This is a genomic window from Paenibacillus amylolyticus, assembly GCF_050990605.1.
In the GTDB taxonomy this organism is placed as follows: Bacteria; Bacillota; Bacilli; order Paenibacillales; family Paenibacillaceae; genus Paenibacillus; species Paenibacillus amylolyticus_H.
In genome coordinates this window covers 5013174-5243859 of the sequence record NZ_CP158832.1, presented here as the reverse complement: position 1 = coordinate 5243859, position 230686 = coordinate 5013174, and the positions used below count along the sequence as shown (strand labels likewise).

The following is a 230686-nucleotide window of genomic DNA, read 5'->3' as shown; positions in this document are numbered from 1 at the left end:
GGTTTCAGGCGGGCGATAATCTCCGGATTCTGCATCGGGTCTTCGCCTTCTTTGCCAAGGTAGTTGCTCAGTTCCACTACACTGACGTAGGAATAAGACTTCGTTGTGTATTGGGCAAACATCGTTTTGTTAAACGCGTTCTCAACAGCCTTCAGATCTTCCAGCGTTTCACGCAGGTGCATCATGACAAGATCTGCTTTTTGACCTACAACCGTATACACGACTGTACTTCCTTTGGATGAATCCTCGACTTCTTTCCATTCTTTCCAGAATTCCTGAAGCTCGTCCAGTGCTACAGCACGTTCTTCATCATCTGCTGCTTTCCAGGCGGCCCAGTTAATCGAGCGAAAATCATGCAGGGCATACCAGCCCTCCAGTGTTGATGCGGCTTCGTTCATTGGTTGTGTTCCTCCTGCAAGGTATATTTCCAAATCCCTATAAGAGGTTGTTCAAAAAGTCCGCACTGAAAACCGGTCTTTTTGAACACGCACTATAAGGGACGGGTGAGTGCTTTATCGTTTACATTGTATCCCAACATGAAGCAGAAGGGCAAATGAACAGTACATGAATATAGGGAAATTTGTCCAGAAAGTTCGTTGCTTCGCCACATTTTTTGCGGTACACTAACTACTATCCAGAAGTGAAACCCGAAAGTGTGAAAGAAGAGGTGAATGTCGCCCGATGCAATTTATACCTGTGTTGGTATTAATGGTATTATTTTTTGTTATGATGTTTGGTATCGGTTTCATTCTCAACATGCTGATGAAGACCACCTGGTTTCCTTCCTATCTGTTCATCATTGTAATTCTGCCTGTTGTTGTATACTCTCTATGGGATCATTCCTCGTCTCTGATGTCACATCTGGGTTCTTTCCAGCTTGTGGACTATATGACGGGCGTAGCGGGACTGGCTGGTGCGGTGATCAGTGGCTGGACGATCCAGAAGTTACGTCTGGGTGGGTACAGAATGTTTTAGATGGTTGGAACGAGGTAACACATGCCACGTAATTGCGTGAAAGTCTTGTCTTTGTCGTAAACGCTTACGATTACAAAGGGAAGGCTTTTTTGCTGTTTATTTATATTAGAAGGATTATTGTACACATGTACTTCATATACATCTGGAGAACATTCTCTTTAGATATTTCCTTGTATTCTGTGGCTATAGCTTTTATAGTATTCTAGCGGCTCTCGACATTTTTATTTTAAAAATTTGCTGAATTCGGCGAAAACGTGAATGATGTCGACCTAGGACGAAACGGAGCGAGAACAGGCCGTCTTTTTACCTGTTTTTGAACATTTGAGGATCAGACATTTATGATAGAATAGATAAACATACATTTGGGGAGAAGGAGATCAGGCTATGCGCATGAAGAATCTGCACCATTATACTGAACATCATCGCTACTGCGTATACAGGGAGTTTGGACTTAGCGCCCTGGATGACCGTATGCTTATAGGAGCATATCAGCCCATGGTAGGTGCTTTTGCGGTTGGCTTGTATCGGCTGTTGTTTCAGCATCTTCCCGGTGAACAGGTCGGTTATTCGCCGCTTGAACAGCAACGGAGGCTGTTCATGACGCTTGGCTTGGAGCCAAGCGAGAAAGGGCGCAAATATCTGGTAGAGCAGGCATCCAAGCTTGAAGCGGTGGGACTGCTTCAGACTTCACGACTGTATATACCGGAAAATGATGATTACATCTACGAATATGAGCTGCAACCGCCGCTCTCGCCGGCAGAGTTTTTCCGGACACAGCATTTGACACTGCTGCTTCGTGACAAGATAGGCAAATTCGCCGTCCTTTCCCTGCGTTCCGGTTTTTCGGCAGTGGAAAATGGGGATGCACCTTATCCTGCAGCCAATAAAGAGAATATTTCCGTTCCCTTTTACGATATATTTGAATTGAATACCCATGTGATTGATTACGAGTTGGAGCAAGCTTTATCGGAAGTATCCACTACGGCTCAACGGACAGGCACGAATGATGCAGCGGAAGAAAACAGTTTGAACTATGCGGACATTATTTTGCGTTTTCCGCGGGAGTCGGTCAATCGCCGTTATGTAGAACAGTTACGGTTCGATCATGAACAACTGGGCATTGTGAATTATGTCGTGAACAAGTTTAACCTTAGTGTGCAGGATGTATGCCGTCTGCTGGATGAAGATGATATCTTCAGTCCACAGGGCCAGCTGATTCTGGATGATCTCCAGCATAAAGCGAGTATGCAGTTCAGACAGACGAAGAAGCGTCATGAGCAGCAGACCGTACAGGCGGCGAAGGTTGTAGCACTGAGACAGCATATGGAGGAGCCAGAGCGCAAAGAAGACTCCAGTGAACCACCTGTTGAGCATGGGGTACAGATGGAATATTACGTCGAAGTGCCTCCGCAATTTATGACCAAGTGTGATATTCATCAGTACAATATGATGTTGCGTAACGAGCCATATACCCGCCTGCTGCAGACATTCTTCCCTGGAGCAGTACCGGACAATCTGATTGATATATTTGAGAAAATTGATCTGAGTTACAAGTTGCCGGGTGAAGTCATTAATGTATTGATTCATTATTTGATGGCATTACTTGTATCCGGCGGCGAACAGCGAATTAACCGTAACTTCGTGGAGGCCATTGCCTCCAACATGTTACTCAAGCAGGTGAACTCCTACGAGAAAGCCGTGCAATATATCCGCGATCAGGCCAAGGTCAAAGGCAAACAGGCTGCTGGTGCAGCTGGAACCCGTACCCGTACATACGGCAAAGGAACCAAAGCTAAACCCGAAATTCCGATTGTACAAGACATAAGCACCGATGGGGATGCCGTATCTGAGGAAGAGTTCGAAGAGATGATGAGATTTGCCCAGCAGATGCAGGCGAGTAAACAAAAAGGAACTTCATAACTCCCTGACATAGAAGAAGTGCAAGTCCACTTTCACCCCAAAAAAGATCCATTCGCCTAATTACTTTGCGAGTGGATCTTTTTTGGGGATCATGCATTTTATGTTATGACATGTCTATACCTCTAAACAGAAGATGTTTTTTCGATGGATCTATTCACGGGTTAGTGGATGTTCTAATTCTGCATGACCCATTAAACTGTCGGTTGCATCTCCGTCAACAAGCAAGTCAATACTGGTTACTTCATCGAACTGAAAAAAGGTTCCTTTCAAAGCATCGATCGCTAAAAGCTCTCCGCCAGACCCTAATCTTGCTTCATCGGGAATATGCACATCCAGCGTTAATTTCCCTTGATCAAAAGTAGCAGAAAGGAGTTCAATATTACTCCACAATGGAATGAGTTCGGTTTGATCACTACTTTGAAGGGCCGCATAGGTTTTACTGTATTTTTCGGAGTCATCTTTGAATGTAATTTCCTTCTTATGTTGCTCTACTTGTAATAGTTGATCATCCGCGTAAAAAACCTCAATTTCCTGAGATTCTTCATTTTCTTCGCTCGGGTTAGTTATTGGTGCTGGTGTTGTACTTGCCGGATCGGAACCCTGCACTGGACTAGTGGAAGGAGGTTTGGTACCACAGCCTACTGCCAGTATGCTTATGGCACAAATGGTGATAGCCAAATAGAATCTTTTTTTCATAGAAGCACATCCTCTTAAATTATTCACTGCCCTATAGCTTCAAATACTCTTTTATCCCATCCACAATGGCTTGTGCCGCTTTATTTAGATTGGTTTCCGACATCATGGCCTCCTCCTCAATCTGGTTACTTAGGAAACCGATTTCTAGAAGAACCGCAGACATCGTGGTTTCTCGGATGACCTGATAGTTTCCGTTCTTAACGCCACGATCATTAAATCCCAAGGCATCGATCAGATTTTTATGAATGAGGGTCGCTAGTGCTTTACTACTCTCCCGTTGGTAATAATACGTTTCCGTTCCCGATATCTGAGGAGCAGCAGGGACACTGTTACCGTGTATAGATACAAACACATCTGCATTGAGATCGTTGGCAAGTTTGACACGTTCCGGTCGTGTAGGGTAGACGTCCGTTTCCCGAGTCATCATTAATTCTATGTCAGGTTCATTTTCTAAAAGAGCCTGTACTTTTAGGCCTAAAGCAAGGGCAAAATGTTTCTCGGGTTGCTTGGTATAACTTATTGTACCTGGATCACTTCCTCCATGTCCCGGATCAATAACGACGATTTTTTTGCCGCTGTTCACAGGAGTTGCAGGTGCGGGTGCAGGTTCATTTGCCATACTTAGATCCAGGATAAATTTGCCGGCGATTGTCTGTTGTGTGTAATTCACCGAACTTATATTGTTTAATTCAATTACAATTCGAACCTGAGGAGGATCATTTTTGAAAAGAGAATAACGTATATCAGTCACACTTGGGAATTCGTTAACATCCAGTCTTCCCATGGATCCTCCAGAGGGGACCTGCCCCATATTTCCGAAATTGGTGGATGGGAAATCCACGATAATTCGTTCGGGATTTTTAAGTGTAGATATGACTGGAGCAACTTCACGGTCTAATGAGACGACGAGTTGATTATTGGCATACGTTATATCATGAACCAGGTTAGTGGCTGCATCATTTCCATGAGAGGGTGAAGCTGGTTGTGAACCATTATTGCTGGTTAGCGTAACAATCTTGTCTTTGTTATTCCAGCCCACTCGCAGACCCATCTCTTCACTAACAAAACGCAGAGGAACAACAACCGTATTCTTGATCATTTGTGGAGCGATATTAAGTTGGACGGTGTTGTTTTGGACTGTAGCTTGATCCTTCCCAACGGTCAACGAAATTGCAGTGGAAGCTTGTTCGATATTTACATTTTGTGTTTTTTGGTTCCATTTCACGTTGAATTTTAAATTCTCAGCGACGACTCGAATAGGAATCATAATATTGCTTCTTACATTGACGACTTCAACATCATTAGGTAAAACTAGCTCTTGGCCATCTAAAATAATTTTAGTTTGATGACTGGCTGCATGGGTGTGCATGGGAATTAGCATGAGTAGTAGCATACTGAAAAGGAACAGGATAATAGATTTCTTCATTTTACACCTCGGTTATCATTTGCGTAGTACTAGACTCCTAACGGGGGAAAAACCAATCACCTCCTGTTTCTTTGATGAAAACCCAAATTTACTATAATATTCTGTTCACTAATATGAACGCTACAAACGACATAAAAGTCGTAAAGAAAATGTGTTTTTTATTTATCTAATTTAAACCACTGCTGAAATTCGTTCTGGCTAATTTTTTTAACCGGTTTAACTTTGCTGCTTGCTGTATTGTATCTAAAAAGTGCCCGAGGGAAATGAACAAAACGGTGTGGCTGATAAGTGAAATTAATCCGAAGGCTCCGAAATGGATTAGGCAAGGGATTGGTGGATATGAAGCCAAGGGGATGACTTAGGACTTTATTGAGGGTACAACGAAAGAGGCTATTCAACATTTAGCAATCCCAACGTTCGAACAATTAGATAACGATACGTGGGATTTCGATACGATGAAGGGTTTTCAGTTCTCGTACCTATTCGTGGAGTTTGTTGTTCAACAATATGGAATAGATTCGTTAAATAAATTGATCCGTAACCCTCAGGATTTTAATGGTATCTTTCAATGTTCAGAGAAGGAATTGCATCAGAAGATGGTTGAATATATTAGTAAATGATCTATACAAAAGTGTATGTTGCCCGGGTTTGAACCGGGCTTTTTTAATTGACTAGATATGTGTTTTTCTAATGTTCAATACTCCAATTCATTAAGCTAACTAGCTTCAATTTTTAACTTTAGAAAACGGAGATTTGAGTTTAAAGAATTCCTTATATGACATTGGTTTTCGGCCAATCAGACGTTCAAGATCTCCAGACGTTTCCGAGAATTCTCCAGTGTTAATTCCTTGCACCCAACCTAATAAGAAGTCAGTCATAAAAACAGGTAAGCCATTCGCTACCATAGCGTCTATATATTCTTTTTCGCAAATTGCCTCATAAGGGATATTGATCTCACTAATCTCCGAGAGGGCTGCAGCGATGTCTTCGAAAGAGCTTCCCTCGCTGCCACTTAGAGAATATGACTTGTTTTCGTGCCCGTTTTGGGTGAGAACGGCTACGTTGGCTGCCGCCAAATCATCCAGAGATGCAGCGGCTACTTTACCGGAACCCTCTGGTACTCGCACGCCGACTTTAAGCGCATCTCCGAAATACGAATGCATGACTTCGAGATACGGTGGATTCCGTAGAATGGTATAGTCTAATCCGGATGCTTTAAGTGTTTGTTCAGCAAATAAGTCTGACATCGTTACTTCGGGCAAAATAAGATTTGAATTTTCTTTTCGTATGATCGACGTGAAGATCACTTGCTTAACCCCGGCTTGCTTTGCAGCAGCGATGACGTTGAAATGTTGTGTATTGCGATCGGTAAATGCTACCGCGGAAATGAGCATCACTTTTTCAACACCATCAAAAGCTCGTAGAAGAGAGTTATAATCAAAATAGTCGCCCTGGTGCGCTTCCACACCTTCTTTAATAAATCTTGCCACTTTATCAGATTCCGGATCACGGACTAATATAGCGACCTGACTTGACGGAACTTTTTTGAGAAGAAGTTCTAGCGTTCTGCTACCGAGATTACCTGTTGCTCCAGTAATAAGTATTTTCCCCATATTAACAACTCCTTTGAACGTCTATAAATACATGAAAATATTTGTTTTCACATTCTCATCTTGAAAACTTACCGTCTTACATTCGTCAGTGTACTACCCCATTCACCGACTGGTTCAAGCCAGCTTACGATTCTATCATCAATGAGGTTGGTACGCGCACCTTCATACTCAGCACGATAAGGTTTAGTAAGTTCATGTTGAATCCAACTTTCTCTTGTTCCTTGCCAGATCTCATAGATCACCACACACTCCTATTATCAATTTTTTAATTTTCTTTATATTACAAGGCTCATTATGTACCATGTAGCACTTTTAAAATAGTACGTACTTTTTGGTTATATAGTAACCAAAAAGTGATAATTGGATGAATAAGATCATAAATTGATATTTGAAATTATTCTATTCTACATGTAATCTCTGATATTCATCCTTGCTCAACGTCTTCTCTGCAAAGATCTGACCCCAATCACAAAGAGTTCGCAAAGCGGGTTCAAGTGACATACCCATTTCTGATATGGAATATTCCACTTTTGGTGGTACCTGATTGTACATTTTTCTTATAATTAAATTATTGCTCTCCAACTCCCGCAACGACTGGACTAGCATTTTCTGAGAAATTGTTGGTATGAGCCTTTTCAATTCACCAGTCCTTTTAGGACCTTTTATTAAGTAATACAGAATAAGAGGTCTCCACTTTCCGCCAATGACATCTAAGGTAATTTCAAGATCACAATAAAAAGTTTTCAATTAAGAAACACCATCCCTCATTTAATTCCCATTATTATAGTACATGTGTTATGAAGGCATCAAAATGCCTAACTAAGTAAGCAAGTAGGTAACGACAAAGATCGTCTGGCGGTAGATAGTGTTACCGGACGGTGATAGTCTGGATCTGACACGGGTGAGAGCGTTTTGTGTGCCATAAGCAATGATTGCTCAGCGGGTGGGTGCGTTCCTACAGGAACAAACAGCCCTTCAACTTCCTTTGGGAAGTGAAGGGCTGTACGTATCTCAACTAGCATACAGGCGTGCACGAAAATTAGAATTACCTCAAAATTGTCGTGGCTTGATTGCCTGCATAATCCTCAATGACCAGCTTCAAAGAGCTGTTGCTGGACGCTGGTGTGAAGGTCAGTTCACTCAGCTTTGTTCTTCCCCGAATGATATACGGGAATTTCTGCGAAACGTAAGTGACGCCGAATTCACGTGCTCCCCCATTTTCATAAACATAGATCTTATACCAGTCCTCCAAATCCGGCAGGGCGAGGGTGTATTTCCCATCTTTTACCGTGACCTTTTCCTTGGCGTATGGTGTAATCTGAAGATCTGCGAGCTGTCCGGTATGGGTTACCCGATTCTGCTCGCCAATGGCGATGTTCAGTACGTAATGCTCACCATTGGTCGGAAGTCCGGTCAGAACGGCAGAGGTTTTTCCTTTTTTGACCTGAAGCGACTTGGTGAAGGGTTCTTTCGTGTATTCGGTTTGTAGTGTGAGCTGAATTGACTCGTTGCCTTTACCTTTGTCTTTATCTTTGTCAGTATTCTTATCTTTGTCTTTGCCCGTTTCTTTCGCTTTCTTCGGGTTTTTCCAGCTTACGATGGCATCGCCGTTCTTTTTGAATTTCAGATCAATATTCTGAACGGCTGCATTCAGATCATAAGGCAGGACGGTTGCTTCACTCTCGGTACCATCTGCACCAACAGCACGGATAGACAGTTCACCAGATGGCTGTTTGAGCGATTTGATATAAAAAGTGGAATCATACACGCCGCCAACATAGGCACCATTTTCATATAAATTGTATTGCTTGACCTCTGAATAGTCCTTCATGTCCCATGTGACAACCAGTTCATTGGTGTTGGTCAGTGCTTTGGCAATATGGAATCCAGTCGGTGCATCCGGCACAGCCGCTGAACCGTCGAACATACGGATCTCACCAATGTTCATCTGATAGTTCTGAATGGTCTTACCGTTCGGGTCAAAGGACAATCCCATAGCAGCAATAGTCTTGCCTTGATATGCACTCAGATCCAGTGTAGCTGTCTTCCAGCCTTCCGTATGCTGGCCTGAATTAGGCACATTTACGTTGATCACGTTGGATGGATCATCTTCGAAGATTAACCCAACATGCAGGGAGGAAGAGTCACTAGTCGACGGCTTGTTATACGTCAGCTCCAGTTTGGATTGTCTGTTGACGGACAGGTTGGTCTTGTACAGGCGCAGGAAGTTCTCCGCGTTCAATGTACCGTTCACCACGAGTGAGCTACCGCCTTGGAATGCGCCAATGGATTCGTAGTTGTACCTTGCGCCTTTCTCATAAGATGGGCCATAATCAAAATCGACACTCAGCTTGTCGCCTTCGCTATCCATCCACCATTGCCAGGTAACAGGGATATCCTGAATGTTGATATTGGACCATTCCTTGTCGTTCGAGACGGCGCCGTCTTCATAATATTTCAGACCGTGGCCGGTATTGAAACTTGTCGCAAAATTAGAGCCGTTGATGACGGACCGCTCCGTAAGATATGCGGCAATCCCATCCCAGTTTGCACCGGAAGCATACACATCCGATAGATCGGCAGAAGCATTACGACGCGCATCTGTCGGGTCTTGATTCGGTCCAGACCACCAGGCACGATCGCGCACAAAGGTCATCCATTGGTACTTGTCCTCGGCTCGGTGATTGGTGCTGCCATCGCCCATCTCTTCATCCAGTGCGTTGTGGGTGAAATCAGCACCCAATGTGGCGATACTGTTCATGGGCTGACCGTTCTCATCCAGGTTATGGCGCAGGTCGTAGGATTGCTTCCAGCGACCGAATCTGTCATGACCACCTTCAACACCAGCAAATACGGTTTCCAGTGGATCAAGTCCCAGGCTAAGGGCATGATCACGGGAATCGCGGAGCATCTTGTGGTTCCATACATAGTTCAGGAAGATGGAATCCGAGACTCTGCCGAGAACGGAATCCTGAACAAAGGGGCTATTAAGGCTGTTAAATTGGTTCTGGTATTGAATTTTGCCTGTTGTATTGATGGTGGAATCATACCATTGAACGTACAGGCCCTTATCTCTTAGATATTTCATGAATTTTTTGTAGGAAGCGATATCCTCAGGGGCTACACCCCGGGCAACCTCTTCCTGATTGAAGAAGTATCCATCGTAGTTGTAGTACTCTGCCATCTCGGCAAGTTTCTCTGCTACAGGAAAATTGCCGTTTTCATCCTGGATCAGCATTTGTTTATAGGTTTGTGGCCCACGGTCATTGTCCGAGAAAAAGATGTTGGCAATGGACTTGACGCCATTTTTGTGGGCTGCATTGGTGTAGGCCGGATTCGGAATGTTCAAAATGCCAAACTCGAAGTATTTCTCCGTCCATTCCTTACTCGGGTCGTAAAGCTCCTCCGGTACTCTGGCAGAGGCCATACCATGCCAATAGCTGTAGTAGTCCGTATATTGCCAATAATTAAACAAGTACTGGCTGAATTCATTGGTATAAGGGGTGCTATCAAAAAAAGCATTGCCGTAATCACCACTCATCGTGAAGAGTTGGGTGTCCGGGCTAAGCTCAGGATATGCCTGTGTAGCAGCGAATGCTTCATTACGAGGCTGCAAGGGAACATGGGCACGAAGCAGATCACCATGGATATCACTTTCAGGTGTCCAGTTCAGAATCTGGGCTGAGGTGTAACCGTGTTGATAGGGCTGATTCACTCCTTTGGCACTTTCACCAGTGTAAGGGAGCGTGTCTCCGGCATAAACGGATGATGCAACAACTTGTCCAAGCAGAGCCGTAGTCAGGACCATGGCAGTGACCTTGGGAATGATGCCTTTCGGTTTGAGTTTGCGTGTCATGCTGTTCCTCCTTCAAGTGGAATGAATGGTTGGTATTCTTTTACACAAAGATAAAACTTATGGTTAACGATAGTGGATGAAAGCGTTTTTAAATAGGGTGAAATTAAAGAATCGCGAGTACAAACTAAAGAAAAGTTACAGGTGACAAGTTAATGTCAGAAGGCTAATGATATAATTCTATATAAGTTGAACTAAACATAAGGGAATCGAAAAATCTGGGGATAACAGCGATTGGAAGGTTATTCTGTCATCACAGCATCGGAGGGAACATGTGACTTGAAAATTGTTAGCGTTTACAATAATTTCTTCAAAAATAATATGTTTATGAAAATGCTGTTGATCTTCTCGATGATATCGATTGTCACAATCATTACATTGTCTTATATCATCTTTCTGTCGGTGTCCGACTCCACGATTCGCCGGGAACTGGCGATCCAGAAAGCGGCGATGGAACATGTGGATCGTTATATTCATCAGCAGTATGAATCGGTACAAAACATGGTGAGGGACATGCATCAGAATGAGGCACTCTCCGCCAACATTACGTATCTGATGAATCACTCCTACGCTGAATATGTTCAGCACATGACGAATGGATACTATGCCAATCAGGACGACTATTCGGCCGACGTGTTGAAACATTTTCAGAACATTATGGATCGCAATTCGCAGATTAACCAACTCATGTTGTATAGCGCGGAGCAGCAGGATCTGTCCACCTTCAATCAACACAAGCAGTTCCGCAAGCTGGATACCAATATAGCCCATTCCTATATTCCTGACGTGATGGCGATGGAAACGCCCAATATCAGTGCCCCCAATTCCTGGATTCGCAAAGAGATCAATCAATGGGACCCAGCGCTCTATTCCATCCGCGTACCGATTAACAATACACAGACTCTTCGCAATCTGGGCCAATTTCTTGTCTTCTTTGACTCGGAGGGAATCGGAAATGCACTGGATAACTACGAGAGTAATCTGAAGGGAGAAATCGTGGTATTATCGGCGAAAGGTACAGTCTTGTTTGACTCCAACAATCAGTATTACGGGAAGAAGTATCCCCACGTGAATGTGGCCGATTCCCTGTTTGATCAGACGGATATGGATTCAATGAAAAAGGAGCAGAACATGTATGTGAACAAGTTTGTCTCCGCGGATCAGGGTTATGTGGTCATTGGTACCGTTCCGGTGGAAGAGATGGCTGAAACCTATGCGGGCATTCGCAATACGATCATCTCGATCAGTATCGTGTGTATTCTGTTTGCCGTGTTGGTTCCGGCGTTTTTCATTATTAACTTTGCGAAACGCACCCGCCGAATCATTCGCTTCACGCAGAAAGTGAAATATGGCAACTTGACGGCTCGCATCGACGATCCGCGTGATGATGAACTGGGGCAGATCTCACATAGCTTTAACGATATGCTGGACGAGCTGAATCTGTATATTGAAAGGGTCTACAAAGCCGAGATTAAACAGAAGGAGACCGAACTGGTCGCTTTACAGGCGCGGATCAATCCGCACTTTCTCTATAATACGCTTGAAGTGATTCGGATGAGGGCCATATCCCAGGGAGCGAGAGATGTTGGCGAGATGATCTATAGCCTATCTGTATTGTTCAAGAGTCTGGTACAGCAGAAGAAGAACTACACGCTGAAGGATGAAATGGAAGCTTGTCGTTTGTATCTGGAGTTATTCCGAATCCGCTATAAGGATATTTTTATATATACGATCCAGATCGACGCTGCTTATTATCAACACCCGGTGGTGAAACTTTCGCTTCAACCCATCATTGAGAACTATGTTGTGCATGGTATTCAGACAGAACGTTCGGATAACCGATTATCGATTGTTGTGGAAGAGACGGATGATGTGGTGCAAGTGGAAGTCAAAGATAATGGCAAAGGCATTGAACCGGCACGCCTGACGGAAATCCTTGAAGAACTGGAACGTCCTGAAGAGTCTGGTCAGATGTTCGGGCTGCGCAGTGTTCATAGTCGATTGCGCTTCCTATATGGGCCAGAGTTCGGTATCACCATAGAGAGCACCCTCGGTGAGGGAACAAGGATCAGGGTGCGTTATCCACATACAGAAGGGACGGGAGTTTAACATGTACAAGGTGTTTATTGTGGACGATGAACCGTTCATCATTGAAGGGTTATACGATATTGTAGATTGGTCTTCATTTGGTATGGAAATTGTGAGCCATGCAGGTAATGGGCAGGCAGCATTACCAGCGCTCTCCTCTCAGCCTGTGGACATCCTGATCACGGATATATCCATGCCACTCATGAATGGTCTTGACCTAATTCGGGAAGCAAGGCGATTGCAACCTGAGATGAAAGTCATTATCCTGAGTGGTTTCAATGAGTTCGAATATCTGAAGGAAGGCATGCAGCTGGGGATCGAAAACTATTTGCTCAAACCGATTAATGTGGAGGAATTGGAATCCACGCTGAGCAATACAGCGTCCAAGCTGGATCATACAGTGACACCTCAAGCCGATGATGCGTATGGCATTCAGATTCTGAAAGATAACATTCTTCATCGATGGCTTACGGGACAGATTGCAGCTACCGAATTTGAGGAACGTGCCCGGTTCATGAACCTTTCGCTGGACGCCTCGGATGTGGCTGTCGCTATATTGCGTGACAAAGACAAAGGGCAAACATTCGGCATGTTTGAACGTGTGGAGGAGATGCTGAAGGACAAGTCCCATTTGAATGTCTTTCATGACATCGATGGTGATCTCGTCATTGTTGCCAATGTCGAGGGTAACGAGGATGAGGAACAGAAGTTAATGGATGGTCTTCGGGCTTTATCCGATGCCATCTCAGTAACACATCCTGCGGTACGTATTGGGGCGGGCAGGTTGATGAAGGGGATATACCATGCGCCGGCCAGTTATGAGGAGGCAAAAAAGGCGCTCCAATACGTGATGATCTATCCCGATCTGAAAGTCATCGACCATGCCATCCTGGATCGTTGCGGCAACTCGGCAGCGTCCTTCTTCATTGACTGGAGGGATTACGCGAAACTGATTCTGTCCCGGAATACAGAACAACTTGCGGAGCGGATTCGTATGGATTTTGAACAGCATCGCAATGGGCTTACGCCTGGGGAGTTACAGAATACCGCATTGGAAGTGGTGATTCGCTTCAAAATGGAACTGGAGAGCATCAAACACTCGGATGAGTCTGCCATATACCAACAAGGGCTCCAACTTGTGCTGGACAGTGGCACTTTTGATGAACTCGTGCGGGCGCTTCAGCAAGTTGCAGCGCAGACGATCCAATCCCTATTGCAGGATCTGAAGAATCCAATTGTGAACCAAGTCCTTCAGCATATCGACAAACACTACGCAGAAGAACTTTCCCTGAAGCTGCTGGGTGCCCACTATCATCTGCATCCGGTGTATTTGGGACAGTTGTTTCATAAGGAGACTGGAGAGACGTTTGCCGAATACATCAATAAATACCGGATTGAACGTGCGAAAGAACAGCTGCGCAATACCAATCTGAAGGTACATGAGATCGCCCGAAATGTGGGGTACTGGGAGACAGGGTATTTCTATAAACAGTTCCGCAAGTATGTGGGAATTTCACCGACGGATTTCAAGGTGTTTGGTTAATTTGGTGACCGGTAGATTCAACTGTACGGACAGAGATCCAAGAGACATATCGGGAACAGGAATGGCAGCATGAAGATCATGCCATACGTTACCCGGCATGTCTCTTTCATGTAAGCGATTTATTTAAACAGGTACAAAATAGTGGTCCAAGGACGATTTCTCTTTAATTTGTACCTCGAAAACTTAAGTTTATCTTCTTTTTGTAAATGCTTTCATTCGATAAGGTTAAAGCAGTTAGTAAGTAGTGCCTAAGGGAACACGAAAAGGGAGGATCAAAGAAATGAGTAAACAAAGAAAACGCTTCTCACTCGTTCTTGCATTGTTAATGGCCGTTACACTTGTACTTAGTGCCTGTGGAGGAAGCAAAGATGCTTCAGAATCCGGGGGAGCAGGAGATGACGCAGTCGAGTTGATCTGGTATACCATCGGTACCCCTCAGAAAGACGTCAATAAAGTGATGGAAGAAGTCAGCAAGTATACCAAAGAGAAAATTAATGCCACGGTAACGATGAAGATGGTGGACTGGGGTGACTACCCGCAGAAGATGCAGGTTAACGTAGCATCCGGTGAGCCAATGGACATTCTGTTCACTTCTTCTGGTGGATTCGATTATGTACAAAATGCCAGAAAAGGCGCATTCCTCGAACTGGATGACCTGCTTGCCGAATACGGTCAGGATCTCACCAAGACCATTGATCCTGCATTCCTCAGTGGTTCGAAGGTAGACGGACACAATTACGGAATTCCAGCCAACAAGGAGCTGCCTCAACAAGAGGTATGGCGCTTTAACCAAATGCTGGTTGATAAATACAAGCTGGACATCTCTGGCGTTCGTACGTTAGACAGTCTGGAGCCTCTGCTCAAAACGATTAAGGAAAACGAGTCGAGTGTAACACCATTTGCCATGGATAAAAACTATGTTCCTTACGTGCCGTATGACTATGTCATTCAGAACCTGCCGATGGCAATCAAGCTGGATACAACGGACTACAAACTCGTGAACATATTGGAAACACCTGAAATGAAAGAAGCACTTACGACGATGCACAAATACTACAAAGCCGGTTATGTATCCGCAGAAGCAGCTACAACAGGTTCCACGAACGACCTGACAACATCGGGCAACTGGTTCCTGGATCGTGCACAGACACAGCCGCTCGCGGACAACCAATGGTCTGCAAGTTACGGTTATCAAGTGGTTTCAACACCTGCAAGTGACGCCATTATAACGAATACATCGGTACAAGGTTCCATTATGGCCATCTCGGCCAACTCGGAATATCCAGAGAAAGCGATGGAGTTCCTGAACCTGCTGAATACAGATCCGGTGCTGCGCAACATGGTGGACTCCGGTATCGAGGGCACACACTACAAAAAAGTGGATGACACGCATATGGAAAATCTGCCTGAATCGAAAAACTACGATATGCCTTCATACTCCCTTGGGAATAACATGCTGCTCTATCTGAACAGCAATGACCCGGATAACAAATGGGATGAGTTCAAGAAGTTTAACGCAGAAGGTATTGATTCCCCGATCCTGAGCTTTAACTTTGATGCAAGCAATGTATCTGCCGAACTGACGGCGGTACAGAACGTGAAAGAGCAGTATTGGGCAGCACTGATGACAGGTACACTGGACCCGGCAGCCAATCTGGATCAAGTGATTGAGAAATTCAATCAAGCCGGACTGGAGAAAGTAATGGCTGAAGCCCAAAGCCAGCTGGATGCCTGGAGAGCGGAAAACAAGTAACAGTACATCGTAAGGATCGGGCGGCTGCTTATCGCGTCCGGTCCTTTTTCATTCAAGCCTGAAGGAGGAACTCCACAATGACTACATTTTTGAAAAACCTGATTAGAAACCGGGTCATGCTGCTCATGGTGCTGCCAGGCGCCATCTGGTTCTTCTTCTTCTCCTACTTGCCTCTTGTGGGTACAGTGGCTGCCTTTAAGGAATATCGCTTCAGCCGTGAAGGGTTCTGGGCAAGTCTGATGAAGAGCGAATGGGTGGGCTGGGACAATTTCAAATTCCTGTTCAGCACAAGTGACGCATGGCTCATTACACGCAACACCCTCTTTTATAACATCGCCATTATCTTCCTTGGACTGGTATTCTCTGTAGCATTGGCAATCCTTCTTTCCGAACTCGTGAATAAAAGACTCGCCAAACTGTATCAAACGGGTATGTTTCTGCCGTATTTTCTATCCTGGGTCATCGTTGGTTACTTCGCTTTCAGCTTCCTGAGTATGGACCGCGGGATGTTGAATCAGATTATTGGCTGGTTCGGGGTGGAACCGATTCAGTGGTACTCCGAGGCGAAATATTGGCCGTATATTCTGGTGTTCGTAGCGTTATGGAAAACGATTGGTTATAGCAGCGTTGTCTATCTGGCTTCCATTCTGGGGATTGATAAATCGCTTTATGAAGCAGCCATGATTGATGGGGCAAGCAAATGGCAGCAGATTCGCAATATTACGATTCCGTTGCTGTCGCCGATTATTACGATTATGACTTTGCTGGCTGTAGGCCGCATTTTCTATGCCGACTTTGGATTATTTTATCAGGTGCCTAGGGATTCGGGTACGCTCTATTCCGTGACGAATGTTATTGATACGTACGTATATCGTGGATTGAAAACAAGTGGTGAGATTGGCATGAGTACAGCTGCGGGATTGTATCAATCCGTCGTAGGCTTTGTACTCGTTATGATCTCCAACTATGTTGTGCGCAAAGTAGATAAAGACAGCAGCCTATTCTAGGACAGGGAAAGGAGTGAACCACCATGGCTCAAGCAGGGATTGTTAAAAAACGCGACTTCCACCACGTATCCAGCGGTTGGAACGTAATCATGAACATCATCGCAGGTCTATTCGCTCTGATCTGTGTATTTCCTTTTATATTTGTAGTCATCATCTCGTTTACGGACGAGAAAGCACTGGCCCGTGATGGATATCGTCTGATTCCGACAGAATGGAGTCTGGCGGCATATCAGTTTGTCTGGCAGAGTGGGGACACGCTGTTGCGTGCGTACGGGGTTACCATTCTGGTAACGGTACTTGGTACCATTATCAGTCTGATTTTGATGTCGCTGTATGCGTATGCGATTTCCCGCAAGAGCTTCAGATATCGGAGATTTTTCTCCATCTTTGCGATTCTGACCATGTTGTTCAACGGCGGGATGATTCCGACCTATATGGTTGTATCCCAGCTGCTTGGGTTGAAAGATACGTTATGGGCACTGATTCTGCCGCTGGCGATGAATGCCTTCTATATTATGATCCTGCGTACATTCTACTCCACCAGTGTGCCGGATGCAGTCATTGAATCGGCGAAGATTGATGGCGCCGGAGAATTCTATACCTTTATGAAAATCGTGATTCCACTCTCCTTGCCGGGACTTGCAACCATCGGGTTGTTCAGTACACTCGGTTACTGGAATGATTGGTTCAATGCGCTGTTATACATCGATAATCCCAATCTGGTACCCCTGCAATCGATGCTGATGCGGATTGAGTCGAGTATCCAGTTTATCCAGCAGAACTCTGCGAACAGTTCGATGAGTCTGGCAGCCATGCAGTCCATTCCGCAGGATACGTCCCGAATGGCGATGGTTGTGCTTGCCACGTTGCCGATTATATTCGCTTATCCGTTCTTCCAACGTTACTTCGTACAGGGTCTGACGGTGGGCGCGGTCAAAGAATAACCGGATCTTGCTATAGGATTGGAGAGATGCAGATTGATGACTTACAAGGACCAGAGCAAATCCGTAGAGGAACGGGTACGACACCTGCTTAGCCTGATGACTACGGAAGAAAAGGTAGGCCAACTTACGCAGCCATTTGGCTGGCAGACCTATACGAATGATCAAGGGAACATCACGTTAAATGAATCGTTTAAGCAGCAAGTGGAAAATGGGGGCATTGGCTCCCTCTATGGGGCGCTTCGAGCCGATCCCTGGACTGGCGTTACGCTGGAAAATGGATTATCCGCCAGAGAAGGCGCTGAGGCGGTCAATCTCATTCAACGCTATGCAGTAGAGCATTCCAGGCTGGGCATTCCCATTCTGATCGGGGAAGAGTGCTCGCATGGTCATATGGCCATTGACGGAACGGTCTATCCCGTCCCCCTTTTACTGGGGAGTACATGGAATGTGGATTTATACCGGGAGATGTGCCAGGCAGTAGCCAGGGAGACACGTGCTCAAGGCGGTGCAGTCACCTATTCTCCGGTATTGGATGTTGTGCGTGATCCGCGCTGGGGACGTACGGAGGAATGTTTCGGAGAAGATCCGTATCTCATTGGGGAACTGGCAGTTGCTTCCGTGGAAGGGCTTCAGGGTGAAAGTCTGGAGCGTGGAGATACAGTAGCGGCAACGCTGAAACATTTTGTTGGTTATGGCAGCTCGGAAGGTGGACGCAATGCAGGGCCTGTACATATGGGCTGGCGTGAACTGTTGGAAGTGGATCTCTATCCATTCCGCAAAGCGGTGGAAGCTGGCGCGGCGTCGATCATGCCGGCATATAACGAAATTGATGGCACACCTTGCACCGTAAATACGGAATTGCTGGAAGAGGTATTGCGTAAGGATTGGGGCTTTGACGGTCTGGTCATTACGGATTGTGGTGCGATCAATATGCTGGCAAGTGGGCACGATGTTGCGGCCAATGGACTGGATGCATCGGTACAGGCGATTGAGGCAGGCATTGATATGGAAATGTCTGGTGAGATGTTCGGGCAATATCTGGTGCAGGCGGTGGCAGAAGGCAAACTTGATGTGCAGGTTTTGGATCAGGCTGTCTCTCGTGTGCTGGCGTTGAAGTTCAGACTGGGCTTATTCGAACAGCCTTACGTGGATGCCGATCGTGCAGCAGAAGTGATTGGTAGTAAAGCGCATGTTCAGCTGGCACGACAGTTGGCTGCGGAAGGCGTTGTACTTCTCAAAAATGAGGCTGACACGTTACCTCTATCGATAGCAAATGTGGGTCGGATTGCCGTCATTGGTCCCAATGCGGATCAGGCCTATAATCAACTGGGTGATTACACGTCGCCACAACCGAAATCCAAAGTAGCTACTGTACTGGACGGGATTCGCAGTAAGCTGGCTAGTCATGTGGATGGGCAAACGGAGAAGAGTTCTGTTGGTCCTAGGACTGGTGACAGCAGTACAGATCAGGTTCTATATGCACCAGGCTGCCGGATTAAAGGGGATTCAAAAGAAGGATTTGAACGTGCAATCGAAGTTGCCAGCCAGGCAGATACAGTCATTATGGTGGTTGGCGGCTCCAGTGCGCGTGACTTCGGAGAAGGAACGATCGATCTGAAAACGGGCGCTTCCAATGTATCGGATAACTCCTGGAATGATATGGAGTGCGGCGAAGGGATCGACCGTATGACGTTGGGTCTTGCCGGAGTACAGTTGGAACTCATTCAGGAGATTCACAAGCTCGGCAAGAAGCTTGTCGTTGTTTACATTAATGGTCGTCCCATCACTGAACCTTGGGTGGATGAACATGCCGATGCGATTCTGGAGGCGTGGTATCCGGGTCAAGAGGGCGGGCATGCCATTGCAGATATTCTATTCGGTGATGTGAATCCGTCAGGCAAATTGACGATCTCCATTCCGAAGCATGTCGGACAATTACCGATCTATTATAACGGCAAACGTTCCCGAGGCAAGCGTTACCTCGAAGAAGATCTGGAGCCACGTTATGCATTCGGATACGGACTGAGTTATACCACATATGAGTACAGTGAACCGCAGCTGAGTGATGCGTCCATGACAGCCGGTGATTCAGTTACGGTATCGGTGAATGTGAACAACAGCGGCCGTTATGCAGGTGCAGAAGTTGTACAGATGTACATCTCTGATGTGGTCAGCTCACTGACTCGTCCCGCCAAGGAACTGAAAGGATTTGCAAAAGTGAACCTGGAGCCTGGTGAGACACAGACCGTGGAGTTTTGCATCGGAGCCGAGCAGTTGCAGTATATTGGTCGTGATTTGAAGCCTGTCGTTGAACCGGGACAATTCCATATTCATATCGGCAGCAGCGTTAACGATACGCAAATGGCCGAACTGACTGTAAGGGAGGCGTAAGACTTTGGAACGTATCAGACGATTTATTCGCGAGTTGTCCGAACATCAGTGGCTGGAGCAATTGCAGCTGCGCAACTGGGACATTACTCGCGCTTATTATAACGTGCCAGGACAGTATGAGGATCAGGGTGAATACCCGGAAGGACAGAACTTTGAGCGTTTTCCGAGCAAACAGGGAACAACATATTTCTTTAGAACACGTCTGGAGATCCCTGTTACATGGCAGCAAGCGCCTTATGGGCTTGTATTTGAAACCGGAGGCGAAGGCTTGCTGCGCGTGAATGGGCACTCTTATCAGGGTCTGGACCGCAATCACACCTACGTCACGCTTGATCCGTCCAAAGTTGGAAACGCTCCGGAACTGGAGATCGAGATGTTTGATCCGGTCCCTGAACCCGTGGACCCCTTGAATCAACAGGCGGTTATTCAGCCGCCGATGACATCAATTACGAGCCTGCTGGTCAGGCCAAATGAAGCGGTTCGCAGTCTGATGTATACGGTCATCATTGTACGTGATTCGGCTGTGCTGCTGCCGGAAAGTGACTTCAGGCGAGTTCGCCTCTTAGAACTGGTGTATCGTGCGATGGATCAATTTGTAGGCATGTCAGCAGAAGAAATCAAGCAGGGAGAGGGTATTCGCCAGATTGAGCAAAATCTGAAGCATCATGTGCGTGAGATTGGCGGTAATGCGGAGGGCCTGGAGCATATGGTGGGGCAGTCCCACATTGATATTGCGTGGCTATGGCCTGTACGCGAGACGGTACGCAAAACGAGTCGTACGTTCTCCACCGTGGATGCACTTATGAATGAATATCCGGACTATGTTTATTCCCAGAGTCAGCCGTTGCTGTATGCATTTCTGAAGGAGCATGATCCCGAGCTGTATGCACGGGTGAAGCAGCGGATTGCAGAAGGACGTTGGGAACTGGTTGGCGGCATGTGGGTAGAGCCGGATCTGAACATTCCAAGCGGAGAGTCTCTGATTCGCCAGATGTTATATGGTCAGCGTTTCTATATGGAGGAGTTTGGCAAGACATCACAGATTGAATGGTTACCGGATACGTTCGGGTACTGTGCCTCACTGCCGCAGATTTTGAAGCATGGCAACGTGGGATATTTCATGACAACAAAGCTCGGATGGAATGACACAAATGTGTTTCCGTATGATCTGTTTCACTGGGTGGGCATTGACGGCACGCCAATTCTGTCTTACCTCAATCATGGTGTTAATGAGCACACGCTGCCGAAGGACATCCATGATCACTGGCAGTCCTACCGTGAGAAAGCAGCGCATCCGCAGCATATGCTTCTATACGGACACGGAGATGGTGGCGGTGGAGTAACACGCGAAATGCTGGAGTATGTGGATCGCGCTGACCTGATGGTGGGGCAACCCGCCAGTCGATATAGCACAGCTGGAGCTTTCTTTGCCGGAGTTGAAAAGGAACAACCTGAACTTCCGAAGTGGCATGGTGATCTGTACCTGGAGTTACATCGGGGAACCTACACGACACATGCACGCAACAAGCGTAACAATCGAAGAGCGGAAGTTCTATATCGTGAAGCTGAGTTGTGGAATACACTCGCTCTGCCTGATATGGGGGCGGATGCAGAAGCTGGCGTGCGTTCGAATCTGCATGACGGCTGGAAACTAATTTTGCTGAATCAATTCCATGATATTATTCCGGGCTCGGCAATTACGGAGTCTTACGTGACGTCGGATGCGGAATATGTACAGGTATTTGAATTAGGTAAGAACGGATTGAACCAGGGTGTTACAGCATTGACAACGGGTATCAACACAGAGGGCCCAGAAGGTTCAGTGGCCTACGTTGTGTTCAACAGCCTGGGGTGGAAACGCAGTGCAGTCGTTCAGCTGCCTTTGCATGATGGCTTGGATCGCTACGGTATCGATGAAGAAGGCCAGCGCCTGCGGATGGATCGGGAGGATGGCAGCATGTCTATTCTCGTCACGGACATTCCGGCGTTTGGATATAAAACAATTTGGCTGGTGCCGGAAAATACAAGGGAAACGAATGTACGGGAAAAGGCCAACCTTGCCTCGAAACCAACTTTCATTGATACATGGGATACCGCATATTATCATGCGCAGTTTAACGAACAGGGAGAGATTACTCGTCTGTGGGATAAGACCGCTGAGCGTGAGATGCTGAAGCCGGGTGAACGTGGCAATCAGCTTCACTTCTTCCACGATCGTCCAACGCTCTGGGATGCATGGGATATCGACAGTCGTTATGAGGAGCAGATTGCTGGCGAAGTGGAGCTGTTGGAGAAAAGGCTGGTGCTGGCGGGCACAACAAAGGATGTCCTGCGCTTCCGCTGGAAGCTACATCAATCGGAAATCACACAAGATATCGTCTTTTATCATGACTCACGGCGAATTGATTTTAAGACACAGGTGAACTGGAATGAAGATCACAAGCTGCTGAAAGTCGGTTTCCCGATTGATGTGGTGACCTCCAAGGCCACATTCGAGATTCCATTTGGCGCATTGGAACGACCAACGCATCGCAACACAAGCTGGGAACAAGCCCAGTATGAGGTCTGTGGACATCGGTTCGTGGATGTATCCGAATATGGATACGGCGTGAGCCTGCTCAATGATTGCAAATACGGGTATGACGTGCAGGGAAGTACCATCCGTTTATCCTTACTTCGTGCACCAAAGTGGCCGGATCGCACCGCTGATCTGGGAGAGCATGAATTCACGTATTCGCTGTACCCACACGACGGAGACTGGCGAACAGCACACACCGTACGTCAGGCAGCTGAGTTGAACACGGGAGTGGTCGTGCAACAAGCAGAGCAAACACAACAGTCGCAGCAAGCGCATCCGATGGAACAGATGCAACAGAGGGATCAATCACAACAAAGCACAGGGTCTGGAGTATATCCAACTGCAGATGCAACTGCAAATGCTGCACATTCTCTTCCAGCCACAGGCTCCTGGATTGATTTCAACAGCAATCACGTCATTCTGGATACCGTCAAAATGGCAGAGGATGGACACGGCACCTTGCTACGTTTCTATGAATCGTCAGGCAAACGCGAAAACATCACATTGCAATGGCCGCATGCCTTTGAGCAAGCGCACCATTCCAACGCACTGGAAGAACCGATCAAACCACTGGCCCACACCAACGGCCAGATTACACTATCTTTTAAACCCTACCAAATACAAACCGTGCTACTGCGGTAAACTTTTTTAAATATTTCTGAGCTATATAAGATGAACTTAAACATGTACACATAACGGAGAGTGCAGAACCAGATGGAGAAGCGAAGCGTTCGCCTTTATCCCCGGATTTTCACCTTTGGAAAAGGGAATCAAAAAATCTGGGGATAACAGCGATCGGAAAATGGTACTGCAATCGTAGTGTCCCAGTGTCCAGTTAATGGGTTTATCTTTTATAGCTACACCATTCAATTTGTTTAAGGAGTTGCACTCATCCATGGAACAGTTCAGATTACCCAAAATACCCATGCCACCTGTGGCCTTGCCACAATCCATTCAGGCCGTGCTCGAAGAAGCAGAACAGAAGCTGGCTCACAGGCCGAAGCTGCTTCAATTATTCAAAAACTGTTTTCCCAACACCATCGAAACAACAACCAAGTTGATGGAGGATGGTACCACTTTTGTCATCACAGGAGATATTCCGGCTTCTTGGCTGCGTGATTCCGTGGAGCAGGTGGTACATTATATTCCGTTTGCAAAAGAAGACGAGGACCTGCAACGCATCATTGGCGGGCTGATCAAACGTCATATCCAGTATGTTCACATTGATCCGTATGCCAATGCCTTCAATGAGACGGCCAACGACTGGCACTGGAACACCACGGACGAAACCGAGATGTCACCTTGGGTGTGGGAACGCAAATTTGAGATTGACTCATTATGTTTTGTTGTACGTTTGGCGTATTTATATTGGAAGGAAACCGAGCGGACCGATATTTTTGATTCCAGTTTCAAGGCAGCGATGCGTAAAATCGTGGATCTGTTCAAAGTCGAACAGCATCATATGGAACAATCTCCGTATCGCTTCACTCGTAATAACGGTATCCCAACAGATTCCCTGCGCAATCACGGCAAAGGTATGACAGTCAACTACACGGGTATGATCTGGTCCGGTTTCCGTTCCAGTGATGATGCGTGTGATTTCCACTACAACATTCCAGGCAACATGTTCGCGGTGGTCGCTTTGCGTCAGATGCAGGAGTTTGCCGAGTGGGTGTTCCGGGATATGGAACTTTTGCAGGAATTGAAGGATCTGGAGCAGGACGTGGATCACGGCATTCAGCTGTACGGTATTTATCGTCATCCCGAATTTGGACCGATCTATGCGTACGAGACGGACGGTTATGGCAACCATTGTCTCATGGACGATGCGGGCACACCAGGACTCATGTCCATTCCATATCTGGGTTACGTCACAGCGGATGATCCAATCTACCAGAATACGCGCCGCTTCGCTCTGAGCAAAGAAAACCCGTTCTATTACGAGGGCAAGGTTGCCAAAGGAATCGGTAGCCCGCACACACCGCCGAATTACATCTGGCATATGGGCTTATCCATGCAGGGACTGACTGCGCAGTCTGCCGAGGAGAAACTGGAGATTATTCGCATGCTTGAAGCGACAGATGCAGATACGGGGTATATGCATGAAGGCTTCCACGCCGATGATCCAACGATTTTTACACGAAAATGGTTTGCATGGTCCAACAGTCTGTTCTCCCAGTTGGTCTATAAATCCATGAAGGATGGCCTGTTATGAGCAGTGCACAGGTGAATGACAAAAAGAAGCTGATTATCTTCGCTGATCCTGCGTTTCCGATTGAAGGTGCTTTGCCAACTCCACAGGCGCTGAATGCATGGAAAGCAGTCGAAGAGATCACCGTTGTAAACGCGGATGAACTTGCAGAGGTGTTGAAAGCGACGGCTGGTGAGGGATGTTTCATCAATCTGCATGCACCCTATTTCCCCAAATCCGCTTGGATGGAGATTGCAGCTTATCTGCATCAGGGAGGGAGTCTGATCAGTGTTGGTGGTGCGCCTTTCAAACGTCCGGTTCGATATGAGAATGGGGCATGGGTTGTGGAGTCCGAGCAGACCGCATATCACCAGGAACTCTATATTCATGAGGTGTTATACGTATCTTCTGCCGGTGTGCAATCGTTCACTGCATCTGAACAGATCCCGCTTCTGGCTGGCAAAGAAGGACTTTTCGAGATTTCAGATACATGGAATCTGGTTCCGCATACGACCAAAAACAGTGATTTGCCTCACCAGATGGGTTCAGCGGGCACGATGAGTACACAGATTCACCCGTTGCTTCGTGGGATCAGCAAAGATGATCGAAGCATTGCTGCTCCAATCGTCCTATGGGAGAACTCCCGCGGGACTTTCGTTGGTTCGCGCTGGATGTTTGTACATCTGCCGTTGACTCCTTCATTCTGGGAGCAGGATGGCGCAGGCGAGATGGTGAAGTGGGCACAATTCTGTGCGCAAGGTGTAACCGAGTTATCCCTGAAAACGAATTATGCTTCGTATGAGCCAGATGAGCGGGCTGTACTCACACTTCAAGGCCAGATTTTACAGCGAGCAGGCAACAGGCTTGCGGAGTCCGAGCTGTGGACATTCGACATAACAGTGGAGCATGAGGATCGCACAAGTGGTACGGCGAAGAAGGTATGGAACCATCGCCTGGAGATGGAACTTTCCGGTGAGCAGCGTTTCACACGCATCCTTCTCCCGGTTTCCATTGAAAGTGGACTGTATCGGATCGTATGCCGCGCACAGGCACCTGACGGGGAAGTTCGGACCCTTCGTCAAGGCTTCTGGGGACAGGATGCCGAATTGCTGGCTGAAGGGGAAGTAATCACCCGCAGCAGGGACTATTTTGTAAAAGACGGACGTCCTCTGCCTGTTGTGGGCATGACCTACATGACCTCGGATGTGGCAAGAAAATTTCTGTTTCTCCCGAATGCGGATGTCTGGGATCGAGATATGGCACAGATGGCGAAAGCCGGAATTAACTGGATTCGGACGGGAATCTGGACGGCCTATCGCAACATGATGCAGGTGGACGGACATATGGCAGAGGATGTACTCCGTGCCATTGATGCCTTTATTTTAACGGCGAAGCGTCATGGTTTGCAGGTCACGTTCACCTTTTTCTCCTTTACACCGGAGACGTGGGAAGGAACAAACCCCTATTTGGACCCGCAAAGTGTTGAAGCACAGAAACGATTCATCCGCAGCATTGTCAGTCGGCACACACATACAACACATGTGGACTGGGATCTGATTAATGAGCCATCCATGTTTGATCCAGTACGTATCTTCTCGGCTGGCCCACGCTCCGCGAGGGATTCATATGAACAGCAGGCTTTTGTCGAGTGGCTTCAGCAGCGTCATCAGACGATTGAAGCATTGCAGGAGGCATGGAACATGTCACCGAAGCAGCTTCCCAACTTTGCAGCCGCGGTGACCCCGGAGGCGGAAGAGATTAATTTTGATGTACAGGACATGCACAAGGCCAAAAAAGGAACGCGCTGGCTTGATTACTGTCTCTTCTCTATGGATATGCACAATGGTTGGGCAAGAGAGCTTGTAGGTACGATCAAGGATCTGGTACCGAATCACTTGGTCACCGTGGGACAGGACGAAGCCCTTGGTGCACAGCGTCCTTCGCCGTTCTTCTATGAACGTGAAGTGGATTATACAACGGTGCATTCCTGGTGGTTAAACGATGATCTGATCTGGGACGGTATTTTCGCCAAAACGCCACATAAGCCGAATCTCATTCAGGAGACGGGCATCATGTATGTGGAAACCCCGGATGGACGAGCCAAACGTACGGAAGAAGAGCTTCGTGGCATTCTCGAACGCAAGTACGCTTATGCTTTCTCGACAGGCGGCGCAGGTGCGGTGCAATGGATCTGGAATACCAACTTTTATATGGATAATGCCAATGAGTCTCATATCGGAGCACTTCGTGCAGATGGCACAGAGAAACCAGAGGCCGATGTCTCTTATGATTTTGGCCGATTCATGCATGGCATTCGTGATCTCTTTGAAGACCGCGAGCTGGAGGATATTGCCGTGGTATTCCCGTATTCCAATGACTTCTCCAACCGTGCTCTGGCCTATGATGCTACAACAAAGCTGACTCGTGTGATGTCCTATGATCTGAAACAGCCATTCCGTGCGTTATCCGAATATCATCTGGAAGCGCTGGAGCAGCAGCCACCGAAGCTGATCATCGTGCCGAGTCCGCATAATATGGACAGCGATGCACTGCAACAATTATTCGCGTTCGCGGAGAAGGAAGGCACAACTTTGCTCATTACTGGACCACTGGGGCTCGACGCATATTGGAGGGCAACTGACCGGGCAGATCATATCGTAGGCAAACGCAATCTGGGTAACGTGCAGCGGGAAGAGCTGCTGAATATTAACGGAGTGAATCACCGGGTGACCTATGGACGGCGCCGTATCGCCGAGGTGGCGAAGGAGACTTTGCTTCATGGGGATAATGGTACACCTGATGAAGTAACCGTTCTGCCTTTGGGTAAAGGGAAACTGATCTGGACCGCACTGCCACTGGAGTTAAACGGACGGGATGAACCACTTGCTGAATTGTATCGTTATGCCACTGAAATTGCTGGCGTCGAACAGGAGTTGGAATGGATATCCGGTGGGGATATCGCAGGGATCTATGGCCGGAAGCTGAGTTTTCCAAAGGGAAATCTGTATGTATTTGTATCGGAGTTTGCCTTGAATCATAAGGTTCATGTCAGAGATCAACGTACAGGTGTATCGTACACGTTCCAATTGGAGAAAAATCGTTCCGTGTTATTTGCCACAGATGCTTCCGGAAAGCTGAATGGCGTGTATCGCCCGGATGAGGTTGAGATTATACAACAAGAGGAAAGAGGTGGCGTAAAACGATGACCAAACGGACAAACAAGTCGAAGAGAGCGCACATTATTTCGCATACCCATTGGGATCGGGAATGGTACTTGCCGTATGAGAAGCATCATATGCGGCTCATTCAGCTCGTCGATTCACTGTTGGATCAGCTGGATGAAGGATCGGATTATAAAAGCTTTTATTTGGATGGACAGACAATTATCATTGATGACTATCTTCAGGTTCGCCCGGAGCAGAAGGAACGATTGGAAAAGCATATCCGCAATGGACGGATTGTGATTGGACCATGGTACATTTTGCAGGATGCATTTCTGACGAGTGGAGAAGCCAATGTGCGCAACATGCAGGTTGGACATAAGGATGCCAAACGTTACGGCACCCCTTCGAAAATCGGTTATTTCCCCGATACATTCGGATTGGTCGGGCAGACTCCGCAGCTGATGCAGCAATCCGGCATTGATAATGTGTTCTTTGGACGTGGTGTGAAGCCTACGGGATTCAACAATACGGTATCGGATGCCGGATATGAATCGAGCTTCTCTGAGCTGATGTGGGAAGGGCCAGACGGATCGAAAGTGCTCGGCGTATTGTTCGCAAACTGGTACTCCAACGGGAATGAAGTTCCGGTAGATGAGGCTTCTGCCCGGAAGTTCTGGGAAACCAAGCTTGCCGATGCGGAGAAATATGCTTCAACCAATGAGTTACTCTACATGAACGGATGTGATCACCAGCCGATTCAGCGAGACCTGCCGGAAGCGATTCGTATGGCTGAGCAATTATATCCCGATATCGAGTTCATTCACTCGAACTTTCCGGATTATCTGACCGCCCTGAGAGCATCGGCTGAACATGAGCTGTCCACGGTCAAAGGCGAACTGCGTAGCCAACGTACCGATGGCTGGGGGACCCTTGTGAACACAGCCTCGGCTCGTGTGTATCTGAAACAGATGAACCAGCTGGGCCAGACCATGCTGGAAAAAGTGGCCGAACCACTGGCATCCTATGCCTATCTGCTTGGTCATGCTTATCCACATGATCAACTGACGTATGCCTGGAAAACGCTGATGCAAAATCATCCGCATGACAGCATCTGTGGATGCAGTGTGGATGAGGTGCATCGCGAGATGGTGACACGATTTGATAAGAGCCGCCATGTGGCAGAGGCTTTAATTGAAGAGAGCACCAGCCAGATTGCTACAGCTGTCGATACCTCCATATTTGAGCGTTACGGCGAAAATGCCCGGCCTGTTGTGGTGTTTAATACAACAGGGTGGGAACGAAGCGGTGTAGTTCAGATGGAACTGGACGCGGCTCGGTTGTATTTCCGGGATGGATATACGTTGGAAGAGATGGCGACGCAGATGAAAGCCGTTGACCTGTCAGATCACATACTGGTAGATGAAGAGGGTAACCACATTCCATGTACGGTTAAGGATCTGGGTCTGCAATTCGGCTATGATCTGCCGGATGATCGCTTCCGTCAGCCGTATAGCTGTCGGCGTGTTCGTATTCGTTTTGAGACAGAGCACGTAGCTGCATTGGGCCTGAAGACCTATGCATTGGTTAAATTTACGGATGCTGCAACGAGTGGTGCACTATCGAAAACGACTACTCTGATTTGTGGTGAACGTAGCATGGAAAATCAACATATGAAGGTCACGATTGCAGACAACGGTTCATTCACACTCACAGACAAACGAACAGGCAGGACTTACAAAAACCTAGGCGTGTACGAAAATGTGGGCGATATCGGCAATGAATACATGTTCAAGCAACCAGAGGACGAAGTGGCGCGGACAACTGAAGCACTTCAGGCTGAGATTCGGGTCTTTGAGGACACATCATACTTGGCTTCGTTCGAAGTGATTCACCATTGGGAAATACCGGAGTCAGCGGATGAGATGCTGGATCAGGAACAACGGGAACTGATATATTATCCACATCGCAAAGCTCAGCGTTCAGCCAAAATGATCCCGCTTCAGATCCGTACCGTGATATCACTCAGTCGTAGTGGAAAAGGCGTCCAATTGAAAACAACCTTCAACAATCAGGCGAAGGATCATCGGGTGCGTGCACTCTTCCCAACGGATCTTGTATCTGCTGTTCATCATGTGGATTCCATGTTCGAAATTGCAACGCGTGATAACACGCCTGCACCAGAGTGGCAGAATCCAAGCAATACACAGCATCAACAGAGTTTTGTGGATGTGAGTGAACAAGATGCGGGAATGGTTATAGCCAATCTGGGTCTGAATGAATATGAAGTTCTTCAGGATGGACGAAACACCATCGCCGTTACGTTGCTTCGTGCCGTAGGTGAACTTGGAGACTGGGGATTGTTCCCGACACCGGAAGCACAATGCCTTGGTGAACATACATTTCAGATTGAGATTATCCCTCACGATGGCAATGGTGCAGCGTCAGGTGCATATATTGAGGCCTATCAGCTCCAAGTTCCGTGGACCCTGGCACAGACCGAAGTACACACGGGTTATCTGACACCTAGCAACACACCGTTTGCATGGCAAGGGGACGGCTTGGCCTTTTCTTCACTCAAGGTAAATGAGGATTCCGGGGATGTCATGCTACGCTGGTTTAATATGACTACCGACACTGCGACGTTAATGCTTGCAACATCGCAAGCGAATCCACAGCCATTCGAAACGGCATATAAGAGCAACATCCTGGAGGAAGAGGGCGAGATGCTTCATGCCCGCAGCATAGAAGAGGCGTCGACATTATCATTTGCCAACAAGGAATGGAACATACAGACAGGCTCATGTGAGATCATCACTGTCGGCTTGCGCCGCTAATAGGAGTTGTTCAAAAGTCGAAAAAAAGACTTTTGAACATGCACTAAAAGGTACAGGGCTGCAAGTATACGATGAACCAGGCATTACGTATGGTGGTGGAAGGGTTACGCTATTTACCAGATGTATCTGTTGAGTTATTGGTTGTTTTTCTATAGAATGAACAGTAGAATTGCAAATGATCGAAAGTTCCTATGTCATCCAAGATGGCCATGGGTATACTTCAATTGTTCATTCTATATTGAAACATTAAGGGGGCTTGAAGCCATGGAATCCTTGGGAGGACTGCTTCAGCAGCTGAACCCTGCCTTTCGTGAGCAATCGCGGCGGATTGCGGCGGAATTGATGGAAAATCCGTACGTACGCGAATTCCGTGCAGGTCATCCTGAACTGCAAGATGCACAGCTCATGACCGATCTGAGCAAGCTGTTTCAGTATGCCAAAGACTCTAAGAACTGTGCGAATTGTCCGGGACTCGACAACTGTCCTAACGATTTTCAGGGCCACTTTTGCAAACTGGAAGTAGAACATTTTAACGGTAAACCCGAAATCATAGATATAAAAGCACCTTGTTCCAAACATGTCGCCCGGCAAAATGAACATATCATTAAGCAACGCATTCGCAGTTTCTATGTGGATGAGCGTGCGCTCAGTGCCGGATACAACGATGTGGAGATCATGGGCAAGGATCGCATGCGTGCTCCGGCAGTGAATCAGGTGCTTCGTTATATTAGGGAGACCAAGGAGAACGGATTATCTCCGCAAGGACTGTTCCTGGAAGGGACGTTCGGGACAGGCAAGACGTTTCTGATGTGTTATCTGCTGCATGAACTGGCGGTTGCAGGCCACACGGGTGTCATTATTTATATGCCTGACTTTGTGGAGGATCTGAAATCCATGATTAGTGAAGGGCAGAAGCTGAAGGAAATGACAGATATTTTGAAAAGTTGTGACCTGCTCATCTTTGATGATATCGGGGCAGAGAATCTGAACCCCTGGGTTCGGGATCATGTGATGGGGTCCATTCTAAACTATCGGATGAATCGCAAACCAACGTTCTACACGTCCAATTACAATCTGGATGGGCTTGAAAAACATCTTAGCTTCACCAATCGGGACGGCGAGGAAATGAATAAAGGCCAGCGTCTCATGGACCGGATTCGTCCATTTGTGGATGTCATCTCCGTTCGGGGTGAGAATCAGCGCGGCAAACGTTAACCCGTTAGTCTGTTGGTCTGATCGGCATGATCGGCAAAATATACTTTTCAAACGATAAGTAGTCCCAAAAAAAGCCTGGCTTTCGCATTATCGCGAAAACCGGGCTTTTCTGGTCCTGCGTGAGACCTGTGAGTATCCTATTCGGTGAGAAATCTGAAGATAACCATACCGAAAAAGATCACTGTCATCAGGCCGCCCATGCCGGCAACACCCACGATCAGATCAAACAGATCGTTGCGGGGTTCCTCGTTCACATGTTCACGCGGGTCGCTGATCCGCACATTTGCATCCATGTTATTGCCTCCTTATGGGGAATGACAGCTTGCCCGTGTGGGGGCTGAAACCCGGAGTAATTTTAGTATACTTGGAAAAGAAAGCGTTTGTAAAGATTTTGCAGTAGGTATGCCACATCCTGTAATTGTGAAGATTTGATGTTGGGAAGATGAACATTGCGGCGTTCAATTCACAAGTTTGGCGTACCTGTGTTATACTGGAAGTGTCGTTTACGACGTTACAGGTTAAAATAAACCGTAAGTATATATAAGGAGGACAATTTCATGGCTATTGTTAACGTATCCGATCAATCCTTCAACGCTGAAGTAGAAGGCGAAGGAACGGTTCTTGTTGATTTCTGGGCGCCTTGGTGTGGTCCTTGTAAAATGCTCGCTCCAATCCTGGAAGAGCTGTCCACAGAAGTTGGCGATGCAGTGAAAATTGCTAAAGTTAACGTGGATGAAAATCCGGAATCTGCTTCCCGCTTTGGCGTAATGAGCATTCCAACTTTGATTTTCTTCAAAGACGGTCAACCGGTAGATAAAGTGGTTGGTCTGAACTCGAAAGATGCGCTCAAAGGAATTATCGCAAAACACCAATAATTTACAGGCTTACACATACGCCTCCGGTTTACATGCCGGGGGCGTTTTGCGTCGAATACCTTTATATAGGACAATATAAAGTGAAAATATTTTTTACATCTAAATGTAGAGTGCGGAACCGATTTGGAGAAGCGCAGTGCTCGCGTTTATCTATTTACACAGTAACGGAGAGGACAGAAAAAACCTGAAAAAGCGAAGCGTTCCCCTAAAAGCTTTCTGAAAGAAAGCTGCATCGGAAGCATACGCTATCAACAGATTTTTCCCTTGAGAAAAGGGAATAAAAAAAATCTGGGGATAACAGGGATTGGAAGGTTGTTCTGTCATCGTAGTGTCGGTGTGAATTGTTTAACGAATCGGAAGACGGTACTGTAATCGGAATGGCTTAGTGTAACTTTTATTTATACTTTTTTCGGGAAGGAGGATTCACCGAATTATGGATCAATTCATGAATGAACTGCAGGATCAGGAGAAGGCATTGGAGCAGATTCGCCACAAGCTCGCTCTGTTGCCAGATATGTCTGGTTGTTACCTGATGAAGAACAGTGAAGGCACGATTATCTATGTAGGTAAGGCCAAAGTGCTAAAGAACCGCGTACGCTCTTATTTTATCGGCAGTCATAACGGAAAGACCCAGCGTCTGGTGTCCGAAATTCGTGATTTCGAATATATCGTGACAGGCAGTAACATGGAAGCACTCATTCTGGAATGTAACCTGATCAAGAAACATATGCCACGTTACAACGTGTTGCTCAAGGATGACAAGACATTCCCGTATCTTAAAATTACAAATGAGAAGCACCCCCGGTTGGAAGTAACCCGGCGTGTGCTGAAAGATAAAGCCAAATACTTCGGACCTTATCCGAACTCGTATGCGGCACACCAAACGAAAAAATTGCTCGACCGCATGTATCCACTGCGCAAATGTGGTGTAATGCCCAAAGAAGTGTGCCTGTATTATCACATGGGACAGTGTCTTGCCCCTTGTGTGAAGGAAGTGGAGAAGGAGCAGTACGACCAGATTTCACAAGAAATTGGTTCATTTCTGAGCGGTGGTCATGAAGAGATTAAGAAGGATTTGCAGCGTAAGATGCAAGAGGCTGCGGAGGATCTTTATTTTGAACGTGCTAAGGAACTGCGCGACCAGGTAATCGCCATCGATGCGATGATGGAAAAACAGAAAATTACGATGGCCGATGCCAGAGACCGTGATGTATTTGGTTTTGCCATTGATAAAGGCTGGATGTGTGTCCAGATTCTATACATGCGTCAGGGTAAAATGATTGAACGTCACGTATCCACCTTCCCGTTTTACGGTGAGGCGTACAGTGATTTCATGTCCTACGTAACGCAGTATTACAGCGATAATCCGGCGTTGCCACAGGAAATTTTGTTGCCGGAAATGCCCAAGGACCTCACAATAGATAACGACAGTTTGGATACGGGTTCTGTTGATGATGGATCTGTGCCTGCCGCAGTTACGGTAGAGTTCGAGCAGACGGGACAAATGGAGCATAGTACCGCTTCCCAACCACTGGTTGCTGAGACTCGTGCAGCTTACGGAGGTTCCGCTGAGGCAGATGGTGAACAATCTGACAGTATGCAAGAGGATACTCAAATAATGGATACAACTGATTCAACTGAAAAGCTCCCAGCAGGTCTGGAAGACCCAACTCAGGTTGCTGCTGCTTTACAGGAGTGGCTGGAGATCAAAGTGCTTATCCCGCAACGTGGATTGAAACGTCAGATGATCACCATGGCCGTGGATAACGCACGTGTGGCACTGGAAGAGAAGTTCCGCCTGATTGAGCGAAATGAAGAACGTACATCCAAAGCTGCCGAAGGACTGGGACGCTTTATTGGACTGGATCAGCTTCACCGTATTGAAGCATTTGATAACTCGAATATCCAGGGCACGAATCCGGTATCTGCCATGATCGTATTTACGGATGGTAAACCGGATAAGAAGGAATATCGGAAGTACAAGGTCCGTTCGGTTGAAGGGCCGGATGATTATGAAACGATGAGAGAAGTCATCCGTCGTCGTTACGAGCGGGTATTAAAAGAAAACCTCACCCAGCCTGACCTGATTGTAGTCGATGGTGGTAAAGGACAGATCTCGGCTGCGGTCGATATTTTGGAAAATGAGCTGGGGCTGTTTATTCCGGTATGTGGTCTGGTGAAGGATGCGAAGCATAAGACTTCACAGTTGATGATCGGTAATCCACCGGAAGTCATCTCTCTGCCTCGGGATAGTCAGGAATTCTACCTGTTGCAGCGGATACAGGAAGAGGTCCACCGTTTTGCCATCTCGTTCCACCGCGAGCAGCGCGGCAAATCGATGGTGACGTCACGTTTGGATGCCATTCCAGGGATCGGAGAGAAGCGGCGTAAGCTGCTGCTGAAGCATTTTGGCTCTTTGCGCAAAATAAAAGAGGCCAGTGTCGAAGACTTCCGGCCTCTATCTATTGGTGACAAGTTGGCAAATCAGATTATTGCAGCACTTCGTGATGAGGAGTCGTAACATACGGCTTCTCTTTTTGTTTTGGATTGAATTTGTAGACCAGATAACCAACAATGGCTGGCAGTATAATCCAGAAGAGTCCGGCAGCCATATTCAGGCCATCCCCCATAAAGACCAGGCTGAGTCCCATCAGCAAGCTGTCGAAGATCACATGCGCGAATACAACGGCAATGAAGCCGTGACGCAGCATGATCAGACTGAACAGCAGTCCAATCACCACCAACTCGATGGGACGGGTGATCACTGGATAGATTGGATACAATGTGTGTCCAAGTGCCCAAATGATGGTTGGGATTAGACAGGCAATAAATGTGTTCCGTACAATCTTCTGCATCATGCGAATGCCGAACAGTCGATAGACTGTTTCTTCACCAATACCGGCCATCCAGGCCATGATCGGGAAGAGCCAGGCATAGGTCATATTAAATGTAGATTGATCTGCTGACGTTGTTGACCATGTGCCGATGCTTCGCTCCAGAATGAAGAACAGGATGGATTGCACACCCAGTAGAATGAATGCCCACAAGTAACCAACGACCATGCTGTGAAGTACATATTTTCCGTATCCCGGTTCTTTGGCACGAGGCCACGGGTTCAGACCTATTTTACGCCACATGCCGTCACCGGCAACGAGGGACAGATAGATGGTTGCACTCATGACCAGCGTAATACCTGTCTGCAATAACATCAGGAACGCTAACATGAAACTGGAAAGACCTTGTGCCTGAAAGAGTGGAATCATGTTCAGCGTACCAATAACCGATGCTGCGAAATACACCAGCGAGAGAATGATCCCGCGTTTGAAAGACGTATGTGCTCGGGTCAGGATGCTATAGATGATGGCCAGTACGCCCAGAACAAAGGTCAGGAATGCGTAGCCGCCATAAGTCATCCAATTGGCTTGACGCGTCTGATCTTTCACATAATCGGTATGGGATTTCGGGACAGAGAAGCCAGGATCGAACGATCGTACCGCACCCTCTTCAAACGTAAAGTTCAGTTCAAGCTTGGAGTCTCCGATGGTTTTTGCAGAATCTGTATATTTTAGTCCCGCTTCACCATCACGAGTATCCAGTTGAAGTGTCGGCACTTCATAACCAAATTCGGTCAGAACGCCAGCCGCCAGCCGTTTTTTCTCGTCCAGAGAAATATTGCCTTCGGCAAGCACTTGTGATGTGGTCGCTTTCCCCGTGCTTTGCTCCGCCTCAATGGCGGTATAGAGGGAAGAAGGCAGCTCCCGTTTGAAGCCGACCACTTTTCCTGTTTTCATATGTACGTCAACATTTAGGTAACCGCCTTTGTCCTGATCAGGCAAACGGACGCGGAATACATCGTAAGGATAGCTTGTTTCCCATTTCTGGTTATAGGTATCCAGTTGTTTGGTTTTGGCCATATACCCGTAGATATCCGAATGTGTCTGGTAGGTTACCAGGTTTTTTTTATCATCATTTGGCAGTGTATAGTCACTCACAGAAGCTGCGAATGATCGTGCGGATTGCGTCGCCTGCTCCTTGGTTATGAAGGACGTGGACGAAATTTCTGTCGTTTGCGATGAGGTAGCAGGAAAGATCTGAAAGATAAAAAATAGAATCAGGCCAATCGCCGCAAGCAACCCCAGCCGCTTGAAGTTAGCCTTAAGTTGCAAAGGCTGCCCTAAGGGATTCATGTAATAGTGTTCCTCCTTCATTAATATGGATATTAAAGTTAACATAGCACAGGCCAAGCACCGAATGCCAATGATGTAACGAAAACAGGTGTAAATCCTTGAAAATGAATGAAAAGGACCGAAAGAATCTGATCCATCCGTCGCCATATCTGAGTTCTTCCCTTTTTGGCTGAATTCGATGCTATTTACACAAAAAACGTTTTGTCTACAAACGCCGCAGCGCTTATAATTTTTGAAGCAAATGTGCAACGATTCGCATGTCTTTCGCCCAACAAGGGAACGAATAGAATATTCCAACTTCATTATATATGTCGTTTTAATCTGAATCATACATTTTAACGTTTGGAGACAGTATTTCAAGTGAAGAAAGCTCCAAGGGGTGTGGAGTTATTTTCATTTTAGAAGAGGTGGAAGATACTTAAGTGAAAATGAATGTTCAATGGATGCGATTGTCGCCACCCCGTATTCTTGTGTTAGGTTTTGCTGGCATCATATTGGTAGGCACACTGTTGTTAATGCTTCCGGCATCCAACCATAACGGTGACAGTCTTGCATTTATTGATGCGCTCTTTACAGCGACATCGGCTGTCTGTGTCACGGGTTTGGTTGTGGTGGATACAGGGACTCATTTCTCGGTGCTGGGTCAGGTTGTGATTGCGATTCTGATTCAGATTGGCGGACTGGGCTTTATGACAATGTCCACATTGGTTGCCATTGCGTTCAAACGGCGGATTTCGCTTAGAGAACGGTTGATTCTACAGGAAGCGATGAACCAGAGTACGATGGAGGGCATCGTCCGGCTGATTCGTAAAGTTGTGATCTACTCGCTTATTCTCGAAGGCATATGTGGCACATTGTTTGCCATTCGCTGGTCGTTCGACATGCCGATCGGACAGGCGATCTATTATGGCTATTGGCATGCGATCTCGTTGTTCAACAATGCGGGCTTTGATATGTTTGGGGATTTCCGCAGTCTGACCGGTTATGTGTATGACCCGTTGATTAATTTTACAGCAATGTTCCTGATTGTCTCTGGCGGTATCGGTTTTGTGGTGTTGTCAGACCTGGTGGATTACCGCAAAACGCGGAAGCTGTCTCTGCACTCCAAAGTTGTACTGTTAATAACTGGATTGTTGATTTTGTTTGGTGCACTTGTCATTTTTGTATTTGAATTCAGCAATCCACGGACACTCGGCGGCCTGAACTGGGGTGGCAAAATTCTCGGTTCATTCTTCCAGTCCGTTACGCCGCGAACAGCAGGAGCCAATACGGTAGACATTGCCGGGCTCAGACAGGCAACACAATTCTTTATGATCATTCTGATGTTCATTGGTGCTTCGCCAGGTTCTACCGGAGGCGGCATCAAAACAACGACATTTATGATTATGGCTGGAGCAGTCATCGCCATGGTACGTGGACGGGAAGATATCGTGTTCTTCCGATACCGGCTCGCACAGGAACGGATTTACAAGGCACTTACCGTAACATTGCTAGCCTTGTTATTCATCATTGTTGTAACAATGCTGCTGAGCACAACAGAAGATAGCAGTTTTTTGATGATATTATTTGAAACGACATCGGCCTTTAGTACCGTGGGATTATCGCTCGGACTGACGCTGAAGCTGACTACAATCGGCAAGCTGCTGATATGTTTTACGATGTTTGCAGGAAGGCTTGGCCCGATTACACTGGCGTATGCACTGGGGCAGAAAAAGGGTAAAGAGTTATACAGGTATCCGGAAGGCAAAATGATTATTGGATGAATCTATTTTTAGTGAGTTATGAAATTGATTTGGATAAGGGGTTCGTGAAGAACAATGAAAACACAGCAGTTTGCGGTGATTGGGCTTGGGCGGTTTGGCTCCAGTCTGGCACAGGAATTAATGGAACTCGGCTACGAGGTGCTCGGGATCGATAAAAATGAAGAAGTCGTCGAAGACATGAGTGAATTGGTCACCCATGCCGTTGTAGCCGATGCCACAGATGAGGAAGTGTTGCGCTCTCTGGGTATTCGCAATTTTGATTGTGGTATCGTAGCCATCGGAGATGATATTCAGACGAGCATTCTCACCGCGATTCTGTTAAAAGAGCTGGGCGTCAAGACGGTCGTGGCCAAGGCCATATCGGTCCTTCACGGACGAGCATTGGATAAACTCGGGATCGATCGTGTCGTTTATCCGGAGCGCGATATGGGCATTCGGGTTGCCCACCAGCTGGTTACCCCGAACTTGCTGGATTACATTGAATTATCCAATGATTACAGTATTGTTGAGATGAAGGTTCCCGCCTGTCTGCACAACAAAACCCTTTCAACCCTGAATGCACGTGTACGTTTTGGTTGCAGCATTGTAGCGTTACAGAAAGAAGCTGGGGTCATTATTGCTCCGACAGCACTGGACTCGCTTCAAATGGGGGATATCATGGTCATTATTGGTAATAATGCAGATATCGACCGATTTGAAGAAGAGGTTATCAGCCAAGAGAGCTGATAATTAAGATGAGTTAAATATGGAAGCCAGGCGTTAGAGCCGGGTTAATTCAGATCAAAGCTAAGGCGTCGTAGCCCTCCGTGAGGGCAATGGCGCCTTTGCTGTAAAGAGTGCAGCCGTTTCCTTGACCCATTGTCTGGAGGTCTCGCTGAGGTCCTCTTTTTCCCCATAGATCATGCAGGTTGTTCTGCGGGTCTGCTGTAATTGAGGCAAATGAACAGAAACAAGATCATTGTCCGCGAGCAATTGTGGACGAAGATATGACTTGGGCAATAGAGCAGCAGCCTTGGCAGAAGGTAGAAGTCGGATGATCGCTTCGAAGGAATCAATCTCCATGCGAATATCCGGCATCACGGCACAGCGCTGGAAGAGGTCGTCCGTTAATTTGCGGTACCAGGTGCCTTTGGAGAACGTGATCATCGGCAGATCCTGCAAATGCTCCATCCCGGCTTCCTTACCGGACAAGGGGTGTGTAAGCGGCACAACCAGTTCCAGGTGATCATCAAAGAGCGGCACACAGTTAAGCCCCACTTCACTGATGGAGGAGGCGACAATGCCCACATCGGCTTTTTTGTCACGCACAAACGAGACAATCTCATGTGTTTTCCCCGTCAACAGTTTCAGTTCGGCATTTGGATGTTTCTCCATAAAGGCATTGACGAGAGGTGGCAACGTGGTTTGAAGCGTCGTCAGACTGGCTCCGAGTGTAATGGTGCTTTGTTCTTCGTCTTTATACTGGGCCAGCATGGTGAGGAACTTCTGTTGCTGCTGCTTCTGTTCTACCGCAAAGGTATAGGCGAACTGGCCCACACTGGTTAACTCCAGCCGTTTGCCACGGCGGTGGAACAGGGCAACGCCCAGTTCATCCTCCAATTTGGCAATTTTCCGTGAGAGTGCGGGTTGGGACAAGTTCAGTAACTTGGATGCACGGTTCAGGCTGGATTGCTCCACAACCGCTGCAAATGCATTTAACTCCTCAAACATGAACAATAACCTCTTTTCCATGAATGTGATTCTTGCCCTTGCTTAATCGTTTTCCATGTTGTATGGCCTGTAAACCCAATGTTTCACTGCTTATACCTATAGGTTATAACATTTAATAATTATATTGCAATTCCCTTATAAGAAAAAAAGGAGTAACATGAATCGTGACACAAGTTGTTCACACCTGGGGAAAACGGAACAATTTGTCGAACCTTTTCAGGGAAAAGGATTCGTGTCATGATAAGTGAAATCATTTATGAAAACGTTGTATTTAGCGAAAGGGGATCGACATTTTATGAAAGGGTTCTACTCCAGAAAGCTGCACTCCTTGCTTGGCGTCATTCCGCTCAGTTTGTTTTTTGTTGAGCATTTGGTGACGAACTTCACGGCAGTTGAAGGCGGCAAAGAAGCTTTTTACGGTGCTGTTGCATTTCTGAACGGTTTGCCTCTTGTTATTGTGATCGAGGCATTACTTATCTGGCTGCCGTTGTTCTATCACGGTGTTTACGGTCTTTATATTGCCTATCAGGCCAAGCCTAATGTGGGCCGTTATGGCAATGAGCGCAACTGGCGCTACACGTTGCAGAGGGTCAGCGGTATTATTACGTTTGTATTCGTCATCTGGCACGTATGGGAGACGAGAGTACAGATTGCGCTGGGTAATGTATCCCATGAAGAGATTGGCGGCGTCATACATGATGCGGTGACGAATCCGATAACCTTTGCGATATATATGATCAGTGTGGTTGCGGCGTCATATCACTTTGCCAATGGTCTGTGGTCGTTCCTCGTTAGCTGGGGAATTACAGTTGGTCCGCGTGCTCAACGTGTATCCTCATACGTATGTATGAGCTTGTTCGCTATTGTTTCCATCATGTTTATTGCTTCACTATTTGCTTTCCGGAGCATTGATTTCCAAACGGCTACTTCGATGATTGACGCAGTTAAAACAGTTCTAATTTAAGCATTTAGCGTATAAATGCTGACTTATAAGGGAGTGAACAGCAATGGCATCAACGAATGTAATTATTGTGGGCGGCGGTCTCGCAGGATTGATGGCGGCGATCAAATCGGCTGAAGCCGGAGTCCATGTTCATTTATTTTCACTGGTTCCTGTTAAAAGATCCCACTCTGTATGCGCACAAGGCGGCATTAACGGAGCGGTAAATACCAAGGGTGAGGGTGACTCCCCATGGGTACACTTTGACGATACGGTATACGGCGGTGATTTCCTCGCGAACCAACCTCCTGTTAAAGCGATGTGCGAAGCAGCACCTGGCATCATTCACCTGATGGACCGTATGGGCGTAATGTTCAACCGGACACCGGAAGGTTTGCTTGATTTCCGTCGTTTCGGGGGAACGAAGCATCACCGTACAGCGTTTGCCGGAGCGACAACAGGACAACAATTGCTCTATGCATTAGACGAGCAGGTACGTCGCTGGGAAGCAGCGGGCCTGGTTACGAAATATGAGAACTGGGAGTTCCTGCAGGCGGTTTTGGATGATGAAGGCGTATGTCGCGGGATCGTAGCTCAGGATCTGAAAACGATGAAGGTACAGACCTTCCCGGCAGAAGCGGTTATTCTGGCGAGTGGTGGTCCGGGGATCATCTTCGGTAAAACGACCAACTCTGTAATTAACACAGGTACAGCGGCAAGTGCCGTGTATCAGCAAGGTGTAAATTATGCAAACGGGGAGTTTATTCAGATTCACCCAACAGCCATTCCAGGGGATGACAAGCTGCGTCTCATGTCTGAATCCGCGCGTGGTGAAGGTGGACGGATCTGGACGTACAAAGACGGAAAACCTTGGTATTTCCTTGAAGAAAAATATCCATCCTACGGTAACCTGGTTCCACGTGATATCGCAACTCGTGAGATCTTCAGCGTCTGCGTAGATATGGGTCTGGGTGTGAATGGCGAGAACATGGTTTATCTCGATTTGTCGCACAAAGATCCGAAGGAACTGGATGTTAAACTCGGCGGAATCATTGAGATCTATGAGAAGTTCATGGGCGATGACCCGCGTAAAATCCCAATGAAAATCTTCCCGGCAGTCCATTATTCCATGGGCGGCATGTGGGTAGATTACAATCAAATGACTAACATTCCGGGGCTGTTCGCAGCTGGTGAATGTGAATATCAATACCATGGTGCGAACCGTCTGGGTGCCAACTCATTGGTATCCGCGATCTATGGTGGTATGGTGGCTGGACCAAAAGCGGCTGAATATATCAAAGGACTTAAAAAATCGTCCGCAGATATCCCATCTTCCGTATTTGAGAAACACACCAAGCAACAAAGCGATAAATACGAAGGCATCTTGAAAATGCAGGGCACGGAAAATGCCTATGTCATTCATAAAGAGCTTGGCGAGTGGATGACAGCCAACATGACGGTTGTGCGCTACAACGACAAGCTTGAAGCCACGATTGGCAAGATCAAGGAATTGAAAGAGCGTTATGGCAAAATCAACATGTATGACAGCTCCGGTTGGAATAACCCGAGCGCAGCATTCACTCGTCAACTGTGGAACATGATTGAATTGGCAGAAGCCATGACTCTTGGTGCTCTGCTCCGTAACGAAAGCCGCGGCGCGCATTACAAACCGGAATTCACGGAACGTAATGATGAAGAGTTCCTGAAAACGACTATCGCAAGCTGGTCGAAGGAAGGCCCGAAAATCTCGTACGAGCCAGTAGACGTATCCCTGATCCCACCACGTATCCGGGATTACTCCAAGGATTAAGAAGTATCACACGATTCATGCAATGAATAGTTAAACACCTGAACGAAGAAGGCAGGAAAACTTTGGAGAAGCAGAGCCTTCTTCAAAGTTACTGCCATCAACGTGATGTAGTGAAGGTTCTCAGCAAAGGTACCCTGTGTGCACAACGCAGCAGATAAAACGAAAAGCCTGTTCACAAGCAAGCAACATATTTGCGCGGCTTGAAATTCTAAAAATTACGGCAATCCAGCATGAATGGAGTGCAGTTTCCAGCAAAGTGACTCAGTGCACGACGTAGCGGAGGAAGCGGAAATGCCCAGAAGAAGCGAAGCGCTCGCCTTTGATACCCCATTTTATTCAATACAGATTCATTCCGTAAAATGGGGGAGCAACAGCGATCAGAGGGGCATTCCGCTGACGGAGCGCCACTCGAGCACAAAACATTTTGCGCATCAGCAACACCAATCATCGTCACCAGAGGAGGGGACAACGATATGGCGGAACAAGCTACAGCCAACAAAACCGTCAAGTTTATCATCACCCGTCAGGATAGCCCGGAGTCATCTTCGTACAACGAAGAATTTGAGCTTCCGTACCGTCCCAACATGAATGTGATCAGCGCCCTGATGGAGATTCAGCGGAACCCCGTCAATACAGATGGCAAATCCATTGCTCCCGTTTGCTGGGATTCGAACTGTCTCGAAGAAGTCTGTGGTGCCTGCTCCATGGTCATCAACGGCAAGCCACGTCAAGCATGTGCAGCCCTGATCGACAAGCTCGAACAGCCCGTTCGTATCGAACCGATGAAGACCTTCCCGGTGGTTCGTGACCTGGTCATCGACCGTAGCCGGATGTTTAGCGCCCTGAAACGCGTAAAAGCATGGATTCCGATCGATGGTACCTATGACCTCGGTCCAGGTCCACGGATGCCTGAGAAGAAGCGTCAGTGGGCATATGAGCTGTCCAAATGCATGACATGTGGTGTATGTCTGGAAGCATGCCCGAACGTCAATGAGAAAACAGACTTTATCGGTCCAGCAGCACTGTCCCAAGTGCGTCTGTTCAACGCTCACCCAACAGGGGAGATGAACGCTGACGATCGTCTGGAAGCATTGATGGAAGACGGAGGCATTGAGGGCTGTGGTAACTCACAGAACTGTGTGCAATCCTGTCCAAAAGGCATTCCACTGACAACCTCCATTGCCGAAATGAACAAACAAACGACCAAGCATATGTTCAAACGCTGGTTGGGTGTATAATCTCGTCATAACATGTGCAGAAGTGTAATCTGCAACTTAGAAGAAGTCGTGATCCCGTGCAGCAACATGCCGGAGATCCCGGCTTCTTTTTGTAATGAAGCAGAGGAACAGGGCTATCCATGCAGAATATGGTATACTAAGGGGATGGATTAAGAGCGTAGAAGGAGGGGGAGATATGGCAGAGACACCGCGTCAGGGTAGCAACAACTCGCCGTCCCAGCGCTCGCACAAAGCACCAGGTGCAGAAGAGTCTGTGTTTCCTGGAGAGGAAAAGGATCATGATCCCTCTCGCCGAAGTTTCTTATTGCGCATGGTTTTGATGACAGCGGGTGCCAGTTTGCTCACAGGAGGCTATGCCTGGCTTTGGGAGCCGCGTCGTCTGGAAATCAAGCAAATGGAGCTGAAACTTCCAAAGTTTCCAAAGGCATTTGACGGTTTGCGTGTAGTTCAGTTCAGCGATGCCCATCTTGGTTTTCATACCGGGGTGAAAGAGATGAAGAAGCTGGCAGCAACGATTGAGGAGCAGCAACCGGACTTGATTTGTTTCACCGGAGACATCGTCGAGAGGGAAGCAGAGCCGATGCGTGAATGTATTCCGGCACTCGCCTCCATGCAAGCGAAGTATGGCAAATTTGCTGTTTTGGGGAATCATGATTATCGGGGCGGACAACAGAATGAAGTGACAACCATGTTCCGTGAAGCCGGATTCACTTTGTTACGGAACGAACATGTGGTGATTGAACTAGGTGGAGAACGTCTGGCCATAACTGGTCTGGATGACGCACTTACAGGCAGGCCCGATCCTGCCCAAGCCATCAAGGGATTGGATCATGATGTGTGGAAATTGTTACTTATGCATGAACCGGATTATGCCGACATTGCCACTCCCTATGGTTTCGGATTACAGCTTTCCGGTCATAGCCATGGTGGACAGGTACGTTTTCCCTGGGTCGGGGCACTCACAACTCCGCGAGGTTCACACAAGTATGTTCAAGGGTTGTATTATACGGATGTCCAAGGGGTATATTACACCACCCAGACACAGATGCCCGTGTATGTGAATCGTGGTTTTGGCATGACTCAACTGCCCATTCGTTTTCTGTGCAGACCAGAGTTAACGGTGTTTGAGCTTAAAGGATTAACCACATAAAAGGAATATGAGATCATATTAGTTCAACTAAACTTTTTACACGAGAACGGAGAGGACAGAAATAACGTGAAGAAGCGAAGTGTTCGCCTAAAAGCTTTCTGAAAGAAAGCTACATCGGAAGCATACGCTATCTCCGGATTTTCCCTTTGAAGAAGGGAATCAAAAAAATCTGGGGATAACAGCGATCGGAAGGTTATTCTGTCATCGGAGTGGCAAGTGTAAACGTACAACAGTGAACGATTCAACATGAATGGAGGTTATCCAGATGGAACGAATTGCGATTGTATCCGACATTCATGGCAACATGACTGCCTGGGAAGCAGTGTTAGAAGATATCCGAAGTCGTGGCGTGGAGCGAATCTTTTGTCTTGGTGACCTCGTGGGCAAGGGACCAGAACCGGTACAGGTTGTGGATCAGGTGAGAGCGACGTGCGAACTTGTCATCCGTGGCAATTGGGATGAACTGGTTGCGGTTAACCAGGACAACGAGAATTTCACGTGGCAAGCAGAACGGCTGGGTGAGGAACGATTGGCATACTTGGCGGGCCTACCCTTCAGTCATCAATTTCAACTGAGCGGTCGCATTATCCGTCTGGTCCATGCTTCACCTCAAAGTGTATACCATCGTGTACAACCGTGGGACGCGGTGGAAAAGAGGTGGGCAATGTTTGATCCTCCAGCCGATGAGTCTGAGCAAAGTGTTGCAGACGTTGTAGGTTATGGGGATGTGCATAACGCATACTTGCAGTATATGAACGGCAAGTTACTGTTTAATGCAGGCAGTGTTGGTAATCCACTCGATCTTCCCCAGGCTTCCTACTGTATTCTGGAGGGTGAAGACAGCAACGATAATAATACCCCGTTCAATGTTCAATTTGTGCGAGTGCCTTATGATATTGAGCGAGAAGTACAGGTTGCACAGTCGGCGGATGTTCCTGCATTGGATTTCTATATTCGTGAGATTCGTACGGGTATCTATCGCGGGCTGCAGGAGTAGTCAGCATCTGGGCCTTTTAGCGTGAGTAATTGCTTGATGCAATATATTAAAATGCGAAAACTAAAGTTCGTGGATCAGTTCAAATGGTATTACGCCGGATCACCTTCAGAGCATGCTTGTCTTACCGGACTCAAGCCCGTTAGGCAAAAGGAGCGATTGTCATGCTTACCCGAAAAATGCTGGTTCAAGGTCTGCCGGCTTTGTGGACAGAGCGTCTTGTCCTGCGATCATTACGTCAAAGTGATTACAGCACATTATCGGAACTCTTTTCCGATCCTCAAGTCATAAGATATGTGAATAGGGGAAGCCAGCCCACGCCGATCAGGGCAAGACGGTTATTGAACCAGATACGGAGCAGCAGCGCCAAGCTGGATTCGTTACATTATGGGATCTGCTGGAGAGGCAAGGAACAGGTGATTGGGATCACCTCATTCCAGCACTGGAATGATCAGAATGGTACCGCACAGATTGGCTACATCCTGAACAGGTCCTGTTGGGGCATGGGTGTGGCTACCGAGGCGGTACAGCGGCTGCTGCAGTTTGGATTTGACGATCTTCATCTGGGGAGGGTGGAAGCGCGTTGTTATGAGGCCAATGTATCTTCACAACGGGTGCTAAGCAAAATAGGGATGTCCTATGAGCGGAGTCTTCCCTCGTTCGGACTGCATGATGAGGATGACGAGGGATCAGAATCCCTGATGGATGTTAAAGTGTACAGTATGTACCGGGAACAATACTTACGCCCGCTTCAGGAAAAAGACCTGCAAACCCTGGTATCTGACAAGCCGCAATGACATAGAGTAAGAGTAGTCAAACGTGAATGAACGAAATTCAATCATTTGTTACACAATTGAAATATAGCTGCAATTGAACTCTAACAGACAGGGGGTAAACTTATCTCATGACCCCCTTTTTGATAATAGATAATGCTGTTGGGACCCGCGCGAGCGGGTTCATTTTTTTTGTCCATATAAGTTAACTTGTGGAATATTTACACTGGCCACTCCGATGACAGAATAACCTTCCGATCGCTGTTATCCCCGGATTTTTTGATTCCCTTTTGAAAAGGGGCAAATCCGGGGATAGCGTATTCTTCCGATGCAGCTTTCTTTCAGAAAGCTTTTAGGCGACCGCTTCGCTTCTTCAAGTTATTTCTGTCCTCTCCGTTATCGTGTAAATGTTCAGTTTAACTTATATAATATTTTAATTTAGAATTAAACCTAAACCCCCACAACGTGAACAAGCGCGCTGTGGGGGTTTCTATGTGACTTATATTTTTTACAGTGGTACAACCTGCATCTGTTTCTGCTTGAAGTATACCCAGTCGGTGAATCCGATCTCCTTGAGACGTGTACGAACGTCGTCCAGCTCGTCTGCAACCCGCTGTGGTTTATGAGCGTCCGATCCAAATGTCACCTTCACCCCATAATGATGGGCCCGTTCCAGAATGGCATCTGACGGGTACCATCCACCACTAAGTTTGGTTTTGCCTGAAGTGTTAATTTCGATCGCTACATTGGATTCTGCAATGACCTGCAACGTTTCATCAATGGCCTGATCAGCGATAATTTCGGAGAAAGGTGGATAGTTTCCTTTCATCGCATCAATGTGTCCAAGAATCTGGAACATACCGCTGCGAGCCGATTGCCGGATTAATGAATAATAGCTTTCTTTCACTTCAACTTTGCGAGCAGCGCTCAGTCCGTTCCACCGGGTTTTGTTGAAGATGCTCACATCCTCGGTATGATGAACCGAACCAATAATATAGTCAAAAGGATACTGTCCCAGTGTGGTACGGTACAATTCTGCATGAGCAGGGAAGTAGTCGGATTCAATGCCGAGCAGTACATCGATTGTACCAGCGTACTCTTCTTTCAGAGCAAGGACTTCTTCCACATAATGCTGCAATTCCGATTTGCCCATTGCGATTCGTGGAAATGCCTGCTCAAGCTCACTGCCAAAGTATGGCGTATGATCCGAGATCCCGATGGCCTGAAGCCCTGTCTTAATACCTGCCTCTATATAATCGCGGATGTTGCCGTCTGCGTGACCACAACGAAAATGATGGGTATGAAGATCAAATTTCATATGGAATCCTTCCTTTCTCATGGCTCATTGTCATTCTGAACTGATGAATTGGGTTTCCGGCATGCCTTTGAGATCACTTATAAATTGCTGCATCGCTGAATTGAGGTACCGACTGGACTTATAGATGACACCAACAGGGTGACTGACCTCCAGCTCACTTAAGGGTATCATACGCAATGTACCTTGACGCAACTCATGCGCAACAGATTGTTTGGAGATGACAGCTGCTCCGAGATCAATCTCGACCATCCGTTTCACTTCTTCGCTGCTCGACAACTCCATTACAATATTAGGTTCAATATTATGTTTCTTGAAGATGGTTTCTGTAAACCTTCGTCCTACTGTATCAGGGGACAACAGAATCAATGGTGTACTGCGGAGCACATCCACTGCAGCATGTTTTTTCTTTGCCAGCGGATGAGAAGGAGATACCACGAGTTCAAATGTGTCATAGTACAGCACAGATGTATTCAGATTGGGATTACGCTCCGTGAGATAACCGATACCAATATCAACCAAACCATTTTCGACCTGGGTATAGATCTGTGATGAAGGAAGGGATTGGATACTGGTTTTGATCAGCGGGAATTGATCTTGGAAATAGGATAATACCCTTGGCAAGATCTGAATAGCAATGGAAGTCGTTGTGCCTAACACGATACGTCCCTGAGGCGTTTCATCGAGATCGGACAATTTTTGTTTCAACTCATCAACGATGTCGAGCATCCGTTCAGCGTGCTCCAGAAATACCTGTCCACGGTCTGTCAGGGTAACGGGTTGGTTACGATCCACAAGAACGGTGCTGAATTCGTCCTCCAGACTTTTGATCTGGGCCGAGACGGCAGGCTGGGTCAGGTTCAGAAGTTCTCCCGCTTTGCGGAAGCTCATCGTTTTGGAAATGGTAATTAGTGTCTCCAGTTGGCTTATGTTCATAGGTGACCTCCTTGCAGGCAAAGTATCTTAATTATGTAGTGTTTGGCGAGATGTAATCCCGTAACTGGTTATTGTTCCGTTATCTTAAATTATAGGTGATTCAGGACAGCAGAGCAATGAAGGTAATTGTCAGGATCAAAAGTAGTTCAAGAGACTGTGAAAAAAACGTGAATACAAGAATTTGATTTTTTTAAGAGTAGTGAGAAGCAGTAATAAAGTCCTAAATGCCTTTTGCCACGCACAATGAATGAAAATCTTTCTTCAAAAGAAGTAAAAAGCTCTGTTTATTCGCTAGAATCAGCTATAAACATTTGCCCCAAGGATGACGATAAATTATAGTACACATGATTTAACGAATTCTTAATGAATTCTTGTACGTGATAAAGTATAATAAATTTAATGAATATGGGACTTTTGGTGTGTGACCAATAACCCAGTGTGAGGGGGACATAGATAGTGAAAGCGGAAGTGATTAATCCTTTCCTGGAATCGGCACGGAACGTATTTGAACAGCTCATCCAGGTTTCGCCTTCCACCGGGAGTCTTGGCGTGAAAAATGTAGAGTACATTGCAGACCATGTCTGGATCGTGATCGGAATGACCGGACAACTTAGCGGAAACATTGTATTTGGAATCAATGAACAAGTTGCATTGAAAATTGTATCTGCGATGATGGGCGGTTTTGTCATTACAGAAATGGATGAAATGAGCAAAAGTGCGATTTCGGAACTGGGTAATATGATCAGTGGTAATGCCAGCACCATCCTCTCGAACCAGGGTGTTGTGGTCGATATTACACCTCCACAAGTGATGAAGTCTGAACATCTGACTACATTTAGTGCAACGAAAGCACTGAGCATTCCTTTGCTGATGGACGGCATAGGTGAGATGGATATTCAGGTCATGATCTCGTAGAATAGAACCATACGCCTCAAGTGGCAATATGTGTTCAATACGGGAGGACATCGGGTATGCTGAAAGATCAGGTAGTGTTTATTACAGGGGCATCGAGTGGTATCGGTGCGCTTTGTGCGCAGATGCTGATAGAAGAAGGAGCCATCCCGATTCTGGCTGCCCGTTCACGGGACAAGCTGGAAGAGATTGGTGCCTCGCTGAAAGGGCAGCATGAATTACTCACACTTGATGTTACGGATAGTGAGCAGGTTCAGGCAGCTGTGGATGCGATATTGCATAAATACGGACGAATCGACATTTTGCTGAACAACGCAGGTTACGGGAAATTCGCTGCTATGACGGACATGTCTGTACAGGAATTCGATGAGATGATGGACGTCAATTACATGGGCATTGTCCGCTGTACCAAAGCAGTGCTGCCACAGATGCTGGAACGGGGTAGAGGACAGATTGTGAATGTGGCTTCTATGGCCGGCAAAATCGGTACGGCCAAATCCGCTTCCTATACGGCTACGAAACATGCTGTACTCGGATTTAGTAACGCGCTGCGTCAGGAGCTCCGCAAGACAGGAGTCCTGGTGACAACGATTAATCCAGGTCCAATTGATACACCATTTTTTCATCGGGCTGACCCTTCTGGCAATTATGTGAATAATGTACGCTGGATGATGTTGAACCCGGAAGACGTTGCGGGTCATATGATTCGGGCGATGAAAAAGCGCAAGGAAGAAGTCAATCTGCCAAGACTTGCTTCTGCTGGCATATGGCTGTACCAGCTATTCCCACGTCTTGCAGATCGATTGTCGCACGGTGTAATGAATCAGAAGTAAATGTGATACGAGGCATCATATACGGGATGAAAGAAAGGCTCCGCCGAGGGGCTTTTCTTTTTTTTTGCGTGTATATATACAATTCTGGAATAAGATTTGGTACACGGGCTTTTTTCGCATATAATGAAAGGTAATGTGATGACAGGCTTCGGTTATATCCGTACAAGCAACTTATATGTTCAACTAACATTTACACAATAACGGAGAGGACAGAAATAACCTGAAGAAGCGAAGCTAAAAGCTTTCTGAAAGAAAGCTGCATCGGAAGCATATGCTTCACCTTTATCAACGGATTTTTCCTTTTAAAAAAGGAATCAAAAAAATCTGGGGATAACAGTGATCGGAAGGTTGTTCTGTTCTCGAAGTGTCAGTGTAAATAGTGATTAGTTGAACTTATATAACATCAAAATGAATAAATTAAAAGGATGGACATACATGACGAATCAAACATTTGCTTCAATTGGCGTGGAACAGGATCTGGAGGCCGTTTTGGCGAAATATGGCATTAACGAGCCTTCACCTGTACAGGCTCAGACGATCCCGGTTATTTTGGAAGGCCGAGATGTCGTATCCAAATCCCAGACGGGAACAGGAAAAACGCTGGCATATCTGCTGCCATTGTTACAATCCATCAAAATGGATATCAAAGGTACGCAGAAACTCATTATTGCACCTACGCAAGAGCTGGCGATGCAAATTGTACGTGAAGCACAGCGTTATGCGGAAGAACGCAAGATCGGCGTATTGGGTCTGATTGGTGGCGCAGCGGCTAAACGTCAGATCGAGAAGCTGCGTGAGCATCCACAATTGGTTGTAGGCACACCGGGGCGATTGAAGGAATTGATTACACTCAAAAAACTGAAAATGCACAACGTCTCTACGATTGTTATCGATGAAGCAGACCAAGTGTTCCAACTTGGCGGCGTAAGTGACGTGAACTTTGTACTTAAGAGCGCATTGCGGGACCGTCAGCTGATCTTCCTGTCAGCAACCATTGATGAGCATACGGCTGCACTCGCGAAGCGTGAGATGAAAGAGCCTGTTCAGATCGGAATTGAACCGGATCGAGCTACGGCTGCGGGCTTGGAGCATTATTATTTTGTAGAAGAAAACCGTAACAAAATTGATATGCTGCGTCGTCTGGTAAGGCAGTACAATCCGGATCGGGCAATCGTATTTGTGAATGCAACTGAGGATATTGGTGAAGTTGAAGCAAAAATGAATCATCTGGGCTTGTCCGCTGCTGCGCTGTATGGGGATGCTGACAAAGTAACCCGCAGTAACGTATTGTCTGCCTTCCGTAATGGCAAACTGCAATTGCTGATTGCCAGCGAAGTCGCTGCCAGAGGTCTGGATATCGAAGGATTGCCAATGGTCATTAACTATGACCCTGCATTTGACTCGGAGCACTATGTTCACCGTGCAGGTCGTACAGGCCGGATGGGACGTTCGGGTACCGTACTGTCCATTGTGGACGAAACACAGATCTTTATTATGCGTAAATTCGCACGTGAACTCGGAATCGAACTGTCAGAACGTGTACTCTTTGGCGGTAAAGTACTGGAGGCTGACCCGCGTCCGGACACGCGACCTGAGGGACATTCTTTCTCCAGAAAACCAGGGCAATCCAGAGATCGCAAACCAGGTCAGGGCAATCGTAATGGGGGAACCAGAGCTACAATCTCCAATTCGCGTCCAGCAGGTAGCAAACCAACGGGCAATACAGGCCGCACGGAGCGCGACCAGGATCGTAAAAACAAGGGAGCACCCAAGTGGAGTAAAGACAAAACGCCACGCTCCGAAGAATAGAATCTGACGAAAGGGGTGCAGGGATAGATGGAAAACGTTCAATCACCTGTTCTGCAAATCAGCGGGCTAAGCGGAGGTTATAGTGCCAAACGACCGGTCCTTCACGGCATCGATCTGGAAGTCGGACGTGGAGAGATGGTCGGTCTAATCGGCTTAAACGGTGCTGGCAAAAGTACAACGATGAAACATATCCTCGGCCTGATGACACCTCAACAGGGCGAAGTACGAGTGATGGGCAAGAAGCGGGACGAGGATGAGCAGATCTACCAATCGGCCATGGCATTTGTACCGGAATCACCTGAACTATATGATGAGATGACGGTGATGGAACATCTGGAGTTTACGGCAAGAGCGTACAATGTGTCGGAGGCTGACTTCAAGCAACGTACGGAGAAACTGCTGGAACTGTTCCGTATGAATGAGAAAAGTACAAGTCTGTCGACTCACCTGTCCAAGGGGATGAGGCAAAAGGTCATGATCATGTGTGCTTTTGTGGCAGGACCACCACTGTACATCATTGATGAGCCTTTTCTGGGGTTGGACCCGTTGGGTATCCGTTCCTTGCTTGATTTTATGCTTGAGATGAAAGCTTCGGGATCATCGATTCTGCTCAGTTCACACATTCTGTCCACGATTGAAAATTACTGTGATCGTTTTATCGTTCTGCACCGTGGGCAGGTTATTGCTCAAGGGACGTTGAATGAATTGCGCTCCCAATTCGGGGAATCGGATGCCACGCTGGAGCACATGTTCTATTCCCTCGTACAAGGCAGGGATTGAGCATGGATCTCAAGCTGCTATGGAAGCAAAGACGCACAGGATTCTGGAATGAAATTCTTCCTTATCTGGGATATGTCATCCAGAGCGGTGTAGCTATGGTCTTTTTATTTCTTGTCATTGCGTTCTCCGCCTGGTATACATCGTTTGTTCAGAACATTCCCGCAGAATTCCCGATTCGCTGGATTGCATTGGTGCTGCTGGCGCCACTGGTGCTGTTTAGCAGTTATCGTACATATCTGCTTCCGGCAGATATTGTGTTCCTGCGCCCACAGGAATACCGGATGCAGGAATATTTGAAGAACAGCTTTGCCCGGGGCATCATCTATAAAAGTCTGGGCTTGTTACTTGTGTTTGTTACATTGTGGCCCCTCTATGTCAGAGCAGATCTGGATGCACGGCCATTTGGCTGGTTCATCGTGTTCCTGCTGCTGTGGAAAGGGTTGTCCAGTTATGGAGCATGGCAAGAGCTAAGAATGGTTCAGGTTGGCGCGGCAAGAGGATACCGTCTCTTGCGATGGGCACTGGCTGTGCTGGCGGTTGGCGCCTGGTTGTGGCAACCACCGCAGCGGAGCGTATGGTTCCTGTTGTTGCTGGCTGTTGTCTATATCGTCGCCTTGCGTATACCGGTGAAACATCGGGTGGCGTGGGAACGACTGATTCAGGTCGAGCAGGGGCAGGCTGGCAGAGTCATGAGGACGCTCGGCTGGTTTGTGGATGTGCCTTCATCGGGACAAAAAGTAAGTTCTCGTCGCTGGCTTAGCAAATGGGGGAACGCTCTTCCCTGGAATGCGGGGAAAGCTTACCGTTACCTGATAACCAAAACGTTTATTCGAACCGAAGTGTTCTCCATCGTGTTACGCCTAATTGTACTGGGCATGTTACTATCCTGGTGGACAGCAGGCAGCTACTTTGGTATAGGCGTTTATCTGTTTTTCCTGTTGCTTGCAGGTGTACAACTTGGTGCGCTGCGTCGCAGTCATAGTGAATCGTTCTGGATCATGATCTATCCGATCTCGGGAGAGAGTCGTCGTTCTCAGGTATTGGGATTCATATTCCATCTACATGCACTGGCTGCATTGCTCATGTGGCTGCCTATGCTGGCTGCCGGAGCGAGTGGACTGACTGTCACCGGGGTAGCACTTATTTTGGGGATACTGATGATTGTGATCATGCGCCGTTCGCAAGGCAACAAGTGGTTGAAGGAAGAAGAAGACGAGTAAACGATTAATCGTACCTACGTACCTCTGGCCAGCCCAGATGTTCGAGTTGTACGGTGATCATTATTATTCAACCAACAAAGACGGGTATTCCGAGCTGTGTCCCGGAATACCCGTCTTCATGTTGTGCTCAGATCACTTGATTCCCGCGCATGCTGTGTGTATTTAGTACTAACAGAGGAATGATTTCGTGATAATGACGAGCAAGATGAACAGAACGAGAATGGCACCTGTATTCGTAAATCCTCCGTAACCGCCGCATCCATAACCGCCTCTTGTATCTTCAACTCCAGACATGGTCATTCCCCTTTCAAGTGGTTGTTTGGCACGCCCTTGCGTACATCGTATATTATGTGCCGTGGGGGTAGGCTGATTGGGCCGATGCCCGGTAAAGCTAGAAATTAAAGCTTTTGGGCAGCTGTCCGGGTGAGGTAGTGATATCTGCGAATTGTAAAACACAAAAAGAACCCTCTGTATACCTGGAGACTTGCAACGTCACCGGTATACAGAGAGTTCTTATATCATTCAGGGTTCAGGTCTGTATTAACTAAGTCGTCCGCAGATCCTGAACTCCACGATAGATGGTTTCATACAGATCTTCCAATCCGGATTCTTCAATACAGGAGAAGGCGATTCGCAGATCCGATTCACCCAGCGCGATTGTACCTACACCATATTGGTGCAGCAAATGGCTTCGAAGTTCTTCAGCGCCAACTTCTTTCAGCTTCAGGCACATGAAGTAACCGGAGTTGAACGGATAATAGTCCCAAGCATCTTCATACTTGCCACTATCGAGAATAGCTTTTACCTTATTGGCGCGGCGTTTCATAATCTCGAACTTCTCCTGTTTCTGTGCTTCAAACTCCGGTGCTTTGAGCGCATCCAGTACAAAAGTCTGGGAAGGATGCGGGCCACTGGAGATCGTTGCCCGGATAATACCGAGTGTTTTTTGTTCCAATGCATGCAGAACGGCTGCATCTTCATGGGCATACGTAATGAATCCAACGCGGAAGCCCCATACGAACTCTTCCTTGGTTGCACCATCCACTTTTACGGTCAACACACGTGGATGAATGTTGGCAAGTTTGCCAAACAGGGATTCATGAATGGAATCTTCGAAGAACAGCCCAAAGTACGCATCATCTGTTACAGCAACCACGTTAACGCCAGCTTCAGCTGCCTGACGAATCGTGTTTACAATTGCATCTGCTTCTTCGGCTCCAGGCGTATAACCTGTAGGGTTATTCGGGAAGTTGAGCAGAACGATCGCTTTACCTTTGTCCTTTTGATCAAGCAAAGCCTGAAGCAGACCTTCACTGTTGAAGTTCAACTGATCATCGAACAGGGGGTAATGAACCAACTGGCCATGACGACGAATGCCGAAGGTCAGCTCGTAATTTTCCCAGTTTTTATCCGGATATATGACAGCGTCCCCTTCATCGGCGAACAGGTCGGCTACGATACTTAGTCCATGGGTTAATGCATTGGTTACAATCGGATTGCCAAACGTTTTGCCTTCGAGGGAAGGTGTTTCCTTCAGCATCTTGTCTCTCCAGACGGTCCGCAGTTCAGGTTTGCCTGCTGGTGGAGCGTAAGGATACAGATCCTTAGGCTGGAATGCTGACAGCTTCTCCTGAATAATCTGAAGATGCATCGGCACACCACCCTCCAGGGCGATACCAATCGTGGCATTATGGGTCTTGGCCAAGCTTGCTGCTTCAGCAGATTGACTCAATATCCCCTCTTTAGGAAAATAAATTTCTTTGCCAAGCTGTGACAGCATGGAGTAGACGTGACTGCTGCCTGTCTGAATACTTTCGTTCAACTGTTCAGCCAGTGGATTCATTCTTTTCATCCTTCCAAGTCTTTGTGATTCAACTGCCTAACATTATATCACCTTGACATGCCCCCGTCACGGAAATTACGCAATATGACAGCTATATCGCTTTACTGCGTTGTTGCAGCAGAGTTTATTGCTAATGAAATGGACAGTATTTCCGCATCATTTCAGCCGTTTCAGCATCTCTTCCTTCATTGCGCTGTTCCAACTGACCACTGAGATGATCGAATCGTTCACTGGAGAGGTTTTGTCCAAATTTAAACTTGGCGCTGATCCGTTCTGGAATAATTCGGACTACGGCTACAGCTTTGAGGTTGCCTGTGTAACGCGAGTCAGTAGCATCAATGGGGACATATCCCCCTTGCGGCTGGAGTTTTTCCATGAATCGTTGCAGTACCTTGCCTTTAATGCCGAGATCTTTGATCGGTTCAGCCTGACCAAAGGCCATAACACTCTTGAAGAATGAAGTCGCCGGACAAGCCAGCTCGGGATCACTGAAATAGGAGGGAATCAGGGAGAACTCTTCAGCTACCGTGAAACTGACCGAGGAATCCTGTTTGATCTGTTTCATCTTCTCTCCAGCCAGACTGCCGTGGAAGTAAAAGCAACCGTCCATATATACGAAATTCAGCGGTGTAACCCGTGGTTGTCCGTCCGGACTGACCGTTCCCAGAAACCCGAAGGAGCACTGATCCAGAAATGCCGTAATCTCTTGTTCTTCATCTACTGTGAATTCTTTCCGTCTCATGTGTATTCCCCCATCATTGAATGTATAATAGAACGCCATATCTTATGCATAACAATAGTTCATACATTGACAATGAAATAGATCCAATTTAGATTCACTTTAGTAGGCCAATTGGTCAGGATCACATAATGAAGACGAATGAAGAGAGGTGTACGATGGAATTGTGGCTGCCGATGGATACCTATGAACTTCAGCATCGATACAAGTATGAGGCATTGTACCATGCGTTACGTGATGCCATTCATGCAGGCACATTGGTGGGAGGCACGAGACTTCCTTCCACCCGTGAGTTGGCTAGGCAATATGAGATGTCACGTGGTTCGGTAGCTCAGGTATACGACATGCTGCTTGCGGATGGTTATGTCCATGCACATCGGGGAAGAGGTACCTTTGTGACCGAAACATTATCCACTCAGGAAAATGAAAAACAGGAAGCCGTTCTCAGGCTGTCTGCCTGGGGCGAACGAGTGCAGAGGTTGAATACGCAACATGAAGTTCTGCGGACTCAGATGTCCTCACCGAACCCGTCCATTATTAATTTCCAAATGCAGCGCATGCCTGCTGAACATTTCCCGTTAGGGGAGTGGAAGAGTGCACTCGCTGCGGTCCATCGCAGTGGTTGGCGAGAATCAAGCGGTGCAGCCGGTGATCCGGAGTTGCGTGAGGCCATCGCCTCCCATCTCAGATGGACACGTGGTATCCAGGCTGAACCCTCTCAGATTGTATTGTTCAGTGGTTCAATGCAAGGCATCACCTTGTTATCTCAACTGCTGATTACGGAGAATACATCAGTGGTGTTGGAGAATCCCGGGTATCCGGGCATTGCCCATGCCGTCAAGTCCTGTGGTGGGCATATCATCCCGGCAGAGGTGGATGCCGCAGGCATTATTCCTCAGTCTTGGGAGGCACAGACGTTATTTGTCACCCCTACCCGGCAGTTTCCAACAGGGGCCGTGCTGGGATTGGACAGAAGACGTGCCTTGCTTGCGTGGGCCTCAAAGCGGAATGCGGTCATCATTGAAGATGATTATGACAGTGAATTCCGATGGGGTGGAAGACCAATTGAACCCCTCAAAGTGCTTGATCGTGAACAGCGCGTCATCTATATCGGTTCATTCTCACAAACGATGGTTGCTTCGTTCCGACTCGGCTATGCCGTGCTGCCGCCTGGCCTGGTAGAACCTCTCCTTGCTGCCAAGGCGCTTTATGAACCGGTACCTCCTGCGCTGTTAGAGCAGCGTGCACTGGCGAAATTTATGACCAGAGGAGGTTACCTGAGGCACTTACGGCGGTTAACCCGGTTATACGGGGAACGGCATGATTTTTTTGTCCGAGAGATGGAACTACAGTTGCCGGAAGCATTCGAGATGCAGCTTGGTGATGCAGGACTGCATATCTATGCTACCTGGAATGGCGATGTGGGCAGTTATCAGCGGTTTAAAAAGCTCGCTCAGGAGGATGGCATACTGTTTCGTGATGCAGAGCGATATTGGCTGACTTCAGCTCATCCGGCGGCCTGTTTTGCTTTTGCACATCTGGAGAAAAAAGAGATGACAGAGGGAATCCGGCGAATGCGGCTAGCCTGGGAGAAGTGCACATTTTCGTTTCGGTGAATTCCGCTGTATAATGGGATAAGACATTTCGCTCCTGTATGAGTAGAGATCATATATAGCAAGTTGGATTGAATGATGCTAGATGCTGAAATACATATGGCCTTGATTGAAGATGTGAGATTCAGATCAGAATGATGCCATATGCAGAGAGATTAACTATCAAGGGGGAGTGGCGACATGCTGCAGGCATCGCCGTCATCATTTGTTATTTTGCCCGCTGTCGCCAAAATTGTCTGTGAACCGGGCTGGAAGTGGCAGAAACGGGAAAAACCGATGCAAAACTATGATTTATTTTATGTATGGAGTGGTGAAGGAACGCTTGTACTGAATGACCAGTCGTATGAAGTTGGCAAGGGCAGTTGTTTTTTGTTCAGGCCAGGCGATCATCCTACTGCAACACATAATAAGCAAAAACCGTTGGTTCTTACGTATATTCATTTTGATGTGGACGTGCCTGTTGCTGATGTTCCCCAGTCCTATCGCGAGGTACAGGAAACGGTGGAGTTTGAGCATCTGCTGGCACGTTATGTAAGACTGTTCTTATCGGATGTGTACGGACGTGATGAAGAGAGTCGATTGATTCTGAAGCAGTTGATGATTCATTTGCTGCGCGCTGATACGGAAGAACCTGTGGAGAAAAAGGTAAGCAACCAGTTGTCCGATGTGATCCAGGAGGTCGCCAATTATGTGCGTCAGCATCCGGGGATTACACATCGGGTGGAAGATCTGGCTGCCCGGGCTGGCTTGTCGCCCCGATATTTCTCCATCAAGTTCAAGGAACTGGTGGGATCTTCAGTGCAATCTTATATTATCCGCATGCGTATTGAACGGGCTGAACATCTGCTGGTGCATACCGGCATGAATGTGACCGAAGTGGCGGATGCTCTGGGGTACCGGGATATTTTCTTCTTCAGTCGTCAGTTCAAGCAATATACCGGCAAAAGCCCGTCCGAGATTCGTTAAAATTCGGATGAGAAAAACAGGAAACCGTTTCAAGTCTGGAACGCAAGGGTAATGATCTAGCATTCCAGATGACCAAAAGGGGGAACTTGTGATGAACGGAAAACGTCGGGTCCGCAACCGGGGATGCTCTACGAAGGGATGCAATATTTTCCGGAACCGTCTGCGTCGCTTCAAACCGGCAGAGGACTTGCAAGATGTGTGGTTTTGAGGAGAACTCAGCAGACCAATAACGACGGAGCGAAGCTTCGTATTGCATGTATACATGGATGAATATGAATGCATAAAGAGGATGGCGCAATACCTGGTTACAGGTGCTGCGCCATCCTCTTTATTTGCGTAGGGACTCTTTAGTTCTTCGGTTTCAAACGACCAAGCAATGCGCCCATTTTGACCGAATCGCCTGGCTGTAAGCCCGGGTTTGGTTCGAATGTGCCACTCTGCGTCAGCAGAACAACGGTGGAACCGAATTCAAAATAGGCCAGATCATCGCCCTGTGCCCAGGTACTTGTGTCCGTATCAGCATATTGTATGCTACTCACGTTCATCGCACCTACTTTGACAACCGCCACTTCACCGTAATCGTGTGCGATATACGTAATGAGCCGTTCGTTTCGACTAAGCACGGATCTCATATGGGTCAGGCCAAAATCATTCACGGGATAAACTTTGCCCTTGATGTGTTCGCTCTCTATTTTGCGGCCGCTGACAGGTGCATGAATGCGGTGATAGTCGCGAGGGCTGAGATAGAGGACGAACCCGTACCCGTGCTTGTACTTCTCCAGATGGGGAGAATGGTTTAATAGTTCAGCAAGTGTATAATTTTGTCCCTTAACATTCAGGAGTGTCCCTGCAGATATTGGACCGGCTGCCGTAATCTTGGCATCTACCGGGCTGATCAGTGCATGCTCTGAAAGTTCCAACGGGCGCATGCCCGGCTTTAATTTGCGGGTAAAGAAATCGTTCAGTGAACGGTATTCCTTCCAGTCTTTCTCGGCCTCCTGAACAGGGATGTCGTAGGTCCGGACAAAATAAGGGATAAATGCCTTACTTCCCCGGCTTTTGGAGAAGGCTCCCACGGTCCGCGAGATCCATTTGCGCGAAGAAAGCTCAGTCATTAATCGCAACAGCGTTTTTGCCATGAATATCCCCCTTAGGGTTAATGCGAACTTCAAGGCCGGCAAGACCGGCCGTTCTGCATAATATTGACACAGAATGCACACGAAATCAATATAGTCTCCTATCGTATGTCTGCGGTTGTCTCGGAATCCTCGAATTCTGTTCCAATAGAAGGCGGCCATAGGCCATCGGTTTGCTGTACGTTGCCCTCCAGTGTTCCGACATTCCCGCCTTGCGAAAACCGTAACGCTGATCTCGTCCATTGCATTCAATAAAATAGATCTGGCCGCTGCGTGTTATCCCGAGATCAAGGCCCAGATCAGCCAGATGTGGCAGACTGGCTGCCAGGGTCTGGGCAATTCGAAGTGCAACGAGTCCGATTCTGTATTCCAATCGAGCCAGGTCGAAGCCAGATTCTCCTAATCCAAGGGCCTCCGCGAGCTTCATGACTTTACCGCCCTGGGCGATATTGGTGACAAACGTATGGGCAGGAGCCGCTTTGGCAAACATGCCTGTTATTCCCCAAAGACCATCGCTGCCACGTTGTACAGATACCCGCAAATCTACCGGCCTGCCCTCATAACGGACCAGTGGGATACGCTCTTCAATGAGGTAGGCATGGCGAAAGATCCTTCTTAGGGTGGCGGAAGGAAGCTGTCCTTTGCTCAATCTGAAGGTAGCCCACCCTTTGCGTGCAGCCTTCGTCTCACAGGTTAGTTTCCACTGTCCATCTCGCTCAAAGACTCGCATAATACCATGACCGATGCTACCGCTGCATGGTTTGATGACGAGGTCATCATATTGTTCCATCATATAGGCCAGAGACTCTGGCGTAGCTTTAACGGCATGGGGCAGGTGTTCTCGCAAGGCGAGGTCCTGATGAAGCATGTCATGAATGTGATCTTTACGGTACCGGTTGCGAACGTTGAATATCTGGATACCCTGTAACATCAGCTTGGTGATCTGATGCTGTTCGGTCCGGCGAAGCTGGAGTGATCGGTTATGAATGACGGAGGGCAGTGGCATGCGCTCACGAACATATCGGCCTTCTTTTTTTACATAGGCAAGACATGTTTTTTGATCCGAATTAATATCTTCCAGCCTCAAAAAGCAGGGGGTTAATCCATAACTGGCCGCTGCCTGTTCATAATTCGCGAGTGATTCCTGACCGGTCCTTCCGGCCGGTATCCCCCGGTACATGCGTGAATCGAACATAATGCCGATCGTTTCTTGGAGCATGACCGTTCCTCCTTCGATGTTATCGCGACCATGGATCGTCCATTCATGGAATGCCGGCCCGTCACCGCATGGCTCAGACATCGCGATAACGCAGACCGGTGTGAAAGATGCACTTCAGCGAGTTTTCAGACACGACCTAGACATAATATCCTATGACATGATTGGGACGGGGGCGTGGACAGCCGCCTTTCCTCTGCTGCCCTGACACGCCTATTTCCACGCAGATCATCGAACCTTCCTGTCTTGACGCCTGTACATTCGTGCTCTGGAATCCGCAAAAGTCATAAATGAAGTGGCAGATGCCCATATGGAAGCATATGATGCCGGAGACGAACGTTAGAGGAAGGAGCAAGCTGCATGAGTAAAAATGGCAAAAAGAAGGTTCCGACGCCGAAACTGCGGCATGTGAGCCCGAAATTCAAGGAATTGGAACTGACTGATCGCCGGGCAGACAAGATGAACTCAGGTTTCACTGTGAATAGGGAAGAACGCTTGAATACGAATAAAAGGGATTTGAGAGCTGTTCAGGAGTCGGAAGAATTTCTACTAGAATCAACGGAACTACCTGCTACAACGAACGAGCTGGAAGAGCTAGAGATCGAAGCCCAAATCAAGACGGACCACGTAGTGTCTGATAGCAAGGAAGTCGAGACACAAGATAGCGTGGAAAAGCAGATTCAGGTTAGCAGCGTGGCTCCGCTTGCTCTGGAAGAAGAGGAGGACATCAACAAGCAGGAGATAACAAGCAAGGACCGGCTGCAGATCCTCAACCAAAACCAGATGCCGGGTCATACCGGACACTACATCTACACGGATGACTTAAGTGAATTTGCTGTTACGGAGAGCAAGTTGGCTCCTTTCTCTGTGGATGCCTCCAAGCTGAAACCGGATGCGGTCGGCAGTGAAGCATTGCAGGATTATGCGGTGACCAGCATTCACATTGCAGACGGGGCCATTGTTTCGGCGAAACTTGCGGAAGCGTCTGTATCTGAGGAGCACCTGATTGACGGCGCTGTGTCTGGTCATAAAATACGAAATGCTTCTATTGCCGGTGAGAAAATCAGAGATGGCAGTATTACTTCTCAGAAGCTTGGCAACCAGGTCATCGATTCAGCCAAAATTGCCGACGGTTCCATCGGCACAAGACATCTCAGCCGCATGCTGATAACGGAAGAATTAATCAAGAATCATGCCGTAACTGGAGACAAGATCGCAATTAGCGGGGTGGATACAAGACATCTCTCTGGGGGAGCTGTGAATACCTCCAAACTGGCTGACGATGCAGTGACTACATCCAAAATTCGTGAAGCTGCTGTCACAGGCAGCAAAATCGAAGAACTATCCATCGACTCTCACCATATTCAGGCAGGTGCTGTTAAACAGATACATCTGGCAGAAGGGGCTGTTGGCCGTTCACAACTATCCAATGGCAGTATTGGAAGTGACCAGATTGAGGATGGGTCCATACAAACAAGACATTTAGCTGAGGGTTCACTAAGTGGAAGACATCTGCTGGACGGTTCAATCGGTTCAAGCCAGATTCGGCCTCATGCAGTTGGCAAGGAGCAGATTGGCAATGGGGAAGTGGGCAGTGAGCATTTGACGGAAGGTGCAGTAACGAGCAGCAAACTGGCAGACCAGTCTGTTGGAACAGCAAAGTTGCTGGAGCAGTCCATTACGGCCTCCAAGATTGCTGATCAGAGCATTATTTCTTCCAAAATTGCGGATGAAGCCGTACAGGGTAAACATCTTGCCAAAGGGTCCATTCGAGCAGAACACATTGCGAATCGGGGAATCACGCCGGTACATGTGGACAATTCCGCAATTCACTCCATTCATATTGCAAGTGGAAGCATCGAGGCAACTCATCTATCTGCCGGCAGTGTGTCCGAAGATGCTCTTGCAGACGACGTGGTGAGTGAGCGGCATCTTGCAGAGTCGGCCGTAGGTACGTATGAATTGCAGGATGGTGCCGTTACAGATGTTAAGCTCGCGGATGGAAGTGTGACAACGGAAAAGCTTGGAACGGCATCGGTTAGTAGCAGGGCGCTTGCCCCGGGAAGTGTCATATCCTCACATCTTGCAAGTGGTGGAGTCACAGGTACACATCTGGCTCCAGGCAGCGTGGGTTCCGAGGCCCTGAGACCTTATGCAGTGAAATCAGATCACCTGACAGAACATGCTGTAGGGGTACCTCATCTTCAACCAGGCAGTGTTGAAACGGATGCGATTGCACGGGCGGCAGTCACCACAGACAAATTGGCTCCTGGTAGTATAACTTCAGCCCAGCTGGCTGGCGGTTCCATTTTCCCGCCTCATCTAACAGATCATGCGGTTACCTCCCCCAAGCTCTCACCAGAGAGTGTTGCCACAGATAAACTGGCGGATTTTGCTGTCACTTCAGCTAAACTGGCAGACGGCAGCGTGACTTCGTCCAAAATTATGGCAGAAAGTATTAACGCCAAACATATTCCAGCAGGAACGATTCGCGGGTATCACTTGAAGCAGCACGCCGTTTCCCTGGAACATTTGTCGGAAGAAATACGCTCACCGGAATTATTTGCTGATGGCAGTATTACGGGCAACAAACTTCGGCACGGGTCCGTAAGTGCGGACCATTTGACAGCAGACTCGGTTTCCGGGACAGAACTGCAACAGGCTGCTGTAGGTAGCGAGCACTTGCAGCCATCCGTTATACAATCCGTCCATCTGGCTGAAGGCAGCGTGAAATCTGAACATTTGGGAACTCAAGTAGTAGGTTCACAGCATCTAAAGGCAGACACCATTCATGAGGAGCATATTGCTGAACAGGTGGTCACATCTCATCACTTGGCACCTGGATCTGTCGAAACAGACCATCTGGCGCCTTTATCCATTACAGCGGCACATCTTCAGCCAGGTTTGATCAGTGGTTTGCATCTTCAGGCAGAGTCGACAAGTGCTGTTCACCTGCAGCAAGGAGCGGTGCATTCCCGTCATATTCAAGATGGTGAGATTCTTCCTCATCATATCCATGAACGCAGTATCGGAACATCTCATCTGGAAGAAGAAGCGGTAAGTACGATTATTTTGCAGGATGAATCTGTAACACGCTCCAAACTAGCAACGGGTAGTGTGGATGGCAGCAGATTAGCCGCAGGAAGCGTATCGTCTACTCACATTGCCAACGAAAGTGTGCAAACCCGTCATATCCAAGAAGGAGCAATCCTTGCTGATCATATTCAAGAGTGCAGTATTGGCTCAATTCATCTGGATGAGGAGTCCGTGAGTGCGGTTCATTTGCAAAATGGATCTGTAACGAGTGCCAAACTGGCGGACGGCAGTATAAACGGCAGCAAGTTACTCGAAGGTACGGTATCGGGGATGCATATTGCATCCGAAAGCGTGCAATCCGAGCATATTCAGGCAGACGCCATTCATGCTGGACATATTCAGGAGCGCAGCATCGGCACAATCCATCTGGACGAGGAAGCAGTAAGTGCCATTCATCTGCAAAATGGGTCCGTCATCAGTGCCAAATTGGCCGACAGCAGTGTAACCGGCAGCAAGTTGCTCGAAGATGCGGTGTCGGGAATCCATATCGCATCCGAAAGTGTGCAATCCCGCCATATCCAGGAAGGAGCGATCCTTGCTGACCACATTCAGGAGCACAGCATCGGCATGTTGCACTTGGAAGAGGAGGCGGTAAATGCGATTCATCTGCAAAATGGATCTGTAACAAGTACCAAGTTGGCCGACGGCAGTGTAACTGGCAGCAAGTTGCTTGAAGGAGCAGTATCGGATATCCACATTGCAGACGATAGTGTGCAATCCCGTCATATTCAAGAGGGAACAATCCTTGCTAATCATATTCATGAGCGGAGCATTGGCACAGCACATTTGGAAGAGGAGTCGGTAAGTGCTATTCATTTGCAAAATGGATCGGTAACGAGTGCCAAACTGGCGGATAACAGTATAACGGGCAGCAAGTTACTTGAAGGTACGGTATCGGGGATTCATATTGCATCGGAAAGTGTGCAATCCGAGCATATTCAGGCAGGAGCCATTCAAGCTGATCATATTCAGGAGCGAAGCATAGGCACAACCCATCTGGAAGAGGAAGCAGTAAGTGCGATTCATCTGCAAAATGGGTCCGTAACAAGTGCCAAATTGGCTGACGGTAGCATTAGCGGCAGCAAATTGCTTGAAGATACTGTATTGGGGAGCCATATCGCATCGGAAAGTGTGCAAACTCGCCATATTCAGGCAGGAGCAATTCTTGCTGATCATATTCAGGAGCAGATCATTGGTACGTCCCATCTGGAGGAGGAAGCAATAAGTGCGGTTCATCTGCAAAATGGGTCCGTAACGAGTGCCAAACTGGCGGATGGCAGTGTGAGCAGTAGCAAACTGCTTGAAGATGCGGTGTCGGATGTCCATATTGCCAATGGAAGTGTGCAATCCCGTCATATCCAAGAGAGAGCCATACATGCTGACCATATTCAGGAGCGAAGCATTGGAATCTCCCACCTCAAAGCAGAATCGGTAAGTGCGATTCACCTGCACAATGGTTCCATAACAAGTGCCAAAATGGCTGACGGCAGTGTAAACGGTAATAAATTGCTTGAAGGTGCGGTATCGGCTAGCCACATCGCAGATAAAAGTGTGCAATCTCGTCATATTCAGGACGGAACCATTCTTGCTGATCATATTCAAGAACGCAGTATTCGCACAACCCATCTGGAAGAGGAAGCAGTAAGCGGGGTTCATCTGCAAAATGGGTCCGTGACCAGTGCCAAATTAGCCGATGGCAGCGTGAACGGCAGCAAACTGAGTGATCAGTGTATTACTTCCAATCACTTGAATGCAGGGATTGTAGGTCCAGCGCATTTGAGCGAAGAGATATGGAATGCGATTCGTCAATTCAGTGGAGAATCGCTGGGGCAACAACAAGAGTTGATAACCCAAACAGATCAGCTTGGCGAACTATCGGCAGCTTTGTTCACGACGGATCAGGCAGATCAGGCAGATCAGGCTCAGCAACCACATCTTGAACGGTCACAGGAGGTCGGCGGAAATACGGAGTTTAAGTTAAGTGAACAATCGATTACACAGGAGCATCTGTGTAATGATGCCGTGGGCAGCAGCCAGTTGCAATCGGGTGCAGTTCAGGCCAATCATCTGGCCTTCCAGCCCGTTCGCAGCGTAAGCAAACAAGCGGTTGTACAACAATTCGGGATGGAAGCTTTTGTACTGCCAGAGAGTGAAGTATGCACAGAGGTAACGGTTGTTTTTGAAGAATCATTTGCTTCAGAACATTATGTGATTGTGGGCATGAGCAATGACCGGGGATTCCAGATTTCCCTGCTCTCGCAGAGTGAGGATGAAGCGGTACTTGAAGTGTCACGTACGGCTGATTGCAAGCATACGTACGGGTTGTTGTCATGGATTGCTGCGGGACCTTCGCAAGGATAGTGCAGGATCGTATCAGTAATAAACAAATGACAAAAGCGGTGTCCAGAGTTGTCCGGGACACCGCTTTTGATTAATCTAAGCTTAATCCGTTCGGACGGTGAGGGGTGTCTGAACGTTTTCTTACCATTAGGATGAGTACATTATAAGTTCAACCACATTAGAATAAGATTTTACAGGCCTACAGCTTGATATGCTTTGGTAATAGCAGTAGCTTCAGCGGAAGTTGCTCCGTACAGATCTTTGGCTGCTTGAATGGTAGCTGTTTTGGCAGCGGCAAATTTGGACGTTGGTGTGAGATAGTTCACCAGTGTGCTGTAGAAAATCTGGATCGCTTTATCCCGACCGATTCCGGTAACAGTCACACCATTATGTGTTCCGCCTTGAGCAGCAAGGAAATAGGCTTTATTGATGATACCACTGTTGATATGGACACCGCCGTTGTCCTGTGTGCCTGTGTAGCGATCGCTGTATTTGTCAGGTTGACCATACAATGTAGGGTTGGAGAGGGAGCGCAGCGCATCTCCTGGAATGTTAGGTGTGTAGATATCATCACCGAGCAGCCAGTTTTTGCTTTGGATCGTATTACCGAAAATATCGGCAAAGGCCTCGTTGAGTGCACCTGGTTCATTTCGATATTCCAGATTGGCTGTATATTCAATAACACCATGCGTCAATTCATGGCCCACAACATCCAAATCACCAGACAAGGATCGGAATGTCGTTCCATCTCCGTCACCAAAGACAATCTGTGCCCCGTTCCAGAAGGCATTATTGTAATTGGAGCCGTAGTGCACGGTTGATCTGATCAACAATCCGTTACCATTAATACCGTTACGGTTGAATTTGTTTTTGTAGAAATCATACGTAGCAGCCGCATGAGCGTGAGCATCTACACCTGCACGGTCGGTCCATACATTATCCGAATCTGTGAGCAGGGTACCTGGCAGTGTGGAGCGATTGTTGGCTGTGTACGTTTGGATGCCATTGCCGCGAGTGGTATCTTTCAGTTGGAAGGTGCTGCCGGATTGGGTGGTTGTCAGGGTTTTGGTATCACCAAGCACACCTGTACCTGTTCCGGTGGCGAAGTTAATGAGGTCAAACTGGGATACGATACTGCCATCCACTGCGTTCACGAAATACTTGGTTCGCAGGGGGGCAGGTTCCAGTACGTTTACTTCCGTAATGTAAACCAGATACGTCTGACCATCTTCTTCATGGTGATAGATGTTCAATTCAGCTTGAGGTGTGATTTCCGCGGCACCAAGCTCTCCAATCCGGGAGGTTGCTTCTTCGCTTGCAATCCGGATCGCGTCTTCTCCGCTGATCTCGGCTACACCATCATTCGGGATGGCCTGCTCTTCAATCGGTGGAAGATCGCCAAGTGCGGAGCTCACGGCTCCGGTTTTGTCCAGGTGCACCGTCTGTTCTGCACCATAAACCGGGATACCTTTAATATATTGTTTCAGGCGGAAGTGTCTTACGCCAGATGTATCTGTGTTTCTTTTGACAATTTTGAGCTGTGATTTCACATCGGAATTCAGGAATTGTTCCTGCTGTCCAAGGTAATTAAAGATGGTGTCATCTGTTCCACTGTTCAATGGAATACCCTCCTCAGAGGCATAAGGGGCCTGAAGTGGAATGGATTGATCAGACACTGGAGCTGCAGTAGCAGAGGATACGGAAGCGAGCAAAAGAGCTCCTCCAAGAATTGTTGGCATAACTTTGGCAAATTTCATAGTAAACTCTCCCATTCTTAAACTTATTTTTGGTTGGAAAATGTTCATGCCAGTCTCGGTTGGAATTCCGTCTGCAACTTGGGCAGCGCGGAGCGTGGGGCTGGACCGCCGGGGGTTGTCCAATTGCGCAGGTAGAAGATACGTTCACGGAAAACTGGGGTGTTCAATCCGGGTTTGCGTAAATGACAAAGGCAGTGTGTTCTGAACGGCATCACTCCTCTCAAGAGTAAAATGTATCTGCTTAACAGGTTCTGTGAATGAGGACATACTCTAATCAACCTAAGGTCAATAAATTGATTGAAAAATGGGAACTTATGTTCATCATAAGGTTATTTTTGTAAATAAAACGGCTTGGAACGTATATTACCACAATGTAAAACTTTGGAAAAGATACAAATTTAGATTTTTGCTAAAATTGTGTCTGAAGTAGGGGAGAGGTAGCGTTTTTCGCATATTGTGACGTATTTTGTCTAAAAGCAAGGCCTGTCCCCTTGTGTTCGCAGGGAGAACCTGCTTCGTGCAAGGACAAACGCCGTTTCCACTGCTCCACGAATACATAGAATAACGTGTACTCCCTTGGCATGCCGATGATCGAATGCGGGAGGTGAAACTGTTGCGCAAAACCCGTACCACAGCACGTTATGCAACTCGACCCAATGTGACACGAAGAAAAGCAGTGCTGAAGAAACGAAGATGGAAGTCTGGACACAAAAAGGGTACAAAGGCCTATACGTTCATTATTTCATCCAAACAGCTGATGCCACAGGCTAAGGATGGAGTAGAGAATGGAGCGGAAAATGGCATGAGTGATGCTCCTTCACACAGGGATGTTCCTCAGCGACCGATGCTCTCGGTCATTATCCCTGCCATGAATGAGGAGAAAAGGATTGGTGCAGTTGTACGTGAAGCACGGCGGATATGCCGTGATGCTGAAGTGCTTGTCATTGTGAATGGTTCAACAGACGGTACGGCTAACGCAGCCAAACGGGCTGGAGCACGAGTGCTCACGTATGCAGAAGCGCTGGGGCATGATGGAGGACGAAAAGTAGGAGCAGCGGAGGCCTATGGTCAGGTGTTGCTATTTACTGATGCAGATATCGTCATTCCCGCAGAGCACCTTGCGCCTTACGTGAAGGCTGTGCTGAAGGGAACGGATGTGGCGCTTAACGACTACCACGGGCCGGTTACTCATCATCCCGTTCATCCGGTAGTGGAGGCCAAACACATGTTGAACAGCATACTCGCAAGATCCGATCTCCGGGGGGCATCCATGACAGCTATTCCACATGCAATAAGCCGAAAAGGACTTGAGGTCATGGGGATATCCTCACTGGAAGTTCCGCCACTCGCACAAGCCAAGGCAGTGATCGGCGGACTTCGGGTACGCGCTGTTCATCACGTACCTGTGGGCAGAATGAATGCAGTACGAATCAAGAAGCGAAGCGGACCTGATCCGCTAAGTCAAGTGGTACTGAATGATCATATGACAGCGATCAAGTGGATTACGGATACGCTCGGTCCCCGCGGAGGTTATACCGATCTGAAACGTGTTCGCAAACTTGCAAGGTAAGCATGTCGCGTCTGATGATGCAGCATGCTGGAGGTGAGGAAATGAAGGGACGTTCAGGGGCTGTCCGTCGCAGGCGGACAACAAATAGACGAACGACAGCAGGAAGAACAGTAATTAACAAGCGTCATGGGAACAAGAAGCATGTAGAACTTCAAAAAAAAAGAAAAAGCCGCTCAACGTCTGGCCAAGTGGATCTGCACTTGATGTGGAAAGCGGGGCAAGTTGCAGGAAGCGAGGCAAAGGCGAACAACACAGTATCAGAAGAACATGCACGTCTCGTATGGAATGCACACGCGGTGAACGTTGCGGAGCTAAGTAACTTCGAGCTAGCTCTGAAGGCAGGTAAGGCATTTATGCAGGGTTATACTCATGCCTCGGGACATTCATTCCAGATCGTGCCACTACCTCTTCGTCATTCGGCTGCTGCCATTGTCTGTGCCTGTAATGAAGAACACACCCTGGGGCAGGTGCTATTGCAACTAAAGCGGCTGCCTCTGACGGATATCATTGTAGTACTGAATGGAACGACAGATGATAGTTTGAAACAGGTACTAAAGCAACCTGGACTCACAGTAGTCTATGAACCGGATCGGGCAGGACATGATGTCGGGCGTGCACTTGGAGCCAAGATGACGGATGCGGAGTCGGTACTTTTTGTGGATGGAGATATGGTCGTCTCGGCTGAAGAGCTTGCACCCTTTCTGTTCGCGGTTGATGGGGGACAGGATGTGGCGTTGAATAATCTGACGTCCTTGCTTCCTGCGTTTGCAGGGCAGGATGAGGTAAGCCGGATCAAAGCATATCTGAACCGAACATTAGGCAGGGCAGATCTCGGTTCCAATTCCATGACAGCTGTGCCCCATGCCTTGTCTCGTCGTATGATTCAGACCGTGAAACCAGCATCACTGGCCGTTCCACCTAAGGCACAAAGTTTGGCTATTCAGCATGGAATGAACGTCTCGGCACCAAGTCAGGTGGATGTTATTCGTTCCAATCGGTTGCGTCCTGGTAACACGGGAAGTGGGAATGATGTCGCCAAATTGATCATCGGAGATCATCTGGAGGCACTGGCTACATTGCTGGGTACAGGTTGGAATCCAGCCCAGACACATACACTCTCCCGTGTAGAAGTGGCTTACAGGAGGAACGCCAGATGACACTGACGAGTGTGATTATCCCAACTTACAATGGTCTGGATCTGATCAGGCCCTGCATCGATGCCTTACGTCAATACTCGGGCGATCCTGCGTCATATGAAATTATCGTGGTAGATAACGGTTCGACGGATGGAACGGCTGAATATTGTGCGCTGGAGCGAATTCGATTTGTAAGATTCCCGGACAATCGGGGGTTTCCGGCAGCGTGTAACGCTGGACTTCGTGCAGCTTGCGGGGATGAGCTATTGCTGTTGAACAATGATGTTACGGTCACGCCCCGTTGGCTGGAGAACCTGCGAACGGCTCTGTACAGTGACGCAAGTATTGGGATCACGGGGCCTGTTACGAATTATGCAAGCGGCATCCAGCAGATTGAACTGGCGTTTCGGAACATGGAACATTTTCAGGAGTTGGCCAATTCCAATAATGTCACGAATTCTTCAAGGTGGAGGGAAGTACGCCGGATCGTTGGTCTGTGCATGCTGATGAAACGAGATGTAGTGGAATCGGTTGGACTGCTTGACGAGGCATATTCTCCGGGACACTATGAGGATGACGATTATTGTTATAGAGCAAGATTGCAGGGATATCGTTTGCTGGTATGTGGAGATGTTCTCGTGCATCATCAGGGAAGTGCCAGCTTCCAGAAGACAGATCCGGTAGCGTGGAAACAGCTGCTTGAGCGTAATCGTTCGATTTTTATGAACAAATGGCATGTCGATCCGCTTGAATATATGGACATATCCGATAAAGGTGGGAACGTGGAATGAAAGGTGTAATTCTTGCCGGCGGAACAGGAACTAGACTGTATCCGCTGACCCGGCTCATTAACAAACATCTGCTTCCAGTCGGTAAACATCCGATGATTATGTATGGCATCGACAGGCTCCGCCAGGCAGGCATTGATGAACTATTGATTGTGATCAACAAACATTCCGCCGGGTTATATACAGAGTATCTTGGTGGCGGAGCGGATCATGGGGTCAAGTTGACTTATCGCATTCAGGAAAAGGCAGGCGGGATTGCGGAAGCATTGGATCTGGCAACTTCCTTTATTCTTCCTGGCGAAAAATTCGTTGTGCTTCTCGGAGATAATCTCTTCAGCGATGATCTGAAGCCTTATGTGGACCGTTACATGCAGCAGCCTGCTGGTACAGCACGAGTTCTGCTCAAAGAGGTGGATGATGCAAGACGTTACGGGGTGCCTGTTTTCGATCCAAAGCATCCAGAGCGAATCTCGTACATTGAGGAGAAACCAAGCCAGCCGAAAACCTCTTATTGTGTGACGGGCATATACATGTATGACGATCATGTATTTAACCTGATTCGCAATATTGCGCCGTCTGCGCGTGGAGAACTTGAAATTACGGATGTGAATAATCACTACGCGTCTGCTGGCGGACTGGAATACGACATTTTACAGAAATACTGGAGTGATGCAGGTACGTTTGATTCACTCCAGGAAGCAGCTGTCCGCATGAAAGGACAATTGCCCTAAAATATATGCGACTGATGCTGCCGCTGTGCGGTGCCCCATGGGAACAGAACACTCTGCGCCGGAGCTGGAAGGATGCTCCGGCGCTTTGCGCAGCGACAATCCTCGTGCATGCCAAAGGAGGGAATGGCGTGAGAGTAGTGACACGCACCGGGGCCGCTAGGGCCTCTGTGTCAGGTAAGCCCCGGGGCATCCACCCGGCCGTATTTATGGGCAGTCGCACTCCGGCAGCAGCAGGTACAGGGTCTGCTGGAGTCAGAGGTGTTAAGTCAGGGAAACGTAGTACCCTGACCAAAGCGGGTACCTCTGCAGGCGCAGCGCATAAGGTCCGTGCAGGCAAAGCGAGCAACACGGGCAGTGTTGTGGGCAGAGCAGGCAAAGCTGGCCGTGCGAGCGCGAGCAAAACGGCAAGAGCCAGCCGCACCGGCAAAGGCAAAGCCGGCCTGCGCCAGGCCACTGCTGGGCGCAGGCCGGCACCAGCGCGGGGCGGGCGTGCCGCTGCCCGCGCCAAGCAGCGCACGGCGATGCGCCGTGCGCCCATGCCAGCACCGCAAGCCAGCTCGCCACCGGCGATGCCTGCCAGCGGTACTGGCCCCGCCCCGCGCCAGGCGACACACCCGAAGGGGGTCGCCCACGCGCCCGCGGGGCGGGGAGGCGCTGCCGCCGCGCATGCGGGCAGCGCCAAGGGCTTGCCTGCGCCTGCACAGCTCGCAGAGCATGCAGTGCAGCCGCAGGCCGTGCCCGGCGGCTACGCCGAGGGCTACCGCGACGGCGTATTCGCCGGCGGGGAGGCGCTGGTGGCGCAGCACATCCCGCCGGATCACATTCTGCCAGCCGTGGCGGCGGCAGATCTGATCGCGGCGGGATTCCGCCAATATGCGCCCAGCCTGACCCGGTTGTCCAGCCCGCATGAGATGGCTGGACACATCGTGGCGGCGCTGGATGCGCAGCGCCCCTTGTCTGTCGTTCGCCTCGGAGATGGCGAACTGCTTACCCTGGCAGCCGATACAGTGCTGCCAGGTCAGGAAGTGCAGGAGCTGGCACCGTTTCTGCCCTATGCAGGGGTGCCATGCTCAACGCCAGACATCCGCGCGATGCTTGCGGAAGCCATACAGTCCGCCGACTGGGTTGGCGTCCCGATCTCGCGGGCGCCGACATTCCAGGGGCTGCTCTTCCCTGTATTGCGCCACTTCGGGATCGACTGGTCCCGGCTGAAGTTGACCAGCTCCACGATCAATTACAGTCTGCATCAATCCGGTCTGGTGTTGCCCTTGCTGCAAGGTCGGCGGGTTCTGCTCATAGGCAGCCAGGCACCTGAGCTTGCGGCACTGCTGCATAACCGGGGAATTCATGTCACAGGCATCATTGGTTCTGTGGCAGGAGTTATGGATATTCCGAGGGTGATGCAGCAAACCGCAGAACATGCTTTTGATATCGCGTTGGTGGCGGCGGGAATTCCGGCGGTCATTCTGTGTCGGCGAATTGCAGGTGAACTCGGCAAGGTCGCTCTGGATTTTGGACATTTGGCTGACAAACTGGTAACAGGAGAGCTTCAACTCTAGTGGACCGTCCGGGGGCTGGTTATGTGCGTGTTGGCCTCACGGACAAGTGAAATGGAGGGAGCAACATGAGCACACCCGATCAACAGCGCGGGGAAGAACGTCATAGCCGCAGCAACAAGGTTAAGGCTCGAAACGTCGTCCGTCGAAAGGGTCACAGTCATCACAACATCACTCCAAATATCAGCACTCACAGTGACAACAGCCGCAGTGAAAATAACCGGAATGGCAGCATAAGCAGCGAAAAAAAAGCGGCCCGCCGTGCCACACAGCACGATGTCTTGCGATATGACATGGCAGTCCTGCATGCAGCAGGTCGTCGCTCAATACGCAAATCCAGACGTAAAGGCAAAAGCAGGCGCACAGCCAAAGGCGCCAGGCTCTACAAACAGGGGTATAACAGAGGATACAATGAAGGTGTCCGCCAGGGACAGAGCTCGTTTGGTCTTGTTTTTGAAGGAGTCAGCATCATTATCCCCACGTACAATCAGCGGGACTATGTGCTGCAATGTGTGTCGAGTATCGAAAAGCATACCCCAGCCCCCTTCGAAATTATTGTCGTGGATAATGCCTCCAAGGATGGAACTGCCGAGGCCATGCTCCGCAAAGGCGGTATGGTGAGGGTGGCTGCCCTGGATCAGAACCGGGGGTTTGCCGGAGGTGTCAATCATGGGCTGATGATGGCGAGAGGACGACATATCATCGTGCTGAACAACGATACGCTCGTTACTCCGGGCTGGCTGGATAACATGATGACTTGTCTTGCCAGTGATCCAAAGATTGGTGTGGTCGGTCCGGTGACCAACTATATTGGCGGGGATCAGCAGATTGAGGTCCCGTATCGTGAGGTAGACGAGATGTGGTCTTTTGCCGTCACACATAATCGTCCGGATGCAGACAAACATCGAATAACCGATCGGCTGGTCGGATTCTGCTGGCTGTTCTCACGGGAGCTGCTGGAACAGGTAGGTTATCTGGACGAAGGGTACGCGGTGGGCAATTTCGAAGATGACGACTGGATCATCCGGGTAAAGCTGGCAGGATACCAGCTAGCGGTAGCCGGGGATGCCTTTATCCATCACTTCGGAAGTGTCAGTATGAAAGCCTTGGGTGAGCAAGATTTTGCTGTAGTGAATAAGGATAACGAGCAGTTTTATGGCCAAAAGTGGGGAGATCCCCATGCGCTGGTTGCCGAAACCTCCCAATTGGTGAAACGACAAACCTCTGGTACCTCATCCGCTCAACAGAACGATGGTGACACGAACCCAATGGATCCACGTCAGCGAATCTCAACGCAGGGAAGCCAAGATCCAGTATTACAGTTCAGACACAGTTATGACTTCTACCCGGAAGGCTCGTTCCTGTCCGATGCCAAAGGGGATGTCTATACTTTAACCGGCGGTCGGCGGCGTAAGCTGAACATCCCTGTACCTCGTGGAATATCTCCTGTTCAGATTGCCAAACCGGACCTGCTCGCCATTCCTGCAGGAGAAGCACTGACATCAGCGGGGGATGTGCAAGGCTGGCCGATGGAGACACATCAGGAGCACACAATAGCGGCTCAGGGTTCTCCCAATGGCTGGGCAGAAGGAAGTATTGTTGCCGCAGTGAATGCACCCGAGGTTCGATATCAGATCAGCGGAGGCAAGCGGAGACGGTTTGTATCGGTCTATGCCGCAGAACGTTGGGGTGTACATTCCGGGCATATTATCAGCGTGTCTTCGGACCAACTGAATTCAATGGAAGAAGGGTGGCCCATTATCGCCCCACCTCAGCTCTTGAACCCAGATCTCTAATGTCAGGTGATCTGTTTATCCAGATTAGCAGCATGATGCGGAATGGAAAATGTAGCGGTATCCTGTGTAATCGCTCTGATTCATTCCGCATCCGAATATTACATATGAGTGGGTAGCTGGACTACTGAAGCAGAGCGTTTCCTTCCTGTAAAATCATTTATCACTCAAATTTAAAAATATAATCTTTCTATTTGGTTATAGGTTTATTCTATTAGCAGATCCATTGACGCAAGAAAGGCACAGGAGTACATTTAGAGCCATAATTCTTATTTAACAGATGGGAATTGAAGGTTTAGGGCTTTGATATTCAATCATCGAGACCTTGATCTTAAAACCAATCAGGAGGTATGTCGATGTCATCATCTACCAAAAAAGTCGTGCTGTGGAGCAAAACAGGCTGTCATTTCTGCGGGGAAGTGAAAGCATTTCTGACAGAGCGAAACCAGCCTTTCGAGAACATTGAAGTGCAGGGTAATGACGTGCTCCGAGATGTGCTTGAAGCAAAATATGGCATTCGGCATGTACCCGTTATTGAAGTGGGAGGGGACGGCAAGTTTGAAGCTTTGCTGGAACCTGATCTGGAGAAGCTGGCTGAACTTCTGGCACAACCGGACGAAGCAGCAGTCTGACGGGAGTCAATATATCCCTTTGAAACAAGCCGTTCCGGCTGCTGTGTGATGCAAGATCGCATATGTACAGCAGTTTGGAACGTTCATAACTCAACGATTGATGAGATGTCAAAGGTTCTAATTCACATTTTTGATACTGATATAGAAAAAATCTATTAGTCGCGCTGTTGACCCTTGTACGGGGCAGTGCTAAGATTTGTGAAATTAAAACAAACCAAATTGATAGGAATAGTTAACTTTTAAGTTATTTCGCATATGTAATCAGTTCACAAGGTCCCTTGAACATTTGAAGATTTTAATCCAAGGAAGGCGGAATGCACATGACAGCGAAACGCAGTTTGAAATTCGGAGCAATTGTACACGGCGTCGGAGGCAGCAATACGACATGGAGACACCCGGAAGTTCAGGCAGATGCCAGCGTTAACTTTGAGTTCTACAAGCGTCAGACGCTGAAAGCGGAAGAAGGCAAGTTCGATCTAGTATTTATCGCAGACGGTCTGTATATTACCGAGAAATCCATTCCTCATTTCCTGAATCGCTTCGAACCGATCAGTATCCTGTCCGCTTTGGCTGCCGTTACTTCACGGATTGGACTGGTGGGTACCCTCTCGACATCCTATAGTGATCCGTTCACCGTAGCCAGACAGTTCGGTTCCCTTGATCAGATCAGTGACGGTCGTGCAGGCTGGAACGTGGTGACCTCTCCACTGGAAGGTACAGCGAAAAACTACAGCAAGAGTAATCATCCGACGCATCCGGAACGTTACCGCATCGCTACGGAATATCTGCAGGTAACCAAAGGATTGTGGGACTCGTGGGAAGATGATGCCTTTGTAAGAGACAAAGAGAGCGGTGTTTTCTTCGATCCTTCCAAACTGCACACCCTTAATCATGAAGGAGAATTCTTCTCCGTACAGGGTCCGCTCAATATTGCCCGTTCACGGCAAGGACAGCCGGTAATTTTTCAGGCAGGTTCTTCGGAAGATGGCAAAAATCTGGCTGCACAAGAAGCGGATGCTGTTTTTACCGGACACGATACAATTGAAGATGCACAGGCATTCTATAAGGATGTGAAAACGCGGGCAGCTTCCTATGGACGTTCTTCACAGGATATTGTCATTCTGCCAGGCATCAATCCTATTGTTGGACGGACAGAGGAAGAAGCTGAACAGAAATATCAGGAGATCGCAAGCTTGGTCACAATTGACAAGGCATTGGATTACCTGGGACGTTTCTTCGAACATCATGATTTCTCCCAATATCCATTGGATGAGCCTTTCCCTGAGCTGAACGGAATCGGAAGCAACAGTTTCCGCAGTGGCACGGACAAGATCAAGAAGGATGCCAAGGAGCAAGGATTGACCTTGCGTGAAGTGGCTCTGCGGGCAGCAACACCACGCAGCAAATTCCTGGGCACACCGGAGCAGGTTGCTGACAAAATTCAGGAATGGTTTGAGGCGGAAGCGGCAGATGGATTCATTATTGCTTCCGAACTGCCAAGTGGATTGTCTGATTTCGTAGAACTGGTTGTTCCAATTCTGCAAGAGCGCGGTCTTTATCGTACGGAGTATGAGCACGATACATTGCGGGGTAACCTTGGGGTAAAAATTCCGGTTAACCGTTATACGGCTGCCAGGGAGCAAGTTGTATCTGATCTGGCATAATTGAGATGAGTCCTATTCAATCAACACGAACGCGTTGCTTCTTCGAATTGGTTCTGGTCTCTTCGTTAACGTGTAAAGGCTAGAGTCTAACTTATTACCCATGAACTCAACCATTTGTACTATCTTAAAACCGACTTAACTCATAGGATATATCAAGTATTGGTATAAGCATCAATATAATGACACCTGTACACACAGAGGGGGAAGCGATATGAACAGGTCTATATCTTGGATGAAATATATGGCATTGGCAGCAGTATTGGTGATGGTATTATCCGGTTGCGGAGCAGCGGGAGGCAGCACGAACGGTGCAGCACAGGCATCAGGCGGGAATCAGGCCGGGCAAGCGGAAGGAGGCAACCTGACTTTTGCACTCGCGACTTCCCCGGATACGCTGGACCCTCATCGCAGTGGGCTTGCCGTAACGGTACGTGCCATCCGGACGATTTACGACAATCTGGTCGTACAGCTGCCGGACGGTTCCATCAAACCTTGGCTTGCCACAGAATGGAGCGTGTCCGAGGACGGCAAGAGTTATACATTCAAGCTGCGTGAAGGCGTGAAGTTCCATGATGGCACACCGTTTAATGCGGAAGCCGTGAAATACAATCTGGACCGGGTGGTCGACCCAGCCACCAAAGCTGCCAATTCTCTGGCCCTGATTAGACCCTATAGCTCCTCCGAGGTCATTGATGAATATACCATCAAGGTAAAGCTGGATTCACCATCGCAAGCTTTTCTCGGCAATCTGAGTCAGGCACTTCTGGGGATCGTATCCCCTGTAGCTGCCCAAAAATATGGCGATCAGCTGGGTAAAAATCCAGTGGGAACAGGTCCGTATACCTTTGTGAAATGGGATGAAAATGCGGATATCGTCGTTGCCAAGAACAAGGATTACAATTGGGGACCTGAGACGGTTGAAAATAAAGCCGCACCTCATGTGAATACGATCACATTCAAAATTGTACCGGAAGAAGCGACGCGTATCGGAAGTGTACAGAGCAGTCAGGTACTCGCTGCCGAGACTGTTCCGTCGCAAAATATCGCTGCATTAAAGAACGATCCGAACCAGCAATTGTTGCAGGCCAATACCGTTGGACTGCCGTACACCCTCTTTTTCAATCTGCGCAAAGCGCCGTGGGATGATGTGAAAGTAAGACAGGCGGTACAGTCTGCCGTAGATGTGGAATCGATTGTGAAAACATTGTATCTGGGCAACTATGAACGAGCGTGGTCTGCACTGTCTCCTGGAATCCTGGGATATGATGCATCGCTGGAAGGAAGCATCAACCCGGACATCAAAAAAGCCAATCAGCTGCTGGACGAACAAGGCTGGGTGAAAGGTGCTGACGGTATTCGTGCCAAAGACGGCCAGAAGCTGACCCTGCGTTATGTCGATGGTTCACCCAATCGGGAGAAACGCAATGACATTGCTGCGATTATCCAGCAACAGCTGAAACAGGTAGGCATTGCCGTTGAAGTCGAGATTACAAAAGACGTAGCAACGGTCATCTATCAGAACTGGGATTATGATCTCTATGGCAACAGTCAGGTCAATTCCGATCCGAATGCCTTGTATGCTTTCTACCATACGAGTGCCGAGGGAGAGCGTCCGACATTGTCCGGTTTGTCTGATCCGAAGATCGATGAACTGCTGGAGCAGGGGGCCGTTGAGAGTGACGCGGATAAACGTGTCGCGATCTACAATCAGATTCAACAATACCTGATTGAGCAAGCGGTCATTCTGCCGATCTATGTATTCCCGTATACCATAGCTGCATCCAAAAAGGTCGAAGGCATCAAGTTCGATTCATTGGGTTACCCACTCTTTAACGACGTCCGCATTCAGCCCTAATATGAACGACCAATCCATATACAGGAAGGAGATATCCCGGTATGGTTCAAACGATACTGTCGAGACTTGCAACATCGCTTCTGGTTATATTCGGAGCTTCGGTGCTGGTGTACTGCATCATGTATCTCCTGCCGGGTGATCCGGTTCTGCTCATGCTGGACCCATCCTCAGCTACCCCGGAGATGATCGAGAATCTGCGGGTGCAGCTTGGATTGGATCAGCCGTTTTACATCCAGTTTGCGAATTATTTTGGTGATATGCTGCGTGGGGATTTTGGCAAATCCATGATCAATTCGGATCCGGTCTTGCCAAAAATACTGGAACATTTCCCAGCTACACTCGCTTTGACTGCACTCAGCTCCATCATTGCCATTACGATTGGAATTACGCTTGGTGTATTGTCTGCAATTCACCGCAATGGCGTAATTGATTTTGTCGCCCGGCTCGTTGGACTATTCGGTATCTCCATGCCAACCTTCTGGACGGGGATCCTGCTCATCCTGTTATTCTCGGTACAGCTCGGTTGGTTTCCGGCGATGGGGTCCGACGGATTCAGCTCTCTGGTTCTTCCGGCAGCCACACTGGGTCTCGTGGGTGCAGGATTTATCGTACGAATGGTGCGGAACAGTATGCTGGAAGTCATCAACGAACCGTTTATCGTGGCCTTGCGGGCCAAAGGACTTTCGGAACGAGTCATCATGTATGGTCATGCACTGCGGAACGCGCTTATTCCTGCGGTAACGGTAATCGGTATGCTGATCGGTGATCTGCTTGCGGGAACGGTTGTGGTGGAGACCGTCTTCTCTAGACAAGGAATCGGCCGGATCATTGCGGATGCGCTAATGGCCAAGGATCTGCCCGTGGTACAAGGCGTTGTTTTCTTTACATCCATTATCTATGTGGTCCTGAACTTGTTGGTGGACATCTCGTATTCGTACATTGATCCCCGGGTTCGGCGTGCAGTCCGAACATGATGACCGCTGAAACAGTCGAAAGTGTCCTGATACGGAGTATGAAAGGAGGAGTTGTTGCTCATGAGCATGAAACCTTTGGCTGGTGACAAAAAAGCATGGGCGGGCGGTGCAGGACATATCCGTCTATGGAATCGCCGCCCTTGGCGTTATCGCGTCTCTTTGGCGGTATCCCGATTATTCTTTTATGCGGCATTGCTGGTGGTGGTATTCACCGTGGCATGTGCGATTGTGCCAGGGTGGATTGCACCCTATGATCCAACTCAGATGATGACGGATGCCATTCTGCAGGCTCCCTCTGCTGCTCACCTGTTCGGGACGGACTATTTTGGCAGGGATATCTTCAGTGTGGTTGTGCATGGAAGCAGGGATTCGTTGCTCATTGGATTCGCTTCGGTTCTTGTGGGCGGTATTGTCGGTAGTGCGCTTGGTATTATCTCCGGCTATGCCGGAGGCATTGTCGACACGATCACCATGCGGGCTGTTGATATTCTGATGGCTGTACCCGGGGTGCTCCTGGCATTGTCTGTTGCCGCTGCTCTCGGGCCAGGACTCATGAATATTGCACTGGCTGTTGCCGTTTCCTCCATTCCGGGGTACGCACGGGTCATGCGCGGGCAGGTCATATCGGTTAAAGGACTGCCTTTCATTACAGCGACACGTTCACTGGGCGGTTCCAATAGCCGTATTTTTTGGAAACATGTACTGCCACATTCGTTGTCACCGTTGCTGGTTATGGCTACGCTGGGCGTAGGTACATCAATCTTGACGGGCTCCGGACTGAGTTTTCTTGGGCTTGGGGTATTGAAAGAAATTCCGGATTGGGGTGCATTGCTCTCCCAAGGTAGAGGTTATCTGACGGTTGCCTGGTGGATCTGTACGTTCCCGGGGCTTGCGATTACGTTGTTTGTACTGGCGGTTAATCTGATTGGAGACGATATTCGCGATCGGTTGGACCCCAAAGTAAAAGGAGCGGCCTGACCGCTATACCAAGGAGGAATACGTTATGCCACATGTCGTCATTATTGCCGGATCACCTTCCAAACGTTCGCGTTTGACAGGTCTGACAGATTACAGTAGTCAGAAATTAACGGAAGCAGGCGTTACCGTTGAAGTTATTCACGTTGTCGATATGCCTGCCGAAGATCTGGTGCAAGCCCGATTCGACAGTTCATTCATTCGTGATGCACTGGCTGTCGTGGAAGCCGCGGATGCAGTCATTGTAGCTACACCCGTATACAAGGCATCGTACTCGGGAGTGCTCAAGCTGTTCCTGGATCTGATTCCGCAAGAAGGGCTACGTGGTAAGTTGTTACTTCCACTCGTTATCGGTGGCTCCATTGCTCATCTGCTCGCGATTGATTATGCATTGAAACCTGTACTGGCGGCCCTTGGTGGAAGACATATCCTGGGTGGCGTATATGCTGTAGATCAAGGAATCGAACGACGGGATGACGGACAATGCGTACTTTCGGCGGATGTTACTACACGTCTGGAACGCTCGCTGGATGAATTGATATTGACACTGGAAAAGGATGGAATTAAGATATCATAAAACCAAGTAAGTATATTGGTTAAATCAATATAAGATCAAACGTCTGCGGACGTGGATACGGAGGCCCTCATGAATATCGAAAATATTGAAGCATTTGTATATATCAATCATTATGGAAGCTTCAATAAGGCTGCCGAAGTACTCTTCTTGTCCCAACCTTCGGTCACAGCTCGCATTCAGTCACTGGAAAGGGAGCTTGGCTGTAAGTTGTTTGATCGGCTTGGCAAGCAAATTGTGCTGACAGAAGAAGGTCGGAAATTCCTGCCGTATGCGCAGCAGGTGCTGCAAGTCATTCAGAAGGGCAAGCAGAAGATTCAGCAACGCAAGACAACACCGGATGCGCTCCGACTGGGTAGTACAGTATCGGTGTCGAATTATGTCATCCCCGATTTTCTGCCCAAGATCAAGGAAGCTTACCCCGAGATTCATATCAAACTGACGACGGCAACGACGGATCAGCTGATTGCCAAATTGCTTGGTCAGGAGATCGATCTTGCTTTTGTACGCAAGGTCATGCATCCTGCGATCCGTACGGTTGCTTTTTATGAAGATCCAATCCAGCTCTATGTGTACAAAGGACATCCATTCATGGAGAGCGGGCATGTCAGCATGGAAGCGATCCGGCATGAGCAACTGGTCTTTTTCGAATGTGGTTCACTGGACTGGCTTCGCATTCACCGGGCTTTCGACTCGCTGGAACATCCGCCGAATATTACATACCATGTCGATAATTCGGAGACAGCGAAGAAACTGGTTATGCAAGGGGCAGGCATTGCCTTTCTCCCGGGACTCACGGTGAAGAAGGAAGTGAAGAATCAGGAGTTATTCCCCATTCAGGTACATGAGGTAGCAGGTGTATCGTTGCAGATCAGCGTTGTCACGTTAAAGGAAGAATATTCGCCATTGGCAGAGCCCTTCGGGGAACTGCTGCGACAGTTATAAAGCGTATAGCGTTGAATCTGACTTTTACACCCAAACGGAGTTAAGGAGGAGAATGATATGAGTATTCGTGTGGGCATTTTGGATCAGACCCCAATCTATGAAGGGGAAACGGCGGTGGATGCTTTTCGGCATACGATTGAGCTGGCACAGCGGGCAGAGCAGCTTGGATTCCATCGGTTCTGGGTATCGGAGCACCATGATTCCGGGCATGTTGCAGGTTCCTCCCCGGAGGTACTCATCTCCCACTTGCTTGCACATACGAAGCGCATTCGTCTGGGGTCTGGCGGAGTGATGCTCCAGCATTACAGTCCATACAAAGTCGCCGAGAATTTCAATATCCTCGCAGCACTCGGACCGGGAAGAGTTGACCTGGGAATTGGTCGTGCTCCAGGTGGATTACCGCGTTCGACTCAGGCGTTACAGGAAGGTATTCAGGGTGCGGCATCTCTTCAAGAGAAAATTGTTCAGGTGAAGCGATACATCCATAATGAACCACATGCAAATTCAGCTCATCCACTTGCGGGGCTTACTGCTTCTCCTGTGTCGGACATTCCAGCGGAGCTGTACGTGCTTGGAGCCAGTGTTGATAGTGCGGGCATGGCTGCGGAACTGGGACTTCCATATGTCTTTTCACTGTTCATTAACAGTAATATCGAGGTAGCGCTTGAGGCCATCCGTGTATATCGTGAACAATTCGATCGTTCCCAAGGACGAGAGCCCTACGCTGCACTGGCGATATCCCTGATTGTGGCGGAGAGTGAGGAAGAAGCGGAAGGGCTTGCGAGTGAACATATGCTGGTGAAGATCCATCTGGAGAGTGGAAAGGTGTTGACGGTCGGTTCTGTGGAACAGGCGGAGGAGTTCGGACGTCAATCCAACGAGAGCTATCGGATCGAGATTCTTGAACCAAGCGTGACCCGGGGCACGAAAGAAACCGTAGGTCAGGCACTGCTGAAGTTCCAGCAGGATTTTGCCGTGGAAGAGTTCATTGTGACTACAGCGACACGGGACTTTGCCAAGCGAATTCGTTCATTCGAATTATTGCATGAAATTCTGGCAGAGCAGGGACTAAGCGAATATGCACTGGAATCCAAGACACAGGAAGCAGCAATCGGATAGAAGTAGTACAGTGAATATATACGAATGGGAGGCCATGGGATGAAAAGTGATCTGGAACAGCCCAAGCAGCAGGCTGAAGCGCAAGTACAGGGACACGAGTATGAGCTTCACGGTGAACAGGCGGAAGAATTCGCGGATCGTTTAATCACCATTCGGCGACACCTGCATCGTAACCCGGAATTGTCCGGTGAGGAAAGGGAAACGACGGCAGCCATTCGCAGCTGGCTGGAAGAGGAAGGTGTCCGTATTGCAGACGAATATGTGCTGCGGACAGGGCTTGTCGCTGAAGTAGGCCAAGGAGACGGACCTGTTGTTGCCCTAAGAGCGGACATCGATGCGCTGCCCATTCAGGAAGAGACAAAGCTGGAATTTGCCTCGCAGTTGGCTGGAAAGATGCACGCTTGCGGACATGACGCACACACGGCGATTCTGATCGGTGCTGCACGTTTACTGAAACAGCGCGAGTCCACGCTTCCGGGGAAAGTACGCTTGTTGTTCCAGCCATCGGAGGAAAAAGCAACGGGTGCACGGCAAGTGATCCAGAGCGGCGCATTATCCGATGTTCGGGCCGTATTCGGGTTGCATAACAAGCCTGATCTTCAGGTGGGTACGGTAGGCATTCGGGAAGGCGCATTGATGGCGGCCGCAGACGGTTTTGTTGTCAAAGTGGAAGGTATAGGCACCCATGCAGCCGTGCCGGAAGCAGGCATTGATCCGATTGTGGTTGCCGCACATATCGTTACGGCTCTTCAGGCGATTGTGAGTCGTAATGTAGGGGCACAGGAGAGCGCCGTCATCAGCGTTACCAAGCTCCACAGCGGCACAGCCTGGAACGTCATTCCGGATGAAGCGATACTCGATGGCACAGTACGTACCTTTGATGAGAAAGTGCGTGCACGGATTCGCGAGCGTTTCAATCAGGTGGTGGCCGGTGTGGCGGCAGCTTATGGCACACGGGCTACGGTTCGCTGGATTCAGGGACCACCTGCCGTGGTCAACGATGCGTCTCTCGCATCTGCGGCGGAGCAGGTTGCAAGTGAGATTGGATTAAATCGCGTTAGACCGCTGCCTTCTCCAGCAGGGGAGGACTTCTCTTTTTATCAAAAAGAAGTTCCAGGCCTGTTCCTCTTCCTGGGCACCTCTGGCCCGCATGAGTGGCATCATCCTGGCTTTGATGTGGATGAACGAGCATTGCCGCTGGGAGCACATCTTCTGGCTGCATTAGCTGAGCAAGCATTGCACAATGTGCACGCATATCAAGAGTGATAGGTACGATGAATCTCTGGTCCTATCCAGATCGAAACGGTTCCGTTCTGCGGCTACCGTTTTTTGTATTTCTTTTTATAGCAAGAGCGAGGTAGAAACACCAATTCGCTGAATCTTAACAGACGGAGTATTTATGTAGGGTTGGCTCAGAAGCGTCAGCTCTGTTTGGGTTTTCTTACAGAAGGGAATGAAAAAGCGAATGAGGTGCAGTTTTTTTATAATGGAAATATTTGTTGACGCTCCCCAAAAGGATGTGCTATATTTTTCTCGACCTTTAATCGTAATAATTACTATTAGATAAAAAGTAGAACAGGAGTAGTCGCTGCGATGAAACAGGAGATCGATTTTATTAAGTTCAGTCCCACCCAAAACATGACGATTCTGGTTAAAACGGATCATGTAGCCGAGCAATACAGTCATATTGCTACCCGTCTAATGTCGTATGATAACGTTTACGCCGAGCAAGTGGGATTCATTGAACCAACGAGGAGACCGGAAGCTGTGGCACGTCTGGAAATGGCCGGAGGAGAGTTCTGTGGCAATGCCTGTATGGCACTTGCAGCACACCTCGCATCTGAAGAAGGACTTGCACAACAGGAGTCTATGGACATCATGCTGGAGGTTTCCGGAACCGATCAATTGATCATATGCCATGTGAAGAAGCAGCAGAATGAATACAACTGTCAGGTAACCATGCCGGTACCGAAGCAGATTGAACAACGAACAATCCGGTACGAAGGCATCGAGCTCGATATGGTAATCATCCGGTACGCTGAGTTCATCCATATCGTGATTGAAGTCGATGACTTCGACGATACGATGAAGAAGAGGGCACAGACCCTTGCAAGGTTACTTGGATTAACCTTGGGAGATAAGCTGATCGGTATCTTGTTATATCAATCACACTTGGAAGAAATGGCCCCACTCATCTATGTTCCGGAGCTCGATAGTCTGATTTGGGAGAGAGGATGTGGCTCGGGTACGGCCTCCGTGGGAGCTTATCTCGCATGGAGTCAGCAGAGACAGATTACGCAGTATATCAAGCAGCCCGGTGGTGCGATCAAAGTAGCGGCCCAGTGGAATGGCGCAGAACTTGGGAGTATTACGATTGAGGGATCGGTTGGCATCGTGGCTCAGGGCAAAGCCTTCATAGATGCTCCAGCAGAATGGAGCGTTGTAAACGCATGAGGTACATGACACATGATCAATACAACGTATAGGGGGAAGAGAAATGATCACATTGGTCCATTTTCAGACATGTTTGAGTGAATTTGCAGAGAAATTCGATAAGCTCGCGAGCAAGTATGATCATACGATTCAGCATAGTGCAGAACTGGAGGCTGTGATTAATGACTACTCCCGCTTTGTGACCGATCAGGAGAATAAGGCAGCATGGGAACAGTTGGAGCATTCGGAACTGGAAGAACTGGATTCGCTTATATGGCAGTTAAGAAATAAATCCGCCCAGTGTGTGGCGATCATGGAGAAATATCGTGCATTGAAGTTAGAGAACGGGGATGTGCAGATTGCCGATTATTTCAAAAACATAGAAGAGTGCATCGATAAAGAATTCGGCAGCTTTCATGTCACCTCCGATTCCAACGTATTGTTGGTAGGCTCCGGTTCCTTCCCCATGACACCATTACTGATCGCCAAGCGAACAGGTGCACAAGTCGTCGGGATCGATATTGATGAAGAGTCCATTACACTCGGGCGAAAAGTGGTGGAGACACTGGGAACGGACTTGAAGATTCGTTTGGAGTCAACATTGCTGGAGGATCTGGATTATACCAGGGAAGCAACCCATATCATTTTCAGCTCTACCGTGGCCCCTAAATATGATCTGCTTGATCAACTGCATGCCCTGACGAATGCACAGGTCGTTGTAGCCATGAGATATGGTGATCAGTTGAAGTCCTTATTCAACTATCCCATGAGAGAGACGGATAACAGCAAGTGGAAACTGGTGGACAAGATCCTGCGCCCGGATGATGTGTTCGATATTGCGTTGTATCAAAAAGCATAGCCATCCAAGTCAAACCGAATGGAGTCCAGATTGAACTTTGAAATAAGGAGGCTTATATGAGCAATCTTCAGCGAATTCTGATACTCGGAACCGGGCCAGCATCCATTCAGCTTGCTGTAACGCTTAAAGACCATCTCAACTGCTGTATAGGCATTGCGGGGAGACAATCGGTTCGTTCAGCATCGATATTTGCAGCTCTCGATGAGAGCAATCAACGTATTCAGGTCAGCATTCAAAATGAGAAACATCAATCACTCGCAGGTGAATGTTTCGTTGATCATGTGTTCAAGGGATATGACACCATTGAGGGCGAATGGGATACACTCATTTTTGCTGTAACAACGGATGCGTATATCGATGTATTGGAACAAATGAAAAATGAATTCATTAAACAACTGAAATGTATCATTCTGGTTTCTCCAACATTTGGGTCGAATCGACTCGTGACCCATTACATGAGAGAGCGGAATGCAGAGCCGGAAGTGATCAGTTTCTCTACCTACCTTGGAGATACCCGTTGGATGCACGAACATCCGTCCAATCATGTGATTACTACAGGGGTCAAGAAAAAAGTCTATATCGGTTCCACTCGTTACCCGTCTGAACAGGTCAGTAAGCTATGCCAGGTGTATGAGCGTTTGGGTGTTGCGCTGGAAGTGATGCGATCTCCATTGGAGGCGGAAACGAGAAATATTTCGTTGTATGTGCATCCGCCCTTGTTCATGAATGACTTCTCATTAGAAGCCATCTTTGGAGCATCAGATATTCAGAAATACGTATACAAGATGTACCCCGAAGGTCCAATTACACAAGTTTTGATACGGGATATGCGGGCACAGTGGCAGGAGATTATGAATATTACAGAACGACTTGATATTCAGGGAGTCAACCTGCTTCAATTCATGACGGATGACAACTATCCGGTTCGATTAGAGAGTATATCACGCCAGGATATCGAGAATTTCAATCAACTGCAGGTCATTCATCAAGAGTATTTATTATACATACGATACACCTCCTTATTGATTGATCCATTCTCGGAACCCGACACGGCAGGGAAATATTTCGACTTTTCAGCAGTCCCATTCCGTCAAACGTTCATGAACCGCGAAGGGGAACTGGACATCCCCCGTATGCCCAAGGAGGATTACTATCGCATCAAAATCATTCAGGGCATTGCCAGACATCTGGATGTGAGCTGTCCAACCATTAATCAATTCATCGCTACATATGAGGCGAAGCTTCAGGAAGTAGCTGACGCACATCCGAATCAGCGGTTGTCCGATGCCTTTGTGATCCAATCCTTTGACGAGGATATCCGCATGATCTGCACCGGACTTTCAAGTAATAGGGTCTAGTTATATTAATTTAAGTAAGTTGAATTTAGTTTTACACAATAACGAAGAGGACAGAAAAAACCTGAAGAAGCGAAGCGCTCGCCTTTATCACCGAAATGCTACCTTTAGGAGATAGATTAAAGAAATTCGGGGATAACAGCGATCGGAAGGTTGTTCTGTCATCGAAGTGGCAAGTGTAAATTTTTAGTTTTGCTTACTAATCAGGAGGAAATGTTGTGAAAAAGGGTCTTACTTTTACATCCATACTATTGCTGGTGTCTGCCATTGCGCTGCTCGCCGGATGCGGACAGAGCACAAAAGAGAAAGAGAGCGCCCAAACGGAGCCTGCCAGTAGCAAGGTACAAACGGAACTTATCTATGCTTCTGCCAAAGATATTAACGATATGAATCCCCATCTGTATCCCGGCTCGATGCCTGCCCAAGGGATGGTATATGAGTCTTTGGTTGAAAACACGGTCGATGGTATCAAGCCTTTGTTGGCGGAATCATGGGATATTTCAGAAGATGGAAAAACCTATACGTTTCATCTGCGCAAAGATGTGAAATTCCATGATGGCGAGCCTTTTAATGCAGAGGCAGTTAAACAAAATTTCGATGCGGTTCAGGCCAATGCTGAAAAACATGCATGGATTAAGCTGTCCAGCAAAATTGTAAGCACGAAAGTTGTGGATGAATATACAGTGGAATTGGTGTTGTCGGAGACCTATTACCCAACACTGGTTGAATTGTCGATGACCAGGCCCTATGTATTTTTATCGCCCAAGGATTTCAAGGATGGGGGAACCAAAGACGGGGTAAATGGTTATAACGGGACAGGGCCCTACAAGCTTACAGGACATAAAATCGACGAGAATGCTACCTTTGAAGCGAATGAAGCCTACTGGGGTGGCGCACCTGAAATTAAGAAAATCACATCCAAGGTTCTACCGGCAGGAGAAACGACATTCCTGGCGTTACAAAAAGGTGAGATCAACTTTGTATTTACGGATGATCGGGGGGCAGACAGCATTGATATTGAAGCGATGAATCAATTGGCTGAGTCTGGCGATTATCAAATCGTTCGAAGTGAACCTATGAATACGGCCATGATCGTAGCCAATAGTAGCAAAATGGATAGCCCTGTTCAAGATCAAGCTGTTCGTGAAGCCGTATGGTATGGTATCGACCGGGAAAGCATCAGTAACGATATTTTTGATGGAACCCAAACGGTAGCGGACAGCTTGTTCTCATCCAATGTAAATTACGCGGATGTTGACCTGAAAAAGCGCAATTATGATCCGGAAACCGCGAAAGAAATTTTGGAGAATTCAGGTTGGACGCTGGCGAATGGTGAAGCTGTGAGAACGAAAAATGGTAAGCCTCTAGCCATGAACTTGTATTATGACAGCAATTCCTCTTCCCAAAAAACACAGGCAGAATTTATCCAAAATTCGTTAAAAGGAATAGGGATGCAAGTGGAAATTGTTGGAGAGGAGTCCACTTCCATCGCAAACAGAAGGTCAACCGGTGAGTATGATTTATTATTCAATCAGACCTGGGGACTGGCGTACGACCCACAGAGCACAATCTCTGCGTTTACTTCGGATGCATCTTATAAACATACGACTAGCGGCCTTCCCCAAGCAGAGGAATTGTATAAAAAAATTGAGGAAGTCATGGTGTCAACAGATGAAGAAACAAGAAGAGCGTTATATACGGATATTATGAAAATCGTTCATGACGAAGCGGTATTTATTCCTCTTACCAACGGGCGTGTCACGGTAGTGGCTCCCCAAAGTCTAGATGGAATTTCATTCAAGCAGACTCAATATGAATTGCCATTTGAGCAGATGAATTTTAAATAGGAATGACTTCAATAGGGGGGAGAGTAATCCCTCCCTTTATTTGTAAATAACTTGAATTCGCCCGAAAAGGAGATGGATATGGGAAGTTATATCGTCAGAAGAATATTACTGGCCATACCTTTGCTGATCATTATTTCATTTATAACGTTTGTTTTAATTAATCTCTCTCCTCTGGACCCGGCCGTAGTGGTCTTGCAGGCACAGGACGTTCCCCAGATCACAGATGAATTAATCGCCCAAACCAACGAAGCATTAGGATTCGATAAACCGTTCATGATCCAGTATATAAACTGGATGATTGCCGTATTGCAGTTTGACTTTGGCAACTCCTATGTATCGGGTGAAACCGTATGGTCTATGGTAGGTCCGGCCTTTCTGAATACGCTAAAGTTAACACTGGTCTCATCCATTTTTATTATTGTGTTATCGATCCTCTTGGGCGTGATCTGTGCCATGAGAGAAGGGAAAGTCATCGATAAATCGGTAAGAGGCATCTCCTTTTTCCTCACGGCAATGCCATCCTATTGGCTTGCGGCAATCATGATTTGGTACTTTTCTGTCAAATTGGATCTGTTGCCAACCAGCGGGATGGACTCCTACAAAAGTTATATCCTCCCGGTTATTGTGATTACGGTAAGTTACACGGGCATTTATTTTAGAACAGTGCGAAGTTCCATGTTAAGCAATCTGAATGAGGACTATGTGCTCTATGGAAGAGCCAGTGGATTAAGCGAGAAAAAAGTGACCATGCATATTTTAAGAAACTCACTGCAAGTGGCGGTGTCAATATTTTGCATGGCGATTCCCATCGTGCTCGGGAGCACGGTCGTCATTGAAAATGTGTTTGCATGGCCGGGACTTGGGAGACTCAGCGTGCGATCGATTCTAAGTCGGGATTTCCCGATTATTCAGGCATATGTTTTGATTTTGGCGGTAACGTTTGTGTTGTTTAATACACTCTCGGACATTATCAATGCTGCGATGAATCCCAGGTTGAGAAAGGATATCTGATGAGAATATTGAAAAATTTGAGCAAAGACAAGCTGGCTATTACATCATTGGCGATTATCGTGTTCACTATTGTTGCTGGCATATTTGCCCCTTTATTTGCACCCCATGACCCTGAGGCAGTGAATATGAAGCTTCGTTATGCATCCTCATCCTGGACTTACCTGTTAGGGAATGACCACTTGGGCAGATGTGTTTTATCCAGGCTCATCTACGGCATTCGTCCCAGTGTTTTATGGGTTTTGGTTGCATTGATTCTGTCCGTTTTGGTTGGAGCTGTTGTCGGATTTATCGCGGGTTACTTTAAGGGGAAAACAGATGCTTTGATTATGAGGATCTGTGATATCATGCTGTCCTTCCCTGGATATGTCATGACCTTGGCAGTAGTCGGCATTTTGGGTTCAGGGCTGGAAAATATTTTAATTGCCTTTGTATTCATGAAATGGGCATGGTTTGCCCGCGTCATTCGAACCTCTGTGATGCAGTTCTCCGAAATGGATTATGTGAAATATGCCAAAGCCTCTGGTACGCCCAATCTGAGAATTATAACCAAGCACATTGTTCCGGTTACATTTGCCGATATCGCGGTGATCTCAAGTGGTTCCATGTGTTCGATGATGCTGCAGATCTCGGGGCTCTCTTTTCTCGGACTTGGCATTCAGGCTCCCCATGCTGAATGGGGCATGATGTTAAACGAGGCAAGGGAGGTCATGTTCTCCAGACCTGAATTAATGTTGGCACCTGGCCTGGCTATTGTCATTGTGGTGTCCGCTTTTAATTTTCTGTCGGATGCACTCCAGGTTGCTTTGGATCCCAAATTAATGACCTATCAAGGCAAGGTTCGCAAGAAAGAGGTGGGAAAAACGGTTTATGAATATAGTAGAGGTTGAAAACTTGAAAGTATGGGATACACGTACGGGTAAAGTTATTATTCATGACAGTTCATTTCAGGTAAAGCAAGGAAGCTGTCTGGCCATTGTGGGGGAGAGCGGGAGTGGCAAGTCCGTGACGTGCAGATCTATTATGCGACTGAATAAAGCGTGGCTTCAGCAATCTGGAACCATTTTATTCAAAGGTGAGAATCTGAACCAGCTTACGGAAAAAGAGATGAGAAAAAAAAGAGGGAGAAATCTCTGCCTGATTTTGCAAAATGGCATGAGTGCATTCGATCCTTCCTGTGTGATTGGTGTCCATATCCGGGAGACACTTCAGGAGCACTTTGGCTGGAATACCCGGGAGATTGAGCGGAAAATAAAAAATGCCATGGAAAGCGTGATGTTGAAAAATCCGCAAGACATCCTGAATCAATACCCGCACGAGCTGTCTGGGGGAATGCTGCAGCGAATCATGATCGCGCTGGCACTTGTGTTAGAGCCAGATCTGATTATTGCGGATGAACCGACAACAGCGCTGGATACGATCTCTCAGTACGAGGTCGTTGAACAATTGATTCAATTACGCGAACGTATGGGATGTTCCATGATGTTTATATCACATGATCTCGGTGTGGTGCAGAAAATTGCGGACGAGGTTATGGTCATGAAGGACGGAGCTATTGTCGAAAGAGGAGACATTCAGTCCGTGTTTTCAGAACCGGAACATGCATATACCCAATATTTAGTGTCTACCCGACTGGAGCTGAGCAACCATTTCAAGAAATTGATGCAGGAGGGGTTATAAGTGCTGAAGGTGGATGGCATTGAGAAATCCTATAGACAGAGCGGGCTATTTTCCAAACAAAGGCAGCAGGTTCTGAAGAATGTAGCATTTGAATGCTATCATGGTGAATGTTTGGGCATTATCGGTGAAAGTGGAAGTGGCAAGTCCACCTTGGGAAGGTTGATCCTGGGCATTGAAAAGCCGGACCGGGGAACCATTTTGTTTGAGGGGAAAAATGTGAAGGATCGAAGCGTAAGAATGGGAAACATCAGTGCGGTATTTCAAAATTATACGTCTTCCATTAATCCGTTTTTTACCGTTGAAGAAGCGATCATCGAGCCCCTAAAGGCTCAAAAAAAGGTTCAGCAACATATGCAAAGCAAGGTCGATGAGTTGTTATATCAAGTTGGATTGGACCCGTCCTACAGACGGAAATATCCTCATGAATTATCGGGAGGAGAGGCTCAGAGAGTATGTATTGCAAGAGCCATCTCCACTGCACCGAAATGTATTTTATTGGATGAAGCCATCAGTTCTCTGGATGTGTCTGTTCAGATCCAGGTGCTGCAATTGTTAAAACAATTAAAGGAAATCTACAAGATGAGCTATGTGTTTATCACGCATGATATTCAGGCGGCAGCCTATATTTGCGACAGGGTCATTATTTTCAGAGATGGGCAGATTGAGGAAATGGTTCCGATTGGGCAGCTCAAGGATGTCCAGTCCGAATATGCGAAGAAATTGTTGAAGCATTTAATTACATTTTAGGGGGAAACCCATTGTGAGTGGAGCGATGTCTTGGCCTTTTCTGCGTTTGTACATACTGGTTCTTCTATATTTTAGTGCAAATGCTATTCTCAATGTAATTATCCCTTTGCAGGGGGAATCCCTGGGCGCCAGCAGTACAACCATCGGGCTAATCATGGGAGCCTATATGTTCACAACGATGTTTTTCAGGCCATGGGCAGGTCATATCATTCAAAAACAAGGGCCGATCAAAGTATTGCGCTTTATCCTGATCGTCAACGGTTTTGCCCTGATTTTATATACGTTTACGGGACTCGGTGGCTATTTGGTGGCTCGTATTTTACAGGGGGTATCGACCGCTTTCTTCTCCATGGCGTTACAGATCGGCATTATCGATGCCCTGCCGGAGAAAGATCGTTCCCAGGGCATTTCATATTATTCGTTATTTAGCTATATACCGGGCATTGTGGGTCCTGTTCTTGCATTGGGAATTTGGCAGACCGGAGGAATGGATTATTTTACAGTGGTTCTGATTGGTATTGCCATCTGTACAGGCGTGTTTGGATATAGCGCCAAAATGGACAAGAGCACGGAGCAGCCTGCCGAAAATGTTCCTGCTCAGAACGTAGGCGTATTCCAATCCTTTAGTGAGTTGGTCAAAAATCCGTTCCTGTTCAAATGTAGTGTATTGATGCTTAGTGCCTCCGTTGTATTCGGAGCGGTTACGACCTTTATTCCTTTATATGCCGGCCAACTGCCAAGCGGTAATGCGGGTATCTATCTGATGCTTCAAGCAGGAACCGTTGTGCTAGCCCGGATTATGCTTCGGAAAAGAATCCCTTCGGATGGCAAATGGCACGCTCCATTTATCATGGGAACAATGTTTCTTTTGGCAGTGGCTGCGCTGTGTGTAAGCTTTTCGATAACAGGAGGAGCTGTTTTTTTCTATGTGGGGGCGATTTTGATGGGAATAGCTCAATCCATCCTGTATCCGACGTTAACCACCTATTTATCCTTTGTGTTGCCACAGCTTAATCGAAATGTGCTGATTGGATTATTTATAGCGACGGCAGATTTGGGCGTTTCACTGGGCGGTGTCGTTATGGGACCCGTCGCTGATTTCTCCTCCTATTCATTTATGTACATGATGTGTGCTATCCTAGGAGCGGTGATGATCGTTTTTGCCTATGAACGGCGAAAACCCGTGACAGGTGCATCTGTGAGTTAACTGCCAGACGAGAAAGTGGTGACAAACGTTTGAAGTCTTCGGTGACGGCAACATCCAATGGAAAATTAAATCCGGTATCCTTTTCGTTTATCCGGTTTTATATGCTGGCTTTTTTGTTTTTTGCGGCTAATTCAGCCTTGACGATTATTCTGCCTCTGAGAAGCGAAGCCGCCGGATTGAACCAGGCTGAGATTGGTCTGATGATGGGGGCATATATGTTCACCTGTATGCTCCTGAGACCTTTTGCAGCGCAGCTGCTGGGTAAGCATGGGCCACTTCGTGTGATGCAATGGCTATTGCTTTTACATGCCGGGACGCTGCTGTTATTTGTTGTTTTTGGTGTGGAGACGTATCTGTGGTTGCGAGCCCTGCAAGGGGTGGCTACAGCCTTTTTCTCCATGACGATGCAGGCAGGCATTGTAGAAAGATTGGAGGACAAGGACCGGGCACAAGGGCTGTCCATGTACACCCTGTTTACGATGGTTCCTTCTCTGGTCATTCCAATCCTCGCCATACAAATCTGGGAAAATGCCAGTGATCTGGCGTTTACGCTGCTGATGATCGGGCTGGCGGCTTTGCCACTTCTGATCGGATACAATGTGGATCTGCCCCGGAGTACTGTGCAGAACAAATCGTATACCTTGGGTGATATGCTGCGTTCATTCGGCGGTATCTGGCGTAGTACGCCACTGCTGATCAGCAGTGTGGTGATGCTTTTTGCTTCATGCGTTTTTGGGGCAACAGCGACCTTCCTTCCCCTGTATATGATATCTACCGGAATGGCGAGTGCAGGGGTATTTCTGACGATACAGGGATTGGTTGTGATCCTGTGCAGGTTTATTTTGCGAAAAAAAATTCCGTCCGATGGCAGCTGGAATACCTGGCTGATGGCAGGATTAATGCTGTGTGCAGCACTGGGAACCCAGTTGCTTAGTCTATTGGAGATTATCGGGCCACTGGTGTATCTTTCTGCGGTGTTTAGCGGCTTTGCCCTGGCATTGTTGTACCCGACATTAACCACATATCTGTCTTTTGTGCTGCCTGCGGATTCCAGATATGTACTCATGGGGATCTTCATGTCATCCTATGACCTGGGATTCTCTCTGGGTGGACTGGCGATGGGGTTCATTGTGCAGGTGAGTTCGTATTCGACCATGTTTATGATCTGCACGCTCTTCTCTATTGCAGCGATGATTCTGGTGCTGGTGTTCAGGCAACGGATGGAAGCGGGGAATAAGGCCAGTTCTGTGGTTTCTGTATAGATTGAACGAAAGAACATTTACACGGATCACTCCGATGACAGAACAACCTTCCGATCGCTGTTATCCCCAGATTTTTTTGATTCCTTTTTATAAGGTTAAATCCGGGGGGAGCGTATGCTTCCGAAGTAGCTTTCTTGCAGAAAGCTTTTAGGCGAGTGTATGCCTTCCGAAGCAGCTTTCTTGCAGAAAGCTTTTAGCTCCGCTTCTTCAGGTTTTTTCTGTCCTCTCCGTTTCGTGTAAATGTTCAGTTCAATCTATATAGTTTTGTTGAATATGTCCCGGTACAGGCGTACTTCTAATTTATATTGATAGTTCCGCTGTCTAGCCTATCCCGCATGTAGTGCGAATATTTACAGAATCCCCGAACGAGAAAGCCCAATTCTTTAGATGTGGGATGAAAGTGAGGTCGGATACGGAGTATCACTATTGTGATTCTTCAAGTATCCGAAATGTCTGCCTTCTTAATTTTTTTAGTTTGTTTCAATTCATCTATTAAACTGATACAATATAGATATGAATGAATATAGAAGAACAAACACAACCGTATCTTTGTTGAACTATCATTTTGTGTTCTGCCCACGATACAGAAGAAAGATATTTCTCAAATTAGAGGTAGAACAGCGCTTCAAGGAACTGGTGCATGAGGTATGTGCAGAGCTTAAAATTGTGATTGTTGCCATGGAGTGCGACAAAGACCATACACATATGTTTCTCAATGCACTTCCAACATTAAGCCCTGCTGATATCATGGCAAAAATAAAAGGAGTCACATCAAAAAAACTACGAGAAGAGTTTCCACACCTTCTGCATTTGCCCAGTTTGTGGACACGTTCCTATTTTGTTTCTACCGCTGGAAATGTATCAAGTGAGACCATCAAGCGTTATGTTGAACAACAAAAGACAAGGGGGTGAAGTATATGTCTCAGACCATAACGGTTAAGGTAAAGCTGCTGCCGACTAAAGAGCAGATCCAACTATTGCAACAAAGTAGTCATGAATATATCCGAGTTGTTAATACACTCGTAGCCGAGATGGTAGAAGAAAAGAAAAGGTTGAAGAAGACAACAAAAGACATTCCTGCTAATCTACCAAGTGCAGTAAAAAATCAAGCGATTAAAGATGCGAATAGTGTCTTCTCTACCAAAGTTAAGAAAAGTAAATACGCAATCATACCGATCCTAAAGAAACCGATTTGCGTATGGAATAACCAAAACTATTCTCTTGACTTCACGCACATTTCCATTCCATTCATGGTAGAGGGAAAATCTAAGCGTTTAAAAATTCGTGCATTGTTCATCGACAAAGACCATCGAAACGTTGACCTTTTGAAGCATAAACTTGGTACGCTCCGTGTCACGAAAAGCTCAGGTAAGTGGATAGCCCAAATTGCTGTCACCATGCCAACAACTGAAAAAACGGGTATGCGGATTTTGGGCGTTGATTTAGGGCTGAAAGTCCCTGCCGTAGCCATCACAGATAATGATCACGCTCGCTTCTTTGGGAATGGGCGAGAAAACAAATACAAGAAACGGAAGTTTCGTAGTGTTCGTCAAAAGCTAGGAAAACAAAAGAAAGTGGACGCTATTCGCAAGTTAGATGATAAAGAACAACGATGGATGAAAGACAAAGACCACAAAGTCAGTCGTGAAATCGTTAATTTCGCAGTCGAAAATAAGACTTCTGTCATTCGCTTAGAGCAACTAACGAATATAAGGCAGACGACAAGAACAAGTCGTAAAAACGAAAAGAATTTACACAGTTGGTCATTCTACCGTTTGGCACAATTCATTGAATACAAAGCAAATATGGCAGGGATCAAAGTGGAATATGTGAACCCTGCATATTCAAGTCAAACCTGTCCAGAATGTTCAAAAAAGAACAAGGCGCAAGATAGAAGATATAAGTGCCCATGTGGATTCAAGAAACATCGTGATATCGTTGGGGCGATGAATATTCGCTACGCAACTGTGATTGGCGGTAACAGTCAATCAGCCTAAGGTGCTATATGCACTGTCTTAGGAGGGGTAATGGCATACCCTAATCTTAGCATCTGTCCAAAGCAGAAATGAAATGAGGACGTTAAGCTTAGCTAAGAATCCCAATCACTTTAGTGATCTTGCCCCTTTAGGGATGGGAGTGTCAAAGAGGAGGTTTATGACTTACTTCTTGCCAGAACGCATCCTCAGGATGCGAAAGAGCGGGGGAAGTCATCAGCCTTTTTTTGTTTTTTTGCAGCTTGAATCAAAAATAGTTTGACAACCACCCTCTGACAGGATTATAGTCATTGTTGTTAATCGTAATAATTACTATTAAAGTCTGGATTACACAGACTGCAAATATAAGGAGTAGATTTCTATGACACAAAAGCAAGTTCCGGTAACCGTACTGAGTGGTTACCTCGGTTCAGGGAAAACGACGGTTTTAAATCATGTGTTGAACAACAGACAGGGGCTCAAAGTTGCTGTAATCGTCAACGACATGAGTGAGGTGAATATTGATGCTGCGCTGGTCAAGGGGGAGGCAACCTTGTCTCGAACCGAAGAGAAGCTGGTGGAGTTGTCGAACGGCTGTATCTGCTGCACCTTGCGGGATGATCTGATGCAGGAGATTGAGAAGCTGGTGAACGAAGGCAAGTATGACTATATTTTGATCGAATCCACTGGTATCAGTGAACCTGTTCCAGTTGCACAGACCTTTACATACGCCGATGAGGAGTCGGGTATTGATCTGACGCGCCTGGCCCGATTGGACTGTCTGGTAACGGTGGTGGATGCCAATCGATTCTGGCATGATTTTGGATCAGGGCAGAGTCTATTGGATCGTAATCAGGCGACTGGAGATGAGGACACTCGTGACGTCGTAGACTTGTTGATTGATCAGATCGAAACCTGTGATGTACTGCTACTGAACAAATGTGATCTGGTGGATGACACCGAGCTGAACAAGCTCGAAGGCATCATCGGTAAGTTACAGCCTAACGCCAAGATCATTCGGACTGAGAATGGTCAGGTGAATCCGTCTGAGATTCTGAATACAAACCGCTTTGATTTCGAGAAAGTGAGTATGTCTGCTGGCTGGATTCAGGAGCTGGAGAAGGAGTCGCATACACCGGAAACCGAGGAATATGGCATTGGTTCCTTCGTTTATCGCCGCAGAAAGCCATTCCATCCTTCCCGTCTGGCTGAGTTCATGAGTTACTGGCCGGAAGAAGTGGTACGTGCCAAAGGTTTGGTATGGCTCGCGGCTGAAGGGGATGTTGCTGCAAGCCTCAGTCAGGCAGGGCCATCCATTCAGTTCGGTCCTGCGGGACATTGGGTGGCGGCGTTGCCGGAAGCGGACAAAGAGGAGATTTTACGTAACGAACCGGATGTGCTGGAGAAATGGGATGCCCAGTGGGGAGATCGTCAGACGGAGCTTGTCATGATTGGGATCGAAATGGAACGTGCGAGCATTGAAGATGAGCTGGACCAGTGCCTGCTCAGTGATGAAGAAATGCTGGCCGACTGGGGCCATTTTGATAATCCACTGCCATGGCCTGTGGAAGTCGTATAACTGGGAAGTTGATGGAGTAGCGTGATATAAGCACATCTATATAAATTGAACTAAACATTTACACAAAACGGAGTGTACAGTGTAAATATTCTTTAGTTCAATTTATAAACATAAATTCAATGGATAAAGGAGCTGTAATTCATGGCTAAAAAATCAAAAGTGGTACGTGAGAAGCAACGCCAAGCGATCGTGGCAAAATATGCGGATCTGCGCCGGGAGTTGAAGGAAAAAGGGGATTATGAAGCGTTGCAGAAATTGCCGCGTAATGCATCTCCGACTCGTTTGAAAAATCGTTGTGAAGTGACAGGTCGCCCGCGGGGTTATCTACGCAAGTTCAAGGTATCGCGAATTAAGTTCAGAGAACTGGCTCATCAAGGTCAGATTCCTGGGGTAACAAAATCCAGTTGGTAAAATGATCAAAGGGTGGCATTTTGCTGAAAGGATGTGCACTTCATGCTGGACTCGTTTACGTTACGAAGAATTCAGTCCGTTATGAACGGTTATATTCACGAGAAGGTACCTGCGCCACTGCGTACGATGGTGAAGTTGACATATGAGATGAATGACAATGAATTGATCCTGACCGAAGAAAGACCCGCCGAGGAACGGTATCAATGGGACAAGATGCATATTGCCCGATTTTACTGGGAAGAAAATCAGTGGAACGTGTATGCCAGAGATGAACAGAGCAGCTGGAGTCCGGTAGATGTTATTACACCTTGTTCCGATTTTGAGAATGTGCTTGAGCAGGTGGAACGGGATGAGGCCGGGCTGTTCTGGCGTACGTGAGGGCGACGAGGACGAAAATACAAATGAACATATATGAAAAATGAGCGAAGAAGACTCTGCATGTTGTATGCAGAGTCTTCTTTTGCGTCAGTTTGTTCAAGGAACATCTGCCTATAATGAATGATTGTGTATCATTCGGAATTGCATAGGCGTTACGTTTTCCTGAGTTTTAAAACATCGGATGAAGTAGCTTGACTGTGAAAATCCTGTTTCCAGCGTAATTTGCTTAATGGAAAGGTTGGTTGTCGCGAGCAGCTGTTTCGCATGCAATAACCTGGATTCCATCAGGAATTCCGGGAAGGAGATTCCGAACGTCTGACTGAACTTGCGGCTAAAGTAGGGTGTACTGTATCCAGCTATTCCGGCAGCGTGGTCTAGTGTAATGTGCTCGTTACTATGGGATCGAATATAATTCGCTGCTTCACGAATTCGCTCCGAGGTGTGATTCAACGAAACATTGATTTGGCTCGCTGCGGATTGCAATCGGGTCAGAAGCTCATATAGTGTAGCTGCCACACTGTGCTCATCCTCCACCTGATAGCCTCTTCCGAGCTCCAGTATTCGATCCATGAGCGCGGTGACCACCGGGAAGTTGGAACATTGAAACAGCCAGGGCTCGTCAACGCCTTTTCCATTTAAGAGTTCTTCGAGACGAATGCCGTAAAAATGAATCCAACGAATACTCCACGGATCATCCGAATCGGAGTAGTAGGTTTGTCTGAGACCGGGACCATAGAGGAATCCCTGCCCTCGTGTAAGCTCATAACGAGTGGTTCCCGTGTCCAGGAACCCTTTACCGTCCAGGACAAGGTGCAAATTGTAGCATTGATCCAAATTAATTTCTTTGGTTCGATATTCCCGATTCACATAATGTTTCGGAAAGTCACTGTAACCTCCAATAAAATCGGGAAAACATACATGTCTGGGGAAAACCGGCTTGGGGAGAAAGATGTGTTCTTTCACGTGCATCCTCCATTTGAACGCAATATTTTTATGTAGTGAACTGAAATCGATTCAGTCTACTGTTATTTGAATCTTGGACAATGACAATATTTTATTATAAGTCGCATAATCTTGTCATTTATTATATGTGAAGGTTCCAATAGAATGGAGGCAATATGGCATTAAGGGGGCAATTAAAGGTGGCAAAATCAATCCAAATGGATGAATTAAAAATGGGGGTCTGTTATTACCCTGAGCACTGGTCGGAAGCGTTGTGGGAAGACGATTTCCGTAGAATGAAAGAGATGAATATCACCGTTATTCGGATGGCTGAATTCGCATGGGCCATTTTTGAACCGGAAGAAGGCCAGTTTGATTTTAGTTTTTTCCAGAAGGCACTGGATCTGGCGCATCAATATGGTTTGAGTGTTATTTTGGGAACACCGACTGCAACTCCACCCGCATGGTTAACATCCAAGTATCCTGAAGTATTAAACGCGAATAAGGACGGCGTATTGTATCAACATGGCATGCGACGCCATACCAACTACAGCAGCCCAATCTACAGACAGCAATGTGAAAAAATCGTGCGTAATATGGTGATTGCCTATAAAGATCATCCGGCTCTCATTGGCTGGCAGATCGATAACGAATTCAATTGTCATATGGATGTTTTCTATGCTGAGGCAGATCATGTTGCTTTCCGTGAGTGGTTAAAAGATCGTTATGAATCGTTAGAGAATCTGAACCAGGCCTGGGGAACTGTTTTCTGGAGTCAGACCTATACCGATTGGGAGCAAGTTCACCTTACCCGAAATATGGTCAGTCCATCGCCCAACCCACATTTGGCATTGGATGAAAAGCGATTCATCTCAGCCAATACGATTTCATTTGCCAAGCTGCAGGTGGACGTCATTCGGGAACTGGACCCGAAACATTGGATCACAACGAACGGTACGTTTGGACACCTGGATAATCATGAAATGACAGAGGAGCTGCTTGATTTCTTCTCCTATGATTCGTATCCGCAGTTTGCCACGATCTTCCCGGGAACAGATGATAATTCGTTACAAGACCGGGCCTGGAGCATGAAACTGTCCAACGTACGCAACATGTCACCGAACTTCTGCGTTATGGAGCAACAGTCTGGGCCAGGAGGCTGGGTCGACAGCATAGGCATGGGTACGCCAAGACCGGGACAGATCCGATTATGGTCGTATCAATCGGTTCTTCACGGAACAGATCTGCTTGTCTACTTCCGCTGGCGGACGGCAACATTTGGCACAGAGATGTACTGGCATGGCATCAATGATTACCATAATCAACCCAACAGAAGGGTACGCGAGGTTGCGCAAGTAGGTGAAGAGTTTGCCAAGATCGGGCGCGTTATTGCCGGGACTACCTATCAAGCCGACGTTGCGATCCTGCAGGATTACGATAACATCTGGGACGGAGAGTTGGACGAATGGCACGGACCGCTTCATCAGCAGAGCGTACGCTCCTGGTATAAGCAGCTCCAGTATCGTCATATTCCGACGGATCTGGTTACCCTGCAATCAACGACAACACTGGAGGCGTTATCCCAATATAAGGTGATCATCTATGCTCACCCGGCCATCATGACAGACGAGACAGCAGAACTGCTGCAAGCTTATGTCAGTCAAGGAGGTACCCTGTTTTTCGGTGCGCGCACGGGTTATAAGGACCTTAAGGGACATTGTTATATGAGACCATTCCCTGGGGCTGTTGCTGAGTTGTGTGGTGTAACCGTAGAGGATTTCACCTTAATCAAAGGAACCGTTCCCGCAGCCACGTTGCAATGGAGCGGGACAAGAGGGCGACTTCAGGAGGGAACAACAACGACCGGATTTAACGAAGTCCTTCATGTGGAGTATCCTGACGTGCAGGTCGTAGCCGAGTATACATCCGAATATTATGCAGGTAGTCCTGCTATGACCAAACGTGCGGTAGGTCAGGGGCAGGTATGGTATTATGGGGCGGCTTACAATGAACCGGTCGTAGATGCTCTCCTGGATGAAATAGGGCTATCTTCGCCAGTGGATGACCTGATAGAGGTACCATCCGAAGTTGAACTTGGTATCCGTTCTGGTAAGGATAAAGCTTATGTATTTTTACTCAACTACTCGGATCATCAAGCGGCCATCCAGCTTAAAAAGGAAGCAAGAGAGTTGCTATCGGGTACAACACTTCAGGGTGAGATCAACATGCCCGCGTATGGTGTATTCATTTTTGAGATCGATTTGCCACATTAAGAAATTCATTCATCCATATATGTTATATTGAAAGAAACACCAAAAACGCCTTGCAGCCATTGCAAGGCGTTTTGTATATGCATGAGTGATGTGTAACATCCATTTAGCATGAGTGTTTTTGGTTGTATTTCGTATAACTATGCTTCGTACAAAATTTCACCTGTTCGCGATACATCATAGCCCTCGAATGATTGCAGTTCCTGCCTGAACTCCGGCGATTGGAGAATTCGCAGTACCGATTCTGTCCAGGCTTTATTGCCTTGTTTCCTCAACATGACCAGATCATAGCGCTCCTGAGTGAGCGGGATAAAATCAACCTGGCCCACAAGTCGCGCAGCTTTCTCAATGCCAACTCCGACATCAGCTTCCCCTGAACTGACTTTGGCAGCCACGCCCATGTGACTGGTTTCTTCCATTTCATATCCGATCAGACCTGTGCCAGGAATTCCATGCAGCCGAAGCTGCTCATCCAGCAATACGCGCGCGCCAGAACCTTTCTCCCGGTTAGCCAGACGAAGTTCGGGCTTGCTCAGATCGGTCCAATTCTGCAAATGAAGCGGGTTGCCTCGCCCAACATACAATCCTGCTGGTCGGGACAGCAAATTCACCACTACATAAGACCGTCCCGTCAGGATTTTGCGAATATACGGCAGATTATATTCACCGGTATCTCCGTCAAGCAGATGGGTGCTGACCAGATCGGACTCACCGCGATACATCGAGATAAGCCCGTCCAGACTACCCATGAACGAGCGCAGCGGACGGATGTCCCGGGTTTGTTTTTCCATATGGCGCATTAGGATATCCAGACTGACATCCTGACCTGTGATAACCAGATGCCGTGGTGCAGAAGTCATTGTATGGGTAGAATTCGCTGGAGGAATTGCATGCGCAGACCCGGCGGGGGTGGCTGACAGTAAGGAAGTTCCGTGAGAATCACCATGACCTGGCTGATAAGCCGATGCCGAGGTTTGATCCGAAGCCGGGATGCGTTGATTTGAAGATTGAAGTTGCTTGGAGCGACGTTTATATGCCTCCAGATCGGTTGCATCAATCCGCATTTGTTTGCCCACACGGTATGCGACGAGGTCTCCCTTTTTGATCAGGTCATAGACCGTCAGTTTCGATATTTTGAGCAGCTTGGATATTTCTTCGGTTGTGTAGGATTGCTCCTCCGTCATAAGTGAAGATCCTCCTTCAAAGGTATAGAGCAACTATGGTTGTGTTATGAATGTTTCTTGTACTATATCATTAATTGAGGGATGCCATAAACCTGAGAACATGCAATAAATGCATAGGACAGATAACAAAAATCAGATGTGATCTTAATCACCTTCCCATTTTTTCGGTCTTGTGTATAATTAGATATAATCAATTATAACTAGTTATAACCAAAGATAACGTTGGGGGAGAAATGAATGAGAAAGAGAATCGGATATGTGTTGGGAAGTATGTCACTGGGACTGGCTCTAGTATTGGCTGGTTGTGGCGCAAGCACGGGCACTACGGATACCTCCACGGGTGCGGAACAAACGACCTCAACGCCAGCGGTATCAGGTGAAAGTTCATCAGCAGGCAATACCGATCCGCAGGAAACAGTAGATCTGACGATCTCTGCGGCGGCCAGTCTGACCGATGCGATGAAAGAGATTGAAACCAATTATGAGCTAGCTAATCCTTATATAGAACTTAATTTTAACTTTGGCGCCTCGGGTGCCTTGCAACAGCAGATTGAACAAGGTGCCCCGGCTGATATCTTTGTATCGGCGGCAACGAAAAATATGAATGCGCTGGTGGATGAGAACCTGATTGCATCGGGCGATCAGAAAAATCTGCTACAGAATTCATTGGTGGCGATTGTGCCAACAGATGGGACCAATACCGTAACCAGCGAAGCGGATCTCACCAGCGAGTCCATCAAGACGGTAGCGATTGGCATTCCGGAAAGTGTTCCTGCGGGAACCTATGCCAAGGAAGCTCTAACCAATGCCAAGCTGTGGGATGAACTGGAAAGCAAGCTTGTGCAGGGGAAAGACGTTAGACAGGTTCTTCAATATGTAGAGACAGGCAATGCAGATGCAGGATTTGTATATAAAACGGATGCTCTTACTTCAGAACAGGTGAACATTGCGTTTGAGGTGGACAAGAACAGCTACACACCAGCCAATTATCCAATAGGCATTATTGAGGGAACCAAACACCGTACAGAGGCCGAACAATTTTATGCGTATTTGCAAACCCCTGAAGTATTGGATATCTTCGAAAAATACGGATTCTCCATTCCGGAATGAATGTGAACGCCATAGACTGGTCCGTATTCTGGTCACCGGTACGTTTGTCACTTCAGGTTGCGCTGTTATCCAGCGTGGTGGCTGCCATAATGGGCATCGCGATAGCCTGGAAGATGTCACGTACTTCATTTCGGGGAAAGACGCTGCTGGAAACGGCATTTATGCTACCGCTAGTACTGCCACCGACGGTGGTTGGATTTCTGTTGCTTGTCATACTGGGACGTAAAAGTCTGTTTGGACAATGGATTGAAGCCATATTCTCCGCACCGGTTATATTCACCTGGTGGGCTGCGGTGATTGCTTCGGTGGTGGTTGCTTTTCCACTCGTGTATCAGACGATGAAATCGGGATTCAGTGGTGTGGATCGGGATCTGGAAGATGCGGGTCGTTCGATTGGGGCGAATGAGTGGCAGGTCTTTCGTTACATTTCCTTACCACTCGCAGGCAGAGCACTGATGACCGCCTTCATCCTGGGCTTTGCCCGCGCACTCGGGGAATTCGGAGCCACACTGATGATTGCGGGCAATATTCCAGGCAAAACACAAACGGTACCCACCGCAATCTATGTCGCTGTAGATTCAGGCAATCAGACCATGGCCTGGGCATGGACTGTTTCCATTATCATCATCTCATTTCTCATGTTACTGATGACCAGACAGCAGCGAGATGGCAAAAATAACTGACATTGCATGTGTGCATATTATATTAAACATGACGAAAAACCCGTGTTAAGGTAAGAAATGATTCCTTAATACGGGTTTTTCGTCACAAATTTAATATGTATCAATACCAAAGTTATGTGAATTTTACCTTAATGGAAATGTAAAGATATTTTAACATAAAAAAATAATTATTTTTCCAAAATTTAATCATTCAGTACTCGCTTTCAGTGGGCTTGTTCCTGTAAGATAGAAGTAATGGATTCTAGCCAAGTACTGAAATAAGGAGAGACGACGATGAACACTAAACCTGATTGCGGCGTTTCGTTGCAAATCGATGATTATCTGGATCTTTTGCATTTTGCCATCCAAATCCAGGATCAGGAATGGCAGCAATCCCTTATCCACCAACTCAAAATATTTCAGACGGCGACGGAGCAGCAACGCACACCTGAAGAGGAATTATGGACACGGTTTGATTATATCAACAGCAAACTGACAGGTCTTTGCCATCAGATTCATGCCGCTCATTCAGTGGATGATCGCAAGAAGTTCGAGGAACGGATTGGTCTCTTACAATTACAGCGAGTGGAAGTTGCACGTAAAATTAAATGGGCGAGTCGCAGATAGATGAGAGAGTAAAGCAGCAAGTGATGTAACGCCAAAAGGGTTTAATCCAATGAGATTCATACATGAAGAAGCCATCCGCCAATCGGTATTGGGGATGGCTTTTTCGTGTACTATAGAGAAGTCCTATAACCATATCAGGATGTCCTATTAGTTAAGTTATTGCTCAAAGATGACTTGTAATGATATTCTTTGTTCAACCTAATTCCGACTATACAAGTAAGAATGGTTTGTTAATGAGATAGAGGAATGGGAGTACACATCATATTTGCTGTGATAACAGCCTGTGGAGGAGATTGGGAATGGTTAAAAAACGGGGGATTCAAAAATTCCGGACAGCACTGCTGTTCATTACAATGTTGGCGGTTCTGGCTGGATGCAGCACAGGTACTGCAAGCAATGAGTCAGAATCTGCTTCAGTAGCAGGCGACACACAAGTGAAAAAAATCATTGTAGGAACAGGTACACAGTTCCCGAATGTCTGCTTCATTGATGAGAATGGCAAGTTAACAGGTTATGATGTGGAATTGATCCGGGAGATCGACAAACGTTTGCCCGAGTACGAATTCGAATTCAGCACCATGGATTTCAAAAACCTGCTGCTGAGTCTGGAAACGAAAAAAATTGACTTGATCGCTCACCAGATGGAAGTGAATGAAGAGAGACAGGCCAAGTTCCTGTTTAATGATGAAGCCTATAATATTTTCCCAAATAAAATTGTCGTAAGTCAGAAAAATGAGGAAGTAAAATCGATTGAGGATCTGAAGGGTAAAAAACTGATTGTTGGTGCTACGAGTAATGCAGCTGTACTTGCTGAGAAATGGAATGCAGCGAACGGCAACGGGATTGATATCGTCTATTCCGGAGCAGGTGAGGATACCATTACCCAGATCAAAACAGGACGGGTGGATGCAACGATCAGCACTCAGTTTGCCATTGATTATCAGAATAAAGCAGTTGATGCTCAGCTGAAAACGGTGGGAGATGCCCTCTCCAACTCCAAAGTGTACTTCATTCTGAACAAAGATGAGCAGGAGCTCAAAACCAAAGTGGACGAAGCGCTCAAATCGATCAAAGAAGACGGAACATTAGGCAAACTGAGCACAGAGTGGCTTGGGGCTGACTATACGGTTGAAGAGTAGTCTGAGAAAGGTGTGCAGCAGTAATGGGAAAATCATTTGATCTGTCATTGGTTCTGGATTTCATCCCGGAACTGCTACGATATTTGCATATAACACTGATTGTACTGGGTGGCTCCATCGTGCTCGGACTGGTGGGCGGTGTGCTTCTGGCCATTCCCCGGCTGTATCGGATTCCAGTACTAAGCCAGCTGGCCACCCTGTACGTCTCATTCATGCGGGGCACACCGATCCTGATCAAATTGTTCCTGGTGTATTACGGACTTCCCGAGTTACTCAAGCCGATTGGGATCGACCTGTCGAGAACCGACCCGTTGTTATTTGTCATTGTGACCTATGCGCTTAGTGACGCGGCATCCTTTGCCGAGATCTTTCGCGGAGCGGTGCGCAGTGTGGATAAAGGTCAGACGGAAGCAGCCTATGCTGCAGGGATGACGAAATTCCAGTCTTTTCGGCGGATTGTCGTTCCGCAGGCACTGATTGTTGCTTTTCCGAACATGGCCAATACGTTAATCGGTTCATTAAAGGATACATCTCTGGCCTTCTCCATCGGTGTTATGGATATGGTGGGCAGAGGGCAGACGCTAATCTCCGCCACGTCCCACGCACTTGAGGTATATATCAGTCTGTCTGTGGTCTATTATGTCATTGTCATTGTACTTGAAAAAGGATTCGCCGTTGCAGAACGCAGACTCCAGCGTCATGAACGCAAGAGAGTTGTAAACAAACCGGCAATTCGAGTCAAACGCCTGAAACGAATAGCGGGGTGAGCATATGTCGATTGATCTCCAGTTTATCTATACCTCTTTTTTTCAAATTCTGAAGGCATTGCCACTGACACTCGTCATTACGATTATTCCGTTGATTGCAGGTTTCGGAATCGGTCTGGCTACGGCTCTGATTCGTATTTATCGTGTGCGGTGGATTCACCGCATTGCTGACTTCTACGTTTCATTCCTGCGTGGAACACCGATGCTGATGCATCTATTCCTCATCTATTACGGGATTCCGATGATCATCGACAAACTGGCGGAACGTTATGGATGGGCTTTCCAGTCCTCGTCGATCCCGATTCTCGTATTTGTATTGATTGCCTTCTCGCTCACTGCGGGTGCCTATATGTCCGAGATTATCCGTTCAGGCATTCTTGCCGTGGATATCGGCCAGATGGAAGCCGCCCATGCTGTGGGCATGAGCACATTCCAGGCTTTAAGGCGCATCATCATCCCTCAAGCGATCGGGGCGGTATTGCCTAATCTGTGCAGCATGTTTGTCGGGTTCCTGCACGGCTCAACCCTCGCTTTTACCGTGTCGCAGATGGACATTCTCGGTAAAGCGGATGTGGTGGCATCCGTCAGTCTGAAATTTCTGGAGGCCTTTATCGCGGCTGCGTTCATCTACTGGGGGCTGACCATCATTGCCGAGCGGATTACCGCTGTGCTTGAGCGTCGGGTTGCCGTGTACAGCAAAGGAGGTGTGTCATGATTACACTAACGAACATACACAAAACATTTGGCAAGCAGGAAGTATTGAAAGGGATTAATCTGACCGTGGAGCAGGGTGATGTTGTTGCGATCCTTGGACCGAGTGGATCAGGTAAAACAACGCTGCTGCGCTGCGTCAATTTTCTGGAACGTGCCGATGAAGGCGAGGTTCAGATCAGTGGATTGACCGTGGATTGCAAGCATGCCCCCAAACATGACATTGTGCAATTGAGACGGAAAACGGCGATGGTCTTCCAGCATTATAATCTGTTCAAACACAAGACTGTGCTGGATAACGTCACGGAGGGCTTGATTATTGCCCAGAAAATGTCCAAAGCCGATGCCCGCACTCGCGCCTTGCATGTGCTTGAACAAGTCGGACTGTCTGCCAAAATCAATGAGTATCCGAGTATGTTATCCGGTGGACAACAGCAACGGGTGGGGATCGCCAGAGCACTGGCACTGAATCCCGAAGTGATTTTGTTTGATGAACCGACCTCGGCACTGGACCCCGAGCTTGTGGGTGAGGTGTTGTCTGTCATCCGCTCCATTGCTCAAGAGGGGATTACCATGATTGTCGTCACCCATGAAATGGGGTTTGCCCGTGAGGTGGCCAATCGGGTTGTTTTCATGGATGGAGGTTCTGTTGTAGAGGAAGGAACTCCTGAAGAGGTATTTGTGCGTCCCAAGCAGGAACGTACTCGGCAATTCCTCAGTCGATATTCTTCCGACTGGAGTTATGTCATCTAACGATATAGGCGCAAGCTGTAGTAACTGACGATACCGGCCCGGCATATGCTGTAACAGGCAAATGCTGATAGGCCGGATTTTTCTATGGGTGAAGCAGGCCGTGACGGTAAGGAGGAGGACCATGCAGAGCAAAATCGATGAAATCATCACACATATTGCACACTCTCACCAGCAGATCGCACGTGTGCTGGATGCCAAACGCCAAGTCGCTGTGCGCATGTCTGAAATCATCAATCATTTGCCAGATATCGAACCGGAGTTGGATGGCGTTGACGGTCTGCTGGACAGCTCTGGGCAAATCAACAAAAGCATTATCTCTTACTTGGGGGGCCTTGCAGATCTGGAAGAGGCTGTAGCGGAAACGCTGACCCAAGTCATGCGGGAGATCGCGGTTCAAGAGGAAGAATAAGCCCGGAAGGCGGGTGAAGGAAAATGAGTAGAGAACAGAGCCTCATTCTGATGCTGGACGCGGCAGCCAAGATGCAGTGGAATATAGCCCTGATCCTGGAGGCAAAAGCGATTGAGGCCGAGAAGGTACGAAACTGGACACTGAATCATTTGAATGGGGATACCTTTCTGACGCATGGGGATCAGGTAGGCGAGCCGCTCAAAATGCATGATCAGCTGGTGGAATTGCTGGAAGGATTAACCCGGATGGAAACCGGACTGTGCAACAATCTCAAAGCAGTGATGGTACAGAACGACAGCGAAGATGGTGGCGGGTTGGACGGTGGCATGTTTGGCGGCATGGATCTGGGAGACATGGGAAAATGAGTCTGATGCGGCGTGAGCAGGAAGCCAAACTGGCGCTCATTGAATCCATTGCACACAGTCAGCAGGCGCTGGCACGCATTCTGGACAGTGTAGCCAGTGTAACCGCTCATTCGGAAGTATCCGCCCGCAGTCTGGCCGAGAACATTCGTTTGCTGAGTCGCTATCAGGAAGAAATGTCTCGTATGGTTACGGGAATCAGGTTGGCCCGAATCCAGCATGGGGAGCCTGGGTTGCCGTGGCTCAAAGAACCCGGGTGTGCAATTCGTATCGTTCGGGACATACAGGAGGAATGTTGACATGTTAAAGAAGAAGAAAATACGACTGAGAACCAAAAGAGCTTTGTTAATCCGTGGAGCCCGTCTGCGCAAAATTCGCAGGCTGCGTGCGCTCAGAGCCAAACGTGTTCTCCACAAACGCCCACTTAAAGGACGCAGTGCGTGGCTCAAAAAAAAGAAACGTGCGGTACGGCGGCACCGGAGTCCGAAGCCCGTACAACCAGTCGTCCCGGCTACCCCTACCGATCCGAATCCAGACGGTGCGTACAGCCAGGGATACAACGAGGCGTACAACGAGGGATTCAACGCGGGTTTCGCCAAGGGATTCGAGGACGGACATCAGCTGGCGTACAAAGCACAGTAACCGAGTAGACACGATTATTCCTGCATGGAATGATACCTGTCCAGCAGTTAGCCCGGGGGGCAGATCCCTCCGGGCTATTTGCATCGCCGCAAAAGCGGACATGCCCGTACAGGCGGATGTGGAGGGCAAGCGCCAATTTTGCGCCTTGCAGGACACCCGTCCATGATGCATCTGACCCCGAGGCATATCCTTTAGAGGGAAGACCAATCTCGGGGAGAGTCTGGAAGTGAGATCTCCTGAAGGAAGACAAGGTGAAGAATGTGGCAGAACGAAGACACCGTCCGCTGACCGAAGCGGAGACAGCTTACCGCGGCGGATATGCAGAAGGCCGCAGATTTGGCGGCTGTCAAGCCATAATGGAGCGGGTGCAGATGTTTGAACCGACCCTGCGGGACATGAAGGTGCTGTATATTCCACAAGGGTTCGATGCCATCGATGAAGGTGTCACCTTGGCTCTGCAGCAATCTGTACGTGAATGCGTTGTTGGATCGCCAGCAGCGATGTTGCAGGAAGCCAGTCAGCATCGGCCCGATGTCGTGCTCGTCATGAATGGTCTGCATGTATTTCCCGCAGATCATCTGGAGCAGGTGAATGGCATACGTGCACTCGGTATCCGAACTGCCGTGTGGTTTGTGGATGATCCGTATTTCACCGAAGATACAACGTCCCTTTGCCGGCACTATGATGTCGTGTTCACGCATGAAGAGGCCGCGGTGCCCTTCTATCTGGGACATGGAGCGAAACGGGTCATCTATATGCCACTCGCGGTGAATCCAGGCATGTTTCAACCGCGGCGCACCGCACCGCAGCATCAGCACGATATTTGTTTTATCGGTACCGGATTCTGGAACCGGATTGCCTTGTTTGATGAGCTGGCCCCTTTTCTTGCGGACAAAAAGGTATTCATTGCGGGTAGCCAGTGGAACCGGTTGGCACGCTTTGATGTACTAGGCCGTTTCATCCACGAAGGATGGATTGCTCCGGGAGAGACAGTAGATTATTACAATGGCGCCAAGATTGTCATTAACATTCACCGGACTTGCGAGAATGGGGAAGACAATCGCAATACACATCATCTTGAAGGTCACTCGATTAATCCACGCACGTATGAGATCAGCGCATGCGGCACCATGCAGATCACGGATGCACGTGCAGATTTACCCCGTTATTATAAACCGGGATATGACATCGAGACGTTCACCAACGCAGCAGAACTTCAGCGCAAGATCCACTATTATCTGAAGCATGAAGAAGAACGACAGGCGATGGCGTGGCGTGGACTTCTCACCACGATGAACCAGCATACATTCACTCGCCGGATCGGTCAGTTGCTGGAACATTTGTAATCTCCGGCTGAAGTGCAGCATCAACAAGAATCCTATCCCAAAAAAAAAGGAGTGGCGGTATGTCTCTCAAACACCGTAAAACCAAAAAGGTTCATGCACCTGTACTGAGCCTGGCTGATCAAGCGCGCAAAAATGGGCAACATGCCGGATATGACGCAGGTAAGGAAGAAGGATATCTGCGTGGTCGCGCCAACTATATTGTGAATTGTGCACAGGAACCGTTGCCTTTCCGACAGCTTCACGTGCTGTATGTATCCTCGGGTAAAGGTTTCCCTTACTCCCCGTTGGATGAGGCCATTATGGCCACACTACAGGGTATGGTAGCTCAAGTAACCCTCTCTGATCCGCGTCAACCGGTTTCTGAAATTGCGCTGCAGACGCGTCCTGATCTGGTGCTTGTGCTGGATGGAATGGATATTACCATCGAGCATATCGATGCGATTCGTCAAGCTGGCATTCAGACGGCGATCTGGCTGACCGATGACCCGTACTATACAGACATGACGCTTGATATCGTAAAACATTATGACCATGTCTTTACGTTGGAACTGAACTGTATCGAACTATATCGACAAATCGGCTGTGCGTCAGTCCACTACCTCCCTTTTGCCGCATTCACCAATCATTACTTTCCGATTACAACGCCTTCCCCGTTAAAACGGGATGTCAGCTTTATCGGCTCGGCCTACTGGAACCGGGTATACTTCTTCAATCCGATCATGCCTCAGTTGATGTCACACAATACGGTATTTAACGGAATCTGGTGGGATCGCCTGCCTGACTACACTGCCTATGGCGAAAAGATTGAGCTCGGTCGCTGGATGAGTCCGCCGGAGACCAATGATGTGTACAATGGCACCAAAATTGTCATCAACCTGCATCGATCCCATGAAGATGATTCCGTCAATAATAATCACCTCAAAATCCCGCCAGCCTCACCGAACCCGAGAACGTTTGAAATTGCCGCGTCCACTACGCTACAGCTGACCGACACCCGGGATGACATTGCGCGTTTCTACAAGCCAGGTGTGGAGATTGAGACATATTCCTCGCCGCAGGAGTTACTCGACAAGGTGGAATATTATCTTACTCATGAGAAGGAACGCCGTGAGATTGCCCTTCGTGGACTCGAACGTACACTGAAAGACCACACGTATGGCAAAAGAATTAATGAAATGTTAACCATCATATTCCCTTAATTCTGGCCGGGAGGAGGTGTGCACAGTACCCTGTATCAGATACCCGTGTACAGGGTCCGTGCGGCCATGGCAACGAAACCAAAGATGATGTTATTTTCCCATGTGTGCAATACTCGCAGCATTACAGGTGCCGAGAAGCTGCTGCTTCATTTTATGAGAGAGATCGGTACGATCTTTGAATGTGTGCTCGTAGCCCCTCAGGAGGGAAAGCTTGCGGGGCTTGCGCGAAGATTCGGCATTCAGGTCAAAATATGCACTCTGCCGATGCTTCACGGTGTGTACACACCTTACCTGGGCATTGCAGATGATGCGGAGCATCTTCGCCATACACCAGCGTATCAGGAAGCAGTCTCCCTAATACGGGAGACTGCTCCCGATATGGTGTTAACAAACACCTGCGTTAATGTGATGCCGGCTGTAGCCGCAAAGTCCCTCCAGATTCCGGTCATCTGGAAGATTACCGAGATCATTCATACGAATGAACATACAACCGAGGCGATTCAGATGATTGGTCGCTATGCAGACTGGATTATCGGTATATCCGAGACAGCGGTGGCCCCATTCCAAGAAGCGGGCATGGGTGACAAAGTGACCATCATTTCCCCAACTTGGGAACCCGCGCTACCAGCACCGGACCGCTGGGTTCATCTGCGCGAACGCAAGCGTAAGGAGCTCGGTTTCAAATCATCGCAGACCTGTATCGGTTATATTTCTTCATTTATATATGATGCCAAAGGGTTGAAACCTTTTGTGGATATGGCCTTGAAGATCTGTGAAACGCATTCGCGCTGTCGCTTCTGGATCATCGGGGCAGCGTCGGATAAAAAGTACTACGACGAGTGTGTATCACGGGTGAAAAAATCCGGATATTCACGCCGATTTACCTTCACTACATTTGAAGAGAATGTATCTCTGGCATATACCGCGATGGATATCCTGGTCATCCCGAGCATGGTCAAAGAAGGATTCGGCATGACCGCACTGGAGGGTCTCTATTTTGCCAAACCGGTCATCGCTTTCGCTCAGGGTGGACTGAAGGAATTAATGGAATCCGTAGGCAGTGATGCATTTCTGGCCCCACCGGGTGATACCGAAGCGCTTGTCACCTTGGCAACAACCTTGCTGAATGATGCAGAGCTGGCCTCAAATACGGGGTGGCGCAATCGGACAGAAGCGGAAAGGCTCTACGGCGTTGAAACCTACCGAACGAAACTGCATACGATGGTGACACAGTGGTTATTGCGTTTTCCCGGATGGTTTGCTTATATCCAACCTCCGAATGGACCTGTGTATGCCTATGGGGAGGGAGGACTACGCACTGTACTGGTTCTGGCGCCGGCTACGGTTCGGGCACTGTTATTCCCACTGACCGTCATACAGGCGTTGCCACATTCCTCATTACCTCCAATCGCATTGGGTCACGATGCTCCTGTTGCCTCAGATACTTGCCCAGCTGCAAAGCTGATTCAACAGAGGGGCAAAACGAGGAAACGTCGTCGCAAGCCACTTGCACCTCGTTCTCGCCGAGAACGTGAGGGGCTGAAACGTACTTCCGGAACTGGCAGACGTAAGGGGAGACCCCGTACAACGAAGGGACCGCGTCCGCATATGGGGAAATCGGCTAGTCGCAGACGCAAATCTGCCAAGGCGGGACGTAGCCGAGCAGGGCGCAAGGGTTCCAATACTAGATGAAGGCAGGGATTACGATGAAGATCATGACGGTGCTGGGTACGAGACCTGAGATCATACGGCTCAGCCTGATCATCTCCAAGCTGGACCAGTATGCGTCCAAACATATTCTGGTGCACACGGGACAGAACTTCACGGAAAGTCTCAGCGGACTCTTTTTCAAGGAAATGGGCCTGCGTGCACCGGATTACGTTCTCCAGGATGAAGCGGCCTCCCTGGGACGACAGCTGTCTTCGATGTTTACGCAGATGGAAGATCTGATATTGCAGGAGAAGCCCGATAAATTGCTGCTGCTTGGTGATACCAATAGTGCATTATGTGCAATATTGGCTGAGCGCATGGGTGTTCCCGTTATTCATATGGAAGCAGGCAATCGTTGCTTTGACCTGGATGTGCCTGAGGAGAAGAATCGCAAGGTTATTGATGCCATCTCCACCGTCAATATGCCTTACACCGAACAGAGTAAGAAACATTTGGTCAGCGAAGGTGTACCAAGCAGGCGCATCGTGCTCACGGGCAATCCCATCTATGAAGTAATGCAGCACTACGACGCACAGGTAAGTTCGAGCAAAATACTCAAGAAGCTCAAGCTGAAGTCGGGACAGTACTTTTTGGTTACTGCCCATCGAGCCGAGAATGTGGATCATGCTCCTCATTTGCTGGAGATTATGAAAGGGCTGAATCAAGTCGCAGAAGAACACGGGTTGCGTGTGATCTGCAGCATTCATCCGCGTACAGCGATTCGGATAGCGGAGCATCTGCAACTGGAGATGAATCCGTTGGTAGAGTTTCACGAGCCGTTTGGATTCTTCGATTTTGTGATGCTCGAACGTCATGCACGCTGTGCGCTTACGGACAGTGGTACTGTGCAGGAGGAGTGTTGCATTATGGGCGTGCCAACCGTAACGATGCGTCGAACTACCGAGCGGCCGGAAACGGTCGATTGCGGCAGCAATGTGGTCTCCGGTCTGGATGCCGCGCGCATCGCTGATTGCGTGAAAGTCATGACAACGATGTCTGCGGACTGGGATTGCCCGCAAGGTTACAAAGCCACAGATGTATCCAGTAAAGTGGTTAAATTTCTGCTTGGAGGGAAAATGCATGTTTGAAAATAAGCGTATACTCGTGACTGGCGGTACGGGATCATGGGGTTATGAACTTGTGGCTCAACTGCTGCCCCAGCAGCCCAAAGAAATTATTGTATATTCCCGGAACGAGTCCAGCCAAGTGGCTATGAGTCGTGAATTTGAAGACCCACGTCTTCATTTCCGGATTGGAGATATTCGTGACAAGGATGCCTTGACGGCAGCTTGCCAGCATGTGGACTATGTATTTCATCTGGCTGCGCTCAAGCATGTTCCGGTGTGTGAAGACCAACCGTACGAAGCACTCAAAACCAATGTGATTGGTACACAGAACGTGATCGAGGCCGCTATTGAGAACAAGGTGGAAAAAGTAATCTATATCTCGACTGACAAGGCTGCCAATCCGTCCAACTTCTACGGCATGACCAAAGCGATCGGCGAGAAATTAATTGTATACGCCAACTTGTTACACAGCAACACGAAGTTTGTTACGGTACGGGGCGGTAATGTCCTGGGAACGAACGGCAGTGTGGTACATCTGTTCAAAAATCAGATCCGCCAAAAAGGGCAGGTCTCCCTCACGGATATGAGCATGACTCGGTTCTTCCTCACGCTGAAGGATGCAATTACCCTGCTGTTCAAAGCTTCGGTGGAAAGTGTCGGCGGAGAGATTTTTGTCATGACGATGCCTACCTGCAAAATCGTTGATCTCGCGGAAGTGCTGATTGAGGATTCCGGTGTGGAGAATGTGAGCATTGTGGAACGTGGCATTCGTCCAGGGGAGAAAATCCATGAAATACTGATGAGTGAATTCGAGAGCATGACCACCGTTGTCTACGATGAGCAGTACCTGGTTATTCTTCCTACCCTGGGTATACCGGGTCTGCGTGAACATTATACCAATTGTCCCCCGGTCTCCTTTAACAGTTTCAGTTCAGAACACCAACTCATGACCAAAGAGGAGATTCGTGAAATTCTGATGCGCGGAGGATTCTTGTCATGAAACTGCTGATACTTGGTGGAAACGGAATGGCCGGCCATATATTGGTCGACTATTTCCGCCGTCAAGGTGTGCACAGCGTCTTCTACACATCTCGGGATGTAACGGACCCCAATGGTCTGCTCCTGGATGTGAACGACAGCTTCATGGTTGATCGACTGGTAGAAGCTGTGCACCCGGATGTGATTATTAATGCTGTGGGTGTGTTGAACAACTTTGCAGATGAGGACAAAATTACTGCATATCATATTAACGGTTTCCTGCCACATCGTCTGCGGCGGGTTGCAGATACGATTGGTGCACGCCTGATTCATATCAGCACAGACTGTGTGTTCAGCGGAGAACGGGGAGCATATCGGGAAGATGATGTTACGGATGGAACTTCAGCTTACGCCATTACCAAAGCACTTGGTGAAGTTCAGGATGAAGGTCATCTGACGATCCGTACGTCCATCATTGGACCCGAGATTCGGCAGGGCGGCATTGGTCTGATGCAATGGTTTATGTCCAGCACAGGTGAAGTCGGGGGTTATACCCGCGTATTCTGGAACGGTGTGACCACACTTGAGCTGGCCAAATGGGTAGACCATTACCTTGCCTCATCGGTTAGTGGTCTGATTCACCTGGTTCATCCGGCACCTGTCAGCAAGCATGATCTGCTTGTATTGTTCAAGCAGACCTGGGATAAGCAGGATGTGACGATTGTGCGTGATGACAGTGTAGTGCAGGACCGTACGCTGGTGTCCACTCGCGAGGATGTGAAGACAGACCTGCCGGATTATTCTACAATGCTGAAGGAGTTGGCATTATGGATGGAGCAGAGCTGAGAGGCAAGAAAGTGCTGATTACAGGCGCCTCCGGTTTTACCGGGCGACATGCCGTATCTTATTTTCGGGAAGTTGGTGCAGTGGTTGCGGCGGTAGTCCGGAGACCGGATGTGTATTCATTTGGTAAAGGTACTCAGGTCCATGTCTGTGATCTGAATGATAAACAGCAAGTGCGTCATCTGATCGGCGAGGTACAGCCCGAATATGTGCTGCATCTCGCTGGCAAAAATTCAGTGCCTGATTCGTGGTCTGATCCGCTACTGGTCCTGGAGACCAATGTGATGGCCGTGCTGTATTTGCTGGATGCGCTTCGCAGTTGTCCGAAAGCAAGGACCGTTATTGTAGGATCGCGGTTAAAATATACGCCGGAACCTGGCCGGATTCCCCAGCCTCCGCATCCATACAGTCTCAGCAAAGCGCTGGAAGAGATGGTGTCCTTGTCGTGGATGTCGCTCTTCGGACAACAGATCATGCTGGCGGAGCCAGGCAATCTGATTGGTGCGGGCCCTTCCACAGGCATCTGTTCACTGCTTGCACGCCATGTTGTTGCCTGTGAGCAGGCGGGTAAAACCGAGGCATTCCGTCTGTCCGGACGGGACAATACCCGTGACTTTCTGGATGTGCGGGATGCCGTCAGAGCGTATGGGACCCTCCTGCTACACGGGTCCAGTGGTACAGTATACCCGGTGGTGTCTGGAGTCGAGCGCAGTCTTGGTGAAATTTCAGATATGCTGTTGTCCATGACAGAAGCGGAAGTCCCTGTTCGCTGGGATGGGGCATCTTCTGGTCCGGACGGTTCGGGGAAACAGGAGGAATTATCACTGCTGCGCAAGCTTGGCTGGCAGCCGATGATTCCATTTGCCACATCGCTTCAGGATATTCTGAGTGATGTTCGTGCCCAGCAAGGGAGGACGACAAGTTGAATCCGAGAGTATCCATTGTCATTCCATTCTACAACTGCCCTTATGTGCCTCAAGCGATTCAGAGTGCGCTGAACCAGACGTATCCCGAAGTGGAGATCGTTGTTGTGAATGACGGTTCAACCCGGCATGCAGAGTTGCTTCAACCCTATCTTCCTTATATTAATGTGCTTGGCAAAAGCAATGGCGGGACGGCTTCGGCACTTAATCATGGCATCCGCCATGCCTCTGGTGATTATGTAGCCTGGCTCAGTTCGGATGATTATCTGTACCCGGATAAAATTCGTTATCAGCTGGAGTTTATGCAGCGTGAGAATGTGCTCGTCTCACATACGAACTTTCATTATATCAACGAGCATTCGGCAGTTACCAGAATGCATGGTGGGCCTGAACCCATGTCGGATATGGATTTACTACGGCGATTTGTTAACGGCAATCCGGTGAATGGCTGCACGGTCATGATTCGCAAGGATCTCTTTAGCGGAGTGGGGCTGTTCGATGAACTTCTTCCCTACACGCATGATCTGGATCTCTGGATGCGGATTGTACTGAACGGTCATCGGTTCCCATACCTGAATGAACCGCTTACTGCCTATCGATGGCATGGGGGAATGGGATCGGTACGTCATGCGGATGTCATCGGCAGAGAGGCATCCATGGTATGGTCCAGATATCGTGAACCACTGTTGCAGCGAATAGCGGTGCTTGGCGGGTAGCGTAGGGAGGGCAGTTATGAAAGCCAAAAGATGGCTGATTAACGCCCTCTTTGCGCAGCATTTTTACCTAAGACAGTAAGAGGAGGGGAAGGCCCGAATGGAGCCAAAAGTATCGATCGTCATTCCTTTTTACAATTGTGCTTATATCGAGCAGGCGGTTCACAGTGCCATTCACCAGACGTATCCGCATATCGAAGTCATCGTTGTGGATGATGGGTCAACCGAGCACGTGGAGCGGCTACAGCCATTCATGGATTCCATCCGCTATATTCACAAAGAAAACGGTGGAACCGCGACAGCATTGAATGAGGGCATCAAACATGCAACAGGGGATTACTTTGTCTGGCTCAGCTCAGATGATGTGATGCTGCTGAATCGGGTGGAGAAACAACTGAAGTTCATGCGAGAGGTCAAGGCTTCATTCTGCCATGGTGCCTACCATTATGTGAATGAGAAGAGTGAATGGTTGGATACGGTGCAGCCGGAAGTGGGCAGTCGTCTGGAGATGTTGCAGGTACTGCTGGAAGGTTGTCCGATCAACGGCTGTACTGTCATGGTAGAGATGGATGCATTTGAGCGGTTTGGCTTGTTCGATACCGATTTTCGCTACACCCATGACTATGAGATGTGGATGAGACTGTTTCCAATGTATGAGCTGTTCTACTACAATGAACCTCTGATGTGCTACCGATTGCATGACTCGATGGGGACCAAACGCCATTTCAAGGCACTGGTTACCGAGATGGAACGTGTTCAGGCGAAGCATAGACCTATTTTGCTCAATTTGCTTCAGGTTGGCGGGTACTGGAAGTAGATGGATTTGGCAATGATGGCCGAATGGACAGATTCGTGGACAGAAAGGTGAACGATTGCTGAAGTCTCTGTATAATGAAGTGATTCATACACGGAAGGGACTGGACTATGCGCAGATATCAATATCTTAAACCCAACTTACAATAAACTAACGGAGGTAAGAGTATTGATTACAGAGTTACACACAGAACGGTTATATTTGCGAAAAATGGACGTATCGGATTCGGCCAGCTTGTTTAAAATTTGGTCTGATCCGGATGTGACTAGATTTATGAATATCAGTCATTTTACGGATGAAAATCAAGCCATAGAAATGATTAATCTTCTGAATGATCTTGCTCAGGAAAACAAGGCAATTCGGTTCTCTATCCTTGCGCAAGAGTCCAACGAAATCATAGGTTCCTGTGGTTATAATTCACTGGATTTTGACAATCTTAAAGCAGAAATCGGGTATGACATTGCCAGATCTCACTGGGGCAAAGGATATGCTACGGAAGCGATCTCTTCTTTGTTAGCTCATGCATTCTCGACTATGAAGCTGAATCGAATCGAAGCAAAGGTTGACCCCGACAATGTGAATTCTATCAAGCTATTACAAAAGCTCAATTTCACATACGAAGGCACCCTCAGAGCATACGAGAGGGCAGGCGAAATGTTCAACGATCTGAATATGTATTCCAAGTTGGCGACAGATGAATAAGATTTGTAATAGCGTGTTCTCGGTCCGTTAGAACACATTACAGCGAGCAAGGGGTGTCCTCAGTCATTCAGATGACAGATGGTACACCCCTTGCTCGATATTTCGGCATGTTATATGAAGACGGTATGTCATTGGACGACTCAATCTTTTGAATTCATGATCGCCATCGATGCAGGATCGGGAAATACATATCCTTTAGGCAGCTTCCGTATCAATTCGTTCATTACAGCGTAATCCACGTCGATGTGAGGTGTGGAAACTGGAGTCGAAAACCAGCGATTGTATAGATCACTTGGTACTAGTAATGTCATATCGTATGTCCTCCTCTGTAAATGGCTTCTTGGTAGACTTGAAATGTACGAAATCCCATCACTTCCAGTGAACGATGTTTCTCAGCCCAAGCTTTTGCCGCCGCACCCACTGTTCTTCGGGTAACATTATCCTCAAGCAATGCGTCCAACAGTTCACGGAGCGAGTCGACATCCTGCGGAGGAACAACCCATCCCGTACGTCCAGGTTCAACCATCTCGGGCATGCCGGCTGTACCACTGACGATAACAGGTACACCCGCCAGTTGCGCTTCCGTAACGGAGAATGGCTGGGTGTCCTGCAGGCTGGGTTGGACATAGATGTCTGCACAGCGCAGAAAGGAAGGAATATTGTCCAGCTTGCCCCAGAACACAACATCGGCTCCAATACCCGTTGAAGCGGCCTGTGACCGCAATTCATCGGTTAGATTGCCTTCTCCTGCGATCCAGCAGACCCAATCGGAACGTTTGTTTTTCAGAGAGGCTAAGGCCTTGATTAACACATGAACGCCCTTGATGTATTCAAGTCGTCCGGTAAAGGCAATGACTTTCTTGCCCGCAGGTGGCCGCTGGCGGAACTTCACGGCTGCTGAGGCACGGTAGGCTGGGAGATCTACAGCATAGGGAATTTGCCTGAACTTCGTTTCGGGAACTGCAAGGTCTGTAAGCGTACTCTTGATCCAGTGGCTTGACACGAGAATGAGCTCGGACTGTGCTGCACTTCGCTCTTCCAATGAGAGGAAATAACGTCCACGCTTGGATTGCAGATATGAAGGGAGAGTAAGCTGCGGATTGGAATTTTGAGCATCGTAAAAGGCTTCGCGTGCAAGAGCGCCATGATAGCTTGTAACCAGTGGGATATTGCGGTTCAAGATACGTTTTATGGCTACGGCAGCTACTGGATCTTGCGCATGAATAACATCGTAGTGGTCCACCCCCAGATAAGCGGCCGCCATTTCGAAGGCATATCTATTCAGTTCATAATAAGCGAGAAGAGGATCGGCAGTGAATTGTGGCAGATCAGTCGGATTGAGTTTGGCTTGCAGCATGGGCCACACCTTATCCTTGGAGAAAGCGCGGTTCAGATTACGAACATATACTTCGTTATTGGCACCATTTGTGCCCATGATATCAACCTCTACACCAAGTGCGATTAGCCTGTCGGCCAGTTGTTTAACATATGTCCATATGCCTCCCATATGTGTAAGCTCCCAATACGTAACGAGCAGAACTCTCATAGCTACCTCCTTGTCACGGCCTGCACCGGCCGAGCTTCTATCCTTTTATTCTATGAAAAAAGAGGACCGGAAGGTCGGGCATTTCCGTGTAATTGGTCGAAAATGGGTGAATGCAAATGGCAATGGACGAGAGGAAGCATATCCTATGTACAGGAAGGTTCATGTGCTCCGAAGGAGGGATCTACAGTGGCGGTATATTTACTTGAGATTCATGAGAATCTGTTACAGACATTTGTTCCCGTCAAGTACATGGATGTAGAGTTGGCCTATGTGGGCAGTGAGGAAGGGACGGATGTATTTGTTGGTGGAGCCAGTATTCACGGAGAACTGTACCGACACCTTTTTCACCTAACGTCAAATTCGGGGGGAGCGGGCGGTAATCAAGTCATTCATAGTCTTGATGTAACATCCGAGCCTTATGAACTGAGGGTCATCAGCAACAGTTCTTCACCGAATCATCTGGTTATTCGAATATATTGCAGAAGTATTCACGGTCAGACATTGGGCATACTGTCAGAATATCAGATGATGAAACTTGCAGATTGATATGGACATTTTTGCATAGTCATGATTAACCAACGTGTGGAGCAGGGAAGGTGCCTGTTCCATTTTTTTTGTGGTGCATCCATAGTAGAAATGCTTGAAAAAATAGCTTGACAGCAAAGGTATTTTCATTAGAATTAGATCAGTATTAAACGAAAGTTTAAAACAATAGTTTGAAATTAGTCTTCAATATAGGCTGAGTGAGACGTATGGATTAGCCTGCGATCTCCTGGCTGGAAAAGAGTGTGGAGAACGTGAAAGAACAAACAGGAGTATCCCAGGAGCCTGCAGAGTTTTCAATCAAAACGATTATACTGCCACTCCTGGCTATTATCGTCGGTATGATCATGGTTATACTGGACAGCACGGTGGTGAACGTGGCCATTCCGAATCTCGTTCAATATTTCGAGACGGATCTTAAGACCATCCAATGGACGGTTACGGGGTACACCTTGGCTTTGTCTGCAGTCATTCCACTGGCAGGCTGGTTAACGGACCGTTTTGGTGCCAAAAGAGTATTTTTGTTCACGATTGCCATGTTCACCTTGGGTTCTGTATTATGCTCGATTGCCCAATCACCTGAGCAATTAATCATTTACCGTGTCATTCAGGGTCTCGGTGGAGGCATGGTTGCTCCTATTGGTATGGCAATGGTCTTTCGTCTGGCTCCTCCTGAGCGAAGAGGTTCCATCATGGGGATGCTGGGAATTCCGATGCTGCTTGCCCCTGCATTGGGTCCGGTCTTGTCCGGGTGGTTTATTGAATCACTGAGCTGGCACTGGATTTTCCTGATTAACTTGCCCATTGGTATTGCAGCTTTTATTCTATGTATCAAGTTTTTGCCTGATACAGATCGTGGACGCACACCTGCACTGGATCTGCTCGGCATGATTCTGGCGCCAATTGCGTTCTCGATGCTTGCTTACGGTGTGAGTGAGGGTGGAACGAGCTGGACGTCTGCAACAACTCTGGCTGGTGTCATTGTGGGTGGTGTAGCGCTCATTTTGTTCATTATTGTGGAGCTTCGTCATCAAAATCCATTGCTCGAACTCCGTGTATTCAAATCTTCTGATTTCTCACGGGGGATTATTCTTGCATGGGTGTCACAAGTGGCGCTGTTCGGTGCGATGATCCTGATCCCGCTTTATTTGCAGCAGATCAAAGGATACACTGCACTGGAAACTGGATTGATTCTGCTGCCACAGGCTCTGGCTTCCGGAGTGGGTATGCCGCTTGGTGGTCGGTTGTTTGATAAAATAGGTGCTAGACCTCTGGCCTTCGTGGGTCTGGGTATTATTTCGGGAGCATTGTTTATTCTGTCCTCCATTACGGCAGAGACTGGTCTTGGCCTGATTATAACGGCTCTGGTTATGATGGGTCTGGGTATGGGCTTGTCCATGATGCCACTTAATACGCATGTATTAAATGCTGCACCACGTAAGTTGGTTGGACGGGTTACACCGCTCACGGCCGCTGCACAGCAAGTGGTCGTGTCCTTTGCGGTGGCAGGGCTCACAGGCTTCCTTACTTCAAGAATCGCAGACAATACAACGAGTACAGAGCCGACCGCTATCGTTCATGGTTTGGTGGCTGGTTTCAATGATACGTTCTTCCTGGCCGCTTGTATTGCATTGTTTGGATGTTTGCTCAGTCTGATTCTGCGCAAACCTAAACCGATGCCGGAAGAAGAACTAAATGGCGACAAGCCTGATCCGGCAATGATGATGGGACACTAAGATTATCAACCCTGTTAAGGCAGTTCAGAGAATCCCCTCTGAGCTGCCTTTTTGCGATCCTCAATGGAAAATACGCAAGGCGGTCATCATTTCACGGAAGGAAACAGCATACCGATCTGGTGAGAAAGACAAGCTCATATGCTGTCTGCCCTGAATGCGGATATATTCACGCAGTTTCTTGTTGTTCATGAGGTCCATTGCTTCGGAGACAGCGGCCTTAACATTGCCAATCGGATAGAATTTTCCGGTCTTATTATGTGTGATAAATGAACGCACCCCGTCCGAATCCGTGCTGAGTACCGGGCAGCCACAACTGATGGCTTCAGCGACGGCATAGCCGAATCCTTCCAGTAGAGAAGTGGATAACATGATGCCCCCTGAAGCGGCAATCATGGAATAATATGCAGGCATCTGAGAATGAGGAACATTGATAAAGATGCCAATCCGATCCTCAAGCCCGTATTCTGCAAGCATATGCCGGAACATGACTTCATCCTCTGGATTAGCCAAAGTTGGATCGTGGAACAACCATAGTCTGGCTTTCGGATTTTTTTTAACGATTTCACTCGATATGATTAAATATTCACGCCAGTTTTTGTTGTGTTCAAGTCGTCCTACCCAAGCCAACACCGGATAGGGTGGGGTATCCACCAAGATTGGTGCGAAGGTGTCCGTATCCAGCATATTGGGAATAACAAACCGATGAAGCCAAGGACAGATATGAATGAACATATCCAGCAGGTGATCTGTGGGAGGTATAACGGCAGCATCACAATGAGCTTGAAGGTAAGGGACACCCATCAGTATCGTTTCCAGAGCTTGATCGCGTGTTCCGAGTCCCTGCGCTTCAAAAATAATTTTCCCCGTATAACCAAGTCCTCTCAAGCGGCCGGGCATAGCGATGTCTGAAGTGGCAATGATGGCATCATAATGATGAGTATGAATGATATGATGGATATCCTCGTCACTGGACGCGGTGAAAATGGGCGTATCACTGTTGTTCTGCAATCCCGAGCCTGTGTTGAGATACAATAGGTGTGCTTCAATGCCATGGCGTTTCAGAACAGCGGTGCGCAGTCGATTTAACGTATCCACGCCACCGCTCGGAACATAAAACGTGAATAATACTTTCACACGATTCACCCTCTGACTTTTGGTCAGGAGCACATTCTCCTGTACTCTATGTTACGTTGACTTTAAGCGCAGGGTGTGGGTGCTGGTCAGAATGTTCACATTTTGGACAAATATTTTTAAGCTGTCTTTTAAGTGTCATTAAGCTGAGGCTAGGATAGCTCACGTAATATACAAGGAACTTCCCGTGTACATCATTTTATTACATAAGTTCAACGTAACATTTACACGATAACGGAGAGGGCAGAAATAACTTGAAGAAGCGAAGCGTTCACATTTATCACCGGATTTTTCCTTCTGAATAAAGGAATCAAAAAAATCTGGGGATAACAGTGATCGGAAGGTTATTCTGCCATCGGAGTGCAAGTGTAAATATTTTCAGTTGAATTTATATAACGAACGATGGTGCACGGGTATTTTAACGGGAAAGGATGAATGATGTGCTCGAAGTGAAACAGGTCAGCAAAGTTTACGAAGGGCAGCGCGGCGTACATCAACTGGATTTCACCATGGAACGTGGTGAGATTGTCGGGTTTCTCGGGCCCAATGGTGCAGGCAAAACAACAACGATGCGCATGATTACGGGCTATGTGCATCCAACCGCGGGTTCCGTCATGGTCGATGGGGTATCGGTGCATGAGCAGGGTCAGCGTGTACGTTCCAAGATTGGGTATCTGCCTGAAACGCCGCCACTGTATCCGGATATGACGGTGCAGTCCTATCTTAAATTCGTAGCCAATTTGCGAGATGTCCCGGCACGTGAGGTTAAGCTGCGGGTCAGTGAGATGGTTAGCAGACTGGGAATTCAGGGGCGAGAGAAACAACTGGTACGCGGGTTATCCAAAGGATACAAGCAACGCCTTGGACTGGCAGGAGCCATTATTCACAAGCCGGATCTGCTGGTTCTGGATGAGCCAACATCGGGCCTTGATCCAAACCAGATTATTGAGATCAGAGATCTGATTCGAGAGCTGGGGGAGAACCATACGGTGCTGCTCAGTACGCATATTTTGCCTGAAGTGAGTACGCTCTGTAATCGAATGTTGATCATCAATCAGGGACAACTCGTGCTGGATGGTTCACCTCAGCATTTCGGATCAGCTATGGGGGATCAATTCAAAGTATCGATTGAAGTGAAGGCCACTACGGAGCAATTACATAATGTGCTGACACCATTGGAGAAGGTGCGGAGTGAAGTCATTCAAGCATCGGATGCGAATACCACCAAAGATACTTCACTTACTTCGGATTCAGCGAATACGGTTAAAATGCTGCTTACTGGAGAAAACTCGGAAGATTTTCGGGAAGAGCTGTTCTACCTTTTGTCTGGTGCAGGATTACCGATACTGGAGATGAAGAAGGAGAATCTCAGTTTGGAGCAGATTTTCCTGAAGTTGACCACAACCGAGGCAACAACAGATATAAAAGATACAAACGCGGATTCGGCAGATGGGGATAAGGTTGCTGGGGCAGTGATGGATCAGGGGGATGTAACTTCGGACAACGGTCAAACAACGAATACTTCAACGGATGCTTCGTCCCATTCTCGCAAAGGGGAGGACTCCAAATGAGACGAATGATGGCGATATGCAACAAAGAGTTGCAAGCTTATTTTCTGTCACCAACATCCTACTTTGCTTTTGCCGTATATGTACTGATGACCAGTTTGCTGTTCTACTCCAGTTTCGTATATTACCAGCCAAGTATTGTCGATTATCGTCTCGTGTTGGGCGATACGTTGTCCATGCTACTGTTTGTTGTGCCATTGTTAACAATGCGGCTGGTTGCAGAGGAATTTAGACAGGGAACGGATGAATTGTTGCTGACTTCTCCGGCACGTGTAACAGAAATTATTTTTGGCAAATATCTTGCTTCTCTGGCCATTCTGGTCGTTCTCATCCTGTGCAGTCTGGTGTATCCATTCATCATGTCGTTCTATGGGACATTGGATATAACGACGGTATGGATGTCTGCACTGGGGTTATTTTTCCTGGGCGGAAGCATGATGGCGATTGGACTGTTCGCTTCTACGTTATCCCAGCATCAGATGGTGTCTGCGGTGGCGGGTTTTATTATCTTGCTCGTTTTATGGATGCTTGATTCATTCGCAGGCAATACGGGATCTGCTTTGCAACAGTGGCTGGACCCGTTTGCTCTGACTAACCGGTTCGACAGCTTCATGAAAGGTGTGCTCAGTGGACCGGATATTTTGTACTATGTCACACTTTCAGGTGTGTTTCTGCTGTTAAGCATTCAAATTGTGGAACGGAAGCGGTGGAGGTGAGAAGATGAAAAAATGGTTAAGTCATACCAACAGTACCGTGCTGTCTGTAGCGGTGATTGGCATCTTTATTTTGCTAACACTGTTCCTGAATTCACTTGGCGGCTTCCAGCTCGATCTGACCTCAAACAAACAATACACATTGTCTGACCAGTCCCTTACTGCGATCAAAGACGTGAAGGATGACGTCAACATTCTGGTGTTAACCGTTGAAAATGCCAACAACACCGTGCTGAATCGTGAGGTTACAGATATGGTGGAGGAATACACGAAACGTAACAGCAAGCTGAAATTAAAACAATATAATCTGACGCAGGAACCTGCGCTTGCATCCAAATACGGTATAACAGGAAGCTCCATTGTGCTGGAGCAGGGAGATCAACATAAAGTAATTGATATCGCCAGCTTGTTCACTGCGACAGGTGACGGAAGTGATGGATCATATCAATTCACTGGTGAGGAAAAGCTAACACAGGCGCTCATGAACATGTCTTCCACCGAGATGCATAAAATGGTCTTTTTGACCGGACATGAAGAGCTGGGTCTCGATCAGATGACTACGCTGCAATCCTCCTTGGAACAAAATAATGTGCAGACGGAAGAATTGCAGCTGAATCAAGCCGGGAAGGTTCCGGAAGATGCAGATGTGCTTGCCATTATAGGACCACAACGTGATCTCAGTGATGCAGAACTGAAGGCCATTCGCACATATCTGAGCAATGGAGGCAAGCTGTTATTATCCCTCGGATTCGTAGAAGATATGAAATCCAGCTGGAAAAACATCGATGCCCTCATGGCTGACTATGGGGTCGTTGATGAGCATGCAGTCATGGTGGATAATCAGCAAGCCAGTACGATGGGACCACTCTGGGTGGTGCCAGAGTATGGTACACATGCAATCACGGACAAACTCGCTGCCAGCCAATTGTATCCAATGTTGTCGCTGTCGATTGCGTTGACCAGCAAAGAACAGGATAAATATACCCTTTCCCCATTAATGCATTCTTCAAATGACAGTTATGGGGAGACGAATATCGGCGGCTTACTGCAAAATGAAACGAACAATGATCCGGAAGATGACATTCAAGGTCCAGTGGAATTAGGGTATGCAGCCGATACGACCGATGGCAAACCGAAGGCGGTTATTCTGGGCTCGTCCATTTTCATGCAGGATTCGGAAATTGCGAATGGCGGCAATCGGGACTTTATTTTGAATACGGTAAATTACTTGAGTGAGAAAGAAAATGGATTGACGATTCGCCCACGTATACAAGCCGGGTATGAGGTGGCATACCTGAACGGTGAACAGGCCAGAACGATCTTCTTCGTGGCGATTGTAGCGTTCCCACTCATCTTTGTTATTATCGGTGTACTCTTATGGTGGAGGCGCAGACGGGTATGAGAAAATGGATCCCAACGATTCTGGTGGTCATCGTACTGATTGTGGGCTGGGTGTACGCAGCCAGTCAAAATTATTTTCGGGAAGAAGAAGTGGTGCAAGCCAAGTTGCTCAGCATTCAGTCCGGGGACATCCAATCCATCACGATACATGACACAACGGAGGAGACATCCGGTGCAGCAGTATATTCGACTTTGGAGCTTGAGAATGGCGTCTGGCAGATGGTTGAACCGAAAGCCTATCCTCTGAACGGTTACAGTGTTAGCAGTTGGCTGGATGCTCTGAGTGGTGCGAATCAGGAATTGGTGGTGGAAGAAACAACGACGGACCTGGATAAATACGGATTAGGAACAGATGCTACACGCATGGATATCAAACTCAAAGATAATCGTGAGATCAAACTGGCTATTGGTGGACTGCTTCCAGCAGATGATGCACGTTATGTGCGTGTTGATTCGGGCCCTGTAGTTGCCGTACAGACAGAGGCGATTACCAACATAGCCTTGTCACGTCGTGATCTGTTGGATACTACACCGTTCAACATGGATGAAACGAATGTCGCGTCTCTGGAGTGGGAAGGTGAAGCTGCCACCTGGATGTTGAAATCGACATCGGGGGATGGTGCTGCAGAGCAGACCTGGACACTGAATGGAAAAGCGATTGAAGCCACAGATGCCGTATCCCTTATCGGTAAAATCAAAAACCTGTCAACAGCAGATGATGTGCGCAAAGCGTCTGAGCTGAAAGGTACTGTTCCACGATTCACCCTGTCTGTTGAGCAGACGGTCAATGGGCAACAAGTGAGAGATGTGTATCGGGGACTTACGTTGCCATCCGAACCGGATCAGATCTGGGTCGTTACGCCAGATGGTCAATGGGCATATGCCATGGATGCGACGAGTTTAACAGAAGCCGAGAAATTCCCGGATACAATTAAAGCATCAACAACTTCGGCGGAAGATAAGTGATTAGTGATTATAACTAACTTGAAATGAATTTCGAGTTACAGTTACATGGAAACAGTGCTGCGATCAAAGCGGCACTGTTTTTTTTTATTTTAGAGCGTAATCCTTACTGTCCACAGATCAATACCCAAAGAGCAATTAGCAAAGACCAAACTCGAACACTCAGATCTACAGGGTAAGGTACGATCTACAGGGTAAGGTACCATATCCTTTCAGCATATCGACACGTACAGAAGCGCATCCTATCGTTGTGACCAAAAACAACATACATTGGAGGATGAGTACATGCCAGCAGTCAAAAAGGCAACAGCTATTACGTTATCATTGTCTACCGCAATCTTTGTAATGGCCGGATTGACAGGATGTGGCACGAATCGGGATACCAACAATCTGCATACGCAAAGTGTTCGTCAGCAAGCGAGCGGCATTAACCGTTATGGTGTGGAAACGAATGGCATGGATGGCATCCGTGCGAAAAGTTATCGCATGCATAATGTAACTGACCTGAAATCCAGTGAAGAGCTGGCAAAACGCATCACGGAGATGAAGGAAGTGCAATCTGCGCGTGTCATGTTAACGGATCGTAATGCTTATGTAGCGGTTCGTTTGGCAGATGGTCATGCAGGCAAGTTGGAGAGCAAGTCCAACGGTCGTACGAGCATGTTGAATGGAACAATGCGTAATCATGCCAGTGATACCATGCGTGGGGGCAACATGAATCACGATATGGGGGGGATGCGTGTGAATGGTGGTACGGGCACAATGTCTCCGTACAGCACTAGCGGAATTGCTCCCGGACTGAACACGAATTCAGCAACGGATCGCAGCCATATGGGGAATGACCGCAGCATCTATGGAACCATGGGCACAGGCGCGGTTGGCATGATGCGTGGTCTGACAAACAGTGGAAAAGCACGTCCTATGAACGAAAGTCAGTATGGAACAAGAAGTGAACGTCCACGGATGGATAGCACGGATGACAACACTTCCGAGGAGATCAAGGGTAAGATTTCAGCTAAAATTAAGCAGTTTGCACCAAACATTGAGAATGTATATGTATCAGCCAATCCGGACTTTGTGGAGCATGTCGAGAACTATGCCACAGATATTCGTAATGGTAAGCCCGTCAGTGGCATGATCGATACGTTCCAATCGATGGTAGAGCGTATCTTCCCGACGAACGGAACAGATACGAATAACCGTGATGGCATCCTTGACGATGGCCTGATGAACCGTAATCATAATGATGGCGGAATCATGAACCGAATGAATCGGTAAATTCCAAGATCAATGAACAAGTATGCCTTTGCGGGGATGGCAACATCTGCTGCAGGGGCATGTTTGTTTTGCATGATCTCTATTACTTATACAATTGCACACGTTCTCTTTGGACAATGAATCACATGTTTACTGCCCATTTTTCTTGTAAAACTGAACCAACGCCCTTGACCTTACATAAGATGAGTTGACTGTATCCCCTTAACCTTGTTACACCAACACAACCCGAGCAAGGAGGGGTGAACATTGAAGGGTATCGATCATAAAAGCAAATTTTTGTTGACCCACCGTGAACGCGAAGTATTCGAATTACTGGTTCAAGACAAAACAACGCGTGACATCGCAGGGCAGTTATTCATCAGCGAGAAAACGGTGCGTAACCATATTTCGAATGTGATGCAGAAACTCAATGTTAAGGGTCGTTCGCAGGCAGTTGTCGAGCTGATTAAGCTTGGAGAACTGAAGATTTAGTTGCGAATTACAGTTAGGATTAAGTAGCAGCATGAAAGCCTTTCTCTATTCTTTGTCATGAAGAATGGGGCAAGGCTTTTTTGCTGTTGATTTACAGTTTATTACATCAGATTATTCGCTGTTACGGCATTGAAGTCACCCAATCATCATGTAAAAATAAGCCAAGTAATGACAACCATCCAGAGGCTATCATCATAAAATCAATGCCAATGATTCCGAAGTTGAATTGGAAAATCATTCAAAGCAATATGTTCAATATGAAGATTGGGAATGTGCTGTTCATAGCAGATTTAGCTCGTTCTATCTACCCCATACATTCGCTTAGCTCGTCCATCAAAAATGATATGTATACCTATTACCGCACTCCTGAGAAAAATTCCTCCACTACCTCAACATCGTTTCTGCTCGTATGAAATATGTATAACTCGCGTGTCGGATGGAGCTTGTGCAGTTCTTTATAACCGCTCTAGGCTTCTTGAGGATTATCATAGTTTTGAATAACAGCTATATCCTCTAGTTGACGTACACGATTGCTGGAGCTTGCCTTGATTGCTTCCACAAGTACAAAACGATCTGGGTGTAATTCAGTAATCTCTCCCCATTTCATCGGCATCACCTCGCTTAGATAGGCGTATTTTATTATAGCATAGTTGATTAAGGGTTTAGGAAGTGAGCACGTTAATTGTAATTATGTGGTACCTTGTAGTTATCGAGAGAACTTCGGCCCCAACAATGGTCTGAAAAGACAATTGAATCTTAATCTGCATTAGTAATGAAAGGATGAGCTTGAATGGACCGTTTCTTAAGTGAATTTGAAAAACAATTTAGAGCGGGGTTTCTACCCGATCTGGAACAGACGCTGGCTAAGGTGCAGCATGAGAAAGTATATGCTTGTGCATTTGGAACGGACAGTGATTGGGTAACGCTGTTTATGGCGGTGAATACCGAGGAATCCCTGGCAGCGCACATTTCGAGAATGAAAGAGCAAGGGCTATGCGACAGTGAGGAGGACGAGATCTATTACAGATGGGGCTGTTCCGAATATCAGTATGGCGAGGATACGCACTTTAACCACATCAGCCGATTGTTGTATGCAACAGAAGAGGTTCGGGAGTATAAGGATGAGATCATTCGCATCATCGCTAAAGTCGTGAATGAGACAGCCGATGACGTTTTTGCTCAATATGGACAAATTAAAGCAGACATTACCTTCTTTGTTTCCCTCACAGATGACGATCTGGCGGAGGAGATTGAGAATCAATCGGTTCATCAAATGACGGTACCCGGCTTAGTCAGCACGTTCCTAAAACGATATGATGACATGAATTAGAACGAGCTGACTCGAGTTGAAATGTCAAATTGAATTAAATCGTAGCACCGCGAAAGTCTTTACTTTTCTTTATCCAAAGAAGAGAAGAGGCTTTTTTTAGTGTGAAAAAATGAAATAAGCGAATTCGTATCACTTTATCACTTTTGATTCCCATGCATTTGAATGAACATCCTCCATCTTTTCTTCGAAAATGGCTGATAAAAGAGCTGCTCCAATTCCTCGAACTGTGCATCATTCAGATGAAGATGGAGCGCTCTTTTGGCTATTTTGGCGGCAGGCGTGGAAGAAGATTTCCGCCCTCCGGCTTTTCGTTTGATCGGAATATGAAATTGCAGCAGATCTTCGAGCTGATTCCAGCCTTCCCAACTGAGCCTACCTCCGCGTTTCCAGTCGATGGCATAGAGGGCATAATAGGCGTGTCCTTCTGTTGGTTTGGTAGCAATAATCCAGATGGAAGGAATGAACTTTTCCCGTTGTCTTCGATTCATTGAATTGCTCCTTCTTTTGATATTACAAAAGTCATGTTAAATTCCTCTTGATTTGCAGGATCGTCTTGATTAGAATGAAGTTATAAAAATAATTTTCTTATTTAGTTAAAAATATATAAAAATAATTTTCATACAAGTGAGGTCCTTATGGCAGCCATATTACGTGCGTTGCAGCAAGAACTGAATAACCTTCCGTCTCAGGAGCGACGTATCGCCGAAGTCATTATGCAATCTCCATCGGACATTCCCGGCTGGACGATTAGTCATCTGGCAGAGCAGAGTGGCACAAGTGCGGCGACGGTAACCCGCTTTTGCAAGTCGTTTCATTTCAAAGGTTTTCCCGACTTCAAAATGAAACTCGCCGCAGAATTGTCCCACGCATCTGATGAAACGGCTTATCAGGATATTGTAGCGGGCAATTCACTATCCAAAATTGTTGAAGCTATCGAAGCCAACCACCTTGCGTCTATTTCAGATACCACCCGTTTGCTGGATCTGGGCAGATTGGAGCAGGCGGTGCAATTATTGTGCCAGGCTCGCCGCATCGATCTGTACGGTGTGGCTACCTCATCGATTGTTACACAGGATTTCTATCAGAAACTGGTGCGGATCGGCAAAAGCTGTACTGCTTTCTCTGACTCACATATGCAGATCACATCCGCATCTTCGCTCGCTGAGGGCGATGTGGCGATGGCCGTATCCTATTCAGGCGAAACACCCGAAACCATTGATGCCCTGCATTGTGCCAAACAGGCTGGAGCTTCTACAATTTCACTGACTTCCTATGGAAGTAATACACTCGCAACGGTATCTGATATCCCACTGTTCACCTCTTCTTTGGAAGAGGGCATGAGGCGTGGAGATATGGCTTCACGTATTGCACTGCTGCATGTCGTCGATATTTTGTTCACTGGCATGGTAAGTGCCGACTTCGACCGTTTTATACCCAGACTGGAACAATCCTATCATAATGTGCAATCTTATCGAGTCCAACACAACGGAGGTGCCTGACAGATGAAGATGAATATCCGCATTTTTGAAAATGAAGAAGATTTAAACGCCACGGGTGCTGGCCTTATTGCCAGTTTGTTGCAGACCAAACCACGGGCTGTATTGGGGCTTGCGACAGGAAGTTCTCCTGTGGGCGTATATAAACAGCTTATCACGTTGTACCAGAAGGGGCTGGTCAGCTTCTCACAGGCATCTTCTTTTAATCTCGATGAGTATGTCGGACTTCCAACAGAACATCGTGAAAGTTACCGCAGTTTCATGAACGAACAATTATTCCATCATATTGATATGGATCTTGCCAGAACGCATGTGCCTGATGGTCAAGCTGCCGATCTGGAACAGGAATGTAATTCCTATGAACAGCGCTTAGACGATCGCGGACCAGTAGATTTGCAACTGTTGGGCATCGGTCATAATGGTCATATTGGCTTCAATGAACCGGGAACGGAGCTGACTGGGCGGACACATGTTGTGGATCTGAAAGACGAGACGCGAAAGGCAAACGCACGTTTCTTCGATAGCATCGATGAGGTTCCGGCGCAGGCGATTACAATGGGTGTTGGTACCATTTTGAAAGCCAAACAGATTCTGCTCATTGCCCGTGGCGAGGAAAAAGCCGAGATTATTCGCGAAGCGTTCATGGGCCCAATCACAACGGCCTGTCCTGCATCGCTTTTGCAATGTCATCCAAATGTGGTGGTATTGCTGGACCGTGCAGCAGGGAGGCTGGTGAGATGACCGGAGCAAATAGCCATAAACCTGGGAGCCAGCGTGAACAACATGTGTCTCTTCTTCGGGGCAGGTTACTCCTTTCCAATGAGATGTTGGAAGACGGTGTATTAGCCTGGAGTGATGAGAAAATCCTCTATGCTGGAGTACCAGAAGGTCTGCCCGAACAGATTCGGAGAGAGGCAGTGTCCATGCCTGAACCGGAACGCGGCCTCATTGTGCCTGGATTCATTGATATCCATGTGCATGGTGGGAACGGAGAAGACTTTATGGACGCAAGCCCGGAGGTGTTGGACAAGATCACTTCTTTTCATAGTACGCAGGGAACAACAGCGATGCTTGCGACTTCCATGACCGCTCCGAAAGAGCGGCTGGACAGCGTACTTGCTGAAGTAGCTCGTTATCGTTCCGGTGAGATGCCGTATGCACAGCTTGAGGGCGTACATCTGGAAGGTCCGTTTTTCAGTCCGAAATGGCCTGGTGCGCAAAATCCGGAACATATCATTCTGCCTGATGTATCCTGGCTTGAAGCATGGGAGAAGCAATATCCCGGTCTAATCCGTCAAGTTACGTTGGCACCGGAACGTGAAGGCGCACTGGAAGTCATCTCATGGCTGCGTGAACAGCGGATTACAGCGGCACTCGGCCACACGGATGCGACCTATGAAGAGGTCGAACGTGCAGTTGAAGCCGGACTTCATCATGCGGTGCATACGTTTAATGCCATGACACCACTGCATCATCGACTACCTGGGGCTGCCGGAGCTGTGTTAAGTGATCCACGCATCAGTGCCGAGGTCATTGCCGATGGTATTCACGTGCACCCTGCGGTGATCTCCATCCTCGCTCAGTTGAAGCAACATAGTGATCAACTCGTGTTGATCACAGATGCCATGTCTGCTGCGGGATTGGATGACGGGGAATACAAGATCGGCGACCTGCCCGTCATCGTGAAGCACGGTGAGGCCAGACTGAAGGATGGCGGCGCACTGGCCGGAAGCACACTGACAATGATTCGCGGTTTCCGTTACCTGGTACAGGAAGTGGGCTTGAGTCTGAACGCTGCATCACGTGCAGCAAGTCTGACCCCGGCACGCCTGCTGGGCATTGATCACCGGACAGGTTCCCTGGCTCAGGGAAAACAGGCAGATATCGTTTTGCTAAATGCGGAGCTGGATATTGAGGGTGTGTGGGTGAAGGGCAGACGGGTCGGCGAGTCATATTAGATATAGAAAATTAGTACTGCGCTAATAACTCTCATACGTGATGCATCGGTCTTCGGAGTTAAAACTTGGCTTCTATCTGTGGAGAGGCAGCACCTCGCGTAATATGTTAAAATAGATCTCAAAAAGACGGGATCTGCGGATCACGCATAACGGAGGCGTGAAACATGGAACGTAACGCTATGCTCGAACATGATCCGTTCATCACAGTGTTGGCGGAGAAGTTGCACATACACGGATATTATGCCTTTTATGGCGAGCATTACAATGAGACCGATATGGAGCTGTACCGCAGGCATCTGTTCACATCATTCAGCAACATCGTATGGGTAGAGCTCGATGCACGCAAAAAGTATATGATTGTCGATCATCGTGGTCGTAACACCGTCATGAAACTGATCGAAGGTATGCTGAACACCCGCAGAACCTTGCGGGCGAATCAGGCAATGGCAGGCACGGACACCTCTGGAGTCCAGAAGGAGATAGCACATTTATCCAAGCTTGTGCACATACTGAAATTTACGACTTTCCGCACATAAGCGAAGTGTGATATTTAGGCTGTGATAAGCGGCGCTCAGTTCTAACGAATCTGTGAAGCCTTATTTGAATGATTTTCGCTTTCATACAAAATCTAACGAATCTCAGACGCGCTATTTCATGAAAATGAGCGATATTGCTTTACGAACTCATGCTTACACTCCAAATAAGGCGTCTACGATTCGTTAAATTTTCAAACCTGCGAAATTTCGAGCAATACGGCTTGTGAGGTTCTTTAGAGGACAGTTGGCAATCTCGATGAAGGTTATGTGTCGGGCTTAGATAGTAAACGAGTAAACGAAATAGAGAGTTCTGTCCTCGCTGACGGAACTCTCTATTTTCTATATACAACGACTCATCAGTTCAGCAACAACCATATTCACTCATTGACTCGTTCAACGGGCATTCAAGCTTCTAAAGCTCATCATGTAGTACCCATATCTGACTAATTGGCACACTTGTTACTTACTGAATCTTCATTAAAAGCATTATCTAAACGAAGTCACAAAACTACTGAACAACGTCCGTACATCATACTGATACTGGTTGATCGGCTCAATCGGACGGTTCTCTCCAAGTAGTGTGTAGACGGCGATCCGTGCTGCCCGGACCGAATATTCCTCCGTGAATACCACGTCATCGGGAATCTCGCAGAATTGGCTGATGAAGGCCAGGTTGGTGGAGCCATCAGGTACAACCTTTGGTCTGTCGCTGTTCAGTCTAGGCATGAATTGGGCTGTAATGTAAGGCATCATACATGGAATGCAGTTGGCGGTGTCCATAATCGCCTCTTGATGTTCCTGAAAATGAAGATGGCCGATCAACTCCTGCATAATCTCTTCCCCGGTACAATCGCACATTCTTTTCTTCACGTAGTCACCCACGTTATCCGGGTATAATCCGTATCCCCAGAATACGTTGACATGCTCGGGCTGGCCGCGAAAATGCGGCTGGAAAGCAAGAACGACGGACATGAACCAACTGGAATCCTTGAACGTAACCAGAGCACCGGTACCTGCCCGGTTACGCGTGAATTTCTCCATCAGATCAAAGAAGACCGAATCCTGGAAGGTGACCGTAAACGACTCCCATTTGGACTCATGCACATGATCATTAAAAGAAGAAGGGTTGCCCAGCATCGGTTTCTTGGCGGCAATGTTCTCCCACAGCTTCCATGAGCTGCCCTTGCCGTTCAGTTTCGGTGCGGAAGTCATGGAGCCGATATCGGCCCCTTCGGTCATTGAACCGTTGGTGACAATGACCAGATCACCTTCGTGGATGTCGATGATCTCCTCTGTACCGTCGCGTCGCACATGCATCCGACTTACCGTAATGCCGTCGCTGTCTTTGAAATCCAGATCCGTGACGGTACATTTCAGCGTGAAATCTACGCCAAACGGTTCCAGGTAGTTATGCAATGGCAGGATAATCGAGTCATATTGGTTGAACGGTGTGCGAGTGACACCTTCCAGCGTCTGGATTCTTGGGAATTCGTGAAAAAAGCGAAGCATGTATCTTTTGAATTCCACGGCGCTGTGCCAAGGTTGGAAGGCGAAGGTGGTCGCCCACATATACCAGAAGTTCGTTTTGAAAAAGTGAGGGCCAAACCAGTCGTTGATTCGCAATTTACCCAGCGTGTCTTCAGGAGTAATAATCAGTTTGCCCATCGCCAGACGGTCGGCCATATCAAAACCCATGGAGAGTACATCTTCCACCGTGCCGTCACGATTGATGAGCCTTGCATTGGAATGTGTGGGGTTGGCATCGTCAAATTCGGTAATTTCCTGTCGGACGGATATGCCCGGACGGTCGATGGAAGGGATGGAAGCCAGCAGCTCCCATAGATTCTCATAGGCCTCATCATTGAGCATTCGTCCACCACGGATGATATATCCTTGATCAGGATTGCCAGCACCGTCGTTGCTGCCGCCGAGAATCGGCATTTCTTCGATAATGTGAATGTGTTCTCCGGGAAAGCCACAATCTCTGACCAGATAAGCTGCACCCGCCAATGATGCAATACCGCCGCCTACAAAATAGACCTGTTTATTACCGTGTTCTTTCTTCACGATCATTCGCCTCCAAAAGGTTCTGTAATCACATCCCTAATGTAAACCTTGCAGGTCCCGTAAGGTATGATCAAAAGAACGAGAGTGTCCAATTTTTGGTCACTTTTGTAAAAGTGTCTAAAACTTTGGCTTAGATCACATGCAAAAAAGCCACGCATCCTAATCGGATGGAAGCTTATTCTCATACCTGCGCAGTGCCCTCAGGACACTGCCTTCGATCAATTCACTGAGCTTATCAATAATCTGTTTTGGCGGTTCTTGCATGTCGCCCCTCATCCACTGAATAATCAGCCCGGTGAAGGCCAGGGTATAGAAGTTGGCGACGAACTCTTTGTCTTCACTGCGAACCCTTATCCCACTGGCCAGTTCATCAATAACGCCCATGATCAGATCATGGGTTACCTCATAGAGGTATACATCGAGGTGGGTACGCCCTAGCGAGTCGAGTGTATTGCAACAGAATGTTTTATTGTTCTCGATGTAACAAAAGATTTTATGGAATCCGTCCGTCCATGTACTGTAGCTTCGGTACTCCGTAAGACTCTCCACCGCTTCAGTCTGATAAATCCACCCAAGCAGCGCGTAAATATCCTGAAAATGATAATAAAAGGTTTGCCGGTTCACGCCGCAATGGTCAACCAGATGTTTGACCGTAATCTTGTTCAGCGGGGTGTGCTCCATCAGACATTTAAGCGAGTGAGCCAGCGCATTTCTGGTCAGGTGAGAAGCAGACACAACATTCACCTCATCATTTTGGATTAGCTTGTCGGGGCGCAACAGCAGGTAAACACTCATGGCAAAAGTCCCGCGCTGAAGTCGCTGAACATAAACAAGTCAAAACGCAGGAATCCCGAAAGACCCTCCCATCCACAAAACCCCTTTAGCTATCAACATCTTCGTTACCCGATCCACATCATACTCCATAAGGTTCATTTTAAATACTGAATATCAATCGATTCAACCAAACCTCCAAAGGCCACCTCTTGTCTTGTCTCTATCAAAACTCTTAAAAGTTAGCCGTCGTCTAAAACCAGTCACAATAAAGCAACCACTGTAAAAGCTGAAACCTAGTGAAGGAGACCGAATCAATCTAAAAAAAACGGCCGATAAGCCGTCCCGTATGTTATCTCTAATACACTAAACCATTAAAAACGAGACCCCGTCTATTAAATCAGTCATAGGAAGAACGATAACGAAGTGATCGAGAAAAAACAAAAAACAAAATCAAATCAAAAAAACGACCCGAAGGCCGTCCTTTTGTTATCCCTATTACACTAATCAATCAATAGTTAGGCTCAATCTTAAAATCAGTCATGCGAGAAGCTGCCGTAGTGAAGGGGACGAAATCGATTCAAACAAAAACGATGACCTGTAGGCCAGCGTTTTTGTAATATTTATCTGCCCCTACTCTATGAAGTTGAATAAATAATTTACACCTTAACGGAGTGGGGAGAAGAAAGCTGAAGAAGCAGAGCGTTCGCCTTTATCACCCGAATTTCTCCCTTTAAAAAAGGGAATCAAAGAAATCGGGGGATAACAGCGATCGTAAGCTTATTCTCCCCGCGTAGTGACCTCCGTGTAAGAGTATTCTTCAACTATTACAAACTTTTCAAGAACTGAACAATTGTCAACAACCCTTTATCAAAGTTCTCCAGGTTGAAATGCTCGTTCGGAGCATGCAGATTCTCATCCGGCAAGCCAAAGCCCATCATGACAGCAGGGATTTCGAGTACACGTGAGAGCTTCTCAACAATCGGAATGGAGCCGCCATCTTTGGTAAAGAGGGCACGAACGCCATACACATGCTCATACGCATCTGCCGCTTTTTGCAGAATGGGATTGGAAGGATCGGTGTTGAATGCAAAAGCTTTCTCGATCTGTTTCACATGCAGCGTTGCACCCGGTTGAACGTGAGCGCGCAGATGTGCTTCGATACGATCCAGCACATGCTGTGGATCTTGGTCCGCCACAAGGCGGCAGGTGATTTTGGCATGAGCTTCCTTCGGAATTACCGTTTTGCTACCTTCACCCTGGAAACCACCCCATACGCCGTTCAATTCCAATGTTGGACGAGCGCCGACACGTTCCACGAACGAGTAACCTTCTTCGCCGTACAATTGCTCCAGCCCGAGGTCTTGACGAAGCTGTTCTTCATTGAATCCCTGTTTCACAAATTCTTCTCTCATCTCAGGAGACAGTGGCAGAACGCCGTCATAGAAACCATCTACACTTACACGGCCTTGCTCATCATGCAACGAAGCGAGCAGGGACACGAGTGCATGCAGTGCGTTTGGTACACCGCCACCGAATGAACCGGAGTGCAAGTCGGTATTGGCTGTGTTCAGATCCACGTGAAGCGAGCATAGGCCACGCAGACCAGTGGAGATCGCCGGTTTTCCTTTTTCAAGCAGGGACGTATCCGAGATCAGTATCATGTCTGCACGCAGCTTGTCTGTATGTTCATTCAGATAGATGGGCAGGTTCGGGCTGGAGATTTCCTCTTCGCCTTCGATACAGAACTTGATGTTAACCGGCAGTTCTTTGTTCTCGGCGAGAATGGCTTCAACTGCCTTGATATGTAGGAAAATCTGTCCTTTGTCATCCGTTGCACCACGGGCATACAGTTTGCCATCACGAATGGTAGGTTCGAAAGGAGGTGTGTCCCACAGATGAAGGGGATCTACAGGTTGTACATCATAGTGACCGTAGATCAGAGCCGTCGGTTTGCCGGGGGCATGCAGGTGATCTGCATAGACAATCGGATGTCCAGCTGTTTGAATGACCTCTACGTTTTCCATGCCTGCACGTGTGAGCGCATCTGCTACCCATTGTGCTGCACGGTTAATATCCTCTTTATGCTCTGAAATGGCAGAAATGCTTGGAATGGACAACCATTCATTCAGTTCTGCCAGGTGTTTTTCTCTATTTTGTTCAAAATAAGTCTGTTCTTTCATTAAAAAGGCCTCCTTCATGTTTGCTATATCTCATTGTAATCCATTTTGTCATGTTAATAAAACATTGGTTAAAAAAATGATCGGTTACAGATCGTTTCATTCACCTGAGGATTGTGCGTATAATACAAGAAAAGGATTTCATCCATTTATTCTCAGGGGAGTTGAGGAAGTTTTCCATGACAGTCAGACTCGATGCAAGCAGGCAGGTGAGCAGCGATGGAACCGACGGGGAGCGATCGAATATTTGGCAGATTAAAGCGGTTATCCGATTTGAAGGCTGGAAGACATAAAGGACGATTTTATCGAAACAGCCTCATGCTTATTTTACTCATTGCCAGCATTCCCGGGTTAATCACAGGTATCGTTATGTATCAACAGGTTGTTGGACGGATGGAGACCGAGTTCAATAGGATGCATCAGAATCAGATCGAGAACCGGGCACGCAATGTGGATGATCAACTGGCTTATCTGGAGATGAACTTATCCCATTGGGCTTTTGAACCGAGGTTTGGCAATGCTTTGCGGACACTGGATTTTGTGTATTATTTCAATGAAACGCAGGAGATTGTGACTACTTTATATGTATTACAAGGCTCCCACCCGTTGATCAAGTCAGCACAGCTGTATTTGCAGGAACCAAAGCCAATCTTGTTTAATCGGGATTATACCGAGTTGAACGATGATGCCAAAGTACAAGCGTATGATCGTTACCTCTCCATGGGCAACCACGTGTACTGGACAGACTGGGTTTCCAGCATCAACAGAGATCTCGCACCTTCGACCAACGATAGTCTACTGCATATGGATGCGGGCAATGCACTCGTTCTTGTACATAAGATCCCGGGCGAAAGCATTAATCCATTTGGGGCACTAATCATTACGCTGGATAACGAGAAAGTCGCCAGTTTATTGAAAACGCTTACTCCATATGATGAAGGGTTAACATTTCTTATGGATCAGGAAGGAAACACACTGGTTACCGGGAATCCGGGAACGGCGGGAGAGACGTCTGCTTTTGAGCAGCAGCTAAAAGAAGAAGTGGCCCTGCATGCGGACAGCCGCTCATTCCTGTTCCGATATGAGGATCAGACCTATTCTGTCTCATACGGTTCATTGAGTCGGATCGATTCAGACTGGACTTACGTCTCCGCAGCACCTTTGACCTCAGTCACTTCACCAGTCAAGCTGGTATCCAAAATCATCGTCATTGCAAGCGCAGGCAGTCTCATGCTGGGATTATTGTTATCCTGGTTAGCTTCCCGCCGCATCTATTCACCTGTAGCACGAATGCTGCATTTGCTTACGCCTGGCAGAAACGACACAACATCAACGGATGCCAAGCTGGATGAGTTTGAGCTGCTGGAGCAACAGTGGAACGAACTGACCTCCCGCAGTGTTACGGCACATCGCCAATTGCAAGAGCAGCTTCCCCATCTACGCGATAGCTTTGTTTTACAACTTGTACAGGGGCATCTATATGCCTATAACGAGCAGGATCTCCAGGAGCGCATGCGTCATCTTGGATTTGAGCTGGAGGGCCAGCAGTATTTGCTGATGCAAATGTATTTTACGGGGTACGAGCAACTGCAAGGCAGATTTGGGAGCCAGGACACGGGATTAGTCACCTTTGCAGCCGTGAATATCACTCAGGAAGTGGCAAAGAATTATTTTAGACAGATCAGTGTCATGAATTTTCATGACCTGTCTTCCGCCATGCTTGTGATTGCTCCCCAGGACGAACCTGTGAAATCACAGGCGCTGTTATGGGGACAGGAGCTAGTGGAGGTCATTGGACGTACGCTCAAAATGAAGGTTACCTTGATGATCAGTCGCCCGGCGGCTTCACTTCAGGAACTGCCCGGAAGATTCGTTGAGATGGAACAGGCGGTGGCTTATCGCAGTGTGGAGGAAGGAAGTCAGATTCTCGATCTGGAGGATGAGGCGTGTTTCCGCAGAAACGAAGCAGCTTCCTATCCGCTTGGGCTGGAACGGGAGTTGCTTCAGGTGGTCAGGCTGGGCAAACAAGCCGAAGCGGAGCGAGTGCTGGAACAATTCATGAGTGAGATCACGCGGACAGGGAGTACCGAATTTCAAGTGCAGCAGATGATGCTTCAATTACTCGGCAGTATTCAGCACATGATGCTGCAAACGGGGGTCACACCGTATAAGTTGTTTGGTGGTAGCAACATGTATGAGCGCTTATCCGGTATTCGTGAACCTGTACAGATGAGACAGTGGATGATGAATGAGGTATTCACACCGTATATACAAGAGATTGAGTTACGATCGCAGGAACCGCTGAAACTGGTGGTAGAACGAACGATGTTGTACATCGATACACATTACCGCAGCAGTGACATTTCGCTGGAAAACTGTGCTGACGAGGAGCAGATGACCCCTTATGCACTCAGCAAGGCATTCAAACAGGTATCGGGCATTAATTTTATTGATTATCTGACACGTGTGAGAATGGATGCCGCGAAGCAATTGTTACGGGAGACAACGATGAAAATCAATGATGTTGCGGCGGCTGTGGGATATCAGCATAGCTATTTTAATCGGATTTTCAAGAAACAGGAGGGAGTTACGCCGAGTCAGTATCGCGATCAATGGTTCGGACAATAACCGTTTATATCTTAGTCCTTTCAGACCGACATCCAGCTTTAGCGGATGCCGGTTTTTTCTTTTTTTACCGTGAATCAAAGAAAGATAAACCTGCAAAAATGTGCAATTCTACCTGCTACGATATGTCCAATATCGCGTGAGAATGGCGTTATAGCGGGCTTTCCAGCCAGTGCATTGGAGCAATGCAAAAAATGAAGGTTGCCGGAAAAAGAAGGGCTGTATAGTCTGAGTATCAGGTTTATTGATAGCGCTTACAACGGAAGAGGAGGGGAGACATGATGAACGGGAAGACGGACTGGAATACCAACGCCACTGCAACTGCTCAAGCGGATATGACTACAAGACCCATGAGACGAGAGTCTAACTGGAAAAGGCAGATCAAACGAAACAAATGGTTATATGTGCTTGTGCTTCCCGGCTTTTTGTACTTTGTCATCTTTAAATACTTGCCCATGTGGGGGATCATCATTGCCTTTCAGGACTACCAGCCTTTTCTGGGCATCCGGGAGAGTAACTGGGTGGGGCTAGAGAACTTTACGAACTTTTTCTCCAACCCGGACTTCTTCCGACTATTACGCAATACGCTGGTCCTTGCCCTGTATGATCTCATCTTCTTTTTCCCGGCACCCATCATTATCGCTTTGTTATTAAATGAAATTCGGGTCGCTTTCTTCAAAAGAACGATTCAAACTCTGGTTTATGTACCTCATTTTGTATCCATGGTGATTATCGCCAGTATCACGTACGTGTTTCTAACCCCGCAAGGCGGGGTGTTATACGACCTGATCGCCTGGATTACAGGCAAGCCTATTGATGTACTCTCCAGTCCGGGTTCGTTCCGTCCCCTCATTATTGTTCAGATGATGTGGAAAGAGATGGGTTGGGGAACAATCATTTTCCTTGCAGCCCTCGCAGGTGTAGATACGGAACAATATGAAGCCTCCATTGTGGATGGCGCAGGACGGTTACGGCGGATGTGGCATATCACACTTCCCGCGATTCGCACGACGATTGTCATTTTGCTCATTCTCAGACTGGGGAACTTTCTCGATACCGGATTTGAGCAGATCTACCTGATGACCAACTCCCTCAACCGGGATGTCGCAGATGTCTTTGATACGTACGTGTATACGGTGGGGATTACACAAGGTGCATTCAGTTACAGTACCGCTGTTGGACTATTCAAGTCTGTGGTGGGTATCATTTTGGTGCTCGGCAGCAATAAACTTGCGAAAAAATTCGGTCACCCCGGAATTTATTAAGGAGGAGCGCCCATGAACAGCCGTCTATACAACAGCCCTGCCGGCAAGGTATTTGATATCTTCAATTACGTCATGCTGGGGATTCTGGGCATATTAACCGTCCTTCCTTTCCTGTATATTATAGGGAATTCTTTCGCAACGGAAGCCGAGATCACCTCACGCCAATTTTTCCTCATTCCGAAGGTGTTTTCCTTCAGTGCGTATGAGTATATCTTTTCTTCGTCCACAATCTTTCGCAGCATTGGCGTTTCCATCTTCATCACGGTGGCAGGTACACTAGTGAACCTGTTCTTCACCTTAACGATGGCTTACCCACTATCCAGAAGTGACTTCTGGGGTCGCAACGTCATGATGAACATGGTCATCTTCTCGATGTTATTCGGTGGTGGCATGATCCCAACGTATCTCGTCATTCGTGGACTGGGATTGCTTGATTCCTACTGGGCCCTTATGCTTCCTGGCGCGATCAGCGCTTTTAACTTAATTGTTGTCAAAAACTTTTTTCAGCAAATGCCGCCCGGGCTGGAGGAAGCGGCCCGCATCGACGGCTGTTCAGATCTAGGCGTATTGTGGCGGATTGTTTTGCCTTTATCGAAGCCGGTCATTGCCACGTTTGCCTTATTCTACGCCGTAGGCCATTGGAACAACTTTTTCTCGGCACTACTCTACATTTCCGACAGTGACAAATGGCCACTGCAAGTCATGCTGCGACAGATTGTGTTGCTCTCGCAAGCCAGTGTCGGAGATATGGCGAACATGGACCCCAATTTTGTACAGCCACCAGAGCAGTCGATCAAAATGGCGGTCATCGTTGTAGGTACCATTCCAATTTTGCTGGTGTATCCGTTTTTGCAGAAACATTTTGCCAAAGGTGTCATGTTAGGTTCAATCAAAGGCTAAAGCCAAGGGGGAGAACGTATGGGACAAAAAACGGGATTCAAAAAAGGGGCACTTCTGCTCTCTGCGTCACTGGTACTTAGTACAATTCTGGGAGCATGCTCCACGGACAAAGCAGATTCAGGAACCGCTGCGGGTGGCACCGACGAGATTACCATTATGCTTCCGAACTTTGAAGCGGAGAATCCGCCGGAGAACAGCCCGGTCATCCAGAAGCTTGAAGAACTGACCAAAGTGGATGTGAATCTGCAGTGGGTGCCGAGCAGCTCGTACGAAGACAAATTCAACATCACACTTGCCTCCGGTAAACTTCCTCAGATTATGGTGGTCTTAGGAAAGTCTCCAAGTTTCATTAATGCGGCACGAACGGGAGCATTCTGGGAGCTGGGTCCTTATTTGAAAGATTATCCGAATCTGAGTCAAATGAATGAAATCATCACCAACAATGCTTCAATCGATGGCAAAACCTATGGGATATACCGGGCACGTGCATTGGGACGTAATGGGGTCACAATCCGAAAGGATTGGCTTGAGAATCTGGGGCTGGAAGAGCCCAAAACGATTGATGAATTTTACAATGTATTGAAAGCGTTCACGAAGGATGATCCAGACGGTAACGGCAAGGATGATACGTACGGTCTGGTTGCCAGCAAATTCACCGGCCCTTGGGATAACATGCAGGTATGGTTTGGTGCGCCCAACAAATGGGGAGATGATGGTAGCGGAGGTCTGATCCCGGCGCATGAGACACCAGAATACATGGAAGCCCTGAAATTTTTCCGTCAAATCTATAGCGAGGGTCTGGTCAACAAGGATTTTGCCGTGATGGATGCGACGAAGTTGCCTGATCCATTTGTGAATGGGCAAGCCGGTGTCATGGTGGATGTAGCAGATAATGCACAGCGCATGGATCAGAAAATACTGGATAAAGACCCCAATGCGACAGGACGTGTGGACGTGCTGCAAGCGATGGAAGGTCCGAAGGGATTGCGTGATATGCCAACGTCTGGCTACTCCGGTCTGATTGCGATCTCCAAAAGCAGTGTCAAAACGGAAGAAGACCTGAAGAAGGTACTGGGTTTCCTCGATCAGCTGAATGAACCGGAATTGCAGGCATTGCTGTACAACGGACTGGAAGGCAAGCAGTATGAGAAAAAAGAAAACTATATCATCCCTTCCACTGACAAGCTTGCACTCCGCGATCTGCAGGGCTTAAATCAGATTTTGATGTTTGTACCAGAGGACAAGACGCTTCGCGTACAACAGACACCTGTCCGTGAAAAAGTTGCTCAGGTGCAGAAAGCCAACGAAGAGATTGTCATCGCCAATCCTGGCGAACCGTTGATCTCTGATGTATACGCCCAGAAAGGACCACAGCTGGACAATATCATTAACGATGCACGAATCAAATTCATCGTAGGACAGATTGATGAGAAAGGATTCGAAGATGCTGTTGCCCTGTGGAAGAACAATGGCGGAGACGATTATGTGAAAGAAGTCAATGAACTGTACGCTGCACTGAAGTAGTCTTATAAGCCAAAGCCTGGCAGCCGTACATTCAGCGTGACCGAAACCGCCGGGCTTTTTCTTATCGCTGTAATGGCTTGATCCATGAACAAAATTTCATCCAAATTTCTGGAAATTATAACTTCCTGAATATGGTTTTTGATATATAATCAAAGCGAAACAAACCTATATGAACTTAAACAAACTTTATTGGTAAAGTTTAACGACCACTCTTGAACAGGCAGGGAGGAAGGCAACATGTGGAACGGGGATGCTTTTGAAAATCCCGAGGCGCAGTACAGGCTCCATCCCTTTTGGTTCTGGAACGGGGATATGGAAGAAGAGCAGATTCAGCGGCAGGTGGCTGAGATGGCCATGCAAGGTGTAGGCGGATTCTTCATCTGTCCGCGTCAGGGACTACAGATTCCTTATCTCTCTGAAGCATGGTTCGATAAGGTGCGGGTTGCAGTGCAGGCAGCTGCCGACCATGGCATGCAGGTATGGTTATATGACGAATATCCATATCCAAGCGGGATGGCTGGCGGAGAAGTGACCCTTGATTTCCCTGAAGCGAAGCAGCGACAGCTCGTGCATCATCATCTGGTGGTTCAGGGCGGAGAATCTGTGGATCTGGAGTTGCCATGGGGACGAGTGTTGGTTGCCAAGGCGATTCCAAAGGACTCAGAGGGCAAACGGTTGTGGCATGAATCCATTGACTTGCGCAGTAAAATCGGCAATATTCAGACCGATCAAGTCTATCAGGAGACAGGACTCACATCGTATAACCGCAAGCGGTTCTTCACCTACCGAACAGCGTTCCGCTTGTTGTGGGATGTTCCCGCGGGTGATTGGGAGTTGATTATATTTCAGGAAAAAGAGATCGATGATTTCAAATATTACGGCAACTTTGTTGATCCTTGCCACAAGGAAGCGATGAGTCGTTTTATTGAACTGACGCATGAGCGTTATAAGTCAGCGGTTGGAGATCAATTTGAAAGCGTGATCAAAGGTATGTTCTCGGATGAGATCGCACCGCTGGGCCGTATCCCCTGGTCCCCACAGCTCCCCCGTTATTTCAGTGAGCGTTGTGGATATAGTCTGATCGATTCTCTACCGGCGCTGTTATATGGTGATGTTCCAGAAGCGCATCGGATTCGGTATGACTACTATCAGTCACTGCATCTGCTTCTCAGGGAGTCCTATCACAAACAGGTGCATGACTGGTGTGAAGAAGCAGGAATCCAGTACGCGGCTGAGGTGCCTGGGGTACGGATGACCACCCAGTTGTTCAGCCATATGCCAGGGGGTGATTCGGCACATGAGAAAATCGGACGGTCCTTATCATGGATTCTGGAACGGTACGGCCAAAAGATGCGTGACAACCCCAAGATGGTCAGTTCGCTTGCCCGGCAGTTGGGCCGAGGCCGCAATCTGATTGAATGTTTTCACAGTGTAGGCTGGTCCATGACGCTACAGGATGCCAAGTGGATGATTGATCGCATGGCCGCCATGGGCACCAATTTTTATAACTTTCACGCCTTTTTCTATACGATTGGTGGGCTGGCAAAGCATGATGCACCGCCATCTCAATTTTTACAGAATCCCTACTGGAAGCATTTCCGGCAGTTAGGGGATTACACCGGACGTTTGAGCTATCTCATGAGCACCGGAACAGCAGACATTCGTATCGCCGTACTTGACCCAACGACGACATTCTGGAGTCTGATGGGGAATCCGCTGCATGGATTTGAGTATAGCGGCGAGGACGAATTAGAACGGGCGCAACTGGAGCGCCTGACGAAGGACTGGATGCGGATTACTACCCATCTGCTCGAAAACAGACGGGATTATGATCACCTTGACCCCGAATTGTTGGCTGAAGCTGACTTAACGGATGGCATCATTCGGATCGGCGTTGCCCGTTATGACGTACTGATTCTGCCACCGATGCTGAATCTGGAGGCCGCGGCCTGGGAACAGGTGAAGCGATTTGTTCGGCAGGGAGGAACTGTCATCTCTGTTGGGATGCCTCCACATATTGCGATTCAGCCGGGAAGTCCAGAGAGATATGAAGCTGCCGAGTTCTTTGGCGCGGGCGAGCAGCCTCAAGAAGTGTACTGGGGCCGTAACGTGACAACAGATCATGATAACCGTGAAACCATGTGGCATCAGGGTGAGGGAAGTGCTTATTTTCTACCCGCAGGAACAGGGCAAGGAGATGACTTTTCGCTGGAGCTGATCTCTCTCCTGCTCGATCAGGTATTGCCCGAACCCATCTGCTGGATCATGGAGGAGGAAAGTGCCTCCCTGCTGATGCACACCCGTCAATTGTCGGCTGGAGAGCACATGGTTTTCTTGACCAATCAGGAGGGTCAGGAATTGAAGGGGCAATTGAAGCTGGTCGCCAGACAGCTGTGGGATGGAGAGGAGCTGGCAGAGGGTGCTTGTATTGTAGCAGAACGACTTGATCTGGAGACAGGACAGCTTCAGGCATTGCCGTATACGAGCAGTGGCGGGGAATGTTGTATTTCACTAACGCTGGCGCCTTATGAAGCGCATGCTGTTCGTCTTACTTTACAAGCTGCGGGGGCAGAGGTAGTACCAACGAAGGTGGATGTAGTAGACAAAACAGGATCGACGTTCGGAGCGGATGTTTTGGCAGGGGTGAATCAAGCCTGTAAGATCATGGTCCCTTCGGAAGGGCCATGGCGACTGGAAACGGTGCAGTCTAACATTTTGCGAATGGGACAATTCCATCTTCAGGCTTCCAATGCTAATGGTGTGATTCTGGAAAGCCAGCATGTAGCTGTGAAACCGTTTATTGATCAGGCGGCAGAATTATCGGAGCAGCATCCTCTGCCAGTCCAGTTTAACCAGGTATTTGGCACACCGAAAAAAGCATCCGTTGCTTACCCGATCGAGTGCCGATATACGACCACATTTGAGCTGAGAACAGCATTGCCTGCATGCCTGTTATTCATGGACAGAGCAGCGATCTCGGGCACTTGGTCAATGGAGATTAATGGGCAAACGCTTGAAAAAGAACAATTCGATCCAATTGAAATAACCGACCACAATAACATCGCTTGTGATATTACGGAGCTGCTGCACAGCGGTCTCAACGAAATGACGGTGAGTGTGCAGGTAACGAAAGATGAGGATGGTATCGTTGATCCCTTGTATCTACAGGGAAGATTCGGCGTGGAGTTCCATCATGAAGGCATTGCTTCGCTCGTGCGGGAATCGGATACGGCCCTTCGTATCGGACCTGAACCGCAGCCGCTGTATCCTCATTTTGCCGGGGAAATGAGTTATAAACGCACGTTCTGGCTGGATGAGCTAGGGGAAGATATTACCTCGTTTGAAATGGAATTTAGCGATTGGCGGGTACAGGATGTGGTGGAAGTGCGAGTGAACGGACAGAGTCTGGGTGTACGATGCTGGTCTCCGTATCGCTGGAAGGGAGAGGCCTCCTGGTTGCGTCCGGGAGACAACGACATTGAAGTGCGGATTACCAACACATTGATTGGCCTGCTGGAAGGTACGTATTTTGATTCGGAACATCATCGATTACAGGATGCAGGTCATGTACCTGTTGAAGAATTGGGATAAAGGAGTGAAAGTAGGGGATGGGACATCGTATTCAGTATGACCGCTATCCAGGTGGTGTGATGAAAGCGCTAACGCTCAGTTATGACGATGGAGTGGTGCATGATCGAAGGTTGGTAGAAATCTGTAACCGGTACGGACTGCGGGGAACATTTAATCTGAACTCCGGTACCCTGGGTAGTCCAGGCCGCGTCGATCCGGGAGAGGTAGCAGAACTGTACGAGGGGCATGAAGTAGCTGTTCACACCGTTACTCACCCCACGCTGCCATATGTTCCGAATGAGTTGCTGACAGAAGAGATTATCGATGACCGAAAAGCATTGGAGAAGCTTGTGCATTATCCGGTACGAGGTATGGCTTATCCCAACGGAAGATATGATCGTGTGTTAAGTACGAAGCTGGAGTGGCTCGGCATTGATTATGCCCGTACCGTTGAATCTCATGGCAGATACACGTTGCCAGACCGTCCACTTGAATGGCATCCGACCTGTCATCATAACCATGATCTGGCGGCTCATGCCGAACGTTTTATCCAACATTCCAAAACAGGTACGCCACTATTGCTTTACGTATGGGGCCACAGTTATGAGTTCAATGATAACGACAACTGGGAGATCATCGAACAGTTTGGTCAGCAGATTGGCGGCAGGGACGATATCTGGTATGCCACGAACATTGAAATGATCGCCTATTGGAAAGCGGTGCAACGATTGGAGTGTTCAGCCGATCGCTCCATCATCCATAATCCGTCTGCCATCCCAGTTTGGTTCACAGCGGATCAGAAGGTTGTTGAAGTGCAAGGCGGAGAGACGTTGCGGCTAAGCGAACGAATCAAGGTATAAGGAAGGGAGCTGAAGATCATTCGTTATTTTCATGAGAACGAGGCGATTGCAGGCAAGGTGTACGATTCAATTCCGGATATATTGACAACGGTGGCTCAGCGTTATATTGGCGATCATCCGAAACATTCCTTTTTGCTTCGAGCTTATCATCAGGGAGGTTTTCGCAGGCTTGGGGATTATCGCTACGACCTGAACCTGAATGAGAAATGCATAGAGGCGCGTGCAGGGCAGTACGTGTATGTATGGGGCAAGTTATGGAGCGAGCAGAATGCAACGTTAAATACGGGCCTGAACTGTTATAGTCCGGTGACGATCTATGTGAACGGCGAAGAGGTATTCAAGTCCGAGTTGTTGCAGGAATTATTTCCCGAGCGAAGAACCCAGATTCCGATTTCCGTGAACTATGGCTGGAATGATGTGTTGCTGTGTTTTGTCAAAACAGAAGTGGGATTCGGCGGGATCTACGGAACAGCCTCTTTCAAAAATTTCCCGCTCCACTTCCTCACTCCTGGGGCAGATCGTCAAGGACAGGAGGGCTGGTTATATTCGGAACCCGTCGATGAACCTGTATTATCTCTTCCTCGTGACGGCATGACAGAAGAAGAAACGGGCCTTTCCTGGTATCCGCGCAGGGGCTGGACCGATGAGGAGCAGGGCGCGGGTTCATTCGCCCGAATCTTTGGGACAGAACAGCCCGCTGTTGCTTACGCCTGGTCCAAACTGGATGTAACCTTGCCAGGATCAACGCCAATTATTTTAAAAGGCCGACATGATAAGGCTTTGGCTCTGTATGTGGATGGCATGGAAGTATACTCTGCTGGAGGTAGCGGTAACTTTCACGTTGAACTTCCTCGCCGTTACGGTTCATCCGATCTGGTCGTGAAAGGTGAAATTCAAGCACTTGGTGGCTCATGGGGATTCACGTTGGAAGATGGAGAGTATTCGGGTTCCACAGGCTGGAGACTGAAATCACCTCACCCGGTTGGGGGGTGTTCTGACCCCTGGTTGTACACAGGTGTGTTTGCTCCCGGTGCTGAACCATCCCACACCGATATCGTGCGAACCGATACCGTATTTGATGATGGCGCACAAGGTGTGTATTGGCGGGTAGACCTTCCTGATACGCATGTTCGTCCTTACTTGGAAAATACACACTACGGAAAGTGGAATTATCCGCTTGGTGTTACCCTGCTAGGACTTCTCCAGACGGGACAGGAATTGGGACGGGATGATTACATTCAGTATGTACGGCAACATATTGAACTGAGTACTTCATTCGACCGCTATGGTCTGTGGGATCGGGAAGGGTATGGTGCGGCAGGGATCAATAATCAACTGTCTGCCATTGACAGTCTGGATGATTGCGGTTCGTTTGGGTCCACGCTGCTTGCTGCGATGGAGTTCGGCGATATTCGTGGGGGAAGAGATACCGCGGATCGGATTGCGGGCTACATTACGGATGAGCAGGAGCGTCTGGAGGATGGTGCCTTTTATCGGGTTCGCGGCAGTGGAGAGATGCGTCAGGAGACGATGTGGTGTGATGACTTGTACATGAGTACACCATTTCTGATGCGTTATGGTCAGTTGACAGGAGATAGGGCGTACTGGGACGATGCGATCAATCAGTTCCTGATGTTCCGTAAATACCTCTATCTTCCCGAACAACAGATCATGTCCCATGTGTATGATTTTGTGCGTGGTCGGGCTACAGGTATTCCATGGGGACGTGGGAATGGCTGGGTGCTCTTCTCCTTAACCGAATTGTTATCCATCCTGCCGCATGATCATGGGAAACGGTCGGAACTGCTAACTTTCTATCGTGATCTAAGTCAAGGTTATCTGGCGCTGCAAGGGGAAAATGGACTATGGCATCAGGTGCTGAACCGCCCGGATTCATATGAAGAAATCTCCTGCACATCCATGTTCATCTACGCCTACGCACGTGGCATTCGAGAAGGCTGGCTGGAACAGCCAGAGCCATATCTGGAGGCCGTACGCAAAGGATGGGAGGGAATGACGCGCTTGTCAATTGACTATAAGGGCAATGTATATGGGGTATGCCGGGGTTCCGGGTACTCGTTTACCGCCTTGTATTATCGCGATGACCTGGGGTGGAATCTGAACGACACCCATGGGATTGGCATTGTGCTCTTGGCAGGTATTGAAGCACATAAGATGAACCAGCTGCTCCGTCAGAGGCATCTATCTGAGGCTTAACCAAAAAAGGATCGGATAATTTCAGAAAATACTTAGAATTTTGGTGCCGTCAATTTGCATTAGGGCGACTCATCCGTTAAACACTTGAACAACAAGCTCTGATATAATAGCACATAACAACTATCTGTCTTCTATTGGAGGTGAGGCTATTGAAAACAATCGGGGTAGGATTCTTACATGCACGGCTCTATGCAAAGCCAGTGGAGGATATGGCAATGCTTTGCATAGAGTTTAGAAACAATCATATTGCCAACGATGAATCGTAATATTCTACTAACTGGCTTTGCACCTTATTGATTTATTAAATAAGGAGTGAGGCCCGTGAAATATTCAAAAGCCGAGTCTATTTTTCCGGAAGAATTGCTACGTATCATTCAAGAGTACGTGCAAGGGGAATTGGTTTATATCCCCAAACCCAAAGAGGCACATTTAAAATGGGGCGAGAAAACGAACAGCAAGAGTAGAGTCTCTGCTCGAAACGCTGAGATTAAATCTTTATTCCACAATGGAGTCAGCATAGAGGAGTTGGCGGGGCGATATTTCTTGTCCTGCGAAAGCATAAAGAAAATTGTCTATACAAAGAACTAATGAAATCAGCTAAATCGTCATATCGACGGTTTAGCGGATTTTGTTCAAAGATGAATTAAATCAACTTATACATAGTAACCGCACATCTAAATCGATAGACTCAAGTTAAGGTTGTTGTGATAAAGGACGGCCCGATCATACGAAGGGGTGCAATGAATGGACGAAATCATAAAGAAGAAGTTACTGGACAAAAATGAACGACTCATTAACATGGTGATTGAACGTGTAAAAAGAGATTTTATAGACGATATCGCAATAATTGGGCTTACAGGTTCATTTAGCACGGGAGACTATCACGAGAAGAGTGATCTTGATTTAATTATCATTAATAATACAGAAAAAGGATGGGAAATATCCGATTGCTTTATCTTAGATGACGTTGGATATGACATCTATTGCACGCCATGGAATTCAAGAATACAAGAGCAATCCACTTTGGAGAGTCCCAACGTATCGAGCTTAACTGAGCTCAAAATACTCTACTATGCAAAGCCTGAGGATTTGGAGAGATTGAATGACTTCAGGCAAAAAGCACTTGATGCACTTGCGAACCCGATAGGAGAAGCGTGTCTTGATCGAGCAAATAAATGGATCGATCTGGCTAAGCAAGCATACAGCGATGCGATGCTGGGTGAAGATATCGGTTCAGTGCGACAAGCATCTGCGGACGTTCTGTACAATCTAGTCCATGCTTTGGTTAGTATGAATAACACGTGCATCAAACGAGGAATCAAGCGTTATTTGGAAGAGATTCGGTCGTTTCGCTATGTTCCTGATGATCTCGATTCCTTATACATGTCAATCATCGAAGCTCATACCATTGAAGATATCCGAATAGCCTCTTTTAATATGTTGAATAGTGTTACGAGGTTATATAGCACGATGTGTGATAACTTCATAATTAAACCTGCTCCGACCTTTGATAATCTGAGGGGAACATATGAAGAATTGTGGTGCAACTACCGCAATAAAATTTTGAACAGTGTTATAACGAACGATGCTTCTTACGTCTTTCTTTCGGTCTATGGTGCACAAGGGTATCTTGATGAAATGGCTCGGGAAAAAGGAACCAAGAATTTTGATATTATGCAGTACTTTGATGCAAGTAATTTACCAGTTATGAAAAAGAAGTTCCTTGAAGTGATGGATGAATATCTAGACGAATATGATAAGGTCGGCAGAGAAGTCGAACGTTTTACAACTTTCGAGGAACTATATGCCCATTATATGAATCATTGATCTTACCTTAGAGCCCTGAAGAATTAACGAAAGTTCGATAAATTCAAATGAAGTCAATCGATATAGTCGCTATAGTTAACGAGATAAAAAAAGCGGCAATGCCCTCGGGCATGCCGCTTTTAGTTGACCCAATTCACGGATCAAAATAACTCCAGCTGCTCCGGTCCTTCTTCCTTCTCCGGTTCAGTACGGTCAGGAAAAGGCTTCACTGGCAAGTCCAGCAGATCCATCATCATCTGGGCATTCGCCGCTGCATCGCCACCAGAGTTGTTGTTGAAGATTACATAGACATCTTTGCTCTGCTCCTGCAATTGCTCCAGGTAGCCTTTCCACTCCAACAGCTCTTCCTTATTGTAACGATACAAATAGCGGGTTTCGCGCCAATTGGGCGCACCATTCTGATGCCAGCCGGACACATTACGTCCATGCATGCGAACCAGCGTCATCTCCGAATCCGTCGCCTGCGGCACGATGGGAATGGAACCTGGACCCGCCTGAGGTTCGTCACAGACGCTGTGAATCCAGCCTTGCTCCTTCATGAACGAAAGTGTTCGCTCACGCATGTCATCTTCATACCAGCTGCGATGTCGGAATTCCAGGGCGCACGGAATACCCTCCATTCGGAGTTTCACTTCACGAAGCTCTTTTACGTTGTCCTTATTACATTCGAACCAGGGTGGATACTGAAACAAGGCTGCCTGCATCTTGCCTGCTTCAATGACGGGCTCCAGTGATTCCCGAAAAGCTTTATACATCTCCGACGTGCTGGTGAAGTAGGGTTTGCCTCGCAGATGTCCGGTCATTCCCTGATAGGCTTTGATGATAAAAGCAAAGGAATCGGGCGTCTCGGCAGCCCATCGTGCCATTCGATCCTGCGGCTGAACGGCGTAGAAGCAACTATCCACCTCCACGGTGGAGAAGTATTGTCCGTATAGACTGAGCTTGTCTTTGGCTTTGGTGCGGTTTGGATAGAGATCTTCCTGATCCCCCCATCCGGTAAGTCCGATGCGAATCATAAGAACACCTCCTGTTGCTAATAATTAACCGATTTGCAGGCGTATGCTTAACATTATATCGAATGCATTTTAGCTCTTCAATGTAGATGATCTACTGGAATTTTTTGAGTTTGCAGAATAAAGACGTTACAATACATTAAAGCTAGGGGAAATGATCAGGCCTGTACAAAGCGTACGACAGACAGAGGGCCGATGACCAGGTGGAGGGCGAAATTGGATGACGGAATGGTATGAAAAGAGTTTTGGAGAAGATTATCTTCTCGTATACAAGCACCGGGATGTGCAGGGTGCCTATCAGGAAGTACATAAAATGATCAACTGGTTGAAGCTTGAGCCGAATGCTGAAGTATTGGATCTATGCTGCGGTATGGGACGGCACTCCATGGCACTTGCTGATGCAGGATTGCGAGTGACCGGAGTTGATCTGTCCGATGTGCTTTTACGCGAAGCACGCCTAATGGACACCGGACACCGAGTATCTTGGTGTCATGCGGACATGCGTGAACTCCCGCTGAAAGGCGGTTTTGATGCTGTAGTTAATCTGTTCACATCGTTTGGTTATTTCCTTGAGGACGGAGAACAATTGAAAGTATTACGTGCCATTCATCGCATGCTTCGCCCGGGTGGGAGCTACATTATTGATTTTATGAATACGGCATATGTGACTCGGCATCTGGTGCCGCACTCTGTCCGAGAGGATGAAGGGCAGCGAATTGAGGAGTTCCGCAAGATTGAGGATGGATTTGTGCAAAAGGAAATTCGCATTACGGATAACACATCCGGACATGAACCGCGGGTATATCAGGAGCGTGTGAAGTTATACACACGGGATCAACTGAGTCAGATGTTAAGTGCAGCTGGACTCCGGGTAGATCAGGTTCATGGCGGCTATGATGAAGAGCAATATGACGAGCAGACTTCTCCGCGCATGATTTTTGTTGGTCGTCGTCCTGTGGAGTGAACAGAGACCGTCAGGAAGGGGGAAAACATGAAGCGAACTGAAGAGATGTCCATGACAGGCATGACAGAGGTCATACACCGGGTCAAGATTAGCATGTCGTTTCCCTTACGATGGGTGAACAGTTATTTGTTGTCAGAGCCGGATGGAAAGATCACTATTATTGATCCGGGACCTCGTAATTCGGAAACAGAACAGGAGTGGAGTGAAGCGCTGGCAGATCTCGGCCTGACCTTTGGCGATATTCGTCAAATTGTACTGACCCACCATCACCCCGATCATCTTGGGTTGTCGGGTTGGATGCAACAGATGACGGGGGCACCCGTTCGAATGTCCACACGCTCCCGTCAAGAGGCCGATTATATGTGGGGACCTGATTCACACATTAATACAATATTACCTGATTATTATGGTCGTCATGGTATGCCGGAAGACAAGACTGAGCAGATACATGAACATATGAAGGCATTTACTTCGCAGATCACGCCACTTCCGAATGTCACACCCGTTGAAGATGGCGAGTGGCTCGATATGGGCGGGAGACGTTGGGTTGCTGTGGAGACGGGGGGACATGCCCCAGGCCATTTATCCTTTTATGCGCCTGAGTCCATGGAGATTCTGTGCGGAGATGCAGTTTTGCCGCAGATATCACCGAATATCAGTCTGCAACCCGGCAGTGACCCTCAGCCATTATTGTCTTATATGGAAGGATTGCAACGTCTCGGGGAGCTGAATGTCAAGCAGGCGTATCCAGGGCATCGGAATCCTTTTGCCCCGTTCAGCGAACGCACAGTACAATTGCTGGCTCATCACGAGGAACGTCTTCAGAAGATGACGGAGCGAATTCAGGAGTCACCAGCGAATGCGTATGTAATCTGTGTACACATGTTTGGCAATCGGCTGGGTACCCACCAACTGCGGTTTGCCATGAGTGAGACGTTGGCCCATTTGCAGGAGTTAATTCGACGCGAAGTAGTGAAACAAGAGCAGGAACCGGATGGAACGTTCTACTTTCGATTTTAACGGTATGATGATATCGATATGAAATGATAATACGATCTTATATAGAGGCTCGGGACAGGAAATTCACCTGTTCGGGGCCTTTTTAGCCTCTCTTAACGGTTCATTCATCTATTTTTAAGCCAGCCCGCTTATCATACAACTATGAACTTCGCTAAAGAAAGCAGGGAAGAGCGATGACCAGAAGAAAACGGAATCAATGGAGAAAATGGCAAGCTTCAGCGGCAGCAACGTTGACCGTGGCTGCACTTTTTCAATATGTAAGAACTTCGGATGCCTTTGATGTGGCCTATGCAGCAGCGAATGGCACAGATACGAGTGTAACTGCTTCAAGCCAGTTGGATACGCATGATGATGTGATGGATGAATGGATCAACAGTACAACGGACAGCAACAACTGGAACACGCAGGACAATGACAATAAGGATAGTCAATATAGTGGAACATCTGATAGCATACAAGCAGCTCGGCCAGATCAGAGCGTAAGTAACAACGGGAATTATTCAGATTCGCAGCGTTTCGGACAACATAACCAGGGTACAGACTCCGGATATAGCAGTGGCAACTATCAGTCACGCACAGGTGCATCATGAGCCGCACAGAGCAAGTTGCTCGTCCGCTTCGATTTCAATTCCGTGCAATGAACACGGATGTTGAAGTGCAACTGTCCGCTGGTCGGGAAGAAGCTGAACATGCAGCAACCTTAGTCAAGAATTGGTTTGAGACGCAGGAGCAGCGCTTCAGCCGATTTGTGGCAGACAGTGAACTGAATCGTCTGAATGGTTCGACGGGATGGATGCCCATCTCTGCTGCGATGGATGAAGTTTTGAGTCTGGCCTATGGATATATTGGTCTGACTGAAGGGGTTTTTCAACCGGGTATCTCGCAGGCTCTTCAGGGTTCAGGATATGATCTAAGCTTCGAAAAGGTACAGCAAAGACAACCGCAACGTCCATTGCTTGAACGCATATTGCGAATGAGAACACCTGAAAGTTCAGGGAGGATGGAAGATCGATATGACCACAGCCGTCCGAGCTGGATTCAGCGGGAAGGTAGCCGGATGGTTCATCTGGATCCCGGAGCCGAGCTGGATCTGGGAGGCATCGTTAAGGGCTGGGCGGTGGAACGCATTGCGGATTGGTTGCAGCGAACATTGCATATCCCGGCGGGTTTAATTAACGCAGGTGGAGATATTCAGGTATGGGGTACATCGGACCATCCTCAGTGGACCTTGAAAGTAGCAGATCCTTTGCAAGACCAGGGGGATGTGACAGGTGCGGTTCGCTTACAGCGAGGTGCTGTTGCCACTTCGGGTATTTCGCATAGACTATGGCAAAATTCAGACGGAAGCCTTGCGCATCATCTCATTGACCCCCGGACGATGAAACCGGCGGATACGGATGTGTTACAGTGTACCGTTCTGGGACAGCATGCGTCACAGTGCGAGATCATTGCCAAGACGGTCTGCATTCTGGGGAGTGCCGAAGCCCTGGGCTGGTTAAACCGACATTACGATCGGCATGACGTCCTGTGGATGACACGGGAGGGGATTACTTATTTTAGAGGAAATACGGATACGCTTGCTGAGCACTGGCCCGGTTTTGATCCGGATCATCGCTTCAGTCTGATATAAAAAGAGGACAAGTCTAACAGATATGGGGGAGCCGGTTATGGCACAATGGATTGTAGATTACCTGCCGACGTGGAATATCATTCGAATTAGCGGGATTGCTGCTTATGTGCTGCTCTTTGCCGGTGTATTTCTGGGCATTGCACAAGGGATGCCTATGGCCAAAGGCAAACCAAAAGCAGCTATGTTCAAATGGCATACCCGAACGACCTGGCTCGCCTTCGGACTTGGACTTGTGCACGCATTGACGTTATATATTGATCACTACAGCCCGTTTACCTGGGGTGAACTTTTGATTCCTTTTACCGCCTCCGTGCATCCGATTGGCAGTGGTCTGGGAACGTTAGCCTTTTATGGATTAGTGATCGTTTTATTATCCAGCGACCTGCGGAACAAGCTGGGCCGCAAATGGTGGTTCATGTTCCATATGTTATCCTATCCCGTGTTCATTGGTCTGCTGGTTCACGGCATGGTAACAGGATCAGATTCTGGTAATATCATCATGCGGATGATGTATGTATTTACCGGACTCAGCATAATCGGCATCACTGTGCTGCGTGGCATGTTGCGAGAGCGCAAAGGTCCCGAGATCACGATTGGACCCAAGTGCACACCAGCTGAGCCAGCTGCTGACCAGAAGTGGGTTGAAGGATTGGGTTTGGTGGGAAATGTACGACCTAAGCATCTAAAATAATCACGTGTCGATCTTCAAAAAGTATCGTACACATGCAAAAGAAGCGGCCATCAGGCCGCTTTTTTCATGAAAAGATATTTCTTCGAACAGTCATTCACCAAGCATCCACACACATGTCCAATGTGCCGCAATGACTGCTGTCATGAAACGAGTTACGCATTATACAGCGTCATCACTAACAGGTTTTTCTCCCAGTGCTTCTTCAAGCTCGGATTGTTTTCGATGGGCGATCCGACTGCTCGCTGCCGATGCAATCGCACCGACAATATCATCAAGGAACGTATGAATAGGACCATGGGTCTTGTCATTCAGTCGCTCCAGCACTCCTGGCTTCAATTTGTCCACGTACCCGTAGTTGGTGAAGCCAATGCTGCCATACACATTGACGATGGAGAATGCCAAAATCTCATCCACGCCATATAGTCCTTCATCGTTCTCAATCATCTCCTGCAAAGGAGATAGGAGCTGACCTTGTTCAGCCAGGATATCAAGCTGAATGCCGGTCAGGACAGCGTTCTGTACCTCGCGTTTACGGAGAACCATCTCCACATTGTCGATACATTCTTCCATCGTCAGATCAGGATAGTACTTTTTCTGCAATAACATGACCAGTTCTGCGATCTCAGGGATCGTGACGCCCCGCTTATGCAGCCATTCCCTTGTTGCCTCCGCAACTTTGCGGCTATTGAGGCTGTAAGGGATTTTTTCTTGCTCAGGATGTTCCATGGGCGATTCCTCCTCTGTAGTTAGCAATGTCCCTACTCTTGCTTCCTAATACGTTATTAACCTGTTTTACGTTTCTTTAAGATAATATATAAGTTTTCAGCGAAGCGATTATCTTTTAGTTATTTTTTGGACAAAGGCTCGTATACATGGTAGTACAAACTGTAAAAATGATGAGGGGGAACGTGATCATGAGAAAGATCCAATCTTTGCGTACGGTATCGGCAGCTGCGCTGCTGAGCATTCCTATGGTGTTGTCAGGTTGCGGCATGTTTGGAGCACAGTCGTCTGAAGCTGTTGATCCGCCACCGCCCATTCAGGAAGCAGCCATGATTCAGGCAGCCGAAGGGAATGGGGCACTGGCAACGCTCCCTTTAACGACGGTATATCTGCAAGACCAGCAGGGGCTGCTCGCTCCGGTATCCCTGACACTTCCTTCTGGAACAGATGCCAGCAGTCCAAAGACAGCACTGGATACACTTGTCACAGGCGGGGCCTATGCGGGTATGCTGCCTGAAGGATTCCAGGGCGTTCTCCCGCAGGGAACGGTTGTGCAGAATGTAACGATTCACGCGGATGACAAGCTGGCGGTCGTGGAGTTCTCGGGTAATTTTGCCAAGTATGATGCGAAGGAAGAACGGAAAATGCTAGAAGCTGTCACGTGGACATTAACGGGAACGCCTGATGTGGAGAATGTGCAGATCTGGGTGGATGGCAAAAAATTAACACAAATGCCGGTGAACAGCACGCCGCTGCCTGAACCGCTGAATCGGGCTGTGGGAATCAATCTGGATCTGGGTGATACGTTTGTGACCAACAGCAGCCCGGTCACGGTCTATTTCTCAGCTGCTTCACCAGCAGGCATCCAATATTATGTTCCAGTGACACGTCTGGTTACACCTGGTGAAGATCGGGTGCAGGCAGCATTGAATGAGCTGATCAAAGGACCTGACAAAGGCGGCGAACTGGAAGAGGTTATGACAGGAGGAACGGAGCTGCAATCAGTCAAAACGGCTGAGGACGGCACGGTAACGGTTGCGCTGAAAGATGATATGTTTGCCGAAGGGGATATCGTACCAAGCGAGCTCTTACAGTCCGTCGTATTAACCACTGCGGAGAATACAGCCAGCAAGGATGCCAAAGTACAGATCGAATGGAACGGCCAAAAAACGGTCAAGGGTGACGACAACCGGGATTATAGTGCGCCTGTTTCCAAGCCTGAATATATTAACGAAATTCCGATTTAATGAACGCAGAATGCATAAGGATGCTTTTAACCGAACTCTTTGGTAAAATATAAGGGATTCGTAAAATTGTGAATAAGTTCAACATTACAGGATGCTTAAGTCGTAGGAGGCAGAAAAAATGAGATCAAACGGACGAACCAGCGAACAGCTGCGCCCGCTGAATTTAACAGTGAACACGAATAAATACGCCGAGGGCTCTGTACTGATTGAAGTTGGAGATACAAAGGTGATCTGTACAGCTACAGTGGAGGAACGTGTTCCTCCCTTTATGAAAGGGCAAGGGAAAGGCTGGGTAACGGCTGAATATTCCATGCTGCCACGTGCAACACATACTCGGAACCAACGTGAAGCCAATCGCGGCAAATTAACTGGACGCACCATGGAAATTCAGCGTTTGATTGGTCGGGCGCTCCGCTCAGTGGTCAATTTGCAGGCACTTGGTGAGCGTACAATTACGCTGGACTGTGATGTTATTCAAGCCGATGGAGGCACACGCACAACGTCCATTACCGGTGCCTTTGTAGCGCTGGCGTTTGCTGTGAACAAGATTTCCCAACAACACAAACTGCAAGTATTCCCGATTACGGATTTCATTGCTGCGGTAAGTGTGGGCGTTGTGGGTGAACAGCCTGTACTCGATCTGAACTATGATGAAGATTCCAAAGCCAAGGTGGATATGAACCTGGTGATGACAGGCGGCGGTAAATACGTCGAGCTACAGGGAACAGGTGAGGAAGCACCATTTGATCGCCGTGAGCTTAACGCCATGTTGGAACTTGGCGAGCAGGGAATTCTGGAGATGATCGAGCGTCAAAAAGAAGTGCTTGGACCGATTGCGCTCAAGATTGGCGCGCGTGGATTAGGGGAAGCTTAAGATGAGTTTGGACAGCCCAATCCTCATTGTTGCAACCCGCAACGCGGGTAAAGTTCGTGAATTCGCTCATGCTTTCGCACCGCTTGGCAAAGAGGTCAAAAGCATGTTTGACTACCCGGAGCTGCCGGATGTGGTAGAAGATGGCTTAACGTTTGCGGAGAATGCCTGGAAGAAAGCCAAAGCGGTTGGTGATGCGCTTGGTTTGCCCGTTCTGGCAGACGATTCAGGACTTTGCGTAGATCTGTTGGACGGGGAGCCGGGAGTATATTCAGCGAGATATGCAGGCGAAGGAGCAACGGATGCACAAAATAATGCGAAGTTGCTGGAGACACTGGAATCGTTGAAATCCGGTGAGGACACCGAGCAGCCGCTACTAAGTCCGGCTCGTTTTATATGTGCGTTGGTACTGTACGATCCGACAACAGGTGATAAGTATGAATCAGAAGGCACTGCGGAAGGCTGGATCACGGCTCAAGCTGCAGGTGCTGGTGGTTTTGGATATGACCCACTCTTCTATGTATCTGAATACGAGATGACGATGGCAGAGCTGACGCTCGAGCAAAAGCAAGCGATTAGCCACCGTGGTCATGCACTGAGAGCGCTCGTATCCAGACTTGAAGGATAAGAATGAACATCAAAGCGTTAATGGAAGGACAGAAGCATTCCGATGGGATGGTTCATCCGCCATTAACGCTTTTTGTATGAAATGAAGTGTTTAATCGTGTTTCGCGAAGGTCCATCCATATACCTAATTGAAGATAGCTATTTCTGCGACTACATATCAGAACGTATGTTCTTTTACCTACAGAAAAAATGGTTTACGTTGCACGATTGGGAATCTCATTGGGACTGGAGTTGGAAGAAGTTGCAAGCCTTGTGTGGTATGGGTTAACATTCAAATTAACGAATCATATATGAACCTTAAACGGAGGGATCTACTCATGCAAGAAGTGAAACTTGTTGTATCTTACGATGATTATGAGGACGGCATTCGTATGGAAAAATTAATAAAGGAACTGGCGGCTAAACCGGAGGCCGGCTCATTGGAAAGTCTGGTCATCGGAGATTGGGGACAGGCTTATGAAAATTCGCCTGATGAGTTCATGGGTACGCTCGTCGAGTCAGCTCCAAGCTTTCCGTCATTGAAGAAACTGTTTATTGGAGATATGGGATTTGAAGAATGTGAAGTATCGTGGATTATCCAGACGAATCTCACACCACTGTTAGCTGCCTTTCCAGAATTAAAATCATTCTCTGTCATGGGCAGTAGCGGCCTTAGTCTGGAACCGCTCCAGCATGCCAAGCTTGAAGAATTGATTATTATTTGTGGCGGTCTCCCAAAAGAAGTTTTATCTTCAATCACCCATGCCGAGTTGCCTGAATTGCGTAAACTGGAATTATATCTGGGCGTCGATAATTATGGCTTCAATGGTTCAATTGAAGATGTACTACCTTTGTTAGAAAAAGGATTGTTTCCAAAGCTGGTTTACTTGGGCCTGAAAGACAGTGAAATTCAGGATGAGATTGCGAAAGCAGCAGCTGAAGCACCTATTCTGGATCAACTTGAAGTATTGGATCTATCGCAAGGAACGTTGTCCGATGTAGGGGCTGAGGCGTTGCTTGCCAGTGACAAGATTAAGAAACTGAAACATCTTGATCTAAGTTACCATTACATGACCAATGAAATGATCAGTCGCTGGAACCAATCGGGTATATCCGTAGATGTTAGCGACCAGCAACAGAGCGATGAGGATGACTGGCGTTACCCGTCGTTAACGGAATAGTTGATGTCAGGTGTTACGGAAATGAATGAAAGCCTGCATCAACCAATAGATGTACCTGATCTAACGCAAGATCAGCCCTTTTTATTGATCGGAAACCCTGGTAACCGACGAACGCAAGGGATGCAAGAGGCCAGGCATAGATTAGGTTTGAAACCTGCCGTTGTACTGCCGTATGCCCAATTGCTCCAGAACTGGAGACAGGGACGAACGATCGCTGATACAGTAGATTTCAAGCTGCCTGTACCCCTGATTCGCATTGATGCTCCTGGTGAGGACTGGGAAGTAGAGTGTGAATTGTTGCTCCTTGGAGCGATGAACGATACGTCAGCCTTAACAGGTGAAATGGGTGCAGAAGCATTCTCCGCAGAGCAGGTACTTGCGCTGGAACAGGAGTGGGGAAGGATCTACGCTCCCGCTCAGTGGTTCCGCGGCTGGAAAGCATGTCTGGACCGAATCGGCCGTGAGATTCGTGAAATATGGCCTGAAGGCCGATTTATGAATGATCCCGCCGATATCCAATTGATGTTTGACAAGAGAACATGTCAGCAGCATCTGTCTTCACATGGAGTTGATGTACCTCCGGCGCTTCAATCTTCGCAGCCAATCTGCAATTATATGGACCTGCGTAGCTCAATGAAGGTTGCCGAGATGCATCGTGTGTTTGTGAAGCTTGCGTGCGGCTCCGGGGCTTCAGGAGTTGTTGCCTATCAAGTCAATCCCCGAACGTGTGATGAAATTGCTGTAACAACGATGGGAATGGAACAGAGACAGGGCAAGACGATTTTTTTCAATGAAGGACGTCTACGCAAATATACCCGCAGTGGAGAGATTGCTACGCTGATGAACTGGTTATGTGCAGAAGGTGCACAGATTGAACGATGGATGCCAAAAGCCACGCTTGATCAACGGGCCTATGATATTCGGCAACTGATTGCGGGTGGACAGGCAGGTCATGCGATTATGCGACTAAGTCGTACCCCTATAACCAATCTGCATCTGCGCAATGAACGTATGCTGCCTGCTGAAGCAGGGCTGGATGAACAGGGGATGTCGCTGGTTCGGTCGGCGGCGCAAGCAGCCATGTCTGCATTTCCCAACTCGTGGTCAGCCGGGATTGATGTGATGCTTACGAGTGGTTCGAATCCGCGTGCCTATGTGCTGGATGTGAATCCGTTTGGAGATCTGTTATACAGGGTTGAGCATTATGGCCTCGGAACTTATGAGTGGGAAATGGAACTTTTACGAAAGGAGCCTATTCAACATGCCTGATATGAACACCATCGTGGGCTCCCATGATCTGTTAATGATTACGCTGGATACGTTACGATATGACGTAGCCAAGCTGGAAGAGGCGAATTGCCCTAATCTGTGCGGTTCGGGTCCGTGGGAGAAACGTCATACCCCTGGCAGTTTTACATATGCGGCGCACCACGCTTTTTTTGGTGGTTTTATGCCGACACCTGCCAATACGGACAAGGCATCTCATGTACGGCTATTTCATTCCCGGAATACTGGGCTCAAGACACATCCGCACACCTGGCTGTTTGATACACCGGATATCGTATCCGGATTCGCTGCTGAAGGATACCGTACCATCTGTATTGGCGGCGTCATCTTTTTTACGAAAAAAAACCCGCTTGCAAAAGTATTGCCTGGCTATTTCCAACAGAGTTACTGGCGAATGAATTTTGGGGTAACCAACCCCAAATCAACAGAGCATCAGGTACAGCATGCATTAAAGCTGCTTGAACAGACGCCGCCGGATGAAAAGATATTTATGTTTTTGAACGTGTCTGCCATTCATGGCCCCAATCGTTACTTTGTAGAAGGAGCCAAGGAGGACTCGGTGGAGACCCAGAGAGCTGCACTTCGATATGTAGACGAGGCTCTTGGGCCATTGTTCGAGGCGATGAGGAGACGCGCCCGGCCTACCTTTTGTTTAGCTTTTTCCGATCATGGTACAGCTTACGGTGAAGACGGATATCAAGGACACCGGCTCGCGCATGATGTCGTCTGGACGGTGCCTTACCGCGAATTTTTAGTATAGAATGTATTGATCTTATGAGGACAACAACCGGAGACAGGAGGAAACCGATGGACAAACATGTACAACATACAACAACAGGCCATTCCAGACAGTCCGGATCCGATATAGCTACAAGCCTCAGAGAAGTACTGGCATTCCCTTATCGTTCTTACTTATACTCGTACCCGCACAAGACCGCCTATCGGGAGCTTGACCCACCACTGCCGTTGGGGCCACTGTGGGAACGAGAAAATACCGATACGTATTTTTTGTATATGCACATTCCCTTTTGCGCTGCTCGTTGCGGATTCTGTAATTTGTTCACCCTGCCGGATCGACGGGATGATACGCATGAACGCTATGTGGATGCGCTGGAACGTCAGGCGAAGCAGTGGGCACCCATTACATCTCGAAGGCCGTATTCGCGGTTCGCGATTGGTGGAGGAACGCCTACATTATTGAATGAAGTTCAGTTGAACCGTCTGTTTGATATTGCTGAACATGTGATGGGGCTGGACCCTGAACAAGCATCGATTTCGGTGGAAACGTCGCCGGATACCGTTACGGAAGCCAAACTGGGCATCATGAAGGAACGAAGTGTGGATCGTATTAGTATGGGCATCCAGAGTTTTATTGAAGCTGAAGCATCTGCCATCTATCGTCCACAAAAACCGCAGGAGGTCGAACGGGCGCTTGAGAAGCTTACTCGGTATGACTTCCCATTGTTAAATCTGGATCTGATCTATGGTTTGCCAGGGCAAACGGTCGAATCGTGGATATATTCACTGGAAAGAGTGCTGGCTTACGAACCGGGCGAAATCTTTATCTATCCCTTGTATACACGGGAAAATACAATCGTGAAGCCTGATGATATTCGCCGTCAGGGACCCGACATTCGGATGGAGCTGTATATAGCTGCACGTGAGACTTTAAAAAGTAAAGGGTATGTACAGTATTCGATGCGCAGATTTGCCAAGGAACAATCGTCCTCCAAAGTGCTTCTGCCTTATAGCTGTCAGGAGGAAGGCATGGTTGGTCTGGGATGTGGCGCACGCTCTTATACGAGCGAGGTACATTATGCTTCCAAGTACGGCGTGAGTTACAAGGCTACACAGAGTATCATTGCCGATTATGTGGCAACTGAGCGCTACGATGTGGCGGATTATGGTATCGTGTTAAGTCGTGAGGAACAGAGACGCCGTTTTATTCTGAAAGCCTTGCTGCATCGCGAGGGATTGACATTGTCTGACTACCATGAGCGCTTTGGTACCGATGTGATGTCCGACTATGCCTGGTTGGCTGAACTGTTGACAGAGGGCATGGCGAAGCTGGAGATCGATGAGGGCAAGCAGGTACTGCGTCTGACAGAAGAAGGACTCGGTTATTCTGATGCGATTGGAGATTGGCTTATATCTGCCGAAATCCGTGAACAGATGGAAGGGTTTGTTTTCTCATGAGAGCGACTTTGTATTATCGGGGGAAGTTGTCTTCCTGTAATTACGACTGTCCATATTGCCCTTTTAGCAAAACCGTGGATTCCAAAGAGACGTTGGAAGTGGATGAACAACAATTGCGTCAATTTGTGGATTGGGTGAGGGAGCAAGAGAGTGCCGGGCATCAATTTTCGATTTTCTTCAATCCCTACGGTGAAGCTTTGGTGCGTCATTGGTACCGGGAAGCGATGGTTGAGCTGTCACATATGCCACATGTGGATAAAGTTGCAATTCAAACCAACCTGTCCGTCAAACTGGATTGGGCGAGGGAGCTGGATACAAATAAAGCAGCCTTTTGGGCGACGTATCATCCTCGTGAGACCAAAGAGGCTTCTTTTGTCAAACAATGTCTGACCTTGCGTCAGATGGGACTTGCTTTTAGTGTAGGTACTGTCGGACTCCGTAGTGCTTTCCCCGCAATTGAGTCCATGAGACAGGCTTTGCCGGATGATGTGTATATGTGGGTAAATGCCTTCAAAGATCGGCCCAAGTATTACACGCCGGAAGAGATTCAGTTTTTACGTGGGCTTGATCCGCTTTTTGAAGGTAATCTGCAGGATTATGAGAGCTTGGGTAAACGATGTGCTGCCGGGTCGGAAGTATTTTATGTACAGGGGTCAGGGCACGTGAAGCGGTGTTATAAGGATCGCCGGATCATTGGGCATCTTTATCGCGATGGTTTGCAGGCTTTGGCCACTGATCGGCCTTGTCGCATGAAAAAATGTGGTTGTTACATCGGTTATATCCATATGGAGGATTCCCCGTTCAGGGAAACGTTTGGTAGCGGGCTGCTTGAACGTAATCCGGTCATGATTCGTTGACTGGCATTTCATATTTAGCTATTCCACTGGGGAGCTAGAATAGGTTTATCCGTTTCTGAACCACATATCAGCGTAACTTAAAACGCATCTTTTAGTTAGGCAGGATCAGACCTTTGGTTTGAACTTGCCTTCTGGAAGGTGTTTTTTTGGTTTTACCCGACCAGAGTTAGTGTTTGTGTTCTTTATTAAAAAGGTCTTGACAACTTTTGAAAAATATTTTTTTAAGTTTGTGATTCAAATTTCATACTTTTTGGGTTAGTATGAATAGGAAAAAAGACCCTGTTATAAATAGTATTTGTACGTATAATCTCGAATTATATTTTTTGACCCAGGTCTAAAGTCCCTATTTGATTGAAAGGAGGGTGGATGTAGGAAGTATCATGCACGTTATCTGAACTTTCGGGGGAGTACACATGAAAAAAATCTCAATTAGCCGTAAATTACTTATGGGTTTCTCATCTGTGCTGTTATTATTGGTGGCAATAACGGTTATAACATATACGCAGTTTATAGCCGTTGAGAAAACGTATACAGAATTAATTGGTGATAGAACAAGCAAACTATTACTCATTAAAAATATGTCGATTGATCTCAAATCACAGCAGATTGCTTTGAGAAATTATATTCTGGAAGACAGTGCAGAGAACGAACAGGCATTTAATAAAGCTTATGAAGATTACATAGCGTTAAATGAAGAATTAAAATCAACAGTTTCAAGTTCAAAGATGAAAGATTACCTTTCACGATCAGATGAAGCGATGAGCCAATATTATGAACTTGCGCAGCAGATTATGACATTGACAAGACAGGGGAATAACAGTGAAATCTCAAGATTACTGAAGGATACAGCCCCAAGTCTGATCTCTGAATTTGAAGGCATTGTGGAAGTTATGGAAACACATCAACAAGATGCCATGAACTCAGGCGTTGTGGGGGCTAATCTTCAGATTGTGCAGGTCCTTAGGTGGATTGTAATTATTGGAGTGGCTTCTCTTCTAATCGGGGCACTTGTGGCGTATGTCATTGGCAGAATGATATCCTTACCTGTTGCTGCTGTTGCCCAATCCGCGAGCCGGATTGCAGACGGAGATCTGACTGGTAAGCCTATTGTGGTCCGTAACAAGGATGAAATTGGTGATCTCGCCCAAGCCTTTAACATCATGTCTGCAAATTTGCGTACACTCATTCATCAGGTAGGAGACAGTGCAGAACGGGTAGCTGCCTCTTCAGAGGAGTTGACGGCAAGCACCGAACAGACAGCAACCGCCACAGAGCAAGTGGCCATCACAATGGGTGAGATTGCAACAGGTATGGATACACAGGTTCGAATGGCGAGTGATGGATTCCAGACGATGAATCAGTTAACGACAGGTTTTCAGCAAGTTACGGAGAATACACTCCATATGTCTGAAGAAGCTGCCAAAGTCTCCGTAAAAACAATATCGGGTAGCGAGTCAGTTCAGTCTGTGATAGGTCAAATGAATTCTATACAAGGGACGGTGTCGAATCTGTCGGTCGTGATCCAGGAACTGAGCAGACACTCTCAGGATATTGTGAAAATGGTGGACAGCATCTCGGAAATATCAGCACAGACGAATCTCCTATCCCTTAATGCCGCTATTGAGGCTGCACGAGCTGGCGAACAGGGAAGAGGGTTTCAGGTTGTTGCTACCGAGGTTCGGAAGCTGTCTGAGCAGTCTGCGCTTTCTGCTAATCAAATTGTTCCATTGGTGGCGTCAATTGAGAAGGGAATGCGAAATGCTGCTGAATCTATGGTGGTTGTATCCGCAGAGGTTCAAGAAGGGATTACACTTGTTCACCAAGCGGGAGCCACATTTGATGAAATCCGTGAGGCGGTTGGGGGCGTAGCGGGGCAAACACAGGAAGTCTCCGCTTCAATTGAGCAAATGTCAGCAGGTGTAGAGCAGATTAATAGGTCTATGAAAACAATCATGGAAGTGACCGAAACTGGGGCCGCTGGAACAGAAGAAGTGAGTGCATCTTCAGAGGAGCAGTTGTCTGCGATGCAGGAGATCGCTTCCGCAGCCAATGATCTCTCCTTGATGGCAGAACAATTGCAACAGACCGTCAGTCGTTTCAAAGTGCAATAAAATGAAATGAGTGGAATGAAGAACGAGCGCATACGTACAGAGATTCTTATAAAAAAGTAATAAAAGGGTGTCCAAACACAGTAGTTACTGTTTGGGCACCCTTAATTAATTCATCATGCTGAATCAATGCATAACATGATCTTAACGAATAGCGACTTTATATGTCCGTAACCAGGTGTTGATCTGAGTCAGATAAGCAAATAGCTGGGGACCTGACATGAGCTGCCCGAACCAGGGAAGATTGGAAGCTGCATCCGGTGAAGACGCAAGATTGCGGATCTGAGCTTTGTCGATCAAAGGTAAAATAGGTGATGTGGGATCATCCAGGATATCGAGTACCTGTTGTTTGACAGCGGCCAGATATTGCGGATTATGTGTTTTCGGGTATGGACTCTTTTTGCGATATAACACATCATCAGGCAGGACACCTTCGAGTGCTTTACGCAGAATACCTTTTTCCCGTCCACCCGTTATTTTCATTTCCCAAGGGATGTTAAACACATACTGGATCAGACGATGGTCACAGTAAGGTACCCGTACTTCCAATCCTGCCCCCATACTCATCCGGTCTTTGCGATCCAGAAGTGTAGGCATGAAACGTGTAATGTTCAGGTAGGACATCACCCGCATTTGTGCAGCTTTACCTGTTTCCCCATCCAACAGAGGCACTTCAGCCACTGCATCCGAATAGCGGTCTGCCAAATAATCGAGTGGCCGAATCCATTCCCGAATATCCGGGGATAATAGCGCTGCTCGCATATCAGGCGCTACAGACCATGGAAACGTACCGGAGTTCAGCATATCTTCTCGATGGAACCAGGGGTAACCGCCAAACACTTCATCCGCTGCTTCGCCTGAAATGGCAACGGTGGCTCCTTTTTTGATTTCTTTACAGAACAAATAGAGTGAGGAGTCTACATCTGCCATACCTGGCAGATCCCTTACTAGCATGGCCTGTGTCAGTGCATGAACCAGTTCTCCGTTCTCGATCTCAATCCAGTGATGGTCAGTCTTGAGTTCATCCACCATTCGCTTAATCCAGGGACCATCTGCACCCGGCTGAAAGGAATGTGCCTGAAAATGCTTTGCATTATCCACATAATCGACCGAATACGTACTGACTTGGCCTTGCCCGGTCCGGTTATAATAATCCACGGCTAATGCAGACAAGGCACTAGAGTCCAGTCCTCCCGATAAAAGAGAGCATACCGGAACATCCGAAGCCAACTGGCGCTCCAGTGTGTCTTGCAGGAGTGTTCGCACCTCGGCTGCCGTCTCTTCCAGGTTATGTTCGTGGTTCTGGCTTTCCAGTTTCCAGTAGGCATAGGTTCGGATCCCGTTTCGGTTATAGATCAGCGCGTGCGCAGGCTTGAGTTCGCTAAGTGAAGAGTATACGCCGTGTCCTGGTGTCCGTGCAGGCCCTACGATAAACACTTCGGCCAATCCTTCCGGGCCAACAGCGGCTTCCACATCCGGGTGAATGAGCAGAGCTTTGGGCTCTGATCCAAATACGAGTGTGTCCTTGACATTACTGTAGAACAGAGGTTTCACACCAAGGCGATCTCGTGCGATAAAAACCTGTTCACGTCCCCCATCCCATATGGCAAAAGCAAAAATACCGTTAAAACGGTCTACACATGCCGGTCCCCACTCAATATAAGAGGCGAGCAACACTTCCGTATCACATTGTGTGCGGAACTGATGCCCTCGCTGGAGCAATTCCTTTTTCAACTCGGGTGCATTGTATAGTTCTCCGTTATACACGACGGTATAGGAGGTATCTCCTTGTAACGCATGCATGGGCTGTGCGCCGTTTTCGGGGTCCATTACACTAAGACGCCGATGTCCAAAGGCACAAGGATTGGAGATCCATGTACCTGAAGCGTCGGGTCCCCGGTTCGACAAGCTATCCGTCATACGGACCAGCAGCTCTGATTCCTGGGTCAAATCCCGATTCCACTGTATGAAGCCGGTAATACCGCACATGGTTAGTTCATCCTTTCTTGGTCGAGTCATTCATCCGTATGGCTGCTTAATTACTGGCAACCTGCAAATGTTGTCTTTTTCGTCAGAGGTCGTAACAAATATATGCCGAAAGCAGGCATAAAATGTCTGTCCTCTTCGGAAACTAGTTCTAGGGACAACGGCCAACATGCCTGTGAAGGAGAGAACATGCAATGGACAGTAAGAAGTATTATGTGTCTGTCATGGGCCGCTCCGTTATTCCGGATCCGTCGGTAACATCGTATGAATGGATCATTAAGGCAACGCCGCAGGAAGCGGAGCATTTACTGGGACTGCTTAACCTCATGCAGGAAAAGGAGGAAGAAGCCTTTCCTGGCATGGTATTTCCCTGGCCAGATACACCGGAGGAGTACGTAAACCGGGCGTATGAAACGGTATTACAACAGGTCTATCGGGAGATTTACCGATTAGGCACACCAGAGACACGATACCAGATAGAACAAAGTACATGATAAGCACAAGAAAAAAAGGAGCGCGATAACGAATGTATGCTATTCAAGATGCCAAAATACGCAGATTAACCGAGGTAGACGGATTATCTTGTGCGGAAGTGGAAGTGCAGCCTGGAAATGCCGGAGATCCGTCATTACTTGTATACGTGGCCTCTACTCAACCCGGTAATTCGCTGGAAGTTGTTCGGATTGTACGCAATCACTCGGATTCAGCGATCGACTGGTATAACAATAATATGCATACCGCGTTTGAAGAGGCGACAGAAACCGCATTTGAGAACAGCGAAGGTATGACAGTTGAAGAAGATAAGGCTCGGTTTCAAAGTGAGTTGTTTGCCTTTGGTTTGCTTGGCCCAACACTTCAGCGGTATCTGATCGGTCAGGCTTAACAGGTAAGGCTCAAGCAATAACTGTGGTTTTAGCGAGATAGAGTTCAATGTTAAGCTATACGTAGACAGGGAGCAAATTGCTATGACTGCATCCGTAACTGGAAAACCCCGCCGTTGTTGAACGGCGGGGTTTGTTATGCGATGGTCAGTCCAGGTGGAGATGTGATCAGGCATACTCGCGCAACACTTGAATTCCTTTGACCACATTGTACACAAAGCTTAATCCGTAGATCACAAAGAATAGAATGACAAACCCGACAGCGGACCCCAGACTATGCGCAGTCACGAAGAAATAAAATAACGGAATGGCAGCGAGAAACGGGAATACATGTGAGAATAAGGCGCGTTTTGCATGTCCCTCAATGTAATCATCCTTGGCAACAATCCATATAATGATCGGAAACAGGAATGGAGCAAAGAAAATACTAAAGTAGGATAGGGCTGATAAAAGTTGTCTCATGACAATTCTCTCCTTCAATAATCATTGAAATGTATGTATGCAAAAGATTACCCAGCATTTCTGACATTGAACATGTCTGATGTTAATCTTACTCTAATGCCCCAATCTACTCAATATAACCTGGTTCAAGCTATCATATTCTCGAAGGGCTTGGAGTATGAAAATATTACAATAATACGTTAAAGTACATTTATAGAGGTTGTTCAAAAGTTCCGCTTTTGATTACGAGGGATGCCTTTAAATCCGTATTTAAAATATAATTATTAATTTTTTTATAAAAGTATTGAAAAATATAGAAATCAGAGTATAATAAGAACCGCGCCGAAAATTTATTATACATATTTGTCTCAGTAGCTCAGCTGGATAGAGCAACGCCCTTCTAAGGCGTCGGTCGGGGGTTCGAATCCCTCCTGGGACGTAAAAAACAAGAAGTTTCCTTCGGGAAGCTTCTTGTTTTGCGTTCAGGGGGAAGAGAACCCCCAATGGTTCGTCGGAGCATCCGCTTCGTTAGCGCTACTTCGCAGTCTCGACTGGAAGGAGAGTATCCCTCCTGGGACGTAAAAAAGAAAACTTCCTTTGGGAAGTTTTTTTGCGTTCAAGGTAAAATTGTTTTATTGGTTATACCTATAAACGATATAGAATTTATATATTTAAAGAATAAACAATTCTATGCCACAATGAGGATATCAATAACGGAAGCGATGGTGGTATCCATGAAATCATTAAATCAATGGCAAGCAGATGAGTACGACAACAAACTGGCTTTTGTCTCCGGATATGGCAAAAACCTGATCTTTTGGCTTCAACCCCAAAAAGGGGAATACATTCTTGATCTGGGGTGCGGGACGGGGGATTTGACGTATGAAATTTTTCTGGCCGGAGCTGAAGTTATTGGCATGGATGCATCGCCAGACATGATTCGCCGTGCGAGAGAGAAATTCCCTGAACTTGAGTTCGTGGAAGGAGACGGTCATCAATTTGAGACGAATAGACTGTATGATGCCGTCTTCTCCAATGCAGCCCTGCACTGGATGCGAAGCCCGCGATTAGTGGTGGATAGTATATGGAAATCTTTGAAGCCCGGAGGGCGTTTTGTCGCAGAATTTGGTGGTAAAGGGAATGTGCAGTCCATTGTGAATGCATTAGAGGAGGTTATGGAGCGAAACACAGGCATTCGTGCTTCAGAACGCAATCCCTGGTATTTTCCTTCGATCGGAGAATATAGCCATATTTTAGAGCAACGTGGCTTTGTGGTGCGTCATGCCTATCACTATGACCGTCCTACCAGATTGGAAGATGGTGAGCAAGGTATAGTAGGCTGGTTGACCCATTTTGGAGGGGACTATTTTGAGGGTCTCAGTCATGAAGAGATACAACAAATATGCAAGGAAACCAGTCAGATCGTGATGCCTCGCCTTTGGAAAGATGATGCTCTGTATGCCGATTATAAGCGTCTGCGTATTGAAGCCATGAAACCAGAATAAAGTATAATTTTGTGAACTGTAGCAATTTTTATCGATGTTAACCGAATTGATTTTATGTTTTGTACACTAGAGAACTTCACCGATATACCAGGAATCCCTTTCGGATAAAGAGGTTCTTGGTCTTTTTTTTGATGTGTTATTTTAAAAATGAAATATTCAAACGACAAATAATTACAAATGGATATTTTTATCATACTCAAGACCCATATAAGTAATTTCTATATCATATTTGTAAGTATTTAGAAGGGAAATGTGGTATTTTGATAGAATAATTTACCAAGGGTCAAACTTCTTGCAGATAGGTGGTGAAATTGGAGTGTGTATTGCAGTACGCACAAACAGCAGGAACCCATCATTTGGTGAGGTAGTTACATTAAAAGGAGGGGCTAAGCCTTGAGTAAACGATTGATATCCACGTTATTAAGTGTTCTGATGGTCTTTTCCATTATTCTCCCCGCGGCTGGAGCCGCTCCCGCAGATTTAGCAATTCAGCTTGAGAACATACCAAGTACAGCCGAAGCGAAACAATGGAGAGAGATTCTTGCAGGGCGAGAGGCAAAACTTGCCGCAGATCCATTTTTGGATAAAAGCTTGGAAGGCCTGGGTGGAGAGAACACCCGAGTGATCGTTGAGCTTTCCAATAAACCTGTTGCCGTAGCGCAAGGTGAATCAACCCTCTCTGGAAAATCTTTTACCTCCTCTATGGAAACAAAGGCTGTGACTCAAGTTGAGCAACAACAACAGTCATTTGTACATAGCCTCACTCAGAAGAAAATCAAACATGAAGTATTGGAAGAATATGCATATGCCCTGAATGGTGTAGCGATTGAGCTTAAAGGAAACCAAGTAGGACAATTGCTTCAAATACCTGGCGTGGTCAGCGTATATCCTGACCTTGAAGTTACAATAGCGCCCGAGACAGATGAAGTGAACCCGTACATGAAAGACACAGCCCCTTTTATTGGTGCACCTGAAGTATGGGATCTGGGGTACAAAGGAAATGGCATCAAAGTGGGAGTCATCGATACCGGGATTGACTATGAACACCCGAATTTGCAGGAAGCTTACAAAGGTGGATGGGACTTTGTTGGTAACGACAATGACCCGTATGAAACAACATATCAAGAATGGAAAGGATCGGGCGAGCCTGAGCTTAACGAGCTTGGAAGCCCCTATTACACATCTCACGGTACGCACGTAGCGGGTACCGTTGCTGCTCGCGAAGCGGGGGACTACGGCATTGTTGGTGTTGCTCCTGAAGCGGATATCTATGCTTACCGTGTACTTGGCCCGTATGGTAGTGGTCAAACCTCATGGGTACTCGGCGGAATTGATCGTTCTGTTCAAGATGGCATGGACGTAATCAACCTCTCGTTAGGTAACGCCGCGAACGACCCGAGTTATATCACTTCGGTTGCCCTTAACAATGCCATGCTGTCTGGCGTGACAGCGGTTGTGGCAAGTGGTAACAGTGGACCCAACCGTTATACACTCGGTTCTCCAGGTGCGTCTGCAATGGCTATTACGGTAGGTAACTCTACAGGACCTAGCCAGCTTATTACAGCGGATACTCACTTCTGGATTGGCGAGGAAGGCGAAGAGGCTCTGCCTGAACAACAACCGGTGCCAGAGGTTGAACCATCTCCTGAACTGGGGACGGCACCTGGAACAGAAGAGCCTGAAGGTTCAGAGCAAGGTGTACCTGCAACTGCTACTGAAGATAGTGCAGCAGCTGTGGAGGATGCGGTTTCTGATGAAACTTTAGTTGCTGGATCAGAACAAGATGGAATTACAGCTGAAACGCCTGTCGACACTGAAGTTCCGAATGTAGAAAAAGATGCAACAGAAGCAATTACGCCATCTGCACCGGTTGAAGCTTCTCCTGAAGCTGCTCCTGTGGAAGAAGAGCTTATAATTGCTCCAACTGAAGCCCCACTGGCTGTTACAGAGTCGGTTTACCGTCTGGATCTGATGGGATGGAGCTTGTCAGCAGATCCTGAAACTGTTTTGACAGGAAAATATGACCTTGAATTTGCAGCACTGGGTAAGCCAACTGATTTTGAAGGTAAGGATTTTACAGGTAAAGTGGCATTGATACAGCGTGGTGAACTCGCATTTGTAGAGAAAATCGCTAATGCTAAAGCGGCCGGAGCCGTGGCTGTAATTGTATATAACAATATTCCGGGCCCAATCGGTGTAAGTCTGGGCGATAACTTTGAACTCATTCCAACCCTGAGCATGTCCAAGGAAGATGGGGATGTTATCAAGGCTGAGTTGGACGCAGGCCAAGCCGTTGAAGTGAGCTTTAGTGATTTTGAACGCAGCCAAACGCCGGGTGATGAAATGAATTCATCCAGTTCACGTGGTCCTGCGAAGGTAACACTGGACATCAAACCGGATATAGTTGCACCAGGTACAAGCATTCTGTCTACGATTCCTGCCTACGGCAAGGATGAGCCAGATGCAGATTACGCACAGGCTTATGATCGTAAATCAGGTACAAGTATGGCTACACCTCATGTAGCAGGCTTGATTGCGTTGCTGATCGAGAAGCATCCGGACTGGACGCCATTTGATATCAAAGTTGCGCTGATGAACAATAGTAAAGTGCTGGATACGACGAAGTTTGATGTATTTGATCAAGGTGCTGGCCGTATTCAGGCTGTGAACACCATCGATCCTGCGGCTTTTGTCAAAGTGCTTGATGTAACTCAATACACAGAAAGTGGTTCTGTTGTTGAAAAGGAAAATATCACCGGAAGCATCAACTACGGTAATTTCCTGAGCACAGATGAAAAGACGATTACCAAAACAATTAAAGTTGAAGCGCTGAATGGCAGTGGAGGGGATTACACCGTAAATGTGAATCCAACTCGTAATGTTGCTGGTGTATCCGTTGCGGTAGACAAGAGTTCCTTCACACTGAATGGTGAGGAAGAACTTGCAGTGACAATCACTGTTCCACGCGGGGTTACTGCGACTACAGAAGCACAAGGATACATTGAGTTCTCGAATGGAACCAATACTTTTACTGTGCCATATGTTGCTCATTTCAACGTTACGTTGAGTGGAGTTAAATATATTGAAACCGTAAAAGGGACTGAAAAAAATCCTTTCCACTATCCATTGAAGGCTGATGGTACGTTGGATACGCTTAATGTAGCGATGGAATTCTACAATCCGATGACATTCGCCCTGATTGAGATTTTTGATGGTCTTAATCCGGAAGGTGGATATTATCAAGATGGTTATATCGGTTCCATTTTCGGTAACTATTATAATTTCAATGCTAACGCAAGATATAATCTTGCCTGGGACGGCACATATGCGGATTACACAACCGATGAAGTGACTGAGATTCCGGATGGTTTATATACGGTAGACATCACTACTATTGGTACGGACGGCAAAACCTATAAGGAAGACACTTCGCCATTTTTGGTGAAAAAGACAGCTCCGGCTGTAACTGCACCAGAAGCGTTGGAGTTCAAAGAGGATGAGTCTGCTGTCCTTAACGGTAGCGTGGAAGACTTGTACTTCCGTGTAGCTCCTGCGCTTGCCAGCGGATGGGACATCACGTTTGATCCGGCAGCTTCCCTGGAAGCAACGTATGTTGTGAAAAAAGAAGATGGTTCGATTCAAAAAGAAGGTGTTTTTGAAGTACAACCTGATGGCACCTTCAGCCTTCCTTTGGAAGGAATCGAAGCAGGAGAGTATGTCGTTGAACTTACAGTAAAAGATCAACAAGGGCTGGCGGGTACAGCCAATACGGTCCTGAAGTTGGAAGCTGTCGAGACTGAACCTGAAACTCCAGCTACCAAAGCCCCGGGTACGCCTGTATTGTCTCACAATAACTGGGTAGGCAACGGTCTGCCAGAGGGCTCGTATATCGTTACCATGAACTTGTGGTGGGGCGAGAACGGGACTAGCTACAAGTTATATGAGGACGGGGTTCTTATTGATACGCAGAAGTTGACTTACAACGCGCCTTGGGCACAGTTTGCACAGACGAAGATCACAGGCAAAGCCAATGGCACATATACGTACGTGGCCGAGCTAACAAATGACAAGGGAACAACGCGGAGTCAGACGTTGACTGTTCGGGTCACCAACGCAGCGCCAGGCAAAGCAGTTCTCTCTCAGGATAACTGGGATGGCGATGGCAATTATAAGGTGACCATGAACCTGTGGTGGGGCACCAATGCGACGGAGTATCGTCTCTATGAAAATGATAAGTTGATCGACACGCAAGAACTCCGTGCGGTATCACCTCTTGCGCAAAGTGCTGTGACTAAACTGTCCGGCAAAGCGTCGGGTACGTATACGTATCGGGCCGAGTTAATTAATGCAGCCGGAGTTACCAGCACAGACACGATTAAGGTAAAAGTGAAGTAAGTTTTTCCTCATTAAGCTGATTCAATTAATGAAGGAATTGTTCCATGCAGAAACGGCCTCCATCCTGATGAACAGGATGGAGGCCGTTTCATTTGGTTCTTTTCTATTAAATAAATTGTATGACTAACCGATCATTCGATTTTTGCTGGCCTGAGTCCCTGCGATTAGTAAAGCAATGGCCAGAATGACCTGTATTAGTAACGGAAGTGTCCATCCTTTTGTCCAGTCATGAAGCATGCCGAACAGTAGAGGTCCCACTGCCGCCAGCATATATCCGAAGGACTGGGCCATACCGGACAGGCTGGCAGCTTGTCTGGCATCTTTTGAGCGAAGGACGAAGAACATCGTTACCAGTCCAAACGAAGCTCCAGCACCGATTCCTGCCAATGTGACGCCGATGGTAACGAGCGAAGCGGTGCCACTTAACAATAATGCATACCCGACAATTAAAGAAGAACACGTTATCGTGGTTAGAACACGCTGATTCTGCGTTCGGCCAGCCAGGATCGGAACGATAAAGGTAGCTGGTACACTAACCATCTGCATCAAGGAGAGCATCCACCCAGCTGAAGTGGGGCTGAAACCTTGCTCAGCAAGAATTTCGGGTAGCCAGGTAATCGTCGTATAGAATATTAGAGATTGCAGACCCATAAATAAAGTAATGAACCAGGATAGTGCAGAGGTTCTTAGACGCACGGGTGCTCCTTCGCTCTGGGAGGTTACATATAACATCCGCTGGCGTCCTGCAGCAATCTGGGGGAGCCACAGGAGAAGCGCCAGTACGGACAACAAGGCCCACACGCCTAACGAAGCACGCCAACCCATAGATGTGGCTCCTGCTACGGGCACACTGACACCTGAGGCGATGGCGCCAAATATGTTCATGGATACAGAGTATAATCCGGTGACGATACCTACCCGCAATGGAAAATCACGTTTGATCAAACTTGGCAAAAGCACGTTGCTTAATGCAATGCCGCATCCCAATATTGCGGTTCCTGTATATAAGAAGAGAACGGAAGGCAACAAGCGTAAGGCCACTCCAATGGTTACGATGATAACAGCCAATAGCAGAGCAGATTCGAGTCCTAAACGTTTGGCAAGACGTGGTGCAAAAGGAGAAACTGCTGCAAAGGCGAGCAAAGGCAATGAAGTCAGAAGCCCGGCCATCGTATGGCCAATACCTGTATCTGAGCGGATCATCTCCACGACGGGACCTGTTGCTGTGATCGGTGACCTCATGGTAGCGGCGATGACGATAATGCCTGCTAATAACAGGCCGAAACTTTTCGATGTCGAAGAATGTTCTTTCTCGGCATGGATAGATGAGTGCTGCTGTATTGAAGATGACATTGATAAAGTCTCCTGTTTCCTAAGAAGTTAATATGTATGGATTGTTACATTATCCACTCCGCAAGCATAACATTCTATGTCAATATGGAACAAGGAAATGAAAAAACTCACACATGAACGCGGGGCTCTGTTTATCTTGGATCTGACAAACTCTAACGAACCCAGGAGGTCTTATAATGGGTTAAACCGCCATGTTCAGATTCTAACGAACCTCAGCGACGTTAATCAGGCTATTAAGTGCAAATAAGTGAGTTTAGTACCCCGGGAATGGTCAAATAAGCTCTCTAAGATTCGTTAAAATTCCATGATGCTGAATTTGGGTCAGATAAAGTGTCCTATGTTCGTTAGAACATCGATACTATAAAATGTCACCGATGGAGGGCGCAAATGCAAACCTTTCGATGAAGCGAGATAAGAGCATTTAATGAATCAAATGCTCCGACGAACCGTTGGGATTCTCATCCCCAGAACGCAAAAAAACTTCCCAAAGGAAGTTTCTTTTTAGTACGTCCCAGGAGGGATACTCTCCTTGCAGTCGAGACTGCGAAGTAGTGCTAACGAAGCGAATGCTCCGACGAACCGCTGGGGTTCTTATCCCCAGAACGCAAAAAAACTTCCCAAAGGAAGTTTCTTTTTAGTACGTCCCAGGAGTGATACTCTCCTTGCAGTCGAGACTGCGAAGTAGTGCTAACGAAGCGAATGCTTCGAGGAACCATTGGGGTTCTCATCCCTAGAACGCAAAAAGAAACTTCCCAAAGGAAGTTTCTTTTTAATACGTCCCAGGAGGGATTCGAACCCCCGACCGACGCCTTAGAAGGGCGTTGCTCTATCCAGCTGAGCTACTGAGACATGAATTTTTTCAAGCAAAATTGATTTTATCATATGCATACAGGAATATCAAGTATTTTATTTTAAACAGTTTTTCGTATATGATATTTGGCGGCAGTAACGTTTTTTTCATTATATTTAAGGTTATGTTAGAATATCAGGAGAAATCAAAAAATAGATCGACATTCAATATAGTATATACATCTATTTAGGTTAATTCCAACTGGAGATTCAGGATATAGAGGAGGTGCTCCCATTAAGGAATCCACGACCCCGGAAACCGAGCATAACAACAATATTGTGATGTTTCCTAAGACGCTGGACTATTACCAGATTCAATTGACAGTTATGCTTGAAAATGAACGGTATGGTGAAGCGATGAAATTGCTTCACTTTTTGCTGCAATGTCAGGGACAGGAAGAGCGCCACTATGATGAATGGCGAGCTCTGCTCGAATGGCTTCAGGCTGCGTTCCCTCAATATGAAGAAACCTCGCCTGCCGTTCTTGAAGAACGAGAAGAGGAAGAAGAGGTCAGTGAGGAAGACATGGCACGGCATCACGCCCGAATGAAGCTTCAACAGGATGATGGCTATGCAGACAAGATGCTTCGCACAGCCATGGAAGAACCGCTGTCTGAACAGACGATGCTGGCTTTGGAACAGCTGGCCTATCTTGATTTGCCGAAGATTGACGAGGCACTTATGAGTTGGTTAAAAGATAAGTCGCTTCACCCTCTGCTTCAATTCCGGGTGCTGCAAACCTTGCGTCGGCGAGGTGTTCAAGGTATGATCCAGTTTACGAGAGGCGAAGAGCAGGTTGAAGTCGAAATCGATACCGTACCTCTTAGACCAGAGGAATTCCCGCTCCAAATTGTTCAGATTCTGGAACGAGTGGCAGATCAGACGGAGGTTCATGAACCTACGCTCTTTTATTTTGCCCAGGAACTGTGGATACAATATGTCATGGCGGTGTATGGAACCCGCGATTATATATCGATGCTGGAAGAAAATGATTCCATGACAGATATATGGGCAGCAGCTCTACATATGACCGTTGCAGACAGTTTGGGTGGTTCGCATGATGAGGAGAATACACGCTCAATGTATGCTGTGACAGGCGCGATGCGCTTTCGTCTGGAGCAGGCTTATCGTTCCATGAAACAGTTTGTATCTGCCGGTTTGGACGGTTAATCGAGGTCGGAAACGTTTTCCTTAAACTGTATCAAGGGATTACCCTTGAAAAAGAATCTAATCTTGTTTATACTAAAATGGTTATTTTGTACGTGATTGCCTACGTGAACATGTGAATTTTGGAGGGGAAAGTATACAATGAAAGCAACTTGGGAAAAGATAGAGAAGAACCTTGGGGTTCTTGAGGTTGAAGTGGATGCGGATCGTGTAACTGCAGCACTCGACAAAGCTTTTAATAAAGTGGTTAAACAAGCAAACGTACCTGGATTCCGTAAAGGTAAAGTACCACGTTCCATCTTCGAAGCACGTTTTGGTGTTGAGAGCCTTTATCAAGAAGCAATCGACATTTTGCTTCCTGAAGCTTATACAGAAGCAATCGACCAAACGGATATCTTCCCGGTTGATCGTCCTGACGTAGATGTTGAACAATTCGCTAAAGGACAAACTTTCAAGTTCAAAGCGAAAGTAACTGTGAAACCTGAAGTGACTCTGGGTGAGTACAAAGGAATCGAAGTTGCTGTAGCAAAAGGTGAAGTAACGGATGCAGAAGTGACTGAAGAACTTGAGCGTCTTCAACAACGTCACGCTGAACTCGTTGTAATCGACGAAGGTTCCGCTGCTAACGGTGACGTTGCAGTAATCGACTTCGACGGTTCCGTTGATGGTGTACCTTTCGAAGGTGGACAAGCTGAGCGTTATTCCCTGGAACTGGGTTCCAACACATTCATTCCTGGATTTGAAGAGCAAGTTGTGGGTCTGTCCACAGGTGACTTCAAAGACGTTGAAGTGACTTTCCCAGAGAGCTACCATGCAGCAGAACTTGCTGGCAAACAAGCCGTATTCAAAGTGAAAATTCACGAAATCAAGCGCAAACAGCTTCCTGCATTGGATGATGAGTTTGCTAAAGATGTTAGCGAATTCGACACACTTGAAGAGTACAAAGCTGACCTGAAAACACAATTGGAATCCCGTAAAGCTGACGAAGCCAAAGCTGCACAAGAAAATGCAGTTGTAGAAAAAGTGGCTGAGAACGCTGAAGTGGACATTCCTGCTGCAATGGTTGAGAGCGAAGTACAAAACATGATGCGTGATTTCGACAACCGTCTGCGTAACCAAGGTATGAACCTTGAAATGTTCCTGAGCTTCTCTGGCCAGACTCAAGCTGACCTGAGAGGACAAATGCAAGAAGATGCTTCCAAACGTGTTCGCAACAACCTGGTGCTTGAAGCTGTAGGTAAAGCGGAAAACATTGAAGTGTCTGACGAAGAAGTGAATCAAGAACTCGAGAAAATGGCTGAATCTTACAAGCGTCCTGCTGATGAGATCCGTGGCATCCTCGAAGGTAATGGTTCCCTGGACAGCCTTCGCGATGAAGTAAAACTGCGTAAAACGATTGATGTTCTCGTTGAGAACAGCACAGTTGTGGAACCAGTTGAAGCTCCAGCTGAAGAAGTTGTTGCAGAAGCTGACGAAAAATAAGACAAGCTGTGATCAACTTGTCAGTTGAATAAACGATAAGGCACGTGAATTATTGCGTGCCTTATTTTTAAATTACGACATCCATTTTATTGAAATTGAAGTAACTATATGGATGAAAAATAATTTTATTGATCTGTGTACACTTTTTACATACCTATGTACTGCATGCAAATAAAAAACGGCAAGACGGCATAGGATGGCTACAATTTGCACATACATAGAAAACATGGTTAAATATGATCAGGCTAAAAAAGTAAACAAACGGATGTCTGACCCTCTTGTGAAAAATGACATTGTCACAGGAAAGTGTTAGAATGAATTTGGGTTTGCTTTACAGGTGGCCTATGTCTAATTACATGTAGAAAAGAGGTTGGTCTCATGAGTCTGGTGCCAATGGTTATAGAACAAACCAATCGAGGCGAGCGGTCTTACGATATATATTCACGTTTGCTGAAAGATCGCATTATCTTTCTAACCAGTGCGATTGATGACGATGTAGCCAATCTTGTCATAGCACAGCTTTTGTTTTTGGCAGCCGACGATCCTGAGAAGGATATCAGCTTGTACATTAACTCACCTGGTGGTTCTGTCACCGCAGGGATGGGTATATACGATACGATGCAATTTATCAAGCCGGATGTATCTACCATTTGCGTAGGGATGGCAGCAAGCATGGGCTCGTTATTGCTGACAGCCGGTGCACCTGGCAAGAGATATGCACTGACAAATAGCGAAGTAATGATTCATCAGCCGCTTGGCGGCATTCAAGGACAGGCTGCGGATATTAAGATACACGCAGAATGGATTATTAAAACTCGTCAGAAACTGAATCAAATATACGTCGATCGTACGGGTCAGCCTCTTGAGAAAATTGAGCGGGATACAGACCGTGACTTCTTCATGAGCGCTGAAGAAGCTAAGACGTACGGCATTATTGACCAGGTGCTCAGTAGACCGATCAATTCCTAAAGGGGTGGTTTCATGTTTAAATTTAACGATGAGAAAGGGCAATTGAAATGCTCTTTTTGCGGTAAATCTCAGGAGCAGGTACGCAAGTTGGTCGCTGGACCAGGCGTGTACATTTGTGATGAATGTATCGAACTTTGCACCGAAATCGTTGAGGAAGAACTTGGTCATGATGAAGAAGTAGACCTGAAAGATATTCCGAAACCAAAAGAAATTCGTAATATTCTGGATCAATATGTTATTGGACAGGAACAAGCAAAAAAATCATTGTCTGTTGCGGTGTATAATCACTACAAACGGATTAACACACAAAGCAAGATTGAAGACGTGGAATTGTCAAAGAGTAACATTTTGCTGTTAGGACCAACAGGTTCTGGTAAAACGTTGCTTGCGCAAACGATGGCAAAAATTCTGAATGTTCCTTTTGCTATTGCTGATGCTACGTCATTAACAGAAGCGGGTTATGTAGGTGAGGATGTAGAGAACATCCTGCTCAAATTGATTCAAGCTGCTGATTATGATGTGGAAAAAGCAGAGCGTGGCATTATTTATATCGATGAGATTGATAAAGTAGCGCGTAAATCCGAAAACCCATCCATTACTCGTGATGTATCGGGCGAAGGTGTGCAACAGGCTCTCTTGAAAATTCTTGAAGGAACTGTGGCTTCTGTACCACCACAAGGTGGTCGTAAACACCCTCATCAAGAATTCATTCAGATCGATACAACGAACATTCTGTTCATTTGCGGCGGTGCCTTTGATGGTCTGGAGCAAATGATCAAACGCCGGATCGGTAAAAAAGTCATTGGCTTTAATACCGTTTCTGAGCAAAAAGATTTGAAACCAGGTGAATACCTGGGTATGGTATTGCCGGAAGATTTGCTGAAATTTGGTCTGATTCCGGAATTTGTAGGCCGTCTGCCAGTCATCTCCACTTTGGAGCCGCTGGATGAAGATACGCTGGTACGGATTCTTTCCGAACCAAAGAACGCGCTTACCAAACAGTACCAAAAACTGCTTGAGCTGGACAATGTAAATCTGGTATTTGAACCAGCTGCGTTGCTCGCGATTGCAAAAGAAGCAATCAAACGTAACACAGGTGCACGTGGATTGCGTGCCATCATTGAAGGTATCATGCTTGAAATCATGTATGAAGTGCCTTCCCGTGAAGATGTTACGAACTGTGTCATTACCGAAGAAGTTGTTGAGAAAAGAGTCGTGCCTGAACTAAGCCAATCGAAGGACGATAAGCAGGAAGAGAGTGCCTGATAAAGGCCTCAATCCCGTTGAACTCTGAAATATAGACTTGTCAGTTCTCCACTTTGGCAGAAGGCGAATTCATGTCTCTGTCAGGGTGGAGCTTTGACGTTGTGGGGAGAGAAATCACTCATGTATTTAAGACAGGATACACGTCCCGTGAAAGTGGGAAACGTAACGATCGGTGGCAGTAACGAAGTCATTATCCAAAGTATGTGTACAACCAAAACGGCAGATGTTGAGGCAACGGTTGCAGAGATTCTGCGACTGGAAGAAGCGGGCTGTCAAGTGGTACGTGTAACGGTGAATAATGAGGAGGCTGCCGCAGCCATCAAGGAAATCAAAAAACGCATTAATATACCGCTCGTAGCGGACATTCATTTCAACTATAAGCTGGCTTTACTTGCGATTGAGAACGGCATCGATAAAGTTCGGATTAATCCAGGTAACATCGGTAAACGTGCGAAAGTGGAAGAAGTGGTTAAGGCTTGTAAAGACCGCGGCATTCCGATTCGGATTGGAGTAAATGCGGGATCTTTGGAAAACCATCTCCTTGAGAAGTATGGATATCCTACGGCAGATGCTATGGTAGAAAGTGCATTGTATCACATTGGTATTTTGGAAGAGCTTGATTTCCACGATATCATCGTGTCTCTCAAAGCATCAGATGTGCCGATGGCGATTGAGGCGTATACCAAAGCAGCTCAAATCATTCCGTATCCGTTGCATCTCGGGATTACCGAAGCAGGTACACTGTTCTCCGGTACGATCAAAAGCTCTGCAGGTATGGGAGCCCTATTGTCCATGGGTATTGGTTCAACGATGCGGATCTCACTGAGTGCGGACCCGGTAGAAGAAATCAAGGTCGCTCGTGATCTGCTCAAAACATTTGGACTCATTACGAATGCAGCCACATTGATCTCCTGCCCTACGTGTGGACGTTTGGATATCGACCTATTCTCCATTGCCAACGAAGTGGAAGAGTATATCTCCAAACTGAAGGTGCCGATTAAAGTATCAGTGTTGGGTTGTGCGGTTAATGGTCCAGGTGAGGCAAAAGAAGCGGATATCGGGATTGCCGGTGCTCGTGGAGAAGGTCTCTTGTTCCGTCACGGTAAGATGATTCGTAAAGTGCCTGAAGAAATCATGGTTGAGGAATTAAAAAAAGAGATCGACAAAATCGTCGAAGCCTACGAAGAGACAGGGGTTATTCCTGGACGTTCGCACTGATTGATTCATATCTTGTTACAACAAAAGCTCGCCAGCGATGGCGGGCTTTTTATATTCTCGTATACAAATTCCGCATTGCCCGTTTACGTCTCGTTGAAAAGGCTATACTACCAAGTATTAGCATGATCTCATATGAGAATAGGGACAGAAGGAGGATGTTGAGACATGGGTGATTTCGGAATGTTCATCATGTTGATTCAGTTATTTTTTGGAGTGGTGATTGGTTTGTATTTCTGGAATCTGCTGCGTGGACAGAAAACAAACCGCAGTGCCGTTGAGCGAGAATCTCGCAAGGAACTGGAGAAGCTGCGCAAGCTGCGTTCGATCTCACTCACCAAGCCGCTGTCGGAGAAGACGCGTCCAGCTACCATTAACGATATTGTTGGGCAAAAAGACGGGTTGCGTGCCCTTAAAGCTGCATTATGCAGTGCGAATCCGCAACATGTTATCATTTATGGCCCTCCCGGAGTCGGGAAGACAGCTGCCGCAAGGGTTGTGTTGGAAGAGGCTAAGAAGAATCCATCTTCTCCTTTCAAGCCAGACGCGAAATTCACGGAACTGGATGCAACAACAGCCCGTTTTGATGAGCGTGGTATTGCGGACCCCTTAATTGGTTCGGTTCATGATCCGATATATCAGGGAGCAGGAGCTATGGGCGTTGCTGGTATTCCCCAACCAAAACCGGGCGCTGTGACGAAAGCACATGGGGGGATGCTTTTTATTGATGAAATTGGTGAATTGCATTCGATCCAGATGAATAAGCTGTTGAAAGTGTTGGAGGATCGCAAGGTGTTTTTGGAGAGTGCGTACTATAACTCGGAAGACACGCATACTCCTGCTTATATCCACGATATTTTTCAAAATGGCCTGCCGGCCGATTTCCGCCTTGTCGGAGCAACGACACGTTCACCGCATGAACTGCCACCAGCTTTGCGTTCGCGCTGCATGGAGGTTTATTTCCGTCCTTTGTTGCCTGAGGAGATTGGACGAATTGCAGAAGATGCTGTTCAGAAAATAGGGTTCAGTCCATGTCCGGATGCTGTGGATGTGGTCAAGCGATACGCAACCAATGGACGTGAAGCGGTCAATATCATCCAGCTGGCTGCTGGACTTGCGCTGACAGAGAAGCGTGAGACGCTTCAGGCCTCCGATGTGGAGTGGGTGGCGGGTAGCAGTCAGATACAGCCACGGCCTGACCGTAAGGTCCCTTCACAGCCGCAGGTGGGGTTTGTTAATGGCTTGGCGGTATACGGACCGAATATGGGAACCATTTTGGAAATCGAAGTGTCTGCTGTTCCGGCTCTTAAAGATCAAGGCCGAATCAACATTACAGGCGTTGTGGATGAAGAAGAGATTGGAGGCGGTTCGCGTACACTCCGGCGAAAAAGTATGGCCAAAGGCTCGGTTGAAAATGTGTTAACCGTATTAAAAGCCATGGGTATTCGTCCGAATGATTACGATTTACACGTGAATTTCCCAGGTGGGACGCCTATTGATGGTCCATCCGCCGGGATTGCCATGGCGACTGCCATTACATCAGCCATTCAGGGACGCCCTGTGGATCATGAGACAGCGATGACTGGCGAGATCAGTATTCATGGTCGGGTTAAGCCGATTGGTGGCGTGCTGGCCAAGGTTGAGGCTGCCTTTCAGGCAGGAGCGAAGACGGTTATTATTCCCGCGGAGAACTGGCAGTCCATTTTTGAGAATCTGGATGGCTTGCGCGTTATCCCGGTAGATACGGTACAGGACGTATTCCGTGAAGTGTTTGCCTGGGTTCCGGAATCACAACAGATGGAACAAACGAAGCTTGCAGAGGAGAGCGTTACACCTCCACCGGAGATTTTTCCACCGGCATCCGCTTCCTATTTGCGTGCTGACGTGCCTCGTCCAGGACAGGTTACAGATTCGGGAAGCTGCTAAGCGCTTCCCTTCATTGGTTTTTTATGTGAACATTTGATAGAATAATGAATGACTACAACCTGAGAGCCATTGGAGGTGCGAAAGCGATGGGACCGAGCAAAGCGAAAGGTCGTCGTTTTCCTTTACTGCCTTTAAGAGGACTTCTCGTCTACCCGAGTATGGTACTGCATCTCGATGTGGGCCGGGAGAAATCGGTCAAGGCTTTAGAAAAAGCGATGGTAGAAGAACATTTGATTCTCCTATGTTCCCAAGCCGAAGTAAATATTGAAGAACCAACACAAGAGGACATTTTCAGAATCGGAACCGTGGCCAAGGTCAGACAGATGCTGAAGCTTCCGAATGGTACGATTCGTGTACTCGTGGAAGGCTTGGAACGGGCTGAAATTATTGAATATACGGACAACGAGGAATATTATGAAGTACTGGCCAAAGAGCTGCCTGAAGAGGAGAACACCCATCCGGAGACGGATGCCTTGATGCGTACCGTTCTGAACCAGTTCGAGAATTATATTAATCTGTCCAAAAAAGTGACACCAGAGACACTCGCAGCGGTGTCTGACATCGAAGAACCAGGGCGTCTGGCCGATGTGATCACGAGTCACCTGTCCTTGAAGATCAAGGATAAACAGGAAATTCTGGAGACCATCGACGTTCGGGAACGTCTGGAGAAATTGCTGGATATCCTGAACAATGAGCGCGAAGTGCTGGAGCTTGAACGGAAGATCAGCCAACGTGTGAAGAAACAGATGGAGAAAACGCAGAAGGAATATTATTTGCGCGAGCAGATGAAAGCGATCCAGAAAGAACTGGGTGAAAAAGAAGGCCGTGCGGGGGAGGTCGAGGAACTTCGTACTCAGATGGAAGAACTCGGCTTACCGGACAAGGTGAAAGAAAAGGTCGAGAAAGAAATTGATCGACTGGAGAAAATGCCTGCAAGTTCAGCCGAGGGCGGAGTCATTCGCAATTACGTGGATTGGCTGCTTGGCCTTCCTTGGAGTCAGATGACAGCGGATGATCTGGATATCCAAAAAGCCGAGGATGTGCTCAATGCAGATCATTACGGATTGGAAAAACCCAAAGAGCGTGTGCTTGAATATCTGGCTGTCCAGAAGCTCGTCAAGAAGCTCAAAGGGCCAATTCTCTGTCTGGTTGGACCTCCAGGAGTCGGTAAAACATCACTTGCCCGTTCGATCGCCAGATCGCTAGGTCGGGAGTTTGTAAGAATATCTCTTGGTGGCGTGCGTGATGAAGCAGAAATTCGTGGACATCGACGCACCTATGTAGGAGCCATGCCTGGACGTATCATCCAGGGGATGAAAACGGCAGGTTCACTTAACCCGGTATTCCTGCTCGACGAGATTGATAAGATGGCTTCAGACTTCCGCGGAGACCCTTCCGCAGCGTTACTTGAGGTCCTTGATCCGGAACAGAATAATACGTTTAGTGATCATTTTGTAGAATTGCCGTTTGACTTATCCAACGTTATGTTTATAACAACTGCCAACACGGTGCACAATATTCCGCGTCCATTGCTGGATCGGATGGAAATGCTCAACATCCCAGGTTACACGGAGCTAGAGAAGCTGCAAATTGCAAAAAACTATTTGTTGCCCAAACAGAAGCAGGACCATGGTCTGGAAGAAGAGCAATTGGAAATCCCGGATGATGCGCTGTTGCGTGTAATTCGTGAATATACACGGGAGTCAGGTGTACGTAATCTGGAACAACAGATGGCTTCCTTGTGCCGGAAAGCTGCCAAGAACATCGTATCTGGTGTGGAAGGTCAGATTAACATTTCATCCGATGAGATCAAAGACTACCTTGGACCTGGCAAGTTCCGTTATGGCATGGCCGAACTGGAAGATCAGATTGGTACCGTAACGGGTCTGGCATGGACTGAAGTGGGCGGAGATACGCTTGTTATTGAAGTAACTGTTGTGCCTGGAACAGGTAAATTGACTCTGACAGGTAAACTGGGAGATGTCATGAAGGAATCGGCACAAGCCGCATTCAGTTACACTCGTTCCAAAGCTACGCAGCTTGGGATATCGCCTGATTTCCATGAAAAGAACGATATTCATATCCACGTTCCGGAAGGAGCGATTCCGAAGGATGGTCCATCAGCCGGGATTACGATGGCAACAGCGTTAATCTCAGCTTTGACGAACAAACATGTGTCCAAGGATATCGCCATGACTGGTGAAATAACATTGCGTGGACGTGTGTTGCCAATTGGTGGTTTGAAAGAGAAATCACTGGCAGCCCATCGTGCAGGCTATAAAAAAATATTATTGCCTAAGGATAACGAACGGGATCTGCGTGACATTCCAGACAGCATCAAGGAAGATGTGGAGTTTGTCCCGGTAGCCCATATGGATCAGGTATTGCAGCATGCGCTTGTTGAGCAGGCAGGAATTCACCTGTAATCCACGTATCCTAAAGGTTCGTATGAAGAGTAGACCGTTCTGCGGAGGCTTCGGCGTCCGCTGGAACGGTTTTTTTGGTATGATAGAACAATCCATGGCATAATAACGTCAACAGGTTATGCATAGCAAAGGCGTTCAAGAGAGGAAAGATACAATATGAAAGTAAATCAATCTGAATTTATTATCAGTGCCGTTCGGCCTGAACAATACCCCGAGGACGGTCTGCCAGAGATTGCGTTGGCGGGTCGCTCCAATGTGGGGAAATCTTCCCTGATCAACCGTTTGATCAATCGTAAAAATCTGGCTCGGACGAGTGCAACACCAGGTAAAACACAGCAGCTGAATTATTATAAAATTAATCAGGATCTCTACTTCGTCGATTTCCCGGGATATGGCTACGCCAAAGTTTCCAAAGAGCAGCGCTTTGCCTGGGGTAAAATGATGGAGAAATACCTGCTCGGACGCGAGGAATTGAAACTGGTTATGCAGATGGTGGATATGAGACATGAGCCATCCAAGGAAGACAAGATGATGAATGAATGGCTTCGTCACAATGGATTGCCTTTGGTTGTGGTCGCAACCAAGATGGACAAGATTCCCAAAACACGCAGAGCCAAACATATCAAAGTCATCAAGGAATCACTGGGTCTTCGTTCAGGGGATTTGTTTGTGCCGTTTTCATCTGAAGAGGGATTGGGGAAAGAAGAATTATGGGATATCATTACCCGCCATGCCCGCATCGATAAGTATGCACCAGTATTGGATGCAGAGGGTGCTTCTGAAGAGGAAGAAAACAACAAAATTAACGGATAACCTAGATAGTATACCGTTTTAGTGCAGGAAAGTGAGCATGCTAAATGAATCTTTGATGAGATCAAGATTAATCCGGTTTTTTATAGGATTTTGTGAGAATTTATCATCTGGCTCTGGAGAAAAATAGCGTTAGGGTAGTGTATAATGAGCATAGGTGCATGTTGCCAACAGTACCAAAAATACCGGCTTTGCCGGCCTGAAGAATTTTGAGATTACTGCTTCATGTGCAGGAAGGCAAAACAATCGGGAAAGAATTGAGGGATTTGTATGGCTCAGCGGTTAGCCACAGAGTATGTTAAGGCCACTATGAAATTGTCAGAACCCCAGATGCATCAGTTTTTGCGCATGACAGAAGACGGCAGGCTTCATCATCGGGTTAAGGTGTTGGACAATGGTTGTCAGGAGGTTGTGCTGGGGGATGTAAGTGGAGAAGAGGTTCATTTCCCTTTTGACCGCATAGAAGGGTTTTATATCTGTGAGTTATCTTGCCGCCTGGTGAATCTGCATCTGACCAACGTTGTCCGAAAGCTCTTTGTGACTTTTAAGGGTGACGGGGTCGTTCATCGGATCTATGAAGGGTTTACCATGACATATGTTTATGCTCAAGGCACTGTCCGCAAAATTGTGGAGAAGACCGGGGAGAACACCCGAGTGATCTATGAATACAAAAATACGTTGCTTGAATTGCAACATCTCTTCCAGGCCAGAGATGTAGAACGCGAAATCAACCGTGTGTATGCCGAGATTGATTCATTGCTGGATACTAGAAAAGATGCCACTGCTGATCAGCTCCATCAGATTGATGAGACCCTTGCTCGTCATCAAAAACGGTTGTTTGAGCTTGAAGCATATTAACTTTAAATTGTATGTTTATATACACTTATATGAATGTAATAAATTCCCTTGTATCTTCCAGGCAGTGGCACTCGCCAATTGGAAGTTTCAGGGGGATTTTTTGATGTGAGATCGAATATTCCGAATTGAAAATATTTATTTTACAATCTTCTGGAAAAGGGTTGATTTCACGCTGATTCAATGTTATTTTTAATCTCGTTGAAAAGAATATAGGAACCAGGATTCACTCAGGACATTATATGTTGCGAGAGATTTTTCCCTCGGGAAGTGAATGACGTAGGTCCTAGCGGATGAAATTTTTCAAACATTTTATTCCTAGGAAGGGGGAACCGAAGGATGGAATATTCAACTTTCGGAAGACACGTTGCTGTTGATACTTGGGGTGTCGACTTTAATCTACTGAACAATGCAGAGTATCTGGAAGCCCAAATGGTTGAAGCAGCGGAGGCATGTGGCGCGACAGTAATGTCCGTGCAGTCCAAGCAGTTTGACCCACAGGGAGCGACAGTGCTCGTACTATTGTCTGAGAGCCATCTCTCTATTCATACGTATCCTGAGAGAGGTTTTGCAGCGATTGACTGTTACACTTGTGGGGAGACCGTTGACCCACAGCTTGCCATTGACTACCTGGTATCCGTATTAAAGCCTGAAAAAACGTATGCAAAGAAGTTGGTACGTGGATTGGGCGAATTGCAAGTTGAAACACCAGAGATGAACAACCAGATTGAACGGGTTTAAATAAAAAGTATATTGCATAACAATGTTCACATATCGGGATGGATACATAACCTCCCAAACTCTAATAGTCATGGGAATAATTCCATGGCTATTTGTTTTAATAAGCGTATCGTTATGAATATTCATAACCGACACTTTTTAACGCATAACGGTGAACTTTGGTGAGACACTACAATAAATGACAGTGCATATGATGATGAACATGGTGATTTCATAAACATTTCATAAAAATGACCCGGTCACGGCTATGATGTGTGATATAATTAACCATGTCAATCATAAATGGATAGACATATGCAGTAAGCACTTTGATTGGAAATTTATTAGGCAGGTGAACTTGCAATGCACATCGTTGTCGTTGGTTTGAATTATCGCACGGCGCCTGTAGAGGTTAGGGAACGATTCACATTTGCAGAAAAGGACTTGTCTGAAGCGCTGCAGCAGCTCAAGCTGACCAAGAGTGTATTGGAAGGTGTAATCGTAGCCACATGTAACCGTACCGAGTTGTATGTTGTGGTGGACCGTCTTCACATGTGTGGTTATTTTATTCGAACATTCATGGAACAATGGTTTAATGTACCACGGGAAGAATTTACGCAACACTTATATATATATGAAGATGATCAAGCCATGCGCCATTTGTTCCGCGTCATCTGCGGACTGGATTCCATGGTCATTGGTGAGACTCAGATTCTTGGACAGGTGAAACAGGCTTTTCTTAAAGCGCAGGAAGAGAAATCAACAGGTACCTGGTTTAATATGTTATTTAAGCAGGCAGTTACATTGGGCAAACGGGCACATTCGGAGACTTCCATCGGGGAGAGCGCCGTATCTGTCAGTTATGCTGCTGTTGAACTCGGTAAGAGGATCTTTGGCATGTTCACAGACAAGAAGGTGCTCATTTTGGGGGCAGGCAAGATGAGTGAACTAACCGTGAAACATCTCTATGCCAACGGGGCATCCGAGGTTATCGTGGCGAATCGTACGCTCGCAAGAGCTGAAGAATTGGCAGCCAAGTTCCGAGGTACACCTTGTACGATGGAACAGGCATTAGATCGACTTAATGAAGTTGATATTGTGATTAGTTCCACTGGAGCTGAACGTTATGTCATGGATGCAGCAGTGGTACGGGAGAGCATGAAGCGTCGTCAATCTCGTCCATTGTTCCTGATTGATATTGCGGTTCCACGCGATATTGATCCGGCAATTGGTGAATTATCCAATGTATTTCTCTATGACATTGATGATCTGGAAGGAATCGTGGAGAGCAACCTCGAGATGCGTAAGGTGGAAGCTGCCAAGATTGAGAGAATGATTGAGCTTGAGATGGAGGATTATTACCATTGGCTCAAAACGTTGGGTGTTCGTCCCGTTATTCGCGCTTTGCAGGAAAAAGGTGTCTCCATTCATGAAGAAACAATGGATAGCCTGTTTAATAAACTGCCTGAGCTCGATGAACATCAACGTAAAGTCATTCGTCGTTTGACCAAGAGTATTGTGAACCAAATGACGACAGATCCGATCAATCGGATTAAGGAAATGGCAGGCACGAAGCAAGGTGATGAAGCTCTGCGCATGTTTACTCAGATTTTCGCTCTGGAAGATGCAGTAGAGGTGGCCGCTGAAAAAGTGAATCAGAGTGATGCCACAGCCCTGGCGAAACCAGCCGCTCACCTTAACGAAAACCGGCAAGACCCCGTGCCGGCTTATGCTCCGGCAGGCGTATAAGGCGGGTGGGCAGCTTGACCCTTGCTGAACAAGTCTATGAAGCTCTAATCTATATGTATGCCCTGAGCCTACTGTTCTATTTCTCGGACTGCATTCGACGCAATGCGGGGGCGAAGCGGACAGGCACAGGGTTTCTTGTCGTTGTTTGGGGACTGCAGGTAACGCATGTGATCTTGCGCATGTGGACTGAAGGCCATTTCCCCATCTATACCACCTTTGATTTTTTGTTTATATTTTCATTCAGTATTGTTCTGATGTCTCTCGTCATGACTCGCATCCAGCGTTCCGAATTTGTGATTTTGTTGCTGAATGTTGTAGGTTTTTCCGTTACGGTATTAAACCGACTTTGGTTTACGGCTGGAGAGATATCCCTGCATAACTGGCAAACGGTACATGGATTACTCATTATGCACATTACCTTGGCGAATCTTGGTTTTGCGGCGTTAACCGTTGCTACAGTATTTGCCTTGTTATATCTGTTCTTGCACCGTAAGTTGAAGAAAAAAAAGTGGAATGATACGATGCGACGGCTGCCAAGTCTGGAAGTCATCGGTAAGTATATGGATGGTGCTACGTTGATTGGAACACCGCTCCTTGGTGTTTCTGTGATGCTTGCCGTATTATCCATTGTGGCGGAAAGACGCTGGATCCTACTCTTGGATCTCAAAGTTATTTCGACAGGTCTTGCTATAGCCATCTATGTGGGTTACTTCGTATCCAAGAAAAGGAAACAGTTCTCTACAATTATCATGGCAAGATGGACACTGATCGGGTATGGATTTGTCATTATAAGTTTTTTATCCAATGCGTATTCAGCGTTTCATCGTTGGACGGGAGAGTGAAGGGGATGGACCGTTACACACCGATATTTGTGAATACTTCAGGCAAGAAGTGCTGCGTAGTTGGTGGTGGACGTGTTGCCGAACGTAAAATTAAGGGATTGCTGCATGCCGAGGCACAGATTACGGTCATTAGTCCGGAGCTTACTCCCGTATTAAAACAACTGCATCATGAATCCCGAATTCAATGGATAGACCGGTCCTACCGCAATGGAGATTTGCGGGGGGCCTTTCTCGTATATGCTGCGACTGACCATTCAGAGGTCAATTCAACTGTGGTTCGGGATGCTGAGGCTGCGGACATATTGGTGAATAACGCAATGTCTTCGGAGCACAGCAGCTTTATTACGCCAAGCGTGGTCAGACGTGGGAGATTAAGCATAGCGATATCCACAGCAGGAGCGGGACCGGCAGCAGCTGCGGAGATACGTGCCACACTCGAACGACAGTTCGGTGATGAGTATGAGACGTACCTTGAGTTTTTGCACCAGATGAGGACTGAGGTGAAGTCACGCGTAGCTTCTTCAAATCTCAGAAGCACGTTGCTTCGGCAGTTAACTGAAATGCACATATTGGAAGATATTCGTACAGGCCATTTCCGGTGGTGGACCGAAGAAGAAATCGGGGACTGGATATCCCGTAATCAGGAGGAAGTGTAGATATGCGTACAATTAAAGTTGGTAGTAGACAGAGCGCGCTTGCGCTAACCCAGACAGGTCATGTCATTCAGGATTTACGCGATATTTGTGAGCGGGAAGGATTAGCTTTTGACTTTGAAGTACATAAGATTGTTACCAAGGGAGATCTCATTCTGGATGTAACGTTGTCAAAAGTGGGAGGCAAAGGTTTGTTTGTCAAAGAGATTGAACAGGCGATGCTTGATCGTACGATTGATATGGCTGTTCATAGCATGAAGGATATGCCTTCCGAGTTACCCGAAGGATTAATCAATGGTGCTATTCCCCGTCGTGCAGATCCACGCGATGCGCTGATCTCTAATGGTGGACTTACGCTGGATCAACTGCCAGAAGGAGCTAGAGTAGGAACAAGCAGTCTGCGCCGGTCGAGTCAATTAAAGGCCTATCGTCCAGATTTGCAATTGGAATCGATTCGCGGCAATATTGATTCCCGTCTGCGGAAGCTGGAGACCGAAGGATTCGATGCAATTATTCTGGCAGCTGCAGGATTGTACCGTATGGGCTGGGAAGACCGAATTACAGAGTACCTGACGGAAACAGCTTGCCTCCCGGCAGTGGGTCAAGGCGCGCTTGGTATCGAATGTCGTGAAGACGATGAGGAACTGTTGCACTTGCTTCAGCTGTATAATGATCCTGAGACAGCATTTCCTGTACAGGCGGAACGCCGTTTTCTCAGTGTATTGAATGGGGGCTGTCAGGTTCCGATTGGTGCTCATGCGGTATGGCTGCCTCAGCAAGATGCAGATTCCCTGAATGGCCAAAACACGTTACAATTAACAGGTATGGTCGGCACGCCGGATGGTGGACTGATTCTTAAGGAAGCTCTGATCGGCAAAGACCCGGTTCGTCTGGGAGAAGAAGTGGCTTGGAGATTGATCGAACGGGGAGCAGAGCAGATACTGGCAGAAGTTAGGGGATGAAGACATGGTGGGAAAGGTCTTTTTGGTAGGTGCAGGTCCTGGGGATGCAAAGCTGATTACGGTAAAAGGGTGGGAATCCATCGGGAAGGCCGATGCTGTAGTCTATGATCGTTTGGCAAGTCCGAGATTGTTGAAACAAATGAAACCCGGCGCGGTCAAGATTTACGTGGGCAAGCGCCCGGATCGGCATACGATGAAACAGGAAGAGATCAATCAACTGTTGGTTGATCTGGCTCTTGAAGGCAAGGTTGTGGTTCGACTTAAGGGTGGTGATCCGACTATCTTTGGACGCGTGGGCGAAGAGGCGGATTTGCTGCACAAAAACGGGATTCCGTTTGAGATTGTACCTGGGGTTACCGCTGCAATAAGTGTACCTGCTTATGCCGGAATTCCCGTCACACACCGTGACTATGCATCTTCAATCTCTATTATTACGGGGCATGAGAGTCCGGACAAGCTTGATCGCAGTATCCATTGGGATAAAGTGACGAATGCAACGGGCACACTGGTATTTATGATGGGGGTTGCCAAAATTGGATATATCAGCGAACAATTGATTCGTCATGGTCGTCCAGCGCAAACACCAGTAGCTCTGATTCGTTGGGGAACACGAGCGGAACAGGATACCATTACAGGTACCCTTGAGGATATAGAAGCGAAAGTGATCGCAGCCAATTTCCAACCACCAGCTGTTATTGTGGTGGGGGATGTCGTCAATCAAAGGGAACAATTGAAATGGGCAGAAGCGCTACCGCTGTTTGGCAAACGAATTCTGGTAACCCGTGCTCGCAGTCAGGCGAGTGAACTGGTGAATCGCATTGAGGAACTCGGCGGCGAACCGTATGAGTTTCCGGTCATTGAGACGGTCATGCCGTCCAGTGAATCTGCGCAGCAAAGTATCAAAGACGCCTTCAGTGCTTTAAATACCTATGACTGGGTGTTTTTCACAAGCGTGAACGGCGTGGAGTTTTTCTTCCGCCATCTGGAACAGGAAGGCAAGGATATTCGCTCGATTCATCAAGCGAGAATTGCTGCCGTAGGACCTTCTACAGCAGATGCTTTGCGCAAACATGGCATCGTTGCAGAGGTAGTCAAAGGTCCTTTCCAAGCCGAAGGCATGCTTGAGGCTTTTGAAAGCGAATTGAAGGAAGGTCAGAGAGTACTACTTCCGCACGGTGATCTAGCACGTACTTGGTTACGTGATCAGCTGAGAGAACGAGGGCTTCAAGTCACCGAAGCCATCACCTACGATACGATCCTCGCTGGTGAGGATGATGACGAACTGCTTAAGCTGCTTGAAGAAGGTGGTATTCATGCGGTGACCTTTACAAGTTCATCGACGGTTACCAACTTCATGAGTATGTTGAAACGTATGGGGTTGCAAGATCCACTGCCATTATTGAAAAATGTGGAGGTTGCGTGTATCGGACCTGTTACAGCGAAGACGGCAGAAGCCGCTGGACTAAAGGTTACACTGATGGCAGAGGAAGCAACGATGGATAGCTTGATCACCGTGCTATGCGACTGGAAACGGACAGGCAACAAAGAAGGCGCTCTTCGAAATTAATACACATGTAATCATGTCAACATATGAAGCGTGCTGAATTCGATAGGATCCCAGCGCGCTTCCCTTTTTGCTCTATTTAAATTTCAGGGAGGTTTTACAAGTATGAGTTTTCCGATTGTACGGCATCGCCGTTTACGTCAATCCACAGGTATTCGCAATATGGTCAGAGAGACCCATCTAACCGTGGATGACTTTATTCAACCAATCTATGTGACGTATGGAGAAAATGTAAAATCTGAAATTAAATCCATGCCAGGCGTATTCCGTTTCTCGCTGGATCGTCTTCAGGAGGAAGTAACGGAAATTGCCGAGCTGGGAATTCCAGCCGTCTTATTGTTCGGTATTCCGGAGACGAAGGACAGTGTGGGTTCATCTGGCTTCGCTGAAGATGGCATTGTGCAGGAAGCGACGAGATTGATCAAATCCTGGTATCCAGAGCTGTTGGTTGTTGCAGATACTTGTCTGTGTGAATTCACGGATCACGGTCACTGCGGTATGGTACACACCGTGGAGATTGACGGTCACATCTGCGGAGATGTGTTAAATGATGAATCACTGGATCTGCTCGTGCAAACGGCAGTGTCTCAAGCCAAAGCAGGAGCCGACATTATTGCGCCATCCAACATGATGGATGGATTTGTACAGGCGATCCGTGCCGGGCTGGATGAAAATGGATTCAGTCATATTCCGATCATGTCCTACTCTGTTAAATATGCATCTGCATTCTATGGCCCATTCCGCGAGGCGGCAGATTCCACACCACAATTCGGGGACCGCAAGTCGTATCAGATGGACCCGGCCAATGCACGTGAAGCTTTGCGTGAAGCCGAAACGGATGTGCTGGAAGGAGCGGACATGTTGATGGTAAAACCATCCCTTTCCTATCTGGATGTTATGCGCACCATTAAGGATCAATTTGATCTTCCGCTTGTTGCCTATAATGTAAGTGGCGAGTATGCCATGGTTAAGGCGGCGGCGATTCAAGGCTGGATCGATGAGAAAAAAGTCGCCATGGAAATTCTGCTCAGCATGAAACGCGCAGGTGCAGATATGATCATTACCTACTATGGAAAAGACGCTTCACGCTGGCTGGCTGAGAAATAAAATAAATTTACATTAAGGAGGATATTCATGACTGCACAACAAGGTAATCGTCGCAATGATGAGCGCTCACGCAGCGCGTTTGAGGAAGCGAAGCAGTACATACCCGGGGGTGTGAACAGCCCTGTACGCGCATTTAAATCGGTGGGACTTACTCCCATCTATGCTGAGCGCGGCGAAGGTTCCAAAATCTACGATATTGATGGCAATGTTTTTATTGACTATGTGGGTTCGTGGGGTCCACTCATCATGGGACATGCACACCCTGACGTTGTAGAAGCTCTGCGTGAGACAGCTCTTAAAGGAACAAGCTTTGGTGCACCTACTTTGCTGGAGACCGAGATGGCAAAACTGGTCTGTGAGCTTGTACCTTCTATCGATATCGTACGGATGGTTAATTCCGGTACGGAAGCAACGATGAGTGCCATTCGGCTGGCACGCGGGGTAACCGGACGCAGTAAAATTCTGAAATTTGAAGGATCATATCATGGACATGCGGACAGCTTGCTGATTAAAGCTGGTTCAGGTGTTGCAACACTGGGTCTGCCGGATAGTCCAGGTGTACCTGAAGGTGTAGCTGTGAATACCATTACGGTACCGTATAACGATCTGGAGTCTGTGACGCTTGCTTTTGAACGTTATGGTGAAGAACTGGCCGCTGTTATTGTGGAACCTGTGGCAGGTAACATGGGGGTTGTACCTCCGGCTTCCGGTTTCCTTGAAGGCTTGCGTAGTTTGACAACGCAGTATGGCAGCTTGCTTATTTTTGACGAAGTCATGACCGGTTTCCGCGTAGGGTTGAACTGTGCCCAAGGACGGTTTGGCGTTACACCTGACCTGACTTGTTTAGGTAAAGTGATCGGTGGCGGACTTCCGGTTGGTGCTTATGGTGGTCGTCGGGATCTGATGGAACAGATTGCCCCAACCGGACCGATCTATCAAGCAGGTACACTAAGCGGGAATCCGTTGGCTATGGCAGCAGGATATACCACGCTCAAATTGTTAACACCAGAGGTCTATGACCGTCTGGAGACACTGTCTGCACGTCTGCAAGCGGGATTCGAGAAAAATGCAGCTGAGACGGGTGTTGCGATAACCATTAACCGGGTCGGTTCCATGGTTTGTCCATTTTTCAGTGCCGTTCCCGTAACCAACTATGATATTGCCAAAGAAAGCAATCTGGATCAATTCCGTCGTTATTTTGCCGCCATGATTGATCAAGGTGTGAGTGTTGCACCTTCGCAATACGAAGGCATGTTTGTCTCTGGTGTGCACACGGAGCAGGATATTGACGATACGATCGAGGCGAATCGTAGAGCTCTTCAATCGCTATGACGCTCAAAAGTTGGAAACGCCGCGGGGAATGGCTTGAGCTGATGCCAGGGAAAGCCGTAACCGACAGTTCGGACAAACAGATGGCTGCGGAGCAATGGCTATTGTCCGAACTTCAGTTTCCGGAGAAACTGCTCCGTCAGCTGAAAGCAAACCGAGGAATACAACTTGCAGGGGACCGGCTTCGGCTGGCCCTTTTTGCGTCCCAGCCGATTGATGTTGAACCACGCTGGGCGGATGTGGATGTGTTGTATGAGGATGATTTCTGCCTGGTTATGCACAAACCGGCAGGCATGAAACTGCATCCGGATGGAAGCCGTACTGATCAGGCGATCACGCTGGATCATGTGGTTGCCTCCTATTATGAGATGAATGGAATACAGGCGAGCGTACGCCATGTTCATCGACTGGATGAGGATACAACCGGACCTGTCCTGTATGCCAAAAATGCTTTTGCACTCGCCAAACTGGATGAAGCGATGCGCCGCAAAGAGATTGGCCGCCATTATGTAGCCATTGCAGGTGGACAAATCCCCCTTGAACTCCACAAAATTGATGCTCCGATTGGCAAGGACAGACATCACAAGCAACGCAGACGTGTCTCGGAAGGTGGACAGGAAGCTGTTACCCATGTGGAGATCGTCGAAGTATGGGAACGAGCAACCCTTGTACGATTAAAGCTGGATACAGGACGTACACACCAAATTCGTGTACACCTGAGTTACGCGGGACACCCGCTTATTGGTGATGCGTTGTATGGAGGTAGAGCGGATGTCATTGGGCGACAAGCACTTCACGGAGAGATGCTTAAGTTTAGTCATCCTTTAACCGGAGCCGTGATTGAAGTGGATGACCCTTGGCCGCCCGATTTCACACAATTGGCAGAACGTGAAAAGGTGTATTCATAAATGAATATAGAGCGAACTTTACTAGTTACACGAGAACGGAGAAGACAGAAATAACGTGAAGAAACGGAGCGTTCGCCTAAAAACTTTCTGAAAGAAAGCTGCTTCGGAAGCATAAGCTATCCCCGGATTTTCCCTTTGAAGAAGGGAATCAAAAAAATCTGGGGATAACAGTGATCGGAAGGTTATTCTGTCATCGAAGTGGCTAGGTGCAACATTCTCTATTTCGCTTTATATAACAAGGTTTTTCAAAAGGTGGCATGCTCATCTCATTCAAGGCATATAGATGGGGTAACGAAGGATTTGGACCATGGATCAGTCCCATGAGAAGGATCATGGTGAACATATGCCGAAAGGAGGACGCCACCTTTGTTGAATCAACCTTATGGTTTGCGGTTCGATATTTATGAGCGCGTTCATTTGTCTGAGGGAGTCCCTGCGATTGAGGAATTGGAGGAGATTGAACTATACCCGCGCATTCAAGTCATAGGGCAGGATGATCATGCCACGTTAAGAGGACATCTTTTACTTACAGGTGCGTACAGAGGAGAAAATGAGGCTTCAGAGGAACTCAAACATTTCATTCCCGTGGAGATCACAGTGCCGCTGAACCGGGTCAGATCGATTGAGGATATTTCCATCGAGATCGAAAATTTTGACGTGGATCTGTTATCCAATCGCAGTCTGAACATTACAGGCGTGTTGTCGCTGCGAGGCATCGAGGGATTTCCTGTTGAAGAGCCACAAGTGTGGTCAGCAGATGAATTTACAGTTGTTCATTCACCTGATGATCAGCAATCCAACCGTTCCGATGAAGCAGCACAGACAGGCAGCGACCCCAACACATTTGCACAAGAGTACCTGCTCCAGCGGAGTGAGGAAGAGAGACTTGCGAATGCAGCAGAACTTGCCTATGGTGCTCCGGAATATCATCAGGAATATGCGGATTCGTCATCGGCCGAGCCAATTCAATCTGAGAAGCAAAGTGCAGAGTACGCTAACGAAAACAGACAACCTGATGCAAACGAAGATCCCACATCTCTGACAGCGAATGGAGATGAATTGGCATCTCATGAGCAATACAGCGAACCTTCTCCGATCTCGTCATTTATGGCTGAGACCGCAGATCGGTTAGCTTCTTACCCTGAGTCTGAACCATTGCTGCCTCTGGAAGATGAGTCTTCGGGTTGGTCCGAGCCTTCCGTGGATGCATTGCCTGCGAACCCGAGAAGTGCAGATCAAGAAGTCTCAGAGCCTGCTGCTCAATCATCTAATGAGTTGGCAGCACCGGATGTACCGGACGTACCAGAGGTATGGCACTTCGAATCAGCGAGATCTGTACCTCAGCAGGAGAATCAGGCAGTTGCCGATGTCCCGGTTGAATCACAGGCGGAGAACTGGCAAGGTGTATTTGCTTCGTCCGAACCAGGCAACGCTGAGGAAGACCGACCGTCTTTTGAAGCGACTGGGGTAGACGAGTTCGTACAGAACGAAGCATTTGTTCCTGAACCTGTGGCTGAGACGGAAGACAAGCCGGAGCTGAAGGTTGCTTTTGGCAGCAAAAAAGAATCCGCACCACGACAAGAAGAGGGCGTAGGTATCTCTTCCTTGTTATCCTCGGGCAGAGCGGCACGTGATGCTGAAGTGGAGCGAGGCGATGAGGTTCCTGCGGGTGTAGTACAGGAAGAAACGTATCCAGCTGATGATGTGGAATGGAAGAACCTGTTCCTGGGAACGATCGTGGACCAGACCCCATTCCGCAAGGTGAAACTGTGCATCGTTCAGCGAGAAGATACACTGGATGCCATTGCAGATCGATATCAATTGAGCACGAGGGAACTTCAGTTGTATAACCGATTATCTGAGCAGGTTGTGGAAGAAGGTCAGATATTGTACATCCCTTAATCCGTAGTTAAAGCCTTCGTTACGCCCCGTGATCCCCTTGAGGATTGCGGGTTTTTGCGTGATTCGTCCTAAACCTGCATTCCAGCGCTCTTTATCCGCTGTTGTCAGGTTGACTATCGCGTACGAGCAAGGTATGATGTGTGTAGGTTTTTTGAAGAACAACGTGGAACGGGAGTAGTAGACAGTATGACCTTTCAGAGAGTGGGATTGCAGCGCTGTGAGATTCCGCAGGAACCAACTGATCGAAGTCGCCCGGGAGTTGCCTGTTTGAATACAAGGGATGAATGAGATCTATCGTCATTTATTTCTGAGGTAGGATGGGCCGGTAGCAGCCGTTATCTGCTTGAAGTGTCACGTCATGTACAGAGGGTGAAGTCTATCTTGCTGACGGCGTGAAACAAAGGTGGTACCGCGAAAGCTAACCTTTCGTCCTTTGATGGATGAAAGGTTTTTTTTGTTTTTTTTGGCGAAGATGATGAAGTAACGGAGGAATGACACATGTCTGAGGAAAAAAAATCAGCTGCAACAGAAATGCCGACTACTTACGATCCTAAGGCGGCAGAGGACAAATGGTACTCCACCTGGATGGAGCGTGGATATTTCAAAGCCGGTCAACGTAAAGACGCCGAGCCGTATACGATTGTAATTCCACCCCCAAATGTGACCGGGATGCTGCACATCGGGCATGCGCTCGATTTTACACTGCAGGATATATTGATCCGCACTAAACGGATGCAGGGTTATGATGCACTGTGGCTTCCGGGTTCCGACCATGCGGGTATTGCTACCCAAACCAAAGTGGAACAGAAGTTGCGTGAAGAAGGTCTGACTCGTTATGACCTGGGACGCGAGAAATTTCTGGAGAAAGTATGGGACTGGAAAGATCAATATGCCACAACCATTCGTCAGCAATGGGGCAAAATGGGATTGTCGCTTGACTACTCACGTGAACGTTTTACCCTAGATGAAGGTCTGTCTCAAGCGGTTCGCAAAGTATTTGTTCAACTGTATGAAAAAGGTCTTATTTACCGAGGCAAACGCATCATTAACTGGGACCCGGTGAATCGGACAGCGCTGTCCGACATTGAGGTTGAATATAAAGAGGTTCAGGGTCACTTGTACCATCTGCGTTACCCGCTCAAAGACGGAAGTGGCTACGTTACAGTGGCAACAACGCGTCCTGAAACGATGCTGGGTGATACCGCGGTTGCTGTTCATCCGAAGGATGAGCGTTATGCAGATATGATTGGTAAAGTACTTGTACTGCCTATTATTGGACGCGAAATTCCAATTATCGCTGATGATTATGTGGATAAAGAATTCGGAAGCGGTGCAGTTAAAATCACGCCTGCGCATGATCCAAATGACTTTGAAGTAGGTCTTCGTCATGATCTGCCACAGATTACGGTAATGGATGAGAGTGGCACAATGAATGCAGAAGCCGGCAAGTATCAGGGACTGGATCGCAGTGACTGCCGCAAGCAGATTGTTGCTGATTTGAAAGAGCAGGGCGTATTGATCAACATCGAGGATCACACGCATCAGGTTGGACACAGTGAACGTACCGGCGCTGTTGTTGAACCGTATCTGTCTACCCAGTGGTTTGTTGAGATGAAGCCACTTGCAGAAAGAGCGATCAAGAAACAACAGAGCGGCGAAGGGGTTAATTTTGTTCCGGACCGTTTTGAGAAAACCTATCTGAACTGGATCGAGAACGTTCGTGACTGGTGTATTTCCCGTCAACTGTGGTGGGGACATCGTATTCCTGCCTGGTATGATGAAGAAACGGGTGAAATCATTGTATCTGCTGAAGATCCAACAACGCTGCCAGAGAATGCCGGACGCAAGCTCAGACAGGACGAAGACGTACTTGATACCTGGTTTAGCTCCGGCTTATGGCCATTCTCCACACTAGGCTGGCCGGAAGATACCGAAGACCTGAAACGTTATTATCCGACAAGTGTACTTGTGACAGGGTATGACATCATATATTTCTGGGTTGCACGCATGATTTTCACTGCACTGGAGTTCACGGATGAGATTCCGTTCAAGGATGTACTGATGCATGGTCTTGTTCGTGATGCAGATGGACGCAAAATGTCCAAATCACTGGGCAACGGTGTAGACCCATTGGATGTGATTGAGAAATATGGTGCAGATGCAATGCGTTACATGATCTCAACCAGCAGCACGCCAGGTCAGGATCTGCGTTTCCGTTGGGAACGGGTGGAGCAGGCTCGTAACTTTGCCAACAAGATCTGGAATGCTTCGCGCTTTGCATTGATGAATCTGGAAGGATTCACCTATGAGGAACTTGACATTAGCGGAGAGCTTGGTACAGCGGATTATTGGATTTTGCACCGTCTGAACGAAACTTCCCGCGATATTACGCGTCTAATCGAAGCGTATGAATTTGGGGAAACGGGTCGTGTGCTGTATAACTTTATCTGGGATGACCTGTGTGACTGGTACATTGAGTTTGCCAAGCTGTCCTTCTACGGGGAAGATCCGGTTGCCAAGAAGAAAACACAATCTGTGCTTGCATATGTGCTGGATCAGACCATGCGCCTGATTCATCCGTTTATGCCATACATCTCCGAAGAAATCTGGCAGCATCTGCCTCATGAAGGTGAGACGATTACGCTGGCATCATGGCCGGTATATGATCCTGCTCTTGAGAACCCAGAGGCTGTTGCCGAGATGAACCTGCTCATGGATACCATTCGTGCAGTTCGAAACATTCGTGCAGAAGTGAACGTGCCGATGAGCAAAAAGATTGAGTTGATGGTCAAAGCAAATAGTGCTGAGACGTCCAGCATCATTGAGCGTAACAGTCACTACATCAAACGTTTCTGTAATACGTCCGAGTTCGATAGTGGGATGGATCTAAGTTCACCGGATAAGGCAATGACTGCGATCATTACGGGGGCAGAACTATACTTGCCGCTGGCAGGTCTTATTGATATCGAGCAAGAAGTGGCTCGTTTGGAGAAAGAGTTGCAGAACCTTGAGGGCGAAGTTCTCCGTGTAGAGAAAAAGCTGGCGAACGAAGGCTTTGTTGCCAAAGCTCCTGCCAAAGTTATTGAGGAAGAGCGCGCCAAGCAAGCAGATTATTCCGACAAACGGGATAAAGTGATTGCACGAATCAAGGAACTGAAAGGTTAATATTTTTTGGTCGGATGGAGAGCCATTATGCCATCCGGCCGCTTTTTTCACTCAAACTCGGGACCGAAGGTGAATCAGATGACGGAATTAGACGGGACAGATGCAGCAGCTCCTTTACTTACGTATAACGAGGCCGTGGACTGGATCAATGGCCTTATTCCTTTTGGCATCCGACCTGGATTGGAACGAATCGAGAGTCTGATGACCATGTTGGGCAATCCACACCAACGTCTCAAATTTATTCATGTCGCGGGAACGAACGGCAAAGGTTCGACTTGCGCTTTTTTGACGTCAGTGCTTCTTCAGGCTGGATATGATGTGGGTACATTTACGTCGCCTTATATCACCAAGTTTACAAACCGTTTTCAATACAACGGTGCGGATATTCCTGAAGAAATCCTGCTTAAACTCTCGAATCGATTACATCCACTGGTCATGGAAATGGCCTCCACTCCGCTGGGATCACCTACGATGTTTGAGGTGTCCACGGCTCTCGCGCTTCTGTACTATGCAGAGGAGTGTTACCCTGACGTTGTGGTATGGGAGACCGGGCTAGGGGGAAGGATGGACGTAACGAATATTGTCACACCTGTTGTGTCCGTCATCACCAACATTGGTATGGATCATACGGATGTGCTTGGAGATACGATTGAGCAGATTGCTGGAGAAAAGGCAGGTATTATCAAGCCGGGAGTACCCGTTGTGACTTGCGCGACACAACCCGAAGCTGTGAAGGTGATTCAGGAGAAAGCCCAGCTGCTTCAATCAAGCGTGTATTTGGCTGGAGATCAATTCTCTTATCATAGACTGGACAGCAATCAGAACGGACAATCTTTTCATTTTACAGGCCCGTTTCGTGATCTGGACGTTCGCATACGCATGCAGGGCTCACATCAATGTGACAATGCAGCGGCTGCACTTATGGTGCTTGAATTGCTTAGACAATACATGGCATTTATGCTGGATGACAACGATATTGCACTTGGACTGGAGAATGCTTTCTGGGCAGGAAGATTCGAAAAAGTCGTCGATGAACCCCGAATTGTGCTCGATGGAGCACATAATCCGGAAGGGGCAGAGTCACTGGCCAAGAGCATTTCGGATGTCTATCCGCACAACAAGTTAATTTTGATGATGGGTATGTTGGCAAATAAGCATCACGAAGCGTATTTGCAGCATATACTGCCACTAGTGGATACGCTGATCCTGACCGAGCCAGATTTCCGACGCAAAATGGATGCAGCCGAATTGCTGCAGATTGTCGAACGGGTACGTCCCGCCATTGCGAAGCAGGAACTGGAAATCATCGTCGAGCCCGAATGGGCAAAGGCACTTGATCTATTGAAGTCACGGACGGAAGCGGAAGATCTGGGGGTGGTCTCCGGCACACTGTACCTGATTGCGGATGTGCGGGCAGCCCTTTTGCATCAAACCGATTCTGAAAAAGGTTGGTGAAAGTTTTGTTAAATACATCGGAACACGTTCATTTTATAGGGATTGGCGGATATGGCATGAGTGCCATCGCAAGAGTTATGTTGGAAATGGGATACACCGTTACCGGATCGGATGTCGCTTCACAGGAGTTGACCGAGAAGTTGGCAGCCAAGGGAGCGAAAATATATATCGGACATACGGCAGAGCACGTCACTGGAGCAGACCTGGTTGTCTACTCTACGGCAGCGCCTGCTGATAATGTGGAACGGGTAGCAGCTGCAGAGCTGAACATTCCGATTCTGCATCGTTCCCAGATGCTTGCACGTTTGTTGAACGAACGTAAAGGTGTGGCTGTTGCTGGAGCTCACGGTAAAACTACCACCTCATCCATGATTGCACTTGTTATGGATAAATGTGATACGGACCCGACATATATCATTGGCGGAGAAATCATGAATGTGGGCACCAACGCCAAGGCAGGCCAGGGTGACTGGGTAGTCGCTGAGGCGGACGAGAGCGATGGATCATTTTTGCAGTACCACCCATGGCTCGGTATTGTAACCAATATTGAGGCAGATCATTTGGAGAATTACAACAGTGATTTTGAGGAGCTCAAAAAGGCTTATGTGCAGTTCCTGAGTCAGATTCGTCCGGAAGGAACAGCCATTGTGTGTTCTGACGATGAGAATGTTCAAGCGATTTTGCCTGAACTTAAGTCACGCATTACAACCTATGGTATTGATCGTGCTGCGGATTATACGGCAACGGATATTGTATTGGGCGATCGCCGTATCTCCTTTACAATGAATCATCAGGGTGCTGCCATGGGCACGGTGGAATTATCAGTGCCGGGTAAGCATAACGTTTATAATGCGATGGCTACTGTAATTACCTGTCTGGAAGCAGGCATTCCATTCGAGAAGATTGTGGCAGCGATCATTCAGTTCCACGGAGCCAAACGCAGATTCCAGGTATTGGGCGAGGCGCGTGATATGCTGATCATCGATGATTATGCTCATCATCCGACTGAGATCGAAGCTACCATTAGTGCTGCCAAAGCAACAGGCAAACGCATTATTGCGGTATTCCAGCCACAGCGTTATACGCGGACGTTCTTCCTGTTGGATGCGTTCAGTCGTGCTTTCGCGGAAGCGGATGAGGTGCTTATTACGGATATCTATTCTCCTGCGGGCGAAAAACAGATCGAAGGGGTAACCTCAGCCAAACTGGTTGAACTGATCGTTCAAAACAGTAATGCTTCTGCACGGTACCTCCCTACAAAAGAAGAAGTTGTAGCTGATCTGCAGCATCGTCTGCAGCCAGGAGATCTTGTGATTACGATGGGTGCAGGTGATATCTGGAAAGTCGGCGATACACTTGCCAAAGGCTTGAAATAAATCATTTACGAAACCGCCTGTCTTCGATACGAAGCAAGCGGTTTTTTGCGTTATATGGAATGTATTCTCCAGTCTCTGCATATAGCTGATATAAATGGGACAAAGGAGAGGGTGCAGGTGAGCAATGCTAGAATGACGTTTCGCTTCGGGGATCATGAGTCGGACAAGCCTGAAAACAAGAGGATATCCGCGTCCAGTCCATTGGTGACGTTAAGTGAAGAAATCCCGCATAATCAACCGCTAACGCCTAAGCAGATGGATACAACCCCATCATGGACGCCTGAGGATATCCCCGGAGACTGGGGAGAGACGGTGCTGACAAGCTCTACTGTGCCTGAACCTGACGAGCGGGTGAGCCATAATTCCAACTTGAACTTGGATGAGCCCGATTATTTTGGGAACCGTGCCGGTTACGGTTATGTTAATCACACCGATAATCCGAAGGAAGAGCGTCGTGATCTGTCCAATACACATGATGATCAAGGCCACGACTGGCTAGCAGATTCGGAGAACTATTCGTATAAACGCAATCGCCCTCCAAGGGGATGGAAAATGATCGGTTCTGTCACCGGGGCACTTGTTACGGGAGCACTTTTTGGCATGGTTATTCTTTCATTTTTCAATAAAGAAGGAGCTGTCAAGCCAGGCGATCTTCTGCCAGTCAATCAGGCGGTTTCCACCGTGACGGGACAGGAGGGGGCTGCAGGTACAGAGCAACAGCTTCAGACAGCTACGACTGGCAGCACGTATTATGCCCTTCAATACGGCGTATTCAGTTCTCCTGAACGAGCTGAACAGGCCAAACTTGAGCTGGCTCAGGCAGGTATAGCCGCAGGTTCTGATCCTGAAGATGGCAATCGTGTATATGCAGGCATTTCGGCTGATCGTGAAGAGGCCAAGCTACTTAGCTCCAGGCTTAAAGCCCAGGGAGTCGAACTGTATGTCAAGGAGATCGTGAACCCCGAGATCAATCCGGCTATATTTGGCGGCAAGCAAGAGGATGTACAGCTTTTCTTCACAAACAGTTCTGCACTGGTCGAACAATTGACTACCTTGTCCATTCAGCAGTTGGGACAATCTGCTCCGGCAGCAGTCTCTACAGAAACGATGACCGCGATTCAGAATAAGCACCAGTCATGGTTAACTGGTTTGAATAGCCTCTCACCCGGCCTGACTGCGGAGGTACAACCTATTGTTGGTGGAATGGAGAAATCAATGAACAGTGCGATTACGGCTATCGCGGAGTACAACAAAAACCCGGATGATGTACACATGTGGTCCGTGCAGTCCGATCTGATGGAATATGTACTACAGCAGAAAAAATGGCTCGAAGCGATAAAGCAGTAAAGTAACATGCTCTTTCCCATAACAACGCTTGGAAATACCCATCCGGCAAGGAACTGGAAATAGTTCCCCTTGCCGGATTTGTGTTTGTATTGACGTACAAAACCCCGTATAATAATGTGGGTGTCAAAAAATGGCGAGGGAAGATTACCGATGAAAAAAAACTTCGGCATGTTATTGCTGTTTCTACTGCTAGGCTGGATGGCCGGAGCGTGGATCGCCAAGGCACTGCAGCCTGTTAAGGCAGTAGCCTTTCTTACGAAAGCCACGACCATACGTTGGTCGCCACAGGCTGATCTGGATATTATCAGTTATGATATTTCACTTCAATTTCAAATGAGCCTTCTGAGTCTGATCGGTATAATTGCCGCTGTGTGGCTGTATCGCAGACTGTAGGAGAATGACGAGTTATGACGAAAAAAATTAACCAGTGACATCTATTATCGTGATCCCGACAGGATGTTGCCGTGGCATAAGGAGCCGTTCATTTTGGTAAACACACAACAGCGCCCTATTATTCTGGCCTCCACATCGCCTCGGCGCAAAGAACTGATCGCATCACTCCACCTAGCGTTTGATGTAATACCAAGTCATGCCAATGAAGATACACCACCAGAGTGGACGCCTGAACAGACGGTACAGGAGCTTGCTTTGCGCAAGGCGCTTGCCGTGTACCGCGGGCTTGAAGGCCGCGAGCAGGAAGCCATTATTGTTGGTAGTGACACCGTTGTTGTTCTGGATGGTGAGATTCTAGGTAAACCTGTAGACGAAGCGGATGCTGAACGTATGTTATCGCGGCTGCAGGGCCGCGTACATCGGGTGTTTACAGGTGTCGCTTGTATTGATGCGGGCAATGGACAGTCGTTAGTTCATTACCGCCAGACCGATGTAACGATGAAAGAGCTGTCGGATGCTACCATCCGTGCTTATGTGCAGACAGGTGAGCCTTCAGACAAGGCAGGATCATATGCCATTCAGGGTATTGGTGCTTCACTGATCGACCGCATTGAAGGATGTTATTTTAATGTGGTTGGCTTGCCGCTATCCTTGCTAAGTGATATGTTGGACGGGTTCGGCGTACATGTGTTGCCACGAACATGAATGAAGCCAAATGTTGTGAAATGAAAAGAGGGAACATATGGAGTCGCCTCAATACATGATGCGCGACATCCCCCAGGAAGAACGCCCGAGAGAACGCATGATGGAATACGGGGCGGGCGCCTTGAGCCATGCTGAATTGCTGGCAATTTTACTTCGAACAGGCACAAGACAGGAATCCGCGGTGCATATGGCACAGCGGATTCTGGCCGAAGCGGGTGGTATTCGCTCGTTGATGGATTTGAGTCTGGAAGAACTGACCGCGATGAAAGGGATCGGCAATGCCAAGGCTGTGCAATTGAAAGCTGGCATTGAGCTGGGGCATCGGATTGCCAAAAGCAGACTCACACAGTCGACTTCAATTCGTACACCGCGTGATGCAGCTGATATCCTGATGGAACAGTTGCGTTACTTGCAAAAAGAACATTTTGTGTGTCTTTTTCTGAATAGCAAAAATCATATTATTGCCCAGGAAACACTCTCCATGGGCAGCCTTAACGCTTCGATTGTACATCCACGTGAAGTGTTCCGGGCTGCCATCAAATGCAGCAGCGCATCGATTGTGTGCGCACACAACCATCCGAGTGGTGATCCTACGCCCAGTCCGGAGGATATCCAAATAACCAAGAGACTGATTGAAGCAGGCGCTATTGTTGGCATTGACGTGCTAGATCATATTATTATCGGAGATGGAACGTACGTAAGTTTGAAGGAGAAGGGCTTAGTATAATATAATGGTTGGCGTTGATGTTTTCCTATGAATGTTAACGGCGTTGTCCGTAAAAGATAGGTTCACTTTACAAATGCAAAAAAACAAATGCGAATATTAGCTCCACGTGTTACGTGGGAATGAAATTATCACGCTCTGGATCTGAATAGAGCGGCTATATGAGGCAGAAAAGGAGATTATATTATGTTTGGTGGTTTTACGAAAGATTTGGGTATTGACTTGGGGACAGCAAATACGTTGGTTTATGTACGAGGAAAAGGAATTGTGGTGCGCGAACCTTCGGTTGTCGCTATTCGGACAGATACAAAAAGCATTGAGGCAGTAGGTGAAGCCGCCAAAAAAATGATTGGACGTACACCAGGTAACATTCGTGCCATTCGTCCAATGAAAGATGGCGTTATCGCCGACTTTGATACAACGGCAACAATGATCAAATATTTCATCCGTGAGGCGCAGAAACAACGCTCCATGTTCCAACGTCATCCAAACGTGATGGTATGTGTACCATCCGGGATCACGGCTGTAGAACAACGTGCGGTTGAAGATGCAACCAAACAGGCTGGAGCACGCGAAGCCTATACAATTGAAGAGCCTTTTGCAGCTGCAATTGGTGCGGATCTGCCCGTATGGGAGCCAACAGGTAGTATGGTTGTCGATATTGGTGGCGGTACAACGGAAGTCGCTGTGATCTCTCTTGGTGGTATTGTAACGAGCCGTTCGGTTCGCGTAGCAGGTGACGAGATGGATGAATCCGTTATTCAGTACATCAAACGCCAATACAATCTCATGATCGGTGAGCGTACCTCGGAGCAATTGAAGATGGACATCGGATCAGCAATGCCATTGGAACAAGTAGAAACGATGGAAATTCGTGGACGTGACCTCGTTACAGGTCTGCCGAAGACCATTACGATTACTTCAGACGAGATCAGCGAAGCGTTGGCTGATACGGTGAATGCGATTGTTGAAGCGGTAAAAGTAACACTTGAGAAATGCCCGCCTGAACTTGCAGCCGATATCATGGATCGTGGAATCGTTCTTACAGGTGGCGGGGCATTACTTCGCAACCTGGACAAGCTTCTGGCTGGTGAGACAGGAATGCCTGTCATCGTGGCTGAGAATCCGCTGGATTGTGTAGCGATCGGAACAGGTAAAGCGCTAGAGAATATTCATTTGTTCAAAAGCAGAAGCAGTTCGGCAGTTCGTTCCAAACGTTAATGGATATTTGCCTAACTTGGCATATTGACTAAGTGGCAAGATATCTTTATAGAGTACCCGGTTAACCCCGGGGATGAGCTATTACCCGCTTAACAGGGGAGGATCAGCTGATATTCTCGCAGGGACTACAGTTCTGACAGTCTCCCCGCCGGGCATGGCTCGGAAGAGAATATGGATGTTAGAGGGTGTTCGAACTGTTTAAACTGCTAGGCAACAAAAGACTTTTTGTTTTGCTGGTGGGCCTTGTTACATTTATCGCGTTAATGGGCTTTACGCTCAGTCCGCGAACCACTCTATCCTGGCCGGAGAAATTCCTGAAGGATTCAGTTGGATTTGTACAATACGTATTTTACAAGCCCGCTTCCTATGTAGCGGGCTTTTTCAAAGATGTAGCGAACATGCGTACGGTATATCAGGAGAATGAAGAGCTTCGCATCGCGATGGGTCACTATACCCGGGATCGGCTGAAGTACAATGATATGGAGCAAGTGAATGAGCAGCTTCAGAAAGCGCTCAATTTCACCGAAGAGCAGAAAAATCGGTATAATTACGGTTCACGGATTGCTCAGGTGATCAGTGCCAATTCGGATCCAAACAGCAGAACGATTAACATTGATATCGGTGAAAATGCGGGAATTAAGCCGGGGATGGCCGTGACCTCGCAGGAAGGGCTGGTCGGCGTGATTAGTCATGTCAGCTCATATACATCCACTGTTAATCTGTTAACGTCCATGGACGCCAATGATCCGACATCCAATGCTATTGCAGCAACGGCAGTAGGTAAGGAGAAAGTATTTGGTATGATTGAGAGTTATGATCCGAAGACGGGCATGCTCAAGATGACCAAAATCTCAGAAGATTCTAATATCCAGGAGGATGATGAGATCATCTCCTCCGGAATTATTAACAATTTTCCGAAGTACATGCGGATTGGGAAAGTGAAGAGCGTTGAGAAAAGCGAGTATGGTTTAACCAAAACAGCTACAATTGAGCCATATGCGAGTTTCCTTGATTGGAAAGAGCTGATTGTCATTATCCCACCTGAGGTAAAAGAATAATGGTAACGCGCAAACAAGTTTTGTTCCTGTTACTATTCGTTTTGTTCATTGCGGAAGGTACAATTTTGCCGCTGCTCATTCCTTCTGGCTGGAACATGCGTATTTCTGCCAATCTGGTCTATATCGTCATTTTGTTCATCGCTGTATATCATCATCGGCACACGGCACTAGTGCTTGGTATATTTTTTGGACTATTACATGACGTCGTATTCTACGGCGAGATGATTGGACCTTATGGATTTTCGATGGGATTATCGGCATATATGATGGGACTCATTTTTCAAGCACCGCGTGCACCACTGCCGGTTATGGTATCGGTTGTCATTTTGGGAAGTCTGCTTAATGACACCATGCTATTCTTCCTGTACAAGCTCTTCCAACTTAACCACGTGACCTTTGACTGGGCGTTGATTGAATACATGATTCCTAACTTGTTCATTCATTTTGTGTTTGCCTTGATCATATATGTCCCGCTTCGGAAACAACTGGAGCGGATCGGCAAGAGACGGAGCAAGACAGAAGAAGCTTCCTAAATACATTTATGGAACGCAAAGCAGGAACTTGGGGCCCCGGGCACGAAATGTAATGAGATGGGAGGGACAGGCTTATGACGGTAAAATCGAATCACGTAACGATTAAAGGCATCCGAGACGGCCTGGTTTTCCTGTTGGACGATCAATGTGAATTCGAGGAATTGCTCTATGAGCTCCGCTATAAGCTGGAACACAGCCATCAAAATATTTTGACCGGACCGATTGTTCATGTGGATATCAAGTTGGGTGCCCGCGAAGTGACAGAGGACCAGAAAGAAGCAATCCTTGATATATTGAAGCAAAAAGGGAATCTGCTTATTCGATCCATCGACTCACCTGCACTCCAACCGGAGGTTAAAGGACCGCCGCCGATTGTAACCATGTGTGGCATGGTGCGTTCAGGTCAGGTGCTTCATCATGAAGGAAATCTCCTGTTTCTTGGGGATATCAATCCGGGGGGCACAGTGACGTGTACCGGAGATATATATGTGTTGGGTTCACTCAGAGGCATGGCTCATGCCGGAATTGGCGGGGACGAGGAAGCGATCATTGCCGCTTCGGTATTTGCACCGACGCAGCTACGGATTGCGGATATCATCAGTCGTCCTCCCGATGAATGGGAGAGCCGAGAGACCGGAATGGAATTTGCTTACTTACAGGACAATCAGATGCAGATAGACAAAATGAGCAATATCGTTCGGTTACGCCGAGATTTTAATGTGTTTAAAGGAGTGTAGCTCATGGGAGAGGCGATCGTGATCACTTCGGGTAAAGGCGGCGTGGGTAAAACAACCACCTCAGCAAACATCGGGACAGCGCTGGCGCTGCTCGGCAAAAAGGTTTGTCTGGTAGATACCGATATCGGCCTTCGTAATTTGGATGTCGTGATGGGACTCGAAAACCGTATTATTTACGATCTGTGCGACGTTGCGGACGGCCGCTGCCGTCTGAATCAGGCTTTGGTCAAAGACAAGCGTTTCGAAGAATTATACATGTTGCCTGCGGCGCAGACGAGAGACAAAAACTCGGTGTCGCCAGAACAGGTCAAGGATATTATCCTTGAATTAAAAAAAGATTTTGAGTACGTCATTATTGATTGCCCAGCCGGTATAGAGCAGGGTTTCAAAAATGCGGTAGCAGGAGCAGATCAGGCCATCGTGGTCACTACACCGGAAAATGCTGCAGTACGTGATGCGGATCGTGTCATCGGCCTGCTAGAGAGTTCACACATTCAATCACCAAAACTGGTGGTGAATCGAATTCGCAATAATATGGTTAAATCAGGTGACATGTTAGATATCGATGGTATTTTACAAGTACTTAATATTGATCTGATTGGCATCGTGCCTGATGATGAACTGGTCATCAAAGCTGCCAATTCAGGAGAACCTACGGTCATGAATCCAGATTCACTTGCAGCCATTGCATATCGGAATATCGCACGCCGCATTCTGGGAGATACGGTTCCATTGATGCAGCTGGAGCAGAAAAAGGGAGCTTTCACTCGTTTCAAAAAGTTCTTCGGAATGGGTTAATTCATTTACATGGACTTATTCATAAAGCAAATACATGACAGCCGTGGTTCATAGCCCGGCTTTTTTTGTTACCTGCTCGCAGGCTTGTTCATATTATCATCCACCTCTTCATAGGATGTAGTAAACAAGCCTCGGCGGGAGGATATTCCATGAACACGAAACTCAGAATCAAGCAGAGACGAGAAGAGCGCATTCGGCGGCTGATGGATGGTGCCACTGTGGAGGTCTTACAGGAGCAGAAATTAGGTTCACTGTTGGACAAGAATGAGATCATACACCCAAAACCATTTACGCCTATTGAGGGGATGCAGGAAAGAGATCCGGAATGGTTGTGGAAAAAAGAGAATGGTCATTTCGTTCCAGGGGGACATTCGAGATTCAACCTGTTCAGGTCACTTCTCAAACGGACGGTTATTAGCGCTTTGATATTTGGCGGAGTATGGGGTCTATTTCAGTTGGATACATCGTGGACGACATCACCCAAAACAGTCATTGCGGATGCACTCCATCGGGATATGGATTTTGCTTCAGCAGCGGCTTGGTATGAACGGTATTTTGGAGGACCGCCTTCGTTTCTTCCGGTCCTCGGACATACGACGGATGCCGTGAACGGATTGACAGTAAGGCAGTTACTGAGCAAACCGATCTCAGGTACAGTGGTTCAGCCATTCGCGCTGAGCATGAAGGGAATAGAGATCGTTCCGGATGCCGCAGGTGCAGAACTTATACAGGTCGCAAGTTCTGATGCTGGGCGTGTCATGGAGGTTATCGGAGATGCAGCAAGTGGATTCACAGTTGTTATCCAACATACAGGCAATGTCACGGCAATATACGGTCGTTTGAACGAAAGTGAAGTGAACGTGAATGATTGGGTGGAAGCGGGCAATCCAGTGGGGAGTCTTAAGGCTACGGGTGGTGAACAACCGGCCACGCTCTATTTTGCGGTCAAAGAGGGTGAGGAGTACGTAGACCCAGCGGAAGTTGTTGCCCTTGATTAGAGTGTGGGGAGTCCGTATTACGTTTCATCCGTTTTTTGTAATTATCATGATGGCCTCCCTTCTGACTGGACATTTTATTGAACTTATTACGTTGTTTGCGATCGTATTCATTCATGAATGTGGACATGCTGCGGCGGCAGCACTTCTGGGCTACCGTGTATTGTCGATCCAGATGCTCCCTTTTGGAGGCGTAGCGGTTATTGAAGATGGAGGTACGATCACGGCCTACCGGGAAATTATCATTGCTCTGGCAGGTCCATTGCAAAACATGTTGATGGTTGGCGTGGTTTTGCTGTTGCGGTATGGCAATCTGGGCGATCCGGTTTTTCTCAATTATATCATTCAAGGGAACCTGCTCATTGCTCTCTTTAATCTTCTCCCTGTACTTCCTCTGGACGGAGGTAAAATTGTGCAGGCGCTTGTCAGTCTGTGGGCACCCTACTATACAACATTAATGTGGACTTACAAAATTAGCATCCTGTGTAGTGCAGGGGTTATTTTGTTTGCTATCAGCCGATGGTTTACTGGAGACTACGGATTACCGCTAAACATTCTGTTAATCGGCCTTTTTTTGTTCTATTCCAACCTGACGGATTACCGAAATGTGCCTTATCGTTTTATTCGTTTCCTCATGAATCGGGAAGGCGTGTTCGCTCGTCACGCGGCTACTGGCAGTTTGGCGCAGCCAATAATCTCATTTCCGGCGAAACCTTTGGACACTATTTTGCGTCTATTAAAGAGAGAAAAATACCATATGGTATACGTGATGAACAGACAGGGTCGAATTATGGCCGTCTTGCCTGAGCAACGGATTATCGGTTCCTATTTTCAACAAAATGGTGATAAATTGTAGTGTTCTGGTGGACCTGTTCTGAAATGGGTTAATACATGTACAATGAGAATTGAAAAGATACTGAAATGGATGTGGATGAATTGAATTGTCTTCTAGAGGTGAAGCCATGAAACAAATGATCGTACATAATGAACATAACCTCATGCAAATGGCGCTTCTGGAAGAAGGCAAAGCTGTGGAATTTACGGCAGAGCGTACACGCGAGCGTGGGCTGCTGGGTTCCTTTTTCAAGGGACGGGTCGTGAATGTGTTACCAGGTATGCAGGCTGCTTTTGTGGATATTGGTCAGAAAAAGAATGCGTTTCTGTATGTGGACGATGTGTTGCATCCCCATCTGGAGAAACAGCCCAAGGTGAAGCCTTCCATCTCGGAGTTGCTTCGTCCGGGTCAGGAAGTCATTGTTCAGGTTCTGAAAGAACCGGTAGGAGGCAAGGGAGCCCGGGTGACGACTCATTATTCACTCCCGGGCCGTTGGCTTGTCTACATGCCTGTTGCTGACTATGTAGCGGTATCCAAGAAAATTGCCCGTGAAGGGGATCGTTCCCGTCTTAAGGCACTTGGGGAGCTACTGAGGCGGGATGAAGAAGGACTTATAATTCGAACCGTATCTGGAGAAGAGCAGCATGAAGCCATTAAGTCGGACTTGGAAACATTACGCGCGCAGTGGTACCTAATTCGTGAAAAAGCGGACAGTTTGCCTTCACCAAGCCTTTTGCATCGGGATCATAGCATGGTACAGCGTATCATCAGAGATGTGTATACGCCAGGGAGTGACGAAGTCATCACTGATAGTGAAGGACAAGCCCGTGAGGTGAAAGCATTGCTCGAAGAGATTAGTCCGGGTCATCAACCCAAAGTACAGGTGTATCGGGGAGCAGAATCCATCTTTGCTGCCTATGGTGTGCAGGAACAGTTGAATAAGGATTTTGCCCGTAAAGTGTGGTTGCCCGGAGGCGGATACATTGTCATTGATCATACCGAAGCTCTGACTGTAGTGGATGTAAACACGGGCAAATATACGGGAGCTGGCGGTGACAGTCTGGAAGAGACCGTGACGGAGACCAACTTACAGGCAGCAGTGGAGATTGCTCGTCTGATGCGCCTGCGAGATATCGGTGGCATGATTATAGTGGACTTCATTGATATGGAGGAAGCCTCGAATCGGCATGAAGTCGCAGCAACCTTAGAGGGTGAGCTCAAGAAGGATCGGACCAAAGCGTTTGTAATGGGTTGGACCAAGCTGGGTTTGCTCGAACTTACCCGTAAGAAAGTGCGAGAAGAAAGTACGCTGCCTTATGTGGAGCCATGTTCTTCCTGCCATGGTACGGGAAAAAGATATATTTCACCTTTGCATTGATTTTTGATATATTGCGTGATATAATCTTCAAGTATGTGTTTAGCCCATTGGTCTTGCACATGCTGTAACCGCACTGGCCGGGTATAAGAACAGTCCCGCAAGGACACTGTCACCTGAGAACGGGCGAGTCTGAGACATGAGGAGGTGCAAGGCAAATGTACGCAATTATTGAAACAGGCGGCAAACAGTACAAAGTTCAAGAGGGCGATGTTCTGTTCATCGAGAAATTGACTGCGAACGATGGCGAAAGCGTAACGTTCGACCGTGTCCTGGCTGTATCTAACGATCAAGGTTTGACAGCAGGTACACCATTGGTTTCCGGAGCTACTGTAACGGCTAAAGTGGAGAAACATGGCAAAGGACAAAAGGTTATCGTATACAAATACAAACCTAAAAAGAACTACCATGTGAAGCAAGGTCACCGTCAACCGTACACTAAAGTAACTATCGAAACAATCAAAGCGTAAAGAAGGTGCGATAAGTGATTATCGTTCAAATCTTTCGTGATGAGGACGGGAGCATCGAACGCTTTTCCATCGAAGGGCATGCTAATTTTGCCAAGCGGGGAGAAGACATCGTATGTGCCGGGGTATCCGCTGTTACAGTGGGTACGGTGAACTCGATTGAAACATTGACCGGTGTCGAAATGGATGCCAAGATGAAGAATGGCTTTTTAAGCGGTTCTTTACCTTTGTTAGAGAGAGGGGAAACCTGGTCCCAGGTACAATTGTTACTCGAATCCATGGTGGTTATGCTCTCTAATATTGC

The 230686-nt window shown here is 47.6% G+C and carries 192 protein-coding genes, 2 tRNA genes and 2 other annotated features (2 of these 196 only partly in view); of the genes, 160 read left to right on the top strand and 34 right to left on the bottom strand.

Annotated features, from left to right (window positions below; genetic code table 11):
• A protein-coding gene (gene hemQ, locus ABTV53_RS23035; protein WP_062837936.1) for a hydrogen peroxide-dependent heme synthase crosses the window boundary here: on the bottom strand, positions 1-398 show its 5' portion. Its footprint begins 349 nt before the window's first position; the window shows 398 of its 747 coding nt (coding positions 1-398); its start codon is at positions 396-398; the stop codon falls past the left edge of the window.
• Positions 399-681: 283 nt separating this feature from the next.
• On the opposite strand from hemQ, the gene ABTV53_RS23030 reads away from it, so the two are divergent.
• Positions 682-975, top strand: coding sequence for a YuiB family protein (locus ABTV53_RS23030; RefSeq protein ID WP_124117510.1), 294 nt, complete (start codon positions 682-684; stop codon positions 973-975).
• A gap of 384 nt (positions 976-1359) precedes the next feature.
• The gene (locus ABTV53_RS23025; protein ID WP_433746912.1) at positions 1360-2895 is read left to right on the top strand and encodes a helicase DnaB; all 1536 of its coding nucleotides are present in this window, start codon (positions 1360-1362) and stop codon (positions 2893-2895) included.
• A 150-nt stretch (positions 2896-3045) separates the two neighbouring features.
• On the opposite strand, the gene ABTV53_RS23020 is transcribed toward ABTV53_RS23025, so the two are convergent.
• The 6 genes from ABTV53_RS23020 to ABTV53_RS22995 form a co-directional block, all read right to left on the bottom strand.
• On the bottom strand, positions 3046-3591 hold the full coding sequence (locus ABTV53_RS23020) for a GerMN domain-containing protein (protein WP_421891684.1): 546 nt from the start codon (positions 3589-3591) through the stop codon (positions 3046-3048).
• A gap of 31 nt (positions 3592-3622) precedes the next feature.
• Positions 3623-5017, bottom strand: coding sequence for an N-acetylmuramoyl-L-alanine amidase (locus ABTV53_RS23015; RefSeq protein ID WP_433746908.1), 1395 nt, complete (start codon positions 5015-5017; stop codon positions 3623-3625).
• A 725-nt stretch (positions 5018-5742) separates the two neighbouring features.
• Positions 5743-6630, bottom strand: a complete 888-nt coding sequence (locus ABTV53_RS23010; RefSeq protein ID WP_433746905.1) for an SDR family oxidoreductase — start codon at positions 6628-6630, stop codon at positions 5743-5745.
• A gap of 68 nt (positions 6631-6698) precedes the next feature.
• Positions 6699-6872 carry a hypothetical protein gene (locus ABTV53_RS23005; protein WP_433746902.1) on the bottom strand — a complete coding sequence of 58 codons (174 nt, stop codon included), beginning with the start codon at positions 6870-6872 and terminating at the stop codon, positions 6699-6701.
• A 157-nt stretch (positions 6873-7029) separates the two neighbouring features.
• Positions 7030-7377 carry a winged helix-turn-helix transcriptional regulator gene (locus ABTV53_RS23000; RefSeq protein WP_433746900.1) on the bottom strand — a complete coding sequence of 116 codons (348 nt, stop codon included), beginning with the start codon at positions 7375-7377 and terminating at the stop codon, positions 7030-7032.
• 298 nt (positions 7378-7675) lie between these two features.
• Positions 7676-10486, bottom strand: coding sequence for an endo-beta-N-acetylglucosaminidase (locus ABTV53_RS22995; protein WP_433746897.1), 2811 nt, complete (start codon positions 10484-10486; stop codon positions 7676-7678).
• Between the two features lie 276 nt (positions 10487-10762).
• Here ABTV53_RS22995 and ABTV53_RS22990 point away from each other — a divergent pair, with 276 nt between their 5' ends.
• From ABTV53_RS22990 to dnaI, 11 genes are all read left to right on the top strand, one after another.
• Positions 10763-12592, top strand: a complete 1830-nt coding sequence (locus tag ABTV53_RS22990) for a sensor histidine kinase (protein ID WP_421891659.1) — start codon at positions 10763-10765, stop codon at positions 12590-12592.
• A gap of 1 nt (position 12593) precedes the next feature.
• Positions 12594-14114 (top strand): response regulator, encoded by a 1521-nt coding sequence (locus ABTV53_RS22985; RefSeq protein WP_433746893.1) that lies wholly within the window; start codon positions 12594-12596, stop codon positions 14112-14114.
• Between the two features lie 280 nt (positions 14115-14394).
• Positions 14395-15867: an ABC transporter substrate-binding protein gene (locus tag ABTV53_RS22980; RefSeq protein ID WP_421891654.1), complete on the top strand. Its 1473-nt coding sequence runs from the start codon at positions 14395-14397 to the stop codon at positions 15865-15867.
• Positions 15868-15944: 77 nt separating this feature from the next.
• On the top strand, positions 15945-16874 hold the full coding sequence (locus tag ABTV53_RS22975) for an ABC transporter permease (RefSeq protein ID WP_421891651.1): 930 nt from the start codon (positions 15945-15947) through the stop codon (positions 16872-16874).
• A gap of 23 nt (positions 16875-16897) precedes the next feature.
• Entirely contained in the window at positions 16898-17818 is a 921-nt protein-coding gene (locus ABTV53_RS22970; RefSeq protein WP_433746888.1) for a carbohydrate ABC transporter permease, read from the top strand.
• A gap of 36 nt (positions 17819-17854) precedes the next feature.
• The gene (locus tag ABTV53_RS22965; protein WP_433754327.1) at positions 17855-20209 is read left to right on the top strand and encodes a glycoside hydrolase family 3 N-terminal domain-containing protein; all 2355 of its coding nucleotides are present in this window, start codon (positions 17855-17857) and stop codon (positions 20207-20209) included.
• 4 nt (positions 20210-20213) lie between these two features.
• Entirely contained in the window at positions 20214-23429 is a 3216-nt protein-coding gene (locus ABTV53_RS22960; protein ID WP_433746885.1) for an alpha-mannosidase, read from the top strand.
• Between the two features lie 253 nt (positions 23430-23682).
• The gene (locus ABTV53_RS22955; RefSeq protein WP_433746882.1) at positions 23683-25002 is read left to right on the top strand and encodes a glycoside hydrolase family 125 protein; all 1320 of its coding nucleotides are present in this window, start codon (positions 23683-23685) and stop codon (positions 25000-25002) included.
• Positions 24999-28184, top strand: a complete 3186-nt coding sequence (locus ABTV53_RS22950; protein WP_433746880.1) for a beta-galactosidase — start codon at positions 24999-25001, stop codon at positions 28182-28184. The genes ABTV53_RS22955 and ABTV53_RS22950 overlap by 4 nt, the downstream gene beginning before the upstream one ends.
• Positions 28181-30976 carry an alpha-mannosidase gene (locus ABTV53_RS22945; protein WP_433746877.1) on the top strand — a complete coding sequence of 932 codons (2796 nt, stop codon included), beginning with the start codon at positions 28181-28183 and terminating at the stop codon, positions 30974-30976. Before ABTV53_RS22950 ends, ABTV53_RS22945 begins: the two co-directional genes overlap by 4 nt.
• A 264-nt stretch (positions 30977-31240) precedes the next feature.
• Positions 31241-32191 carry a primosomal protein DnaI gene (gene dnaI, locus ABTV53_RS22940; RefSeq protein WP_433746874.1) on the top strand — a complete coding sequence of 317 codons (951 nt, stop codon included), beginning with the start codon at positions 31241-31243 and terminating at the stop codon, positions 32189-32191.
• A 137-nt stretch (positions 32192-32328) separates the two neighbouring features.
• Here dnaI and ABTV53_RS22935 read toward each other — a convergent pair whose 3' ends face one another.
• Positions 32329-32484 (bottom strand): YqzM family protein, encoded by a 156-nt coding sequence (locus tag ABTV53_RS22935; RefSeq protein WP_433746871.1) that lies wholly within the window; start codon positions 32482-32484, stop codon positions 32329-32331.
• Positions 32485-32748: 264 nt separating this feature from the next.
• Here ABTV53_RS22935 and trxA point away from each other — a divergent pair, with 264 nt between their 5' ends.
• Both trxA and uvrC read left to right on the top strand, forming a co-directional pair.
• Positions 32749-33066 carry a thioredoxin gene (trxA, locus tag ABTV53_RS22930; protein WP_017692451.1) on the top strand — a complete coding sequence of 106 codons (318 nt, stop codon included), beginning with the start codon at positions 32749-32751 and terminating at the stop codon, positions 33064-33066.
• Positions 33067-33499: 433 nt separating this feature from the next.
• Positions 33500-35587 carry an excinuclease ABC subunit UvrC gene (gene uvrC / locus ABTV53_RS22925; protein ID WP_433746868.1) on the top strand — a complete coding sequence of 696 codons (2088 nt, stop codon included), beginning with the start codon at positions 33500-33502 and terminating at the stop codon, positions 35585-35587.
• Here uvrC and ABTV53_RS22920 read toward each other — a convergent pair.
• Positions 35556-37253 carry a CPBP family glutamic-type intramembrane protease gene (locus ABTV53_RS22920; RefSeq protein WP_433746865.1) on the bottom strand — a complete coding sequence of 566 codons (1698 nt, stop codon included), beginning with the start codon at positions 37251-37253 and terminating at the stop codon, positions 35556-35558. The genes uvrC and ABTV53_RS22920 overlap by 32 nt on opposite strands.
• Before the next feature lie 428 nt (positions 37254-37681).
• On the opposite strand from ABTV53_RS22920, the gene ABTV53_RS22915 reads away from it, so the two are divergent.
• Together ABTV53_RS22915 and ABTV53_RS22910 are read left to right on the top strand one after the other, a co-directional pair.
• Entirely contained in the window at positions 37682-39016 is a 1335-nt protein-coding gene (locus tag ABTV53_RS22915; RefSeq protein WP_433754326.1) for a TrkH family potassium uptake protein, read from the top strand.
• A 54-nt stretch (positions 39017-39070) separates the two neighbouring features.
• Entirely contained in the window at positions 39071-39742 is a 672-nt protein-coding gene (locus ABTV53_RS22910; RefSeq protein WP_091020848.1) for a potassium channel family protein, read from the top strand.
• Between the two features lie 60 nt (positions 39743-39802).
• On the opposite strand, the gene ABTV53_RS22905 is transcribed toward ABTV53_RS22910, so the two are convergent.
• Positions 39803-40726: a LysR family transcriptional regulator gene (locus ABTV53_RS22905; protein WP_433746862.1), complete on the bottom strand. Its 924-nt coding sequence runs from the start codon at positions 40724-40726 to the stop codon at positions 39803-39805.
• A 295-nt stretch (positions 40727-41021) separates the two neighbouring features.
• Here ABTV53_RS22905 and ABTV53_RS22900 point away from each other — a divergent pair, with 295 nt between their 5' ends.
• The 6 genes from ABTV53_RS22900 to ABTV53_RS22875 all read left to right on the top strand — a co-directional run bounded on the left by ABTV53_RS22900 (position 41022) and on the right by ABTV53_RS22875 (position 47655).
• The gene (locus ABTV53_RS22900; RefSeq protein WP_036605792.1) at positions 41022-41690 is read left to right on the top strand and encodes a succinate dehydrogenase cytochrome b558 subunit; all 669 of its coding nucleotides are present in this window, start codon (positions 41022-41024) and stop codon (positions 41688-41690) included.
• A gap of 43 nt (positions 41691-41733) precedes the next feature.
• The gene (sdhA, locus tag ABTV53_RS22895; RefSeq protein WP_036673387.1) at positions 41734-43476 is read left to right on the top strand and encodes a succinate dehydrogenase flavoprotein subunit; all 1743 of its coding nucleotides are present in this window, start codon (positions 41734-41736) and stop codon (positions 43474-43476) included.
• A gap of 473 nt (positions 43477-43949) precedes the next feature.
• On the top strand, positions 43950-44714 hold the full coding sequence (gene sdhB / locus ABTV53_RS22890; RefSeq protein WP_036605794.1) for a succinate dehydrogenase iron-sulfur subunit: 765 nt from the start codon (positions 43950-43952) through the stop codon (positions 44712-44714).
• A 175-nt stretch (positions 44715-44889) separates the two neighbouring features.
• Positions 44890-45864 (top strand): metallophosphoesterase, encoded by a 975-nt coding sequence (locus ABTV53_RS22885; RefSeq protein WP_433746859.1) that lies wholly within the window; start codon positions 44890-44892, stop codon positions 45862-45864.
• Positions 45865-46129: 265 nt separating this feature from the next.
• Entirely contained in the window at positions 46130-46861 is a 732-nt protein-coding gene (locus ABTV53_RS22880) for a metallophosphoesterase family protein (protein ID WP_433746857.1), read from the top strand.
• A gap of 161 nt (positions 46862-47022) precedes the next feature.
• Positions 47023-47655, top strand: a complete 633-nt coding sequence (locus ABTV53_RS22875) for a GNAT family N-acetyltransferase (protein WP_433746854.1) — start codon at positions 47023-47025, stop codon at positions 47653-47655.
• A 484-nt stretch (positions 47656-48139) separates the two neighbouring features.
• Here the strand turns inward: ABTV53_RS22875 and ABTV53_RS22870 are convergent, their stop codons facing one another.
• Both ABTV53_RS22870 and ABTV53_RS22865 read right to left on the bottom strand, forming a co-directional pair.
• Positions 48140-48949: a histidinol-phosphatase gene (locus tag ABTV53_RS22870; RefSeq protein ID WP_433746852.1), complete on the bottom strand. Its 810-nt coding sequence runs from the start codon at positions 48947-48949 to the stop codon at positions 48140-48142.
• Positions 48950-48979: 30 nt separating this feature from the next.
• Complete coding sequence (locus tag ABTV53_RS22865) at positions 48980-49882, bottom strand: LysR family transcriptional regulator (protein WP_036605798.1); 903 nt, start codon at positions 49880-49882, stop codon at positions 48980-48982.
• 456 nt (positions 49883-50338) lie between these two features.
• On the opposite strand from ABTV53_RS22865, the gene ABTV53_RS22860 reads away from it, so the two are divergent.
• From ABTV53_RS22860 to ABTV53_RS22840, 5 genes are all read left to right on the top strand, one after another.
• On the top strand, positions 50339-50797 hold the full coding sequence (locus tag ABTV53_RS22860) for a chemotaxis protein CheX (protein ID WP_036605799.1): 459 nt from the start codon (positions 50339-50341) through the stop codon (positions 50795-50797).
• A gap of 56 nt (positions 50798-50853) precedes the next feature.
• Entirely contained in the window at positions 50854-51627 is a 774-nt protein-coding gene (locus ABTV53_RS22855; RefSeq protein WP_433746850.1) for an SDR family NAD(P)-dependent oxidoreductase, read from the top strand.
• A 435-nt stretch (positions 51628-52062) separates the two neighbouring features.
• Positions 52063-53436 (top strand): DEAD/DEAH box helicase, encoded by a 1374-nt coding sequence (locus ABTV53_RS22850; protein ID WP_433746847.1) that lies wholly within the window; start codon positions 52063-52065, stop codon positions 53434-53436.
• Positions 53437-53463: 27 nt separating this feature from the next.
• Positions 53464-54216, top strand: coding sequence for an ABC transporter ATP-binding protein (locus tag ABTV53_RS22845; RefSeq protein ID WP_433746844.1), 753 nt, complete (start codon positions 53464-53466; stop codon positions 54214-54216).
• A gap of 2 nt (positions 54217-54218) precedes the next feature.
• Positions 54219-55436, top strand: a complete 1218-nt coding sequence (locus ABTV53_RS22840) for an ABC transporter permease (protein ID WP_433746841.1) — start codon at positions 54219-54221, stop codon at positions 55434-55436.
• A gap of 168 nt (positions 55437-55604) precedes the next feature.
• On the opposite strand, the gene ABTV53_RS22835 is transcribed toward ABTV53_RS22840, so the two are convergent.
• The 3 genes from ABTV53_RS22835 to ABTV53_RS22825 all read right to left on the bottom strand — a co-directional run bounded on the left by ABTV53_RS22835 (position 55605) and on the right by ABTV53_RS22825 (position 58021).
• Positions 55605-55730 carry a YjcZ family sporulation protein gene (locus tag ABTV53_RS22835; RefSeq protein WP_206759599.1) on the bottom strand — a complete coding sequence of 42 codons (126 nt, stop codon included), beginning with the start codon at positions 55728-55730 and terminating at the stop codon, positions 55605-55607.
• A 250-nt stretch (positions 55731-55980) separates the two neighbouring features.
• On the bottom strand, positions 55981-57279 hold the full coding sequence (locus ABTV53_RS22830; RefSeq protein ID WP_433746838.1) for an aminotransferase class I/II-fold pyridoxal phosphate-dependent enzyme: 1299 nt from the start codon (positions 57277-57279) through the stop codon (positions 55981-55983).
• 130 nt (positions 57280-57409) lie between these two features.
• Positions 57410-58021, bottom strand: a complete 612-nt coding sequence (locus ABTV53_RS22825) for a pyridoxamine 5'-phosphate oxidase family protein (RefSeq protein WP_433746835.1) — start codon at positions 58019-58021, stop codon at positions 57410-57412.
• 155 nt (positions 58022-58176) lie between these two features.
• Between ABTV53_RS22825 and ABTV53_RS22820 the strand changes: the two genes are divergently transcribed.
• Entirely contained in the window at positions 58177-59634 is a 1458-nt protein-coding gene (locus ABTV53_RS22820; protein WP_433746832.1) for a PLP-dependent aminotransferase family protein, read from the top strand.
• A gap of 177 nt (positions 59635-59811) precedes the next feature.
• Positions 59812-60597, top strand: a complete 786-nt coding sequence (locus ABTV53_RS22815; protein WP_036605807.1) for an AraC family transcriptional regulator — start codon at positions 59812-59814, stop codon at positions 60595-60597.
• A 347-nt stretch (positions 60598-60944) separates the two neighbouring features.
• On the opposite strand, the gene asd is transcribed toward ABTV53_RS22815, so the two are convergent.
• Both asd and ABTV53_RS22805 read right to left on the bottom strand, forming a co-directional pair.
• The gene (asd, locus tag ABTV53_RS22810) at positions 60945-61736 is read right to left on the bottom strand and encodes an archaetidylserine decarboxylase (protein ID WP_047841263.1); all 792 of its coding nucleotides are present in this window, start codon (positions 61734-61736) and stop codon (positions 60945-60947) included.
• 85 nt (positions 61737-61821) lie between these two features.
• Positions 61822-62952 carry a YheC/YheD family protein gene (locus tag ABTV53_RS22805; protein WP_433746827.1) on the bottom strand — a complete coding sequence of 377 codons (1131 nt, stop codon included), beginning with the start codon at positions 62950-62952 and terminating at the stop codon, positions 61822-61824.
• Between the two features lie 357 nt (positions 62953-63309).
• Here ABTV53_RS22805 and ABTV53_RS22800 point away from each other — a divergent pair, with 357 nt between their 5' ends.
• Positions 63310-68406: a WIAG-tail domain gene (locus ABTV53_RS22800; protein WP_433746824.1), complete on the top strand. Its 5097-nt coding sequence runs from the start codon at positions 63310-63312 to the stop codon at positions 68404-68406.
• A 170-nt stretch (positions 68407-68576) separates the two neighbouring features.
• Here the strand turns inward: ABTV53_RS22800 and ABTV53_RS22795 are convergent, their stop codons facing one another.
• Positions 68577-70142 carry a M4 family metallopeptidase gene (locus ABTV53_RS22795; RefSeq protein WP_433746822.1) on the bottom strand — a complete coding sequence of 522 codons (1566 nt, stop codon included), beginning with the start codon at positions 70140-70142 and terminating at the stop codon, positions 68577-68579.
• Positions 70143-70755: 613 nt separating this feature from the next.
• Here ABTV53_RS22795 and ABTV53_RS22790 point away from each other — a divergent pair.
• From ABTV53_RS22790 to ABTV53_RS22645, 30 genes are all read left to right on the top strand, one after another.
• Positions 70756-71712 carry a glycosyltransferase family 2 protein gene (locus ABTV53_RS22790; protein ID WP_433746819.1) on the top strand — a complete coding sequence of 319 codons (957 nt, stop codon included), beginning with the start codon at positions 70756-70758 and terminating at the stop codon, positions 71710-71712.
• Between the two features lie 41 nt (positions 71713-71753).
• Positions 71754-72869 carry a glycosyltransferase family 2 protein gene (locus tag ABTV53_RS22785; protein WP_433746817.1) on the top strand — a complete coding sequence of 372 codons (1116 nt, stop codon included), beginning with the start codon at positions 71754-71756 and terminating at the stop codon, positions 72867-72869.
• The gene (locus ABTV53_RS22780; protein ID WP_433746814.1) at positions 72866-73639 is read left to right on the top strand and encodes a glycosyltransferase family 2 protein; all 774 of its coding nucleotides are present in this window, start codon (positions 72866-72868) and stop codon (positions 73637-73639) included. Before ABTV53_RS22785 ends, ABTV53_RS22780 begins: the two co-directional genes overlap by 4 nt.
• Positions 73636-74367 carry a sugar phosphate nucleotidyltransferase gene (locus ABTV53_RS22775; RefSeq protein WP_133387054.1) on the top strand — a complete coding sequence of 244 codons (732 nt, stop codon included), beginning with the start codon at positions 73636-73638 and terminating at the stop codon, positions 74365-74367. The genes ABTV53_RS22780 and ABTV53_RS22775 overlap by 4 nt, the downstream gene beginning before the upstream one ends.
• Positions 74368-75260: 893 nt before the next feature.
• Positions 75261-75926, top strand: coding sequence for a GT-D fold domain-containing glycosyltransferase (locus ABTV53_RS22770; protein WP_433746810.1), 666 nt, complete (start codon positions 75261-75263; stop codon positions 75924-75926).
• A 65-nt stretch (positions 75927-75991) separates the two neighbouring features.
• A complete protein-coding gene (locus tag ABTV53_RS22765; protein WP_433746807.1) occupies positions 75992-77719 on the top strand; it encodes a glycosyltransferase family 2 protein in 1728 nt (575 codons plus the stop codon).
• A gap of 353 nt (positions 77720-78072) precedes the next feature.
• Entirely contained in the window at positions 78073-78348 is a 276-nt protein-coding gene (locus ABTV53_RS22760; RefSeq protein WP_433746804.1) for a glutaredoxin family protein, read from the top strand.
• A gap of 320 nt (positions 78349-78668) precedes the next feature.
• Positions 78669-80012, top strand: coding sequence for an LLM class flavin-dependent oxidoreductase (locus tag ABTV53_RS22755; RefSeq protein WP_433746801.1), 1344 nt, complete (start codon positions 78669-78671; stop codon positions 80010-80012).
• Positions 80013-80223: 211 nt separating this feature from the next.
• On the top strand, positions 80224-81867 hold the full coding sequence (locus ABTV53_RS22750; protein WP_433746798.1) for an ABC transporter substrate-binding protein: 1644 nt from the start codon (positions 80224-80226) through the stop codon (positions 81865-81867).
• 41 nt (positions 81868-81908) lie between these two features.
• Positions 81909-82841 (top strand): ABC transporter permease, encoded by a 933-nt coding sequence (locus tag ABTV53_RS22745; RefSeq protein ID WP_433746795.1) that lies wholly within the window; start codon positions 81909-81911, stop codon positions 82839-82841.
• 60 nt (positions 82842-82901) lie between these two features.
• Positions 82902-83819: an ABC transporter permease gene (locus tag ABTV53_RS22740; RefSeq protein WP_433746792.1), complete on the top strand. Its 918-nt coding sequence runs from the start codon at positions 82902-82904 to the stop codon at positions 83817-83819.
• Between the two features lie 25 nt (positions 83820-83844).
• Positions 83845-84393 (top strand): NADPH-dependent FMN reductase, encoded by a 549-nt coding sequence (ssuE, locus tag ABTV53_RS22735; RefSeq protein WP_433746789.1) that lies wholly within the window; start codon positions 83845-83847, stop codon positions 84391-84393.
• A gap of 69 nt (positions 84394-84462) precedes the next feature.
• A complete protein-coding gene (locus tag ABTV53_RS22730) occupies positions 84463-85335 on the top strand; it encodes a LysR family transcriptional regulator (RefSeq protein WP_433746786.1) in 873 nt (290 codons plus the stop codon).
• A 57-nt stretch (positions 85336-85392) separates the two neighbouring features.
• Complete coding sequence (locus ABTV53_RS22725) at positions 85393-86454, top strand: LLM class flavin-dependent oxidoreductase (protein ID WP_433746783.1); 1062 nt, start codon at positions 85393-85395, stop codon at positions 86452-86454.
• Between the two features lie 39 nt (positions 86455-86493).
• Positions 86494-87720, top strand: a complete 1227-nt coding sequence (locus ABTV53_RS22720) for an amidohydrolase (protein ID WP_433746781.1) — start codon at positions 86494-86496, stop codon at positions 87718-87720.
• A 327-nt stretch (positions 87721-88047) separates the two neighbouring features.
• On the top strand, positions 88048-88908 hold the full coding sequence (locus tag ABTV53_RS22715) for a diaminopimelate epimerase (protein ID WP_433746778.1): 861 nt from the start codon (positions 88048-88050) through the stop codon (positions 88906-88908).
• A gap of 43 nt (positions 88909-88951) precedes the next feature.
• Positions 88952-89746: an SAM-dependent methyltransferase gene (locus ABTV53_RS22710; RefSeq protein WP_433746775.1), complete on the top strand. Its 795-nt coding sequence runs from the start codon at positions 88952-88954 to the stop codon at positions 89744-89746.
• A 56-nt stretch (positions 89747-89802) separates the two neighbouring features.
• Positions 89803-91104, top strand: coding sequence for an opine metallophore biosynthesis dehydrogenase (locus tag ABTV53_RS22705; protein WP_433746772.1), 1302 nt, complete (start codon positions 89803-89805; stop codon positions 91102-91104).
• Between the two features lie 215 nt (positions 91105-91319).
• Positions 91320-92948, top strand: a complete 1629-nt coding sequence (cntA, locus tag ABTV53_RS22700; protein WP_433746769.1) for a staphylopine-dependent metal ABC transporter substrate-binding lipoprotein — start codon at positions 91320-91322, stop codon at positions 92946-92948.
• A 78-nt stretch (positions 92949-93026) separates the two neighbouring features.
• Positions 93027-93959 carry a nickel/cobalt ABC transporter permease gene (gene opp1B, locus ABTV53_RS22695; RefSeq protein WP_433746766.1) on the top strand — a complete coding sequence of 311 codons (933 nt, stop codon included), beginning with the start codon at positions 93027-93029 and terminating at the stop codon, positions 93957-93959.
• Positions 93959-94846 (top strand): staphylopine uptake ABC transporter permease subunit CntC, encoded by an 888-nt coding sequence (gene cntC / locus ABTV53_RS22690; protein WP_433746763.1) that lies wholly within the window; start codon positions 93959-93961, stop codon positions 94844-94846. Before opp1B ends, cntC begins: the two co-directional genes overlap by 1 nt.
• Entirely contained in the window at positions 94827-95636 is an 810-nt protein-coding gene (gene cntD, locus ABTV53_RS22685) for a staphylopine uptake ABC transporter ATP-binding protein CntD (protein WP_433746760.1), read from the top strand. The genes cntC and cntD overlap by 20 nt, the downstream gene beginning before the upstream one ends.
• The gene (locus ABTV53_RS22680; RefSeq protein ID WP_433746757.1) at positions 95637-96383 is read left to right on the top strand and encodes an ABC transporter ATP-binding protein; all 747 of its coding nucleotides are present in this window, start codon (positions 95637-95639) and stop codon (positions 96381-96383) included. It abuts the gene before it with no gap.
• Positions 96384-96396: 13 nt separating this feature from the next.
• Positions 96397-97590, top strand: coding sequence for a staphylopine family metallophore export MFS transporter CntE (cntE, locus tag ABTV53_RS22675; RefSeq protein ID WP_433746754.1), 1194 nt, complete (start codon positions 96397-96399; stop codon positions 97588-97590).
• 29 nt (positions 97591-97619) lie between these two features.
• Positions 97620-98852 (top strand): staphylopine family metallophore export MFS transporter CntE, encoded by a 1233-nt coding sequence (gene cntE / locus ABTV53_RS22670; protein ID WP_433746751.1) that lies wholly within the window; start codon positions 97620-97622, stop codon positions 98850-98852.
• A 513-nt stretch (positions 98853-99365) separates the two neighbouring features.
• The gene (gene tnpA / locus ABTV53_RS22665; RefSeq protein ID WP_047840510.1) at positions 99366-99764 is read left to right on the top strand and encodes an IS200/IS605 family transposase; all 399 of its coding nucleotides are present in this window, start codon (positions 99366-99368) and stop codon (positions 99762-99764) included.
• A gap of 5 nt (positions 99765-99769) precedes the next feature.
• Positions 99770-100849 (top strand): RNA-guided endonuclease InsQ/TnpB family protein, encoded by a 1080-nt coding sequence (locus ABTV53_RS22660; protein WP_433746747.1) that lies wholly within the window; start codon positions 99770-99772, stop codon positions 100847-100849.
• Between the two features lie 358 nt (positions 100850-101207).
• Positions 101208-102404: a GTP-binding protein gene (locus ABTV53_RS22655; RefSeq protein ID WP_433746744.1), complete on the top strand. Its 1197-nt coding sequence runs from the start codon at positions 101208-101210 to the stop codon at positions 102402-102404.
• Positions 102405-102545: 141 nt separating this feature from the next.
• Positions 102546-102815, top strand: a complete 270-nt coding sequence (gene rpsN, locus ABTV53_RS22650; RefSeq protein ID WP_036605831.1) for a 30S ribosomal protein S14 — start codon at positions 102546-102548, stop codon at positions 102813-102815.
• A gap of 42 nt (positions 102816-102857) precedes the next feature.
• Complete coding sequence (locus tag ABTV53_RS22645; RefSeq protein ID WP_433746741.1) at positions 102858-103193, top strand: DUF3024 domain-containing protein; 336 nt, start codon at positions 102858-102860, stop codon at positions 103191-103193.
• 111 nt (positions 103194-103304) lie between these two features.
• Here ABTV53_RS22645 and ABTV53_RS22640 read toward each other — a convergent pair whose 3' ends face one another.
• Positions 103305-104162 carry an AraC family transcriptional regulator gene (locus tag ABTV53_RS22640; protein ID WP_433746738.1) on the bottom strand — a complete coding sequence of 286 codons (858 nt, stop codon included), beginning with the start codon at positions 104160-104162 and terminating at the stop codon, positions 103305-103307.
• Positions 104163-104335: 173 nt separating this feature from the next.
• Here ABTV53_RS22640 and ABTV53_RS22635 point away from each other — a divergent pair, with 173 nt between their 5' ends.
• On the top strand, positions 104336-106408 hold the full coding sequence (locus ABTV53_RS22635) for a beta-galactosidase (RefSeq protein ID WP_433746735.1): 2073 nt from the start codon (positions 104336-104338) through the stop codon (positions 106406-106408).
• A 137-nt stretch (positions 106409-106545) separates the two neighbouring features.
• On the opposite strand, the gene ABTV53_RS22630 is transcribed toward ABTV53_RS22635, so the two are convergent.
• On the bottom strand, positions 106546-107589 hold the full coding sequence (locus ABTV53_RS22630) for a substrate-binding domain-containing protein (RefSeq protein WP_433746732.1): 1044 nt from the start codon (positions 107587-107589) through the stop codon (positions 106546-106548).
• Positions 107590-107826: 237 nt separating this feature from the next.
• On the opposite strand from ABTV53_RS22630, the gene modA reads away from it, so the two are divergent.
• The 21 genes from modA to ABTV53_RS22525 all read left to right on the top strand — a co-directional run bounded on the left by modA (position 107827) and on the right by ABTV53_RS22525 (position 125066).
• The gene (modA, locus tag ABTV53_RS22625; RefSeq protein WP_433746729.1) at positions 107827-108699 is read left to right on the top strand and encodes a molybdate ABC transporter substrate-binding protein; all 873 of its coding nucleotides are present in this window, start codon (positions 107827-107829) and stop codon (positions 108697-108699) included.
• Positions 108696-109382, top strand: a complete 687-nt coding sequence (gene modB, locus ABTV53_RS22620; protein ID WP_433746727.1) for a molybdate ABC transporter permease subunit — start codon at positions 108696-108698, stop codon at positions 109380-109382. Before modA ends, modB begins: the two co-directional genes overlap by 4 nt.
• A 273-nt stretch (positions 109383-109655) precedes the next feature.
• Positions 109656-109988, top strand: a complete 333-nt coding sequence (locus ABTV53_RS22615; RefSeq protein ID WP_433746725.1) for a hypothetical protein — start codon at positions 109656-109658, stop codon at positions 109986-109988.
• A 317-nt stretch (positions 109989-110305) separates the two neighbouring features.
• Positions 110306-111127 carry a transporter substrate-binding domain-containing protein gene (locus ABTV53_RS22610; protein WP_433754325.1) on the top strand — a complete coding sequence of 274 codons (822 nt, stop codon included), beginning with the start codon at positions 110306-110308 and terminating at the stop codon, positions 111125-111127.
• A gap of 23 nt (positions 111128-111150) precedes the next feature.
• On the top strand, positions 111151-111894 hold the full coding sequence (locus tag ABTV53_RS22605; RefSeq protein ID WP_433746722.1) for an amino acid ABC transporter permease: 744 nt from the start codon (positions 111151-111153) through the stop codon (positions 111892-111894).
• A 4-nt stretch (positions 111895-111898) separates the two neighbouring features.
• Positions 111899-112609, top strand: coding sequence for an amino acid ABC transporter permease (locus ABTV53_RS22600; RefSeq protein WP_433746719.1), 711 nt, complete (start codon positions 111899-111901; stop codon positions 112607-112609).
• Positions 112606-113358 carry an amino acid ABC transporter ATP-binding protein gene (locus tag ABTV53_RS22595; protein ID WP_433746716.1) on the top strand — a complete coding sequence of 251 codons (753 nt, stop codon included), beginning with the start codon at positions 112606-112608 and terminating at the stop codon, positions 113356-113358. Before ABTV53_RS22600 ends, ABTV53_RS22595 begins: the two co-directional genes overlap by 4 nt.
• 121 nt (positions 113359-113479) lie before the next feature.
• Positions 113480-113767 (top strand): hypothetical protein, encoded by a 288-nt coding sequence (locus ABTV53_RS22590; protein WP_017692509.1) that lies wholly within the window; start codon positions 113480-113482, stop codon positions 113765-113767.
• A 23-nt stretch (positions 113768-113790) separates the two neighbouring features.
• Positions 113791-114132: a restriction endonuclease subunit S gene (locus tag ABTV53_RS22585; RefSeq protein WP_433746713.1), complete on the top strand. Its 342-nt coding sequence runs from the start codon at positions 113791-113793 to the stop codon at positions 114130-114132.
• Entirely contained in the window at positions 114129-114428 is a 300-nt protein-coding gene (locus tag ABTV53_RS22580) for a hypothetical protein (protein WP_433746710.1), read from the top strand. The genes ABTV53_RS22585 and ABTV53_RS22580 overlap by 4 nt, the downstream gene beginning before the upstream one ends.
• 1 nt (position 114429) lies before the next feature.
• On the top strand, positions 114430-114771 hold the full coding sequence (locus ABTV53_RS22575) for a hypothetical protein (RefSeq protein WP_433746707.1): 342 nt from the start codon (positions 114430-114432) through the stop codon (positions 114769-114771).
• A gap of 251 nt (positions 114772-115022) precedes the next feature.
• The gene (locus ABTV53_RS22570; protein WP_433746705.1) at positions 115023-116117 is read left to right on the top strand and encodes a CgeB family protein; all 1095 of its coding nucleotides are present in this window, start codon (positions 115023-115025) and stop codon (positions 116115-116117) included.
• 59 nt (positions 116118-116176) lie between these two features.
• On the top strand, positions 116177-117316 hold the full coding sequence (locus ABTV53_RS22565; RefSeq protein WP_433746702.1) for a CgeB family protein: 1140 nt from the start codon (positions 116177-116179) through the stop codon (positions 117314-117316).
• 66 nt (positions 117317-117382) lie between these two features.
• Positions 117383-119008 carry a glycosyltransferase family 4 protein gene (locus ABTV53_RS22560; protein WP_433746699.1) on the top strand — a complete coding sequence of 542 codons (1626 nt, stop codon included), beginning with the start codon at positions 117383-117385 and terminating at the stop codon, positions 119006-119008.
• A 14-nt stretch (positions 119009-119022) separates the two neighbouring features.
• Complete coding sequence (gene wecB / locus ABTV53_RS22555) at positions 119023-120114, top strand: non-hydrolyzing UDP-N-acetylglucosamine 2-epimerase (protein WP_433746696.1); 1092 nt, start codon at positions 119023-119025, stop codon at positions 120112-120114.
• Entirely contained in the window at positions 120107-121093 is a 987-nt protein-coding gene (locus tag ABTV53_RS22550; protein ID WP_433746693.1) for a polysaccharide biosynthesis protein, read from the top strand. Before wecB ends, ABTV53_RS22550 begins: the two co-directional genes overlap by 8 nt.
• Complete coding sequence (locus ABTV53_RS22545; RefSeq protein ID WP_433746690.1) at positions 121090-121917, top strand: dTDP-4-dehydrorhamnose reductase family protein; 828 nt, start codon at positions 121090-121092, stop codon at positions 121915-121917. Before ABTV53_RS22550 ends, ABTV53_RS22545 begins: the two co-directional genes overlap by 4 nt.
• Complete coding sequence (locus ABTV53_RS22540; protein ID WP_433746687.1) at positions 121899-122840, top strand: NAD-dependent epimerase/dehydratase family protein; 942 nt, start codon at positions 121899-121901, stop codon at positions 122838-122840. Before ABTV53_RS22545 ends, ABTV53_RS22540 begins: the two co-directional genes overlap by 19 nt.
• Positions 122837-123553, top strand: coding sequence for a glycosyltransferase (locus ABTV53_RS22535; RefSeq protein ID WP_433746684.1), 717 nt, complete (start codon positions 122837-122839; stop codon positions 123551-123553). Before ABTV53_RS22540 ends, ABTV53_RS22535 begins: the two co-directional genes overlap by 4 nt.
• Before the next feature lie 97 nt (positions 123554-123650).
• Positions 123651-124367 (top strand): glycosyltransferase, encoded by a 717-nt coding sequence (locus tag ABTV53_RS22530; protein ID WP_433746681.1) that lies wholly within the window; start codon positions 123651-123653, stop codon positions 124365-124367.
• Positions 124368-124532: 165 nt separating this feature from the next.
• Positions 124533-125066: a GNAT family N-acetyltransferase gene (locus ABTV53_RS22525; RefSeq protein WP_433746678.1), complete on the top strand. Its 534-nt coding sequence runs from the start codon at positions 124533-124535 to the stop codon at positions 125064-125066.
• 140 nt (positions 125067-125206) lie between these two features.
• Here the strand turns inward: ABTV53_RS22525 and ABTV53_RS22520 are convergent, their stop codons facing one another.
• Positions 125207-125377: a hypothetical protein gene (locus tag ABTV53_RS22520; RefSeq protein ID WP_433746675.1), complete on the bottom strand. Its 171-nt coding sequence runs from the start codon at positions 125375-125377 to the stop codon at positions 125207-125209.
• A complete protein-coding gene (locus ABTV53_RS22515) occupies positions 125374-126612 on the bottom strand; it encodes a glycosyltransferase family 4 protein (RefSeq protein ID WP_433746672.1) in 1239 nt (412 codons plus the stop codon). Before ABTV53_RS22515 ends, ABTV53_RS22520 begins: the two co-directional genes overlap by 4 nt.
• A gap of 186 nt (positions 126613-126798) precedes the next feature.
• Between ABTV53_RS22515 and ABTV53_RS22510 the strand changes: the two genes are divergently transcribed.
• A complete protein-coding gene (locus ABTV53_RS22510) occupies positions 126799-127158 on the top strand; it encodes a hypothetical protein (RefSeq protein ID WP_433746669.1) in 360 nt (119 codons plus the stop codon).
• 251 nt (positions 127159-127409) lie between these two features.
• Positions 127410-128891, top strand: a complete 1482-nt coding sequence (locus tag ABTV53_RS22505; RefSeq protein ID WP_433746666.1) for a DHA2 family efflux MFS transporter permease subunit — start codon at positions 127410-127412, stop codon at positions 128889-128891.
• A gap of 60 nt (positions 128892-128951) precedes the next feature.
• Here the strand turns inward: ABTV53_RS22505 and ABTV53_RS22500 are convergent, their stop codons facing one another.
• Positions 128952-130025: a glycosyltransferase family 4 protein gene (locus ABTV53_RS22500; RefSeq protein WP_433746663.1), complete on the bottom strand. Its 1074-nt coding sequence runs from the start codon at positions 130023-130025 to the stop codon at positions 128952-128954.
• A 437-nt stretch (positions 130026-130462) separates the two neighbouring features.
• On the opposite strand from ABTV53_RS22500, the gene ABTV53_RS22495 reads away from it, so the two are divergent.
• The 6 genes from ABTV53_RS22495 (at position 130463) to ABTV53_RS22470 (ending at position 136416) form a co-directional block, all read left to right on the top strand.
• Positions 130463-131593 (top strand): ABC transporter ATP-binding protein, encoded by a 1131-nt coding sequence (locus ABTV53_RS22495; RefSeq protein ID WP_433746660.1) that lies wholly within the window; start codon positions 130463-130465, stop codon positions 131591-131593.
• On the top strand, positions 131590-132306 hold the full coding sequence (locus tag ABTV53_RS22490; protein ID WP_433746658.1) for an ABC transporter permease subunit: 717 nt from the start codon (positions 131590-131592) through the stop codon (positions 132304-132306). Before ABTV53_RS22495 ends, ABTV53_RS22490 begins: the two co-directional genes overlap by 4 nt.
• A 4-nt stretch (positions 132307-132310) precedes the next feature.
• Positions 132311-133705, top strand: coding sequence for a GldG family protein (locus tag ABTV53_RS22485; RefSeq protein WP_433746655.1), 1395 nt, complete (start codon positions 132311-132313; stop codon positions 133703-133705).
• A complete protein-coding gene (locus ABTV53_RS22480; RefSeq protein ID WP_433746652.1) occupies positions 133702-134670 on the top strand; it encodes a DUF4340 domain-containing protein in 969 nt (322 codons plus the stop codon). The genes ABTV53_RS22485 and ABTV53_RS22480 overlap by 4 nt, the downstream gene beginning before the upstream one ends.
• Before the next feature lie 282 nt (positions 134671-134952).
• Positions 134953-135945, top strand: coding sequence for a YhcN/YlaJ family sporulation lipoprotein (locus ABTV53_RS22475; RefSeq protein ID WP_433746649.1), 993 nt, complete (start codon positions 134953-134955; stop codon positions 135943-135945).
• A gap of 246 nt (positions 135946-136191) precedes the next feature.
• Positions 136192-136416 (top strand): helix-turn-helix domain-containing protein, encoded by a 225-nt coding sequence (locus ABTV53_RS22470; RefSeq protein ID WP_017692532.1) that lies wholly within the window; start codon positions 136192-136194, stop codon positions 136414-136416.
• 466 nt (positions 136417-136882) lie between these two features.
• On the opposite strand, the gene ABTV53_RS22465 is transcribed toward ABTV53_RS22470, so the two are convergent.
• Complete coding sequence (locus ABTV53_RS22465) at positions 136883-137023, bottom strand: hypothetical protein (RefSeq protein WP_244988495.1); 141 nt, start codon at positions 137021-137023, stop codon at positions 136883-136885.
• Between the two features lie 183 nt (positions 137024-137206).
• Here ABTV53_RS22465 and ABTV53_RS22460 point away from each other — a divergent pair, with 183 nt between their 5' ends.
• Positions 137207-137746, top strand: a complete 540-nt coding sequence (locus tag ABTV53_RS22460) for a DUF4303 domain-containing protein (protein WP_433746646.1) — start codon at positions 137207-137209, stop codon at positions 137744-137746.
• Positions 137747-137883: 137 nt separating this feature from the next.
• On the opposite strand, the gene ABTV53_RS22455 is transcribed toward ABTV53_RS22460, so the two are convergent.
• Positions 137884-138234, bottom strand: coding sequence for a hypothetical protein (locus ABTV53_RS22455; RefSeq protein WP_433746643.1), 351 nt, complete (start codon positions 138232-138234; stop codon positions 137884-137886).
• Between the two features lie 147 nt (positions 138235-138381).
• Between ABTV53_RS22455 and ABTV53_RS22450 the strand changes: the two genes are divergently transcribed.
• The 4 genes from ABTV53_RS22450 to ABTV53_RS22435 all read left to right on the top strand — a co-directional run bounded on the left by ABTV53_RS22450 (position 138382) and on the right by ABTV53_RS22435 (position 141736).
• Positions 138382-139245: a MurR/RpiR family transcriptional regulator gene (locus tag ABTV53_RS22450; RefSeq protein ID WP_289390265.1), complete on the top strand. Its 864-nt coding sequence runs from the start codon at positions 138382-138384 to the stop codon at positions 139243-139245.
• Between the two features lie 9 nt (positions 139246-139254).
• Complete coding sequence (gene nagB / locus ABTV53_RS22445; protein WP_433754323.1) at positions 139255-139983, top strand: glucosamine-6-phosphate deaminase; 729 nt, start codon at positions 139255-139257, stop codon at positions 139981-139983.
• Entirely contained in the window at positions 139980-141200 is a 1221-nt protein-coding gene (gene nagA, locus ABTV53_RS22440) for an N-acetylglucosamine-6-phosphate deacetylase (RefSeq protein ID WP_433746639.1), read from the top strand. The genes nagB and nagA overlap by 4 nt, the downstream gene beginning before the upstream one ends.
• Before the next feature lie 164 nt (positions 141201-141364).
• On the top strand, positions 141365-141736 hold the full coding sequence (locus ABTV53_RS22435; protein ID WP_433746636.1) for a hypothetical protein: 372 nt from the start codon (positions 141365-141367) through the stop codon (positions 141734-141736).
• Between the two features lie 486 nt (positions 141737-142222).
• Here ABTV53_RS22435 and ABTV53_RS22430 read toward each other — a convergent pair whose 3' ends face one another.
• The 3 genes from ABTV53_RS22430 to ABTV53_RS22420 all read right to left on the bottom strand — a co-directional run bounded on the left by ABTV53_RS22430 (position 142223) and on the right by ABTV53_RS22420 (position 146757).
• A complete protein-coding gene (locus ABTV53_RS22430; protein ID WP_433746633.1) occupies positions 142223-143809 on the bottom strand; it encodes an oleate hydratase in 1587 nt (528 codons plus the stop codon).
• A gap of 153 nt (positions 143810-143962) precedes the next feature.
• On the bottom strand, positions 143963-144598 hold the full coding sequence (locus tag ABTV53_RS22425; RefSeq protein ID WP_433746630.1) for a TetR/AcrR family transcriptional regulator C-terminal domain-containing protein: 636 nt from the start codon (positions 144596-144598) through the stop codon (positions 143963-143965).
• An 803-nt stretch (positions 144599-145401) separates the two neighbouring features.
• The gene (locus ABTV53_RS22420; protein ID WP_433746627.1) at positions 145402-146757 is read right to left on the bottom strand and encodes a dipeptidase; all 1356 of its coding nucleotides are present in this window, start codon (positions 146755-146757) and stop codon (positions 145402-145404) included.
• 216 nt (positions 146758-146973) lie between these two features.
• Between ABTV53_RS22420 and ABTV53_RS22415 the strand changes: the two genes are divergently transcribed.
• The 9 genes from ABTV53_RS22415 to ABTV53_RS22375 all read left to right on the top strand — a co-directional run bounded on the left by ABTV53_RS22415 (position 146974) and on the right by ABTV53_RS22375 (position 161542).
• On the top strand, positions 146974-149382 hold the full coding sequence (locus ABTV53_RS22415) for an AraC family transcriptional regulator (protein ID WP_433746624.1): 2409 nt from the start codon (positions 146974-146976) through the stop codon (positions 149380-149382).
• Between the two features lie 332 nt (positions 149383-149714).
• Complete coding sequence (locus ABTV53_RS22410; RefSeq protein ID WP_421894534.1) at positions 149715-150644, top strand: ABC transporter permease; 930 nt, start codon at positions 149715-149717, stop codon at positions 150642-150644.
• 12 nt (positions 150645-150656) lie between these two features.
• Positions 150657-151544, top strand: a complete 888-nt coding sequence (locus ABTV53_RS22405; protein WP_421894504.1) for a carbohydrate ABC transporter permease — start codon at positions 150657-150659, stop codon at positions 151542-151544.
• A gap of 18 nt (positions 151545-151562) precedes the next feature.
• On the top strand, positions 151563-153068 hold the full coding sequence (locus ABTV53_RS22400) for an extracellular solute-binding protein (RefSeq protein WP_433746621.1): 1506 nt from the start codon (positions 151563-151565) through the stop codon (positions 153066-153068).
• Positions 153069-153305: 237 nt separating this feature from the next.
• Positions 153306-156659, top strand: coding sequence for a glycosyl hydrolase (locus ABTV53_RS22395; protein WP_433746618.1), 3354 nt, complete (start codon positions 153306-153308; stop codon positions 156657-156659).
• Between the two features lie 17 nt (positions 156660-156676).
• Positions 156677-157498 (top strand): polysaccharide deacetylase family protein, encoded by an 822-nt coding sequence (locus ABTV53_RS22390; protein WP_433746615.1) that lies wholly within the window; start codon positions 156677-156679, stop codon positions 157496-157498.
• Between the two features lie 57 nt (positions 157499-157555).
• The gene (locus tag ABTV53_RS22385; RefSeq protein WP_433746612.1) at positions 157556-159715 is read left to right on the top strand and encodes a glycoside hydrolase family 88/105 protein; all 2160 of its coding nucleotides are present in this window, start codon (positions 157556-157558) and stop codon (positions 159713-159715) included.
• Between the two features lie 321 nt (positions 159716-160036).
• Complete coding sequence (locus ABTV53_RS22380; RefSeq protein WP_339237191.1) at positions 160037-160303, top strand: CD3324 family protein; 267 nt, start codon at positions 160037-160039, stop codon at positions 160301-160303.
• A 156-nt stretch (positions 160304-160459) separates the two neighbouring features.
• On the top strand, positions 160460-161542 hold the full coding sequence (locus ABTV53_RS22375; RefSeq protein WP_433746609.1) for a nucleotidyltransferase domain-containing protein: 1083 nt from the start codon (positions 160460-160462) through the stop codon (positions 161540-161542).
• 140 nt (positions 161543-161682) lie between these two features.
• On the opposite strand, the gene ABTV53_RS22370 is transcribed toward ABTV53_RS22375, so the two are convergent.
• Positions 161683-162558, bottom strand: coding sequence for a DUF72 domain-containing protein (locus ABTV53_RS22370; RefSeq protein WP_433746606.1), 876 nt, complete (start codon positions 162556-162558; stop codon positions 161683-161685).
• Positions 162559-162775: 217 nt separating this feature from the next.
• Here ABTV53_RS22370 and ABTV53_RS22365 point away from each other — a divergent pair, with 217 nt between their 5' ends.
• The 5 genes from ABTV53_RS22365 to ABTV53_RS22345 all read left to right on the top strand — a co-directional run bounded on the left by ABTV53_RS22365 (position 162776) and on the right by ABTV53_RS22345 (position 166860).
• Complete coding sequence (locus tag ABTV53_RS22365; protein WP_433746603.1) at positions 162776-163519, top strand: class I SAM-dependent methyltransferase; 744 nt, start codon at positions 162776-162778, stop codon at positions 163517-163519.
• 27 nt (positions 163520-163546) lie between these two features.
• Positions 163547-164539, top strand: coding sequence for an MBL fold metallo-hydrolase (locus ABTV53_RS22360; RefSeq protein WP_433746600.1), 993 nt, complete (start codon positions 163547-163549; stop codon positions 164537-164539).
• Between the two features lie 173 nt (positions 164540-164712).
• Positions 164713-165129 (top strand): hypothetical protein, encoded by a 417-nt coding sequence (locus tag ABTV53_RS22355; RefSeq protein ID WP_433746597.1) that lies wholly within the window; start codon positions 164713-164715, stop codon positions 165127-165129.
• Positions 165126-166169, top strand: coding sequence for an FAD:protein FMN transferase (locus ABTV53_RS22350; RefSeq protein ID WP_433746594.1), 1044 nt, complete (start codon positions 165126-165128; stop codon positions 166167-166169). The genes ABTV53_RS22355 and ABTV53_RS22350 overlap by 4 nt, the downstream gene beginning before the upstream one ends.
• Before the next feature lie 37 nt (positions 166170-166206).
• Positions 166207-166860, top strand: a complete 654-nt coding sequence (locus ABTV53_RS22345; RefSeq protein WP_433746591.1) for a ferric reductase-like transmembrane domain-containing protein — start codon at positions 166207-166209, stop codon at positions 166858-166860.
• A 159-nt stretch (positions 166861-167019) separates the two neighbouring features.
• On the opposite strand, the gene ABTV53_RS22340 is transcribed toward ABTV53_RS22345, so the two are convergent.
• Positions 167020-167586, bottom strand: coding sequence for a phosphatidylglycerophosphatase A family protein (locus ABTV53_RS22340; protein WP_215075779.1), 567 nt, complete (start codon positions 167584-167586; stop codon positions 167020-167022).
• A 188-nt stretch (positions 167587-167774) separates the two neighbouring features.
• On the opposite strand from ABTV53_RS22340, the gene ABTV53_RS22335 reads away from it, so the two are divergent.
• The 9 genes from ABTV53_RS22335 to ABTV53_RS22295 all read left to right on the top strand — a co-directional run bounded on the left by ABTV53_RS22335 (position 167775) and on the right by ABTV53_RS22295 (position 177939).
• Positions 167775-168830 (top strand): GerMN domain-containing protein, encoded by a 1056-nt coding sequence (locus ABTV53_RS22335; RefSeq protein ID WP_433746587.1) that lies wholly within the window; start codon positions 167775-167777, stop codon positions 168828-168830.
• 118 nt (positions 168831-168948) lie between these two features.
• Positions 168949-169704, top strand: coding sequence for a ribonuclease PH (gene rph, locus ABTV53_RS22330; RefSeq protein WP_310339582.1), 756 nt, complete (start codon positions 168949-168951; stop codon positions 169702-169704).
• Between the two features lies 1 nt (position 169705).
• Positions 169706-170329: an XTP/dITP diphosphatase gene (locus ABTV53_RS22325; RefSeq protein ID WP_433746583.1), complete on the top strand. Its 624-nt coding sequence runs from the start codon at positions 169706-169708 to the stop codon at positions 170327-170329.
• A gap of 316 nt (positions 170330-170645) precedes the next feature.
• Positions 170646-171488 (top strand): STM4015 family protein, encoded by an 843-nt coding sequence (locus tag ABTV53_RS22320; RefSeq protein WP_433746581.1) that lies wholly within the window; start codon positions 170646-170648, stop codon positions 171486-171488.
• A 21-nt stretch (positions 171489-171509) separates the two neighbouring features.
• Positions 171510-172757: an STM4014 family protein gene (locus ABTV53_RS22315; protein WP_433746578.1), complete on the top strand. Its 1248-nt coding sequence runs from the start codon at positions 171510-171512 to the stop codon at positions 172755-172757.
• The gene (locus tag ABTV53_RS22310; RefSeq protein ID WP_433746575.1) at positions 172750-173535 is read left to right on the top strand and encodes an STM4013/SEN3800 family hydrolase; all 786 of its coding nucleotides are present in this window, start codon (positions 172750-172752) and stop codon (positions 173533-173535) included. The genes ABTV53_RS22315 and ABTV53_RS22310 overlap by 8 nt, the downstream gene beginning before the upstream one ends.
• 47 nt (positions 173536-173582) lie before the next feature.
• On the top strand, positions 173583-174971 hold the full coding sequence (locus tag ABTV53_RS22305) for an STM4012 family radical SAM protein (protein ID WP_433746572.1): 1389 nt from the start codon (positions 173583-173585) through the stop codon (positions 174969-174971).
• Positions 174968-175828, top strand: a complete 861-nt coding sequence (locus tag ABTV53_RS22300) for an STM4011 family radical SAM protein (protein ID WP_433746569.1) — start codon at positions 174968-174970, stop codon at positions 175826-175828. The genes ABTV53_RS22305 and ABTV53_RS22300 overlap by 4 nt, the downstream gene beginning before the upstream one ends.
• 413 nt (positions 175829-176241) lie before the next feature.
• A complete protein-coding gene (locus tag ABTV53_RS22295) occupies positions 176242-177939 on the top strand; it encodes a methyl-accepting chemotaxis protein (RefSeq protein ID WP_433746566.1) in 1698 nt (565 codons plus the stop codon).
• Between the two features lie 141 nt (positions 177940-178080).
• Here the strand turns inward: ABTV53_RS22295 and asnB are convergent, their stop codons facing one another.
• Positions 178081-179925: an asparagine synthase (glutamine-hydrolyzing) gene (asnB, locus tag ABTV53_RS22290; protein WP_433754320.1), complete on the bottom strand. Its 1845-nt coding sequence runs from the start codon at positions 179923-179925 to the stop codon at positions 178081-178083.
• A gap of 191 nt (positions 179926-180116) precedes the next feature.
• Here asnB and ABTV53_RS22285 point away from each other — a divergent pair, with 191 nt between their 5' ends.
• Together ABTV53_RS22285 and ABTV53_RS22280 are read left to right on the top strand one after the other, a co-directional pair.
• Positions 180117-180416, top strand: a complete 300-nt coding sequence (locus ABTV53_RS22285) for a hypothetical protein (RefSeq protein ID WP_433746564.1) — start codon at positions 180117-180119, stop codon at positions 180414-180416.
• Between the two features lie 32 nt (positions 180417-180448).
• Positions 180449-180805, top strand: a complete 357-nt coding sequence (locus ABTV53_RS22280) for a hypothetical protein (protein ID WP_133387111.1) — start codon at positions 180449-180451, stop codon at positions 180803-180805.
• Positions 180806-180971: 166 nt separating this feature from the next.
• Here the strand turns inward: ABTV53_RS22280 and ABTV53_RS22275 are convergent, their stop codons facing one another.
• A complete protein-coding gene (locus tag ABTV53_RS22275) occupies positions 180972-181265 on the bottom strand; it encodes a DUF4870 domain-containing protein (RefSeq protein ID WP_017692583.1) in 294 nt (97 codons plus the stop codon).
• Between the two features lie 344 nt (positions 181266-181609).
• On the opposite strand from ABTV53_RS22275, the gene ABTV53_RS22270 reads away from it, so the two are divergent.
• From ABTV53_RS22270 to ABTV53_RS22260, 3 genes are all read left to right on the top strand, one after another.
• A tRNA-Arg gene (locus ABTV53_RS22270) sits at positions 181610-181683 on the top strand.
• A 295-nt stretch (positions 181684-181978) separates the two neighbouring features.
• Entirely contained in the window at positions 181979-182749 is a 771-nt protein-coding gene (locus tag ABTV53_RS22265) for a class I SAM-dependent methyltransferase (protein WP_433746560.1), read from the top strand.
• Between the two features lie 393 nt (positions 182750-183142).
• Positions 183143-187144, top strand: coding sequence for a S8 family serine peptidase (locus ABTV53_RS22260; RefSeq protein ID WP_433746557.1), 4002 nt, complete (start codon positions 183143-183145; stop codon positions 187142-187144).
• Positions 187145-187267: 123 nt separating this feature from the next.
• On the opposite strand, the gene ABTV53_RS22255 is transcribed toward ABTV53_RS22260, so the two are convergent.
• A complete protein-coding gene (locus ABTV53_RS22255; protein ID WP_433746554.1) occupies positions 187268-188497 on the bottom strand; it encodes a CynX/NimT family MFS transporter in 1230 nt (409 codons plus the stop codon).
• Between the two features lie 775 nt (positions 188498-189272).
• A tRNA-Arg gene (locus ABTV53_RS22250) sits at positions 189273-189346 on the bottom strand.
• Between the two features lie 282 nt (positions 189347-189628).
• On the opposite strand from ABTV53_RS22250, the gene ABTV53_RS22245 reads away from it, so the two are divergent.
• From ABTV53_RS22245 to ABTV53_RS22070, 36 genes are all read left to right on the top strand, one after another.
• Positions 189629-190516: a hypothetical protein gene (locus tag ABTV53_RS22245; protein WP_433754319.1), complete on the top strand. Its 888-nt coding sequence runs from the start codon at positions 189629-189631 to the stop codon at positions 190514-190516.
• Between the two features lie 138 nt (positions 190517-190654).
• Positions 190655-191995, top strand: coding sequence for a trigger factor (tig, locus tag ABTV53_RS22240; RefSeq protein WP_150364100.1), 1341 nt, complete (start codon positions 190655-190657; stop codon positions 191993-191995).
• Between the two features lie 378 nt (positions 191996-192373).
• A complete protein-coding gene (gene clpP / locus ABTV53_RS22235; RefSeq protein ID WP_036605886.1) occupies positions 192374-192964 on the top strand; it encodes an ATP-dependent Clp endopeptidase proteolytic subunit ClpP in 591 nt (196 codons plus the stop codon).
• Positions 192965-192976: 12 nt separating this feature from the next.
• A complete protein-coding gene (gene clpX, locus ABTV53_RS22230; RefSeq protein ID WP_036605887.1) occupies positions 192977-194230 on the top strand; it encodes an ATP-dependent protease ATP-binding subunit ClpX in 1254 nt (417 codons plus the stop codon).
• A gap of 120 nt (positions 194231-194350) precedes the next feature.
• Positions 194351-195448: a flavodoxin-dependent (E)-4-hydroxy-3-methylbut-2-enyl-diphosphate synthase gene (gene ispG, locus ABTV53_RS22225; protein WP_017692591.1), complete on the top strand. Its 1098-nt coding sequence runs from the start codon at positions 194351-194353 to the stop codon at positions 195446-195448.
• A 165-nt stretch (positions 195449-195613) separates the two neighbouring features.
• The gene (gene lonB / locus ABTV53_RS22220; protein WP_433746549.1) at positions 195614-197371 is read left to right on the top strand and encodes an ATP-dependent protease LonB; all 1758 of its coding nucleotides are present in this window, start codon (positions 195614-195616) and stop codon (positions 197369-197371) included.
• Positions 197372-197457: 86 nt separating this feature from the next.
• On the top strand, positions 197458-199797 hold the full coding sequence (lon, locus tag ABTV53_RS22215) for an endopeptidase La (protein WP_338588371.1): 2340 nt from the start codon (positions 197458-197460) through the stop codon (positions 199795-199797).
• A 156-nt stretch (positions 199798-199953) separates the two neighbouring features.
• Positions 199954-200610, top strand: coding sequence for a ribosome biogenesis GTP-binding protein YihA/YsxC (gene yihA / locus ABTV53_RS22210; protein ID WP_433746546.1), 657 nt, complete (start codon positions 199954-199956; stop codon positions 200608-200610).
• 267 nt (positions 200611-200877) lie between these two features.
• The gene (locus ABTV53_RS22205; protein ID WP_433746543.1) at positions 200878-201465 is read left to right on the top strand and encodes a non-ribosomal peptide synthetase module; all 588 of its coding nucleotides are present in this window, start codon (positions 200878-200880) and stop codon (positions 201463-201465) included.
• A gap of 336 nt (positions 201466-201801) precedes the next feature.
• On the top strand, positions 201802-202203 hold the full coding sequence (speD, locus tag ABTV53_RS22200; RefSeq protein ID WP_433746540.1) for an adenosylmethionine decarboxylase: 402 nt from the start codon (positions 201802-201804) through the stop codon (positions 202201-202203).
• 342 nt (positions 202204-202545) lie between these two features.
• Entirely contained in the window at positions 202546-203931 is a 1386-nt protein-coding gene (gene hemA / locus ABTV53_RS22195) for a glutamyl-tRNA reductase (RefSeq protein WP_433746537.1), read from the top strand.
• A gap of 14 nt (positions 203932-203945) precedes the next feature.
• Positions 203946-204773: a cytochrome c biogenesis protein CcsA gene (gene ccsA / locus ABTV53_RS22190; protein ID WP_433746534.1), complete on the top strand. Its 828-nt coding sequence runs from the start codon at positions 203946-203948 to the stop codon at positions 204771-204773.
• Between the two features lie 5 nt (positions 204774-204778).
• Complete coding sequence (locus tag ABTV53_RS22185) at positions 204779-205429, top strand: precorrin-2 dehydrogenase/sirohydrochlorin ferrochelatase family protein (RefSeq protein ID WP_433746531.1); 651 nt, start codon at positions 204779-204781, stop codon at positions 205427-205429.
• Between the two features lie 2 nt (positions 205430-205431).
• Positions 205432-206388 (top strand): hydroxymethylbilane synthase, encoded by a 957-nt coding sequence (hemC, locus tag ABTV53_RS22180; protein WP_433746528.1) that lies wholly within the window; start codon positions 205432-205434, stop codon positions 206386-206388.
• Between the two features lie 4 nt (positions 206389-206392).
• Positions 206393-207955, top strand: a complete 1563-nt coding sequence (gene cobA, locus ABTV53_RS22175; protein WP_433746525.1) for a uroporphyrinogen-III C-methyltransferase — start codon at positions 206393-206395, stop codon at positions 207953-207955.
• A 102-nt stretch (positions 207956-208057) separates the two neighbouring features.
• Positions 208058-209059 (top strand): porphobilinogen synthase, encoded by a 1002-nt coding sequence (gene hemB, locus ABTV53_RS22170; protein WP_017692601.1) that lies wholly within the window; start codon positions 208058-208060, stop codon positions 209057-209059.
• Positions 209060-209086: 27 nt separating this feature from the next.
• Positions 209087-210391, top strand: coding sequence for a glutamate-1-semialdehyde 2,1-aminomutase (hemL, locus tag ABTV53_RS22165; protein WP_433746521.1), 1305 nt, complete (start codon positions 209087-209089; stop codon positions 210389-210391).
• Positions 210388-211296 (top strand): RluA family pseudouridine synthase, encoded by a 909-nt coding sequence (locus ABTV53_RS22160; protein WP_433746518.1) that lies wholly within the window; start codon positions 210388-210390, stop codon positions 211294-211296. The genes hemL and ABTV53_RS22160 overlap by 4 nt, the downstream gene beginning before the upstream one ends.
• Positions 211297-211662: 366 nt before the next feature.
• Positions 211663-213198: a LysM peptidoglycan-binding domain-containing protein gene (locus ABTV53_RS22155; protein ID WP_433746515.1), complete on the top strand. Its 1536-nt coding sequence runs from the start codon at positions 211663-211665 to the stop codon at positions 213196-213198.
• Between the two features lie 155 nt (positions 213199-213353).
• Positions 213354-213635, top strand: a binding site (T-box leader).
• A 61-nt stretch (positions 213636-213696) separates the two neighbouring features.
• Positions 213697-216363 carry a valine--tRNA ligase gene (locus ABTV53_RS22150; RefSeq protein WP_433746512.1) on the top strand — a complete coding sequence of 889 codons (2667 nt, stop codon included), beginning with the start codon at positions 213697-213699 and terminating at the stop codon, positions 216361-216363.
• A gap of 78 nt (positions 216364-216441) precedes the next feature.
• Positions 216442-217818, top strand: coding sequence for a bifunctional folylpolyglutamate synthase/dihydrofolate synthase (locus tag ABTV53_RS22145; protein ID WP_433746509.1), 1377 nt, complete (start codon positions 216442-216444; stop codon positions 217816-217818).
• A gap of 56 nt (positions 217819-217874) precedes the next feature.
• Positions 217875-219194 carry a UDP-N-acetylmuramate--L-alanine ligase gene (murC, locus tag ABTV53_RS22140; protein WP_253442774.1) on the top strand — a complete coding sequence of 440 codons (1320 nt, stop codon included), beginning with the start codon at positions 217875-217877 and terminating at the stop codon, positions 219192-219194.
• Positions 219195-219311: 117 nt separating this feature from the next.
• Entirely contained in the window at positions 219312-220541 is a 1230-nt protein-coding gene (locus ABTV53_RS22135; RefSeq protein ID WP_433746506.1) for an SPOR domain-containing protein, read from the top strand.
• A gap of 150 nt (positions 220542-220691) precedes the next feature.
• Positions 220692-220934 (top strand): DUF4321 domain-containing protein, encoded by a 243-nt coding sequence (locus ABTV53_RS22130; protein WP_105410708.1) that lies wholly within the window; start codon positions 220692-220694, stop codon positions 220932-220934.
• Positions 220935-220997: 63 nt separating this feature from the next.
• Positions 220998-221639, top strand: coding sequence for a Maf family protein (locus tag ABTV53_RS22125; protein WP_433746502.1), 642 nt, complete (start codon positions 220998-221000; stop codon positions 221637-221639).
• A gap of 37 nt (positions 221640-221676) precedes the next feature.
• Positions 221677-222366 (top strand): RadC family protein, encoded by a 690-nt coding sequence (radC, locus tag ABTV53_RS22120; protein ID WP_036673540.1) that lies wholly within the window; start codon positions 221677-221679, stop codon positions 222364-222366.
• Between the two features lie 183 nt (positions 222367-222549).
• Positions 222550-223584: a rod shape-determining protein gene (locus tag ABTV53_RS22115; protein WP_024633969.1), complete on the top strand. Its 1035-nt coding sequence runs from the start codon at positions 222550-222552 to the stop codon at positions 223582-223584.
• A gap of 185 nt (positions 223585-223769) precedes the next feature.
• Entirely contained in the window at positions 223770-224642 is an 873-nt protein-coding gene (gene mreC / locus ABTV53_RS22110; RefSeq protein WP_421885621.1) for a rod shape-determining protein MreC, read from the top strand.
• Complete coding sequence (gene mreD / locus ABTV53_RS22105; RefSeq protein WP_421885624.1) at positions 224642-225175, top strand: rod shape-determining protein MreD; 534 nt, start codon at positions 224642-224644, stop codon at positions 225173-225175. Before mreC ends, mreD begins: the two co-directional genes overlap by 1 nt.
• A 74-nt stretch (positions 225176-225249) precedes the next feature.
• Entirely contained in the window at positions 225250-225912 is a 663-nt protein-coding gene (gene minC, locus ABTV53_RS22100; RefSeq protein WP_017692615.1) for a septum site-determining protein MinC, read from the top strand.
• A 3-nt stretch (positions 225913-225915) separates the two neighbouring features.
• Positions 225916-226710, top strand: coding sequence for a septum site-determining protein MinD (minD, locus tag ABTV53_RS22095; protein ID WP_053783092.1), 795 nt, complete (start codon positions 225916-225918; stop codon positions 226708-226710).
• Between the two features lie 149 nt (positions 226711-226859).
• The gene (locus tag ABTV53_RS22090) at positions 226860-227708 is read left to right on the top strand and encodes a peptidoglycan DD-metalloendopeptidase family protein (RefSeq protein ID WP_433746496.1); all 849 of its coding nucleotides are present in this window, start codon (positions 226860-226862) and stop codon (positions 227706-227708) included.
• Positions 227701-228561, top strand: coding sequence for a M50 family metallopeptidase (locus ABTV53_RS22085; protein WP_433746494.1), 861 nt, complete (start codon positions 227701-227703; stop codon positions 228559-228561). Before ABTV53_RS22090 ends, ABTV53_RS22085 begins: the two co-directional genes overlap by 8 nt.
• Before the next feature lie 106 nt (positions 228562-228667).
• Positions 228668-229918: an Rne/Rng family ribonuclease gene (locus tag ABTV53_RS22080; RefSeq protein ID WP_433746491.1), complete on the top strand. Its 1251-nt coding sequence runs from the start codon at positions 228668-228670 to the stop codon at positions 229916-229918.
• A gap of 56 nt (positions 229919-229974) precedes the next feature.
• Positions 229975-230059, top strand: a sequence feature (ribosomal protein L21 leader region).
• Between the two features lie 14 nt (positions 230060-230073).
• Positions 230074-230385 (top strand): 50S ribosomal protein L21, encoded by a 312-nt coding sequence (gene rplU, locus ABTV53_RS22075; protein WP_342570894.1) that lies wholly within the window; start codon positions 230074-230076, stop codon positions 230383-230385.
• 14 nt (positions 230386-230399) lie between these two features.
• Positions 230400-230686, top strand: partial view of a ribosomal-processing cysteine protease Prp gene (locus ABTV53_RS22070; RefSeq protein WP_342570893.1) — the 5' portion only. Its footprint extends 43 nt past the window's final position; only the first 287 of its 330 coding nucleotides appear in the window; the start codon lies at positions 230400-230402; the stop codon falls past the right edge of the window.

Bases quoted from the DNA above. Each gene is read 5' to 3' on its own strand.
- ABTV53_RS23030 (WP_124117510.1), top strand. From the start codon at position 682: ATGCAATTTATACCTGTGTTGGTATTAATGGTATTATTTTTTGTTATG.
- ABTV53_RS23025 (WP_433746912.1), top strand. From the start codon at position 1,360: ATGCGCATGAAGAATCTGCACCATTATACTGAACATCATCGCTACTGC.
- ABTV53_RS23020 (WP_421891684.1), bottom strand. From the start codon at position 3,591: ATGAAAAAAAGATTCTATTTGGCTATCACCATTTGTGCCATAAGCATA.
- ABTV53_RS23015 (WP_433746908.1), bottom strand. From the start codon at position 5,017: ATGAAGAAATCTATTATCCTGTTCCTTTTCAGTATGCTACTACTCATG.
- ABTV53_RS23010 (WP_433746905.1), bottom strand. From the start codon at position 6,630: ATGGGGAAAATACTTATTACTGGAGCAACAGGTAATCTCGGTAGCAGA.
- ABTV53_RS22995 (WP_433746897.1), bottom strand. From the start codon at position 10,486: ATGACACGCAAACTCAAACCGAAAGGCATCATTCCCAAGGTCACTGCC.
- ABTV53_RS22985 (WP_433746893.1), top strand. From the start codon at position 12,594: ATGTACAAGGTGTTTATTGTGGACGATGAACCGTTCATCATTGAAGGG.
- ABTV53_RS22980 (WP_421891654.1), top strand. From the start codon at position 14,395: ATGAGTAAACAAAGAAAACGCTTCTCACTCGTTCTTGCATTGTTAATG.
- ABTV53_RS22975 (WP_421891651.1), top strand. From the start codon at position 15,945: ATGACTACATTTTTGAAAAACCTGATTAGAAACCGGGTCATGCTGCTC.
- ABTV53_RS22970 (WP_433746888.1), top strand. From the start codon at position 16,898: ATGGCTCAAGCAGGGATTGTTAAAAAACGCGACTTCCACCACGTATCC.
- ABTV53_RS22965 (WP_433754327.1), top strand. From the start codon at position 17,855: ATGACTTACAAGGACCAGAGCAAATCCGTAGAGGAACGGGTACGACAC.
- ABTV53_RS22955 (WP_433746882.1), top strand. From the start codon at position 23,683: ATGGAACAGTTCAGATTACCCAAAATACCCATGCCACCTGTGGCCTTG.
- ABTV53_RS22950 (WP_433746880.1), top strand. From the start codon at position 24,999: ATGAGCAGTGCACAGGTGAATGACAAAAAGAAGCTGATTATCTTCGCT.
- ABTV53_RS22945 (WP_433746877.1), top strand. From the start codon at position 28,181: ATGACCAAACGGACAAACAAGTCGAAGAGAGCGCACATTATTTCGCAT.
- dnaI (WP_433746874.1), top strand. From the start codon at position 31,241: ATGGAATCCTTGGGAGGACTGCTTCAGCAGCTGAACCCTGCCTTTCGT.
- ABTV53_RS22935 (WP_433746871.1), bottom strand. From the start codon at position 32,484: ATGGATGCAAATGTGCGGATCAGCGACCCGCGTGAACATGTGAACGAG.
- trxA (WP_017692451.1), top strand. From the start codon at position 32,749: ATGGCTATTGTTAACGTATCCGATCAATCCTTCAACGCTGAAGTAGAA.
- uvrC (WP_433746868.1), top strand. From the start codon at position 33,500: ATGGATCAATTCATGAATGAACTGCAGGATCAGGAGAAGGCATTGGAG.
- ABTV53_RS22920 (WP_433746865.1), bottom strand. From the start codon at position 37,253: ATGAATCCCTTAGGGCAGCCTTTGCAACTTAAGGCTAACTTCAAGCGG.
- ABTV53_RS22915 (WP_433754326.1), top strand. From the start codon at position 37,682: ATGAATGTTCAATGGATGCGATTGTCGCCACCCCGTATTCTTGTGTTA.
- ABTV53_RS22910 (WP_091020848.1), top strand. From the start codon at position 39,071: ATGAAAACACAGCAGTTTGCGGTGATTGGGCTTGGGCGGTTTGGCTCC.
- ABTV53_RS22905 (WP_433746862.1), bottom strand. From the start codon at position 40,726: ATGTTTGAGGAGTTAAATGCATTTGCAGCGGTTGTGGAGCAATCCAGC.
- ABTV53_RS22900 (WP_036605792.1), top strand. From the start codon at position 41,022: ATGAAAGGGTTCTACTCCAGAAAGCTGCACTCCTTGCTTGGCGTCATT.
- sdhA (WP_036673387.1), top strand. From the start codon at position 41,734: ATGGCATCAACGAATGTAATTATTGTGGGCGGCGGTCTCGCAGGATTG.
- sdhB (WP_036605794.1), top strand. From the start codon at position 43,950: ATGGCGGAACAAGCTACAGCCAACAAAACCGTCAAGTTTATCATCACC.
- ABTV53_RS22885 (WP_433746859.1), top strand. From the start codon at position 44,890: ATGGCAGAGACACCGCGTCAGGGTAGCAACAACTCGCCGTCCCAGCGC.
- ABTV53_RS22880 (WP_433746857.1), top strand. From the start codon at position 46,130: ATGGAACGAATTGCGATTGTATCCGACATTCATGGCAACATGACTGCC.
- ABTV53_RS22875 (WP_433746854.1), top strand. From the start codon at position 47,023: ATGCTTACCCGAAAAATGCTGGTTCAAGGTCTGCCGGCTTTGTGGACA.
- ABTV53_RS22870 (WP_433746852.1), bottom strand. From the start codon at position 48,949: ATGAAATTTGATCTTCATACCCATCATTTTCGTTGTGGTCACGCAGAC.
- ABTV53_RS22865 (WP_036605798.1), bottom strand. From the start codon at position 49,882: ATGAACATAAGCCAACTGGAGACACTAATTACCATTTCCAAAACGATG.
- ABTV53_RS22855 (WP_433746850.1), top strand. From the start codon at position 50,854: ATGCTGAAAGATCAGGTAGTGTTTATTACAGGGGCATCGAGTGGTATC.
- ABTV53_RS22850 (WP_433746847.1), top strand. From the start codon at position 52,063: ATGACGAATCAAACATTTGCTTCAATTGGCGTGGAACAGGATCTGGAG.
- ABTV53_RS22845 (WP_433746844.1), top strand. From the start codon at position 53,464: ATGGAAAACGTTCAATCACCTGTTCTGCAAATCAGCGGGCTAAGCGGA.
- ABTV53_RS22840 (WP_433746841.1), top strand. From the start codon at position 54,219: ATGGATCTCAAGCTGCTATGGAAGCAAAGACGCACAGGATTCTGGAAT.
- ABTV53_RS22835 (WP_206759599.1), bottom strand. From the start codon at position 55,730: ATGTCTGGAGTTGAAGATACAAGAGGCGGTTATGGATGCGGCGGTTAC.
- ABTV53_RS22830 (WP_433746838.1), bottom strand. From the start codon at position 57,279: ATGAATCCACTGGCTGAACAGTTGAACGAAAGTATTCAGACAGGCAGC.
- ABTV53_RS22825 (WP_433746835.1), bottom strand. From the start codon at position 58,021: ATGAGACGGAAAGAATTCACAGTAGATGAAGAACAAGAGATTACGGCA.
- ABTV53_RS22820 (WP_433746832.1), top strand. From the start codon at position 58,177: ATGGAATTGTGGCTGCCGATGGATACCTATGAACTTCAGCATCGATAC.
- ABTV53_RS22815 (WP_036605807.1), top strand. From the start codon at position 59,812: ATGCTGCAGGCATCGCCGTCATCATTTGTTATTTTGCCCGCTGTCGCC.
- asd (WP_047841263.1), bottom strand. From the start codon at position 61,736: ATGGCAAAAACGCTGTTGCGATTAATGACTGAGCTTTCTTCGCGCAAA.
- ABTV53_RS22805 (WP_433746827.1), bottom strand. From the start codon at position 62,952: ATGCTCCAAGAAACGATCGGCATTATGTTCGATTCACGCATGTACCGG.
- ABTV53_RS22800 (WP_433746824.1), top strand. From the start codon at position 63,310: ATGAGTAAAAATGGCAAAAAGAAGGTTCCGACGCCGAAACTGCGGCAT.
- ABTV53_RS22795 (WP_433746822.1), bottom strand. From the start codon at position 70,142: ATGAAATTTGCCAAAGTTATGCCAACAATTCTTGGAGGAGCTCTTTTG.
- ABTV53_RS22785 (WP_433746817.1), top strand. From the start codon at position 71,754: ATGAAGGGACGTTCAGGGGCTGTCCGTCGCAGGCGGACAACAAATAGA.
- ABTV53_RS22780 (WP_433746814.1), top strand. From the start codon at position 72,866: ATGACACTGACGAGTGTGATTATCCCAACTTACAATGGTCTGGATCTG.
- ABTV53_RS22775 (WP_133387054.1), top strand. From the start codon at position 73,636: ATGAAAGGTGTAATTCTTGCCGGCGGAACAGGAACTAGACTGTATCCG.
- ABTV53_RS22765 (WP_433746807.1), top strand. From the start codon at position 75,992: ATGAGCACACCCGATCAACAGCGCGGGGAAGAACGTCATAGCCGCAGC.
- ABTV53_RS22760 (WP_433746804.1), top strand. From the start codon at position 78,073: ATGTCATCATCTACCAAAAAAGTCGTGCTGTGGAGCAAAACAGGCTGT.
- ABTV53_RS22755 (WP_433746801.1), top strand. From the start codon at position 78,669: ATGACAGCGAAACGCAGTTTGAAATTCGGAGCAATTGTACACGGCGTC.
- ABTV53_RS22750 (WP_433746798.1), top strand. From the start codon at position 80,224: ATGAACAGGTCTATATCTTGGATGAAATATATGGCATTGGCAGCAGTA.
- ABTV53_RS22745 (WP_433746795.1), top strand. From the start codon at position 81,909: ATGGTTCAAACGATACTGTCGAGACTTGCAACATCGCTTCTGGTTATA.
- ABTV53_RS22740 (WP_433746792.1), top strand. From the start codon at position 82,902: ATGAGCATGAAACCTTTGGCTGGTGACAAAAAAGCATGGGCGGGCGGT.
- ssuE (WP_433746789.1), top strand. From the start codon at position 83,845: ATGCCACATGTCGTCATTATTGCCGGATCACCTTCCAAACGTTCGCGT.
- ABTV53_RS22730 (WP_433746786.1), top strand. From the start codon at position 84,463: ATGAATATCGAAAATATTGAAGCATTTGTATATATCAATCATTATGGA.
- ABTV53_RS22725 (WP_433746783.1), top strand. From the start codon at position 85,393: ATGAGTATTCGTGTGGGCATTTTGGATCAGACCCCAATCTATGAAGGG.
- ABTV53_RS22720 (WP_433746781.1), top strand. From the start codon at position 86,494: ATGAAAAGTGATCTGGAACAGCCCAAGCAGCAGGCTGAAGCGCAAGTA.
- ABTV53_RS22715 (WP_433746778.1), top strand. From the start codon at position 88,048: ATGAAACAGGAGATCGATTTTATTAAGTTCAGTCCCACCCAAAACATG.
- ABTV53_RS22710 (WP_433746775.1), top strand. From the start codon at position 88,952: ATGATCACATTGGTCCATTTTCAGACATGTTTGAGTGAATTTGCAGAG.
- ABTV53_RS22705 (WP_433746772.1), top strand. From the start codon at position 89,803: ATGAGCAATCTTCAGCGAATTCTGATACTCGGAACCGGGCCAGCATCC.
- opp1B (WP_433746766.1), top strand. From the start codon at position 93,027: ATGGGAAGTTATATCGTCAGAAGAATATTACTGGCCATACCTTTGCTG.
- cntC (WP_433746763.1), top strand. From the start codon at position 93,959: ATGAGAATATTGAAAAATTTGAGCAAAGACAAGCTGGCTATTACATCA.
- cntD (WP_433746760.1), top strand. From the start codon at position 94,827: ATGAATATAGTAGAGGTTGAAAACTTGAAAGTATGGGATACACGTACG.
- tnpA (WP_047840510.1), top strand. From the start codon at position 99,366: ATGAATGAATATAGAAGAACAAACACAACCGTATCTTTGTTGAACTAT.
- ABTV53_RS22660 (WP_433746747.1), top strand. From the start codon at position 99,770: ATGTCTCAGACCATAACGGTTAAGGTAAAGCTGCTGCCGACTAAAGAG.
- ABTV53_RS22655 (WP_433746744.1), top strand. From the start codon at position 101,208: ATGACACAAAAGCAAGTTCCGGTAACCGTACTGAGTGGTTACCTCGGT.
- rpsN (WP_036605831.1), top strand. From the start codon at position 102,546: ATGGCTAAAAAATCAAAAGTGGTACGTGAGAAGCAACGCCAAGCGATC.
- ABTV53_RS22645 (WP_433746741.1), top strand. From the start codon at position 102,858: ATGCTGGACTCGTTTACGTTACGAAGAATTCAGTCCGTTATGAACGGT.
- ABTV53_RS22640 (WP_433746738.1), bottom strand. From the start codon at position 104,162: ATGCACGTGAAAGAACACATCTTTCTCCCCAAGCCGGTTTTCCCCAGA.
- ABTV53_RS22630 (WP_433746732.1), bottom strand. From the start codon at position 107,589: ATGACGGAGGAGCAATCCTACACAACCGAAGAAATATCCAAGCTGCTC.
- modA (WP_433746729.1), top strand. From the start codon at position 107,827: ATGAGAAAGAGAATCGGATATGTGTTGGGAAGTATGTCACTGGGACTG.
- modB (WP_433746727.1), top strand. From the start codon at position 108,696: ATGAATGTGAACGCCATAGACTGGTCCGTATTCTGGTCACCGGTACGT.
- ABTV53_RS22615 (WP_433746725.1), top strand. From the start codon at position 109,656: ATGAACACTAAACCTGATTGCGGCGTTTCGTTGCAAATCGATGATTAT.
- ABTV53_RS22605 (WP_433746722.1), top strand. From the start codon at position 111,151: ATGGGAAAATCATTTGATCTGTCATTGGTTCTGGATTTCATCCCGGAA.
- ABTV53_RS22600 (WP_433746719.1), top strand. From the start codon at position 111,899: ATGTCGATTGATCTCCAGTTTATCTATACCTCTTTTTTTCAAATTCTG.
- ABTV53_RS22595 (WP_433746716.1), top strand. From the start codon at position 112,606: ATGATTACACTAACGAACATACACAAAACATTTGGCAAGCAGGAAGTA.
- ABTV53_RS22590 (WP_017692509.1), top strand. From the start codon at position 113,480: ATGCAGAGCAAAATCGATGAAATCATCACACATATTGCACACTCTCAC.
- ABTV53_RS22585 (WP_433746713.1), top strand. From the start codon at position 113,791: ATGAGTAGAGAACAGAGCCTCATTCTGATGCTGGACGCGGCAGCCAAG.
- ABTV53_RS22580 (WP_433746710.1), top strand. From the start codon at position 114,129: ATGAGTCTGATGCGGCGTGAGCAGGAAGCCAAACTGGCGCTCATTGAA.
- ABTV53_RS22575 (WP_433746707.1), top strand. From the start codon at position 114,430: ATGTTAAAGAAGAAGAAAATACGACTGAGAACCAAAAGAGCTTTGTTA.
- ABTV53_RS22565 (WP_433746702.1), top strand. From the start codon at position 116,177: ATGTCTCTCAAACACCGTAAAACCAAAAAGGTTCATGCACCTGTACTG.
- ABTV53_RS22560 (WP_433746699.1), top strand. From the start codon at position 117,383: ATGGCAACGAAACCAAAGATGATGTTATTTTCCCATGTGTGCAATACT.
- wecB (WP_433746696.1), top strand. From the start codon at position 119,023: ATGAAGATCATGACGGTGCTGGGTACGAGACCTGAGATCATACGGCTC.
- ABTV53_RS22550 (WP_433746693.1), top strand. From the start codon at position 120,107: ATGTTTGAAAATAAGCGTATACTCGTGACTGGCGGTACGGGATCATGG.
- ABTV53_RS22545 (WP_433746690.1), top strand. From the start codon at position 121,090: ATGAAACTGCTGATACTTGGTGGAAACGGAATGGCCGGCCATATATTG.
- ABTV53_RS22540 (WP_433746687.1), top strand. From the start codon at position 121,899: ATGGATGGAGCAGAGCTGAGAGGCAAGAAAGTGCTGATTACAGGCGCC.
- ABTV53_RS22530 (WP_433746681.1), top strand. From the start codon at position 123,651: ATGGAGCCAAAAGTATCGATCGTCATTCCTTTTTACAATTGTGCTTAT.
- ABTV53_RS22520 (WP_433746675.1), bottom strand. From the start codon at position 125,377: ATGACATTACTAGTACCAAGTGATCTATACAATCGCTGGTTTTCGACT.
- ABTV53_RS22515 (WP_433746672.1), bottom strand. From the start codon at position 126,612: ATGAGAGTTCTGCTCGTTACGTATTGGGAGCTTACACATATGGGAGGC.
- ABTV53_RS22490 (WP_433746658.1), top strand. From the start codon at position 131,590: ATGAGACGAATGATGGCGATATGCAACAAAGAGTTGCAAGCTTATTTT.
- ABTV53_RS22485 (WP_433746655.1), top strand. From the start codon at position 132,311: ATGAAAAAATGGTTAAGTCATACCAACAGTACCGTGCTGTCTGTAGCG.
- ABTV53_RS22480 (WP_433746652.1), top strand. From the start codon at position 133,702: ATGAGAAAATGGATCCCAACGATTCTGGTGGTCATCGTACTGATTGTG.
- ABTV53_RS22475 (WP_433746649.1), top strand. From the start codon at position 134,953: ATGCCAGCAGTCAAAAAGGCAACAGCTATTACGTTATCATTGTCTACC.
- ABTV53_RS22465 (WP_244988495.1), bottom strand. From the start codon at position 137,023: ATGAAATGGGGAGAGATTACTGAATTACACCCAGATCGTTTTGTACTT.
- ABTV53_RS22460 (WP_433746646.1), top strand. From the start codon at position 137,207: ATGGACCGTTTCTTAAGTGAATTTGAAAAACAATTTAGAGCGGGGTTT.
- ABTV53_RS22455 (WP_433746643.1), bottom strand. From the start codon at position 138,234: ATGAATCGAAGACAACGGGAAAAGTTCATTCCTTCCATCTGGATTATT.
- ABTV53_RS22450 (WP_289390265.1), top strand. From the start codon at position 138,382: ATGGCAGCCATATTACGTGCGTTGCAGCAAGAACTGAATAACCTTCCG.
- nagB (WP_433754323.1), top strand. From the start codon at position 139,255: ATGAATATCCGCATTTTTGAAAATGAAGAAGATTTAAACGCCACGGGT.
- nagA (WP_433746639.1), top strand. From the start codon at position 139,980: ATGACCGGAGCAAATAGCCATAAACCTGGGAGCCAGCGTGAACAACAT.
- ABTV53_RS22435 (WP_433746636.1), top strand. From the start codon at position 141,365: ATGGAACGTAACGCTATGCTCGAACATGATCCGTTCATCACAGTGTTG.
- ABTV53_RS22430 (WP_433746633.1), bottom strand. From the start codon at position 143,809: ATGATCGTGAAGAAAGAACACGGTAATAAACAGGTCTATTTTGTAGGC.
- ABTV53_RS22425 (WP_433746630.1), bottom strand. From the start codon at position 144,598: ATGAGTGTTTACCTGCTGTTGCGCCCCGACAAGCTAATCCAAAATGAT.
- ABTV53_RS22420 (WP_433746627.1), bottom strand. From the start codon at position 146,757: ATGAAAGAACAGACTTATTTTGAACAAAATAGAGAAAAACACCTGGCA.
- ABTV53_RS22415 (WP_433746624.1), top strand. From the start codon at position 146,974: ATGGAACCGACGGGGAGCGATCGAATATTTGGCAGATTAAAGCGGTTA.
- ABTV53_RS22410 (WP_421894534.1), top strand. From the start codon at position 149,715: ATGACTACAAGACCCATGAGACGAGAGTCTAACTGGAAAAGGCAGATC.
- ABTV53_RS22405 (WP_421894504.1), top strand. From the start codon at position 150,657: ATGAACAGCCGTCTATACAACAGCCCTGCCGGCAAGGTATTTGATATC.
- ABTV53_RS22400 (WP_433746621.1), top strand. From the start codon at position 151,563: ATGGGACAAAAAACGGGATTCAAAAAAGGGGCACTTCTGCTCTCTGCG.
- ABTV53_RS22395 (WP_433746618.1), top strand. From the start codon at position 153,306: ATGTGGAACGGGGATGCTTTTGAAAATCCCGAGGCGCAGTACAGGCTC.
- ABTV53_RS22390 (WP_433746615.1), top strand. From the start codon at position 156,677: ATGGGACATCGTATTCAGTATGACCGCTATCCAGGTGGTGTGATGAAA.
- ABTV53_RS22375 (WP_433746609.1), top strand. From the start codon at position 160,460: ATGGACGAAATCATAAAGAAGAAGTTACTGGACAAAAATGAACGACTC.
- ABTV53_RS22370 (WP_433746606.1), bottom strand. From the start codon at position 162,558: ATGATTCGCATCGGACTTACCGGATGGGGGGATCAGGAAGATCTCTAT.
- ABTV53_RS22365 (WP_433746603.1), top strand. From the start codon at position 162,776: ATGACGGAATGGTATGAAAAGAGTTTTGGAGAAGATTATCTTCTCGTA.
- ABTV53_RS22360 (WP_433746600.1), top strand. From the start codon at position 163,547: ATGAAGCGAACTGAAGAGATGTCCATGACAGGCATGACAGAGGTCATA.
- ABTV53_RS22355 (WP_433746597.1), top strand. From the start codon at position 164,713: ATGACCAGAAGAAAACGGAATCAATGGAGAAAATGGCAAGCTTCAGCG.
- ABTV53_RS22350 (WP_433746594.1), top strand. From the start codon at position 165,126: ATGAGCCGCACAGAGCAAGTTGCTCGTCCGCTTCGATTTCAATTCCGT.
- ABTV53_RS22345 (WP_433746591.1), top strand. From the start codon at position 166,207: ATGGCACAATGGATTGTAGATTACCTGCCGACGTGGAATATCATTCGA.
- ABTV53_RS22340 (WP_215075779.1), bottom strand. From the start codon at position 167,586: ATGGAACATCCTGAGCAAGAAAAAATCCCTTACAGCCTCAATAGCCGC.
- ABTV53_RS22335 (WP_433746587.1), top strand. From the start codon at position 167,775: ATGAGAAAGATCCAATCTTTGCGTACGGTATCGGCAGCTGCGCTGCTG.
- rph (WP_310339582.1), top strand. From the start codon at position 168,949: ATGAGATCAAACGGACGAACCAGCGAACAGCTGCGCCCGCTGAATTTA.
- ABTV53_RS22325 (WP_433746583.1), top strand. From the start codon at position 169,706: ATGAGTTTGGACAGCCCAATCCTCATTGTTGCAACCCGCAACGCGGGT.
- ABTV53_RS22320 (WP_433746581.1), top strand. From the start codon at position 170,646: ATGCAAGAAGTGAAACTTGTTGTATCTTACGATGATTATGAGGACGGC.
- ABTV53_RS22315 (WP_433746578.1), top strand. From the start codon at position 171,510: ATGAATGAAAGCCTGCATCAACCAATAGATGTACCTGATCTAACGCAA.
- ABTV53_RS22310 (WP_433746575.1), top strand. From the start codon at position 172,750: ATGCCTGATATGAACACCATCGTGGGCTCCCATGATCTGTTAATGATT.
- ABTV53_RS22305 (WP_433746572.1), top strand. From the start codon at position 173,583: ATGGACAAACATGTACAACATACAACAACAGGCCATTCCAGACAGTCC.
- ABTV53_RS22300 (WP_433746569.1), top strand. From the start codon at position 174,968: ATGAGAGCGACTTTGTATTATCGGGGGAAGTTGTCTTCCTGTAATTAC.
- ABTV53_RS22295 (WP_433746566.1), top strand. From the start codon at position 176,242: ATGAAAAAAATCTCAATTAGCCGTAAATTACTTATGGGTTTCTCATCT.
- asnB (WP_433754320.1), bottom strand. From the start codon at position 179,925: ATGTGCGGTATTACCGGCTTCATACAGTGGAATCGGGATTTGACCCAG.
- ABTV53_RS22285 (WP_433746564.1), top strand. From the start codon at position 180,117: ATGGACAGTAAGAAGTATTATGTGTCTGTCATGGGCCGCTCCGTTATT.
- ABTV53_RS22280 (WP_133387111.1), top strand. From the start codon at position 180,449: ATGTATGCTATTCAAGATGCCAAAATACGCAGATTAACCGAGGTAGAC.
- ABTV53_RS22275 (WP_017692583.1), bottom strand. From the start codon at position 181,265: ATGAGACAACTTTTATCAGCCCTATCCTACTTTAGTATTTTCTTTGCT.
- ABTV53_RS22265 (WP_433746560.1), top strand. From the start codon at position 181,979: ATGAAATCATTAAATCAATGGCAAGCAGATGAGTACGACAACAAACTG.
- ABTV53_RS22255 (WP_433746554.1), bottom strand. From the start codon at position 188,497: ATGTCATCTTCAATACAGCAGCACTCATCTATCCATGCCGAGAAAGAA.
- ABTV53_RS22245 (WP_433754319.1), top strand. From the start codon at position 189,629: ATGTTTCCTAAGACGCTGGACTATTACCAGATTCAATTGACAGTTATG.
- tig (WP_150364100.1), top strand. From the start codon at position 190,655: ATGAAAGCAACTTGGGAAAAGATAGAGAAGAACCTTGGGGTTCTTGAG.
- clpP (WP_036605886.1), top strand. From the start codon at position 192,374: ATGAGTCTGGTGCCAATGGTTATAGAACAAACCAATCGAGGCGAGCGG.
- clpX (WP_036605887.1), top strand. From the start codon at position 192,977: ATGTTTAAATTTAACGATGAGAAAGGGCAATTGAAATGCTCTTTTTGC.
- ispG (WP_017692591.1), top strand. From the start codon at position 194,351: ATGTATTTAAGACAGGATACACGTCCCGTGAAAGTGGGAAACGTAACG.
- lonB (WP_433746549.1), top strand. From the start codon at position 195,614: ATGGGTGATTTCGGAATGTTCATCATGTTGATTCAGTTATTTTTTGGA.
- lon (WP_338588371.1), top strand. From the start codon at position 197,458: ATGGGACCGAGCAAAGCGAAAGGTCGTCGTTTTCCTTTACTGCCTTTA.
- yihA (WP_433746546.1), top strand. From the start codon at position 199,954: ATGAAAGTAAATCAATCTGAATTTATTATCAGTGCCGTTCGGCCTGAA.
- ABTV53_RS22205 (WP_433746543.1), top strand. From the start codon at position 200,878: ATGGCTCAGCGGTTAGCCACAGAGTATGTTAAGGCCACTATGAAATTG.
- speD (WP_433746540.1), top strand. From the start codon at position 201,802: ATGGAATATTCAACTTTCGGAAGACACGTTGCTGTTGATACTTGGGGT.
- hemA (WP_433746537.1), top strand. From the start codon at position 202,546: ATGCACATCGTTGTCGTTGGTTTGAATTATCGCACGGCGCCTGTAGAG.
- ABTV53_RS22185 (WP_433746531.1), top strand. From the start codon at position 204,779: ATGGACCGTTACACACCGATATTTGTGAATACTTCAGGCAAGAAGTGC.
- hemC (WP_433746528.1), top strand. From the start codon at position 205,432: ATGCGTACAATTAAAGTTGGTAGTAGACAGAGCGCGCTTGCGCTAACC.
- cobA (WP_433746525.1), top strand. From the start codon at position 206,393: ATGGTGGGAAAGGTCTTTTTGGTAGGTGCAGGTCCTGGGGATGCAAAG.
- hemB (WP_017692601.1), top strand. From the start codon at position 208,058: ATGAGTTTTCCGATTGTACGGCATCGCCGTTTACGTCAATCCACAGGT.
- hemL (WP_433746521.1), top strand. From the start codon at position 209,087: ATGACTGCACAACAAGGTAATCGTCGCAATGATGAGCGCTCACGCAGC.
- ABTV53_RS22160 (WP_433746518.1), top strand. From the start codon at position 210,388: ATGACGCTCAAAAGTTGGAAACGCCGCGGGGAATGGCTTGAGCTGATG.
- ABTV53_RS22150 (WP_433746512.1), top strand. From the start codon at position 213,697: ATGTCTGAGGAAAAAAAATCAGCTGCAACAGAAATGCCGACTACTTAC.
- ABTV53_RS22145 (WP_433746509.1), top strand. From the start codon at position 216,442: ATGACGGAATTAGACGGGACAGATGCAGCAGCTCCTTTACTTACGTAT.
- murC (WP_253442774.1), top strand. From the start codon at position 217,875: ATGAGTGCCATCGCAAGAGTTATGTTGGAAATGGGATACACCGTTACC.
- ABTV53_RS22130 (WP_105410708.1), top strand. From the start codon at position 220,692: ATGAAAAAAAACTTCGGCATGTTATTGCTGTTTCTACTGCTAGGCTGG.
- ABTV53_RS22125 (WP_433746502.1), top strand. From the start codon at position 220,998: ATGTTGCCGTGGCATAAGGAGCCGTTCATTTTGGTAAACACACAACAG.
- radC (WP_036673540.1), top strand. From the start codon at position 221,677: ATGGAGTCGCCTCAATACATGATGCGCGACATCCCCCAGGAAGAACGC.
- ABTV53_RS22115 (WP_024633969.1), top strand. From the start codon at position 222,550: ATGTTTGGTGGTTTTACGAAAGATTTGGGTATTGACTTGGGGACAGCA.
- mreD (WP_421885624.1), top strand. From the start codon at position 224,642: ATGGTAACGCGCAAACAAGTTTTGTTCCTGTTACTATTCGTTTTGTTC.
- minC (WP_017692615.1), top strand. From the start codon at position 225,250: ATGACGGTAAAATCGAATCACGTAACGATTAAAGGCATCCGAGACGGC.
- minD (WP_053783092.1), top strand. From the start codon at position 225,916: ATGGGAGAGGCGATCGTGATCACTTCGGGTAAAGGCGGCGTGGGTAAA.
- ABTV53_RS22090 (WP_433746496.1), top strand. From the start codon at position 226,860: ATGAACACGAAACTCAGAATCAAGCAGAGACGAGAAGAGCGCATTCGG.
- ABTV53_RS22080 (WP_433746491.1), top strand. From the start codon at position 228,668: ATGAAACAAATGATCGTACATAATGAACATAACCTCATGCAAATGGCG.
- rplU (WP_342570894.1), top strand. From the start codon at position 230,074: ATGTACGCAATTATTGAAACAGGCGGCAAACAGTACAAAGTTCAAGAG.